The 230,686-nt window shown below is 39.8% G+C and carries 194 protein-coding genes, 6 pseudogenes, 2 CRISPR repeat arrays and 3 riboswitches (1 of these 205 only partly in view); of the genes and pseudogenes, 123 read left to right on the top strand and 77 right to left on the bottom strand.

Annotated elements, in window-relative coordinates:
- The 9 genes from mtnA to CEF22_RS15430 form a co-directional block, all read left to right on the top strand.
- On the top strand, nt 1–572 hold the 3' portion of the coding sequence (mtnA, locus tag CEF22_RS15470; protein WP_100403567.1) for an S-methyl-5-thioribose-1-phosphate isomerase. Its footprint begins 478 nt before the window's first position; 572 of the gene's 1,050 nt are visible here — the last part of the coding sequence; the start codon falls outside the window, past its left edge; its stop codon occupies nt 570–572.
- Nucleotides 573–919: 347 nt separating this feature from the next.
- On the top strand, nt 920–1,594 hold the full coding sequence (locus CEF22_RS15465) for a response regulator transcription factor (RefSeq protein ID WP_095479564.1): 675 nt from the start codon (nt 920–922) through the stop codon (nt 1,592–1,594).
- Entirely contained in the window at nt 1,584–2,975 is a 1,392-nt protein-coding gene (locus CEF22_RS15460; protein ID WP_232726142.1) for a sensor histidine kinase, read from the top strand. Before CEF22_RS15465 ends, CEF22_RS15460 begins: the two co-directional genes overlap by 11 nt.
- Before the next feature lie 87 nt (nt 2,976–3,062).
- Nucleotides 3,063–3,599, top strand: coding sequence for a hypothetical protein (locus CEF22_RS15455; protein WP_100403566.1), 537 nt, complete (start codon nt 3,063–3,065; stop codon nt 3,597–3,599).
- A 186-nt stretch (nt 3,600–3,785) separates the two neighbouring features.
- Nucleotides 3,786–4,775 (top strand): TAXI family TRAP transporter solute-binding subunit, encoded by a 990-nt coding sequence (locus CEF22_RS15450; protein ID WP_232726141.1) that lies wholly within the window; start codon nt 3,786–3,788, stop codon nt 4,773–4,775.
- Between the two features lie 73 nt (nt 4,776–4,848).
- Entirely contained in the window at nt 4,849–5,358 is a 510-nt protein-coding gene (locus CEF22_RS15445) for a DUF1850 domain-containing protein (RefSeq protein ID WP_100403565.1), read from the top strand.
- Nucleotides 5,351–7,321 (top strand): TRAP transporter permease, encoded by a 1,971-nt coding sequence (locus CEF22_RS15440; RefSeq protein ID WP_100403564.1) that lies wholly within the window; start codon nt 5,351–5,353, stop codon nt 7,319–7,321. Before CEF22_RS15445 ends, CEF22_RS15440 begins: the two co-directional genes overlap by 8 nt.
- A gap of 156 nt (nt 7,322–7,477) precedes the next feature.
- On the top strand, nt 7,478–10,663 hold the full coding sequence (locus CEF22_RS15435) for a hypothetical protein (RefSeq protein WP_100403563.1): 3,186 nt from the start codon (nt 7,478–7,480) through the stop codon (nt 10,661–10,663).
- A gap of 155 nt (nt 10,664–10,818) precedes the next feature.
- Nucleotides 10,819–12,177 carry an IS1182 family transposase gene (locus CEF22_RS15430; protein ID WP_100402120.1) on the top strand — a complete coding sequence of 453 codons (1,359 nt, stop codon included), beginning with the start codon at nt 10,819–10,821 and terminating at the stop codon, nt 12,175–12,177.
- Between the two features lie 154 nt (nt 12,178–12,331).
- Here the strand turns inward: CEF22_RS15430 and CEF22_RS15425 are convergent, their stop codons facing one another.
- Together CEF22_RS15425 and speE are read right to left on the bottom strand one after the other, a co-directional pair.
- The gene (locus CEF22_RS15425; protein ID WP_232726140.1) at nt 12,332–13,069 is read right to left on the bottom strand and encodes a C39 family peptidase; all 738 of its coding nucleotides are present in this window, start codon (nt 13,067–13,069) and stop codon (nt 12,332–12,334) included.
- 87 nt (nt 13,070–13,156) lie between these two features.
- Entirely contained in the window at nt 13,157–13,960 is an 804-nt protein-coding gene (gene speE, locus CEF22_RS15420; RefSeq protein ID WP_100404039.1) for a polyamine aminopropyltransferase, read from the bottom strand.
- A gap of 247 nt (nt 13,961–14,207) precedes the next feature.
- Here speE and CEF22_RS15415 point away from each other — a divergent pair, with 247 nt between their 5' ends.
- From CEF22_RS15415 to CEF22_RS15405, 3 genes are read left to right on the top strand one after another with little or no spacing between them, the layout of a single operon-like run.
- Entirely contained in the window at nt 14,208–14,456 is a 249-nt protein-coding gene (locus CEF22_RS15415; protein ID WP_100403561.1) for a FeoA family protein, read from the top strand.
- On the top strand, nt 14,428–15,177 hold the full coding sequence (locus CEF22_RS15410; protein WP_100403560.1) for a FeoB small GTPase domain-containing protein: 750 nt from the start codon (nt 14,428–14,430) through the stop codon (nt 15,175–15,177). Before CEF22_RS15415 ends, CEF22_RS15410 begins: the two co-directional genes overlap by 29 nt.
- Nucleotides 15,140–16,540: a nucleoside recognition domain-containing protein gene (locus CEF22_RS15405; protein WP_100403559.1), complete on the top strand. Its 1,401-nt coding sequence runs from the start codon at nt 15,140–15,142 to the stop codon at nt 16,538–16,540. Before CEF22_RS15410 ends, CEF22_RS15405 begins: the two co-directional genes overlap by 38 nt.
- Before the next feature lie 85 nt (nt 16,541–16,625).
- On the opposite strand, the gene CEF22_RS15400 is transcribed toward CEF22_RS15405, so the two are convergent.
- Complete coding sequence (locus tag CEF22_RS15400) at nt 16,626–17,540, bottom strand: DMT family transporter (protein WP_100403558.1); 915 nt, start codon at nt 17,538–17,540, stop codon at nt 16,626–16,628.
- Between the two features lie 116 nt (nt 17,541–17,656).
- Between CEF22_RS15400 and CEF22_RS15395 the strand changes: the two genes are divergently transcribed.
- The 4 genes from CEF22_RS15395 (at nt 17,657) to psiE (ending at nt 22,629) form a co-directional block, all read left to right on the top strand.
- Complete coding sequence (locus CEF22_RS15395; RefSeq protein WP_100403557.1) at nt 17,657–19,006, top strand: aminotransferase-like domain-containing protein; 1,350 nt, start codon at nt 17,657–17,659, stop codon at nt 19,004–19,006.
- A 34-nt stretch (nt 19,007–19,040) separates the two neighbouring features.
- Nucleotides 19,041–20,996: a GTP-binding protein gene (locus CEF22_RS15390; RefSeq protein ID WP_100403556.1), complete on the top strand. Its 1,956-nt coding sequence runs from the start codon at nt 19,041–19,043 to the stop codon at nt 20,994–20,996.
- Between the two features lie 88 nt (nt 20,997–21,084).
- Nucleotides 21,085–21,885, top strand: a complete 801-nt coding sequence (locus tag CEF22_RS15385) for a YwqG family protein (RefSeq protein WP_100403555.1) — start codon at nt 21,085–21,087, stop codon at nt 21,883–21,885.
- A gap of 300 nt (nt 21,886–22,185) precedes the next feature.
- Complete coding sequence (psiE, locus tag CEF22_RS15380) at nt 22,186–22,629, top strand: phosphate-starvation-inducible protein PsiE (RefSeq protein WP_100403554.1); 444 nt, start codon at nt 22,186–22,188, stop codon at nt 22,627–22,629.
- A gap of 111 nt (nt 22,630–22,740) precedes the next feature.
- Here the strand turns inward: psiE and CEF22_RS15375 are convergent, their stop codons facing one another.
- Nucleotides 22,741–23,322, bottom strand: coding sequence for a class D sortase (locus CEF22_RS15375; protein WP_232726215.1), 582 nt, complete (start codon nt 23,320–23,322; stop codon nt 22,741–22,743).
- A 385-nt stretch (nt 23,323–23,707) separates the two neighbouring features.
- On the opposite strand from CEF22_RS15375, the gene CEF22_RS15370 reads away from it, so the two are divergent.
- The 4 genes and pseudogenes from CEF22_RS15370 to CEF22_RS15355 all read left to right on the top strand — a co-directional run bounded on the left by CEF22_RS15370 (nt 23,708) and on the right by CEF22_RS15355 (nt 32,374).
- Nucleotides 23,708–30,517: a SpaA isopeptide-forming pilin-related protein gene (locus CEF22_RS15370; protein ID WP_100403553.1), complete on the top strand. Its 6,810-nt coding sequence runs from the start codon at nt 23,708–23,710 to the stop codon at nt 30,515–30,517.
- A 109-nt stretch (nt 30,518–30,626) separates the two neighbouring features.
- The gene (locus CEF22_RS15365; RefSeq protein WP_095480832.1) at nt 30,627–30,860 is read left to right on the top strand and encodes a DNA alkylation repair protein; all 234 of its coding nucleotides are present in this window, start codon (nt 30,627–30,629) and stop codon (nt 30,858–30,860) included.
- A 190-nt stretch (nt 30,861–31,050) separates the two neighbouring features.
- Nucleotides 31,051–31,152, top strand: a pseudogene (locus CEF22_RS19170) (carboxymuconolactone decarboxylase family protein); the annotation flags it as partial.
- A 172-nt stretch (nt 31,153–31,324) separates the two neighbouring features.
- A complete protein-coding gene (locus CEF22_RS15355) occupies nt 31,325–32,374 on the top strand; it encodes a GerMN domain-containing protein (protein WP_100403552.1) in 1,050 nt (349 codons plus the stop codon).
- A 48-nt stretch (nt 32,375–32,422) separates the two neighbouring features.
- On the opposite strand, the gene CEF22_RS15350 is transcribed toward CEF22_RS15355, so the two are convergent.
- Nucleotides 32,423–35,326: a hybrid sensor histidine kinase/response regulator gene (locus tag CEF22_RS15350; RefSeq protein ID WP_100403551.1), complete on the bottom strand. Its 2,904-nt coding sequence runs from the start codon at nt 35,324–35,326 to the stop codon at nt 32,423–32,425.
- 312 nt (nt 35,327–35,638) lie between these two features.
- Here CEF22_RS15350 and CEF22_RS15345 point away from each other — a divergent pair, with 312 nt between their 5' ends.
- The 3 genes from CEF22_RS15345 (at nt 35,639) to CEF22_RS15335 (ending at nt 39,948) form a co-directional block, all read left to right on the top strand.
- The gene (locus CEF22_RS15345; protein WP_100403550.1) at nt 35,639–36,604 is read left to right on the top strand and encodes a BMP family lipoprotein; all 966 of its coding nucleotides are present in this window, start codon (nt 35,639–35,641) and stop codon (nt 36,602–36,604) included.
- 10 nt (nt 36,605–36,614) lie between these two features.
- The gene (locus CEF22_RS15340) at nt 36,615–38,267 is read left to right on the top strand and encodes a methyl-accepting chemotaxis protein (RefSeq protein WP_100403549.1); all 1,653 of its coding nucleotides are present in this window, start codon (nt 36,615–36,617) and stop codon (nt 38,265–38,267) included.
- Nucleotides 38,268–38,535: 268 nt separating this feature from the next.
- Entirely contained in the window at nt 38,536–39,948 is a 1,413-nt protein-coding gene (locus tag CEF22_RS15335; protein WP_100404037.1) for a YfcC family protein, read from the top strand.
- 119 nt (nt 39,949–40,067) lie between these two features.
- Here CEF22_RS15335 and CEF22_RS15330 read toward each other — a convergent pair whose 3' ends face one another.
- A complete protein-coding gene (locus CEF22_RS15330; protein WP_100403548.1) occupies nt 40,068–40,346 on the bottom strand; it encodes an amphi-Trp domain-containing protein in 279 nt (92 codons plus the stop codon).
- 475 nt (nt 40,347–40,821) lie between these two features.
- On the opposite strand from CEF22_RS15330, the gene CEF22_RS15325 reads away from it, so the two are divergent.
- Entirely contained in the window at nt 40,822–41,358 is a 537-nt protein-coding gene (locus CEF22_RS15325) for a helix-turn-helix domain-containing protein (protein WP_100404036.1), read from the top strand.
- A 12-nt stretch (nt 41,359–41,370) separates the two neighbouring features.
- Nucleotides 41,371–42,324 carry an alpha/beta hydrolase gene (locus CEF22_RS15320; protein WP_100403547.1) on the top strand — a complete coding sequence of 318 codons (954 nt, stop codon included), beginning with the start codon at nt 41,371–41,373 and terminating at the stop codon, nt 42,322–42,324.
- Nucleotides 42,325–42,538: 214 nt separating this feature from the next.
- Here CEF22_RS15320 and CEF22_RS15315 read toward each other — a convergent pair whose 3' ends face one another.
- The 6 genes from CEF22_RS15315 to CEF22_RS15290 all read right to left on the bottom strand — a co-directional run bounded on the left by CEF22_RS15315 (nt 42,539) and on the right by CEF22_RS15290 (nt 47,601).
- Nucleotides 42,539–42,964 carry a DUF3221 domain-containing protein gene (locus CEF22_RS15315; protein WP_100403546.1) on the bottom strand — a complete coding sequence of 142 codons (426 nt, stop codon included), beginning with the start codon at nt 42,962–42,964 and terminating at the stop codon, nt 42,539–42,541.
- Between the two features lie 207 nt (nt 42,965–43,171).
- Nucleotides 43,172–44,278, bottom strand: a complete 1,107-nt coding sequence (locus tag CEF22_RS15310) for an ABC transporter substrate-binding protein (RefSeq protein WP_198508077.1) — start codon at nt 44,276–44,278, stop codon at nt 43,172–43,174.
- A 21-nt stretch (nt 44,279–44,299) separates the two neighbouring features.
- On the bottom strand, nt 44,300–45,010 hold the full coding sequence (locus tag CEF22_RS15305; protein ID WP_157843250.1) for a class I SAM-dependent methyltransferase: 711 nt from the start codon (nt 45,008–45,010) through the stop codon (nt 44,300–44,302).
- Nucleotides 44,994–45,803 (bottom strand): ABC transporter ATP-binding protein, encoded by an 810-nt coding sequence (locus tag CEF22_RS15300; RefSeq protein ID WP_100403543.1) that lies wholly within the window; start codon nt 45,801–45,803, stop codon nt 44,994–44,996. The genes CEF22_RS15305 and CEF22_RS15300 overlap by 17 nt, the downstream gene beginning before the upstream one ends.
- Complete coding sequence (locus CEF22_RS15295; RefSeq protein WP_100403542.1) at nt 45,800–46,813, bottom strand: FecCD family ABC transporter permease; 1,014 nt, start codon at nt 46,811–46,813, stop codon at nt 45,800–45,802. Before CEF22_RS15295 ends, CEF22_RS15300 begins: the two co-directional genes overlap by 4 nt.
- A 158-nt stretch (nt 46,814–46,971) precedes the next feature.
- Nucleotides 46,972–47,601, bottom strand: a complete 630-nt coding sequence (locus CEF22_RS15290; protein ID WP_100403541.1) for a lysoplasmalogenase — start codon at nt 47,599–47,601, stop codon at nt 46,972–46,974.
- A gap of 156 nt (nt 47,602–47,757) precedes the next feature.
- Here CEF22_RS15290 and CEF22_RS15285 point away from each other — a divergent pair, with 156 nt between their 5' ends.
- Nucleotides 47,758–48,024, top strand: a complete 267-nt coding sequence (locus CEF22_RS15285) for a DUF3813 family protein (protein WP_100403540.1) — start codon at nt 47,758–47,760, stop codon at nt 48,022–48,024.
- A 37-nt stretch (nt 48,025–48,061) separates the two neighbouring features.
- On the opposite strand, the gene CEF22_RS15280 is transcribed toward CEF22_RS15285, so the two are convergent.
- From CEF22_RS15280 to CEF22_RS15270, 3 genes are read right to left on the bottom strand one after another with little or no spacing between them, the layout of a single operon-like run.
- Nucleotides 48,062–48,358: a TIGR04104 family putative zinc finger protein gene (locus CEF22_RS15280; RefSeq protein ID WP_100403539.1), complete on the bottom strand. Its 297-nt coding sequence runs from the start codon at nt 48,356–48,358 to the stop codon at nt 48,062–48,064.
- A 13-nt stretch (nt 48,359–48,371) separates the two neighbouring features.
- A complete protein-coding gene (locus tag CEF22_RS15275; protein WP_100403538.1) occupies nt 48,372–48,932 on the bottom strand; it encodes a histidine phosphatase family protein in 561 nt (186 codons plus the stop codon).
- 5 nt (nt 48,933–48,937) lie between these two features.
- Nucleotides 48,938–49,327, bottom strand: a complete 390-nt coding sequence (locus tag CEF22_RS15270; RefSeq protein WP_100403537.1) for a DUF4181 domain-containing protein — start codon at nt 49,325–49,327, stop codon at nt 48,938–48,940.
- 140 nt (nt 49,328–49,467) lie between these two features.
- Here CEF22_RS15270 and CEF22_RS15265 point away from each other — a divergent pair, with 140 nt between their 5' ends.
- From CEF22_RS15265 to pdxR, 6 genes are all read left to right on the top strand, one after another.
- A complete protein-coding gene (locus tag CEF22_RS15265) occupies nt 49,468–49,923 on the top strand; it encodes a DinB family protein (RefSeq protein WP_232726213.1) in 456 nt (151 codons plus the stop codon).
- A gap of 171 nt (nt 49,924–50,094) precedes the next feature.
- On the top strand, nt 50,095–51,543 hold the full coding sequence (locus CEF22_RS15260) for a tryptophanase (protein ID WP_100403535.1): 1,449 nt from the start codon (nt 50,095–50,097) through the stop codon (nt 51,541–51,543).
- Nucleotides 51,544–51,626: 83 nt separating this feature from the next.
- The gene (locus CEF22_RS15255; RefSeq protein ID WP_100403534.1) at nt 51,627–51,944 is read left to right on the top strand and encodes a magnetosome magnetite crystal formation protein family; all 318 of its coding nucleotides are present in this window, start codon (nt 51,627–51,629) and stop codon (nt 51,942–51,944) included.
- Nucleotides 51,945–52,040: 96 nt separating this feature from the next.
- Nucleotides 52,041–52,241 (top strand): cold-shock protein, encoded by a 201-nt coding sequence (locus tag CEF22_RS15250; protein WP_094834552.1) that lies wholly within the window; start codon nt 52,041–52,043, stop codon nt 52,239–52,241.
- A 171-nt stretch (nt 52,242–52,412) separates the two neighbouring features.
- Nucleotides 52,413–52,601, top strand: a complete 189-nt coding sequence (locus CEF22_RS15245) for a hypothetical protein (RefSeq protein WP_095480863.1) — start codon at nt 52,413–52,415, stop codon at nt 52,599–52,601.
- Between the two features lie 21 nt (nt 52,602–52,622).
- A complete protein-coding gene (pdxR, locus tag CEF22_RS15240; protein WP_100403533.1) occupies nt 52,623–54,062 on the top strand; it encodes a MocR-like pyridoxine biosynthesis transcription factor PdxR in 1,440 nt (479 codons plus the stop codon).
- 65 nt (nt 54,063–54,127) lie between these two features.
- On the opposite strand, the gene CEF22_RS15235 is transcribed toward pdxR, so the two are convergent.
- On the bottom strand, nt 54,128–54,679 hold the full coding sequence (locus CEF22_RS15235; RefSeq protein WP_100403532.1) for a cupin domain-containing protein: 552 nt from the start codon (nt 54,677–54,679) through the stop codon (nt 54,128–54,130).
- A gap of 137 nt (nt 54,680–54,816) precedes the next feature.
- On the opposite strand from CEF22_RS15235, the gene CEF22_RS15230 reads away from it, so the two are divergent.
- From CEF22_RS15230 to CEF22_RS19160, 4 genes and pseudogenes are all read left to right on the top strand, one after another.
- Entirely contained in the window at nt 54,817–55,581 is a 765-nt protein-coding gene (locus tag CEF22_RS15230; RefSeq protein WP_100403531.1) for a DODA-type extradiol aromatic ring-opening family dioxygenase, read from the top strand.
- 455 nt (nt 55,582–56,036) lie between these two features.
- The gene (locus tag CEF22_RS15225; RefSeq protein ID WP_100403530.1) at nt 56,037–56,411 is read left to right on the top strand and encodes an IDEAL domain-containing protein; all 375 of its coding nucleotides are present in this window, start codon (nt 56,037–56,039) and stop codon (nt 56,409–56,411) included.
- 284 nt (nt 56,412–56,695) lie between these two features.
- Nucleotides 56,696–57,466 (top strand): annotated as a pseudogene (locus CEF22_RS19165) (MCP four helix bundle domain-containing protein); the annotation flags it as partial.
- Entirely contained in the window at nt 57,461–58,408 is a 948-nt protein-coding gene (locus CEF22_RS19160) for a methyl-accepting chemotaxis protein (protein ID WP_442857412.1), read from the top strand. The pseudogene CEF22_RS19165 and the gene CEF22_RS19160, both read left to right, overlap by 6 nt.
- Before the next feature lie 76 nt (nt 58,409–58,484).
- Here CEF22_RS19160 and CEF22_RS15215 read toward each other — a convergent pair whose 3' ends face one another.
- Genes CEF22_RS15215 through CEF22_RS15195 form a run of 5 tightly spaced genes read right to left on the bottom strand, consistent with a single transcriptional unit; the run spans nt 58,485 to nt 62,383 of the window.
- On the bottom strand, nt 58,485–58,895 hold the full coding sequence (locus CEF22_RS15215; protein WP_100403528.1) for a hypothetical protein: 411 nt from the start codon (nt 58,893–58,895) through the stop codon (nt 58,485–58,487).
- A 53-nt stretch (nt 58,896–58,948) separates the two neighbouring features.
- Nucleotides 58,949–59,614 carry an ABC transporter permease gene (locus CEF22_RS15210; protein WP_442857411.1) on the bottom strand — a complete coding sequence of 222 codons (666 nt, stop codon included), beginning with the start codon at nt 59,612–59,614 and terminating at the stop codon, nt 58,949–58,951.
- Between the two features lie 18 nt (nt 59,615–59,632).
- Entirely contained in the window at nt 59,633–60,556 is a 924-nt protein-coding gene (locus tag CEF22_RS15205; protein ID WP_442857375.1) for an osmoprotectant ABC transporter substrate-binding protein, read from the bottom strand.
- Between the two features lie 16 nt (nt 60,557–60,572).
- Nucleotides 60,573–61,226, bottom strand: coding sequence for an ABC transporter permease (locus tag CEF22_RS15200; RefSeq protein ID WP_100403525.1), 654 nt, complete (start codon nt 61,224–61,226; stop codon nt 60,573–60,575).
- 11 nt (nt 61,227–61,237) lie between these two features.
- Nucleotides 61,238–62,383 carry a betaine/proline/choline family ABC transporter ATP-binding protein gene (locus CEF22_RS15195; protein WP_100403524.1) on the bottom strand — a complete coding sequence of 382 codons (1,146 nt, stop codon included), beginning with the start codon at nt 62,381–62,383 and terminating at the stop codon, nt 61,238–61,240.
- A 261-nt stretch (nt 62,384–62,644) separates the two neighbouring features.
- Here CEF22_RS15195 and CEF22_RS15190 point away from each other — a divergent pair, with 261 nt between their 5' ends.
- The 6 genes and pseudogenes from CEF22_RS15190 (at nt 62,645) to CEF22_RS15170 (ending at nt 67,683) form a co-directional block, all read left to right on the top strand.
- Nucleotides 62,645–63,178 (top strand): GbsR/MarR family transcriptional regulator, encoded by a 534-nt coding sequence (locus CEF22_RS15190; protein WP_100403523.1) that lies wholly within the window; start codon nt 62,645–62,647, stop codon nt 63,176–63,178.
- A 232-nt stretch (nt 63,179–63,410) separates the two neighbouring features.
- Nucleotides 63,411–64,181 (top strand): annotated as a pseudogene (locus CEF22_RS19155) (MCP four helix bundle domain-containing protein); the annotation flags it as partial.
- Nucleotides 64,176–65,123, top strand: coding sequence for a methyl-accepting chemotaxis protein (locus CEF22_RS19150; RefSeq protein ID WP_442857410.1), 948 nt, complete (start codon nt 64,176–64,178; stop codon nt 65,121–65,123). The pseudogene CEF22_RS19155 and the gene CEF22_RS19150, both read left to right, overlap by 6 nt.
- Before the next feature lie 143 nt (nt 65,124–65,266).
- On the top strand, nt 65,267–65,494 hold the full coding sequence (locus CEF22_RS15180) for a FeoA family protein (RefSeq protein ID WP_094834564.1): 228 nt from the start codon (nt 65,267–65,269) through the stop codon (nt 65,492–65,494).
- Nucleotides 65,491–67,500: a ferrous iron transport protein B gene (gene feoB, locus CEF22_RS15175; RefSeq protein ID WP_100403521.1), complete on the top strand. Its 2,010-nt coding sequence runs from the start codon at nt 65,491–65,493 to the stop codon at nt 67,498–67,500. The genes CEF22_RS15180 and feoB overlap by 4 nt, the downstream gene beginning before the upstream one ends.
- Nucleotides 67,501–67,518: 18 nt before the next feature.
- Nucleotides 67,519–67,683: a FeoB-associated Cys-rich membrane protein gene (locus CEF22_RS15170; protein ID WP_095479456.1), complete on the top strand. Its 165-nt coding sequence runs from the start codon at nt 67,519–67,521 to the stop codon at nt 67,681–67,683.
- Between the two features lie 125 nt (nt 67,684–67,808).
- Here the strand turns inward: CEF22_RS15170 and CEF22_RS15165 are convergent, their stop codons facing one another.
- A complete protein-coding gene (locus tag CEF22_RS15165; RefSeq protein ID WP_100403520.1) occupies nt 67,809–70,406 on the bottom strand; it encodes a polynucleotide kinase-phosphatase in 2,598 nt (865 codons plus the stop codon).
- 2 nt (nt 70,407–70,408) lie between these two features.
- Nucleotides 70,409–71,764 carry a 3' terminal RNA ribose 2'-O-methyltransferase Hen1 gene (locus CEF22_RS15160; RefSeq protein WP_100403519.1) on the bottom strand — a complete coding sequence of 452 codons (1,356 nt, stop codon included), beginning with the start codon at nt 71,762–71,764 and terminating at the stop codon, nt 70,409–70,411.
- Between the two features lie 336 nt (nt 71,765–72,100).
- Here CEF22_RS15160 and CEF22_RS15155 point away from each other — a divergent pair, with 336 nt between their 5' ends.
- Nucleotides 72,101–73,912 carry an acyltransferase family protein gene (locus tag CEF22_RS15155; protein WP_100403518.1) on the top strand — a complete coding sequence of 604 codons (1,812 nt, stop codon included), beginning with the start codon at nt 72,101–72,103 and terminating at the stop codon, nt 73,910–73,912.
- Nucleotides 73,913–73,977: 65 nt separating this feature from the next.
- On the opposite strand, the gene CEF22_RS15150 is transcribed toward CEF22_RS15155, so the two are convergent.
- The 7 genes from CEF22_RS15150 to CEF22_RS15125 all read right to left on the bottom strand — a co-directional run bounded on the left by CEF22_RS15150 (nt 73,978) and on the right by CEF22_RS15125 (nt 82,230).
- Nucleotides 73,978–74,820: a prohibitin family protein gene (locus CEF22_RS15150; RefSeq protein ID WP_095479454.1), complete on the bottom strand. Its 843-nt coding sequence runs from the start codon at nt 74,818–74,820 to the stop codon at nt 73,978–73,980.
- Complete coding sequence (locus CEF22_RS18745) at nt 74,792–74,953, bottom strand: hypothetical protein (RefSeq protein ID WP_170941864.1); 162 nt, start codon at nt 74,951–74,953, stop codon at nt 74,792–74,794. Before CEF22_RS18745 ends, CEF22_RS15150 begins: the two co-directional genes overlap by 29 nt.
- Before the next feature lie 55 nt (nt 74,954–75,008).
- Entirely contained in the window at nt 75,009–76,244 is a 1,236-nt protein-coding gene (locus CEF22_RS15145) for a PucR family transcriptional regulator (protein WP_100403517.1), read from the bottom strand.
- A 106-nt stretch (nt 76,245–76,350) separates the two neighbouring features.
- Nucleotides 76,351–77,826, bottom strand: a complete 1,476-nt coding sequence (gene putP / locus CEF22_RS15140; RefSeq protein ID WP_100403516.1) for a sodium/proline symporter PutP — start codon at nt 77,824–77,826, stop codon at nt 76,351–76,353.
- Nucleotides 77,827–77,910: 84 nt separating this feature from the next.
- Entirely contained in the window at nt 77,911–79,449 is a 1,539-nt protein-coding gene (gene pruA, locus CEF22_RS15135) for an L-glutamate gamma-semialdehyde dehydrogenase (RefSeq protein WP_100403515.1), read from the bottom strand.
- Between the two features lie 14 nt (nt 79,450–79,463).
- Complete coding sequence (locus CEF22_RS15130) at nt 79,464–80,381, bottom strand: proline dehydrogenase family protein (protein ID WP_100403514.1); 918 nt, start codon at nt 80,379–80,381, stop codon at nt 79,464–79,466.
- A gap of 190 nt (nt 80,382–80,571) precedes the next feature.
- Nucleotides 80,572–82,230 carry a glutamine--tRNA ligase/YqeY domain fusion protein gene (locus CEF22_RS15125; RefSeq protein ID WP_100403513.1) on the bottom strand — a complete coding sequence of 553 codons (1,659 nt, stop codon included), beginning with the start codon at nt 82,228–82,230 and terminating at the stop codon, nt 80,572–80,574.
- A gap of 174 nt (nt 82,231–82,404) precedes the next feature.
- Here CEF22_RS15125 and recQ point away from each other — a divergent pair, with 174 nt between their 5' ends.
- Together recQ and CEF22_RS15115 are read left to right on the top strand one after the other, a co-directional pair.
- Nucleotides 82,405–84,525, top strand: a complete 2,121-nt coding sequence (recQ, locus tag CEF22_RS15120) for a DNA helicase RecQ (RefSeq protein ID WP_100403512.1) — start codon at nt 82,405–82,407, stop codon at nt 84,523–84,525.
- A 435-nt stretch (nt 84,526–84,960) separates the two neighbouring features.
- Nucleotides 84,961–87,066 (top strand): PAS domain-containing sensor histidine kinase, encoded by a 2,106-nt coding sequence (locus CEF22_RS15115; RefSeq protein ID WP_198508076.1) that lies wholly within the window; start codon nt 84,961–84,963, stop codon nt 87,064–87,066.
- A 44-nt stretch (nt 87,067–87,110) separates the two neighbouring features.
- Here CEF22_RS15115 and CEF22_RS15110 read toward each other — a convergent pair whose 3' ends face one another.
- The gene (locus CEF22_RS15110) at nt 87,111–87,419 is read right to left on the bottom strand and encodes a DUF948 domain-containing protein (RefSeq protein ID WP_094836744.1); all 309 of its coding nucleotides are present in this window, start codon (nt 87,417–87,419) and stop codon (nt 87,111–87,113) included.
- Nucleotides 87,420–87,509: 90 nt separating this feature from the next.
- Between CEF22_RS15110 and CEF22_RS15105 the strand changes: the two genes are divergently transcribed.
- Nucleotides 87,510–88,097 carry a DNA-3-methyladenine glycosylase gene (locus tag CEF22_RS15105; protein ID WP_100403510.1) on the top strand — a complete coding sequence of 196 codons (588 nt, stop codon included), beginning with the start codon at nt 87,510–87,512 and terminating at the stop codon, nt 88,095–88,097.
- Nucleotides 88,098–88,112: 15 nt separating this feature from the next.
- Here the strand turns inward: CEF22_RS15105 and CEF22_RS15100 are convergent, their stop codons facing one another.
- Nucleotides 88,113–89,018, bottom strand: coding sequence for a DMT family transporter (locus CEF22_RS15100; protein WP_232726137.1), 906 nt, complete (start codon nt 89,016–89,018; stop codon nt 88,113–88,115).
- Between the two features lie 259 nt (nt 89,019–89,277).
- Here CEF22_RS15100 and CEF22_RS15095 point away from each other — a divergent pair, with 259 nt between their 5' ends.
- The gene (locus tag CEF22_RS15095) at nt 89,278–90,648 is read left to right on the top strand and encodes a c-type cytochrome (RefSeq protein WP_100403508.1); all 1,371 of its coding nucleotides are present in this window, start codon (nt 89,278–89,280) and stop codon (nt 90,646–90,648) included.
- A complete protein-coding gene (locus CEF22_RS15090) occupies nt 90,614–91,666 on the top strand; it encodes a cytochrome ubiquinol oxidase subunit I (protein WP_100403507.1) in 1,053 nt (350 codons plus the stop codon). Before CEF22_RS15095 ends, CEF22_RS15090 begins: the two co-directional genes overlap by 35 nt.
- Before the next feature lie 38 nt (nt 91,667–91,704).
- On the opposite strand, the gene CEF22_RS15085 is transcribed toward CEF22_RS15090, so the two are convergent.
- The 7 genes from CEF22_RS15085 to CEF22_RS15055 form a co-directional block, all read right to left on the bottom strand.
- Complete coding sequence (locus CEF22_RS15085) at nt 91,705–92,376, bottom strand: LutC/YkgG family protein (RefSeq protein ID WP_100403506.1); 672 nt, start codon at nt 92,374–92,376, stop codon at nt 91,705–91,707.
- On the bottom strand, nt 92,369–93,799 hold the full coding sequence (locus tag CEF22_RS15080) for a LutB/LldF family L-lactate oxidation iron-sulfur protein (RefSeq protein WP_100403505.1): 1,431 nt from the start codon (nt 93,797–93,799) through the stop codon (nt 92,369–92,371). The genes CEF22_RS15085 and CEF22_RS15080 overlap by 8 nt, the downstream gene beginning before the upstream one ends.
- Nucleotides 93,796–94,524, bottom strand: coding sequence for a (Fe-S)-binding protein (locus CEF22_RS15075; RefSeq protein WP_100403504.1), 729 nt, complete (start codon nt 94,522–94,524; stop codon nt 93,796–93,798). Before CEF22_RS15075 ends, CEF22_RS15080 begins: the two co-directional genes overlap by 4 nt.
- A 29-nt stretch (nt 94,525–94,553) precedes the next feature.
- Complete coding sequence (locus tag CEF22_RS15070) at nt 94,554–96,023, bottom strand: sodium:solute symporter family transporter (protein WP_157843249.1); 1,470 nt, start codon at nt 96,021–96,023, stop codon at nt 94,554–94,556.
- Between the two features lie 17 nt (nt 96,024–96,040).
- Entirely contained in the window at nt 96,041–96,478 is a 438-nt protein-coding gene (locus CEF22_RS15065; protein ID WP_095478856.1) for a hypothetical protein, read from the bottom strand.
- 121 nt (nt 96,479–96,599) lie between these two features.
- The gene (locus CEF22_RS15060) at nt 96,600–98,363 is read right to left on the bottom strand and encodes a GAF domain-containing protein (RefSeq protein ID WP_198508075.1); all 1,764 of its coding nucleotides are present in this window, start codon (nt 98,361–98,363) and stop codon (nt 96,600–96,602) included.
- A gap of 99 nt (nt 98,364–98,462) precedes the next feature.
- Nucleotides 98,463–100,955: a bifunctional diguanylate cyclase/phosphodiesterase gene (locus CEF22_RS15055; RefSeq protein ID WP_100403501.1), complete on the bottom strand. Its 2,493-nt coding sequence runs from the start codon at nt 100,953–100,955 to the stop codon at nt 98,463–98,465.
- A gap of 215 nt (nt 100,956–101,170) precedes the next feature.
- On the opposite strand from CEF22_RS15055, the gene CEF22_RS15050 reads away from it, so the two are divergent.
- Nucleotides 101,171–102,313: a DEAD/DEAH box helicase gene (locus CEF22_RS15050; protein ID WP_100403500.1), complete on the top strand. Its 1,143-nt coding sequence runs from the start codon at nt 101,171–101,173 to the stop codon at nt 102,311–102,313.
- Nucleotides 102,314–102,372: 59 nt separating this feature from the next.
- Here CEF22_RS15050 and CEF22_RS15045 read toward each other — a convergent pair whose 3' ends face one another.
- The 4 genes and pseudogenes from CEF22_RS15045 to CEF22_RS15030 form a co-directional block, all read right to left on the bottom strand.
- Nucleotides 102,373–103,038, bottom strand: coding sequence for a Dph6-related ATP pyrophosphatase (locus tag CEF22_RS15045; protein WP_100403499.1), 666 nt, complete (start codon nt 103,036–103,038; stop codon nt 102,373–102,375).
- Nucleotides 103,039–103,053: 15 nt separating this feature from the next.
- Nucleotides 103,054–104,610, bottom strand: a complete 1,557-nt coding sequence (locus CEF22_RS15040; protein WP_100403498.1) for an ABC-F family ATP-binding cassette domain-containing protein — start codon at nt 104,608–104,610, stop codon at nt 103,054–103,056.
- A gap of 118 nt (nt 104,611–104,728) precedes the next feature.
- The gene (locus CEF22_RS15035) at nt 104,729–105,175 is read right to left on the bottom strand and encodes a C40 family peptidase (protein WP_095478902.1); all 447 of its coding nucleotides are present in this window, start codon (nt 105,173–105,175) and stop codon (nt 104,729–104,731) included.
- Between the two features lie 274 nt (nt 105,176–105,449).
- Nucleotides 105,450–105,797, bottom strand: a pseudogene (locus CEF22_RS15030) (C40 family peptidase); the annotation flags it as partial.
- A gap of 407 nt (nt 105,798–106,204) precedes the next feature.
- Between CEF22_RS15030 and CEF22_RS15025 the strand changes: the two are divergent.
- The gene (locus CEF22_RS15025; protein ID WP_100403497.1) at nt 106,205–108,502 is read left to right on the top strand and encodes a glycoside hydrolase family 31 protein; all 2,298 of its coding nucleotides are present in this window, start codon (nt 106,205–106,207) and stop codon (nt 108,500–108,502) included.
- Nucleotides 108,503–108,580: 78 nt separating this feature from the next.
- On the opposite strand, the gene CEF22_RS15020 is transcribed toward CEF22_RS15025, so the two are convergent.
- From CEF22_RS15020 to CEF22_RS14995, 6 genes and pseudogenes are all read right to left on the bottom strand, one after another.
- Nucleotides 108,581–110,776 carry a GDYXXLXY domain-containing protein gene (locus tag CEF22_RS15020; protein ID WP_100403496.1) on the bottom strand — a complete coding sequence of 732 codons (2,196 nt, stop codon included), beginning with the start codon at nt 110,774–110,776 and terminating at the stop codon, nt 108,581–108,583.
- A gap of 266 nt (nt 110,777–111,042) precedes the next feature.
- Nucleotides 111,043–111,582, bottom strand: a complete 540-nt coding sequence (locus CEF22_RS19145) for a methyl-accepting chemotaxis protein (RefSeq protein WP_442857409.1) — start codon at nt 111,580–111,582, stop codon at nt 111,043–111,045.
- 231 nt (nt 111,583–111,813) lie between these two features.
- Nucleotides 111,814–112,230: pseudogene (locus tag CEF22_RS19140) on the bottom strand (protoglobin domain-containing protein); the annotation flags it as partial.
- Nucleotides 112,231–112,368: 138 nt separating this feature from the next.
- Nucleotides 112,369–114,807, bottom strand: coding sequence for an EAL domain-containing protein (locus CEF22_RS15010; protein WP_100403494.1), 2,439 nt, complete (start codon nt 114,805–114,807; stop codon nt 112,369–112,371).
- A gap of 272 nt (nt 114,808–115,079) precedes the next feature.
- Entirely contained in the window at nt 115,080–116,552 is a 1,473-nt protein-coding gene (locus CEF22_RS15005) for a DASS family sodium-coupled anion symporter (RefSeq protein WP_100403493.1), read from the bottom strand.
- A gap of 587 nt (nt 116,553–117,139) precedes the next feature.
- Complete coding sequence (locus CEF22_RS14995) at nt 117,140–119,332, bottom strand: DNA topoisomerase III (RefSeq protein ID WP_100403492.1); 2,193 nt, start codon at nt 119,330–119,332, stop codon at nt 117,140–117,142.
- 246 nt (nt 119,333–119,578) lie between these two features.
- On the opposite strand from CEF22_RS14995, the gene metA reads away from it, so the two are divergent.
- Nucleotides 119,579–120,487, top strand: a complete 909-nt coding sequence (metA, locus tag CEF22_RS14990; RefSeq protein ID WP_100403491.1) for a homoserine O-acetyltransferase MetA — start codon at nt 119,579–119,581, stop codon at nt 120,485–120,487.
- 32 nt (nt 120,488–120,519) lie between these two features.
- Here the strand turns inward: metA and CEF22_RS14985 are convergent, their stop codons facing one another.
- Nucleotides 120,520–121,302, bottom strand: coding sequence for a carbon-nitrogen family hydrolase (locus tag CEF22_RS14985; protein ID WP_100403490.1), 783 nt, complete (start codon nt 121,300–121,302; stop codon nt 120,520–120,522).
- A 99-nt stretch (nt 121,303–121,401) separates the two neighbouring features.
- Between CEF22_RS14985 and CEF22_RS14980 the strand changes: the two genes are divergently transcribed.
- Both CEF22_RS14980 and CEF22_RS14975 read left to right on the top strand, forming a co-directional pair.
- Nucleotides 121,402–122,598 carry a pyridoxal phosphate-dependent aminotransferase gene (locus CEF22_RS14980; protein ID WP_100403489.1) on the top strand — a complete coding sequence of 399 codons (1,197 nt, stop codon included), beginning with the start codon at nt 121,402–121,404 and terminating at the stop codon, nt 122,596–122,598.
- A 62-nt stretch (nt 122,599–122,660) separates the two neighbouring features.
- A riboswitch (SAM riboswitch) is annotated at nt 122,661–122,769 on the top strand.
- A gap of 66 nt (nt 122,770–122,835) precedes the next feature.
- Entirely contained in the window at nt 122,836–123,348 is a 513-nt protein-coding gene (locus CEF22_RS14975) for a class I SAM-dependent methyltransferase (protein ID WP_100403488.1), read from the top strand.
- Here CEF22_RS14975 and CEF22_RS14970 read toward each other — a convergent pair.
- Nucleotides 123,311–124,138: an AAC(3) family N-acetyltransferase gene (locus tag CEF22_RS14970; protein WP_100403487.1), complete on the bottom strand. Its 828-nt coding sequence runs from the start codon at nt 124,136–124,138 to the stop codon at nt 123,311–123,313. The two genes, CEF22_RS14975 and CEF22_RS14970, sit on opposite strands and share 38 nt — an antisense overlap.
- 272 nt (nt 124,139–124,410) lie before the next feature.
- On the opposite strand from CEF22_RS14970, the gene CEF22_RS14965 reads away from it, so the two are divergent.
- The 5 genes from CEF22_RS14965 to rraA all read left to right on the top strand — a co-directional run bounded on the left by CEF22_RS14965 (nt 124,411) and on the right by rraA (nt 129,652).
- Nucleotides 124,411–125,805 (top strand): anthranilate synthase component I family protein, encoded by a 1,395-nt coding sequence (locus tag CEF22_RS14965; RefSeq protein ID WP_100403486.1) that lies wholly within the window; start codon nt 124,411–124,413, stop codon nt 125,803–125,805.
- A gap of 221 nt (nt 125,806–126,026) precedes the next feature.
- Nucleotides 126,027–126,614: an aminodeoxychorismate/anthranilate synthase component II gene (pabA, locus tag CEF22_RS14960; protein ID WP_100403485.1), complete on the top strand. Its 588-nt coding sequence runs from the start codon at nt 126,027–126,029 to the stop codon at nt 126,612–126,614.
- Between the two features lie 5 nt (nt 126,615–126,619).
- Entirely contained in the window at nt 126,620–127,450 is an 831-nt protein-coding gene (gene pabC, locus CEF22_RS14955; protein ID WP_100403484.1) for an aminodeoxychorismate lyase, read from the top strand.
- 180 nt (nt 127,451–127,630) lie between these two features.
- Entirely contained in the window at nt 127,631–129,067 is a 1,437-nt protein-coding gene (gene aspA / locus CEF22_RS14950; protein ID WP_100403483.1) for an aspartate ammonia-lyase, read from the top strand.
- A gap of 99 nt (nt 129,068–129,166) precedes the next feature.
- Nucleotides 129,167–129,652: a ribonuclease E activity regulator RraA gene (gene rraA / locus CEF22_RS14945; RefSeq protein WP_095478877.1), complete on the top strand. Its 486-nt coding sequence runs from the start codon at nt 129,167–129,169 to the stop codon at nt 129,650–129,652.
- A gap of 69 nt (nt 129,653–129,721) precedes the next feature.
- On the opposite strand, the gene CEF22_RS14940 is transcribed toward rraA, so the two are convergent.
- Nucleotides 129,722–130,708 (bottom strand): GGDEF domain-containing protein, encoded by a 987-nt coding sequence (locus CEF22_RS14940; protein WP_157843248.1) that lies wholly within the window; start codon nt 130,706–130,708, stop codon nt 129,722–129,724.
- A 213-nt stretch (nt 130,709–130,921) separates the two neighbouring features.
- Nucleotides 130,922–132,196 carry an MDR family MFS transporter gene (locus CEF22_RS14935; protein WP_100403481.1) on the bottom strand — a complete coding sequence of 425 codons (1,275 nt, stop codon included), beginning with the start codon at nt 132,194–132,196 and terminating at the stop codon, nt 130,922–130,924.
- Nucleotides 132,197–132,351: 155 nt separating this feature from the next.
- Between CEF22_RS14935 and bioD the strand changes: the two genes are divergently transcribed.
- On the top strand, nt 132,352–133,083 hold the full coding sequence (gene bioD / locus CEF22_RS14930; RefSeq protein ID WP_157843247.1) for a dethiobiotin synthase: 732 nt from the start codon (nt 132,352–132,354) through the stop codon (nt 133,081–133,083).
- Between the two features lie 16 nt (nt 133,084–133,099).
- The gene (bioA, locus tag CEF22_RS14925) at nt 133,100–134,407 is read left to right on the top strand and encodes an adenosylmethionine--8-amino-7-oxononanoate transaminase (RefSeq protein WP_232726210.1); all 1,308 of its coding nucleotides are present in this window, start codon (nt 133,100–133,102) and stop codon (nt 134,405–134,407) included.
- Between the two features lie 162 nt (nt 134,408–134,569).
- On the opposite strand, the gene CEF22_RS18590 is transcribed toward bioA, so the two are convergent.
- Nucleotides 134,570–134,737 (bottom strand): hypothetical protein, encoded by a 168-nt coding sequence (locus CEF22_RS18590; RefSeq protein WP_157843246.1) that lies wholly within the window; start codon nt 134,735–134,737, stop codon nt 134,570–134,572.
- 153 nt (nt 134,738–134,890) lie between these two features.
- Nucleotides 134,891–135,033, top strand: a riboswitch (cobalamin riboswitch).
- Nucleotides 135,034–135,151: 118 nt separating this feature from the next.
- Here CEF22_RS18590 and CEF22_RS14920 point away from each other — a divergent pair.
- The 19 genes from CEF22_RS14920 (at nt 135,152) to cas2 (ending at nt 157,141) form a co-directional block, all read left to right on the top strand.
- A complete protein-coding gene (locus tag CEF22_RS14920) occupies nt 135,152–136,123 on the top strand; it encodes an ABC transporter substrate-binding protein (RefSeq protein ID WP_100403478.1) in 972 nt (323 codons plus the stop codon).
- Complete coding sequence (locus CEF22_RS14915) at nt 136,107–137,147, top strand: FecCD family ABC transporter permease (protein ID WP_442857374.1); 1,041 nt, start codon at nt 136,107–136,109, stop codon at nt 137,145–137,147. The genes CEF22_RS14920 and CEF22_RS14915 overlap by 17 nt, the downstream gene beginning before the upstream one ends.
- Nucleotides 137,144–138,616, top strand: coding sequence for an adenosylcobinamide amidohydrolase (locus CEF22_RS14910; RefSeq protein ID WP_100403476.1), 1,473 nt, complete (start codon nt 137,144–137,146; stop codon nt 138,614–138,616). The genes CEF22_RS14915 and CEF22_RS14910 overlap by 4 nt, the downstream gene beginning before the upstream one ends.
- Nucleotides 138,613–139,593 (top strand): adenosylcobinamide-phosphate synthase CbiB, encoded by a 981-nt coding sequence (gene cbiB / locus CEF22_RS14905; protein ID WP_100403475.1) that lies wholly within the window; start codon nt 138,613–138,615, stop codon nt 139,591–139,593. The genes CEF22_RS14910 and cbiB overlap by 4 nt, the downstream gene beginning before the upstream one ends.
- Nucleotides 139,550–140,608 carry a threonine-phosphate decarboxylase CobD gene (gene cobD / locus CEF22_RS14900; protein WP_100403474.1) on the top strand — a complete coding sequence of 353 codons (1,059 nt, stop codon included), beginning with the start codon at nt 139,550–139,552 and terminating at the stop codon, nt 140,606–140,608. The genes cbiB and cobD overlap by 44 nt, the downstream gene beginning before the upstream one ends.
- Nucleotides 140,590–141,174 carry a bifunctional adenosylcobinamide kinase/adenosylcobinamide-phosphate guanylyltransferase gene (locus tag CEF22_RS14895; RefSeq protein WP_100403473.1) on the top strand — a complete coding sequence of 195 codons (585 nt, stop codon included), beginning with the start codon at nt 140,590–140,592 and terminating at the stop codon, nt 141,172–141,174. Before cobD ends, CEF22_RS14895 begins: the two co-directional genes overlap by 19 nt.
- Nucleotides 141,171–142,664: a cobyric acid synthase gene (locus tag CEF22_RS14890; RefSeq protein WP_100403472.1), complete on the top strand. Its 1,494-nt coding sequence runs from the start codon at nt 141,171–141,173 to the stop codon at nt 142,662–142,664. Before CEF22_RS14895 ends, CEF22_RS14890 begins: the two co-directional genes overlap by 4 nt.
- A complete protein-coding gene (gene cobS, locus CEF22_RS14885; protein WP_100403471.1) occupies nt 142,664–143,461 on the top strand; it encodes an adenosylcobinamide-GDP ribazoletransferase in 798 nt (265 codons plus the stop codon). Before CEF22_RS14890 ends, cobS begins: the two co-directional genes overlap by 1 nt.
- Nucleotides 143,419–144,045, top strand: a complete 627-nt coding sequence (locus CEF22_RS14880) for a histidine phosphatase family protein (RefSeq protein ID WP_100403470.1) — start codon at nt 143,419–143,421, stop codon at nt 144,043–144,045. The genes cobS and CEF22_RS14880 overlap by 43 nt, the downstream gene beginning before the upstream one ends.
- Nucleotides 143,997–144,440, top strand: coding sequence for a bifunctional adenosylcobinamide kinase/adenosylcobinamide-phosphate guanylyltransferase (locus CEF22_RS14875; RefSeq protein ID WP_100403469.1), 444 nt, complete (start codon nt 143,997–143,999; stop codon nt 144,438–144,440). The genes CEF22_RS14880 and CEF22_RS14875 overlap by 49 nt, the downstream gene beginning before the upstream one ends.
- Nucleotides 144,437–145,024: a cob(I)yrinic acid a,c-diamide adenosyltransferase gene (locus CEF22_RS14870; RefSeq protein ID WP_100403468.1), complete on the top strand. Its 588-nt coding sequence runs from the start codon at nt 144,437–144,439 to the stop codon at nt 145,022–145,024. Before CEF22_RS14875 ends, CEF22_RS14870 begins: the two co-directional genes overlap by 4 nt.
- 115 nt (nt 145,025–145,139) lie before the next feature.
- Nucleotides 145,140–148,534: a CRISPR direct-repeat array (repeat unit 29 nt; unit sequence ATTTACATTCCACTTAGTTGAGATAAAAC).
- Between the two features lie 504 nt (nt 148,535–149,038).
- A complete protein-coding gene (cas6, locus tag CEF22_RS14865; RefSeq protein ID WP_100403467.1) occupies nt 149,039–149,776 on the top strand; it encodes a CRISPR-associated endoribonuclease Cas6 in 738 nt (245 codons plus the stop codon).
- A gap of 15 nt (nt 149,777–149,791) precedes the next feature.
- Complete coding sequence (locus CEF22_RS14860; RefSeq protein WP_232726136.1) at nt 149,792–151,468, top strand: Cas8a1 family CRISPR/Cas system-associated protein; 1,677 nt, start codon at nt 149,792–149,794, stop codon at nt 151,466–151,468.
- Nucleotides 151,461–152,345, top strand: coding sequence for a type I-B CRISPR-associated protein Cas7/Cst2/DevR (cas7i, locus tag CEF22_RS14855; protein WP_100403466.1), 885 nt, complete (start codon nt 151,461–151,463; stop codon nt 152,343–152,345). Before CEF22_RS14860 ends, cas7i begins: the two co-directional genes overlap by 8 nt.
- A 12-nt stretch (nt 152,346–152,357) precedes the next feature.
- On the top strand, nt 152,358–153,095 hold the full coding sequence (cas5b, locus tag CEF22_RS14850; protein ID WP_100403465.1) for a type I-B CRISPR-associated protein Cas5b: 738 nt from the start codon (nt 152,358–152,360) through the stop codon (nt 153,093–153,095).
- Between the two features lie 50 nt (nt 153,096–153,145).
- Nucleotides 153,146–155,362 carry a CRISPR-associated helicase/endonuclease Cas3 gene (locus CEF22_RS14845; protein ID WP_100403464.1) on the top strand — a complete coding sequence of 739 codons (2,217 nt, stop codon included), beginning with the start codon at nt 153,146–153,148 and terminating at the stop codon, nt 155,360–155,362.
- Nucleotides 155,363–155,373: 11 nt separating this feature from the next.
- Nucleotides 155,374–155,886 carry a CRISPR-associated protein Cas4 gene (gene cas4, locus CEF22_RS14840; RefSeq protein ID WP_100403463.1) on the top strand — a complete coding sequence of 171 codons (513 nt, stop codon included), beginning with the start codon at nt 155,374–155,376 and terminating at the stop codon, nt 155,884–155,886.
- A gap of 1 nt (nt 155,887) precedes the next feature.
- A complete protein-coding gene (cas1b, locus tag CEF22_RS14835) occupies nt 155,888–156,874 on the top strand; it encodes a type I-B CRISPR-associated endonuclease Cas1b (RefSeq protein ID WP_100403462.1) in 987 nt (328 codons plus the stop codon).
- Between the two features lie 3 nt (nt 156,875–156,877).
- On the top strand, nt 156,878–157,141 hold the full coding sequence (gene cas2 / locus CEF22_RS14830; RefSeq protein ID WP_100403461.1) for a CRISPR-associated endonuclease Cas2: 264 nt from the start codon (nt 156,878–156,880) through the stop codon (nt 157,139–157,141).
- A gap of 183 nt (nt 157,142–157,324) precedes the next feature.
- A CRISPR array of direct repeats spans nt 157,325–160,667; the repeat unit is 29 nt; unit sequence GTTTTATCTCAACTATGTGGAATGTAAAT.
- A 251-nt stretch (nt 160,668–160,918) separates the two neighbouring features.
- On the opposite strand, the gene CEF22_RS14825 is transcribed toward cas2, so the two are convergent.
- A complete protein-coding gene (locus tag CEF22_RS14825; protein WP_100403460.1) occupies nt 160,919–163,006 on the bottom strand; it encodes a sensor domain-containing protein in 2,088 nt (695 codons plus the stop codon).
- A gap of 229 nt (nt 163,007–163,235) precedes the next feature.
- Between CEF22_RS14825 and CEF22_RS14820 the strand changes: the two genes are divergently transcribed.
- Nucleotides 163,236–164,195 carry a lysozyme inhibitor LprI family protein gene (locus CEF22_RS14820; protein WP_100403459.1) on the top strand — a complete coding sequence of 320 codons (960 nt, stop codon included), beginning with the start codon at nt 163,236–163,238 and terminating at the stop codon, nt 164,193–164,195.
- 152 nt (nt 164,196–164,347) lie between these two features.
- A complete protein-coding gene (gene acsA, locus CEF22_RS14815; RefSeq protein WP_100403458.1) occupies nt 164,348–166,072 on the top strand; it encodes an acetate--CoA ligase in 1,725 nt (574 codons plus the stop codon).
- A gap of 132 nt (nt 166,073–166,204) precedes the next feature.
- On the opposite strand, the gene CEF22_RS14810 is transcribed toward acsA, so the two are convergent.
- Both CEF22_RS14810 and CEF22_RS14805 read right to left on the bottom strand, forming a co-directional pair.
- Nucleotides 166,205–166,768, bottom strand: a complete 564-nt coding sequence (locus tag CEF22_RS14810) for a beta-class carbonic anhydrase (RefSeq protein ID WP_100403457.1) — start codon at nt 166,766–166,768, stop codon at nt 166,205–166,207.
- Nucleotides 166,769–166,841: 73 nt separating this feature from the next.
- Nucleotides 166,842–167,162: a thioredoxin family protein gene (locus CEF22_RS14805; RefSeq protein ID WP_100403456.1), complete on the bottom strand. Its 321-nt coding sequence runs from the start codon at nt 167,160–167,162 to the stop codon at nt 166,842–166,844.
- A 96-nt stretch (nt 167,163–167,258) separates the two neighbouring features.
- Here CEF22_RS14805 and queF point away from each other — a divergent pair, with 96 nt between their 5' ends.
- The gene (gene queF, locus CEF22_RS14800; protein WP_094834220.1) at nt 167,259–167,756 is read left to right on the top strand and encodes a preQ(1) synthase; all 498 of its coding nucleotides are present in this window, start codon (nt 167,259–167,261) and stop codon (nt 167,754–167,756) included.
- A gap of 150 nt (nt 167,757–167,906) precedes the next feature.
- Here queF and CEF22_RS14795 read toward each other — a convergent pair whose 3' ends face one another.
- Nucleotides 167,907–168,107, bottom strand: a complete 201-nt coding sequence (locus CEF22_RS14795) for a cold-shock protein (protein ID WP_094834219.1) — start codon at nt 168,105–168,107, stop codon at nt 167,907–167,909.
- Nucleotides 168,108–168,382: 275 nt separating this feature from the next.
- Here CEF22_RS14795 and CEF22_RS14790 point away from each other — a divergent pair, with 275 nt between their 5' ends.
- Nucleotides 168,383–169,021, top strand: coding sequence for a pentapeptide repeat-containing protein (locus tag CEF22_RS14790; protein WP_100403455.1), 639 nt, complete (start codon nt 168,383–168,385; stop codon nt 169,019–169,021).
- Between the two features lie 256 nt (nt 169,022–169,277).
- Here CEF22_RS14790 and CEF22_RS18740 read toward each other — a convergent pair whose 3' ends face one another.
- From CEF22_RS18740 to CEF22_RS14780, 3 genes are all read right to left on the bottom strand, one after another.
- A complete protein-coding gene (locus tag CEF22_RS18740; RefSeq protein ID WP_198508074.1) occupies nt 169,278–169,448 on the bottom strand; it encodes a hypothetical protein in 171 nt (56 codons plus the stop codon).
- 268 nt (nt 169,449–169,716) lie between these two features.
- The gene (metH, locus tag CEF22_RS14785) at nt 169,717–173,160 is read right to left on the bottom strand and encodes a methionine synthase (RefSeq protein ID WP_100403454.1); all 3,444 of its coding nucleotides are present in this window, start codon (nt 173,158–173,160) and stop codon (nt 169,717–169,719) included.
- Entirely contained in the window at nt 173,138–175,003 is a 1,866-nt protein-coding gene (locus CEF22_RS14780) for a bifunctional homocysteine S-methyltransferase/methylenetetrahydrofolate reductase (protein WP_100403453.1), read from the bottom strand. The genes metH and CEF22_RS14780 overlap by 23 nt, the downstream gene beginning before the upstream one ends.
- Before the next feature lie 75 nt (nt 175,004–175,078).
- Nucleotides 175,079–175,189: riboswitch (SAM riboswitch) on the bottom strand.
- Nucleotides 175,190–175,408: 219 nt separating this feature from the next.
- Between CEF22_RS14780 and CEF22_RS14775 the strand changes: the two genes are divergently transcribed.
- The 3 genes from CEF22_RS14775 (at nt 175,409) to CEF22_RS14765 (ending at nt 177,987) form a co-directional block, all read left to right on the top strand.
- Entirely contained in the window at nt 175,409–176,311 is a 903-nt protein-coding gene (locus CEF22_RS14775) for an EamA family transporter (protein ID WP_100403452.1), read from the top strand.
- Between the two features lie 101 nt (nt 176,312–176,412).
- Entirely contained in the window at nt 176,413–176,817 is a 405-nt protein-coding gene (locus tag CEF22_RS14770) for a PaaI family thioesterase (protein ID WP_100403451.1), read from the top strand.
- A gap of 87 nt (nt 176,818–176,904) precedes the next feature.
- A complete protein-coding gene (locus tag CEF22_RS14765) occupies nt 176,905–177,987 on the top strand; it encodes a nitric oxide synthase oxygenase (protein ID WP_100403450.1) in 1,083 nt (360 codons plus the stop codon).
- Between the two features lie 51 nt (nt 177,988–178,038).
- Here the strand turns inward: CEF22_RS14765 and mreBH are convergent, their stop codons facing one another.
- The 3 genes from mreBH to CEF22_RS14750 all read right to left on the bottom strand — a co-directional run bounded on the left by mreBH (nt 178,039) and on the right by CEF22_RS14750 (nt 180,510).
- Nucleotides 178,039–179,046, bottom strand: a complete 1,008-nt coding sequence (mreBH, locus tag CEF22_RS14760; RefSeq protein WP_100403449.1) for a rod-share determining protein MreBH — start codon at nt 179,044–179,046, stop codon at nt 178,039–178,041.
- 259 nt (nt 179,047–179,305) lie between these two features.
- A complete protein-coding gene (locus tag CEF22_RS14755; protein ID WP_157843245.1) occupies nt 179,306–179,773 on the bottom strand; it encodes a hypothetical protein in 468 nt (155 codons plus the stop codon).
- Nucleotides 179,774–180,000: 227 nt separating this feature from the next.
- Nucleotides 180,001–180,510, bottom strand: coding sequence for an acyl-CoA thioesterase (locus tag CEF22_RS14750; protein WP_094834211.1), 510 nt, complete (start codon nt 180,508–180,510; stop codon nt 180,001–180,003).
- A gap of 188 nt (nt 180,511–180,698) precedes the next feature.
- Between CEF22_RS14750 and argF the strand changes: the two genes are divergently transcribed.
- Both argF and CEF22_RS14740 read left to right on the top strand, forming a co-directional pair.
- Nucleotides 180,699–181,649 carry an ornithine carbamoyltransferase gene (argF, locus tag CEF22_RS14745; RefSeq protein ID WP_100403447.1) on the top strand — a complete coding sequence of 317 codons (951 nt, stop codon included), beginning with the start codon at nt 180,699–180,701 and terminating at the stop codon, nt 181,647–181,649.
- A 92-nt stretch (nt 181,650–181,741) separates the two neighbouring features.
- A complete protein-coding gene (locus tag CEF22_RS14740) occupies nt 181,742–182,647 on the top strand; it encodes a LysR family transcriptional regulator (RefSeq protein ID WP_100403446.1) in 906 nt (301 codons plus the stop codon).
- A 157-nt stretch (nt 182,648–182,804) separates the two neighbouring features.
- Here CEF22_RS14740 and CEF22_RS14735 read toward each other — a convergent pair whose 3' ends face one another.
- The gene (locus CEF22_RS14735) at nt 182,805–184,043 is read right to left on the bottom strand and encodes an aminopeptidase (protein ID WP_100403445.1); all 1,239 of its coding nucleotides are present in this window, start codon (nt 184,041–184,043) and stop codon (nt 182,805–182,807) included.
- A 77-nt stretch (nt 184,044–184,120) separates the two neighbouring features.
- The gene (locus tag CEF22_RS14730) at nt 184,121–184,570 is read right to left on the bottom strand and encodes an RrF2 family transcriptional regulator (RefSeq protein WP_100403444.1); all 450 of its coding nucleotides are present in this window, start codon (nt 184,568–184,570) and stop codon (nt 184,121–184,123) included.
- A gap of 166 nt (nt 184,571–184,736) precedes the next feature.
- On the opposite strand from CEF22_RS14730, the gene hmpA reads away from it, so the two are divergent.
- The 4 genes from hmpA to CEF22_RS14710 all read left to right on the top strand — a co-directional run bounded on the left by hmpA (nt 184,737) and on the right by CEF22_RS14710 (nt 189,113).
- Nucleotides 184,737–185,915 carry an NO-inducible flavohemoprotein gene (gene hmpA, locus CEF22_RS14725; RefSeq protein ID WP_100403443.1) on the top strand — a complete coding sequence of 393 codons (1,179 nt, stop codon included), beginning with the start codon at nt 184,737–184,739 and terminating at the stop codon, nt 185,913–185,915.
- A gap of 137 nt (nt 185,916–186,052) precedes the next feature.
- Complete coding sequence (gene motA, locus CEF22_RS14720; RefSeq protein WP_100403442.1) at nt 186,053–186,844, top strand: flagellar motor stator protein MotA; 792 nt, start codon at nt 186,053–186,055, stop codon at nt 186,842–186,844.
- Nucleotides 186,837–187,613, top strand: a complete 777-nt coding sequence (gene motB, locus CEF22_RS14715; RefSeq protein ID WP_100403441.1) for a flagellar motor protein MotB — start codon at nt 186,837–186,839, stop codon at nt 187,611–187,613. Before motA ends, motB begins: the two co-directional genes overlap by 8 nt.
- A gap of 117 nt (nt 187,614–187,730) precedes the next feature.
- The gene (locus CEF22_RS14710) at nt 187,731–189,113 is read left to right on the top strand and encodes an IS1182 family transposase (RefSeq protein WP_100403440.1); all 1,383 of its coding nucleotides are present in this window, start codon (nt 187,731–187,733) and stop codon (nt 189,111–189,113) included.
- A 68-nt stretch (nt 189,114–189,181) separates the two neighbouring features.
- Here CEF22_RS14710 and CEF22_RS14705 read toward each other — a convergent pair whose 3' ends face one another.
- The 3 genes from CEF22_RS14705 to CEF22_RS14695 form a co-directional block, all read right to left on the bottom strand.
- On the bottom strand, nt 189,182–189,676 hold the full coding sequence (locus CEF22_RS14705; RefSeq protein WP_100403439.1) for a C40 family peptidase: 495 nt from the start codon (nt 189,674–189,676) through the stop codon (nt 189,182–189,184).
- A gap of 221 nt (nt 189,677–189,897) precedes the next feature.
- Nucleotides 189,898–190,119, bottom strand: coding sequence for a DUF1128 domain-containing protein (locus CEF22_RS14700; RefSeq protein ID WP_094836313.1), 222 nt, complete (start codon nt 190,117–190,119; stop codon nt 189,898–189,900).
- A gap of 473 nt (nt 190,120–190,592) precedes the next feature.
- Nucleotides 190,593–191,951, bottom strand: coding sequence for an alanine/glycine:cation symporter family protein (locus CEF22_RS14695; RefSeq protein ID WP_100403438.1), 1,359 nt, complete (start codon nt 191,949–191,951; stop codon nt 190,593–190,595).
- A 226-nt stretch (nt 191,952–192,177) separates the two neighbouring features.
- Here CEF22_RS14695 and CEF22_RS14690 point away from each other — a divergent pair, with 226 nt between their 5' ends.
- From CEF22_RS14690 to CEF22_RS14680, 3 genes are read left to right on the top strand one after another with little or no spacing between them, the layout of a single operon-like run.
- Nucleotides 192,178–192,648 (top strand): low molecular weight protein-tyrosine-phosphatase, encoded by a 471-nt coding sequence (locus CEF22_RS14690; RefSeq protein ID WP_100403437.1) that lies wholly within the window; start codon nt 192,178–192,180, stop codon nt 192,646–192,648.
- 45 nt (nt 192,649–192,693) lie between these two features.
- Nucleotides 192,694–193,029, top strand: a complete 336-nt coding sequence (locus CEF22_RS14685) for a YtxH domain-containing protein (RefSeq protein ID WP_100403436.1) — start codon at nt 192,694–192,696, stop codon at nt 193,027–193,029.
- Nucleotides 193,030–193,043: 14 nt separating this feature from the next.
- Nucleotides 193,044–193,880, top strand: coding sequence for a YihY/virulence factor BrkB family protein (locus CEF22_RS14680; protein ID WP_232726135.1), 837 nt, complete (start codon nt 193,044–193,046; stop codon nt 193,878–193,880).
- A gap of 29 nt (nt 193,881–193,909) precedes the next feature.
- Here the strand turns inward: CEF22_RS14680 and CEF22_RS14675 are convergent, their stop codons facing one another.
- Nucleotides 193,910–195,829: a heavy metal translocating P-type ATPase gene (locus CEF22_RS14675; RefSeq protein ID WP_100403435.1), complete on the bottom strand. Its 1,920-nt coding sequence runs from the start codon at nt 195,827–195,829 to the stop codon at nt 193,910–193,912.
- A 323-nt stretch (nt 195,830–196,152) separates the two neighbouring features.
- On the opposite strand from CEF22_RS14675, the gene cax reads away from it, so the two are divergent.
- The 9 genes from cax to CEF22_RS14635 all read left to right on the top strand — a co-directional run bounded on the left by cax (nt 196,153) and on the right by CEF22_RS14635 (nt 205,251).
- Nucleotides 196,153–197,208, top strand: coding sequence for a calcium/proton exchanger (cax, locus tag CEF22_RS14670; protein ID WP_100403434.1), 1,056 nt, complete (start codon nt 196,153–196,155; stop codon nt 197,206–197,208).
- Nucleotides 197,209–197,512: 304 nt separating this feature from the next.
- On the top strand, nt 197,513–198,292 hold the full coding sequence (locus tag CEF22_RS14665) for a YfkD family protein (RefSeq protein ID WP_100403433.1): 780 nt from the start codon (nt 197,513–197,515) through the stop codon (nt 198,290–198,292).
- A 75-nt stretch (nt 198,293–198,367) separates the two neighbouring features.
- Nucleotides 198,368–198,544 carry an SE1561 family protein gene (locus CEF22_RS18735; protein WP_094836306.1) on the top strand — a complete coding sequence of 59 codons (177 nt, stop codon included), beginning with the start codon at nt 198,368–198,370 and terminating at the stop codon, nt 198,542–198,544.
- A 137-nt stretch (nt 198,545–198,681) separates the two neighbouring features.
- Nucleotides 198,682–200,214: a fumarate hydratase gene (locus tag CEF22_RS14660; RefSeq protein WP_095478931.1), complete on the top strand. Its 1,533-nt coding sequence runs from the start codon at nt 198,682–198,684 to the stop codon at nt 200,212–200,214.
- 262 nt (nt 200,215–200,476) lie between these two features.
- Entirely contained in the window at nt 200,477–201,256 is a 780-nt protein-coding gene (gene pdaA / locus CEF22_RS14655) for a delta-lactam-biosynthetic de-N-acetylase (protein WP_100403432.1), read from the top strand.
- 130 nt (nt 201,257–201,386) lie between these two features.
- A complete protein-coding gene (gene rlmD / locus CEF22_RS14650; protein WP_100403431.1) occupies nt 201,387–202,766 on the top strand; it encodes a 23S rRNA (uracil(1939)-C(5))-methyltransferase RlmD in 1,380 nt (459 codons plus the stop codon).
- Nucleotides 202,767–203,204: 438 nt separating this feature from the next.
- Complete coding sequence (locus CEF22_RS14645; protein WP_232726134.1) at nt 203,205–204,038, top strand: DUF1835 domain-containing protein; 834 nt, start codon at nt 203,205–203,207, stop codon at nt 204,036–204,038.
- Between the two features lie 160 nt (nt 204,039–204,198).
- Nucleotides 204,199–204,438 (top strand): hypothetical protein, encoded by a 240-nt coding sequence (locus tag CEF22_RS14640; RefSeq protein ID WP_100403429.1) that lies wholly within the window; start codon nt 204,199–204,201, stop codon nt 204,436–204,438.
- A 300-nt stretch (nt 204,439–204,738) separates the two neighbouring features.
- On the top strand, nt 204,739–205,251 hold the full coding sequence (locus CEF22_RS14635; RefSeq protein WP_095478937.1) for a YcxB family protein: 513 nt from the start codon (nt 204,739–204,741) through the stop codon (nt 205,249–205,251).
- A gap of 54 nt (nt 205,252–205,305) precedes the next feature.
- Here the strand turns inward: CEF22_RS14635 and CEF22_RS14630 are convergent, their stop codons facing one another.
- Nucleotides 205,306–205,527 (bottom strand): CPCC family cysteine-rich protein, encoded by a 222-nt coding sequence (locus CEF22_RS14630; RefSeq protein ID WP_232726133.1) that lies wholly within the window; start codon nt 205,525–205,527, stop codon nt 205,306–205,308.
- A 197-nt stretch (nt 205,528–205,724) separates the two neighbouring features.
- On the opposite strand from CEF22_RS14630, the gene tnpA reads away from it, so the two are divergent.
- Together tnpA and CEF22_RS14620 are read left to right on the top strand one after the other, a co-directional pair.
- Entirely contained in the window at nt 205,725–206,129 is a 405-nt protein-coding gene (gene tnpA, locus CEF22_RS14625; RefSeq protein WP_100403427.1) for an IS200/IS605 family transposase, read from the top strand.
- Between the two features lie 19 nt (nt 206,130–206,148).
- Nucleotides 206,149–207,600, top strand: coding sequence for a hypothetical protein (locus tag CEF22_RS14620; protein WP_100403426.1), 1,452 nt, complete (start codon nt 206,149–206,151; stop codon nt 207,598–207,600).
- A gap of 249 nt (nt 207,601–207,849) precedes the next feature.
- On the opposite strand, the pseudogene CEF22_RS18585 reads toward CEF22_RS14620, so the two are convergent.
- Together CEF22_RS18585 and CEF22_RS14615 are read right to left on the bottom strand one after the other, a co-directional pair.
- Nucleotides 207,850–207,918 (bottom strand): annotated as a pseudogene (locus tag CEF22_RS18585) (CPCC family cysteine-rich protein); the annotation flags it as partial.
- Nucleotides 207,919–207,933: 15 nt separating this feature from the next.
- On the bottom strand, nt 207,934–208,278 hold the full coding sequence (locus tag CEF22_RS14615) for a DUF3885 domain-containing protein (RefSeq protein WP_100403425.1): 345 nt from the start codon (nt 208,276–208,278) through the stop codon (nt 207,934–207,936).
- Nucleotides 208,279–208,452: 174 nt separating this feature from the next.
- On the opposite strand from CEF22_RS14615, the gene CEF22_RS14610 reads away from it, so the two are divergent.
- Both CEF22_RS14610 and CEF22_RS14605 read left to right on the top strand, forming a co-directional pair.
- A complete protein-coding gene (locus CEF22_RS14610; RefSeq protein ID WP_100403424.1) occupies nt 208,453–208,785 on the top strand; it encodes a DUF3916 domain-containing protein in 333 nt (110 codons plus the stop codon).
- Nucleotides 208,778–209,185, top strand: a complete 408-nt coding sequence (locus CEF22_RS14605) for a hypothetical protein (RefSeq protein WP_100403423.1) — start codon at nt 208,778–208,780, stop codon at nt 209,183–209,185. The genes CEF22_RS14610 and CEF22_RS14605 overlap by 8 nt, the downstream gene beginning before the upstream one ends.
- 81 nt (nt 209,186–209,266) lie before the next feature.
- Here the strand turns inward: CEF22_RS14605 and ucpA are convergent, their stop codons facing one another.
- On the bottom strand, nt 209,267–210,058 hold the full coding sequence (gene ucpA / locus CEF22_RS14600; protein WP_100403422.1) for an SDR family oxidoreductase UcpA: 792 nt from the start codon (nt 210,056–210,058) through the stop codon (nt 209,267–209,269).
- Nucleotides 210,059–210,264: 206 nt separating this feature from the next.
- On the opposite strand from ucpA, the gene CEF22_RS14595 reads away from it, so the two are divergent.
- From CEF22_RS14595 to CEF22_RS14545, 11 genes are all read left to right on the top strand, one after another.
- Complete coding sequence (locus CEF22_RS14595) at nt 210,265–211,566, top strand: hypothetical protein (protein ID WP_100403421.1); 1,302 nt, start codon at nt 210,265–210,267, stop codon at nt 211,564–211,566.
- 194 nt (nt 211,567–211,760) lie between these two features.
- Nucleotides 211,761–213,155, top strand: a complete 1,395-nt coding sequence (locus CEF22_RS14590) for a YfcC family protein (protein ID WP_100403420.1) — start codon at nt 211,761–211,763, stop codon at nt 213,153–213,155.
- A gap of 19 nt (nt 213,156–213,174) precedes the next feature.
- On the top strand, nt 213,175–214,323 hold the full coding sequence (locus tag CEF22_RS14585) for a M20 metallopeptidase family protein (protein ID WP_100403419.1): 1,149 nt from the start codon (nt 213,175–213,177) through the stop codon (nt 214,321–214,323).
- A 20-nt stretch (nt 214,324–214,343) separates the two neighbouring features.
- A complete protein-coding gene (locus CEF22_RS14580; RefSeq protein WP_100403418.1) occupies nt 214,344–215,450 on the top strand; it encodes a mandelate racemase/muconate lactonizing enzyme family protein in 1,107 nt (368 codons plus the stop codon).
- A 205-nt stretch (nt 215,451–215,655) separates the two neighbouring features.
- The gene (locus CEF22_RS14575; protein WP_100403417.1) at nt 215,656–216,927 is read left to right on the top strand and encodes a uracil/xanthine transporter; all 1,272 of its coding nucleotides are present in this window, start codon (nt 215,656–215,658) and stop codon (nt 216,925–216,927) included.
- A gap of 381 nt (nt 216,928–217,308) precedes the next feature.
- Nucleotides 217,309–218,376, top strand: coding sequence for an extracellular solute-binding protein (locus tag CEF22_RS14570; protein WP_100403416.1), 1,068 nt, complete (start codon nt 217,309–217,311; stop codon nt 218,374–218,376).
- Nucleotides 218,377–218,527: 151 nt separating this feature from the next.
- Nucleotides 218,528–219,541, top strand: coding sequence for an ABC transporter ATP-binding protein (locus tag CEF22_RS14565; RefSeq protein ID WP_100403415.1), 1,014 nt, complete (start codon nt 218,528–218,530; stop codon nt 219,539–219,541).
- 10 nt (nt 219,542–219,551) lie between these two features.
- Nucleotides 219,552–221,267: an ABC transporter permease gene (locus tag CEF22_RS14560; RefSeq protein WP_100403414.1), complete on the top strand. Its 1,716-nt coding sequence runs from the start codon at nt 219,552–219,554 to the stop codon at nt 221,265–221,267.
- A 12-nt stretch (nt 221,268–221,279) separates the two neighbouring features.
- Entirely contained in the window at nt 221,280–222,110 is an 831-nt protein-coding gene (locus tag CEF22_RS14555; RefSeq protein WP_100403413.1) for a glycerophosphodiester phosphodiesterase family protein, read from the top strand.
- Between the two features lie 34 nt (nt 222,111–222,144).
- The gene (locus CEF22_RS14550) at nt 222,145–222,927 is read left to right on the top strand and encodes an inositol monophosphatase family protein (protein WP_100403412.1); all 783 of its coding nucleotides are present in this window, start codon (nt 222,145–222,147) and stop codon (nt 222,925–222,927) included.
- 89 nt (nt 222,928–223,016) lie between these two features.
- Nucleotides 223,017–225,191 (top strand): extracellular solute-binding protein, encoded by a 2,175-nt coding sequence (locus tag CEF22_RS14545; protein ID WP_100403411.1) that lies wholly within the window; start codon nt 223,017–223,019, stop codon nt 225,189–225,191.
- 101 nt (nt 225,192–225,292) lie between these two features.
- Here the strand turns inward: CEF22_RS14545 and CEF22_RS14540 are convergent, their stop codons facing one another.
- Nucleotides 225,293–226,207: a TIGR01777 family oxidoreductase gene (locus CEF22_RS14540; RefSeq protein WP_100403410.1), complete on the bottom strand. Its 915-nt coding sequence runs from the start codon at nt 226,205–226,207 to the stop codon at nt 225,293–225,295.
- 90 nt (nt 226,208–226,297) lie between these two features.
- Between CEF22_RS14540 and recX the strand changes: the two genes are divergently transcribed.
- Nucleotides 226,298–227,092, top strand: a complete 795-nt coding sequence (gene recX, locus CEF22_RS14535; protein ID WP_100403409.1) for a recombination regulator RecX — start codon at nt 226,298–226,300, stop codon at nt 227,090–227,092.
- Here the strand turns inward: recX and CEF22_RS14530 are convergent.
- Nucleotides 227,089–227,769 (bottom strand): SDR family NAD(P)-dependent oxidoreductase, encoded by a 681-nt coding sequence (locus CEF22_RS14530; protein ID WP_442857373.1) that lies wholly within the window; start codon nt 227,767–227,769, stop codon nt 227,089–227,091. The genes recX and CEF22_RS14530 overlap by 4 nt on opposite strands.
- Nucleotides 227,770–227,832: 63 nt before the next feature.
- On the opposite strand from CEF22_RS14530, the gene CEF22_RS14525 reads away from it, so the two are divergent.
- Both CEF22_RS14525 and CEF22_RS14520 read left to right on the top strand, forming a co-directional pair.
- Nucleotides 227,833–228,168 (top strand): YfhH family protein, encoded by a 336-nt coding sequence (locus tag CEF22_RS14525; protein WP_232726131.1) that lies wholly within the window; start codon nt 227,833–227,835, stop codon nt 228,166–228,168.
- Between the two features lie 10 nt (nt 228,169–228,178).
- The gene (locus CEF22_RS14520) at nt 228,179–228,448 is read left to right on the top strand and encodes a YfhJ family protein (RefSeq protein WP_100403408.1); all 270 of its coding nucleotides are present in this window, start codon (nt 228,179–228,181) and stop codon (nt 228,446–228,448) included.
- A gap of 151 nt (nt 228,449–228,599) precedes the next feature.
- On the opposite strand, the gene CEF22_RS14515 is transcribed toward CEF22_RS14520, so the two are convergent.
- A complete protein-coding gene (locus CEF22_RS14515; RefSeq protein WP_100403407.1) occupies nt 228,600–229,586 on the bottom strand; it encodes a metal-dependent hydrolase in 987 nt (328 codons plus the stop codon).
- A gap of 79 nt (nt 229,587–229,665) precedes the next feature.
- Here CEF22_RS14515 and mutY point away from each other — a divergent pair.
- Nucleotides 229,666–230,686, top strand: a 1,021-nt coding sequence (mutY, locus tag CEF22_RS14510) for an A/G-specific adenine glycosylase (protein ID WP_100404031.1), incomplete at its 3' end; no start/stop codon positions are given.

Here is a 230,686-nt window from a genome sequence, read left to right as displayed (position 1 = left end):
GCAATGCGGGCACGATCGCTACTGCCAAATATGGAACGGCTTTAGCCCCGATTTATTTGGGACAGGAGCGTGGATATAATTTTAGTGTATATGCCGATGAAACGAGACCGCTTTTACAAGGAGCCCGTTTGACGGCATGGGAGTTACAGGAAGCGGGCGTTGATGTCACGTTAATTTGTGATAATATGGCGTCGATTGTGATGCAAGAAGGGAAAGTGCAAGCGATACTCGTCGGCTGTGACCGAGTGGCCGCTAATGGGGATACCGCTAATAAAATTGGTACATCGGGCTTAGCGATTTTGGCGAAACATTATGATATTCCATTTTATGTGTGTGCACCGACTTCGACGATCGATTTAAACTGTGCAACCGGCGCTGACATCCCAATTGAAGTAAGAAAAGCAGAAGAAATTACGAGCCAATGGTATGAACAGCCGATGGCACCAGCGAATGTGAAAACATATAATCCTGCCTTTGATATTACGGATCATCGTTTGATTACTGCTATTATTACGGAAAAGGGAATCATTCGGGAGATGCCTATGTCTAAGCCTCAAGAAAGTAGATGCTAGTAAAATTCGACATCAAATTGTTTTTTGATCATTTCAATCATATATTTTAGGAGAAACGAACCCGAGTTTATGTTGGGTTCGTTTTTTTATGTCTTTTTTATCCCGCATTAACGGGCTGTAAGACTCCCACCTCAACAGGGAAGAAAAAGCGCAGACATGTAGGCGGGAGATCAACAGTCCGTAAATGCCCGATCTGTTCAACTAACAATCAGTGGGGCATGAAGCCCCCCACTGATTGAAGTTTCACTTTATCATCGTTATTCTTTATATGATAAAAGGGACAGTAGCTTCGTTTTACTCTTTTTTCACTAATAATAATTATGATGATAAAAGAAAGGGGATTATATATGAATATTCTTTTTGCAGAAGATGATGAGCAGTTAGGTGAAGTGGTTGCCTACATGTTAAATAAAAAGGGCGGATATACAGTGGATTGGGTGCAAGAAGGAGAAGAAGCTTATGATTATGCGAACGCTTCGCACTATGATGTGTTAGTCCTCGATTGGATGATGCCTAATGGGGACGGGGTCGATGTGTGCAGGAGGCTAAGAAAAGAAGGTTATTCCGGTGCGATCTTAATACTGACAGCAAAAGATACGGTAGGGGATCGGATTGAGGGATTAGATTCTGGTGCTGATGATTATCTTGTGAAGCCGTTTGAAATTGATGAACTGCTGGCTAGGTTACGGGCATTGTTACGTCGAAATTATGCACCGATCGTGGCAGAAACAGAATCGATCCATGGGGTGGTGCTCAATCGAACGAGCCAGATGATACACCATAACAAAGAGATGATTCAGCTAAGCCCGCGTGAGTTTCAACTCCTTGATTTTCTCGTTCGAAACAAAGGACAAGTCCTACCTCGAGAAGTGATATTGGACCGGGTTTGGGGGTATGATGCGGAGGTAGCTCCGAAGACGATTGATGCGACGGTGAAGTTGTTACGAAAAAAATTAAATCAAATTGGCCAGCAGGATATGATTCAAAGCATTAGAGGAGTTGGTTATAAAGTTGAAAAATAAATGGACGTTTTGGCGGGAAAATCGAGAGTCAGATATTTTTACATCAACACGATCGCGACTTACTTTATCTTACAGTGGATTAATGATGTTGTTTCTCCTCTTTTTTGTCCTCGTTGTTTATTCTTTAATTTACATCATTATTCTTGAAGACCAGAAGCGCGAACTTAGTGAATTGACTCGGCAAGAATCTCGTATCATCCGTCATTATTTAGCGGAAAATACGATCAAGGAATTACACGGACTTGAGAAGCAACCAATTGTTTTAGCGGGGGTTGATCAATTTTTTTATTATGTTGTTGATGAAAAAGGCCAGCTTATTATGGGGCAGGAAATGATTCCAGAGGCTCGTTCCGCTTTATTAGAGCTATTACAAGGCTGGATTCCGAGAAAAAATGATATTCGTGAAGAAAGTCTTACGTTCTCTTTTCCTGAGAGGAGCGAGTTAGATGAGGGGCCAAGTGGAGAAAGGAGTACGAAAGAAGTCAAGCTATTGATTGATGGAATGCCTCTTTTTCACAAAGGTGAGTTTATTGGCATCTTGTATATTGGAAAGGATATTACATTTGCGTACCAATTATTTAGATGGCTGTTAATTATTTTGATTGGACTGGCTATTTTGTTTTTAGGTGTTGCTTTAGTGATCAGTCGTCATATGGCGAAAAAAGCGATGATTCCTATTTCTGAAGCGTTTGCTCGTCAGCGAGAATTTGTCGGGGATGCTTCTCATGAGCTACGTACACCACTCAGTGTAATGCTTTCGTCCATCAACGCCTTAGAGATGGTCGATTGCGTAGATGAAGATCCTTTTACTCGGAAATTGATCGTCAATATGAAAAATGAAGTGAAGCGAATGACAAAATTAGTGAGTGACTTGTTAGTGATGGCTCGAGCAGATTCAGGTGCCATCGAGAGAAATAGTGAAATGTTTGATTTTCAGCCATTAGCGGAAGAAGTGTATGAGTCCGTTAGCCCGTTGGCTCATGAAAAAAGAATTCATCTTCGGACATTTTTCTCAAGTTCTTTGTTCGTCAACGGAGATCGTGAACGATTAGCTCAGCTGCTGTATATTTTATTGGACAATGCAATGAAATACACATCGAGTGAAGGAACTGTTGATTTGGCTGTATCGAATGAAGGGAAAAAACTAATCATTCGTGTACAGGATACAGGTATTGGCATTGATCCATCTGAGCATTCTCGTATTTTTGATCGTTTTTATCGCTCTGATAAATCAAGGTCAAGAGCAAAAGGAGGCTATGGATTGGGTCTTTCCATTGCCAAATGGATCGTCGATAGCCACGGAGGTACGATTGAAATAGAAAGCGCCTTAGGACAAGGCAGTGTATTTACAATAAGTTTGCCAATCGTTCAGCCTTCATAGTTTTTTTCACCGTCTTTTCACTATTAGTGGGTAAAGTAATGATTGTGCAAGACAGACGGTACAAATCGACAAATGGAGGAATGGATCATGAAAAAAAACAAAGTAGTAAACTATGTTCTCGCAGGTGCTTTATCTTTCGGAATCCTTGGTGGAGCGAGCCTGACAGCTCTAGCTGCAACCAATTCAGCAACAACGAAACCGTCAGCCGTTGAATCCTCGAAAAGTGTTAAAGCTCCTCTTGATAGTGAGACTCAGAAACAAGTGGAGACGATCATGAACAAGTTGAAAGCCGACTTAGCAGAGCTTGGTGTAACTATGCCGGAAAAGGGTCCTAAAGGTTCGGCTTTTGCAAACCTTGACGATGAGACGAAAGCGAAAGCCGAAGCGATTATGGACAAGGTGAAATCGGGCGAGCTTACTCACGAAGAAGGACATAAAGAGCTAGAGAAGTTAGGAATCGAAAGACCAGAGCGCGGCAAGCACGGTGGAAAGTTTGCTAATTTAGATGATGAGACGAAAGCGAAAGCTGAAGCACTCGTAGAAAAAGCACAAGAACAACTAGCAGAGCTTGGTGTGGATCATGTTCCGTTTAAAGGAATGAAAGGCGAGCATTTTCATAGATAATTGAAGAATGGGACTATCGTTTTAAAACAAAAGGAGACCTGGTCATTTTGAGAAATGATCAGGTCTTCTTTTATATGTATATCTTTATGTATAGAATATTAAGAATAGTTTGACAATATGACAGGAATTTATGTTATGATAATGTTGTAATTTATGTGCAAATATGGAGAGAAGGGGGAATTGGTGTTGCGAAAGTGGCGTAACCGTTTGCTTTTTGTCATGATGTTAGCTTTTATGTTAGTCGTGTCTGCGTGTAATAGTGGGGAAAAAGAAACAGGTGGAGAAGCGGAGAAGGAAGGTAGCAGCAAGAACATTAGTATTGCAACCGGTGGCACAGGAGGCACTTATTACCCGCTTGGCGGTTCAATGGCCAATATTATTTCTGACAATACGGGAATGGAAGCGAATGCCCAATCATCAGGTGCATCTGCGGAGAATTTAACAGCGATTAAAAATGGAGATGTCGATATCGCATTTACGCAAACAGATATTGCTTCATATGCTGTGAAAGGACAGCAAATGTTTGAAGGAGCAAAGGTTGAAAACTTTCAGGCGATTGGGACGCTTTATCCAGAGACGATCCAAATTGTGACGACAAAAGACAGCGGGATTGCATCGGTCAGTGATTTAAAAGGAAAAACCGTTTCTGTTGGAGCACCTGGATCAGGAACTGCGCCAAATGCTCAACAAATTTTAGAATTATATGGCTTATCTTTTGATGATATTAAAAAGCAGGATCTATCCTTCGATGAATCAACAGATGGCATTCAAAGTGGCAGTATCGATGCAGCCTTTATTACAGCTGGTACACCAACAGGGGCTGTCGAAGCGTTATCTGCTCAAAAAGAGGTCAAAATCATTCCCATTGAAAAGGACAAAGCTCAAGCATTAATTAAGAAATATCCATATTACGCGGAAGATACCGTTCCAAAAGGTACGTATAAAATTGCTGAAGATGTACCGACTGTGGCGGTAAAGGCGATGCTTGTTGTCGGTGATACATTAGATGAAGATAGCGTGTATAACATTACGAAATCTATTTTCGATAACACAGATAAGATCACGCATGCTAAAGGTGAATTAATTAAAGCCGACACTGCATTAGAAGGCCTAGGAGATTTAAATCTACATCCTGGTGCTGAAAAATATTTCACAGAAAAAGGGGTAGCTAAATAAACGAAGTTAAAACAAAGATGATAGGCTGAATGCTTTCGGTCTATCATCTTTGCTATCAGAGAGAGGAAAGTCAATGATTCGTAAAATTCTTTTATTCTTTTTTTCTATTCTTCTAGTCAATAGCTTTCTCTTCTTTTTTCCTTATCAGCCAGTTATCGCCTTCTCATTTGAAAACACGAATCAATTGCTCGCTTACCTTCCTATTCAAACATCAAGAACCTTTCAAATTCAATACACGCATTCTATTCATCTAACTGATGTGGTGGAAACGTATCAATTGAAAGATGAACAAATTGTTCAGACGGAATTGCAGTATGAAAATTTTGCAATAGGCATGCCTTCTAATGCAGAAGGAGAAGAAATATTTATAAAACATAATGGGAAATATTTCATCAAGAATATGAATCGAGCCTTTCCTTTTATTGATGTACGAATTGGTCAGGTCAAGGCAGATCATCAACTCCATTATGAAAAACAGATGTATCGCCTAGCTGACTATCTATCTCCAGGTACATGGGTGCGGATTCAGCCGAAACGAATCAGTCTTTGGCAGCAGATGAAAGGAGTGAAAATCGATGAGTAAGGAGCCGTTCGAAACGTTATCTAAAGAAAAGCAGCAGGAGCTACTCGAGAAATATGATTTAGAAGCAGGGGCAAGGAAGTTGACTGGAATTTTTGGATATATTGTCTTTTTTGGATTATTGGCCTTTTCATTATTCCAGCTTTACACAGCTATTTTCGGCGTATTCACCGCACAAATTCAACGATCTGTTCACTTAGGTTTTGCTCTTGCATTAATTTTTCTATTATACCCAGCCAACCGAAAAAAGCGGAGCATAGGGAAGTTTCAAGTGGCTTGGTACGATAGCGTGTTAGCTATTTTGAGTGTGTATGTCGGAGCCTATTGGCCAGCGAATATTGATGAGATTGTGATGCGGGCAGGTCTTTTAACACAAATGGATTTTTATGCGGGGCTGTTAGCTGTCGTACTCGTGCTAGAAGCGACACGGCGAGCGGTCGGTTTGCCGATTACGATCATTGCGATCTTGTTTTTAGCGTATGGATATTTCGGTTCTTATATGCCAGACTTTCTCTCGCATCGTGGCTTGAGCGCAGAGCGATTGATTCAAACGATGTTTTTTACGACGGAAGGGATTTTAGGGACACCATTAGCGGTTTCTTCAACCTTTATCTTTTTATTCCTTTTATTTGGAGCCTTCCTTGTGAAAACGGGTGTCGGTCAATACTTCAATGATTTGGCGGTGGCGATTGCCGGAAGAAGTACGGGGGGACCTGCTAAGGTAGCGATTTTCTCCAGTGCTTTGCAAGGAACGATTAGCGGTAGTTCTGTAGCTAATGTGGTGACGTCTGGTTCTTTTACGATTCCGATGATGAAAAAGCTTGGCTATAAAAAAGAGTTTGCCGGAGCTGTCGAGGCAGCCGCTTCGACAGGTGGTCAATTAATGCCGCCAATTATGGGAGCGGCTGCTTTCTTAATGGTTGAGTTTATCGGTGGCGGCTTAACGTATTGGGATATAGCTAAGGCAGCGGTGATTCCGGCTGTGTTATATTTTACTGGAATTTGGATTATGACTCATTTTGAGGCGAAGCGGATTGGGTTAAAAGGATTAATGAAAGAACAAATGCCGAATCGAAAGGAAATTTTTAAACAATTGTATTTACTGCTTCCAATCATTGCGGTTATTGTGTTGTTAATGTCAGGTGTGACCGTCACTTATGCTGCACTGTACTCAATCCTTATTTCCATTGTTGTTGGTTTTATTAATCGAGCGGCAAAGATGAGATGGAAGGGTATCATTTTTGCTTTAGTGGATGGAGCGCGAACTGCTTTAGGTGTAGCTGCAGCAACAGCCGCAGCGGGGATCATTGTTGGGATTGTAACGAAAACAGGCCTTGGCTTAAAGTTAGCGAACGGGCTATTAGATTTAGCTGGTGGACTGTTGTTGCCTACGTTGTTTTTAACGATGATTGCCTCGATTATTCTAGGAATGGGCTCGCCAACTACTGCAAATTATGTCATTACATCAACGATTGCGGCACCGGCGATTATTTTGCTAGGTGTACCTGATTTATCTGCTCACTTATTCGTGTTTTATTTTGGAATCATCGCAGATATTACTCCACCGGTTGCTTTAGCTGCCTTTGCTGCCGCTGGAGTGTCAGGGGGAGAACCGATCCGGACAGGGATGCAATCGGCTAAACTAGCGATTGCAGCCTTTATTATTCCGTACGTGTTTGTCTTGTCCCCACAGTTATTAATGATTGATACAACACCTTTGCAACTTGTCTGGGTCATTTTCACCGCGTTATCTGGAATGATTGCCATTGGAGCTGGCATGATCGGCTTTTGGATGCGGAAATTGCAATGGGGAGAACGAGTTCTTTCTATTACTGCAGGATTATTGCTTATCTATCCTGAAAGAATATCTGATGTGACAGGGCTGACCTTATTTGTGGCTTTACTCGTGATTCAATGGTTTTGGAAGCGTGATGAGAACAAGCCAACGGGGATGATTAGTGTGTAGTAATTTGAACGGAGGGAGCTATCAGATAAATAAAGGCGAAGCTATCATTGGAGCTTCGTCTTTATTTATCTTTAAATGTCGAATTTTATGTAAAATTTAAGGATGTTCATATAGAATAAATATATAATATTTATCTTCTGAGAAAGGAACATTCAAATGAAGAAAGTAATGCTAGCGGTATTTGTAGGGTTGATTATTTTAGTGATGCCTATTTGTCTTTGGTTTCTAGAAAAGCAAAAACCACTAGAGGTGGCCGTCATTGATAAGACGGTTCCTGATGAATCATTTCGAGAACATCTCGGCCTCTCTTGGGTGTTAAATTATTTTAAGTATGTGAATGATGAAGGTGATTCTTTTGAAGCGGCCTCTGATTATATCGGGTTTGAGCCGAATGAAAAGGATCAATCGTACCGTACTCATCCTTTCCCTAAATCCTTTGCGGAGACAGATTTCATTTATTTGGCAGATGCGTACGGTGTTTACGAAGATGATTTACCATGGGTTGAAAAAGAGAGAGAGGGAGCACGTTCAAGTCTCGTCTATGGTGGATTAGAGGGCGAGGAATGGCAGAAAATCTTACAACGGTTAAATGCCGATAAACCAGTTACTTTTGTTGCTGAATTTAATTCCCTCGCTTCGCCAACAAAGGAAGATGTTCGAAAAAGCATGGAGGACTATCTTCAATTAGAATGGTCGGGGTGGATTGGTCGCTATTTTACTGAGCTTGATCCCTACAAGAACATGGAAATTCCTCAATGGATTGTTGAACGTTTTGGAGAAAAATGGGGTTATTCTGGAGCAGGATATATTTTAATCGACGATTTAAGTGGTGAAGTAGTTGTTCTAGAAGCAAATAAACATTTCAATGGTAATGGGATTCATATGGAGTTTACTGAGCAAGGAAATAAGAAGTTTGGTTTGGAAAAAAGTCCAAATTATCAATATTGGTTTGATATTGTGACGCCGAAAGCAAGAGGAGAAGCACTAGCCTATTATGATTGGGATCTGACAGATGAAGGTAAAAAGATGCTAAAAGATCGTAATATTCCTCTTCAGTTTGCGAGTGTGATCGAAACCACTCATGGACAGACGTCTAGTTATTATTTCGCTGGGGATTTCAATGATATAAGCCAAGTTCCTCAATTTTATCAATTGAAAGGATATGATTGGCTCAAAAAAACCTTTAGTCAAAATACAGATGAGCAATTTTTTTGGCAAACGTATGTACCAATGATGAAAGTGCTGTTAGAACAAGGTGAGCATGCAAAAACAAATGTTCAACCAAAACCAGCTCCTGAAAAGCAGAAAGAAACCGCTTATACATCAAGAGTCGTCAATGATTCATTTGAAGTTCGTGTTGGTGATGAGTGGAAGAAGCTGCCGATTAAAGGCGTCAATATTGGTATGGGGAAACCAAGCGTGTTCCCAGGGGAAGCGGCGATTACGGAAGAAGAATACTATCGTTGGTTCACATACATTGGAGAAATGGGTGCCAACTCTATTCGGGTGTACACGTTACATCCTCCTGGTTTTTATCATGCATTAAAACGATACAATGAGGAACATAAAGATCCAATTTACGTTTTTCACGGGGTATGGATTGAAGAGGAGTCACTAGTCGATACCCTCGATGCGTTTGCAAACAAACATACCGATGAATTTCAAGCAGAAATGAAGCGAATCACCGATGTTATTCACGGAAATGCTGTGATCAAGCCACGTCCAGGTCATGCTTCTGGTTTGTATAATTCGGATATTTCCCCTTACGTAATTGGGTGGATTATCGGTATCGAGTGGTATCCACAAATGGTGAAGGGTACGAATAATAAGCATGCGACGATTGGTGATTACAGTGGAACATATTTTCAAACGAAGAACGGAAGCCCGTTTGAGCACTGGTTAGCAAAGCAAATGGACACATTAGTGACCTATGAGAAGGATAAATATAACTGGGTACGTCCTGTTAGTTTCACGAACTGGGTGACGACCGATATATTAACGCATCCATCTGAACCAAATAAAGATGAAGATATAGTGAGTGTCAACCCTAATGTGATTGAAGCAAAAGGCGATATGAAGAAAACAAACCAATTCGCTTCTTATCACGTATACCCGTATTATCCGGACTTCTTTAACTATGAAAAAAAATATTTAAATTATATCGACCATCGAGGAGAGAAAAATAGCTACGCTGCGTATTTAAAGGATTTACACAAAGTGCATAAGATGCCGATCTTAATTGCTGAATTTGGTGTTCCAGCTTCACGTGGGTTAACACATGACAATCCATTTGGGCGAACACAAGGGTTCTTATCTGAAAAAGAACAAGGCGAAGTTGTTGTCGATATGTATGAGGATATTAAGCACGAGGGCTTGCTAGGGGGACTTGTTTTCACTTGGCAGGATGAGTGGTTTAAGCGGACATGGAATACGATGGATTATGACGATCCGGATCGTCGACCATTTTGGTCCAATTCGCAAACGAATGAGCAGCAATTTGGGCTCCTTAGCTTTGACCGACATAAGATCAAAGTAGACGGACAAATAAAGGATTGGAAAGAGACGAATCCGTTATACTCAAATGAAAAAGGCTTGTATGTTGATCATGATGAACGTTACTTGTATTTCCGAATTGATAAAGAGGCTATGCAAAAGGGAAATCCGGTAATTTTGTTGGATACGTTAGCGAATCAAGGGAATCATCGTTCGACGACAATTAAAAATATATCGTTCCAAGATGATGTGGACTTTATGATTACCTTGAATGGAAAGAAGGATTCGCGTATTCTAGTTGATTCGTATTATGATTTCTTCACGTATCAATATGGAGAAGATCTGAACATGTTAACACCGAAGCCGCCGCTTCCATCGGAAAATAGTGGGATTTTTCATCCGCAAAAATTTGCGTTAAATAAAGAGTTGTATATTCCGAGTACAGAAGAGGTCATTCCTTTTAGTGATTATGAGACAGGGAAATTGCGTCATGGCAATGGTAACCCAGATGCAGCGGATTATGATTCATTAGCCGATTATTATATGAATGAAAAAGAAGGCGTGATCGAAGTGAGAATTCCGTGGCTATTGTTAAACGTAAAAGACCCGAGCCAGCGAGATGTCGTGGGTGACTTATATAAACAAGGATTAACCGCCAGCAAGAAAATCGATGGAATTCAAGCAGGCCTCATCTGGGTAGACAATGGTCAAGTCATAGACTCCTTGCCGAAAATGAAAAACAACCAGCTCCCAACAATGCAAACATACACATGGGACACATGGAATCAACCGATCTACGAAGAAAGACTAAAACAATCGTACTATATTCTTCAAAAAGCGTTTAAATAGGTGCCTGTCACTCCTCGCATTTTGTCGAATAATGAAAAAGTGAAAGCCGCCAGTAGATGGCGGCTTCAGACTGTAGACAAACTCGATTTTATGGAGTTTGCCTACAGTCTTTTTTAATATAAAATGGAAGTAATATAAATTTTGAGGTGAGGACCATGCTTTCGAAACATAATCCTATTCAACGAGATCAAATAGAAATGATCGCTCTCGATCAATTAGTGCCGGAAAATCATTTAGTTCGTAAAATTGAGGCCGCGATTGATTTCTCTTTTATTTATGACTTAGTGAAGGATATGTATTCAGAAGTAGGTCGTCCGAGCATTGATCCAGTGATTTTGGTGAAGCTGACATTCATTCAATACACCTTCGGGATTCGCTCGATGCGTAAAACAATTGAAGAAGTGGAAACGAACATGGCTTATCGCTGGTTCTTAGGTTACGGCTTTCATGATAAAGTGCCACACTTCTCTACGTTCGGGAAAAATTATGAGCGTCGTTTTAAAGATACCGACCTGTTTGAACAAATTTTCTATCGTATATTAAAGGTAGCTGCGGAGAAGAAGTTAATCAGTGCCGAACACGTTTTTGTGGATTCTACTCATGTGAAGGCGAGTGCGAATAAGCGCAAATTCGAAAAGAAAGTGGTTCGCAAAGAAACAAGAGCGTATCAAGAACGCCTCCAAGAAGAGATTAATCAAGATCGTGAAGACCATGGAAAAAAGCCGTTTCCACCGGACAAGTTTGATAAAGAAGAATCCAAAGAAATCAAAGAAAGCACGACTGATCCAGAGAGTGGCTACTATGTGAAAGACGAACGTACGAAACAGTTCGCCTACTCCTTTCACGCAGCTACGGATCGCAAAGGTTTTGTACTCGGCACGATGGTGACGCCTGGAAATACACACGACAGTCAGATGTTAGAGCCATTGGTAGAGAAAGTGATTGAAAAAGTAGGGAAGCCTGAAGCTGTGGCCGCAGATGCCGCATACAAAACACCAGCGATTACAAGTTACTTATTGAAAAATGACATCACACCTGCCTTACCTTACACACGCCCACGTACGAAAGAAGGGTTCTTCCGAAAGCATGAATATGTGTACGATGAATACTTTGATTGTTATCTTTGCCCGGCAGGTGAAGTGTTGAACTATTCGACCACGAATAAAGAGGGCTATCGTGAGTATAAATCGCCCAAGCATATTTGTGCGACGTGCCCTTTCTTAGAGCGCTGTACAGCCAGTAAAGATCATCAAAAAGTGGTGACACGTCATATTTGGCAAGAATACGTGGAAGAGGCGGAACATCTGCGCCATCACCAAGAGGTTAAACCAATCTATGCGAAACGCAAAGAAACCGTTGAGCGTGTATTCGCAGATGCAAAAGAAAAGCATGGCATGCGTTGGACAACGTTAAGGGGACTTAAAAAATTGTCGATGCAAGCGATGCTTACTTTCGCTTCCATGAATTTGAAGAAGCTGGCAAGCTGGACTTGGCAAGGTCCAGAAACAGCCTAAGAAACGGTCTCGAAGAGGTCTGTTCTTCTCTCTATGGGCTTCAAATCTAATAAAAATTCAAAAGGGATTCGGAATGAGAGCATTCCGAACCCCCTTTTGTCTACAAACTGAAGCCGCCAGTAGATGGCGGCTTTTGTATGTGCTGAATGTTTTATTATTCCGCAATGGTAATCGCTTGTCGTCCCATTTGAATCCAGGCTTGTTCAAAGTCTGTCCGATTTACTTGAATATTTTTTTCTTCTTTCAAAGGATCGTTGATATAGACAAATTGTTCATCGTAGCCAGTGATGATGACACTGTGCTGATGATATGTCACTTTCATTGTACCTTCAGCCGTCTGCCAAGTTTCAAACTGATCCTCTGTCAATTGTTTATACTCCGCATTCGTAATGACCCAAACTGGTCGTCCTTGATTAATTTGTCCATATAAATCTTCTGGGTTTTTGCCCGTTAAATCAATCAACTGATCTTCAGCTACATACTGTGTCGTCAAAGCGATAATTGGCTCTACATATACACCTATGCCGCTTCGGTCAAATGTTTCCATATCACCAACAAACCCTTGATGCATATTGCCTCTGTAGTTACCTTCTTTAAAAGCCTCCTTAGCGATCTTGTTTGCTAGCTCCATTTTGTCGACTTCTTGTCCATAATAATGTAACAACATCGCTAAACTTGTCACTTCGCATCCTCGATTTAATTCCGGATTTTGTAAAATTAACGGTACGTCCGCTATTTTGTTACTGGTTGGACTAATAATAGAAGGTTTAGGAGGAGGACTTGTTGGTGGAGCCGCATTCTCCACTTCATATTTCTGTGTAAAAGCAAAGCAAGCTCCGATAAATAATACGGCTGCCAAACTAGCTCCTGTAAAGATCAGCTTTACGTTCAAAGTACCTCGCTCCTCGTGCGGGAGGTGCCTGTCACTCCCCATTTTTTGTCGAATAGAGGCTACCCGATGAAGAGGGTAGCCTGCTCTTTATTTTCTCATAAAAGATGGCAATGCAAAGCTTGCTTGTAGAATCTCTTGATTAAAATACTTCATTGTTTGTTCGTAGTCTGGTGTGATGAATGCCTCATACTGCTTCGAGGCAAGAGTGAAACTCCATAGTCCTCCTGGATAGGTTGGCACAACAGCTACATACTGCTTCGTAATCGGGAATAGTTGCTGCAATGAGTGATACGTGTTTTCCATCACCTCACGATAAAAGAGTGGCGATTCACTTTGACACACCATTAAGCCATCTTCTTTCAGTGCGTGAAACACATTTTCATAAAAATCAAATTCAAATAATTGCGCCGCTGGTCCAACAGGATCGGAGGAGTCGACAATAATAACATCAAATTCATTTTTATGTTCTTTCATATATTGAATGCCATCTTTGAAAAGATAATGAATGCGTTCATCCTCAAGTCCTGCTGAAACGCCTTTCAAATGCTCCTTGCTCGCTTGGACAACTAATTCATCAATTTCACAAAAATGGAGTTGTTCCACTTGTTTGTATTTCATTACTTCTCGGGCAGCACCGCAATCTCCGCCACCGATAATTAATACTTTTTTCGGATGAAGGTGAATATGTAATGGCACATGAGTAATCATCTCATTATAAATATATCCATCCTGCTCAGTCGATTGCACGACTCCATCTAATACTAGCATTCTACCAAAGTCATATGTATCAACAACCATAATATGTTGATACGGTGATTGCTCGTTATAGATAATTTCTTTTAACCGATAGCTCACTTTTAAATTGTCGCGATCATCTTCTACTAACCACATCTCTCCGTTGATTTCATGAATATATGGTGGGACGCTTATTTTTTGCACAATATAACCCCCTATAATTTACTTTTCTACCATTCATATTAGTGAATTGTTTGATATATGGCAATGAGAAAATTTTTGCCCATGGTTCTTTCGAAAAAGTTTGACAGATGAAAAATTGATGCATATGATAAAGATATAAAAATTGCACAAAGGAAACTTTGTGATTGTCGTCCAAATTATAAGGTGGGGGTATAAGGTGATGAGCCAGATGATTGCTCTACATGAAGCGAAAATCGGTGACGTAATTAAAATAACTCAGCTCGATATAACAGGTACGATGAGAAGAAGATTGCTAGATTTAGGATTTATACCATCAGCTGAAGTGAAAGTATTGCAAAAGAGCCCACTTGGTGATCCGATCGCCTTTTGGGTCAGTCATACGACGATAGCGCTTCGAAAAGAAGAGAGCGCTAAAATTTATGGGGAGGTGGTTAGAAGTGAAGTATAGAATCGCTTTAGCAGGTAACCCGAATGTCGGAAAGAGCACGTTGTTCAATGAGCTGACAGGGTTGAAACAGCACACAGGCAATTGGCCGGGAAAAACAGTGATGCACGCAGAAGGAGAGTTTTCCTTCAAAGGAAAGGATTATACAATTATTGATTTGCCTGGGACGTACTCACTTTTTTCCAACTCAGCTGACGAAGAGGTGGCAAGAGATTATATCGTCTTGGAGCATCCAGACTTAACGATCGTCTTATTGGATGCTACTTCGATTGAACGAAACTTAAATTTAGCGTTACAAGTATTAGAGATGACTGACAAAGTGATCGTCTGTATTAATTTAATAGATGAAGCGAAGAAAAAAGGGATTTTCATCGATGATCGAGCGCTTATGAAGAGGCTTGGTGTTCCGGTAATCAAGATTTCGGCTCGTAATAAAGTGGGGATCGATCAATTGCTAGATACAGTTGATCGGATGATGGATGGTAAAATTACCACTGCTCCTTATCGCATGGAATACTCACAAGAAATAGAAGACAAGATTGCGATCCTGATTCCTTCGATTGAAAAAATATTTGATCAAAACATTCCAGCACGTTGGCTCGCTTTACGTCTTCTTGACGGAGATCAATCTCTTTTCCAAGCTTATTTTGACAAAAAAGGTAGACAGCAAAAGGGGGAGACACAATATGACGTCGCCTATGAGACAAACAGCCAACAGCTATGATGAATTGTTTCAGTTAGCTCAATCCTTATCTAATGAAGGGATTCGTGATGAAGTTGTCACGAATACGTATAAAACGTCTAAAGAGATTTGTAATCAAACGGTCGCTTATAAAGATCTAGAGAAAATGAAGCAAACGGAGAAGCTTGATCAAATTTTCACCTCGAAAATATGGGGCTTCCCGATTATGCTAGCGATGTTAGGTATCGTGTTTTATATTACGATTGCTGGGGCGAACGTTCCTTCCGGGATGCTAGCAGATATGTTCAACTGGTTTGAAGGATATTTAACGACCTTTTTCATATGGGTGAATGCTCCAGATTGGTTATACGGTGTGCTTGTGCTCGGATTTTATCGAGGTACAGCTTGGGTCGTCAGTGTCATGCTACCGCCGATGGCGATCTTTTTCCCGATGTTTGCCTTGTTGGAAAACTACGGTTATTTGCCGCGTGTGGCTTTTAATATGGATCGGTTGTTTAAAGGAGCCGGTGCACATGGAAAGCAGTCGTTAACGATGGCGATGGGATTCGGCTGTAACGCAGCGGCGATCATGTCGACGAGAATTATTGAATCGCCACGTGAGCGAATGCTAGCGATTTTGACGAATAACTTTGTTCCGTGTAATGGACGTTGGCCGACGTTAATCTTGCTAGCTTCCTTATTTATGGCGGTCGGTTTTTCCGGAACGATGGGTACACTCGTGACGGCTGGTGTCGTGATGGGAATGGTGCTTTTCGGCATTGTTGTTACGTTAGTCGTTTCGTGGGTGTTATCAAAAACAGCCTTGAAGGGTGTTCCGACACATTATACGTTAGAACTACCTCCTTATCGCCGTCCGAAGTTTTGGAATACGGTCATTCGTGCCACGCTGGATAAGTCCTTGTTCGTGTTAAAAAGAGCGGTCGTTGTAGCGGCTCCTGCTGGTGTGTTCACGTGGATCGCTGCCAACATTTTCATCGGAGATACGAGTGTGTTAATGTACATCGTGAACTTCCTTGACCCGTTCGCTCAAACATTAGGGTTAGATGGTTTTATCTTAATGGCTTTCATCTTAGGGATGCCAGCGAATGAAATTGTCTTGCCGATCCTGATGATGGGTTACTTATCAACAGGTGCGATGACAGAAGTGGAAGACTTGAATGCCATTAAACAAATCTTTCTTGATCACAATTGGACGTGGCTAACAGCATTAAACATGATGCTATTCTCACTGCTTCATTTCCCATGCGGTACCACACTTATTAACATTTATAAAGAAACAAAAAGCAAAAAATGGACCTTCGCTGCTTTCGCTATTCCAACAGCGATCGCCATCGTCGTCACATTTGTCGTGGCACAAGTCGTGCGCGGCTTTGGCTGGGTGTAAGTAGATAGGTGCCTGTCACTCCCCGAGTTTTGTCGAATGAACACTAAAAAAACCGCCTTTGTTTTAGGCGGTTTTTTGTGTTTGGCTAGTTTGCTTTCGGCTGTTTTTGCCCCAATAAATTAGTACCGATCACTCCGACAAGAATCACTGTCGCACCAATAAGATGATAATATTGAAGCGTTTCATTTAAGAAAATCACACCAGCTAGGATCGTCACTAAAGTGGCTAAATTACTAAACACACTCATTTTCGATGCTTCGATTTTAGACAAAGCATAATTAGATAAAAAAGATGTGCAAAGTGATGATAGAACGCCTAAATACAAGACAGCACCAACGAACTCAAGACTTAAAAAAGGTGAAAAAAAGTGAGTCAAAGATTTGTCGATGAGATGGTTCGTGATGGCGATGCTGTTAAACGAAATAAATCCAAAGAAGGTTATGACATAAGTCAAAGTAAATAGAGAATACCGCTTCGTTAGTTTTCTAGCTAATACATTATAGCAGGAAGAGGATAAGGCAGATAAAAGAATGAGCATGGCTCCTTTAAAACTGTAAGCCTCTACATTCAAACCATTCATAGTGAAAATATAGATGACACCAGCTACGGATAAAAAGATGAAGAATTTTTGCCAAATGCTCGACTGTTCTTTTAGAAAAATAGTAGCTAGAATCAATGTGAAAATTGGAATGGTCGATTGGATAATCCCTGCTTCAGAAGAAGTCGTGTACACAAGGCCAAACACTTGAAAAGTGAAAAATAGCGTCGGATATAGCAGTGCCAACGGAAGAATTGGCAAGATACTTTTCATCGTTATTTTTATTTTGACCTTCTTTAGTAAAATCGGAATGGTTGCGAAAACGAAAGCAATGGTGAATCGATGGGCTAACGTATCAAGCGGACTCGCTTCTGTTAGCGCGATTTTCACAAACATAAACGAGAAACCAATAATCAAAGTATATAAGAGAGCCGCCATGTAGGCTTTTTTATGTGTCGTCATTTGTTCAATCTCCTTTTCTATGAACCGGCCGGGTAACTATATCGTATGAAAAGAGGAGATCATGTACAATAACAATAAAAGCAATCTGTAACGGTACAGTTCGTAAGGAGAAGATGATGTATAAGTATTTGTCGCTATTAAATGAGTTAGAGTCAATGATTCAAACAGAGCGGTTGAAAGAGGGGGAGAAGCTTCCCTCTATTCGTACCTTATCCGAACGATATTCATGCAGTAAAAGTACAGCAATAAAAGCTCTTCAAGAACTAGAAAAAAGACATATGGTGTACTCTGTTCCGAAGAGTGGATACTATGTTGTCAAAAAAAGCTTTGATGACCAGTCTCATCAAAAAGAAGAGATTGATTTTGCTACTTCTGCACCAGATTGGCATCAGTTTCCCTATGTAGATTTTCAACATTGTATTAATAAAGCAATAGATACGTACCAGCAAGAATTATTCGTTTATGGAACACCAAAAGGTTTACCTTCCTTGATCAAAGTAGTGCAAAAGCAGTTAGAACAGTATCAAGTGTTTACAAAAACAGAAAATATTTTTATTACATCGGGTGTTCAGCAAGCACTGTATATCTTAAATGTGCTCGAATTTCCGAATAACAAAGCAAAAATACTAGTGGAGCAACCAAGCTATCATTTATATCTTGAACACATTCAGGTTCACCAACTGTCTGCTATTGGGATCGAAAGAACAGCGGACGGAATTAATCTAGAAGAGTTAGAGAGAATTTTTAGTAGCGGAGAGATTAAATTTTTTTACACGATGCCGAGATTTCATAACCCGTTAGGAACGTCTTATTCTAAAAGGGAGAAAGAAGAGATTCTAAGACTGGCTGTGAAGTATGATGTGTACATCGTCGAGGATGATTATTTAGCGGACTTTGAGCAAGATTCAAAGGTAGATCCAATTTTCTCTTACGATACAAATGATCGCGTCATTTACTTAAAAAGCTTTTCCAAAATTATGTTTCCTGGGCTCCGAGTGGGCGTGGCGGTCCTGCCTGACCCATTAATTGAGAGATTCGGGCAATATAAAAGAGTAACAGATATTGATAGCTCTATGATTTCACAAGCAGCTTTAGAAATTTACATAAAAAGCGGCATGTTTGATCGGCATAAAAGTAAGGTACGCCATTCTTATATAGCTCGTTCTAATGCGCTTTATGAGGCGCTCGAAAAATACGTAGCACTAGGAAACTTTCACCGTCCTTCTTCCTTATGCATGAAGTCACATCTTTCATTGCCAAACGATGTGAATATCAACAGACTCATTCAAAATTTAAAAAGCAAACAAGTACGGTTAGATACAATGGGTGGAAATTATTTAAGTGATGTCCATCGAGAAAAAATCATCAAATTAAACGTATCCAATGTTGACGAGTCAAAAATTGAGCAAGGAGTACGGCTCATTGTACAAGAAATAAATAATAGTAGAGGTCATCTTTTCTTTTGATATACTTTGAGGTAGAGCGAAAAGAGGTGGCTATATGAAAAAAACAATTGGTATTTTGGCACATGTTGATGCTGGGAAGACGACTTTTTCGGAACAGCTTTTATTTCATACGAAGAGCATTAAACAAAGAGGACGGGTTGATCATCAAGAGGCATTTTTGGATCATCATGAGCTAGAGCGGCAAAGAGGGATTACGGTATTTGCTGATCAAGCGGTAATGTCTTATCGTGACTCAACCTATTATTTAATCGACAACCCGGGACATGTCGATTTTTCTGCTGAGATGGAACGTTCGATTCAAGTATTAGATTATGCGATTGTGCTCATTAGCGCGGTCGAAGGAATCGAGGGGCATACAGAAACGGTGTGGCAACTACTTCGCAAACACGACATCCCGACATTTTTCTTTATTAATAAAATTGATCGGGTCGGGGCTGATGTGGAAGGTGTGTTAGAAGAACTACGGAGTGAATTCTCTCCAGATATTTGTGAGATGCCAAACTCTTTTCATCCAATGGAAATGGATGAAGAGACGATTGAGTTTTTGGCAGAGCGAGATGAACAGCTGTTAGAGCAATACATGGCAGAAGGATATCAGCCGGAGTTATGGTTGACGACGATGAAGAAATTAATGCAAAACGGTGAATTATTTCCATGTACAAGTGGCTCCGCTTTGCAAGATGTTGGTGTCCGCGAATTTTTTGATATGTTTGATCAGTTAACGGACACCCGTTTTCCAGAAGATGAGATGTTTTCTGGTCGCGTGTACAAAGTTCGTCATGAGGACAATGGCACGAGAATCACGTTTGTGAAGGCGTTGAGCGGGACGCTGCGTGTCCGCGATGAAATTAACTATGACGGTGCGACCGAAAAGGTGACGCAAATTAGAAAGTATAGCGGACAAAAATTTCAAACGGTCGATCAAGTTAGCGCTGGAGAACTGTTTGCGGTTGTCGGACTAACAAAGGCAGAAGCTGGCGATGGTATCGGTACGTTAACTGAAAAAGCGGTGTATGAAATGGTGCCGACGTTAAAGTCAAAAGTGATAGTCGAGACAAATGTTCATATGAAAGAAGTGCTGCGCTGCTTTCAAATACTCGATGCAGAAGACCCGGCGTTAGCGGTTACTTGGGATGAGTCTTTGCAACAGATTCACATTCATGTGATGGGACCGATTCAATTGGAAGTGCTAAAGCAAGTCGTGAAAGAGCGCTTTGGCTTCGATGTTTCATTTGCCGAGCCGAATATTTTATACAAAGAGACGATTGAAACGGAAGTGATTGGCTACGGGCATTTTGAGCCGCTTGGTCATTACGCCGAGGTGCAGCTAAAACTAGAACCTGCTGCTAGCAACAGCGGTATCCACTTTGAAAATGCTTGCCATCCGAATGATTTGCCAGTCGGAAACCAAAATCTTGTTCGTCATCATCTGTTTGAAAAGGAGCATCGAGGTGTGTTGACGGGTTCGCCATTAACCGATCTCAAAGTAACCTTGCTCAATGGACGGGCACATTTGCAGCATACATCGGGTGGGGATTTTCGTGAGGCGACGATTCGCGCTTTAAGACAAGGGCTTGAAAAAACGAGGAACGTGTTGTTAGAGCCTTTTTATCAGTTTAAAATCAAAGTCGATATCGACCAAATGGGCAAAGTGTTAGCTGATATTCAAACGGCTCATGGCTCTTTTGAACCTCCGATTACAGAGGGAAACAAAGCGACCTTAATAGGCAAAGTTCCTGTCGTGACTTTTATGCACTACAGTACCGAACTTGCGGCATTCACCCAAGGAAAAGGGCGGATTCACTTAAGCTTTGGCGGCTACGACCGCTGCCATAATGAAGCAGAAGTGATCGAAGCGATTGGCTACAACAAAGACGCTGATCCCGACTACACCTCCTCCTCCATCTTCTGCTCCAAAGGACAAGGATACAGCGTTCCTTGGGATCAAGTAGAAGGTGCCTGTCACTGCCCGATTTTTGTCGAAAAATAAGGGTGGAAATGAATGGGCGTATCAGTTAAAATAAGAACATACGTTTCTAGTTTGTCTAAATTTTGATTGAGGGAAAGGAAGAGAGTCCATGTCTAATCATCATCCACTTCATTTACCAAAGGAATTAGAGTTGTATCGTGAGAAGCTCGAACAATCGGTTCAGCCAGTCGTAACAATAGAGGGAAGCTGCACATCGACTACTTTGTTTGAAAGTAAATTTGCGGGTCACCCATATTTGCCTAAGTCGATCGAGCATCCAAAAGGTGAAGACGACGTGCCACTTCGTTTGTTAGCACAAATTAATTTTGCAGAAGTACCACGCCTTGATCATTTTCCTGAAAAAGGCATATTGCAATTTTATCTTGCCGCAAATGATGACTTATTTGGAATGGACTTTGATGAACCAACGAATCAAACGAACTTCCGCATTCTGTACCACTCAGACGTTACAACTGATGAATCCGAGCTTGTGACTGATTTCAGCTATATGGAAGAGCCGGATGAGGAGTATTTTCCAGTAGGAAAGGAAGCGAAATTGTCATTTACGTTAAATGAAGAGCCGATTTCCGATGGAGACTATCGCTTTGAACACCTTTCGATCGACTTGGAGCAAGAGACGGGTGATGGAACAGAATTATGGGACGTATATGCTGAGCATTTTGCAGGTACAGGTGCTAAAATCGGCGGTTATCCTTTCTTTACCCAAGAAGACCCGCGCAGCTATGAAGAACAATATCAACAGCATAATATTTTATTACTTCAAATTGATACCGACGATGATCTTGATATTATGTGGGGAGATAGTGGTGTCGGCAATTTCTTTATTACGAAAGAGGATTTAGAGAAGCTTGATTTTTCCAACGTGATGTATAATTGGGATTGCTGTTGAGGGAGCTATAATAGAATGAAAGGCACAGGCTTGAATACATTAACGTATTTGAGCGTGTGCTTTTTTGCATGGTGGTGGACTTCAAAGTATTGATTTTGTGATAAAATGAAATCGGTTATTTTATCCCGCATTAACGGGCTGTAAGACTCCCACCTCAACAGGGCAGGAAAAGCGCAGACATGTAGGTGGGAGATCAACAGCCCGTAAACGCCCGATCCGTTCAACTAACAATCAGTGGGGGATGAAGAAAACCCCTACTGATTGAAGTTTCACTTTATAATCAGGAAGGGAGGGGAATGAATGCAAAAAATCAAACAAGGGTATAGTTTCTTTTTGCGTTTCTTTCCAAAGTTACAACAAGTTTTATTAAATGTTTCACTTGTTTTTCTTGCGATCATTTTATCTTTTTTATTAATAAAAGAGTTGTTCGTTTTCGGCCATATTTTAATAGCTGACGAGCAGGCAGATTATCAATTGTATCTAGCTAACATTCTGATTTTCTTTCTGTATTTTGAGTTTATCGCAATGATTGTGAAGTATTTCAAAGAAGAATACCACTTTCCACTTCGCTATTTCCTCTATATTGGTATTACCGCGATGATAAGATTGATCATCGTTGATCATGATGATGCGTTGAATACATTATTTTATTCACTTGTTATCTTAATTTTAATTGTTTCCTATTTTATTTTGAATTTCACTCCACGTGATCGCCCGGATAGCAAGTGGTTTTTTAAGAAATAAGCGTAGTGAAATATCGGGTTAAAAGAGAGAAGGTGAAGTATGGGTTTAGTAACCACAAACCCCAGCAAGCACTCCTATTTATAAGGAGCACTTGCTGGGGTTTTTCTATAGTTACTCCTCACCCTCCACCGGATAAGCATAAGCAACGAAGCGTTCGGGAGCATTGCCCACAAATCTAAATGGGTAACAAGTTGTGACGACAAGCACTTCTTCTCCCATTTCTCTAATGACAGATGTGTCGTCTTCGTCGACGATTTCTGTTTGCTTGATCACATAAGAGTAAGAGCCGTATGGCATATGGACGGTGAAGGTATCGCCGATCTCGATTTGATTGAATTCCCGAAAAACGGTGTCTCGGTGGCCTGATAAGACAATTTGTTCTCCTTGGCCTGGAAGAACCGATTGGGATAAATGTCCAATTCCTTTACTTAGTGAATCGGCATCTGTTCCTTCAATAACAGGGATTTCTTTGTCTAATTTCGGAATTTCAAGTGTGGAAAAAGCCTCGTTTTCCTTCACATTAAAGGTGTCTACTGTCGCATGATCTGATGGTGACTCTTTATATTTTGCAATACGCGCCTCCGCTTCTTGCATGGACTCGTTTTGAAGCTTTTCGCTTTGTAGAAACTGGTAGGCAAATATGCCGATAAAAACAATTCCAGCTCCAAAAGTAAGATTACGCATCCATTTCAGCAAAGTAATCTCTCCTTTCTATCTTTCATCTACATAAATGGGTAATTTTATCATATCAGGATTGTTAAGAAAACGATATCCTTACCGTTGCTTTAAATTGCAATTTAGTCATCATTTAGAAAAATATATACATTACTAAAATCATAAATGATACATATATATTACTGCCTTTTATCGAGTTTTGTTCGATATATAAATAGTGAAAAGGAGCGGGTTTTGCTGTTAATTCACCTAAAATCATTGTAAAAGCAACGTTCTAAAGAAATGTTTAGAATGTGTAGAGATTGGTAGTTTATCATTAATTATGAAAAAGAAAAATAGGTATTACTTAGTATAAATAGGCTGTAAGTTCAACTTATGGTAGAACGGAGGATGACGAAGAAGCATGAAAAGTAAGATAGGAATAATTAGTTTAGTATTTCTTTTATTCTTTCAAAATTTGATGTATGGGACTAGCTTTCCCACACGTATTAATGCAGCAGAGCTAGGCGAAAGTATTTTGACCAATGTCACGATGACAGATTCAAGTGGTCAATTAATTGATGCCGACAAAAATGAAGAGTTTAAGCCCAGTCGAGAAGCGAAGGTAGAGCTACATTATGAATGGGCTATTTCGAATGCTACTGTGAAGGAAGGAGATACATTCATCTTCCAACTCCCGTCAGTTTTTCAGATTAATAGTGAAATCAATGGTTCACTATTAGCAAATGATCAAACAGGCGTCGGAGTTTACCGAGTTGATCCAAGTGGTCAAGTAACGATTACCTTTAATCAAATGGAAGAAGGCCAAGTTGATGCTAGTGGTAAACTAAGTATTCCAGCTGAATTCGATCAAACAATTGTTAAAGAAGGCGAGACTCTTCCTGTTGCTTTTGATTTGAAAGGGAAAGAACAAACGATTCAAGTGGTTTTTCAGTCAGAGGTTGAGACACCTGTTGAAAACAAAGAAGATGAAAAGCCAGCAGAAGACGTAGGAATGGTTGACCAGAAAGAAGAAGAGAAAGAAACAGAAGAAGAGAAAGAAGTCTCAACAGATAAGGCTCCCGCAGCATCTGTGAAGATGACGGCAGAGGCAGCAAAAATCACAGAAAATATCATTACAGATGTTAAGTTAACAACTACAGATAATGTTGAAATTCACGCAGAGAACAATCCAGACAATCGTCCAATGTTAGGGACGGAAGTTGGCGTGCATTATCAGTGGAAGCTTCCAAACGGTCATAAGTATGGTGCTGGATCTACATTTGAATTTCAATTACCCGATGCCTTTCAACTGTTTAATGAGGTTGATGGGGAGTTAAAAGTTGCAAATGGCGGAAATGTCGGTACGTTTAAAGTCACGCAAGATGGAAAAATTACGATGACCTTTAATGAAACAATAACCGATCGCTCAGATATTTATGGGGAACTTGAAGTTTGGAGCATATTCAGTGAAAAACTACAAGGCAGTACGAATCAAGAGATTAACTTTCCGCCAGAGAGTGGAAGTGTGACGATACCTGTTCACTTTCAACCGAAGCCAGGTAAGACTATTGAAAAATCAGGTATTCCGAATACAGCTTATAATGCAAGCTCGATTGATTGGACAGTTGATATCAATAAGCAACTAGAAAAGATTACAAAAGCTGTAGTGAAAGATCCAATTCAAGATGGACAAGAATTACAGCCAGGCTCCATTCAAGTGTTTGAGCTAGGAATAAATCTAGATGGATCAACAACAGTAGGGGCACTAGTTGACTCTTATAAGTATGAAATTGTAAAAACTGCTGATGGCAAAGATTTTGAACTTCAGTTTCAAGATGAAACGATTAACAAAGCTTATCGGATCAAATATACAACAAATATTACTGACGCCGATCAAACAAGCTACAGTAATACAGCCACTTTATCAGGGGATGGCAAACCAGGTATTGACGCGACGAGCACGGTTTCTGTCGGACGCGGAAAACCTTTAGAAAAAAGTGCAAAACACTATAATCCCCTTACACAAACCATCGATTGGGAAATCAAGTATAACTACAATGAGAAAACCATTGCTAAAGATAACGCTTGGTTAGATGACCTTTTCACTAATAGTCATCAACTAAACGGTAAATTTGAGGTTTACAAAGTTACTTTAGATGCGAATGGAAAGGAAGCATCCTCTGAACTAGTTTCTAATTACACTAAAACAGATCACACGGACATGGAAGCCGGGAAAAATGGATTTAAGCTACAATTCAACGAAGACATCTCATCCGCTTATAAAATTGTTTATCAAACCGTTACAACAAAGCAGGTCTTTGATAGTGAGACTATTATAAATAAAGTTACCTTATCAGATAAAACAGAAAAAATCGCCACGCGAAATACATGGCAAGAAATTCTTAAGAAAAAAAATCCTGAAACGGCGAATTATAAAGATAAAACCGTTAATTGGACTATCGAATTAAACGGGAATAACTTCAATATGAAAGATGGAGTTTTAACGGATACATTCCCGAATGGTGGGCTTGAGCTGATTGAAGGGTCATTTGAGATTAGTGGGTTAACAAAAGGTGTAGATTACGAGTTAAAGCAGAAAGATGGTTCGTGGAGAAGCGGTTATATCATCGAGTTTAAAAATCCACTTACTGCAAGTCATACGATTACTTATACAACAAAGTTCGATAACGACTGGAAGATAGACAAAACAAAAACTGGTTTTGATAATCATGCCGATATGAGTTGGACAGATGGAGTCACATTAGAGAAGAAAAGCAAAGGGACTACAGCTGTATTCAATCCAGATCGGTACACAACTAATAACGGATTTAAAAATGGATCATATAACGCAAAAACAAAAGAAATCACATGGGGAATTGGTGTCAATTATAATTTAAAAGCGATTACGGACGCCAAAGTGGAAGATTTCATTTTACAGGGACAGAAATTGGTTGAAGATTCACTGAAAGTTTATGAAGTTGAGCTTAATGGGGAAGCGGACGGAGTAATAATAGGTAAAGAGCTAGCAACAGATCAATATAAGGTGGACTACTCTATTACAGACGAAGAGGGCAATCCAGGATTCCGAATTGATTTTGGAGAAATTGCAGTTCCTTATTATGTTACGTATCAAACAAGCTTAAAGGATCAACTGATTGTAAAAGAATATAAAAATACAGCTACACTGTTTGACGGTACCGACAAGTTGACAGATTTAACTGCTAGTGTATCGGTTCAATTTGGTGGAGAATATGTTAAAAAGCAAGCAAAACAAAACGGAAAACTAGTCGATTGGACGATTCCTATTAACTGGGGTCAATCAAAAATTTCCAACGCCAAAATTACAGATACACCAAGTGCTAACTTAATCCTTTTAGAAAACTCTTTACACTTGTACAACACAACGGTGGACGAGGAAGGAAACGTAACAAAAGGGGAAGAATTAACTAGAGATACGGACTACAAGCTTGAAATTAAGACCGATGCTGACGATAAGCAATCATTTGAAATTAGCTTTTTGAATGATATTGATTCCGCTTATATTTTAGAATATCAAACGTTTATTAATGCGCAAAACGGAGATTTAGTATCCAACGCTGTGAAATTAACGGGTGAACAAATCACAACTGAAGATACACAAAAAAGCAAAGAATTTGCTGTTAGGTTATCTGGTGGTAGCGGAACTGGATCTGGAGAGACCGGTAATTTAGTAGTAACGAAGGTCGATGCAGCGAATAAAGATCAGCTGTTACCTGGAGCGACGTTTACCCTTTATGACAGCAAAGGTGAAATTGCTATTAAAACAGCGACGACAGATGCAGAAGGAAAAGTGACATTTAAAAATCTGTTGTATGACGACTATTTATTGAAAGAAGACTCTGCTCCTGAAGGATATGTAGTTGGTATTCATGAAGCGGGTAAAGTCGTGAAAATTAATGCACCGGAAGTGAAGCGAACGATTGAAAACAAGAAAATTGTTCGTTCAGTGGAATTGACAAAAACCGATGCTGAACTATCTTCTGTATTGCTACCGGATGCTGTCTATAAGCTGCAATATCACAACGGAACGGATTTCGAAGACACATCGCATTCTGAACTTAAAACCGATGAAAACGGAAAAATCGTCATCGATGATTTAAAACCGGGCAATTATCAATTCATTGAAACGAAAGCTCCGTTCGGTTACGAATTAGATGCGACACCGATTCCATTTACGATTGAAGCAAATCAAACAGAAGTGGATGAAGTGAGTCACACAAACAAGATCATCTTAGGTGATGTTGAGCTGACAAAAGTAGACCAAGATGATGATAAACTTGTATTAAAAGATGCGGAATTTGAGCTGCAAGACAAAGATGGGAAAGTCATCAAAGACAAGTTAACAACGAACGCAGAAGGGAAGTTGCTTGTAGAAGACTTGCGCCCTGGTGACTATCAATTTGTCGAAACGAAAGCGCCCTTGGGCTATAAATTAGACAAGACACCAATTCCATTCACGATTGTACCAAACCAGACAGAAATGAAAAAAGTTGGTCACACAAACAAGATCATCGTTGGTACTGTCGAACTAACGAAAATGGAACAAGATAATCTCAATCTCACATTAAAAGATGCGGAGTTTGAGTTGCAAGACAAAGACGGAAAAGTTCTTCAAGAAAAGCTAACAACGAATGAAGAAGGGAAGTTGGTCGTTAAAGACTTGCGCCCTGGTGACTATCAATTCGTGGAAACGAAAGCGCCATTGGGTTATGAGTTAGACAAGACACCAATTCCATTCACAATTGAATTGAATCCGACAGAAATGAAACAAGTTAATCCTACCAATAAGATCATCTTAGGCGCTGTCGAACTGACAAAAGTAGACCAAGATGATGATAAACTTGTATTAAAAGATGCGGAATTTGAGTTGCAAGACAAAGACGGAAAAGTTCTTCAAGAAAAGCTAACAACGAATGAAGAAGGGAAGTTGGTCGTTAAAGACTTGCGCCCTGGTGACTATCAATTCGTGGAAACGAAAGCGCCAGCTGATTATGAGCTGAATGCAACGCCGCTTGAATTTACAATTGTCAAAGGTCAAACAGAAACGTTGAAAGTAGATTTTGAGAATAAATTAATTCCAGGTGACGTAGAGTTAACGAAAATTCGCAAAGGTAATGCTGCGATTACTTTAAAAGGTGCTGAATTTAAGTTAATTGATCAAGAAGGCAAATTGATTCAAGAGAAGTTAAAAACAGATGATAAAGGGAAAGTGCTCGTTAAAGATTTGAGACCAGGTAAGTATCAGTTCGTGGAAACGAAAGCGCCATCCGGTTATGTTTTAAATAGGAAGCCTGTTGATTTCACGATTGAGAAAAGCCAAACAGATATGGTCAAAGTGACATTTGAAAATCAATTAATTCAATGGCCAAACTACGAGTGGGATGAAGGCCAGGTTGAATTAACGAAAGTAGATAAAGATGATCCGAAGAAGACTTTAGCTGGAGCGGTCTTTACGTTAAAGGATCAATACGGTAATACCCTTAAAGAAGGTTTAACAACGGATGAAAATGGAAAAATATTCGTCAAGAACTTGAAACAAGGTACGTATAAATTCGTTGAGACGAAAGCGCCATTTGGCTATGAGTTGAATCAAACATCTGTGGACTTTGTTATCATTAATTATCAAACAAAGGCTACTGAAGTAACCTTCACAAATGAGCTTTCTACAGGTGCTGTTGAGCTAATGAAAGTGGACAAAGATGATAAAAAGCTGAAGTTAGAGAATGCGGTCTTTGAATTACAAGATCAAAACAACAAAACGATTAAGAGCAATTTATCAACGAATAAAGAAGGTAAATTACTGGTTAAAGATTTGAAGCCAGGTGACTATCAATTCGTGGAAACGAAAGCACCATCCGGTTATGTACTAGATAAGACGCCGCTTAAATTTAAGATTGACAAAGCTCAGAAAGAAACGTTAACTGTCACTTTTGAGAATGCAGTAACTTCGGGTGCTGTTGAGCTAACGAAAGTAGACGAAGCGGATGGAAAATTGAAATTAGCTGGAGCGGTCTTCCAATTGCAAGATCAAAACGGAAAAGTGATCAAGAGTAATTTATCAACGAATAAAGAAGGTAAATTACTAGTCAAAGATTTGAAGCCAGGTAAGTATCAATTCGTGGAAACGAAAGCACCAGTTGGTTATGTACTAGATAAGACGCCGCTTAAGTTTGAGATTGCCAAAGGTCAGAAGGAAATGTTGACTGTCACTTTTGAGAATACAATCGCTCCGGGTGCTGTTGAGTTAACGAAAGTAGACGAAGCGGATGGAAAATTGAAATTAGCTGGAGCGGTCTTCCAATTGCAAGATCAAAACGGAAAAGTGATTAAGAGTAATTTATCAACGAATAAAGAAGGTAAATTACTAGTCACAGACTTAGAGCCAGGTAAGTATCAATTTGTGGAAATGAAAGCACCAGTCGGTTATGTATTAGATAAGACGCCACTTCAATTTACGATTGATAAAGACCAGAAGGAAACGGCAAAAGTGACGGCTAAAAATGAAGTAGTTGAACAACCGAGTGGTGAGTGGGATAAAGGCCAAGTTGAACTAATGAAAGTAGATGAAGATGATCCAAAGAAATTATTAGCGGGAGCATTCTTCATGTTAAAGGATCAATTTGGAAATATCGTTAAAGAAAACTTGGAAACGGATGAAAACGGAAAACTAATCGTCAAAGATTTAAAACAAGGTGCGTATCAATTTGTGGAAACGAAAGCACCAGCAGGTTATGTACTAGATCCGACTCCGCGTAAATTTACGATTGAAGAAGGCCAAACTGAAGTGAAAACAGTCATTGTGAAGAATAAAGAAGAAAACGATGACTCGTCAAGTGGTTCTGGTGGAGACGCTGGAACTGGTAACAATACTGGTGATAACTCCGGCAACAACACCGGCGATAACACTGGTGATAATTCAGGCGACAACACTAGTGATAACACTGGCAATAACACTAACGACAATAATACTAATAATAATGGTACAAATGGATCGGGCAAGAATCCTTCAAACTCCAATAATCAAGGGAATTCTGGGAATTCCAATAACCAGCCAGATAACGATAAAACATCTGACTCTAACAATAAATTACCGAACACAGCAACCAATATGTACACATGGTTAACTGTTGGAATTGCTCTACTATTGTTAGCACTTATCCTTATGGTGGTTACTAGAAGAAAAATGAATTAGTCAGTAATCGGGGGGTGCCTGTCACTCCCCGATTTTTGTCGAATGATCAATGCATAGAATTCAGTGCTTCGGAAAGCCTAAAGGTGATCATATACAATAGGAGGTTCCTATGACTACTCGTTATTGCTGCCCGAACTGTCAAACGAATCGATCGCGTTTTAATATTATTAAGCAAGTGGCTCGTGCGGTGAGGTTAGATCCGCAGACTGGTGATGTGATGGAAAGTATGATTGATCCAGGGCCGCTGCATATTGCTTATAACGGACCGGAAAAAAGAGTGCAATGTGCGGTTTGTGGATTAGTTGACGATGAACGATTGTTTATTAAATTTGGTGAGAAATAAAGTGCTAAGCGTTGAAGCTAGCACTTTATTTTTTTGCAGGAAATGCTAGGAAAAAAGCGAATTTTGAATGTAATGGGAGGGATTAGAATGGAAAATGATCGGTTTCAAAGGGGAGTAGACAAATTACGCGAATATACGAGTGAGGGAGAAGTACAACAATTAGTGGAGTCGGATGCATTAAAAGACAATGGAAATTACCGAAAGTATCTTGCAACTCGTTCCCTATATTGGATTTCCGCGCGTGCAAAATGCTTTGATGATCGCAAAAAAAGTGTTTGAATCAAATAAATAGTTAAAAATCTCAGGCGCCAATTTTGTAGGCATCTGGGATTTTTTATTTTGTTCATCTAGCCGCCTTTTTTATGAGAGTTAGTTGTATTCAAAAAAGAATTGTTTCAATTGAGAAGGATGCTGGGTAAAAGTAAGGTAACGAGGAAGCAAGACGAATAGGGGAGGGATGACACGTGAAAAAAGTTTTTCCAGTAATATGGTTAGTGTTCACCTTTGTTCTGATCGTTGGATGTGCTAGTGAAAAAGAGGCTAAAGGATATAATGGAAATGAAAAGGAACAAAAAAAGGTTGCTTTTTTGCAAAAGAAGTTAAACGTTGAGGACTATTTTCCAATGGTTGAAAATGTGAAATACGTTTATGAGGGAAAGGGCAATGAATATGCTTCCTACGATGTAATGATTGATTACCTTGAAAAAGGAAAAGTGCAGCAACGAATGGATAACGGTGGTACGGTTTTGGCTAATGTGCTTCAAGTAAAGGTAGGGAAATTGAAGAAGGTGTGGACGAGAGAAGAAGCTTATTACCGCGAAAACCTTTTAAAAGCAAAAGGAAGCAATGAGGAAATTTTGCTAATGGCACCACTCACTAAAGGGACTGCTTGGAAGCTACAGGATGGCCGTATGAGAAAAATCACCAATACTGAGGCTTCGGTTGATACGCCGTCAGGTAGTTATCGCGCGATTGAAGTGATGACAAAAGGCAAGGGGAATGAAACACTCGACTACTACGCAAAAGGAATTGGTTTAGTGAAATCTGTCTTTCGATCGGGAGAGATGGAAGTTAGCTCTTCATTAAGCAAAATCGAGGAAAATGTCCCATTTGTTCAAGAGGTTCGTTTCTTTTATCCAAATATAGAGGCTGACCAGTTAGAATACAAAACGAAAAAAATTAGCTTCATGACGAATGACATCACAAGAAAGAAGCTAGAGGAGGCTTACAAACAGCCGGTTGATTCTTCGCTTGGAAAGGTTTTCTCGGAAAATACAAAAATTAATAGCCTCTATTTAAATAAGGATGGCATCGTGTATATCGATTTAAATCAAGCTTTTATGAATGAAATGAATGCAGGGGCGGGCTATGAGTCGATGATTTTGCAAAGCATTGCCAACACATTTGGCCAATATTATAATGTTGAAAAAGTCATGTTGACAATCGATGGCGGCTTGTATGAATCAGGTCATATTTCGATGACAAAAGGTGAATATCTTCGCGTACAAAATTAAGTGCCAGACGCCAATTTTATGAATTGGTGTCTGGCGCTTTTTAGATCATCATTCGATAACTTTAGGGACGTTAAAAGTAATTTCTGTTCCTTCAGTAAGTGAACTTTTTATTTGCAGTCCTTGACCGTAAATCCGTTTGAGGCGTTTATTTATATTGATCAGGCCCACTTCTTTTCTTTGAAGTATTCTTTCATCAAGTAATTGTTTCCGTTTCTCTTCTTCTATGCCGACTCCATCGTCAATAACAGCGATTGTTGTGAAGGTTGGGTGATCCGTGATTCGAATCCAAACAGTTCCGCCGTGTGCTTTTTTTAGAACACCGTGTTGAACGGCATTTTCTACTAATGGTTGAATAGACAGGGGAGGGATTTCTAGTGTCAGTGTTGTATCTGTTTCCCATATGACCTGCAAGCGATTCCCGAACCGTTCTTTTTCTATATAAAGATACGAACGCACTAGTTCAAGCTCGTGTTCTATTGGAACGACTCGTTCTAAATTTCTCACGTCAAAGCTTTTATGCAAATAATGCCCAAATTCGTTTAGAAGATGAACCATTCTAGATGAATCAATCGTGCTGAGTGATGCAATCGTATTTAATGTATTAAATAGGAAGTGTGGTTGGATTTGCGCTTGAAGCCAAGCTGCCTCCATGCGAAGGCGTTCGCTAATGGCATGCTTTAAGTCAATCAGTGCTTTGCTTCGAACTTTTAATTCGAGCGAATTGATTGGTTTCGTCACATAATCATTTGTCCCTAAGGCGAAGCCAGTATACACATGCTCCGGATAATTTCTTGCTGTTAATAAAAGAATAGGAAGCTCTAGCGCTGAGTATTGTTCGCGGATTAAGCGCATCAACTCATATCCGGATATTTTAGGCATCATGGCATCTAAAATAATTAAGTCCCAATCAATGACATTTAATAAGTCTAATGCTTCTTTACTGGTGGTGACGGTCACCACTTCATATTTCTCAGCTGGAAAAATAGTACGAATGACTTTCAGAGTAACAGGATCATCGTCTATTGCTAAAATCATAAAACAATGTCTATCAGCTGTTTTTTCTTGTAGTTGTGAGAGGTCAGTGACAGTAACTTCTTTGTTTAAGTCAATTTTTTGTGTTTCAACTAGCTGTGCTTGTTCCTTTGCTATCGGTAATGTAAAAATAAACGATGAGTATTGAGTATGTAAAGACCCGCCGTGCAATTCAATTAATTGTTCGCAAACTCTCAGCCCAAGTTCTTCGCTATGTTTGCTCATTTTTCTTTCTGCATTTATAGAAAGTCCAGCACTTTCTATTTGAATCGTTGCTGTGTGTTCGTTACAATCTGCCTTCACAACAATAGAACCTTCATTTGTACACTTAATCGTGTAATGCAACAAGTTAAATAGAATTTGAATCAGTCGTTGCTCATCTGCTCGTACATGAGGAAATCCGTCCGGAATGGTTGATATTAATTGAATGTTCTTCCCGTCAGTGATAAATCTCAGAATATCGAACACACCAAATAGGGCGGCATGAATGTTCGTGCTTTTCGGATCAATTTGGATCGTTTGTTCTTTTAATCGAGTGAAATCGAGAAGATCATTAAGAACAAATGACATGCTACGCCCAATATCGATGAGCAGTTTTAAATCATTTTTATCTTCTAAAGGGATCTCCTCTTTGTTGCGGTCATGGATTGTTTGAGCGATAGTAATCATCTCATTCAGAGGATTCCATAATTGTTGAGAGCTATTTATAAGAAAGTCATCTTTTTGCTTATCGGCTTGCTTGAGCTGATGAACAAGCACTTTCGATTCTTGGTTCATTTGTTGAAAACGTTTAAGCCAAAAGAGAGAAAATCCGAGAAAAGCAAATAGATAATCAAATGGATAGAATGGTATTTCGTACGAGCTGACACTTTTAATGATGACCCAGATGATACCAGACGTTGTACTTAGGGCAGTTAAAGCTAGAAAAAAAGACTCTTCCTGTTTTTGGACATATAATTTCAAAGCTAGAATGATTACTGTCATAAAAGAGCCAAGATACAATAAAGAAAAGAAAATTTCTGCAGAAAAGATGAAGCGGATCGGCAGGGTGAAAATGTACAAAGCGCATAAGCCATATAACATATTCAACCAATGAAAGACTCTCGCTTTTCTATACTCCGTTAGCAAACTCCTCATCAATTGCACAAAGAAAAAGGCAGACACAAGATACACGAATTGTGTCACTTTTATCGACCAATCATAATCAAGGTGAAACCACGTAAGTACCGATTTATTGTAATTAATAAATTCATCAAGCGCCGTAAAGAGAAATCCCACTGTGAAAAAAAGAAGCACCTTTTTTTGATAAATGAAAAGATAAATCAATAGTGCATGTAGAGCGTACAAAAGCAGCACAATAATGATCATCATTGTTAACGTTTTATTTGACTGTTGTTCATGAATGATCGATGTATCAGAACCAAATTTAATGGACTTCTCAATGCTCGCCTTTTTAGGTGTATCAAAATTAGAGACTTGCATGACAAGTTCGATTTCATTTTGATCCGTTGTAAAAAAAGCTGAATAGGAATGATATTGCCCCTGATGCTGACGGTTTGTTTCTGCTACTTCACCTGCTTGATCGATGAGATCACCATTAATGAATAATTTAGAAGCGGTGTTGGCAAGTGGAACCTGAATGCCATACGTTTGTTTTTGGTCTTGATTCAGTAGAATTCGCAACCTGTACGTACCAAATTGGTCATGAATTTCCTGGCTTCCTCTTGTTGGCACAGAAACGATCTCGGTATCCGAAGAATGCAATCCGAGCCCCGGTGAAAACTCCCATTCCCCATCTAGCGGAATCGAATAATCATCCGTTAACTCCATATTTCGAAGATCCAAAACGCCTTCTTTAGCGAGCGGAGAATCAGGAGTAGCATGATAGGCTACCCAAGCAAGACGAAAGCAAGTAAGCATAAGCAAAGTGACACATATAATTAGAACCGATTTCAATCTAGCATTATGAAAGTTAAACAAAATAGAAACAATCCTTTTAGTAGTTATTTATACCAAATATAGCAAATTTACATGGTGCCTGTCACTCCCTGGTTTTTGTGAGAATTTGTCGTTGGATAGTTATTAAGTTTCATTTTTATACAGTAATTGGATTTTATTTAGCGCTTTGTTATTAGTTTGTTAAAGGATTGTAAAACATGGTGAAAATAGTGAATGGATCTCAATTATTGACGATATCACAGAAGGAAAGATTAATGAGGGAGTGGTTGCTTCATGGGGCGTAAATGTGCACTACTAATGTTAATATGTTTACTTATTTTATCTGGATGTGGCAAGGAGCAGTCGATTGATCGTGTGAAAGATAAAGTGAAGATTGGCATTATGCTATCAGACGTCGGACTTGGCGATCAATCCTACAGTGATTCGGCTTTTAGCGGATTAGTTCATGCACGTGATAAATTAGGGATTTTATTCGATTACCGAGAAGTGAAAGATACGGAAACATATGAAAAAGGGTTAATCGAGCTCGTTGAACAAGGCAATGACGTCGTCGTAGGACTAGGATTTATGATTCAGGAAGATTTAGAGAAAGTGGCGAAGAAATACCCTGAACAGCGGTTTGTCCTTGTGGATGCAGTATCTGAGCTTGAGAACGTCACTTCAATTACCTTTAAAGCAGATCAAGGAAGTTATTTAGCTGGCGTCGTAGCAGCGTTAACAACGAAGTCAAATGTGTTAGGGTTCATCGGTGGTGCTGATGTTCCTGTCATTCGTCAGTTTTCTGAAGGGTTTAAGAAAGGTGCTAGAGCGGTTAAGCCGGATATTACGATCATCGAAAAATATGCGGGTAGTTTTGGAGATGACAAGCTTGGTAGCCAACTAGCGAAACAAATGATTGCTCAAAAAGTAGATGTGGTGTATGCAGCGGCTGGTTTTACGGGTGTAGGCGCGTTGAAAGAAGCGCAAAGATCCAAAGTGTTAGCTATTGGTGTAGATACTGATCAATACTTTTATGCGGAAAAAGCGGTTGTAACGTCGATGTTGAAAAATGTGGATGTCGCGATGTTTGAAATTGCGACACAGCTAATGGAAGCAGGAGAAGTGACTGAGAAGCAACTAGAATTAGGATTGGCTGAAAATGGGGTAGGATTAGCTCCTATTCGGATCATTTCTTTAACAAAAGCGCAAGAAGATCGTTTGAAGCAAGAAAAAGAAAAGATAGCCAACGGTAAAAATTGAGGAGGTTGTCATGACGCTCAAGAAGAAGTTAATATTAAACTCTTTAGTCGGATTAGTATTAGCGATTTTAATGATTGTGTTTATATTGGTCAATATGATTGCCATTCAATCGTCAAATAAAGATAATGTAGCAAGTTTAATAAACGTTCAAAAACTAGAGGCTAGCATGAACACAACGAAGCAGGCGGTTAATAATTTTTCCTTTACTGTCACAGATGCTCATAAGGTAGAAGCAGAACAAAATATAGAAGAAATCGATCAGCTACTGAAAGCATTGTCGAAGCAATTGAAGGATCAAGAAAGTGTTGAGTCTTTTAAAAAGGTGAATGAAAAATATAAAGCATGGAAAAGTGAAACGATTCCGTTTTTAAACGCGAAAAATCAAGTTGAAGTGAAGAAGCAATCGATTCGAATAGATGGCATTTTAAATGATGTATACTTATTAAATTTGTATGTGAACGAGGAGTATGATACAGTTCAACACAATTTGGAAAAGAAAATCTCATTTATTATTACATCGGCGATTATTGGAAGCATCACTCTCATCATCGTTTCGGTGATCATTAGTATTCAGATGATGAGATCAATCACTAAGCCATTGGCGAGCCTTGCTTCACATGCCAATGAAATTTCTCAAGGAAACTTAAACGTGGAGCCATTCCAGTATGCTATGAAGGATGAAGTGGGGACACTTAATGAATCTTTTTCAACGATGGTCAACCAGTTAAAAGGATTATTATTTTCTATTGAAACCGTTAGTAAGGAAGTAAAAGGATTTGCAAAAGAGATTGAATCGGACAATGAGGGGTTAATTCAAATGAGTAATCAAGTTGCGATTGCTACTGATGAGTTAGCAGCAGGCTCTCAATCCATTTCAGAAGATTTGCAACAGGCTGTGACGCTTATCGAACAGGTAGATCGTGAATCTTTAACGAATGTGGAGCGATCAAAGACAGCTGTTACATACGGACAAGAAGCAGTCGAGGCGATTCAATCTGGTCAACAGGTGATGGCTCTTCAGCAGGAATTAATCGAAAAAAATAAAGAAACAACACAGCAGGTTGAAAAAGCGACGAAGACGTTTGTTGATTACACATCAAAAATTGGAGACATGGCACAAACAGTTTCGAATATTGCGGACCAAACGAATTTGCTCGCTTTAAATGCGGCGATTGAAGCGGCGCGTGCTGGAGAAGCTGGGAAAGGCTTTGCTGTGGTTGCCGAAGAAGTACGCAAACTAGCAGAAGAATCGACAAGAGCGACGACTCAAATTTTTGAGATGGTAGCGCTTATTCAAACCGGAATCACTGAGGTCTCACAATCAGTCGTAAGTGGAGTACATATTGCCGATCAACAGCGTCAGTCAATGGAGAAAGTAAGTAACACATTTGATAATATCGAACAGAAAGTACAAGCAATTACGGTCGAATTAACGAGTTTGCTAACAGGTGTTCAACACGCAAAAATAAGCGGAGAGCAAGTGCTTCAAAATGTTGAAAGCATTAGCGCGGTAGTGGAACAAGCGGCAGCCGGAGGAGAAGAGATTTCCGCTTCAACAACGGAACAGATGGTATCCTTTGAGAAAATGAGTGAAAAGGTCACCAATTTACGCCATTTAGCCGATGACTTGAATCGAACGTTAGATACATTCAAGCTGAAATAAAGAAAGAATAGATGAGCCGTGGATGATTCCTCGGCTTTTTGTGCTTAATATTTGTAGATAAGTGTATATAACAACGATATTTACCAAAAGAATCTCTTGACGATTAAATGAATATTCAGTATTATTTTAAAAAATGATCAAGGTGTAATATAACAGTAATTATTTCGTCATTTAACGACTAATAAACGACGGGTTATTAAGAAGGGAGGGAAATAGAGTAACTAAACTTTAATTTAAACGAACAACCGGAGGGGTCTTATTGAAAACAATCACTAATGTAGAAAACAGTTTAAACGAAAGAACAAAGAAAATTCCACATACTTATTCCATTATTTTCTGTATTATGATCATAGCTGCAATAGCTACATATTTTGTTCCAGCAGGTCAGTTTGAACGTACAGAAGTAGATGGAAGAACGGTTGTTGTGAAAGATAGTTATCAAGTTGTTGAATCTAACCCTACTACTTTTTTTGAATTGTTCAAGGCTATACCCGAGGGGATGGCTAGTGGTGCAACGATCATTTTTTATATCTTTTTAGTTGGGGGAGCTTTTGGTATTATTCGTGCGACAGGGACGATTGAAGCAGGAATTTATAAAGCAGTACTTAAGTTGGAGAAACGTGACAAGTTACTTATTCCGATCACGATGATCCTATTTTCCATTGCTGGTGCAACTACGGGGATGGCAGAAGAAAGTATTATTTTTGTACCAATTGGTATCGCGATTGCACGTGCATTAGGCTATGATGCTGTGACAGGTACGGCGATGATTAGTTTGGGGGCTGCCAGTGGGTTCATTGGTGGAATGATGAATCCTTTTACAGTTGGGGTTGCTCAATCAATAGCTGAAGTACCGATGTTTAGTGGGATTGGCTTTCGTTTCGTCGTCTATTTATTTGTTATTTCTCTAGCAATCTGGTACGTGATGAGATATGCATCAAAAGTGAAAGCTGATCCATCATTTAGTGTTGTATATGATATTGAAATGAAAGAAATGAATAAACAGCAAAGTGCTCAACAAGCGGATCAGTTTACTAAGTTTACAAAAAGGCATGCACTCATATTATGTATTATCATTAGTGGCTTAGCCTTTAATATGTATGGTGTATTTAATTGGGATTGGTATTTAATAGAACTAACAGCTTCTTTCATTATTATTGGTTTTGCTTCTGGTATTGTTAGCGGAATCGGTATTAATAATATGTTTGATGCCTTTGTAGATGGAATGAAACTAGTTGCGTTTGGAGCACTTATTGTAGGATTTGCAAGAGCGATTTTAGTGATTTTAGAAAGTGGTTTCATTATCGATACAATTATTCAAGGGTTGACGTCTGTTATTAGCTCTCTTCCGAATACATTAAATGCTGTTGGAATGTATTTTGTACAAGTATTCGTTAACTTCTTTATTCCTTCAGGAAGTGGGCAAGCAGCGACAACTATGCCAATTATGACACCATTAGCCGATTTGTTAGGAATTTCAAGACAAGTAGCTGTTTTAGCTTTTCAATATGGGGATGGTATTACGAATTCAATTATCCCAACATCTGCCGCATTGATGGGCTACCTGGCAGTTGCAGGAATACCGTATGAGCGCTGGGTGAAATTTGTATGGAAGCTTATTGTTGGCTGGTTAATCATTGCGATTGTCGCTTTAATTGTCGCTGTACAAATTGGTGTATAATTAGAAAACTACTAGTTTGAATGATAGATAAAAAGAGTGCCAGAACTCATTCGATTTTTCGATGAGTTCTGGCACTTTTCTTATGATTGTCGTCGATAGATGAGTCCTGTTTCTTTTAGCTATCGTATAGATATTGTTTTCGTCGCTTTTTCTCCAACGTACCAATCGAATTCGATTTCGAAGGAGTGTTTGTCGCCTTTTGTCGTGTATTGGTACTCTACTTTTACTGTATTGTCGGGTTTAACTTCTATTTCTTCATTTCCTTGTAAAAAGACAAATTGCTGATCTTCCTTTAGCTTTTTTGCGATTGTTTCGAGCATGGATGCGAATTCATGAAGATTTTGAGGTTCTTTATGCTTAATAAGCACTTTGGTAACAGGTTTGTTTGCTTGTTTCATGTTTAAGCCCTCCTCGTATGATAATATACATCCTTTTACATTATTATATAAAATTATCTATTTTTCTTCCAGTGTTGAAGACAAGTAAAAAATAACTAAGCTGCCTTTTTCCAAAAAGGTAGGCGTTGAACAACGACAAAGCAACTGATGCCAATGACTAAGCCAGCGATGACATCAGTAAATGCCCAATCGTTGACTTTTTGTATTTAATATTGCTCCGAGAATCAGAAAAATGAAGAGGTAGATCCCCCATTTTGAACATAAAATCATGAATTGATCCAGCAAGTGATTTTTTCCTGCCCAATCATTAATTGTGTGAAATAGTTGTACGTCCATATTTTGTTCCTTTCTAATATAAAGCCTTTGGAAAATCAATATCATTATGGCAAAAAAAGTAGAGGAGAGCAACTGCTTATTGTTTATTATTATCAAAAGTGATAATATAATTATAAGTGATAATAAAGGTGGCGATACGGTGGATTATAAAACATTGAGCGGGCTATTAAATCCGATCAGAATGAGGATTTTACAGACGCTGTTGGGGCAGGAAACAGTGACGACACGGGTAATTGCCGAGCAGTTGCCAGATATTCCACAAGCGAGTTTATACAGACATATCAATAAGCTAGTGAAGGATGAAATTTTAGAAATTTGTGAGGAAAACAAAATAAGAGGAACGGTTGAAAAGGTGTATCGTTTGAAAACGAATCCGTTTCAACAAATTCAAGAAGCGGTAGAGCAAGGAGGCAAGGAAGAGCATTTTCAGTTGTTTTATACATTTGCGATGTCGCTTTTAACTGATTTTCATCATTATGTGAACACGGAAGATTATGATATGGAAAGAGATCGTGTCGGTTTTAGAAGCTATCCATTTTATTTAAGTGATGAAGAATGCGATGCGTTTTTGGAGGAGATGAAACAGGCACTGATCAAGGTTGCAAGGAATGAGCCAAATGGTCAAAGGACTTTGCGGAAATTTTCATTTACGATGATGCCTGGGAAAGACGAATAGGGGGGAAGTAGGATGAAAACGGTGGAGGTCATAGTTCAAGGGGAGTATTTATTAAGTGCGACGGTAACGATTCCAGAGAATGAGCATGAAAAGCATCCGGCGGTTGTGATCGTCAGTGGTACTGGTTCAGCTGATCGAGATGGAAATATGAAAGGTTTTCAAATGAACATCTATAAGGAACTAGCACAGTTTCTTTCAAGCCTTGGTTTTGTGACAATTCGCTATGATAAGCGGGGAGTGGCGAAGAGTAAAGGGGATGCTTACAAAACGGGGATGTTGGACTTAGTCAATGATGTGATCAGCCAAGTGGAGTTTTTGAAAACCTTGTCTTATGTCGATCTGGACCGCATTGTATTATTAGGACATAGTGAAGGCTGTATTTTAACAACGATTGCTCATTCGAAATCTCCGGTGTCGGGATTGATCTTGCTTGCAGGGGCGGGAACTTCGTTGAAAACAGCGATGCAGTATCAAAATATGGCGATCGTCGAAGAAGTGAAGACGATGAAGGGAGTCAAGGGACTTCTCCTCCGTAAACTCGTTTCGGAAAAGAAAGTGGCCGAGAAACAAAATAAATTTTTTGGTACGATTTTAGCTTCTAAGGAAGACGTCATCAAGCTTCAGTTTAAAAAGTTTCCCGCTAAGTGGCTGCGTGAGCATTTAAGCTATACAGATGAGATGATATTGAATCTTTTACAAGAAACGGATTGTCCAGTGTTGGCGATCACAGGCGAGAAAGATGTGCAAGCGAACGCCGCTGATTTACAGAAGGTGGAAGCGTTAGGGAAGGACAATATTCACTGCCATGTCGTCAAGGAGATGGATCATATGTTGCGCGAATATATAGGAGAAAAAAGCGTACTAAACGTGAAGAAGCAGTATAAAAATCAAATCGGTAAGCCAACGCATCCTCAGCTAGAAGAAGAGATTGAGAAATGGTGCCTGTCACTCCCCGTAGCCGATTGAAGGCACAAAATCAGTGTTTGAAGCGAGCGCCAACAAGGATATCCGTCTTTCATGGCAATATAGAGAGACAGATTTCTCCGCAACTGCGGGGCATCATGATGCTTTTTTGCGGAATCCTTAAAGGGGTAGCGTCGGGATTTTGACAATTCACAACGTTAAGAGAAAAAGCCTTGTACCATTAGTGTGTACTCTATTGAGAATAATTTCATTTTTATTATGACTCTTCTAAAATTTCTATATCAGTCGCTGTTCCTTGAAGTGGATCTGAATATTCAAAAGAAGAATAATGAGTTACTTTTACTTTTTGACCTGCCTTTAATTTAGAACTAATATTTTCATCAACTTTTTGCAGTTTAAATATGACAGGGTCAGAAGAATCACTATTTTGAATACTGGATTCTGCTTCTTTAATACTAGGATCTACTCGAAACTTTATAGTATCGGAAGAGATTTCTTCGATATATCCTATTGTTTTTTCTATTTCATCACTAGAAACAGATTCCTTCACATTCGCTAAGTTTTTTGTACTCTCTGACTCTTTTTTAGTATTGGATTGCTGATTAGGGGTTTCTTCAGAGCAGCCTAATAAAGAAAGCATTAATAGTAAGAATAATGTACTTATTATTAATTTTTTGTTCATAATGTTCCCCTCCATAAATTCATTTCCAAATATCACTAACTAACAATAACTATTTAAATACTATATCATTTTCCTTACCCTAAATCAAAACACTACCTGATTAAAACATCATCTAACATTTTGTAGAAATGGTGCCTGTCACTCCCCGATTTTTGTCGAATGAAATAAGCGAGTGAGTCACCGTTAGACTCACTCGCTTCCGCACGCTTATTTTCTTTTCAAAGTAGAGTTACTTAACAGTTCTTTCGCTTCTTCATCGGTTAAGTCGTAATGATAGAATAGTTGATAAAATTCTTTCGTTTCTTTGATCATATCGTATTTAAAAACATCAGGGTAAGCGAGGTTTCCGAGCCACTTCACGCCTAAAATTCGGTTGACGGAAGGAGGGAAGCTCATCCAGTTGTAAGGACCTTCTGGCACTTCATAGACATTGCCATTTTGAGTCGCTTGTAAGTCTTTCCATAGTGGATCTTTCGCTGCTACTTTGTCATAGACGCTACCAGGTGCGAATAAAAGCATGTCTGGATTCCATAGTAAAAGTTGCTCCAGTGACACCTCATTACCGCCGCCTTTACTTGCTGCTTTATCTAATACAGCTACGTTTTCAATGCCAGCGACATCAATGATTTCAGAATGGAATGAACCTTTACCGTTCGTGTTTAAACCAGCATCACCTAAGCCTTGATACAATGTCACTCGCTCGTCTTCTGGGATCGATGCTGCAAATTTTTTAGCATCTTCTATCGTCTGTTTGCTGTACTCAGCTAACTTTTTCGCGTGTTCTTTTTCGTCAAGTAAATCTCCTAACATTAAGTACGCATCTGCGGTTGTATCTAGCTTTGCTTCAACGAAAATAGTTGGGATGCCTGTTCTTTTTTGGATGTCATCCATATCCGTCGCGATGGAATCTTTCGGTTCACCGATGTCGATAATGACATCAGGTTTTGCGGCCATTAAAGCTTCTAAATTGAACGTATCTCCATAAAACATTCCAAAGCTCGGTAAATCCCAATATTTTTTATCCATATATTTCTTCGTTGTTTCATTCGGTTCTCTTGACCAGCCGACTAATTTATCAGGATTCAATGTGTATAATACCATTTGAGCAACCGGACCAGATGGAGCAACCGTTGAAATTTCAACTGGAACTTCTACTTGTCGGCCAGCAGAATCGGTAATTGTGCGTGTTGCTTTGTCTGTCTGCTTTGTTTGTTCTTTGTTTTCCTTCGGTGCCTCATTTGTATTACATCCAACTAAACCTGATGTAATGAGCATCATTGAAAATGATAAGGCGAGTATATTTTTTTTCATCATTGTGCCCCCTAAGTATGATATTTATTTGTCTGCAATGACGATGACAATTTTTTTGATATGAGGTAAGTAATAACGATAGCCGAATGGGTTCTTTTCCATTGGAACTAAGTGAGCTCGCAAATGATCTTCTAAGTTTTCTGGAAGATTATTCGGTGCATAGTGTTTCATAAATTGAATGGCCTCATCAAAAGAGTGAAATGGTTGCCCGAAATCAAGGTCTCTTTCAATGGAGTTTATCCGAATTCCTTTTGCTTTCAGTTCCTGTATTAACCGATCAGCATTTCCTTGTTTAGAGGGTCGGGAATTGTTCGGCCAAAAGTTTGTTTTACTTCCATTCGATAATACGAGAATGGCTCTTTTTGTGCTCATTTCTAGCAATTGAAGCATCGCATCATCGCTTTGTTTGAAAAAACTCATCACAGTGACATCCCATTGCGGTTTGGCAGGGAGGTCGGCAATATCGGAAGTGATGACTTCCATATTCGTAATCGATTGTCGTTCAATGTTTTCTTGTAAAAGTTGTAAAGCTTGTGCACTAATATCGATAGCTGTGACACTTTTCGCTTTTTTTGCTAGCTGCATGCTAATAAAGCCGAGACCGCAGGCGATGTCACAGACCGTGTCCGTTTCCTCGATAAACGGCTCGATTTCTTGATAAATTTCTTGGTCATATTTCGTATACTCAGCTGCTTGTTTGTACCAGTTGATACTGTCTTTAGTCCAGATAAACATGTCCATTCTCCTTTTGCTTTAGGCAAGGAACGATGAGACGTGACTTGCCGTCTTCTGTATCAATGTCAATCAGTTTTACGTTGACACCATAGACGTGCTGGAGTAATGACTCTGTCAACACTTCCTTTGGGTCTCCAAATTCAATCCTTTTTCCTTGGAACATTACAAGCGCCTTATTCCCATATAAAAAGGCGTGTTCAGGGTTATGCGTCGATAAAATAATCGTATAGCCTTGCTTCGCTAATTCTTTCACTTGCATCATCACGCGCATTTGATTTCCATAATCTAAATTGGCTGTCGGTTCATCCATGACGAGGATTTTTGCCTGCTGTACAATCGCTCTCGCTATTAATGCCAGTTGCCGCTCACCACCACTAATTTCCGCATAGCCACGATGACCTAAATGAGAGATACCTAACATGTCGAGCGCTTGCCACGCCTTTTCCTCATCTTCTGCTTTCGGATTACCCATTTGCCCAAGATGGACCGTGCCTCCCATCAACACCATGTTTAGCACAGTGAAATTAAATGTTGGATGATGTGACTGGGGAATATAGGCGATATTTTTCGCTAGCTCAACGGGTCGCATTTTCTTAACATTTTTTCCTGAGACGATGACCGTACCTTCGTAATGTTTAATTAATCCGAGCATACAGCGGAACAACGTACTTTTTCCGACTCCATTTGGTCCAAGCACACATAATAAATCTTGAGGTTGTGCCGTAAATGTAAGGTTATGTAGAATAGCGCGATCTTTATAGCCGAAAGAAAGCTGTTTTACTTCTAAAGTCATGAACGATTCCCCTCTCGCAAAATAAGATACAAAAAGAAAGGAGCGCCTACAAAAGCAGTTAAAATACCAAGTGGAATTTCCGACGTGGATAATAACCGAGAGAAGTTATCTACAATTAATAGAAAACTAGCACCAAGCAGCATAGAAGCGGGAATTAACACTCGATAATCCGTTCCGACCAACATGCGTGTGAAATGCGGGATAACAAGACCGACCCATCCGATCATACCGCTGACGGCTACGCTAGCAGTGGTCATAAGCGTGGCACAACAAATGACTAACAGACGAAGAACTTTCGTATTCACACCCATTGTTCGGGCTTCTTCCTCTCCCATCGTCATTACATTTAATTTCCAACGTAAAAGCATTAACGGAATCACTCCGAGTATGATCGGAATAGCACTAAATAACACATCTTGCTGGCGAATTGAAGACAGACTACCCATTAACCAATATGTAATCGCTGGCAATTGATCATTCGGATCTGCCACAAGCTTAATAAACGAAAGGCCAGCTGAAAATAACGAGCCAATCATAATGCCGGTTAATATTAAGCCAAGCGAGGGATTCATTTTGACTCTAGTGCTAAGTACCCAAACAATAGCCACAGTTAATAACCCAAATATAAAAGCAGAAATAGAGACGAAATAGTAACTAGCCCCTAAAAGGATCGCCAATGCAGCTCCAAATCCAGCCCCTGCAGATGCACCTAGTAAATCAGGAGATACCATTGGATTTTGAAACAATCCTTGATATGTCGCACCGGCGCAAGATAAAGCTGCACCAATGAGAACAGCCGCTAACACCCGCGGTAAACGAATTTGAAAAATAATCGTTTCAACTTCAGCTTCCCATGTTGTTTCTAGCGGAATCACTTGGGAAGCTAACACCTTTAGCAACTCTTCAGGCGTCACTGGGTAGCGACCAAGCGAAAACGAGACGATGAAACAAACAGTGAGAAAGATCGTTAAGCCAATAAGCTTTAGATGATGTTGTTTTTTAACAGTCATTCCTCTCCCTCTTCTAAAAAAATTCCAATGTCCACCTCATTTACAATAAAGAATCCAATTATAATAGTCAATAACTAATTATAACTAAATATAACTATTTATAATTAAATATAATAAAAAGCCAGTTAGTCTGAAGGCGACTAACTGGCTTTTGTTTGCTACATGATCACACTCAAGGCAATCAAATATTGGGCTAAATAGTATGTAATCATCACATAATAATGAGCGGTGCGAAATCGTTTATGGAATTGATCATAGGCAAGGATAGCATCAGAGATAAGAAAAGATAAAGATCCGATAATCGCCCATTGACTGCCCGTCGAATACGATTGAGTAAACATGAAACAAATGACGGCAATATACATCATGACACCGATTTGTAAGAGGAGATTGCCTTCTTTTTTCAAGCTAGGGTACAAAAAGCTGTAATAAAAAATGCCAAAGAGGCCAAGGGGGACGATGATGCGCCAGTCAACCGTAAAGTGACTTAAACCATTCGTGAACGCCACAATGTAACAAATATGGGCGATTAAGAAAGACGTTAACCCCTGCAAAAACTTATTGCTCGGCAGCATTAAAAAGATATCTCCACCGACAGAAAATAATAGTCCGATGATGATCCAAGTGATATAGAATGTAGGCTCGTTTAACCCGGTACTTGCTAACAAAATAATGAATACCATCGTCCCTGGCTTTAATACATATTTCCAAAAAGAAGATTCCGCTTTAACCGCAAAAAGATAAGCGATCCCCGAAATAAAAATGATGGCACTTAACCAATAAATCAATTTCTGTTCCTCCTGTAGAATATATCTATTTTACGTTAATTTACCAATATGGTGTTAGAAAGTCTATCGTTATTTGCTAAACGAAGGAAAAGAACACCTTTGCCGAATAAAAGATATCAATGGAAGCCATAGTAAGGGGAAAAGGAGGGGTGTTTCGTGGACGATCATACAAAAATGAGCTGGAAAAATGAAAATGTCATTTCGCAATTACGGAATTCAGTGGAACATGCGACCACGGCAGTGGGGCAAGCGCAATCGCATCCGACGGAGCAATTAATTCAACAAGCGAGAAACATGATTGAGCGAGCCGATAATGCACTCATGAATGCGGTTCAAAATAGTTCCCATCAAGAGCCAGTGCAACAGCTTCAACAGCAATTGAATCAAAATAAAGAGCGACTCTATCGCCTAATGGACATTTAAGCATATGAAAAAACCAGGCGCCTCAAGCGGTGCCTGGTTACCACAGTGGTTCTTCTTGATTGCTTAGTTCATAGCGAGTCGGCATGATAACTAATACAATCGGGAATGTGAGTAATTCAAGTATTATAATGGTGGAAGCGGATACCCCGATGGCCGATAAAAGGATCCACATAAGCGGAAGCAAAGCAATTAGGCTAACTTTTCTTCGTGATTTTGCAGTGATAAATTGGTGGTGCTGACAATGAGGGCAGAGCATATGATTTTTGAATGTAAACAGCTTTTTAAAGGTGTACGTCCAACTCCACTTTTGCTGACAATGTTGGCAAACAGGCATGTTGTTTTCCTCCTTAGTTAAAAAAATAAGTTGTGCAGTTCCAATATTTTCGACTTGTTTTTGTTTTGCTTCTCCATCCGGCTTTCTCTAGCTCTTGAGCGGTCAGACGATTAAAAAATCCATGCCCGACTAATAGGATAGTCTCATATTCAGTGGTATAACGAATTAATTGTGCACTGGCTTCTTTCGCTCTTTTTTTCGCTTGTAGCAAAGATTCGGTTTGTGAAGAATAGCCCAACAACCAACAGCCTCTTAATAGGATTGACCATAAAGCTGGAGGTGCTTTTATTTTAGTGAAAGAAAGACGAGGCATTCCTACTTCACGAAACAGAGGGCTCGACACAATGTTCGCTTGAGGGCTCAGTAGATGAGCGGAATGGATGGACCTTGTTAAATCGCTAGTGACGATTAATTTGGCATTAGTCATCTTTCTCTTCGTTTTTTCTGGAAAATTAGCTTCTATGAATACCCCAGCAGCATCATACTGTTTCACCCAGTCTCCGAATTGAGAGGCATTGATCCATGTGCGGTCTGTATGGGTGGAGCGACCGTGTCTTATTAAAGAAATCTCCATATTTTTTATCCTTTCTCGAGTATGAAAGTAGCCGGTAATAGCAGAAAGGTACAAAAGGCTAAAAAAAGGAGCGATAGTCGATAACGATTCGTTTCCCTTTCATATTTCCATTCGATGAAAGTACGGATCAAATGCAACACGATGAGAAAAATGAGAGGAGAATAAGCTAAAGTAGCTGATGGAATGCGTGATTCTTCTGGAAAATATAAAAACATCATGCCAAAAATATAAACTAGCAACAGAGAGATTTCGATCACTTTATGCTGTGTATTCACATAGTTGTAAAAGAACCCTTTCGTTTTAGGGATGTGATATTTTTTGACTAGTGATTTTTCGATATAACGTAAGACGATAACGGTTATGGTCAGAATAATTAAGAAAACAGTCCATGGCATAGAGATAACCTCCAAATAATTCCTATACTATTATTATCCTATAATTCCTCATTTTTTACAAATGAAGCCTTTCTTTTTGAGATCATCCATCAATGTCTTATAATGAGAGAGAAGTAGAATAGGAGGGGATTTGTTTGGCAATGTGGGAAAGAGCAAATTTTATTCGAACAGTGACGATTCAGGCGTTAGAGGCGATGGACGAAGCGAAATGGGATGTGCAGCCAGAAGGTTTTGCGAATACGGTGAAATGGAATGCGGGTCATATGTATGTGTCGATGGAATGGTTTCTAAAAGAAGCTGATCCGAGTTACGAATCAGATGTAGCAAAATATGCGCCGTTTTTCGCGCCAGGGACGAAGCCAGCTGATTGGTCAGAAAATCCAGCTTCTAAAGAGGAGATCATCGGCTTATTGAAAGGACAAATGGAGCGTGTTCAAGCACATTTCGCCAATCGCTTAGCAGATGAAGCTGCCAAAGAAGTAAAAATTGGGCCACTTGAGCTGACAAGCATTGACGATATTCTTAACTTTGCTTTGTTCCATGAAGGACTTCACCTTGGAACGATTCAATCTCAAATGAAATTGGTGCAAAGATAAAAGGTTGCCTGAGGGCAGCCTTTTTTATGTAGAAAAATTGTCACATTTTTGCCATTTTATCGTCGGTTTCCCCTTTTAAAAAATATTCAGATAAGATAGAATTATTAAATACTTACATATTCGCTTTAAAGTAGTAATGCGATACTAGGAAAAAGTAAGGGGAGAAAAGTGATGGGAAATGTGAAGTTTTATTCAGGGGAATCTGTCCCTTTAGAAATGCACAAGGTGAGGATTGTACAGAAGCTAAATTTGCCGCCAATTGAGCGTCGAGCAGAAGCGATGGCGGAAGCCGGGTACAATACCTTTTTGTTGAAAAACCGCGATATTTTTATGGATATGCTAACGGATAGCGGAGTAAATGCAATGAGTGATAAGCAGCAGGCGGCGATGCTAGAGGCAGATGATAGCTATGCTGGTTCGGAAACGTTTACGAAGCTTGAGAGCAAAATAGAAGAGGTTTTTGGCACGAAGTATTTTCTACCGACTCATCAAGGGAGAGCGTGTGAAAATATTATTTCGCAAGCGTTTGTAACAAAGGGATCGGTTGTTCCGATGAATTATCATTTTACGACGACGAAGGCTCATATTGTGTTAAATGGTGGCCGGGTCGAAGAGATTTTTTCCGATGAAGCATTGAAAATCAATAGTGATGAATTGTTTAAAGGCAATATGGATATCGCTAAATTGACAGATGTCATCGCCACGAATGGAGCAGAAAATATCGCGTTTGTCCGTATGGAGGCAGGGACGAACTTGATTGGTGGCCAGCCGTTTGCGCTTGAGAATTTGCGTGATGTTCGCCAGGTGTGTGATGAGCACGGCTTGATGCTGGTGTTAGATGCTAGTTTGTTAGCGGATAATCTTCACTTTATTAAAGCAAGGGAAGAAAGCTGTCAGGATTGGAGCATTCGCCAAATTACACGAGCTATGGCTGATCTGTCTGATATTATTTATTTCTCGGCTCGTAAGCTCGGTTGTGCACGTGGTGGGGGAATTTGCACGCGTCATGAAGATATTTATATGAAGCTACGTGAGTATATTACGTTGTATGAAGGATTTTTGACATATGGCGGGATGAGTGTTCGGGAAATGGAAGCAATCACGGTCGGTTTAGATGAGACAATGGATGAACATATGATTAATCAAGGCCCGCAGTTTATTTCCTATATGACAGAGGAGTTATTGAAAAAAGGCGTTCCAGTGGTCACACCAGCAGGCGGCTTAGGTTGTCATATTAATGCAATGGAATTTGTTGAGCATATTCCGCAACACGAATATCCAGCAGGTGCACTTGCTGCCGCTCTTTATATCGTCAGCGGTGTTCGCGGAATGGAAAGAGGGACGCTGTCTGAGCAACGAGATGAGGATGGCAACGAAACGTTATCTCATATGGAACTTGTTCGTTTAGCGATGCCTCGCCGCGTCTTTACGTTATCACAAGTGAAGTACGCTGCTGATCGCATCGCTTGGTTATATGAGAATCGTCACTTGATCGGCGGATTGACGTTTGTTGATGAGCCGAACGTATTGCGCTTTTTCTTCGGGAAGTTAACAACGACGACGGATTGGCCATCGAAGTTAATCGCTCAATTTAAACAAGATTTTGGGGACAGTTTGTAGGCAAAAAAGAAGTTTCTCTTGGCTAAATCCATAGCCAAATTTTTCTCTCTATGTCAAAATAAAAGGACTAGGAGGGGAAATTTATGAGAGCCAATCAAGTGTTATCATCATTATGTTATTTTAGTATCTTTTTTGCCCCGTTTTTATTTCCGATTATTGTCTATTTTGTTGCTGATGAAGAGGTAAAGCGTCATGCAAAAAGTGCTTTTTGGTCGCATGTGATTCCGTTTATTGTATTAGTAGTAGGAATAATACTTTCTGGTGTACTGGGGATTGGTGCACAAGGAGAAATGGCCGTGGGAATTGGAATTGTCGTGACGTATGGTATTTTTGCATTGATCGGATTGTATTTTTTTATTTGGAATATCGTTAAAGGAATTAAAGTACTGCTTGGAGATTAAATCGTGGTTTTTCGTATAAAACCATCAAATATGGACAATACTAAGCGAGCAAGTAAAATTGCAATTTCGTGAATGATATTAGGAGGCAACAAAGCAATGGAACGTGGGAAAGTAAAATGGTTTAACAGTGAAAAAGGCTTCGGTTTCATCGAGCGCGAAGGTGGCGAAGATGTATTTGTTCACTTCTCAGCGATTCAAGGAGAAGGATACAAGTCGTTGAACGAAGGGGAAGAAGTAACATTTGACATCGAAAATGGTCAACGTGGACCACAAGCTACAAATGTGAACAGAGCCTAAAACACAAAAAGCAGACTCCAATGGTGAGTCTGCTTTTTTATGTTATCACTTTAATAATTTAAAGTGATAACATAAAAAGTGGAGGGTCGAAAATTCAAGAAAGTGGATGGTCCGTTTTTTCTTAAATATTTTATTATAGAAAAAAGAGTATCTATAATAAAGGAGAAAGCGATGTATATTTCATTAATTGTAGTTGTGGCTGTCATGCTTGCAGGGGCTATTGGTACTATTGTTGTGGCTAGTAAAGGAGACGAGAATTACAGTAAGGCAACAAAGGGGAATTTAACTAGATTGTCATTAATTTATCTCGCTTTGACTGTCATCTTATCAATTGGTGTTGGGCTGTATATTTTTTTGTAATTGTTTGAAGGGGTGTCTTTAATGGAATGGAAGCCAAGTTCAGATCAAGGGAAGGCAATTTACCGACAAATTGCTGAGTTTATTGAGCATAAAATTTCAGTAGGGGAGTATCCAGCAGGAAGTAAATTGCCTTCTGAAAGAATGTTGGCAAAGGAGTTGAAGGTGAATCGTAGCACGGTTATTGCTGCTTATGAAGAGTTACGTTCATCAGGGATCATTACGAGAAAAGAAGGTAGTGGTACGCGAGTAAGTAGCGACATATGGGGGTTATCTCGCAAGCGTACCCCCAATTGGAACCGGTACGTGGAGTACGGTTCTTTTTTAGCGAATTCACCATTAACGCAACGTTTGCGAAAAGAAACACTGGAATCAGAAATAGTTAATTTCGCAACAGGTGAATTGTCTTCAGATTTATTTCCTACTTCTGATCTTCAGTCCATTTTATCTGAGAAATGGTTTGATGGGTATTTAGGTTATGACCATCCCCAAGGTAATTTGTCATTGCGAGAAACAATTGCTGCTCATGTGAAGAAGTATAAAAATATTGAAGCTAGTACGTCGTCCATTTTAATTACTTCTGGGGCTCAACAAGCACTGCATTTAATTGTTCAGTGCTTGTTGAAACCGGGGGATGCAGTGGCAATAGAGGATCCTTCCTATTGTTATTCCTTACCGTTGTTTCAGTCTGCGGGCTTGCGAACGTTTCTTTTGCCTATAGATCAACATGGAGTGAATCCGGATGATATTGTCTCCCTTTATCAGAAGCATCGTATTCGAATGGTGTTTTTAAACCCTGACTTTCAAAACCCTACTGGAACGACTCTTCATCTAGAACGGAGGAAAAAAATAATAGAGTTATCGTCTTTGTACGGCATTCCGATTATTGAAGATGATCCTTATAGTTTGACGTCTTTTTCAGGAGAGGTGAATCCGACATTAAAGTCATTAGATCCGAGTGGAAATGTTTTGTACATAAGTTCTTTAACAAAAATAGTGGCTTCTGGATTACGGATTGGCTGGGTGATTGGACCGGATACAGTTATTGAGAGATTGGCTGATGCGAAACAGCAAGTGGACTTTGGACATAGTGTTTTTCCTCAATGGGTGGCGAATCATTTTTTAACGTCAAGCAGCTTCTCGTCTCATATTGAATCTTTAAGAAATCGGCTTCAGTTAAAAAGGGATTTATTAGTTCAAGGGCTTGAGCGCTATTTAGATGAAGAAATAGACTTCCTAGTGCCAGATGGGGGAATTCACCTTTGGGGAAAATTAAATGTAGCCATAAATGAAAATAAATTATTAGAGGAAGCCGTTCGTCATGGAGTAGCCTTTGTGCCAGGACATTTAATGGGATCAGACAAAGGCTATATCCGTCTGACTTTCGGCCGTGCTGAGGTAAATGATATTCAAGAAGGTGTGACAAGATTAAAAGCAGCCATTCAGCACATACGGAAACACTAGACTAGGCTTTATGTGATGTTTTACATGAACGCATCGAGGGTTTATTCCTTCGATGCGTTTATTTGTTAAAAGATATCTTCTGCTTGTTTGTGCGTATCTGTTGTGACGGTCATGAGGATGATGGCTGGTGTATCGCCGATGTTTTTGACGAAGTGGGGGACGCTCGCATTCCAGCTGAAGGAGTCGCCTGCTTGTAAAGTGAAGGAATCTTCCCCTTGCTCGGCAAGAACAGTTCCTTTTAGAATGAGGTGAATTTCTTCGCCTTCATGAGCGTGGCCTTCACCGTTAGATCCTCCGGGTGGAAGTTCGACTTGCACCATCCGTAATCCACGGGTGAAATTAATATGCTCGACTAGTAGGTTTTCTTCTTTAAGTATCGTTTGATTTCTTTCCTCTTTTCGAATGACGCGCATATGCTGTTTTTTCTCCAGAAAAAAATAGGCTAAAGGAACGTCCAATACGCCAGCAATCGTTTGTAAGGTGCTAATTGAAGGGGACGTATGATTGTTTTCGATATTGCTAATAAATCCTTTAGAAAGACCAGTTGCTTCACACATTTGGGCAATCGTCATTTGCTTTTTTTTACGAACAGCCCGAATTTTTGATCCAATATCCATGTTACTCACTCCTAAAAGTTTCTTTTAAGAAAACTTATTTTTATTATAGCAAACAAATTGTTGACAGGCTATGGTTCGAATTGTTATCCTATAGGTGAAAAAATATTCATATAAGAAAACTTTTTGGGGGGATTACGATGATGCCATCATTATTTTTGCCACATGGATCACCGATGATTGCAATAGAAGATACAGACTATACTCGATTTTTAAGAAAGTTAGGGGAGAGCTTGAAGCCGAAAGCGATCGTGTTATTTACCGCTCATTGGGAAAGTGCTGTCATGCAAATTTCGTCTCGTGATGATGAATTTGAAACGATTTATGATTTTGGTGGGTTTCCACCAGCTCTTTATGAAATGACGTATCCAGCGAAAGGATCAAAAGTTGTCGCTAAGCAGTTACAGGAACGTTTCCAAGTACATGCGATTGAATCACAATTGGATACGAAGCGTGGGTTAGACCACGGAACTTGGACGTTATTAACTCATTTATTTCCGAACGCTGATGTTCCAGTGGTACAAGTATCGGTTCACCCATTTTTACCGCCGGAGGAGCAAATTCGAATTGGCGAAGCGGTCAAAGGGCTTGGTGCGGAAGATATTTTAGTGATTGGTAGCGGCGTAACCGTTCATAATTTACGCTTGTTGAACTGGGGACAAAAAACACCGGAAGACTGGGCAGTGCAGTTTGACGACTGGTTGTTAGAACAGCTTGACGCTGGTAAAATCGCTAATTTAATTCAATATAAGCAGCTAGCACCATTTGCTAATAAAGCCGTTCCGAGAGAAGAACACTTTGTGCCGTTTTTCATCGCTTTAGGTGCAGGCAACGCAAGTGAGCCGAAAGTGTTATTCCGCGACTATGACTTAGGGACACTTAGCTATATGGCGTTGCAATTTTAACCTTCTGATTTGGTTCAGGAGGTTTTTTCTTTGGGGGTATTCATTTAAAAAAAAGGTGAATTCAGTAAAACGTGGTTGAGAGTCAGTAAAAGTGGGGGCGCATTCAGTAAAAAAGAAATGTGAGTTATCAAAAGCGAGTCTGGATTCAGCAAAAGTAAGTATCAACTAAGCAAAAACCCCGTTTGGAGTGTTCCGAGCGGAGGAAGTGACCGCCTTTCTAAAAACATTTTCACTTATTAATACGAAGATGACAGACATTTCCTATCATTTTTTTAAAAATATAATTGACGATGATAATCAATATCATTTATAGTAAGGGTGTGCTTAATTTACATTGAGTGGGACCGATACCCCCCTCTTAAAATGATACATGATGCAAACACAAACATCCCTTATGTGTATAATTTTTTTCGGTCCCGCTCATATAATTTTTCAATGAAGAGAAGGTGAAAGTGATGGCTAGTCAGTTTGTCTTTGTTCGACCATATGAGCATCAAGTCGACTGCTTTTGTCCAGATCAATCTCATTGTCGGACAATTGAATTTCGTCAGAAGGATTGCTTAACCATCACAAGTGATAAAAGGCATGTCGATGTGTTAGGTTGGTATTTCCTTGTTGGAAGAAATAATGAAGATTTTTTCTACATAAATATTGAGGATTTAGAGAATTTATATATGAAAGGCTTTCTTTATTCAAAAGAGGATCTTGAGTTGAGATTGAATTACTTACAATACAAAATTAATGAAGCATTAGATCAGAGAAATGAAGAAGCATTTCATTCTTTCTCTACACAATTACAACAGTTGACGGCAGTGACCGCACAACAATAAAAAGCCTGGGAAGATGCCAGGCTTTTATTTTTTTGAGTTGTGATAATAATTTTTTGAGAAAGTGCCTGTCACTCCTTGGATTTTGTCCAATTACGTACTTTTATTCAAAAAATAGATAAAAAGGTAAATAAAATCCACTTACAAGCCGATATATAGTAGAAATAATATTTCAGTGGTATGTGTTGTTTTATTTTCGAAGTTAAAAATCATTAATATAACTGACTGTGGAGGTGTAGATACCTTCACTTACGATTGATACTGCTGAAAGGAGAGGAAGCAATGATATGAATATTTTTCGTAATTTAACTATTTCAAGAAAGTTGCACATATTAATAATGGTTAGTGTACTATCGTTAGTTGGTATTGGCTCAGTTGGTTATTCCTATGTTAAGAGTACAGCTGAAAAATCTAATGCGATGTATGAAGATCGGGTGAAGCCTGCCGAGTGGATAGGTGTGATTTTGAGAAACAGTACAATGATGGATGCTAGTTTATTGGAGTTAATGCTTACGACCGATCTAAAACAGAAGCAAGAAATAATGAGTAGGATGGGCAAAATAGTAAACGAAATCAATCAAACCATTCAAAAGCTTGAAAACAGCCATTTAACGCCGCAAGAAAAAAAGGTGCTTCAAGCCTATACAAGCAGTTTAAAGGAACTGCGTGATGTCACACCCTTGGTCGTTGGTCCTGCTAAGCAAAATAAAAACGCAGAAGCTTATAAGCAGTATAATCAACAAATAAAAGAAAGACGAGATAACATTAATCAATATTTAGATGAACTCAAACTACTGAATGAAAAAGAGACGAAAAAAATTAATGAACAGAATAATGAAGCTTTAAATAAAGCAACGATTTTAATGATTTCAACTATTTTAGCATCCCTTATTTTATCGATTTCGATCGGCATGATCATTTCGAGAGGTATTGTTAACCCTATTAACGATATTAAGAGGTTATTAGCACAAGCAGAAAAAGGTGATTTCACTGTAAAAGGGAAGTATCAGTCGAAAGATGAGGTTGGTGATCTGACGACGTCCTTTAATGATATGATTAAAGGCTTGCATCGAGTGATCCGAAAAATGAGCGAAACTTCTCAGCAAGTCGCCGCTTCCTCTGAAGAGCTGAGCGCTAGTGCCCAACAAAGTAGTCAAGCAAGTGAACATATTTCCACTTCGATTCAAGAGTTAGCAGCTGGAGCTGACGATCAAGTGCATAGTATCGCAGAAAGTACACAAGTGATGAAGGGAATGGTCAATTACACGGAACAAATCGCTGAAAATGCTAAAATCGCTTCTGAAACCGTTTACGAAACAGCTGACAAGTCGAGAGAGGGAGAAGAAGCCGTTCAAAAAGTGACCGAACAAATGGGTACGATCAATGCAAATGTTCAGGGGTTATCAAACGTAGTAGCTGGTTTAAATGAACGATCAAATGAGATCGGAAAAATGAATGATGTAATTACCGATATTGCGGCACAAACGAATTTACTCGCTTTAAATGCAGCGATTGAAGCAGCAAGAGCAGGAGAACAAGGGCGAGGTTTTTCGGTCGTTGCCGATGAGGTGAGGAAATTAGCTGAACAGTCTGCAAGCTCAGCGGAACAAATCAGTCAATTGATCCACATCATACATAGCGATAATGATCAAGCGCTTGAGTCGATGAAATCAACGACACATGAAGTAGAAGAAGGGCTGCAAATTGTTCGAGAGGCAGGAGATTCCTTTAAGCAAATTAAAGATTCTGTTAAGGAAGTCGTTGCTCAAATTGAACATATCGCTTTGACTGTGAAGCAATTGTCAGAAGGGACATCAGCGGTAAGTCAAGCGATTTCATCAGTCAATGAAACGGCTGAAAACGCAGCCGCTAGCACCCAAACTATTTCGGCCGCAACAGAAGAACAACTAGCATCAATGGAAGAGGTCTCTACTTCCTCAACAGCTCTAGCCAAAATGGCCGAGCAACTCCAAGACTTAGTGATTAAATTTAAAGTATAAAACACAAAGTGCTTGAACTTACAGTTGACGACAGTGACCGCACAACAATAAAAAAGCCTGGGATGATGCCAGGCTTTTATTTTTTGAGTTGTGATAATAATTTTTTTACATCCCCTTTAAAAGTAAAGAGGTGGATCTTGTTTTTGTCATCAAAGATGATGAGAAACGGTTCTTCTTCTTTGCCGATGACGACGATGACCTCGTTTACTTTCGTGTCGACCCAGCGGTTTTTCACTTGAACCTCAGGTGATAAAGGGATCTTTACCATCGTTCCTTCTTTCGGAATTGGCGATACTTTCCGATAAATATCCGTTATATTAGCTAAATAACTAGCTGCTTCCTTTTGAATAGAGGTACTGCTTGGAATGGTTTGGCTGACTTTTCCCTGCTCAATATTAAATATTTCAACTAAACGAGCTTCCTGAGCACTAGCCGAAAACGCAATCAACATTACCGTCAAAAAACAGGCAACCAATTTCTTTTTCATAGACCGTCACCTCATGATTACTATGTCCAAGATGGTGCCTGTCACTCCCCGAATTATGTCGCCAATTCTTGCAGTTTTTTCTTTTGTTTGTTGGCAGGGGAGAGTTTGTGTTCGACCCAGCCCATGATGAAGTCGGCGATGACAGCCATGAGGGCAGTTGGAATTGCTCCGGCTAAGATAATAGCTGTTCCGTCCATAGCATTTGTTCCGCGGACGATGATGTCACCAAGACCACCTGCCCCGACAAATGTGCCGATCGTCGTAATTCCGATGGCGATGACTAACGCAGTGCGTAATCCAGCCATGATAACGGAGAGGGCTAGTGGTAGCTCAACCATACGTAATAATTGCCATTTTGTCATACCAACGGCTTTTCCTGATTCTAAAAGGGCATGATCGACTTGGCGAATGCCAGTGTACGTATTTTTTAAAATCGGCAGGAGAGAATAAAGGAAGAGAGCGATAATCACTGTATTCGTCCCAAGTCCGAAAGCGAGCATTAACACGGCAAGCATTGCTAACGACGGGATCGTTTGAATAATGTTAGCGAGAGATAGCACCCATTTACTTAACTTGTGGTGACGGGCAATCAAAATCCCGAGCGGAATGGCGACAATCGCCGCAAAGAAAACGCCGTAAGCGGACATGAGAAAATGTCGGTAAAATTCCTCCCATACGTAGGAGCTATTTTGTGCATAGTAGGTCCAAATATCTTGCATTGTATTCAAGCAATCACCTCATTTCTGTTCTTTAAAATAATGATGTTCTTCTAAAAACTCTTTCGCAACGACAGAGGGTTCTTTCAACTTGGCGTCAACCTCGTAATTCATCTGTTGCATTTGCTCTGTACTAATTTGCCCCATTAATTTCTCAATGCTTGCTTTTAGTTCGGGATGCTGCTTTAACACTTTATTTGATGCAACAGGGGAGGCGTCGTATGGTGGAAAGAAGCGATGGTCATCTTCTAACACTTTTAAATTAAAGGCTTGAATGCGTCCATCCGTTGTATAAGCTAAAACGACGTCCATTTTTCCGCTTGCTACTGCTTGATATACTAAGCCGAGCTGCATCGGATATGTTTGGCCAAATTCAAAGCCGTATTCTTTTACAAAGCCTTCATATCCATCTCCTTTTCGCTTTAACCAGGAGTTATCGACTCCAAGCTTTAATTCGGAAATCAGAGGCTCTAAATCAGATACAGTTTCTAACTGATGTTTTTTCGCTAAGTCATTTGTTACAGTAAATGCATAGGAGTTGGCAAATCCGTAAGAGTCAAACCATGTTTGGTCAAACTGCTGAGTGAATTCCTTTTGTACGATCGCTAACGCTTTCTTCGGGTCTTTCTCTGGATCTTGTCCGAGTGCGCCAGCGAGGTCGGTTCCAGTGTAACGAGTAGCGGTAATGTCAACATCGCCATTGACCATTGCTTTATGTTGAACGATCGAGGAACCTAAGTTATTTACCATTTCTACTTCTAAATCAGTGTCATGCTCAATTAATAAACGTAGCATCTGTCCAATAATTTGTGATTCTGTTACATTTAATGTGCCAATTTTAATTGTGTCCTTCGCCGATGCACTCAATCCAGGTAACGAACACCCGCTGATGATCAGTGAGAGGATGAGCGCAAAGGGTAGGATGATTTTTTTTGGATGATTCACTTCCATTCTCTCCTTTTTAAGCTGCTTCTTTTAGCGTTCGAATGCCTTTCGGTGTGACGATGACTTCGAGACGGCCTAATAATAAATCAACGACAAGTGCCATGAGCGTTGCAGGAATCGCTCCAGCAACAATATACGAGGTTTGATATAAATTTAACCCACTGAAAATGTAATCTCCAAGTCCGCCTGCTCCGATAAAAGAGGCGAGGGTTGCCCAGCCGATTAAATAAACAGTCGATAAACGAATGCCGGACATAATGACGGGGGTCGCAAGTGGCACTTCTACATACCGAATCCGTTCCCAGTTTGTCATCCCCATGCCAATGGCCGATTCGACTAAGCTTTTCTTTACTTCTTTTACACCGGTATATGTATTTCGTAAAATTGGTAAAACAGAATAGAAAAATAATGCGATAATGGCAGGCACTTTTCCAACACCTAAAATCGGAATAAAGAAAGCTAAAATTGCCAAGCTTGGGAACGTTTGAATGACACCGGCGATTCCCATCACAACGTTCGCTACTTTTTTCGTGCGCGTTAATACGATGCCAAGCGGGACAGCGACAAATATCCCAAGAAGAACAGCAATAAGAGAAATATAAAAGTGCTCCCACGTTTTGATGGCCAATTCACTGCCATTTGTAGTTAAAAACTGGATGATTTCGTCCATGATTTCTCCTCCTATCCAACAATTTGTTTTGCATCCTCTTCTATGCCCCAAATCGAGTCATATACAATATCCACAAGGTTCGCTCTAGTGACGATGCCAACAAGTACGCGGTGTTGATCGACAACAGGTACATACTTCATGCCGCGTTTTAAAATGTTGCGAATCGAGTCACGAACGAGGGCATCTTTTTGCACCGCTAATAAGTCTGTTTCCATCACGTCTTTAGTTAAAACTGCTTTCTTTTGATGCTGATCAATGATTTCGATATCGATATATCCTTGTAGTATCTTGTGTTTATTGACGACTAAAAGGGAGTCTACTCGATGATGCCTCATTAATTGAATTGCTTCGGATAAGGACTTGTCCTCACGAATCATAATTGGCTTTGGATTCATAATTTGTTCAACAGTTTGAATGTGCGGGCGCGCTTGTAATAAACGCTCTTTGCCGATAAATTCTTCGACAAACTCATTGGCTGGATGCTGTAAAATTTCATCTGGTGTCCCGACTTGGACTAATTGCCCATCCTTTAAAATAACAATTCGATCAGCGAGCTTAATCGCTTCGTCCATATCATGGGTGACAAACACAATCGTTTTTCCTAACGATTGCTGTAGCTTTTTAAACTCCTCTTGTAAGGAATCTCTCGTAATTGGATCTAAAGCACCGAATGGCTCATCCATTAGAATCAAAGCAGGGTCAGCCGCTAACGCACGTAGAACACCGATTCGCTGTTGTTGTCCGCCACTTAATTCATGTGGATATCTTTCTAAATAATCAGGGGTCATATTGACGAGCTTGATCAGCTCAAGGGCTCTTTCACGGCGCTTTTCAATGGGCCACTTCAAAAGTTTAGGCACGAGGGTGATATTTTCCTGAATCGTCATGTGAGGGAACAAGCCAATTTGTTGAATGACATAGCCAATTTCCCTTCGTAATTGTACAGGATCTTGTTCTAATACATTTTTTCCATTGATATAAATACTTCCTTCTGTAGGTTCAATCAGGCGGTTAATCATTTTCATCGTCGTTGTTTTCCCACAACCACTCGGTCCGATAAAGACGATAAATTCACCTTTTTTAAACTCAAGAGATAAATTATGAACGGCTTTTTTCCCACCCTTATACATTTTTGATACTTGATCAAACTTCAGCAATTGCTGACACCTCCATATGAATTCATCATTTTTTATGTTTCGACAAACATCTCACTAAAATCATAACGTAAACTTTGTAAAATAAAAAGTTTATGAATTGTATATATTTCACCTTGGTGGTTGGATAATGCTGAGAAAAATACGAAATACTCTGAAATTCTCTTAATTCCTCTTAATAACGTTCATTTTCATCTATTCCTTTTGCAGTGAAATTATGTTAAAGTGACGTATGAATCATGGCGATTGAAAGGAGTAAACGCAGTGGAAGAGAAGGCAAGCATCATTAAAAAACAAGCTGAGGAGCATTATATAGATCGACTCGCTGATAATATGAGAACATACGGGATTTCTCCTACCGTCGGACGAGTACTGGGCATTATTTATATGAACCGCAAGCCGATGACTTTAAATGAATTGTCGGAAGCGACCGGGATGAGCAAGACGAGAATGAGTCAAGTCGTGAGAGAAATGGTGGACTTAAATATCGCAGAGAAAATATTTGAAAAAGGGGTTCGTAAAGATCTCTACACCGTAGAAAATGACTACTATCAAACCTTCATTTCACTATTCACCTCCAATTGGAGCAAAACAATCAGTCGCAACAAAATTTTCGAGAAAAAACTAACAAAAGAACTCATGGCACTAAAAGAAAATGAACCGCTCACATTAGAAGCTGAGCAACAAATCAACGAGCTTCTAGCAGAGATGAAACAATGGGCTGACTACTACAACTGGCTCACTCGGATTGTAGACTTCTTCGAAAGCGGTGAGATTTTTAAGCACGTACCGAAATAGGTGCCTGTCACTCCTCGGATTTTGTCGAATTAAATAAGCTAGTCAAGAAACGAGTCTCTTAATAAAAGGCTCGTTTTTCAATTAGGGAAGGAATTTTTGATATTTAATTAAACTTTTGAGGGTAAACGAATTTTGTCGAATTTTAATGAAAAACCTAAATGATAAGGAGAGAAATGTCGATATAAATATTGTAAAAAAATAAGCTGCTAGTATAAAGCGAAGGGGAGTTTATATGAGTTTATTCCGTAACTTAAGAATTTCAAGAAAGTTGAATTTGTTGGTCATTATTGGTGCTTTATCACTAGCGATTATTGGGCTAGTTGGCTATGTAAACATTAATAATATGGCTGGAAAAACCAAAGTAATGTATGAAGATCGCCTGAAGCCTGCTCAATGGTTAGCAGCAATGTTAGAAGCGAACCGTACGTTAGATGCTTATGTATTAGAGTTTATGATTACTACTGATCCGAAGCGTAATCAAGAGTTGATGGATGAAATCAAAAATTCCATCAGTGAAATCGATCAGGTTTATAAAAATTATGAGAACGCTCATTTAACCGCTGAAGAAGAGAAGGTCTATGATGCATTTTCATCACTTAGAGGTGACTTACGTGAAGTAAGAGAACAAGTGATAGAGCTTGCTGAACAAAATAAAAATGCGGAAGCCTACGCTCTTTATAATCAAGTGCTTAGAGAAAAAAGAAATCAGGTAAATCAAGTGCTTGATGAACTACAAGCACTAAATGAACAAGCGGCTCAGCAGATTAATGAAGAGAATGAAGCAGCGTTAAGTAGAGCAACGATTTTTATGATTTCATGTATGTTAGTTTCGTTAATTGTAGCTATTTCTGTCGGTATCATCATTTCGAGAAGCATTGTTCAGCCAATTTCTAACCTTAAGGATTTATTGGCGAAAGCAGAGAAAGGTGATTTCACTGTAAAAGGATCGTATCAATCCGCTGATGAAGTGGGTGAGTTGACTCTTTCTTTTAACCATATGATTGAGGAATTACAAGGGATCATTCGCAAAGTGAGCGAAACGTCTCAGCAAGTGGCAGCGTCTTCTCAACAATTAAGTGCTAGCGCCGAGCAAAGTAGTGATGCGAGTGAACACATTTCGATGGCGGTTCAAGATTTGGCAGCTGGGTCGGATGATCAAGTACGAAATGTAGAAGAAAGCACACAAGTGGTTAAAGAAATGGCAAGTTACACGGACCAGATGGCTGATAATGCGAAAGTCGTCTCAGCAACGGTCGAGCAAACGTCGAAAATCTCCACGAATGGAGAACGAGTCATTCACAAAGTAACGGAGCAAATGAGCTCGATTAATGACAATGTCTCAGGGCTATCAAATGTAGTCGCGGGCTTAAATGAACGTTCCACTGAGATTGGCAAAATTAATGATGTTATTACTGATATTGCGGGACAGACGAATTTGCTTGCTTTAAATGCGGCTATTGAAGCGGCGAGAGCAGGAGAGCATGGACGAGGTTTTTCTGTAGTAGCGGATGAAGTGAGGAAGTTAGCAGAGCAATCGGCAAATTCAGCGGAACAAATTAGTAGCTTAATTGCAATGATCCAAAATGACAACCAACAGGCGCTTGAATCGATGAAATCAACAACGGCGGAAGTAGAAGAAGGCTTGCAAGTCGTGCAAGAAGCAGGTCATTCCTTTAAGGAAATCAAAGACTCCGTTAGTGAAGTGGTTGCGCAAATCCAAGAGATCGCTCAAATGGTACAGCAATTATCAGAAGGGACACATCATGTCAGTCAATCGATAGTGACAGTGAATAGCATTGCTGAAACCGCTGCAGCTAACACCCAAAATATTTCAGCAGCTACAGAAGAACAATTGGCTTCTATGGAAGAGATTTCGGCGTCGTCGACAGCTTTAGCGAACATGGCGCAAGAATTGCAAGATTTAGTTGTACAATTTAAAGTGTAAGTGAAAAAAGGGTAGCTATGTGGCTATCCTTTTTGGCTTTTTGTCCAGATGTTTGTTATAGGAAATCAGCAGATAAAGTAGTATAATAATATCGATAACAATTCTCAAATATCAGATTATTTTAAGTGTGGGGGCGAGGTCCTTTGAATATATCAGATCTTAAAAAAGGGCAACGAGCTGTAATTGATGATTTTTCTACGTTACAAGAGACGGTGCGAAGAAGATTGATGGATATGGGGATTAGCGAAGGAACAGAAATTTGTTTGAAATGTCAAATGCCTTTTGGCGGTCCGTGTATGATTGAGTCTTCAGGGCAATGCGTAGGAATTCGGAAAAAAGAGGCGGCGTTGATTCAGGTGAAGGAAGAATGAAAGAGATTGCTTTACTAGGAAATCCAAATACCGGAAAGACTTCTTTATTTAATGATTTAACTGGTTCCTATGAACATGTCGGGAACTGGAGTGGTGTCACTGTTGAGAAAAAAGTAGGGGTGCTAAAAGACGGCACTGGTCATTTAATCGATTTACCTGGGGTCTATTCGTTAGCCCCGCTATCTCGTGATGAAAGTGTCGTCACGTTTTTTCTTTTAAATGAATCATTTACAAGCGTGCTCAATATTGTGGATGCCAATCAGCTTGAGCGCAATTTGCAGTTAACGGTGCAGTTATTAGAGTATGAAAAGCCAATGATGCTTGCTTTAAATATGATGGATGTCGCAAAAGGCAGGGGAATTATCGTTGACGAACAACAATTGGCGAAGGAACTTGGCGTACAGGTGGTTCCAGTTGTTGCTCGAACAGGTAAAGGGTGTGAGGAGCTCGCTCAACAAATGCAGGATGTCGAGAGTCAATCCTTCCGTTTATATTACGGTGTAGCCATTGAAAAAGGGATTGACCGTTTTTCTGGATTAGTTCAACAGCAGGAGAAGCTCACTCACCTTCCACATCGTTGGCTAGCGATTCAACTGTTTGAAGGCAATAAAGCGGTGTACGATTTTTTAAAGCAGCATATGTCGGAAGCAACATTGCTCGATATAATGGAGGATACGTTGGCAGAAGCTCGTGAACAAGAAGGAGTAACGACGCTTCATCAGCTTATTTATGCTAAAAGAAAAGCATTCATCGACGGTGTGCTACAAAAAGCGGTACGGGTTGAAGCAGCGAAGCACACACCACTAACGGAAAAAATTGATGCTATTGTGACGAATCGTTTTTTAGGCATTCCCATTTTTTTAGCGGCGATGTTTTTCATGTTTAAATTGACGTTTGATTGGCTGGGGATGCCCCTTTCAGACGCATTAGATGGCTTTATTTCTGGACCATTGACGACAGGGCTACAGTCCATGTTAACTGCAGTCGGTGCGTCTTCTTTTATTCAATCGCTCATATTAGATGGGATTGTCGCCGGTGTCGGAGGCGTTCTTGTATTTGTGCCGCAAATTTTAATCCTGTTCTTCTTTATTTCAGTGCTAGAAGACTCCGGTTATATGGCGAGGGTGGCATTAGTGATGGATCGCATTATGGAGTCGGTCGGCTTAAACGGGAAGGCATTCATCCCGATGATTATTGGGTTTGGCTGTAATGTGCCGGGCGTGATGGCGGCTCGTACGATTGAGCAGCCGAAAGAACGGTTGTTAACAATTTTGCTAACGCCATTAATGTCATGTTCTGCTCGGCTTTCTGTTTATGCGCTCTTCGTCGGAGCCTTCTTTGCCAAGCATCAGGCATTGATCGTGCTTTCTTTGTATGTGTTAGGGATTGTCGTTGCATTTACTTTAGCTAAACTTTTTTCCAAGACCCTTTTGAAAAATGAAGCCTCTGTGTTCATTATCGAGCTACCTCCTTATCGTGTTCCGCAAGTAGAAGGCTTGTTGAAAAGCACATGGGATAAAGGAAAGGGCTTCGTGAAAAAAGCGGGAACATTTATTTTTGGTGGTTCAGTCATCATTTGGCTATTAACGTATATGGGACCAAATGGATTAGACGTCCCAATGGATGATAGCTTTTTAGCATTAATTGGTGGTGTCATCGCTCCATTGTTAGAGCCGCTCGGATTTGGTACATGGCAGGCTGGAGCCGCGTTATTAACGGGGTTTTTAGCAAAAGAAGTCGTTGTCTCGACGATGAATATTATTTATCACGTACCAACCGTAGAATCATTGCAAGGACTCATGGCTGAAGCCTACACACCACTATCGGCGTTTAGCTTTATGGTCTTCATTTTATTGTATATTCCTTGCTTAGCGACCGTCGCGATCATTCGCAAAGAAACTGGTTCTGCTAAATGGACTGTCTTTTCAATTGTATATGCGTTAATTATCGCTTATCTGTTAGCGTTTGTGATCTATCAAGGTGGTCAGCTGTTAGGATTTTCTTAAAAAATAGGGGGAATAAAAATGATCAACTATATCATCGGCGCCCTCATTTTTGGTTATGCCGCTTGGACGATATTAAAATATGTCAAACGAAGCAAGCAAGGAAAATGTGCTGCTTGCGATTTGAAGAATTCATGTGAAACGACTTGTGATGTATCGATCGACCCTAATAAAATTCATAAATAACAATCGTAAAAAGATGCCATGGGAGCGAAATTCGCTAATGTGGCATCTTTTTTTATAAGGGAGGGTTTTTCCTTAAAAACTCAAGCCAACGAAAAGATCTTGCTTTTCGTCGGCTTGAGTTGTTTTTATAATCTTGGGTCAACGGGTTCTGCTTCCATAGCTAGTATGGCGAGTGTGCATTCGTGTACTCGTTCGATCGATTCACCACGGACGAACCTTTGAACCGCTTCGACGCCTAAAGCAAATTCTAAAAGGGCATGTTTTTGTTTTTTGCCTGTACTGCGTTCTTTTAATCGCTCTAGGTTGGCAGGTTCAAGGTAATCCATACCGTAAATGATATTCAAATACTGACGGCCGCGTACTTTAATCGCCGGCTGCAATAGTTTGCCTTTTTCTTTAGCTAGGAACGACTCAGGTTTGATAATAATACCTTCATGACCGTCTTTCGTGATGTCTTCCCACCAATGAATAACTTCTTGTTCACTTGCTCCATCTTCAATCATTTTATACTCTGTTGCGACGAAGATCGTTGAGGCTTGTGCGAATTCATGGCTTTTCTCCATATGCCATGTGTGTGGCTTATGGAAAAATGTTTCGCTGCTATGTGCTAGGACGTGGAAGGGAGCGATTTGAATATGCTCGATACCGTTAGTGTCCCAACAATACGTTTGAAAGACTTTCTTAAAGGTTAAAGCATGATCTAGCTTAGCGGTATATTGTTCGAGCCAGTTTGAAATTTGCGGGTGATGATCTTTGGCCGCTGCTAATTTTTCTTTCAAGTGCGTGCGATCTAAAATGGCGTTTTCTGCCACGTGCGCGTATTGATTGCTAATCAGTTCTTTCGCTTTTAAATTCCAAGGCATAATTTCCGCATCCAATAGTACAAAATCAGTGTTGTACTTATTGAAATAATCGGCTTCGTTCAACTCTTGTGAAATTTTTTCCGTAACTTCTTTTTCTATCGCTGAATCAAAGAATCGACGACCACTTTTTGTATAGATCGTGCCTATTGTTTTTGAGCCGACATATTTTTCAGCAGAAGCTTTATCTTTAAAGAGGAATAAAACGGCTCGGCTACCCATATGTTTTTTCTCGGCGACCATTTTTTCGATGCCGTGACTGCGATAGTAATCGATTGCTTCTTTCGGATGCTCTAAATAGTCAGGCAGAGCAGAGGCTTTCGGTGTTGGACTCATCGTTGGTGGCACATAGATTAATTGTTCAATCGGCACAGTAAAATGGGAGATTGCATCGATCGCCGATTTAACTCGTTCTGGATGAATCTTTATTTCGCCCACTTCACTTGTTAATACGGAATAACCGTTTAGGAACTTCGCGATATTTGGTGGATCTAGCCGTTTCTTTTCCCACTCTTTTAAAGGGTTATCGGCAGAGCCTGAGTAGTCTTTTGTCGCTTTAATAGCGATGAATTCTTTTTCAGGAAAGCGGAGAGCTGTTAGTTGACCGCCAAAGACGACTCCTTGGTCAATGTTCACTGTATTGTTGATCATCAACGGTTGCGGCTTCGGATCATGCCCCCAAACAATCAGTGTTGAGTGGTTATGATGAATGAACCAGTCTTTACGTAGCGGCTTGCCGTTGTCATCTACTCCATCTGTGTCTCCATATCGGCAAAAATCATTAATGCGGCGAGACTGCTTGCCGATATATTTGTCCTTAATACCAGCGTGAGTACAAACGAGGACAGGAAGGCTATTTTGTGTAAATACATAATGAGATGGTGCTTGCAGCAGTAGTTCTTTTAACTCTGCTTTAATTTTTGTTGTTTCGTCTTGACCGAATTGTTCTTCAAATTGGACAAACTCTTCGGCGGTTTGTTCATCGCCATGAGTTAACGTGACTTTTCGTCCATCTAACCAACAAGCAATTTTCCAGCCGTGGTTACTGTCGATCATATAGGCAAGACCTGCTTTTATATGACGCAAGAAAAAGAGCAGCGTGTCCAATGAGCGTGGGCCTCGGCTCATGACATCTCCAAGCGAGACAAACTTTCGCCCATTTGGATGCACATAGAGCCCAGCTTCATTTAGCTTATATCCTAGCCTTTCTAAAAGAGCGATCATTTCATCGAAGCAGCCATGGATATCGCCAATGATATCAATCCCTGCTTGAAGCTCAATTTCGATCGGGTTGTTACTTCGTTTCATTTCTAACGTAGCCAAGTCATTGATATCTAGTATATAAGTCGCTTTGTAGCCTTCTTTTTTCATAAAGCGTTTTTCTCTTTTGAACGTTTGAAATTGTTGTTTTAGTCTTCTTTTTCCTCGTGGATGGTCTCGCTGTTTATCTCGTTCAAGGAGCATTTCTTGTGGCACATCGAAAATCATGGCAATGATCGGTACATGATGCTTTCTTGCCATTGAGATATATCTTTTTCGGTCGTCGGGATGAAGGTGAGTAGCATCAATAAACGTAAGCTTATTTAAACGGCATCTTGCTTCTACTAGCGCATCCATCATCGCGAACGCTTCTTTAGAAATTTGTTGATATTGATGGAATAACTGATCTGCTTCAAGCTTCGGTCGATCACGCCAGTCCATATATTCCATGTCGCTCACTAATATTCTACAGTCGTCAGAGCTAACGACTTCTGATTGAACAATCGTTTGCTCGTCGATCAATCGTTGTAAAAAAGTTGTTTTTCCGCTGTTGGATGGCCCAACAAGTAAAACGATGCCTGCGTAAGGGAGAGTAATTTGCATTGTTACACCTCAGTTCTAGTAAATATACACATTTGCGTCGGGAAGCCATATTGTTCATGTGATTCGCCGATGCCAACAAATGCTCGTTCGTATGGATAAGGTTTACTTCTTTCTTCACACCATGCGTCAAACTCAGCTCTTGTCCACTCAAAGCGATGGTCGGCGTGTCGGAAGCTTTCGTTTAGGTCATATACTTCGTTATATTCTTTATTTGGCGTCGTAATAATGAGTGTCTTTGGCTTGTATTCACGGAAAATTATCTCCATGATTTTTGGCAATCGCTCTTCGTCGATGTGCTCAATCACTTCGCATAAAATCATAATATCTTTTTCTTTTAATCTCTCATCAAAGTAAAAGAGGGAGCCCCATACTGGAGTAGGGGAGGTGAATCCTGAGTGCTTTGCTGCTTTTTCATATCGATCAAGTGCTCGAAGCGTAGCAGTTTCTGACGGTTCAACTGCTAAAATCTCTTTCACTCCTGGTAGAAAGCCTAAGCGAGTAGAAAGCTTTCCTTCACCAGAGCCAAAGTCGACGATACTTGCTCGCTGTTCGATCATTTTTATAGTTTCTATAATCGTGTCATAACGTAACTCATTTAAACGAGGGGCTTTTTGTTTTTGATGGTTGGCATCATGAGTTTCTTCTATATTATTGTCTACAAGTTTATACACTTCTTTAAAAATAAGTGCTTGACGCCAAATGAACTCTTTTAATGGATGATGTTCAAGCCAACCTTCTCCATACCTTTCTAACTTTTCAATTTCTGCTTGATCAATATAATAATGCTTGTATTGATCAAGCACTGGAATTAATACAAACAGTTGTCGAAGCCCTTGTTGTAACGTTGTGTTTCCTGTTAATGAAATCCAACGTGCTGAACTTGCTTGCTTCATTTGAAAGGAGTAGTCGGTCTCTCCATAGGAGATATCCGTTTCAAAGCCGAGTGGCTCAAACAATTCGATTATTTGTTTATCGGATAGTGGGGAGGCCACTGGGCCAAAGCTAAATTTGAAAGGGAAAACATGATCGACCCATTCTTTATATTCATCTTTTGGCTGTCCATTTAACGCTGTGCCGAGCGCGGGTCGAACGAAGGAACAGAAAATGCTACTCACCGCAAACTCACGATCATTAATATAGTGCGTAATATCATATGCACGAGAAGAATTTTTTACAAGTTCTAGCGGATCAGGTGTGACAAAAATCGTCACGTCTACTGCGTGCTCATTACATTCTTGATAAAAAAGTCGAACGAGATGTCCTTTATGATTTCGTTCATACACGTTATTGGGATTTTTCGCTAATAAATGCGAAATCATTCGTGCGTTAGTTCCAGTTGCTCGAATCGATAGCTGCATATCTATCACTTCTTTCTTTTATTCTTTGTCTATGTTAAAAAGTGTTCATTCAATCCTTATCTTTAAAAAAGACTATACCATAAGCTTAGAATAATAGGAAAAAATCTTCCTGTTAAAAACGATCCAAACTTTTTTACGCCTCTATCCGTCTTATTATAGAATGAGAGGCGTTGGAAATTGTGGAAAAAAGCCGTCGGAATTTTGGGTTAGAAAGACTAGTTGGCTTCATTGATGATTTGGAATTCAAATGGTAAAATATGTAGTGACTTTCATAGTAAAATGCGGTTATGAGTAAGAAAAGAAGGGCAATGAACGTTTGTGCGAGAGGTGAGAGGTGTGCCTGAGCCGATAAAAGGAAATCGTCGTTATATGTATGGTTTGGACGGATTGAGAGCGTTAGCAGTGTTAGCGGTGATTTTTTATCATTTAGAAGTTCCTGGGGCGTCAGGAGGGCTATTAGGAGTCACGGTCTTTTTTGTGTTGTCGGGGTATTTGATTACCGATTTATTATTGACGGAATGGGATCAGACGCAGCGGATTGATTTCAAGCGGTTTTGGGTTCGGAGGGCAAGAAGGCTTCTTCCTGCGATGCTGATGATGCTTGTTGTGGTCGTTGCATATGTGGCATTATTTGATCAAGCCTTTTTAGTTCGTTTAAGAGGAGATGTATTAGCCGCTTTATTGTATGTAAGTAACTGGTGGTTTGTGTTTCAAGAGGTCTCGTATTTTGACAACTTTCAACCTTCTTTGCTGACGCATTTTTGGTCGTTAGCTGTAGAAGAGCAGTTTTATTTAATTTGGCCAGTTGTTATTTTTTTTGGTTTGAGATATATACGTAAGCGTCGCATTTTATTGAGTTTGACGATGTTAGGAGCTATTTTGTCAGCGTTATTGATGGCTTTCATGTATGAACCTGGTACAGACCCGAGTCGAGTGTATTATGGAACGGATACGAGAGCGTTTTCGCTGCTCATTGGGGCGGCATTAGCGATGGTTTGGCCGAGCCGCAAGCTGTCGCATAAGGTAGAGGGTATGCCAAAGAACTTTCTAGATGTTGTGGGTAGTCTTGGTCTGTTGCTGTTTTTTCTCATGGTTTGTTTTTCTACTCAATATGACACCTTTCTTTATCGTGGGGGCATGGTGCTCTTATCGATTGCGACGGCGGTTATCGTTGCAGTGCTGGCTCATCCAGCTAGCCGTTTACGGAAGGTGCTCAGTTTCAAACCTTTATGTTGGATTGGTGAGCGGTCTTATGGGATGTATTTGTGGCATTTTCCTGTGATTGTATTGACGGGTGCAGGAGTAGATACAGATTTATTCAAAGCTAGTCTTCAACTTGTTTTGATTTTCGCTTTGTCTGCTTTATCGTATCAATTGATGGAACAACCGATAAGAAAAGGCGGAATCGACGGTTGGTTGCGAGCTTGGCGTTCAGGAGAGTGGGGAATGAAGGATGTATCGACTTCGCGTTGGTTGACTTTTAGTAGTTCACTGCTCGTGTTGATTGTTTCCACGTTCGTCATCTATATGGTCCCGGCTTCTGGAGCTGATTCGGACAAGTATGTGAAAACGGAGAAAGCATCGATTGAAGCTGTTCAAAAGCCAGCATCGAAACAGAACAAAGATTCATCCGTACAAGCTGTCGCTCAACTTGAGCAGGATCGAGAATTGCGAAAAATAACGGCCATTGGGGATTCCGTGATGATCGCGGTCAATCCTCTCTTGAAGCAACAGTTGCCTGATTTTGTGATGAATGCAGAAGTTGGTCGGCAAATGTCGGAAGGAATCGAGATGGCTCAACAGATGGAGCAACAAGGACAGTTAGGCGATGTGGTGATTATCGGTCTAGGATCGAATGGACCATTATCGAAAAAGCAGTTAATAGAAATGGTGGAATCGCTTGATTCTGAAAAAGAGATTCTACTCATCAATACGCGTGTTCCTCGTCCTTGGGAGCGTGAAGTGAATGCGAGCTTGAAGGAAGTGGCTAGAGATTTTGAGAACGTCGCATTAGTTGATTGGTATGAAGCAAGTACAAATCATCCACATTACTTTATTTCGGATCAAGTTCATTTATCGAAAGAAGGGCAAGAAGTGTATACTTCGCTTATTTTGGATGCGATAGCAAGAGGAGAAGTGGCCTCATAAGGTGGCTTCTTTTTTATTTTTCAAAAGAAAAGAGAAAGCGAAAAATTATCGCTTCCTCTTCATAGTTATTTCGCTGCTGGTGCTGGTTCATCAATTGGAATTTCAATTAACTGATTAGAACCGGTTGCTTTTGGCATTTTGCCGTCCCATTTTTCGATCCATTTGTTTTGGATGACTTCTTTAGAGATTGATTTTCTAATAATTTCATTGTATTCGGCAATCCCTTGGGCTTCGATTTTTTTCTTTTCGGCTTCTGCTTTAGCAATCTTTAATTCTATTTGTTTTCTTTCGAGCTCTTGTGCTGCGCCGACTCGTTGATCAATCGCCGCTTGAGTAGCTTTATCTGGCTTTGGCACACCTAGTGTTAAGTTATCGACTGCAAAGCCTAAGTCACCAATGTCTTCAGAAAACAAATTTTGGACATTGACGGCTGCTTCAGACGATTTCTCTCCGTACGTATCGATGACTGAGTATTTAGCAATCGCTTTACGACCAGCATCCCATAGTCTTGTTTTTAAGTAAGATTCTTCGATTTGCTCTACGGGAATCGGACCGAATTTATTAAATACATCAACGACTTTATCTGGTTGGATGCTGTAGTTGTAAGCGAAATCGACCGTAACATTTTTTCCGTCCGATGTCGCGACTTGAATGTCTTTATAATTGACGGTTTGCATTCTGACAGGGTACATCGTCACTTTATCGAATAGACCAACGAGATGCCAACCTTGTCCTAACGTTTCTTCTTGCACACCGCCATTTGGACTATAGACGACACCGACATAGCCATTTGGAATTTTTTCGATAAACATAGAAAGTATGAGTACGCCTAAAGCTAATGTGATCGCGATAATAGTTCCACCAATAATTTTGCGATTTTTACCCTTTGTGTTGTTCGTGTTTTCCATTGTCGTCCTCCTTCAATTTCTTTTTCAGCTTATACGCCGTGTCACCGACTCTTTTAAAAGAGGGGGACAGCATGAGCCAAACGCCGAAGCCTAGCAATAGAATGACGATAATTGACCCGATAAAAACTTTCATACTAATCGCCTCCTCTCTCTATTTTGACATTCTTTCATAAAAATGTCATCTATTTTCATTGGGAGTTTTCTCGCTTCAACAGTTGAAGATCGATAAATAATTGGCATCTGACATGGACATCATTAAAATCAATCGACGTTAATTCATCAATTTGTTTCATCCGATATTTTAATGTGTTCGGATGGATAAACAATTGTTCCGCTGTTTGTTTCATCCGGCAATTGTTTGTTAGAAAGGCTTCGACCGTGTTTAATAGATCGCTCTGGCTTTCTTGATCTTTTTTCTTTAGCTTGATTAAATCTGGATTTACATATTGCGTTTGGTGATTATGGCGCTGAATGACTTCTAAATAACGAAAGACGCCTAGCTTAGTGTAGTCAGGGGACACTCGCGTTGGTGAACCGAGAAATTTAGCGACTTTAATCACTTCTAATGCTTCTAAATAACTATTTCTGAGCATTGAGATTGAGGAATATGTGTTTCCAATCCCAGCATAAACGGTTTGTTCCTTACATTGGCTTAAGATTGTGTTGGTTAGCTCCATCGCACTTTCATGAATATGGCTATTGTTTGCTGAGCGGCTACCGATGAGAACAACGATGTTTTGCTGATCAACGAATAGGTGAGAGGGGTGTTTTAAAGCATTGGCAAACAATCTCACGGTTTCTATTAGTTCATCAAAGGTGTCGTCATCTACTTGCGTCATAGTGAAAACGTTGATGATAAACGTAGCAGGGAGGATGAGGTTCTGGTTGGTGGCCTCCCATTTGATTTCATTTTCATTTTGATAGACATGGTCAATGATTTTTTTGTAGAAATGATCTTTCTCTTTGTTTTTCATCATGTTTAGCTGCTTTTTCTTATAGAGCAGCATGCCGATATGCGAGGAGAGTTGATGGAGAAAATCTAGTTCTTCATCGGAAAGAAGAGGTTCTGTTTCTTGTACCCAAATGTATCCGAAGATTTGCTCCTTGAATTTTGCACTGACGACGACACGTTGGTTTAATCCGATTTCATCGATTTGTTTTACTCGAAAAGGCTCTGTAATCGATTTCAGTTGATCGATAATGCCTTCCTCGATGAACTTCTCTAAAATAGGAATCGGCGAGCGTTTCGAGAAAATCGTTTCTTTATTTGCTTTATCAAACGCTTCGATCGAATAAGAACTATAAGTTAGTAAAGAAAATTGCTCATCCTCTAACACAACAGGCTTCTTTAAAAATTGGCTAATTAACTCTGTAATCTCATTCACATCAGTTAGAGAAAGGATTTTTTCTAATAACATACTCATCCAATATTCCTCCTTCTCTATTATCATATACTTAATTATACCTTTAATATACACAGACACAATGAAAAGGACTGGGAATGATCCAGTCCTTTCACACGTTAACGTATCATATTTCCTTTTTCAATTGTTTCTCAAATTCGTCAAATTGTTGTTCGACTTGTGAAGATGGTTTAGTAGTAACTAAGCTGACGATGATGATGGAGAGGAAGCTTGCTGCAAAGCCAGGGACCATTTCATATAACATATCTGATAACCCGACCTTTGACCAAACAATAACGGTTACGGCACCTACAACCATTCCTGCTAATGCGCCCCATTTCGTCATACGTTTCCAGTAGAGGCTGAGAATGATCATTGGACCGAACGCAGAACCAAAGCCTGCCCAAGCATAGCCAACAAGATCGAGAATCGTTGTGTTCTTTTCCCAAGAAAGGATCAAAGCAACGATTGATACAAGAAGAACAGATAAACGACCTAAGAAAACCAGCTCTTTGTCTGAAGCAGAGCGACGGAAAAAGGTTTTATATAAATCTTCTGTTAAGGAACTTGATGTAACGAGCAATTGAGAAGAGATCGTACTCATGACAGCTGCCAAAATGGCTGAAATTAAGAAGCCCGTAATGATTGGGTCAAATAAAATTTCGCCGAGCTTAATAAAAATTGTTTCAGGGTCATTAAGTGTTAATCCATTTTGATGATAGTAAGTAATACCTAAGAAGCCTGTTAGCATCGCGCCAATACTAGCGAAAATCATCCAGCTCATCCCGATACGGCGTGCTTTTTTAATTTCTTTCACAGATGTAATTGCCATAAAACGAACGATGATGTGAGGCTGACCAAAGTATCCAAGACCCCAAGCGAACAAAGAAGCAATACCTAAAAAGCTCGTGCCTTTAAAAATGTCTAGCAGGGCTGGATCAATAGAACGTGGTGTATTAATTGCTGGGCCCAATCCACCGATATGCATCAGTGTAACGATAGGGACAAGAATTAAGGCAAGGAACATGATCAGACCTTGAACAAAATCAGTCCAGCTTACTGCCAAAAATCCACCAAAAAGAGTGTAGGCAACAACAACAGCCGTGATAACCCAAAGACCTGTGTGATATTCCATTCCAAATGTATTTTGGAATAATACGCCTCCGGAAACCATTCCTGAAGAGACATAGAAAGTAAAGAAAATTAAGATAACTAAGCCGGAAATTAAACGTAGAATTTTTGATTGATCATTAAAGCGATTTTCTAAGTAACCTGGAATGGTGATTGAATCATTGGCTACTTCTGTGTAAGTTCTTAATCGAGGGGCAACATAAAGCCAGTTTGCCCACGCTCCAAGCGTTAAGCCGATGACGATCCAAGAAGAGCTAAGACCAGTCGCAAACATAGCTCCAGGTAATCCCATTAAGAGCCATCCGCTCATATCCGAAGCGCCAGCACTTAAAGCTGTAACGGCTGGACCTAATCCACGCCCACCTAACATATAATCTGATAAATTCGATGTTTTCTTATAAGCGAAATAACCAATAAACAGCATACCAATCATATACACAATGACAGAGACAATTAAAGAATAATCCAACATATAAACCCCCTTGCTTTCTTGATGAGGGGGTCAGTCCCCCACCCCTTTAACGCGTGAATACACTGGGGGACTGACCCAAAAAAGTTATAGCATTTCTGAAGTTGTTTTTGCTTGCATGTGTAGCTGTAAGTAGTCAGGACCACCTGCTTTAGAGTCTGTTCCTGACATGTTGAAGCCGCCGAATGGTTGGTAACCAACGATTGCTCCTGTACAGCCGCGGTTGAAGTATAGGTTACCTACATGGAACTCTTCACGAGCTTTTTCCATGTTCGCACGGTTGGTTGTGATGACCGCACCTGTTAAGCCGTACTCTGTGTTGTTCGCAATTTCAAGCGCATGATCGAAGTCTTTCGCTTTTGCAAACGCCACAACTGGCCCAAAGATTTCTTCTTGCATTAAACGAGCTTTCGGATCTACGTCCGCTACGATTGTCGGTTGAACGAAGTAACCTTTCGAATCATCGCCTTCGCCACCTGTTAATACGCGACCTTCTTCGTGACCAAGTTTCGCATAGCTCATCACTTTATCGAAAGCAGCTTGGTCAATCACTGGACCCATGTAATGCTCTAACGGATTACCTGCTGAAATTTCTTTCGTTAATTCTACTGCACGGTTTAATACTTGATCGTACACATCTTCTACGATGACTGCACGAGAACAAGCCGAACATTTTTGTCCTGAGAAACCGAACGCTGATTTCACGATCGATTGAGCCGCTAATTCAAGATCTGCTTCTTTATCGACAACGATCGTGTCTTTTCCACCCATTTCAGCGATCACACGTTTCAGCCAAATTTGACCTTCGTTTACTTTAGACGCACGTTCGAAGATGCGAAGACCGACGTCACGAGAACCTGTGAACGAGATGAAGCGTGTTTTCGGATGATCGACTAAGTAGTCGCCCACTTCTGCGCCGCTTCCTGGTACGAAGTTTAATACGCCTTTTGGAAGACCTGCTTCCTCCATTACTTCGACAAATTTCGCCGCCACGATAGGCGTAGTGGAAGCCGGCTTTAATAATACCGTATTTCCTGTAACAATTGCCGCAACTGTTGTACCAGCCATGATCGCAAGTGGGAAGTTCCAAGGAGAGATGATGATCCCTACACCTAATGGAATGTAGCCGTAACGGTTATATTCACCCGGGCGGCTTTCTACTTTCACACCATCTTTAATTTGTAGCATTTGACGGCCGTAGAATTCTAAGAAATCGATTGCTTCTGCCGTATCCGCATCCGCTTCGTTCATCGGCTTTCCTGCTTCTTTTGTTAATAGAGCAGAGAATTCGTGCTTGCGGCGACGAATGATGGCCGCCGCCTTAAATAATACATCCGCACGAACTTCTGGCTTTACTTTCTTCCAAGTTTCAAATGTTTCTACCGCAACTTGCATTGCTTGTTCTGCTAGCTCTTGGCTCGCTTTTGATACGCGACCGATGACTTCTTGTTTGTCCGCTGGGTTGTAAGAAGTGATTTTATCTTCTGTCGTGATTTTTTCTCCACCGATTACAAGTGGGTAATCTTGACCTAAATAACCTTGTACAAGGGCTACCGCCTCTTCGTATGCTTTTTTATTTTCTTCTTGTGAAAAATCTGTAAATGGTTCGTGTTTATATGGGATCATGACATTCGCTCCTTTTATTTTTTCACCATACCTTTGAAAACAAAGGCGATATTTGCAGGACGTTCAGCTAGTCGTCTCATGAAGTAGCCGTACCAATCAAGGCCGTACGGTACGTAAACTCGCATTTTGTAGCCTTGTTTCACGAGTTCAAGCTGAGTCTTGTTTCTCATTCCGTAAAGCATTTGGAATTCGAATTGATCGTTAGGAATGTTATGCTTTTTGGCAAACTCCTTTGTGAACTCGATGATTTGATCATCGTGGGAAGCGATAGCAGTATAGTTCCCATTTAGTAAGCTTTGTCCAATCAGTTTTTTGTAATTTTCGTCTACGTCTTTCTTTTCAGGATAAGCATGTTCAGGAGCTTCTTTATAGGCTCCTTTGACGAGACGTAAAAACGGTTTGAGATCGCTTACACCTTCTAAATCAGCTTCTGTTCGATAAAGATAAGCTTGTAGTACCGTACTTACGTAATGGTACTTTTCTTTAAATTGTTTAAATAAATCAAGTGTCGCTTGACAACGTGGCACATCTTCCATATCGATCGTTACCATGACTTGATTTTTTTCGGCTGTATCTAAAATTCGTGTCATATTTTCAACAACTAAATCATGATCGATATCGAGTCCTAAAGATGTCATTTTCAAGGAAACTTGTGAATCTAAATTTTCTTTTCTGATCATTTCGATCGTTTGGATACATTCCTCTGTTCTCTCGTTTGCAACTTCTTTTGAATCGACAAATTCTCCAAGGTGATCGACTGTAACCGATAATCCTTGCTTGTTCAATTCACGAATAAATTTAATCGAGCTCTCGAAGTTCGTTCCACCTATAATCTTTCCTGCAGCAAAATTTCCACCGCTATTTTGAGCTAATTTATTAAGAAAATTATTTTTGGATAAAAATAAGAAAAAATCTCTAGTTAACGCTTCCATTGTTGTTGCACCTCCTACAGAAGTTGTTTTGATGTCATAATAATTTTACAATTTAGTCACATATATATACAATGTTCGACGAAAACAATAAAACGCTTTCATTTTTGTTGCTGAGTGACAAAAGAAAAAAATTAGGGGTTGCTATCATTGTATAGTATGATAGCAACCCCTAACTTGTATGTGCATTTTATTATTTCAATTTAAACGAGCTTTTCAAAGAGACGATGCGGTTAAAGACGACCTTTTCTTCCGTTGTATGTTTCGGGTCGACGTTGAAATAGCCATGTCTGAAAAATTGAAACTTATCTTGAGGCTTCACATCTTTCATATTTGGCTCAATGAAGCCATCAACGATTTCAAGCGAGTTTTTATTCACGTAATCCAAGAATGTCTTACCTTCTGTTTCTTCATTTTCTTCCGCGTCTAAAATCAATGGTTCATATAGACGGAATTCTGCAGGGATTGCATGAGTGGCATCGACCCAGTGCAATGTTCCTTTTACTTTACGGCCAGTAAAACCTGAACCGCTCTTCGTTTCTGGATCGTATGTGCAACGAAGCTCAATTACTTCACCGTTTTCATCTTTAATCACTTCTTCACATTTAATGAAGTAGGCGTGCTTTAAGCGAACTTCATTGCCAGGGAAGAGGCGGAAGTATTTCTTCGGCGGGTTTTCCATGAAATCTTCTTGCTCTACGTAAATTTCACGCGAAAAAGGAATTTTCCGTGTGCCCATTTCTGGATTTTCTGGATTGATTTCTGCATCAAGCCACTCTACTTGACCTTCTGGATAGTTTGTAATTACGACTTTTAGCGGCTTTAACACGCCCATAGTTCGTGGTGCTTTCAGCTTTAAGTCTTCACGTGCGAAATGCTCAAGCATTGCTGAATCGACTACACCAGAGCCTTTAGAGACCCCGATTTCACCGATGAAATCACGAATCGCTTTTGGTGTATAGCCTTTTCTTCGTAAGCCGGAAATCGTTGGTAGACGTGGATCGTCCCAGCCATCGACAAACCCTTCATCAACTAGCTGTTTTAATTTTCGTTTACTCATGACTGTATTGGAAATGTTTAAACGGCCAAACTCAATTTGCTGTGGCTGATGCTCCATTTCACATTCTCTTACAACCCAATCATAAAGCGGACGATGGTCTTCAAACTCTATCGTACAAAGAGAATGAGTGATACCTTCGATCGCATCTTCTAGTGGATGAGCAAAGTCATACATCGGATAGATGCACCATTTGTCACCAGTATTATGATGGCTCGCATGAGAGACTCGGTATAAAGCTGGATCACGTAAGTTTAAGTTTGGAGACGCCATATCAATTTTAGCGCGTAACACTTTTGAGCCGTTTTCAAATTCGCCGTTGCGCATTTTTTCAAATAAGTCGAGGTTTTCTTCAATCGAGCGGTTGCGATACGGACTTTCTTTTCCTGGCTCCGTTAATGTTCCACGATACTCACGCATTTCCTCAGCTGTTAAATCGTCGACATAGGCTTTGCCTTTTTTAATTAATAGAACCGCTCTGTCGTACATTTCTTCAAAGTAGTCAGACGCATAACGCAGTTCATCCCACTCATAACCGAGCCACTCGACATCCTCTTTAATCGAATCAACGTACTCCTGATCTTCCTTCAATGGATTTGTGTCATCAAAACGCAAATTTGTTTTTCCTTTAAAATCATCCGCTAACCCGAAATTGATGATGATCGACTTCGCATGACCAATATGTAAATACCCATTAGGCTCAGGAGGAAAACGAGTAATCACGTGATCTCGCTTTCCAGACTTTAAATCTTCCGTAATAATCGTTCTAATAAAATTTGATGAATGTTGTTCCAAACTGCAACCAGCCTTTCTATGTATGCTTTAGTTATTCCTATTATAGAGAAATAAGGAACAGAAATAAAGCGTAGAAAGTCAAAGAAGCGGCCGTAAAGAGCAAAGGTGGCTAAGAATCCTAAAAATACGATTTCCGCATGTTATAATGATGAAAAAACCAAAGGAAGTGGCATAATGCTTGAACAAGCCCAACAATTGTTGCAGTCTCATTTCGGTTATTCTGCATTCCGCAAAGGGCAGGAGCAAGCGATTGAGCACGTTCTTGCAGGAAGGAATACCATTTGTGTGATGCCGACGGGGGGCGGGAAGTCGATTTGTTATCAAATTCCAGCACTTGTTCTTCAAGGAACGACGATAGTCATTTCTCCACTGATCTCATTGATGAAAGATCAAGTCGATACATTATTAGAGGCGGGGATTCCGGCTGCCTACATTAATAGTTCACTTAGCCACAAAGAGGTCCGTGAGACGATGACAGCTGCTAAACATGGGGAATACAAATTATTGTACATCGCACCGGAGCGATTAGAATCCTTTGCCTTTATTGAAGAGTTACGAGAAATACAGATCCCGCTCGTGGCTGTTGATGAAGCGCATTGTATTTCGCAATGGGGGCATGATTTTCGTCCGAGCTATCGGCAAATCCAGCGGTTAGCGGATATGCTTGTCAGAAGGCCGGTGGTGCTAGCACTGACAGCGACGGCGACTCCGCAAGTACGCGATGATATTTGTCGCTTGCTTTCTATTGATGACAGCCATACAGTCATGACAGGATTTGAACGTGAAAATCTTTCTTTCTCTATCATCCAAGGGCAGGATCGCCAGCTATTTTTAAAAGATTATATTAAAAAGAATGAAAAGGAAGCGGGGATCATTTATGCGGCGACGAGAAAAACGGTCGATCAACTATTTGAACTCTTGAAAAAAAATAATATTTCGGTCGCTCGTTATCATGCCGGCATGAGTGACGCAGAGCGAGCGAATGAGCAGGATCGTTTTTTAACCGATCAAGCGTCAGTAATGGTTGCAACTAATGCGTTTGGAATGGGGATTGATAAGTCAAACATTCGCTATGTTCTTCATTTTCAATTGCCGAAAAATATGGAAAGCTATTATCAAGAGGCGGGACGTGCAGGACGAGATGGCTTGCCGAGTGAGTGTGTTTTGCTTTATTCTTCGCAAGATGTACAGACGCAGCGCTTTTTAATTGATCAATCGCAAGAGCGTGAGCGGATACCGAAAGAGCTTGAGAAGTTACAGTTAATGGTTGATTACTGTCATACAGAAAGCTGCTTGCAAAGCTTTATCGTGAAGTATTTCGGAGATCCCTCTTCAGAACCTTGTGGTCGCTGTGGAAACTGTACCGATTCAAGAAGCAGTGTGGATGTCACGAAAGAAGCGCAAATGGTGTTATCGTGCGTGATTCGTATGGGCCAACGTTTTGGCAAAGCGATGACGGCGCAAGTGTTAACTGGCTCGAGAAATAAAAAATTATTGGAGCTTGGCTTTGATCAATTGTCTACATATGGCATTATGAAACAGCAAAGTGCCAAAGAGGTCAGTCACTTTATCGAGTTTTTAATTTCTAAAGAGTTGCTCGGTGTGGAGCATGGTACGTATCCGACGATTTTTGTGACGAGTAACGGTAAGGACGTCTTACTCGGTCAGCAACCCGTTCAGCGAAAAGAAGTGGTGCAAACGAAGCAAATTTCGAAAGATGATCCGTTGTTTGAACAATTACGAAGTTTGCGCAAACAACTTGCTCAAGAAGCAGGTGTGGCGCCTTTTGTTATTTTTTCAGATTCGACGTTACAAGATATGTGTGCGAAACTTCCTCAATCGGATGAAGAGTTTTTAACCGTGAGCGGTGTCGGAAGCAGCAAGCTTGAAAAGTATGGCGAGGCTTTTCTACAAGTGATCGCTGAGTTTGTTAGCGAGCATCCGGAACGAGAGAAAGTAAGCACTGTTATCATTCCATCTACACCGAAGAAAAAGTCGGTGAGCGGCTCCCATTTGGAAACATTGGCTTTGCATCAAGCGCAATTAACCGTTGAAGAAATTGTGGAAAAACGTAATCTCTCTGCCTACACGATTGAAAATCATTTAGTGCAGTGTATAGAAGAAGGGGAAGATGTCGGTTTGGCTTCACTAGTTCCTGTTGCTTATCGATCATTACTTGAACAAGCAGTCGAGCAGGTCGGAGTGGATAAGCTAAAGCCGATCAAAGAGCAGCTTCCAGACGAAGTGACTTATGGAATGATCAAATTCTTTCTAGCGTTACAAAGAAAAGGTTGACGAACGCGAAGGATAATGATATCATAATAAATTCAGTTAGAAAGTAACTTAGAACGTTTTATATAGATACTGGCATTCTGCTATGTTTTTGACGCAAGACTTATTCACACTGGAGCGGCTTCGGAGCCGCAAGGACTTAAGAGAAGGCAGGGCTTAGGTCGTTTAGGTTCATCATAAACGACGATGTGGAACAAAACCGCGGCGGTTTCATTCCAAAATAGGAAGAACAAAACTCATTCATAAGCGTTGTGAGTTACGAATATATGCATATAAGGACGAGATTATCTCGTAAAAGAGCTTGTCTCCTACGAAAACATTCTATTTGTTTACTTAGGAGACAAGCTTTTTTTATTTTCAGTTCGTCTATACAGAAGAAAGAAGGATTTGGTAAGATGAAGTTAAAATGATCGAATGATTAGAAGCCTAGGTGAAAAAATGAAATGGTATAAATCGTACATTTTTTGGAGAATATTTCTGATTAATCTGGCTGTTATTTTTACTGTGTTATTCTTTGTTTTTACTGCTTCTCGTATCCTTCTCCCGGACATTTCTCAAAATATTTATCAGGAAATTACAGATAGAAATGCGAAGCGGATTAAAGAGAAAATATCGGTGGTGGCAGACGATATGAGGACTCTCGTTGTTCATGTACAGTCGAGAAAGGAACTACAGTCCACCGATCCAAATATGTTATATAAAGAATTGGATATGTTAAGCAATGTGTCTTCTTTTGTCGATAGCACTTTGATTGCGGATAAAGATGGCAATGTGCAAAGCTTTTTTCCGAAAGAAGGACATCATCCACCTACAAATGTAAAGGAGCAAGTGTATTTCCAACGAACGTTTGAAACTAAACAACCTTATGTGAGTGACGTGTTAAATATGCCATCACATGGGCCAGTTATTGTTTATTCTGTCCCGATTTTAGTTGATGGGGAAGTGAGTCGTGTCGTCAATTTGACGTTATGGATTAAAGAAAATCGAAATTTTCAAACGATTTTCCAAACGTACAAGTTCGGTCATGAAGAAGCTGGCTCCGCCTTTATCGTTGATCATCAAGGAAAAGTGATTTCCCATCCAAATGTGATGCAAATTGGCACAGATATGTCGGAACATCCGGCTGTTCAAAGGCTAAAGAGACACGAATCGGGGTATATAGGAGCGCCAGCTGAAGAGGATATGGACTATTTTTCTTCCTTTGAATATGTTCCATTGATGGATTGGGGGATTGTAGCAGAAGTACCGAAAGAGGATGTATATTATCAATATCATTTATTTATGAAATCATTGTGGATCATGTCGATTTTCGTTGTTTTTGTTCTGTCTGCACTGACAGCTTTATATGCTCAAGATCTTATAAAGCCGATTAGGCGGTTATATACAGCGGTGGATTTAATGGCTAAAGGGAATGATCAGCAGATGATCTCTCCCATTGTCAAAGGTGAGATCGGGGTGCTTTCGACTCGCTTTAACGAGATGGTCGAACATATGCGAAATTCGAAATTAAGCTTACAAAGAAAAGAAGAAGAGTTACGACAGCAGAAGGAATTTTTCCGCACGGTGATCGACATGAATCCGAGTTATATTTATGCGGTAGACGGAGAAGGGTACTTTACGTTTGTGAATCAATCTTTCGCTTCATTTTTAGGTCGCGACGTGTCTGACTTTGAAGGGAAGAAAGTATCAGACTTTTCTTTTAAACAAGAGCGAGAAGTGGGACAGACGAATCCTTTTATTAGAGAAATGTTTATCAATTCTACAGGTGATATGCGCCATGTAGAAACGGCACATTTGCCAATTTTTTCGGCTTTGAATCAATTGGAACAAACGCTTTATGTCTCGACAGATATTACTGAGAGAATTCAAGCAGAGGAGTGGATTCGAACATCGGAAAAGCTGACGATTGTTGGAGAGTTAGCTGCTGGTGTCGCCCATGAAATTCGAAATCCACTAACTTCGATTAAAGGATTTGTTCAATTAATGAAAGAGGATTCGCCGGAAAAGCAGCCTTATTTAGAAGTCATTGATTCAGAAATTGAGCGAATGAGCGCTATTGTGAATGAGTTTCTTGTTCTTGGTAAACCGCAAGCGATGAAGTTTCAACCAACGAATATGAATAAATTAATTCAAGAGGTCATTACACTACTAGCGGCTCAAGCGAATATGAATGGGGTACAAATCAAGCAAGAGTTTTCCTTGCAATTACCGATTATTTACTGTGATCGAAATCAAATGAAGCAAGTGTTTATTAATATTTTAAAAAATGCCATTGAAGCGATGTCAAATGGTGGTCAAGTTGATATTGAAACGAAGTTAACAGCGAGTGGTGTGGTGTTCACTTTTAAAGATGAAGGTATTGGTATTTCTGAAGAACGATTAGCACGGCTTGGCGAACCTTTTTACAGTACGAAAGAGAAGGGGACGGGGCTTGGCTTAATGGTCAGTTACCGTATTGTTGAAGCTCATGATGCCTATATGAGCATTACAAGTGAATTAGGGAAAGGTACTAGGGTGGAAGTGGTATTTCCGTTAAATCAGTAAAAAAATGAAGGCAAAGAGAACGCTTCTCTTTGCCTTCATTCCGTTTAGGATAGTTTGTTTTTCACTGCGATGCTTAATTGTTTGATAGCCTCTGGTGTTTGTTTCGCTTCTGCTATCACTTGTGTGACGATTTCTTTCTTTTGTTCGATATCTTGCTGAATGCCTGCTTGATGGGCGGTTAATGCTTGAACTTCTGTTTGTAGCTTCATTTGTTGTTCGTTGATTCTTTCTGAAGCAGATTGCAGTCGATTTAATTTCGGTTGCATCGTTTTTAATGTGCTTATGACCGCGATGACTAAATAAAGGATGGCTATAATAAAGATAGCTAAGCTAGCCCAGCCGATGATTGCCATAAGATGACCTCCCTTTTATTTCTTTACTCTTTATTGTAAGGGACTCGACTATGTTTTTCCATTCATTCAAGCAAAAGAAGGAGAGAAAAAATGAATCCGTATCGTCTGTTTGAAAAAGAATTTTATCAGCAATCAACCTTGCAGTTGGCAAAAGCGTTACTCGGGTGCAAGTTAGTAAAAGTAACAAATGAAGGAACGACCGCAGGCTTTATTGTTGAAACAGAAGCGTATTGTGGGCCTGATGATCGAGCGGCTCATAGCTTTAATAATCGGCGCACGAAACGAACAGAGATTATGTTTCAAGAAGCGGGGCGTGTGTATACGTATGTGATGCATACGCATTGCTTGTTGAATGTCGTTAGTGGAGAAGTAGATCAGCCAGAAGCGGTTTTAATTCGAGCGGTAGAGCCATGTGAAGGTGTAGAGTTAATGTTTGATCGACGTGGGACGATGCCATTGAAAAATTTGACGAGCGGGCCAGGGAAGTTAACGAAAGCGATGGGCGTTACGATGGAGGACTATGGGCGAAGATTCAATGAGCCGCCATTGTTTATCGCAGAAGGGCTGGTGCCAGAAGACATTTCTGTCGGATCACGAATTGGGATTGAAAACTCTGGGGAAGCGAAAGATTATCCATGGCGTTTTTGGATTACAGACAATCCATTTGTTTCAAGGTAAAAGCGGAGGCTGATGTCAGCTCCGCTTTTGTATTTGGATATTTTGTTTTCGCTGTCGCTGTAATTCTTCTAACGAGCCTGAGCCTAGTAGGACACCAGAAACGATCAAAATAAACCCGATCAAATGTGCCGGTAACATCGCTTCGTCCAGTAATACTGCTGCTGCAACGAGTGAAAAAAAGGTACTTAAATTCATAAAAATAGACGCTTCTGCTGCTCCAATTTTTCCAATGGCGTAATTGTAAATCATATGACCGAACGCCGTTGCCATAATCGCTGAAAAGAAGAACACCACCCAAACAAGAGGGGGAGCGGCAGATAGATGAGAGAGACCTTGTGGTTCCATCCATAAACTGATCATAAAAAGGATGATAGACCCGAATAACAGCATATATCCGGTTAATAGCCGAGGATCGAGCGTAGCTGACGCTTTTTTTATCAAAATAAAGCTGAGTGCCTGAGTCAGAATTGCTAGGAAAATATCGATATCTCCGGCTGTTATCGCACTGATACCTGTTTTACCAGCAAGTACTGTAAAGCTCACACCAGCTCCGCCAAGCAAAAAGCCGATCCAACGGGCAACGGTAAGCTTTCCTTTTAATAGGATAGTGGCAAACAGAGCCGTTAATAATGGACCTAGTCCTAAAATAAGCCCAGCGTTCGTCGCGGACGTCTTCGTTAACCCTTCCGCTAAAAAATAATGATGACAAACGACGCTTAACAATGCCCCACCGAAAATATATCCCCATTCTTTTCCTTGAGGTCGCCGTATTTGCTTAGTGATCGCAAGTGTCAAAAACACGGCTAGCGAGGCAGTGAAAATTCGCAACGCTGTAATCGTCACAGGTAGAAAATGCTCCACCAAAATTTTAATGAGTGACACATTCACTCCCCAAATCATCATCGTACCTACTAGAATCATATAAACCCGCGCATGTCCCACCATACCCCTCCGTTCTATCTACTATCATTATACAGGCGTCTTGTTGATAAAAATAGCGCCCTTCGCTTTTGGTCTGTTCAAACTATTGAAAAAAGATTGAATAAAATTAATGGTTTATGAAATTTATAGGAAGGAAGTTTAACGATTCGACAACAATCTCTCTTTCTTCACACTTATCTCAAAATGTGACAGTAACCTTTTAGATGACATTCATTTATTTGTTAAGGGGGTTATGAAATTGAACTTTCCAACGGTCGAGTTTCCGTGGTTTGGGAATGGGACGATTATTGCTTTAATCGCCATTATTCATGTCATTATTAGTCATGGGGTGGCGATTGGGGCAACGACATTAATGGTGACGGCTGAGTATAATGCGTTTCGAAAAAAAGACATCAAGCTAGATGCCTTTGCTAGAAAGATGGCGAAATGGATTTTAATTATTACAACGACAGCTGGTGCGATGACTGGGGTAGGGATTTGGTTTTCGACGACGGTCATTCAGCCAGATTCGATTGGTTCACTTTTGCGCATTTTCTTCTGGGCGTGGGTCGCTGAATGGGCTGTCTTTATTACGGAAGTCGTTCTCTTAATTATTTATTACTACACCTGGGATTTGTATAAGGAAACGGCGAAAAAAATGAAGCATATTCGCATCGGAATTGCGCTATGTATCTTTTCGTGGATTACAGCGGCGATTATTACCGGGGTGCTGGCAGCTAAGTTGACGCCAGGACAATGGACGGAGACGTTCTCTTTTTGGCATGCATTTTTCAACCCAACGTATTTACCTTCATTAGGTTTTCGAACGTTTTTAGCGTTGTTATTGGCGATTGGCCTTTTCTCGTTCTTCGTCAAGTGGCGTGTGAAGGATCAAGAACTCAAGCAGGAGATCTTTCGCATTTTCTCTATGTGGTCGGCGATTTCAATTCCAGGCATTTTACTGACAGCCATTTGGTATTTGCAATCGATTCCGCAAGAGGCGTATGATTTAGTCGTTTATTCGACAGGTATGAGTGAGAAAATGTTTGACATCATTAATTTAACAGGCTTAGGTGTGATTCTCCTCTTTATTTTTTGGGCAGCGATCAAGCCGAAGACGTTGCCGTTGATTTTATCATTTGCAGTACTAGGGGCGTCGATGGGCTTCATTGCTGAATTTGAATTTGTCCGCGAGTCGGTGCGCAAGCCGTTCATTATTTATGATTATATGTATGCTAATGGGGTGCTCGCGAAGGATGTGGAGAAATACAACAAAGAAGGGGTGCTTGCTCATTCCACTTTTGCCGAGACGACGAATGTCACTAGTAGCAATATGTATGAGGCCGGGCAAGAAGTGTATAAAGGGCAGTGTATGACGTGCCATACAGTCGATGGCTGGCGATCAAAGCGTGCGTTAAATAACCGATTAGACGGCTGGTCGGAGGAAACAATTAAGGGTTTTATTCCAACAATGCATAATGTTCGTCCAGTTATGCCACCGTTTGTGGGGACAGAGGAAGAGTTAGAAGCTTTAAGTCATTATTTATATAAGATCGTCAATGAGGGTAAACAAACGGTAAAGGGGGAGAAAGAGAATGATACTAGCGCAAGCATTACCGATACCAAATGATATTCAGCTCCCAATACCAGGTGATATGGGCTTGTTAACGATTTTGTTGATTGTCACATTTTTACTGCATATTGTGTTTGTTAATGTGACGATTTCACTTGCTACAGGGGCGGTTATTTTAGAGGCGATTGGGATGAAAAAACAAAGTAAACTGTATGATCGCATCGCCCAAATTTGTTCGTATCATGCATCGATTCATAAAAGTATTGCCGTTGTCCTTGGGGTTGGACCGATTTTGTTAGTGAGTATTGTCTATACGCAATACTTCTATTCATCAACGATTTTGATCGGGAAAGCATGGTTAAGTATTATTGTGCTATTAATCGTTGCGTTCCTGCTTTTATACGCTTATAAATTTCTTTGGGAGAAATTAGCGAACAAAAAAGTCCTGCATTTACTGATTGGTTTAGCCGCAAGCTTAATCTTATTGTTTGTGCCCCTAATTTTCATTGTGAATGTTGTGTCGATGCTCTACCCGGAAAAATGGATGGAATCGAACGGCTTTTTCCACGGCTTATTTTATTACCCGCAAGTATGGCAACGATATGCTCACTTTATGTTATCAAGTTTTGCGGCGGGTGGATTGTATCTTTATTTGTTTTATACATTTAAGTATCGCTCAAAGAAAAAACAGGAGCCAAGCTATCAAGAGGAGGAAGCGGATCAGCGCGTTAGAAAGATTGGCATTAAAGCGACGTTTTGGATCACGCTTTGTCAATTCGCAGCTGGTACACTTGTGCTATTTGCATTAAAGCAAGATGTGATGTTGCTTTATATGGGAGGCAATGCATTAACGACGGGGCTATTAGTAGGGTCGATTATTGTGACGCTTATTTTATTAGGCTTCTTATACGTCACTGATAAAAAAGATTCGCATCGCGCGTTTATGGGAGCGCTCGCTTCATTTCTACTTGTGTTAGGTATGATGGGGTGGATGAGACATGAAGTGAGGGAAGCCTACTTACAGCCTCATATTGAAGATCATCCGCGAACGATGGAGATGCCAGTTAATAAATAGATGAAAGGGTCGGAGTGATATCCGACCCTTTCTGACTATTAATCTGTTCGCACAATTGCATATACGTGTTTTGGACCGTGGACACCAGTCGTCATTTGTAGCTCGATATCGCCGCTTTTACTCGGTCCGGTGAGAAAGTGTAATGTAGAAAAGTCTTTCTCTCTAATTTTTGTAAAGAGATTGCCCATTCGAGCGACAAGCTGTTCCTGTTTGAAAATAATAATGTGGACAGGAGGGAGGAGGCTGACGCCGCGTCCTTTTTTCTCATTATAGATCAAAACAGCTGTGCCGGTATTGGCGATCGCGAAGTCAGCAGTCGTAATGCCGATATCAGCTTGTTTTGCGATGGCGATATTGCTTTCTTTCGTCGCTTCTTTATCCCAAACGTCGATCGTCGCCTTAGCTGTAATGGCTGTTTGATCAATTGACAGCTTGGCTAATTCTTCATCATCCCAGCGTATGATCGATTGCGCTTGATGGCGTTCGATAATCGTTTGCAACGCTTGCTGAACGTCTTTTATGTCGTTGGCCATAAACACTTCACCATGGATAGCTTCAAGGTTTCTTGTATATTCTTCTATTAATTCTTCTTGTGAATAAGAGAGTACGGCGTTACGTTCGGGTATTCCTTTTGAATAAGAGGCCACTTGATCGTTAGTTGAGCGGCCGAGTCGAGTTTGGATGTTTCGTAGAAAATCAGTTTTATTCATTCGACGGACCTCCTTGGTGCTTAATTGATGTTTTCCAGCGCTCACGGAAGGAGGTTTGGACTTGCGGGAATTCACGCGAATCGGTCCAGCCCTTCATAAATGGTGTGTTCTCTTTAAAATGTCCATCTTTAATAAACGGCTTTTGCAACAGCTGCCCAGCTTTCGTCGCTTTATCATATAACGTCGGCGAGCTGAACGTTTTTCCGAACATATTAAACGCCATTTTTTCCAACGGAGATGTGTATCCGTCTTGTACGTTGCGATGACGCAGTTTGACGAGCATATCATGTAGCGGGATTCTAACGGGACAAGCTTCATGACAAGCACCACATAGGCTTGATGCATATGATAATTCGGCTGCCTGCTTAGAATCTTGATTTAACAATGGCGTTAACACCGCTCCGATCGGTCCGTTATAAACTGAGCCATAGGAGTGACCACCGACGTGACGGTAAACAGGACAAACATTAATGCATGCACCACAGCGAATACAGTTGAGAATTTCTTGAAAATCTGGGTCGCCCAGTTGTTGAGATCGTCCATTGTCTAAAATGATGACATGCATCTGTTTCGGCCCATCATTTTCATGACTGCGTACCGGCTTTAAAATCGAGACGCCGGAAGAAATTTTCTGCCCGGTTCCAGCACGAGGCAGAAGGTTAATGACAACTTCGAAATCTTCCCATGTCGGGACAATTCGTTCCATTCCCATAAAGACGATATGAGTATCAGGAAGCGTCGTCACCATGCGAGCATTTCCTTCATTTGTTAAAAGTGAGATTGCTCCCTCTTCAGCGATGGCAAAGTTACAGCCAGTGATTCCGATGTCTGCGGCTAGGAATTTTTCGCGAATGGCTGAACGGGCAAAGCCGACAAGTGTTTGTAAGTCAGCCGCAACTTCATGACCACCCTCTTTAGCAAATAACTCCGCCACTTGCTCCTTCGTTTTATGGACAGCGGGACCAAGTAAGTGAGAAGGGTGCTCGCCAGCGAGTTGAAGAATGTACTCACCTAAGTCTGTTTCAACCGTTTCCACACCGATTTCTTCCAAGGCATGATTTAATTTAATTTCTTCTGTCACCATCGATTTGGATTTCACGGCATATTTTCCATCGACGCTTTTGACGATTTGCCGCGCATGCTCTAACGCTTCAGCGGCATCTTTCGCAAAATGTACATGGCCACCTTGTTTTTCGACATTGTCTGCGAACTGAGACAAATAATAATCTAAGTGCTGAATTGTATGGCTACGGATTTCACTGCCGCGCTTACGCCATTCTTCCCAGTTACCGATTTCTTCTGCCGCTTGTAGTCGCCCGTGATGAAGCTTTTCTGTTGCACGGGCAACGGCTTGTCTAGCATGTGTATCGGTAATTTCTTTTTTGACACGTTCTTTTAACGTGCCACCTGCATAAAGGGTCATGCTGTCACCCCCTGATCAAGAACTTCGGCAATGTGCATCACTTCTACATGAGAACCGAGCTGATTCATTCGACCGCCAATGTTCATTAAACAGCCCATATCGGAGCTGATTAACACATCAGGTTGTGTCGATTGTACATGAGTCGCTTTCTCCGTCACCATTTGTTTAGAAATATCAGACATCTTTACAGCGAACGTTCCTCCGAAGCCACAGCAATCCGATTTGTAAGGTAGATCAACTAGTTGTAAGCCTTTGACGTGGCTGAGTAAAGTTAACGGCTCATCCTTGACATGAAGCAGTCTGGATGTATGGCAAGAAGGGTGGAAGGTCGCCCGTTTTTCTAGGCTAGCACCGACATCTTCTACCTTTAATACGTGAACTAAAAACTGGGTGAATTCGTATGTTTTTGCGATCAATTCATCTGCTTTTTTGCGCCATACCGGATCATCTTTAAATATTTCTGGATAGTAGTGATGAATCATTCCTGTGCAAGAACCCGAAGGCAACACAACGAATTCACTTTTTTCAAATACTTGAATTGTATGTTTCGCCACTTTTTCGCCATCTTTTTGATATCCGCTGTTGAAAGCAGGTTGACCGCAGCATGTTTGTCCTTCTGGAAAGTCTACCGTCACTCCTTGGCGGTTTAAAATACGAACAACGCTTTCTCCAACTTGTGGATAGAGGTTGTCTGCTAAACAAGTAATAAATAATGAAGCGTTCATCGTCTATCTCCCATTTCTATGTTGTATTTCTAGATTCCTTTAATGACTTGTTGCATATGAGGCTCTAAAGCTGGTTGCTTTGATTGAGTCAAGAAGGAAACTACGATAAAAGTAATCATCGAAAGAGCAAAGGCAAAGGCGCCGTTTACGACAGTCGGTGGAATAATAGTAAATCCATATTTAGACCCGATCTCTAATATAAAGTTGCTGGCAATACCGATGACGATACTCGTGACAGCCGCTTGCTTTGTCGCTTTTTCCCAAATCAACCCTAGCACAACGGAAGGGAAGATCGCCGCTGCAAATGTACCGAAACCGAATACACCGAGTAGTCCAACTAATGTATTCATATAAAAAGCAAAGAGGGCAGAGGCGACTAATAGTGCCACAACGGCGATGCGGCTCCAGAAAAGTTCTCTTTTTACTTCGATATTAAAAGCTTTCGGAATGTCGCGGATAATCGCGCCTGCACCAAGGTTAACGAAGCTATCCCCCGTTGACATGATCGCCGCAAGCAAGCCGGAAATGACAAGTCCAGCGATAACTGGGTGTGTATAATTTAAAATAAACGTCATTAATGTATCATCCGGTGAAGCGATTGCCGGGAATTTCCCTTGTGAATAGAGCGCTGCTGAAGCTAATCCAATACCAAGAACTAAGAAGATCGTAATTAAATAAGCAGCACCGGACGTGAAAGCACCCCATTTTAATTGCTTTACATCTTTCAGCATTAAAAATTTCGTGACGAGTTGTGGTTGTCCAGCCATACCTAGACTCATCATGAAAAACCAGCAAATAATCGTCATAAGCGGGAACTGTCCAGTTGGTGAAGCCATGATTGGATCAGCTTCTTGCAATGTTTTCGTAATGTTGAGTAAGCCACCGCCTGCATCAAGTGCGTAGAAAAATACAATAATGGACACAAAGATCATCATGACACCTTGAACAACATCTGTATAAACGCCTGCAATCATTCCGCCACCTACCGCATAGACAGCGAGAATAATTAAGCCGATGATGGCTCCTTCTTTGACAGATAGACCAAAGGTGAGATTCATAATGACGCCAAGTGCTTGTACTTGAGTGCCTAAATAACCGAGTACTCCGAGAATAACGGCGATGCCCATCCAGCCTTGAGCGGCACGGCTTTTGTAGCGACTGCCAACGATGTCACCCATCGTATAAATTTCTTCTTTTGCCCCAAGCTCCCAAATTCGTCTACCGACTAGAAACCAAGTAAGTCCGAAACCAATGGAAGCAGCAATTAATGGCCCAGCAATAAATCCTAAGCCGTTTTTGAAGGTTAATGCCGTACCTCCGACCATTCCTACACCGCTTTGGACGGAGGAAAAGGCAGCGATTGCCATGACAAACATGCCTAAGCTTTTTCCTGCGACATAAAAATCACTGCTCGATTTTGTTTTTTTCGTCGCCCAAACACCGATGATGATACAAATAACTAAATATGCAATTAAAATGGAAATAATAGTTGAATTCATAATGATTGCCCCTTGAATTAAGATGTTTTGACTGTTTGTTTTTGGTGATATTCTTGTTTTTGTTCTACTGTCTTCACCGTTTCTTGGTGGCGATGGCTCCATGCATATAACAGCGGCACAACTAAAATCATAGAGGCAATGCCATATAAGAAGACGGCAGTCGTCGGAACAACTCCTAGAATGTAGGTAGTACTATTTCCACCAGCTAATGGAGTTCCGAGACCTAATCGATCTGCTAGAAGGAATAAACTATAGAACAGAACGGAACAAGCGACAGGAATAAAGAGAAAAATCTTATTTTTCTGAATATAATAGCCGAGACTAATAGTTAGAAGTAAACCTAAAGCAAAAATATAAGAGTAAATGATCATTCTCCAAGAATGAAGCACCATGCCTGTCCCAATGATTAATAGGCAAGCAAGGAGTAGGGCCATTCCTTTACTTTGTTTATCCATATTAATTTCTCCTTTCGTTTCACTATTTCATGTATTTTAGAAGTATAGAATATTCAGAAAAGAATAGATATATACAAAAAGGATAAAGTAACTGGTTACTCTTTGTCCTTTTTGTATAATATTAAATACTATTCATATAATCGTGCATATAGATGGCTAACTGAAGTTCGAACATTTCTTTGCCATCAATAGTCGACTTACCTAATATTTTCTTGATCGTTTGTAGTCGGTATTTAATCGTATTGAGGTGAACATAGCTCAATTTTGCCGTCTTCGTTACACTTTGGTTGCATTCTAAAAATATTTTTAACGTATCAACAAGCTCTGTTCCGTGTTCTTCATCATGTTGAAGGAGGGCACCAAGTGTTTTCTCTATATAATAACGAAGGTTTTGACGGTCGTGCTCAAGGAATAGTCGATATAGCCCCAATTCTTTAAAGTTCATAATGGATTGTTTCTCTCGGGAAGTTTGTAAAAATTTCACACAGCTTTTGGCATCTGTCGCAGATTGGACGATCGATTCTAGTGAAGTAAAGGGACTACCAATACCTGCATAAAAATCGAGCAAACCTCGCTTAGTGGATTCGTGTAAAAGCTCTTGTAGGAAACCTTCAATGTCTTTTTGAAATTCCTCTGCTGAGCAGTTAGTATTAGCGATAAAAAGTAAGTGAATCTCTACATTTTTTTCAAGTACGAGTAATTTATGAGAGAATGATTGAATCTGCCTGTAAAGCAATCGACTGAACGGCTTTTTTCTTGAGGAAAGCCTTGAAAAACTGGTCATTGGATCGATTAATTGAATGAAAGCCGAAACAAACGTACGTCGAGTAGTTAAGCCAATTTTTTGCAACTGTTTGATAGAAATATCTGCCGCTCTTTGCTGAATCAATTTTTCTAGTAAATAGCCTTCAAATTTAAATAGCTCTGACATATCGCGCTCTTGATTCATCATTTCCAAGGCGAAAATCATATGTGCTTGCTCTACAGCAAACAAATCGAGCGGGTCTAATTCATCGCTGCTATCAGAAAAAACGGTCAGTAGACCAATCAGAGAATCATTTGCTCGAATCGGAAAAAAGTAGACTTCATGCATATTTCCCTCTAATTCTATTGGGAGTTGTCTTACTTTATCTTCCTTCACGAAAAAAGATTCATCTTTTTGTAGAGCTTCTGCTAAAGTTTTTGCTTCTAGTGAACTAAATGAAAGTAAGTCAAAAAATTCATCAAAGACGCATACATTCTTGTCAACAAGCTTAGATAATGTGACAGTAATTTCAGGCAAGCCCTTTCCGGAAAGAGAAACGAGCGATAATTTTTTAATAATATTTTGCGATCGTTCAGTTTGAGAAAACATTCGCGCATTTTCAATCGCAATGACAGCTTGGCGTGCGAAGGTTTCTAGCAATCTTAAATCTCGCTGTTCAAAGCGAACCTTTTCATTAAAGCTAACGATTGTTAAAATACCAAGACAATCACCGGTTTTCGTTAATAAGGGGGCACAGATAGCACTTGCCGGATATTTCAACTGTCCTAACGATTTTTCATAGTAACTGACATGCTCAGGATAAAGGTTGAGCATATTTTTTTCTGTATCTTTTTTAGAATCAAAGATGCGAGCTTGCTGGGAGGTGAAAGTTTTACCAGTCATCGCTTCATCGGGTGACAGTTGAATTTTTCCAAGATAGGTCATATCATAACCGATGGCATTTTCAGCAATTAGTTTCTGTACTTTCGGTTCATATTTAAAAAACACACCGGCATCAGCGCCTTCAATTACTTGGAGCACTTCTTTAATCAGTTGATCCAATACTTTATCTAAATCAAGCGTAGAAGTTAGCACTTGGGCAGCGTTAATCAAACTTAGTAATTGCTTTTCAGAATTCATCTCGATCAGTTCCTTCATTAGTAATCTTTTTTGATTATATAAGAAATCTCACAAAAAAACCCACCTCTCATAGATTTCATTTTGGGAGAGGTGGGTTTTTTATTTGCTCAGTTCCCTATTCCGTACCAATTGACTAAATTCTTCAGCAGGAAGAGGTTTGCTTATGTAATAGCCTTGCACTTGATGGCAGTGGTGATGTTTTAAAAATGTCATTTGTTCTTCTGTTTCTACTCCCTCAGCGATCAATTCAAGCCCTAAGTTTTGTCCCATCGAAAGAATCGTTTCGACAATAGCTTCACCGTGCTTCTCAACGAATAAATGCTGAACGAAGGATTGGTCAATTTTCAGTCGATCGACGGGGAATTGGTGTAAATAGCTTAAGGAGCTATAACCGGTCCCAAAGTCGTCAACAGCGATTTGGACGCCAAGTTTCTTTAATTTATTTAATTTCTTTAACGCAAGTTCGAGATTTAACGTCATGCTTTCGGTAATTTCTAATTCTAACTGGTCTGGCTGTAAACGACAGGACGTTAGTGCGTTAGAAACGACTTGAGTTAAATCATTTTGGAAAAACTGTCTTAATGATAGATTGACGGAGATCCGCATCGTTGGAAGACCATCATCTAGCCATTGTCTTAGTTGTCTGCAAGCTTCCTCGATAACCCATGTGCCGATCGGCAGGATCAAGCCCGTACTTTCCGCTAAAGGAATAAAAGTCGCGGGAGAAATCATCCCCTTTTCTGGATGATGCCAGCGGATTAATGCCTCAGCTCCGACTAATTGTCCTGTTTCGAGATCAATTTGCGGCTGATAATGTAACGATAGTTGTTTGCGCTCAATCGCTTGACTTAAATCATGCTCAAGCACTATTTGTTCGTATGCTTTTTGCTCCATATCCGATCTATAAATCATAATGGAACGATTCATTTTTCTTGCTTCCGTAATTGCCATCATCGCTTGATTTAACAGTTCGTCTATATCTGCTGCTGCGGTTGAAAATGTTGCTCCTACTGTTACTTGGACTCGCATTCTCAACCCTTTAACAATGAAAGGGGGATGAAATAAATCGACAATTTGCTTTGCGCACATGTCGACCTTTCCACAGTCATTTGAATCACATGTATCACATAGGATAGCAAACTCATCTCCTGTCAGTCGAACGGCCGTCATCCCTTGGTCAGAAGCAAATGCTTGTAATCGATTGGCAGCTTCGATTAAAAATAAATCACCGATTTGTCGTCCTAACGATTCGTTAATATGTTTAAATCTGTTTAAATTAATAACGAGTAGGGAAAAGCCACATCCAGATTCTAGTCTTTCAGAAAGCTGTTTTTTTAAATAAAAGCGATTAGGAAGACCAGTCAATTCATCATAATAAGCTAAAAAATTGACCTTGTTTTGTGCTTCTATTTGTTCGGTCATATCCGTAATCGAGTTAATAATTTGTACTATTTTCTGGTTCTTATCAAAAATAGGAGCGGAGTTAACTGATAAAATTCGATGTTCGCCATTTAGCTGCTCCAATTTATACATAACATCGTAGACAGCTTCACCAGTAGCCTTCACTAGATTAATCGCTTGCTTTTCTTCGGGATAGGGCTTTCCAGCCAATGTCTTAAATCGACTAGGGTGAATTTGACCATCGCTAAAAATACCAAATACTTTTTTTGCGGCATGATTAATAAACAGATGCTTTCCTTCTGTATTTGTAATCGTAATCCCAGTCGGTACCATGTTCACGATTGTATTCAGACGGTGTTCACTTTCCTCTAATGCTTTTTGGATTTGTTTCTGCTCTAAGTAGGGCTTCTCAATGGTTGCAACATAGATGCCTTTTAGAAAAAAGTAATAACTGCTCACTTTAAAGACATGACCGAGTAAATTCATCCAATCATACACATGATTATATAAAGTGAAGATCAGTTCGCTATATAAACTTAGACTTAAAGCGATAATAAGAGGCAAATATTCTTTTTTCTTGCTGTCGCGATATTTTTCAAATATAAGTATAATTGTGAACAGAAATAGGAAGCAAACAAAGTATTCTATTCCCTTTTTTAATGGGGTTAAACCTACTCCGTGTATGACTAGCAGCGGTAACTTGTCTGAAAACGTAAAAATGATGAAGCTAATGACTAAGGAATATAAGCTAAATAGAGCAAATGTATGATTCCGAAATCTTTTATTAGTAATCTGATCTTCTCGCGAATAAATAGCTAAAAGTGAAATCGCTAATGTCAGTCGAGCGACTATCCAAAACCAGGTCGCATTTTGACTGGAACTTTCTGTTAGAAAAAATGGCATTCCTTTATAAGTAAGGACATGGAACAAGTCAAATATTCCTATACTTAAAAAAGCGGCAGAAATAAACAAACGATGTTTCGACAAAGTATGTGGGAATATTAGCCAACCTTGTAAAGCAACCGCAAAGGCGACAGCTATACTTAAAAGTTCAAGTGCCGTATGAAAAGAAAGAAAATTAGTGACGATGAAAAGATCTTTATAAATCATATTTAATTGATATAGCATAACAATTGATAACAAACCGCCCGTTAATATGACAATTGAACGTATTTCATGCTTTCGACCCATTACGTTAGCTCCTGTATATTATTTTATATCGAATAATGAGGAATTTTCTATTTTTAAAATAGTATAAAAGTCAGTAATTTGTCAAACGGTGTTGTACCATTTTGGGGGATATTTTCAACTTTTCATCAGGGGATTGCGAAAACGTCAAAAGTTTTTCATAATGAAAGTATAGACTGCATCAGTAAAGGCTGATGTTTTAATTAAAGGAGCTATTTATGACAACTACATTTTCCACTTTAAATACAATGAAACCATTTTTACAGGAGGCTTGGGAGAAGGCCGGATTTTCAGAGCCGACACCGATTCAGGAAAAGGCGGTTCCTCTCATGTTAGATGGTCGTGATGTATTGGCCGAATCGCCGACAGGAACGGGGAAGACGCTAGCTTATTTATTGCCGTTACTTGAAAAAATTGATCCAGACAAAAAGGCAGTACAAGCCGTTATCTTAGCCTCGTCTCGAGAATTAATTATGCAAATTTCCGATGAGATTCGTGCGTGGGGAGGAGGCGTTTCGAGCGCTGCTTTGATCGGGGGAGCGAATGTTAAACGTCAAGTTGAAAAACTGAAAAAACAACCGCAAGTAGTAGCTGGAACACCAGGGCGAATTCAAGAATTAATTCAAATGAAGAAGTTGAAAATGCATGAGGTGAAATTGCTTGTGCTCGATGAAGGTGATCAGCTATTAGTGCCAGAGCATATTAAAAATTTAGAGGCAATTATTAAATCGACGATGAGGGATCGCCAGCTAGTTCTTTTCTCGGCTACAATGCCAGCTCAAACAGAGGCGACAGCGAAACAGTGGATGAAGGATGCAGAAGTGATCAAGGTAACGAAAACGGACATGCCTGCTTCAAAAGTCGAGCATCTCTACTTCGTTTGCGATCGTCGTGATCGACAAGTGATGGTCGAACGGATGATGCGTGGCTTTGAACCAGAGCGCATTTTGGCGTTTATCAATGATATCGGTGAAGTAAACGCCTTTGCTTCTAAATTAGACTATAACGGATTTGCCAATGGAATTTTGCATAGTGACTTAAATAAGCAGGAAAGAGAGAAGGCTTTGAAGCAATTTCGCGCTGGCAAGCTTCCATTATTGTTCGCAACAGACGTGGCTGCAAGAGGACTAGACATTAAAGGCCTCACGCACGTCCTCCACTTTGATATGCCAAAGAATGCTACACAATACACGCATCGCGCAGGTCGTACCGGTCGCTCAGGTGCAGAAGGAACCGTTATCTCACTTGTCACAGAAAGAGAAGAACGCGAACTGAAGAAAATAGCAAGAGAACTCGGTATCCAATTGCAGAAGAAACAATTTTACAAAGGTAAGCCAGTCGATGCTGGTGAGAGAATATAAGAACATGTAATAAAAAATCGCCCTCCTGTTTTAACAGGGTGGGCGATTTTTTATCGATTTTAGACTTTCGCACAAATATCTAATCGTTTGCTACGTTCGCTCGTCACGATTTTTCCATGCGTTAAGTGGATAGGGTGGTGAAATAGTGGGCCGTCATAAACGAACGTGTGAAATTCACCATGCTCACCCATCGGACAAAGGTCTTGTGATTGGATGTCGACATAAAAGTCCTCATCTAGTTGTCGACCGAGCCAAGCGTCATCTAAGACATCGAGACGAAGGCGAATGATCATCGCTTTATAACCTGATTGGATAAAGTTTTGTAACAACTGTAAGCTGTCTTCTTCTTTGCTCCACAACGGATAAAGAGCAGGTAATCCAACCGCAGCGGCAACATTCTCACCCCATTCGCGATGTCCGTCTAAATAAATATCACCAAAGGCAATACCTTCTAGCTGAAATCTTTCTTTCAACTGAACAAGATCTTCAATAAATGTCTCGGTATAGCGATCGAGCGAACAGCGGACGAAGTGAAGGGGAAGGGAGAGAGCGTTGCTTTGCCGCTCAATCCATTCCGTCTTCTCATCATGACCAAAGGTGCGGCCGATTTCTTTCGGCACTGTCGTAATTAAGCAAGCTACCTCATAGCCTTGTTTCACTAATAAATCAAGCGCCATGCAGCTATCTTTGCCGCCGCTCCATGACAAAGCTACTCGTTTTCCCATACGATCACTTCCTTATTAAAATACTTTCGTCGTCCAAGTTTCACAGTTCCATATTTCGGTAGCGACTTCTTGGTAAAATTCAGGCTCATGGGAGATGAGTAAAATGCTTCCTTTATATGCTTTTAAAGCTCGTTTTAGTTCGTCTTTTGCATCGACATCTAAATGATTTGTCGGCTCATCGAGTACTAAAATGTTTGTTTCTTGATTAATTAATTTACAAAGTCGAACCTTTGCTTTTTCTCCACCGCTTAATACACTCACTTTGCTTTCGATATGCTTCGTCGTTAATCCACATTTCGCCAACGCGGCACGCACTTCATATTGAGTAAACGAAGGGAACTCCGACCACACTTCTTCAATACAAGTGTTGTTATTCGTCGACTTCACTTCTTGCTCGAAATAGCCGATTTGCAAATGCTCTCCGCGTTCGACTTGACCAGATACCGGTTTGATCTCACCGAGAATACTACGTAAAAGTGTTGTTTTCCCGATTCCGTTCGCCCCTGTTAGCGCGATTTTTTGACCGCGCTCCATGCGTAAATTCAATGGCTTTGAGAGCGGCTCGTTGTACCCGATCACTAAATCCTTCGTTTCAAAAATTAACTTGCCAGATGTGCGTCCTTCTTTAAAGTGGAATTCTGGTTTCGGACGTTCAGAGGCAAGTTCGATCACGTCCATTTTATCAAGCTTTTTCTGACGAGACATTGCCATATTTCTCGTAGACACTCGCGCTTTATTACGGGCAACAAAGTCCTTTAAGTCAGCAATTTCTTGCTGCTGCTTTTTATAAGCTGCTTCTAGCTGTTGTTTTTTCATTTCGTACACTTTTAAAAATTCATCGTATGTGCCAGCGTAACGGTTCAGCTCTTGATTTTCCATATGATAAATCAAGTTAATGACGCTATTTAAAAATGGGATGTCATGTGAAATTAAAATAAAGGCATTTTCATATTCTTGTAAGTAGCGTTTTAACCATTCAATATGTTGCTCATCCAAATAGTTTGTCGGCTCATCTAGTAATAAAATGTCAGGCTTCTCAAGAAGAAGCTTCGCTAGCAAGACCTTTGTGCGTTGTCCACCACTTAAATCATGAACATCGCGATCTAGTCCAATTTCGTCTAAACCAAGACCACGGGCAATTTCCTCTACTTTAGCATCAATAATATAAAAGTCATTATTCGTCAGCATATCTTGTAGCGTACCTGTTTCTTCTAGCAGTTTTTCTAATTCTTCTGGGGAGACTTCACCCATTTTTCCGAATAGCTCATTCATTTCTGTTTCTAAATCGAATAAATATTGGAAAGCCGTTTTTAAGACGTCACGAATGGTCATTCCTTTTTCTAAAACAGCATGCTGATCTAAATAACCGACGCGTACATTTTTGGACCAAGTGACTTTTCCTTCATCGGGCTGAAGCTGGCCGGTAACGATATTCATAAAAGTCGATTTTCCTTCTCCATTCGCTCCAATCAGTCCAATATGCTCGCCTTTTAGCAAACGAAATGACACATTATTAAAAATGGCTCGGTCACCAAAGCCATGGCTTAAATTATTGACAGTTAAAATACTCATAATAAGACCCTCTCATTCGTAATATTTCTTTTCTCATTTTACTACATAATCAGATATGAAAGCGAAGAGAAAGTAAAAACCCCGACTTCCAATAAGGGAGTCGGGGGAGTCCGTTCTATTACAGGCGTTTAGAGCCGATATATTTTTTCTTCCAGTAAGAGTTGCTCACTTTATCAATTCTTACTCCTTTAGAAGCAGAGTGAATAAATTGATTATTACCTAAGTAAATACCAACATGGGAAGCGCCTTTTTTATATGTACTGAAATACATTAAATCTCCTGGTTGCATTTTTGATTTAGCAACAGAACTTCCTTTCTTGTACATTTGAGCCGCTGTACGAGGAAGAGAGACGCCGTTCTTTTTATGTGTGTATTGGATAAACCCAGAGCAATCGAATCCTTTTGGTGTCGTTCCACCCCATCTATATGGAGTGCCAATGTGTTTTTTCGCTTCCTTAATCACGTTTGCCTTAGAATATGACGCTGCATCTGCTGATTGAGTTGGTAACAGTAAACTTACACTTAATAGTAAAGAACTGAATAGTACTGTCAAAAGCTTTTTCACTTGAATCACCTAAAACCCTTTCCCATGTTTTTTTATGTTTTTTATATGTATTTTGTCTAGCTGTTTATGTCGTTTGTTTTTGTTCTGTAAACAATATACCAGAAAACTGTCGTTTCATAGGTTACAGGTCGATTAAATAATATTAAAGGAATGTTACAGGAGAATAATATTGTTACAATTATTAAATAGAAGAAATAGGAGGGAGTTGTGAATGATCATTTCCAACTAAATAAACAACCCAACTTCTATCGAGAAGTTGGGTTGTTTTAAATTATTAATCATTTAGACGTTTAGAGCCTAAATATTTTTTCGTCCAATAAGAATTGCTTACTTGATCAATACGTACACCTTTAGAAGCGGAATGGATAAATTTGTTCTCACCTAAGTAAATGCCAACGTGGGAAGCGCCTTTTTTATATGTACTAAAGAAGATTAAATCTCCAGGTTCCATGTTTGATTTAGCAACTTTCTCACCTTTTGTATACATTTGAGCTGCTGTACGAGGTAGCTGTACGCCGTTTTTCTTATGAGCGTATTGGATAAACCCAGAGCAATCGAATCCTTTTGGTGTCGTTCCACCCCATTTATATGGTGTTCCGATATGCTTTTTCGCTTCTGTTATTACATTTGCTTTTGAATAAGCTGCATCTGCAGATTGTGTAGGTAAAAGTAAACTTGCGCTTAATAGTAAAGAACTGAATGTTACTGTTAGAAATTTTCTCACTTGATTCACCTTAGTTTCCTTTCCCTTGCCGTTTTGTTTTATATATTCTGTCTGTTTATTTATGTAGTAAATTTTTCTTCTGTAGATAATATATCAGAAAATTGTCGTTTTATAGGTTACAGTTCCTTTAAATAATGTTACAGGAATATTACAAAGTTGTTATATATCAGTTTTTGTCTGTTGGATACGATTTAGTCAATGAAAAAGTTTTGTAATAGTTGTGTTATGGATGAAGGGGAAAGAAGGGAGGGGAGGGAAATATATGCGTGAGAGAAAAAATAGTGTGATATTAAGGAGGGGTAGGAATGGAAGATACAAGCTTCGCGATTCACCCAGATCGAGAAAAGGAAACGGATGAAGAGAAGTTTTATGACATTGGCGATGTAAAGGAGTGGCAGACAAAAGCAGATGGTGTGCACTTTATTTGTCGCAATGGTTATGTTGTTGTGCAATTTTATTGTGAGGAGATGCTTCGGGTTACGATGAATCCAACGAGTGTCCCGACGATGGAGCAAAGTTTTGCGGTCGTCATGAAAAAAGAACAAGTGCCATTTGACGTGAAGGAAACAGCGGATGCTGTGTACATAACAGCTGAAAAACTAACAGCCAAAATCACTCTTGCACCGTTTCGGATTCTTGTGACAGATGCTAGCGGACAAGCGTTCCTTCATGAAGGGGAGCGAGGTATGGCGAGTCGCCGCACAGGTGAAGTCATTTGCTTTAAAGAGATGGAAAAGGCCGATCATTTTTATGGGTTTGGAGAAAAAACGAGCTTTTTAGATAAGCGTGGCGAAAAAATGATGATGTGGAATTCTGATGTGTTCGCTCCTCATAACCCGGAAGTGGACGCGCTCTATCAATCAATTCCCTTTTTTGTGACGATTCGAGATGGACAAGCTCACGGCCTGTTTTTTGATAATACGTTTGAAACGGTGTTTGACTTAAAGCAAGAGACTGATCGTTATTCGTTTTCAGCGGCTGGAGGCGAGCTTGATTATTACGTGATCGCAGGTCCTTCCCCAAAAGAGGTCGTTAAGCAATATGCAAGATTGACAGGGCGGATGGCATTGCCGCCAAAATGGGCGCTCGGTTACCATCAATCGCGTTACAGCTATAAAACAGAAGCGGAAGTTCGTGAGCTCGTGTGCACCTTTCAAGAAAAGGGCATTCCGCTCGATGCGATTTATTTAGACATTCATTATATGGAAGGCTATCGGGTATTTACGTTTAATCGGGACCGCTTTCCGAATCCAGAGCAGCTGATTGATGAATTAAAAGATGCGGGTATTCATGTGGTGCCGATTGTTGATCCAGGGGTTAAGCGTGACCCGGAATATCCCGTTTATTTAGAAGGGGTAAGAGCCGGACATTTTTGCCGTTATGCAGAAGGTGAGATTTATTTTGGAGACGTTTGGCCAGGAGAAAGTGCTTTTCCTGATTTTACGAATCAAGACGCGCGTGAATGGTGGGGAGAGTGGCAAAAATTTTACACTGATCTCGGAGTAGAAGGCATTTGGAATGATATGAATGAGCCAGCCGTATTCAATGAAACGAAAACGATGGATGTGGCGGTATTGCATGATAATGATGGCTATTCGAAGACGCATCGTGAGCTTCATAATGTGTACGGTTTATTGATGGGAGAAGCGACGTATAGCGGACTGAAAAAATTATTAAATGGAAAACGGCCATTTGTGTTAACGCGTGCCGGGTTTGCCGGTGTGCAGCGATATGCAACGGTGTGGACAGGAGATAATCGCAGTTTCTGGGAGCATTTGCAAATGTCGATGCCGATGTGTATGAATCTTGGGATGTCCGGCGTACCGTTTTCGGGAGCGGACGTTGGTGGGTTTGCCCACGATGCTAATGCTGACCTACTTGTTCGTTGGACGCAGCTTGGTGCCTTTATGCCCTATTTCCGCAACCACTCCAATTTAGGCACGGTTCATCAGGAGCCATGGTCGTTTGGAGAAGAAGCAGAAGCCATCATTAAAAAGTATATTGAGCTTCGCTACCGTTGGCTGCCGCATTTTTACACATTGTTTCATGAGGCAAGTGTCACCGGTTTGCCTGTCATGCGACCGCTTGTCATGGAATATCCTGACGATGCCAATACCTTTAATTTAGCGGATCAATTTTTAATAGGGGATAATGCTTTAGTCGCTCCAATTACGACGCCTGATACGTATCATCGAGTCGTGTATTTACCAGAGGGAGAATGGATCAATTATTGGACGGATGAACCAATAAGCGGAGGTAAGCATATTTTAGTCGAGGCGAAGTGGGAAGAGCTACCTTTGTTTGTCAAAGCAGGAACCATTCTTCCGCAAGCTGACACCTTTAAGCCAGTTGATCAATTAAGCATTCATATCTATCCGAGCGAGGAAGTGAGCGAATACACATTGTACGACGACGACGGCGAGACATTTGCTTATCAAGCAGGCGACTATTTTCAGTTACACTTGAAAGCATGGAAACAAGGTGAAACCGTATATATTGAAACAGAAGAATTACACGGAGCGTATCAGCCTAATTGGAAAGAGGTCTCCATTAACGTGCATGGGCCAGTGAGTAAAATAGTGATTAACGGGAAAGAACAATAAAGTCGAAGAAAAGCTTGCGAAGGTCAAAGAAATGTCCAGAAAGTCAGCGTTCGCTGATTTTCTGGACAATCTTTTCACTTATTTCTTCACCAGCGTTTCCAAAATGGCATCTCCATTTTCAGCTACGCGGACGAGGGCATAGTTTTTGTCTTCCCATTTTTGTCCGGTGTTTTCCGGAATGAAGAAGTGTTCAATTCCGAGATCGAGAGTGCCGTATTTTGCTTTGCCTTGAAGGGTTACTTTTTGTTCATTCACAATGGCTGGCTCATTAGCGGCAACAAAGGTTTTCGGTTTGTAGATGGGTACTTGCTTTCCGTTTACACGAACGCTGTCAGTAGATTTTTCTAAAATGACGTGAATGTTGCCTTCTAGGGAATCTTGTTTGTCTAAAAATTTCGTATGCACTTCATAGTTTAGCTGCACGTAATCTCCTTGTAATAGCGAACGAGGATCGAGTGGTTCTAATTTTAAGGCGACCAGTTGTCCGTTTTGGAGGAGCTGTTCTTTTTGCCATGAAGTAAAACCGATAAAAGCTAGCTGTAAGACAAGGATGACAAGGACAGGCTTCCACCTCCATTCTAAAATATTACGCGCTTTCTCTGTATGCTTCCGTCCCCAAACAAAGAAGATTAGGAAGAAGATCGCACTTAAAATAAACAAAGCGAGCGATTTATGGAGAAGATCCCATACATATTCGTAATATTTCCAAACGAGAAAGGCCGATAAAGCAACCCAAGTAGACCAGCGATAGCTTCTCGATTCACTTTTTGGTTGGAACAAATGAATAAAAAGATAGACAATGAACACGAGATGATAAATGATCGCTAACATGACGGATAGATCATCACTAAACGTTAAATATAGGAAGTAAACGAGCGATAATAGATAACTAAGCAGTCCTAAAGGTGTTTGCTTCAATGTGAAAAAGACCGTAACATTCAACAGCCCAAGCACGAGTAAACTAGCCGAAAGTGATTGCCAACTTAAATTGTAGGTAGAGATCGTCATCGTAATCGCAGCCACTAGACCGACATTTAAAGCGACATAATACAGCGAGGCTTCTTTTTTCTGAAATAAAATCGCTGTCATCACAGCAAAAGCGACTGTAATCAGCCATATCGCCCATGTTTCATTCATCATGAAGGCAAAAGGGAACAAGAAAATAATCCCTGTTACTTGCAATGTGAGGCGAACGACGATAAACGATGTCTTTTTTATGAGCAGTCCCGCACCCATGCAAAGGATTCCGAGCAACAAATAGGCATATTTGATCCCATCCATGAAGCCAAACACTAAGAATATGAAGGAACTGAGAGAAGCAAGAGCAACGATCGTTCCTAAAAACGATAAGATCCCAACGAAAAATTGATACGTATAGCGAGACCATTTTTGATCGGTTTTCGTCGCATTCTTCTTAAATTTCTGCAGGAAATAAATGCTGAAGGCGAAGAGGGCAATTAACAATAAAAAGCCGATATAAAATAAAGCTTCGCCAAACATAAATAAGAAGATGAAAAAGACATTGTAGATAACATAACAGCCAAAGAACAATACATGAACAGCCATTTCTACTGGATGATGCTTGCGCTCTCGCTCAAACCGCCGCCAAAATAGAACGATGAAGCCGATATACAAAACATGCAATAGTAAAAATGGCAGGGAAGTCGAGTGAAATGCAGTAAATAGATCATATAAAGAATGCTTATTTAATAAGAACACAGCACAATATTGGACGATTATTAACGTCACAAACGCCAATTTTTCTCGACTGATTTTTTTCAACAAAAAGAATAATGTTAGATGCAAAATGATCAAGCTTGCATAAATGCCGAGTTCCTCCCAATTGCTATACTCGACCCACAGGCCAGTTGGGTAAAGTTTTTGCCAAATGGTCAACTCAAACAAAAGCAAGGAAAGCCAATAAAAAGGTTCATATTTCGTTAACAAAGCTAACAGTAGCGCTGGGATGAGCCAAATCAAAAATAAAACATAGGAATCGGCGTGGGAATTATACATTTGACCGACGAGTGCTACGCTGACGCCAAAAGTAATTGCTGCGGCCAATAGCCACCAGTTGCTTAAATACTGAAAAGTCATGCTTCGTTTGTACAAAGCAGAAGCGACATAGCTGACTATGATCAAGGTGAGACTTAATCCAATTTTCACTGGACGATCAAGCATCGGCCAATTGGAAGCAAAAAAGTAAATCACGCCGGCTAGGAGAAATACTAAGCCAAGGATATAAGGAATATCTCCGCGTTTATTAGTCATCATCAAAATAACCTCCTTATCTTCACTATAATGGAAAAAACTATTTATGGAAATTATTTATCCCGCATTAACGGGCTGTAAGACTCCCACCTCAACAGGGAAGAAAAAGCGCAGACATGTAGGTGGGAGATCAACAGCCCGTAAACGCCCGATCAGTTCAACTAACAATCAGTGGGAGATGAAAAAATCCCCCCACTGATTGAAGTTTCACTTTATTGATAAAAAAGCCTGACTCAAATAAAAAGGGAGTCAGGTACTATATGACATCATTATAAAATGGCTAATGCATGTTCTAGCTTTTGCGATGTTGTCATCACTTCTTTGGCAGCTGCTCCAACCGACTTGACTACTTGGTGTAGCTCGGTCATATGTGTGGAGAATTTTTCAATATCTTCAATGCTTAAATCGATAGAGGACATAATGTGACGGAAAGATTCCATTGATTTTTCACTTTCCTCTTGCCCAGCTAATACTAGCTTTTGGACGTTATCGATAGCGACAACGACATCTTGTGTGACGCTACCAGAATGTTCAATTAAGGTCGCAATTCGATCAACGGATTGCTTCGTTTGGTCAGCTAGCTTCCGCACCTCTTCAGCTACAACGGCAAATCCTTTGCCATGCTCGCCCGCTCTAGCTGCCTCGATTGCTGAATTAAGGGCTAAAAGATTTGTTTGATCTGCAATATCTTTTACCATTTGTACGACTTCTCGGATTTGTTTAGAAGCTGTATTTAAATCAGCTATTTTCGACGCCATACCGCTTGTCTCACTAGCAATCGTTTCCGATGTGCTTGCTAGCTTTTCCATTTGAGTAATCCCTTCTTGAGATGTTTGCTTCGTTTCATAAGAACGTTGAATGCTTCCGCTCACTTCTGCATCTAGCTCTGTTGTTTTATGCATGAGACTAGTCATCGTATGGGTAGCAGAAGTTAATTCTGTTTCAATCGCCGAAGCAATTTCACCGATATCTGTTTTAACAGTAGTTTTTACTTGTTCTTGCCTTTCTTGTACAGCTCTTTCTGCACTTTTATCAAATTCTTCAAGGACGATTTGTTGCTCGAAGTTTAAGATTTTGCTGACGGACAAAATAAGCCGGCGTTCTTCTTCTGTCGCAAGCTGCTGTTGATAAATAATTTCCGTAATTGTCGTTTGTAAATTTTGAAATGCGCCAATGTACCATTTCGGGTAGAGACCGATGCGGAGGTGAACACGAGCGACACCCATTCGTTTTAGAATGTAATCATCGTCGATCCGTCCTTCAAACAATTCAATTAAATGATGGCGTAATGTTTGCCTAAGTCGATCGGTAGTACTATGCTTTTGGATAATGTTCATTAAATGAGGGACAGCCATAATTGTTGAGTAGAAGGCTTCCACAACCGCTTCGATATTTTGTTCAATCGTTGGTTTCAATAAGCGAATATTGCGCAAATCCTCTGCTGTTAATTTGATCATTTTTAGCTGGTCGATTCTCTCTTGACGATGGATGAAAATCCCGACAGATGATAGATCTATGTTAGAATGCAAAGAGTGTGCTTCTTTTTTCTTTTTAAATAAATTCATGTTTAGAATCTCCTTGGTGAGTGAAGGTAATTAATTTTTAAAGATGAGCTGACTAAACTCGTCTGGTGGCAACGGTCGACTGAAGAAGTAACCTTGTAGCTGATTGCACATTTGCTCTTTTAAAAATGTGGCGTGTTGCTTCGTCTCTACACCTTCTGCAATAACGGCAAGCCCCATGTTATGAGCTAAATTAATGATTGTTTTAATAATTGCTTGATTTTTTTCATTTAAATCTCTAACGAATGATTGGTCAATTTTTAACTGATCAATAGGGAAGTCGCTTAAATGCTTGAGTGAGCTATATCCAGTTCCAAAATCATCAATACTAATTTGAATGCCGAGATTTTTCAGTTGTTGTAAAATAGTCAAGGCAAAATTTACATCTACTGTCATACTTTCAGTGATTTCTAGTTCTAAATATTTAGTATCTAGTTGTGTTTCTTTGAGTACATGTTGTACTTTCAGGGCAAAATTGGATTGCATAAATTGACGTAAAGAAACGTTTACAGAAATGGTTAATTTTTCGCTTCCTTGTTCGTGCCATTGTTTCATTTGTTGACAAGCGGTTGTTAATACCCAATCTCCTATGGAGGAAATTAAGCCGTTTTCTTCAGCAATTGGAATAAATTCTGTCGGGCTGATGAAGCCAAGCTCGGGGTGAAACCAACGAACTAACGCTTCTGCTCCTACAATTTCATTCGTTAATGCACTGATTTTTGGTTGATAATATACTTGTAATTGTTGTTGTTTAATCGCTTTTCGTAAATCGATTTCTAAACTTAACTTTCTTGAAAGTGAATCTTGAAGCTCTTGGTTAAAAAATTGATATGTATTTTTCCCGTTCTGTTTGGCTACATACATAGCAATATCCGCGTTTTTAAGGAGCAGCTCTTGATCCTTCCCGTGATCTGGGAAAATACTAATACCGATACTTGGTGAGGTGTATACTTCGGTACGACCAAAATCAAACTTCATCGATAAGCTAGCTAGCAATCTTTTTGCTACGAAGTCTACATCATCTCGTTTGATATCTTTTAATAGCACAACGAATTCGTCACCGCCAAAGCGCGAAATAATATCTCCTTTTCTAAGTTGCTTCTGTAACCGTTTCGACACCTGTATGAGAAGAGAATCACCTATCGCATGACCTAGTGTGTCATTAATCTTCTTGAAGTAATCGAGATCAATAAACATAAGAGCGATTTTATTTCCAGTTTTTTTTGCTTGTTGAAGGGAGGTTGTTAACTCTTTTATAAACATCGTCCGATTAGGAAGACCAGTCAGAGAGTCATAATGAGCCATTCGATAAATCGTTTGTTCATATCTTTTACGATCAGTTATGTCGGTTGCAGACCCGACCACTTCCTGTACAATTCCGTTTTCGGTAATCGGTGACAAATTAATAACAAAGCTGCGACGATAATACGTAAATTCAAAGTTAACGTATATTCCTTGAAATGCTTTAGAGAAATGTGTCATTAAAGTGTTAGCGGTTTCGTCTGGAAAGATATCAAAAGGTGTTTTGTTTTCGACATGCTCTGTTGTTAAATGATATTTCTTCACCATCTTACCTTCAGATAAGCTAAATACAATATCTCCTAATTGATTGCGTTGCATCTTAAATACACAATTTTGCAAGTTTTTAATCGTTCTTCTAAAGTCATTGTGAAGAGCTTCTGCTAAGGCAAGTTCGGCATGAACACGGTCAGTAATGTCGGTGCGAATCGCCACAAATTGATAGGGCTCTCCTTCATCATCAAGAAAAGGAACGATCGTCGTGCTCATCCAATATTCAGTACCATCCTTTGCTCGATTCTTAACTTCCCCTCTCCAAACTTTTTTCGCTTGAATCGTATTCCACATATCTTGAAAGAAAGATTTCGGGTGATACCCGGAATTAATGACGCGATGAGTTTTGCCAATTAGCTCTTCCCGTTTATATTTAGATGTTTGGCAAAATTTGTCATTAACATCAGTGATTACTCCTTTATTCGTTGTAATAGCGACAATAGATGATTCGTCTAACGCATTTTTAATATCTTGTAATTCTTTTAATGAGCGAGAAAAAGCATTCTCCATTTGTTTTTGATCCGTCATGTCGGTACCAACCCAAAGGAAAAAACTTTTCTTGTTGGAAGTTGGATTAAATGGGAATCTAGTGACACTAATCCAATAAGAAGTATCATCTGTAGAGGTTAGTTGCAGTTCGCCTCTTTGTAATTTCTGTGCGTCAGTTGGGTGATCGAGCACAGATAGGGTCTTTGGGTAAACTGAGATCACATTGTTAAACAAGTGTTGTCCAATCAAATGCTTATCGGATTCTTTTAACAATTGACAAAAATGAGTGTTAGCAAACTGAAGGATCCCTTGATCATCAGTAATGAAAAAAAACGATGTGTCATTTAGCGTTTGTAAAATAATTTCCATATCTTGTGTGTTAGATATAATATCTGTAAGTTCGTTAATCATTCGTCAATCCCTCCTTGACCATTTGTTAGTGTTTTAATATAGCAATTTAGTTCTAGTTAATGGGATTGTAAATAGTAGCTATTATTTATAGTCTATTCCTTGATATATAACAGAAAACGTTAGGAATAGCAATATGTAACACTCTAAAAAATAGGACTTTTTGAAGTGAATTAATAGATAAATATTATCAGGAAATAATACCTATTAAAATCATAATGGAAAAACATCTGGGGAAGAGGATATTCTGCTTCCACCAGATGTTAACAGATGATTTAAAGTAATCCAATCCATTTCCAATAAGTCATACTAAATAGCATAATGAGTAAGTATGCGGCAATTGTAAGCGGGATGCCCGCCTTTAAAAAGTCTTTCACTGTAAATGTTCCAGTTCCGTAAGCAAGCATATTTTGTGGAGCACTTACTGGTAATAAGAACCCAAAGCTAATAACAAATTGTTGAATTAACACAAACCCAGGTTCGTTCACATCGACATTTAATGTGGCAACGAGAGCAATGACGATTGGGATTAACGCCGAAGCTAAACTTGTAGCACTTGCGAAACCGAGATGAATGAGAATGTTGAACAAAGTCAAGAGTGCAATGATGCTTAATAATGGCATTGAAGTTAGACCAAGTGCACCAAACACCTTGCTAGAAAGCCAAGCAGCACCTTCCGTTTGTAGTAATACTCCGCCGAGTGAAATACCAACTGCGAAGACAACGATTGTTCCCCATGGAATTTGCTTTTCAACTACTTTCCAATCAAACACACCAATTTTCGGTGTTAGTAAAATCGCCACCGCAATTAATGTCACTGTTGATGTATCAAATGGATGGAGCAATTCCTCTGTTGACCAGAAGAATAAAAGGGCAAGAGAGATGAAAATCAATCTTTTTTCTGGACCTTTTAATGGACCGAGTTCTTGCAACTGTTTTTTCACTAGCGCATCTCCGCTAGTAATTTCACTTGTTTCTGGTCTAATGACGCGAATCATAATAAAGAAAAGAAGAATCGACATGATAATAGACCATGGCCCGGCATATAGTAGCCATTTACTCCAAGAAATAGATTCTCCAAACGCTTTCTCCATAAATTCTAATCCAACCATGTTTTGAGCTGCGGCTGTTTTAATCCCTACGTTCCAAATCGAAACAGCTTGTACAGAGGTGATCACTAGTAAGGCGGCCAACCGACTTTCCTTTGCTAATCCAAAGGCCGCGACCATTCCGAGCAAAATTGGAATCACTGCTCCAGCACGAGCTGTCGCACTCGGTACGAAGAAAGCGAGGACAATACTGACTAAGATGGCACCGATCACAATATTATTCGTTTTTGAGCCCACTTTAGATAAAATGAATAAAGCTAATCGTTTATGAAAATTTGTTGCTTGCATCGCTGCTGCTAAAAACAAAGCTCCCGCTACAAGCGCTACAGCAGAAGAACTAAAGCCAGATAAAGCTAGCTTTAATGCGTTTTTTGTTCCAAGAGGAGTAGAAGGGTCTTCTATACTGGGAGCGAGCCCGAGTAAAATTGAAATTAGTCCAATAATCATAAAGGAACTTACTGGATAGGATACAGCTTCTGTCACCCAAAGAATGACGGCAAAAGCGAGGATTGCAAGTGCTCTTTGTCCAGATTCAGGTAAGTCGGCAGGTGTAGGCACTAACAAAATCACGATCAAAGCAAGAAAAGCGAGACTAAGCCAAAGCCATTTCAAATTCTTCTTGTCAATTGATGCTTCCATGATGTTTCCTCCTCATAGTATGTATTCATTTCTTTTATAAACTAAAATGATAAAGAAAAAACTATTTTAGAAAAACATTAACTGATTTTTTACAAAAAAGTAAACACTTTTTGACAAATCTTGAATAGGGGTTGCTTTTTTGATATTTTATAGGAGGAAAATCTTATATGTGGGAACTTTAGTAGTCTAATTATCCTGTGAATCAATCCAAAAACGGTGATCCTAATAGCTAATCAGTGATAAAACTTGACGATACAGAATAAGGATACAATGCTAAAGTGGTATTTTGTAAAATCTAAAAAATGCACAAATGTTGTTAAATTAACATTTGTGCATTTTATTTGGAGTAAACAGTCCTATGAATAAATTATCCCGCATTAACGGGCTGTAAGACTCCCACCTCAACAGGGCAGAGAAAGCGCAGACATGTAGGCGGGAGATCAACAGCCCGTAAACGCCCGATCCGTTCGGGCCTGCAAGATGCAGGTTACAAGGGTGTTGCAACAGGACGTTGCGGTTTTAGCCTTTGTTCCTCTTTTAATCAGTGGGGGATGAAGAAAACCCCTACTGATTGAAGTTTCACTTTATTATTTATCTAATTTGAATCCTTTTAGCAAATCAGCAAATGCATTATTTAATGGTTCTGCCTCTTTTTCTTGCTGTTTTAAATATTTTTGAACACTACGCTTATCTACTTTTCCACCGCCTTCTTTCTTACGTCTTGCTTCAAAAGCAGATAGTTTTTCTCGGTATCCACATTTACATGTGAAGATTTGACCTTTACCTTCCCCGCGAAGTTCCATTTTCTTTTTACATTGAGGGCAGCGTGCATTGGTTACGCGTGCCACGTTCTTTTTATGGCCACATTCACGATCTTGGCAGACAAGCATTTTACCTTTCTTGCCGTTCACTTCTAACATTGGTTTCCCGCAGTCTGGGCAGGACTTTGTTGAAATATTGTCGTGTTTATATTTTTTATCACTGGCTTTAATTTCTGCCACGATTTCTTTTGTGTGTTCTTTCATTTCATTGATAAACACATCTTTTTTCAGTTTTCCTTTAGCAATTAGTTCAAGTTTTTGTTCCCACTCTGCTGTTGTAGCAGGTGAGCGTAATTCTTCAGGGACTAAATCTAATAGCTGTCGGCCTTTTGAAGTAATATAAATATCTTTACCACCACGTTTTTCGATTAGGAACGAATTAAATAATTTCTCAATGATATCTGCACGCGTTGCAACTGTACCAAGTCCACCAGTTGATTTTAATGTATCTACAAGATTCTTATCGTTTGTTTTCATGTACTTTGTAGGGTTTTCCATTGCTGATAGCAAAGTCGCCTCTGTGAAACGTGCAGGTGGTTTTGTTTGTCCTGATGTTTGAACAATTAATTTTGTCTTTAATACATCGCCTTTTTCAATATTAGGTAATAGTTGCTCTTTTACATCATCCGTTGATTCTTCATCATCAAAACGATTTTTGTACACTTCTTTCCAGCCCGCATTAATCACTGATTTTCCTTTGGCAATAAATTTCTCATTATCAATTGTTGCTTGAACAGTTAATTGCTCATACTCAAAAGCAGGGAATAATATAGCTAAGAAGCGTTTTACTACAAGATCATAAATTTTACGTTCTTTATCTGTGAATGCTGAAAAATTGACATAGCCTTCTGTTGGAATGATGGCATGGTGATCGCTTACTTTACTATCATCTACAAATGCTTTTGTCGCTTTAATCGGCTTATTCAACACTTTATTTGCTAGAGGTCGATATTCACCTATACCACATGCATTTAAACGCTCTGGAAGTGTGCTAACGATATCAGAAGATAAGTAACGTGAGTCAGTACGAGGATAAGTTAACACTTTATGTTGTTCGTACAGTTTTTGCATGATGTTCAATGTTTCTTTAGCTGAATAACCAAAGATTTTATTCGCATCACGTTGTAACTCTGTTAAATCATATAGAGCAGGTGCGAATGTTTTTTTTGCTTTACGGTCAATGGAAACAACACTCGCATCTTTATGCCCAAGCGATTTAACGATTGCATCGATTTTTTCTTTATTAAAGCTGCGACTATTACCATTAGTATCTTGCCACGTTAATTTAAGTCCATCTGTTTGAGCTTCAATACCATAATACGTTTGAGGTTTGAAGTTTTTTATTTCATCTTCACGTGCTGCAACCATTGCAACTGTTGGTGTTTGGACACGACCACAGTTTAATTGAGCATTAAATTTAGTGGTTAGTGCACGAGTTGCATTTAAGCCGATATACCAGTCTGCCTCAGAACGTGCTACTGCCGAAGCATATAAGTTTTCATAAGCTTTACCAGGCTTTAAGTTATTGAATCCATCTTTAATCGCTTTATCTGTTACAGAGGAAATCCACAGACGTTTGATTGGCTTACGAACTTTTGCTTTATCAATAATCCAACGTGCAACTAATTCTCCTTCTCTCCCGGCATCAGTAGCCACAATTATTTCATTCACATCACTACGATTTAACTGTGCTTTTACAGCATTAAACTGCTTTCCGGTTTGTTTCATGACAACTAATTTCATGTGTTCTGGAAGCATAGGAAGGTCTTCTAGGTTCCATGTTTTATATTTATTATCGTATACCTCTGGATCTGCTAAAGTCACTAAATGTCCTAACGCCCAAGTAACGATGTACTTATCACCTTCTAAAAATCCATTGCCTTTCTTCGTACACTTCAGTACATTTGCAATATCACGTGCAACTGAAGGTTTCTCAGCAATTACTACACTTTTTGCCATTTTTTCGAACTCCTTTACTAACTATAGTATTGTCTAATATACCATAGTTTTAGGAAGGAAAATGTATAGGCGCTCTTATTTAGGAGTAGTTGCTGTTTCTATATTTGAATAAAGATTGATCCATTTGTAAATAGATGTAGGAGATATTCTATGCTCCACTCCATAATAAAACAGTTCTTGTGTTTTTTTGCCAAAGAGGTCTATAATGGTTTATTGAAAATTCAAAAATATAGGGAGGTTTTGAATATGCCAATTAATATACCAAGACAACTGCCGGCAACCGAGATACTAGAGAAAGAGAATATTTTCGTAATGGACGTTGATCGTGCACATAGTCAGGATATTCGTCCATTGAATATTTTGATCTTGAACTTAATGCCGGAAAAAGAAAAAACGGAGGCACAGTTGCTACGTTTATTAGGAAATACGCCGCTTCAGGTGAATGTTTCCTTTTTACATACAGCCACTCATGAATCGAAAAATGTGAGTAAATCGCATTTAGAGCAATTTTACACAACGTTTGAAGAAGTGAAACATCGTCGAATTGATGGCTTGATTATTACGGGGGCTCCAGTAGAATTAATGGAATTCGAAGACGTGAATTACTGGAAAGAGTTAGAGGGGATCATGAACTGGGCAAAAACTAACGTTACCTCGTCACTTCACATTTGCTGGGGAGCTCAAGCCGCATTATATCACCATTTTGGAATCGGAAAATTTGAGCTTCCGAAAAAATGCTCTGGTGTTTACAAGCATACGGTGACAGAGCCAACAGTTAAGCTATTACGAGGGTTTGATGATGAGTTTTATGCACCTGTTTCTCGTTACACCGATGTTGACATTGAGTCGATTGTTGCTCATGAAGAACTAATGCTCCTGTCTTCTTCTGAGGAAGCAGGTCCGTTTCTTGTGATGTCCAAAGACGAAAAACAAATCATGATTACAGGTCATTTAGAATATGATGTGCAAACATTAGGAGAAGAGTATAGCCGTGATGTTGCAAAGGGTATTGAAATTGAGACGCCAAAAAATTATTTCCCGGACAATAATCCGACAAAGAAACCTGTCAACAAATGGCGTTCACATGCACATTTGTTATTTTCTAACTGGTTAAACTACTACGTCTATCAAGAAACACCATACGAATGGGAATGAAAAAAATCCGGAGAGCGCTCTCCGGATTTTTTTCAATAAAATGATGGACGACGATCTTCAAAGACAGGGATTCGTTGACGGATTTCTGCTACTTTGGCCAAATCTATTTCTCCGATCAGCAATTGTTCAGCCTCACTAGCTTCCGCAATGATTTCTCCCCATGGGTCGATGATAATTGAATGACCAGCAAATACATTTTTTGGATCGGCACCGCTTCGATTGCAGCCAATGACATACGATTGGTTTTCAATCGCCCGAGCTATGAGTAATGTGCGCCAATGATCAACGCGGGCGAGCGGCCATTCAGCTGGAATAAACAACACTTTTGCACCAGCTAATACATGCTTGCGCAGCCATTCCGGAAAGCGAATATCGTAGCAAATAAACGCTGCCATCGTTTCATCTTCAAGTGTAAATAAGCCGTCTTCATCGCCTGCTTGTAAAAACTTCTCTTCTTCCATTAAGCGGAATAAGTGAAGCTTGCTATATTTCTTGACTAATTTTCCTTCTTTGTTGATGACAAGTAATGTATTTTTGACGCCAGTTTCTGTTTGATTCGCTACTGACCCTGCCACCAGATGCAGTTGATGTTTTTTAGCTTGTTCGCTCAAAAAATCAATTGCCTGCTGTGCTTCTTGATCAGCAATTTCATCTAAGCGGGTTAAGTCATATCCCGTTGTCCATAATTCTGGTAATATCGCAAGCTCACATCCTTGGTCTGCTGCTTGTTGCAGCCATTGTGCTGCTCGTTGGTAATTAGTGTTTGGATCTCCAAAGGCAATATCCATTTGGAGACAAGCTATTTTCATTTTCACTTTCAACGCCCCATTTCTATCTGAAAATTCATTCTTTACAATCTTTATCTTTCGTTATAACATTATTTACTACAATTTAAAAGTGAGAGAAGTGATAGCATGAAAAAATTTGAGCAATCAAAGCTGCTGCAAGCATTGCCAGATCAGTTTTTTGCGAAGCTTGGAAAAAAAGTGAGTGATGCGATCAACGAAGGGCGAGATGTGATTAACTTAGGGCAAGGAAGTCCCGATCAGCCACCAGCTAATCATGTGATCAATGCCTTGCAAAAAGCGGCTGAAAATCCGGTGAATCATAAATATTCCCCATTTAAAGGATTTCCATATGTGAAAGAAGCGTGTGCTGAATTTTACAAGCGAGAATATGGGGTGGAGGTTGACCCAGATACAGAAATTGCTATTTTATTTGGAGGGAAAGCAGGGCTTGTGGAATTGCCACAAGTGTTATTAAATCCGGGCGATGTCGCATTAGTACCTGATCCCGGTTATCCTGACTATTGGTCGGGGATGGCACTTTCGGGGGCAGAGATGTATATGATGCCGCTCACGGAAGAAAATCGTTATTTGCCTCGCTATGAGGAGATTCCTGCGGACATCGTGAAACGGGCGAAGTTATTGTTTATTAATTACCCGAACAATCCGACTGGAGCAATGGCAGATGAAGCTTTTTTTGAAGAAACAATTGCCTTTGCTAATAAGCGTGATTTATGTGTTGTTCACGATTTTGCTTATGGAGCCATTGGCTTTGATGACAACAAACCGGTTAGCTTTTTACAAGTAGAAGGAGCGAAAGAGGTCGGATTGGAAATTTATACGATGTCAAAAACGTATAATATGGCTGGGTGGCGCGTCGGCTTTGCTGTCGGGAACCCGAGTGTGATTGCGGCACTGGAATTATTGCAAGATCATTTGCATTGCAGTTTATTTGGAGCGGTGCAAGAAGCGACAGCCGTGGCTTTGCTTGGCGAGCAACAAGGAGTGAAGGAGCAAGAGGCGATGTATGAAAGGCGTCGCAATTTGTTAATCGATGGGTTGAATCGCATCGGCTGGAAAGTAGAAGCCCCTGAAGGATCATTTTTTTCGTGGTTAAAAGTGCCAACAGGTTATACATCCGAGCAGTTTAGCGACCTGTTGCTGAAGGAAGCAAATGTAGTGGTCGCGCCAGGTGTAGGATTTGGGAAGTACGGAGAAGGGTATGTACGTGCAGGCTTGGTCGTTTCGGAAGAAAGAATTTTAGAAGCGATTGATCGAATCGATCGAATGAAAATTTTTGAAAATACAGTTGACAGTTTTTCATAAACATGCAATAATGCAAATTAACTGAAAACGATCGTTTTAATCAATAATTAAATAGTGACGTAATCTTATCAAGAGCAGGTGGAGGGACAAGCCCGATGAAGCCCGGCAACCGACTTAGCTATATAGCTAGGCACGGTGCTAATTCTTGCAGCTTAGGCTGAGGGATAAGAAAGAGTGATGAATGATGAACCTCTTCTTATCGAAGAGGTTTTTTTGTTTAGAAGGAGGAGAAGAAAGATGACAGCGATAATAGATGAACAAGTAGAGTGGACAATTTCTGGTGCGAGTTTTTTTGATACAGCGAATGTGAAAAAAGGGGAAAACGTTTTATATATCGGCGAAGATGTGGCTTTTTTATCAAAATTAGCAAAAGCAGATGTGAGTGTGACGCCCTCTTTTTTAGCAGAAAATCGGACGTTTGATGGTGCATTAACGAGCTTAAGTCTTCATAAAACGGAAGGAGTAGAAACGTTATTAAAGCAGATTTTTACCCAGTTAAAGCCAGGTGGCCGCTTGGTGGCGGACTTAGCCGAGCTAGACACCCTTCGTCGGGCCGGAAAGTTCGCCTACAAGAAAAGCTTACCTGACTACTGGGATCTGCTACGCGAAATCGGTTTTGAAGCAATTTTTGTTCAGCAAATCACTGCTTGCTCACGTGAAGAAGTGGCTCTTCAAGGATGGGATGAGCTGAAAAAAGTCAAAAAATTTCCGGTTAAAGTGAATCGGTTTGTTGCTTTGAAAGGTTATTGAAATACTCAGATGTGAAGTCCACTAACGGTCGAAGCTTGATCACTTTACAAGCTGCTTGTCCAATATTTCCGGTATGAACATGATGTGATTGTTCAAAAGCAACGCCGACGTCTTGAAAGCGGTCGGAGTATTCTTCTAACTCTTGATACGTTTTCCACACCCGTTCGCCGTTTTCAAGCATAGCGGAACCTTGTTCAAAAACCGGCCGCCCATCTTTTGAGCGAAATTCCCCTAAATGCATGGCGGTACAGGAGCTATAATCCGTACCGATAAAAAGAATCGAGGCATCTAACTCGTACAGTTTAGCGAGTGGCGAATGATCACCAAACGGAAAATCGAGAGCATGATCGCTCACAATCCAATCGGCTTGTTTCCCCCAAGCTGTAAACGAACAAGCGGGATGGAGACTGCGCCTAACATCGGGAAAACTACGAAACGCTTCGCCGATTTTCCCCATTCCAAGAGTTGGAGTAATCTCAGGGAGATAAGCAGGCATCATAAAACGAATGCTCGGCCACCACTCCTCAGGAACAGGTGGGTTTTTCCAAAACTTTGGATCAGTATTATGAGTCGTTTGAGCAGGCATCACTAATGATCCTTCCACCGTCATCGTATCCATCAATGCTTGAATCACCGCAATCTCACCACCAGCGACCCAGCCAATCGAGCGCAAAGAAGAGTGAGTGATAACATGATCACCAGCCTTCAACCCAAGAATATGCAAATCTTCTTTCAACGTATCTCTTGTAATTAACGATTTCGTCTGATCAATCAAATCTTTACTAGCCATACATATTCCCCCATACAACATTCAGTTTCTTCTATTATATATGAATCTTTCTTCCAAGAAAAAAATTTAGTATGATAAGAAAAGCGGAAGGCGCTGTTCAGCGGCGTATGGGCTGGAGTCATCCGCACGAGATAAAGGAAACACGATGAACGACAGTGAATCGATGTTGACTTATCGCAAGGAGGAGGGCGGAAGTCCACTAGCCGTTAGCGCCTGTAGCTAGCCCAAGAAAAGCGGAGAGCCCCGTTTAGCAAAACACTACTTAACAGAGGATGAAGCAAGTGAACAATCAACGTGTATTTTACCGAACGATTCCTTATACGAAAGAACAATTTTTTCATCAATATAAAGCGTTAACTGTCGATCAGTCTCATCATGTCATTTTAGAAAGTGGGCGTGGTGGACGTTTAAGTATTGCTGGTTTGTCACCGTTTGCGATTGTACAATCAACAGACGATGGGATTCAAATCGAGACATCTAACGGTCAGGAAAACCGTCAAGGGGTCCCACTTCATGAATTAGAAAAATGGATGAAATCATATGAACTACCGAAAGTGGACGGGCTACCGGATTTTCAAGGCGGAGCGATTGGTTATATTAGCTATGATTATGCTCGCTACATTGAGAAGTTACCGGAGCAATCGGTTGATGATCTTAGGTTACCACTCATTTATTTTCTTGTGTTTGATGAGTGGGCGGTGTTCGATCATCAAACCGAACAGTTATGGTTGATGACTTTGTCTAGTGAGGCAAGGTTAGATCAGGTAGAAAAAAATTGGACGACTATCATTGAAAATAAACCTTATTCGCCTGTCACATCAGCTAATCAAGAGTTATCCGTTTCTTTTTCAGAAGACTCATTTAAAGAAGCCATTGAAAAAACGCAACACTATATTTCTCAAGGTGATGTGTTCCAAGTGAACTTATCAGTGCGCCAGTCTCGCGAGTTAACGGTGCCAGCACTCGCTGTGTATGAAGAGTTACGAGCGTTGAATCCTTCTCCGTACATGGGATATATCCACACGCCTGATTTTCAAATTGTCTCAGGTTCACCTGAATTATTAGTCAAAAAAGCAGGCTCTGAATTGAGTACGCGCCCAATTGCTGGCACTCGTTCTCGTGGAAAAGACGAAGCGGAAGACTTACGACTAGCCAATGAGTTAATTGAAAATGAAAAAGAGCGTGCGGAACATGTGATGCTTGTTGATTTAGAGCGCAATGACCTCGGTCGCGTGAGTAAATATGGAACAGTGGAAGTAAATGAGTTTATGGTGATCGAAAAATACTCCCACGTTCAACATATCGTTTCCAACGTCCGCGGTGAGTTAGCGGAAGGAAAAACAAATGCCGATGTTATTGAAGCTGTTTTCCCTGGGGGCACGATTACGGGAGCGCCAAAAATTCGCACGATGGAAATTATTGAAGAATTAGAACCAGTACGCCGCGGCATTTACACTGGATCAATTGGTTGGCTCGGATTTAACAAGGATATGGAACTTAACATTGTTATTCGTACAATGCTTGTGAAAGATGGACAATGCCATGTCCAAGCAGGAGCTGGCATCGTCATCGACTCCGATCCGAAAAATGAATATAAAGAATCACTGAAAAAAGCTGTAGCCGTTTGGAAAGCGAAAGAAATGGCAGAGAGTAAAATAGTGAAGTAATTGAGGAAGCTTAAGAGTTGAAGGCTCTTAAGCTTTTTTTAAATGTGAGAAAGTGTCAGCAAAGTCAAAGAAATAGCGAGAAAGTCGAAGAAGTCACAGGCAAAGTCAAAGAAATCACTAGAACATCGAACAATCGCCAGTCAAAATTTAGTTCTAGACTTAATAGCCACTGAAAGGCGATAATAAAGCTAAATAAGTGATTTTTTCTGGAGGAACTGACGATGATTTTAATGATTGATAACTATGATTCGTTTACATATAATCTTGTGCAATATTTGGGGGAGCTTGGTGAAGAGCTCATTGTGAAGCGCAATGATGAGATTACGGTTGAAGAGATTCGGGAACTGGCGCCGGATTATTTAATGATTTCACCTGGACCTTGTACGCCGAATGAGGCAGGGATTAGCTTGGAGGCGATTCGTACGTTTGCCGGAGAGATTCCGATTTTTGGCGTGTGCCTTGGTCAGCAGTCAATTGCTCAAGTATTTGGAGCTGAGGTTGTGCAAGCAGAGCGGCTAATGCACGGAAAAACATCGGATATGTTGCATGACGGTCAGACGATTTTTGAAGGACTGCCGAATCCATTTCCAGCGACGCGCTATCATTCCCTCATTGTAAAGAAAGAAACATTGCCGGATTGCTTTGACATTTCCGCGTGGACAACAGAAGGTGAAATTATGGCGATTCGTCATAAAGAGCTCCCGATCGAAGGCGTGCAGTTTCATCCAGAGTCGATTATGACGTATGGTGGAAAAGAGATGCTTCAAAGCTTTATTCGCCGCTATCGTCGTGTGGCAACTGAGGTGTAAAAAAGATGTATATTTTTCTAAACGGGAAATTAATCCCGAAAGACGAAGCGAGGATTTCGCCATTTGATCATGGTTTTCTTTACGGGCTCGGTGTATTCGAGACCATCAGAACGTATGAAGGACGACCATTTTTATTAGAAGATCATATGGCACGATTGCAGCAAGGCTTACATGAAATGCAAATTGATTGCCCTATTACAACAGAAGATGCGTTGGAAATCATCACAGCACTTGGTGAAAAAAATGATCTTCCTAATTCCTCTGTGCGATTGAATATTTCAGCAGGGGAAGGAGCGATGGGGCCACAAGTTGAACCTTTCAGCCAACCGACCATCATGGCTTTTCAACGTCCTGTTGTCCCATCTTCTGAGATGACGGAAAAAGAAGCGGTTTTATTGAAACTTCGCCGCAATACGCCCGAGACTAAATTTCGAATGAAGTCTCATCATTACTTTAATAACATTGCGGCTAAACGTGAAGTCGGTGCTGATGTAGCAAAAGAAGGTCTTTTCTTAACAACAGAAGGCTATGTGGCAGAAGGGGTAGTATCGAATATTTTTTGGGTGAAGGCAGGGACGCTCTTCACACCGGCTCTTGAAACCGGCATTTTGAACGGCATCACTCGACTGTTTTTATTGAAGCGGGCAAAAGAGTTGCAAATCCCTGTAGAAGAAGGCTTGTACACTTTAGCAGAATTAATGACAGCGGATGAAATCTTTTTTACTAATTCTGTGCAGGAAATTGCGCCCGTTCGCTTGCTAGAGGGCAAGTCATTTCCGGGGAAGAAAGGTGAAATCGCTAAGCTTCTCTATGAAGATTATCAGCGTTGGACATAAAAACCTCCTATAATGGGAGGTTTTTTCGTTCACACTAAACATAAACAGTTGTTTTATTCTTTTAAATTTTCTAGGTATTTTTCCGTAAACAATAATGGTAAGATGGGATTGGGAGATATTCTCCATTTTATTCACATTGTCCGGTTCGTGAGGATATACATATACTAAGGAGTGACTTCTATGTCAGAGCAACCATTGTTTCGGTTGGAGAAAGATTTTTTAGGTGAAAAAGAAGTGCCTGCTCATGCTTATTACGGAGTGCAAACGTTACGAGCAGTGGAGAACTTTCCGATTACAGGTTATCGAATTGATGAGAGCTTAATTAAAGCGTTAGGGATTGTCAAAAAATCAGCGGCACAAGCTAATAGAGATATTGGTTCGTTAGATGAAAAAACGGCTGCGGCAATTATTCAAGCGGCAGAGGAAGTGATCATTGGACAGCTTCACGATCAATTTATTGTCGACCCGATTCAAGGTGGAGCGGGAACTTCGATCAATATGAACGCCAATGAAGTGATCGCCAATCGAGCGCTAGAAATTTTAGGACAAGAAAAAGGGAACTACAAAGTTGTTTCGCCAAACTCTCACGTCAACATGGCGCAATCGACGAATGATGCTTTCCCGACAGCGATTCATATCGCCGTTATTGAAAAAGTAAAAGTCTTGCTTGAAGTGATGGAGCAGCTGCACGCAGCATTTCATGATAAAGCATTAGAATTTAACCATATTTTAAAAATGGGACGTACTCATTTGCAAGATGCGGTACCGATTCGACTAGGACAAGAATTTGAAGCTTATGCACGCGTCTTAAGCCGTGACATTGATCGCGTGGGAATGTCTTTGCAGCATTTATACGAAGTGAATATGGGAGCAACCGCTGTTGGTACGGGCTTGAATGCCGAGCCGCTTTACATTGAAAAAGTCGTCGAATATTTAGCGACAAACAGTAGCTTCCCGATCGTTAAGGCGTCTCATTTAGTAGATGCTACACAAAATACGGATTGCTATTTAGAAGTATCTGCTGCTTTAAAGGTTTGTATGATGAATATGTCAAAAGTGGCGAATGACTTGCGGATGATGGCATCTGGTCCGAGAGCCGGCTTAGCAGAAATTACATTGCCAGCGCGTCAGCCAGGCTCATCAATCATGCCAGGGAAAGTCAACCCGGTAATGGCAGAAGTGCTGAACCAAGTGGCGTTCCAAGTGATCGGCAACGACCATACAATTTGCCTCGCTTCTGAAGCTGGACAATTTGAGCTAAACGTGATGGAGCCTGTGCTTGTTTTCAACCTATTGCAATCAGTCAAAGTTATGACAAACGTCTTTACGGTGTTCCGTCAATATTGTCTTGAAGGCATTCAAGCCAATGTGGAACGGATGGAAAGCTACGTTAATAATAGCGTGGGTATTATTACAGCGATCAACCCGCACGTCGGTTACGAAATTGCAGCGTCTATCGCCAAAGAAGCGATCGACACCGGTAAATCGGTCCGTGATATTTGTGTAGCTCGTGGCGTACTGACTCATGAACAACTAGATATCATTTTACACCCATACGAAATGACCGATCCCGGTATATCAGGAAAAGAACTGTTAAAAGAAAAGAGCCAATCTTAAAGTAGAAAGCTGTCCAATTGGGCAGCTTTTTAAGTGCATAAAGAGGAAAAAACGGGAAATTGTCGAATAAGTAAGACGATGAAGAAAGGGGAGATTTCAATGATTAAAACAGCTGATTTATGTGATGATTTTTCTGATCAACTAAAGGTATGTAAGCTAGAAATGAAGTCTTATGGGGGAAAGAAGCGTTTTTCCGGTCCTATTTCTACAGTCAAAGTATTTGAAGATAATGTCCTCGTCAAACAAGCGCTAGAAACGATTCCAGCGGGGAATGTTCTAGTAGTGGACGGCGGTGGATCGAGAAATTGTGCCTTACTAGGAGACCGTCTTGGAGCGATTGCTGAAGAGCGTAAACTTGCAGGGATCATTGTTTATGGTTGCGTTCGCGACACAGCTGATCTTGCTGAGCAAAATATCGGTGTTATGGCTATTGGCAGTAACCCACTGAAAAGTATCAAAAAAGGTGAAGGGGAAAGCAATATTCTTGTTCAATTTGGGGATGTCGATTGGAAACCAGGCCACTATGCCTATGCTGATGAAGACGGCATCATTATTGCAGAAAGTGAACTACCAGTGAAGAAGTAAAGAGGAATGAGATGTATATAAAAACAGGCTGAGGAATAAACTTCAGCCTGTTTCATATCAAAAGAGAAGTTAGCACCCAACTCCGTATTCGCAGCAAGCAGTTGGCCTGTCATTATTACTTAAGTAACAGCTTTCCGTTGAACGCTTGCAAATGCCTTTCATTCGCGCGGCTTCCTCGCTAAGCTCCTCAATCGAGGAGAAATTTCTATTTTGATTGGTGACCACGGCAACCGAAATGGCGGTGAGAGCGGTTTTTTCCATAATTCCTTTCCGGTTTTTCACCATCACGTACCCGTTGGCTAAATCTTCTTCATCGAAAAACTTTCTAATTGCTAAGTTGAATTCTTGAATAATCGAGTTACACACGGAGTGATATTGGTAATGAGGAAGAATGGCAATAAAATCATCTCCACCAATATGACCGACAAATCCCTTTTCGTTTAACAAAACAGATTTATTTAAAATGTTTGCTGTTTCTCGTATTAAATCATCACCTTTAGAAAAGCCGTATACATCATTATAAGCTTTGAATTGATCTAAATCAGCATATAATACTGAAAATTCTGGTTGATCATTAAGCGTGGCGATTAAATTTTCTTTGATCAATGTATTTCCGGGCAATCCTGTAAGCGGATTCATGTTTGTAGCAATGCGCACTTGTTCCTCAGCAATTTTAATTAACAAATTTTTGATATTGACGGCTCCACAAAACTGACCGTTTTTTTTCACTAATACTAAGTCATATAATTTATTTAATTCACGTCCCATCGCTAAAGAACTAACTTCTGTAATAGGCGTAAAGTAATCAACAATTAGAGGGTCCTTTGTCATCATCAAGCTAATACGTTTTCCCATATATAAAGCTAAGCCATACTTTGAAGAAAGTTTTTGATAAAAATTAGTTTTCATTACGGTTCCTACAGGGGTGTCTTGTTCCATGACAACAATGCCTTCTAATAAAGAGTCTTTTTCGAAAACATCGTAAATATGGGAACTATTCGTACACATTTGAAACTGAGGAACGCTCATAGCAATTTCGCCTATGTAGCAACTCACTCTAATCAACTCCTTATATAATGAAACTTCAATCAATGATTCTTTTGTATGTGAATGTTCTATTGGCATATATCCTTTGTCCTAATTTTACAATAGTTTATTCATTGTGATTGTAAAAAATATGTAAATATTAAGTGGAACACCTTGAATTTGCGCAAAAGCGGTATGGAAGAGTGCAAATTCAAGGCTACATTCGAAGCGAAGATCTATTCATCATCCTATCGATTGGCTCATCTGCTGCTGTTCATACTTAATAAACATATAGTAGTAAACGCCAGCACTGACAAGCGCGAGCAATGCTAAAATGGTAAATGTCCATAAAAATCCAAACCAAACGGTCATTGGAATCGAAATTGGTGCAATCGTTCGACCAAGTGTGTAGCGAAGGCTCGCGGCGGCGAAGTACTGTCCACGCATGTCTTCAGGTGCGAGCTTGGAAATGAAGCTTTGCTGCAAGCCGACGATCATTAATTCACCAAATGTAAAAACTCCCATAGCTATGACTAAGCCCCAGAACCATTCTGTTAGACCGAACATCCACATCGATAAAGCATACAAAATGGAAGAGAGAGCGAAGATATTTTTTTCCTTAAAGCGAGTCGCCCATTTTGAGATCACAACGGTTAATAAGGCGACAAGTAGTCCATTTTCTGAGATTAATAGGCCGAATGCTTTTTCTCCTGTAATGGTTAAGTCCCAGTCACCAATGGCCATAATCGATTGCACATCGATGACTTCCATTGTATAAACTGGAATCAATAAGTCCAACTGCATAAACGTTTGAGCGCTTAAAATGCCAGCGATGACAAAGAGCATAAACAGCTTGTCGCTGGCAATCACCCGATAATCTTTCACTTGTGCTAACATTACGCTAAACCATGTGTCTCCTTTGAGCGAATGTTCTTTGTTAGAAACAGGAACGGTTTCTTCTGTCCATTTAAATAGGATAAAAGCAAGAGTGAAGCAGACGAGGGCGGCGAACAACATTAATTCAAAGCGATAGCTAAAGAAAAAGATACCCCCAAGAATCGGGCCGAGCACAACAGCTATATTAATCGATGTATAGAAAACGGCAAATACGTCGCTACGATCTTTTTCTTCGACGACATCCGCAATCATCGCTTGGCTTGCTGGCCAGTAAAGAGAGCCGAACACGCTAGCGATCGAAAAAGCGACAAAGCCAAGTAGAGCCGATTGATACGAAGGAGAATTAGCAAAGGCAAATAGCAAAAAGGATAAACCTTGTCCAATAGCGGCGAGGATCATCATATACCTGCGACCAAAGCGATCAGCACAGTATCCACCAATTAAATTGGCCATTACCGAAAAAATTTGCGAAAGAATGAGTAACAGCCCAGCTGTCCCCTTTCCGAACGCATCTGCAAAATAGATTGCAAGAAAGGGAAAGAACATCCAAAACGTCACATTCATAATTCCTTCACCTAATAGACGTACTTTCAAACTTTGATCCCAATCTCGAATTCTCATCCATTCCACTCCTAAAGTACCAACATATATCTACTATACATATAAAAGTAAAAAATAAAAAGAGGATCTGACTTTAAGGAATCATTGTCTAATATTTTTTAATATGTTAACATTTTTATGAAAATAGTTTACTAATTTCAAGGGGGATGACAGACATGTCTGGAATTTTTTTGACTGGAACGGATACAGACGCAGGAAAAACGATTGCCACGCTATTGTTGACTCATGCTTTTTTGCAACAAGGAGTCGATGTTTATCCTTATAAGCCAGTACAAAGTGGGGCAGAAGAACGAGAAGGAAAGCTCATCGCTCCTGATGCGGAAATCTATCAATTGCTGCCAGAGCTTAAAGATCAAGAGTTATCTACATACTTATACAAAATGGCGAGTTCTCCTCATTTAGCGGCGGAACAAGAGGGAGCGGTCATTCCGATTGAAAAATTGATTGCAAATATTAAAGAGAAAGCGGTCGATCAGGAGATGTTACTCGTTGAAGGAGCAGGTGGATTGTATGTTCCTCTTAATCGTCAAGGGTATTGCATCATTGACCTCATAGAAGAATTGAAGTTTCCAGTCGTTATCGTCGCTAGAGCGAGCCTAGGGACGATCAATCATACGATGCTGACCGTCGAAGCATTGAAGAATAGAGGGCGGCACGTGACGGGGATTATTTTATCAAGTACGGTACCGGAAGATGAAGTGATTGAGCAAGACAATCGACAAATGATTGAGCAGTTGACGGGCGTGCCCATTATCGGAACGATTCCTTTTATTCAAAACATTTCTAGCTATTTAGCGGATGAAGCATCTCGCTCAGCAATCACAGAAAATTGGAGGATCAAACAATTGCAGGAGGTAGAGGTTCGTGGATACGAAACGACTATATGAAATTAGTAAAAAACATATGTGGCTTCCATTTACGCAAATGAAGGATTACGAAGAAGCCCCGCTTATTATCGAGGGCGGGGAAGGGATAAAGTTGAAGGATATTCACGGCAATGAATATTTAGATGGCTATTCTTCGCTATGGCTTAACGTCCACGGTCATCGCCGCCAAGAAATCGATGAGGCGATTAAAGCTCAGCTTGATAAAATTGCTCACTCTACTTTGCTAGGAGCGGCTAATGTGCCATCGATTGAGCTAGCGGAACAATTAGTTAAGCTGACACCGGAAAAACTAACGCGTGTCTTTTACTCGGATAGTGGGGCAGAATCGGTGGAAATTGCCATTAAAATGGCCTATCAATATTGGCAAAACAAAGGGATAACGACGAAAACGAAATTTGTGACGATGTCCAATGGCTATCATGGGGATACGGTTGGAGCGATTAGTGTCGGCGCCATTGATATTTATCACCGCGTCTATAGCTCGTTAATGTTTAACTCTTACGTCGTACCATTTCCGGCAACATACCGTCATCCTTCTGGCGATGAAGCAACGGTGAAGCAGGAGTCACTTGAGGCGATTCGTCAACTATTTGAAGAGAAGCACGAAGAAATTGCAGGTGTGATGGTCGAGTCGATGGTGCAAGGGGCTGGCGGAATGAATATGATGCCGCAGGGTTATTTAAAAGCACTGGAAGCACTTTGCCGCGAGTTTGATATTTTGCTTGTCGTGGACGAAGTAGCGACAGGCTTCGGTCGAACAGGAAAGATGTTTGCCGTTGAACATGAAGACGTCCAACCAGATATTATGACGGTAGCTAAAGGAATCACAGGAGGCTACTTGCCAATTGCGGCAACGATAACAACGGAAAAAGTTTATGATGCTTTTTATGCAGATTATACAGAAATGAAAACCTTTTTCCATGGCCATTCTTACACAGGAAACCAGCTCGGGTGTGCCGCTGCTTTAGCAAATTTAAAGATTTTCGAAAAAGAGCTATTAGTCGATCAAGCGGCTAAAAAAGCCGAGTACGTTAAGGAAATCTTAGCTGAACTTGCTGAGTTGCCGCAAGTTGGGGATGTTCGTCAGCTTGGACTGATGTGTGGAATAGAAATCGTGAAGGATAAAGAAACAAAAGAATCATTTTCATGGGAAGAGCGTGTTACTTATAAAGCGACTTTACGAATGCGAGAGCTTGGCATGCTTACAAGACCGCTCGGTGACGTCATCGTCTTCATGCCACCACTGGCTACTAGTTTCGAAGAACTGACACAAATGGGCCGAATCATGAAACAAGCGATCGAAGAAATTCAACTTGTTCGCTAAGAAGCCTGATCTCGTAAAAAGTATAGCGGACTCCGTAAAAGTGAGGGCTGATTCAGTAAAAAAGCTCGAATTCCATAAAAAGGGACTATCCAGAAGGTCAATTTTTATAGACTTTCTAGATAGTCCCTTTCGTCGCTGATCAAGCACCTTTCGCTTTAGGTATTACATACCAGCTCCGTGGCCACCGTTTTGTTTTGTGAAGTGATCGTTTGGTATTTTGTCTACTTTTGATGCTTCATGGGAATCTAGGACTTGGCGTAAACCAAATATTAGGTAAACCCCTATAACCATTAACAGAATGAATAGTCCGAGAACGATTACTAATTTCATATGTATTCACTCCTTTCAAATTATAGTAGTCTATACTACTTGTATTCTATCGGATGCATATGGAAAATTCAAACTTCTTTCGCTAATTTTTTGAAAGGGGAAAAAAGAGCATGGAAGTGGGCTTGAAATTGTGTATAATTAGTGTTAATCAATTTTACATATGCTTGATTAGGTGAAGCCGTTAGAAAGCGGTTTCTTAAAAGGGGAAGCTGATGTAAATCCAGCGCGGTCCCGCCACTGTGAGTGAAGTTGTTCATTTCACGAGCCAGAAAACCTGCCTGTATCACAAGCACCGATAAACCTACGAGGATAGGGTGGTGTGAAAGGGTAAGATCTGCCCTTTTTCACTGCACATCTCTATACGTAGAGGTGTTTTTTATTTTGTTATTAAACATAAAGGAGAGAGTAGAAAAGATGAAAAAAGTATCCACTTCGATTTTATCTATGTTATTAGCAGCTGGCGTACTAGCTGGCTGTGGTGGAGAGAAAGCGGCTCCGGAAAAAGAACAAACGAATCCAGCGAAAGAAACACAAGAAGCAGCGTTTCCAGTGACGATTAAAGACGGGGCAGGGAAAGAAGTTGTCATCGACGAAGATCCTGAGCGCATCGTTTCGCTAATTCCAAGCAATACAGAAATCGCATTTGAATTAGATCTTGATAAAGAAATTGTTGGGGTAACAGACAATGACACTTACCCAGAAGAAGTAGCAAATATCGAAAAAGTGGGCGGCATGGATTTTAATGTGGAAAAAATTATTAGCTTAAATCCAGATCTAGTGTTAGCTCACGCATCTGGCGCTCACAATTCGAAAGATGGTTTGAAGCAATTAGAAGACGCTGGTATTGATGTGCTAGTTGTGAACGATGCTCAAAACTTTGACGAAGTGTATGAGTCGATTGAAATGATTGGCCAAGCGACAGGGAAAGCAAAAGAAGCGGATGAAATCGTGACTGATATGAAAGAAGATATAGCAGACATTGAGAAGAAAGCCGAAACGATTACAGAAGACGAAATGAAAAATGTGTTTGTGGAAGTTCAACCAGCCCCTGAAATATACACGCCAGGAAAAAACACATTTATGAATGAAATGCTTGAAATGATTCACGTGAAAAATGCTTCAGCGGACTTAGATGGTTGGCAGCCAATTACGGAAGAAGCTGTGATTCAGAAAAATCCAGATGTCATCATCACAACTTATGGATACTATACTGAAAAACCGATAGAGCAAGTGTTAAGTCGTAAAGGGTGGGAAAATGTATCTGCGATCAAAAATAAAGAAGTGCACGATGTCCATTCTGACTTAGTATCCCGTACGGGTCCTCGTCTGACAGAAGGATTAGAGCAACTTGCTGAAGCGGTTTATCCAGATGTTTTTAAGAAATAAAGTTTCCGCTTATGTTTTTGCGTTTGCTTTTTTTATTATCGCGGTATTAGCCGGTATCTCGATCGGAACGATGCACGTTCCGGTTCGGGATATCGTCTTCTTATTATCCCACCATTTTTTTGGTACATCGATTAGTGGTATCGATCCATCCTTTGATAGTGTTGTTTGGAATATTCGTCTTCCGCGCGTGTTGCTTGCTGGGCTCGTTGGCGCTTCGTTGGCGGTGGCGGGAGCAGCGTTTCAAGGGCTGTTACGCAATCCGCTAGCTGACCCATACACGCTAGGGGTGTCATCAGGTGCATCCGCAGGGGCGGTGATGGTGCTATTTTTTAATATTCAACTTCCTTTATTTGAACGATTCACGTTGCCGATTGTGAGTGTTATTGCTGCAATTGTTACTATTTTTATCGTTCTTTTATTTGCTCAAGCGATTGAGCGGTCGCTCAAAGTAGAGACGATCATTCTTACGGGAATTATTTTTAGTTCCTTTTTAGGAGCGATGATTTCATTGATGATCGCGCTTACAGGGGAAGAGTTACGGCAAATTATCGGTTGGCTACTTGGCAGTGTGTCGATGAGAGGCTGGGATTATATTCAATTGATCGTCCCATTTTTCTTAGTCGGGACGTTGTTGCTTGTGCTCCATTCCGCAGAGTTGAATGCGATGACTTTCGGTGAGGAGAAAGCGCAGCATTTAGGCGTTGATGTTCGTAGGAAAAAGCTTGTGATCCTAAGCGCTGGTTCGATGTTAACGGGTGCCGCGGTGGCTGTTTCTGGGACGATTGGCTTTGTTGGTCTTGTCATTCCGCATTTTATCAGGCTTGTGTGGGGGCCGGATCATCGTCACTTACTGCCGTTATCTGTTTTGATTGGGGCTGGCTTTTTAATCTTAACCGATTTAGTGTCGCGAACCATTATTTCTCCGACGGAATTACCTATAGGTGTCATTACTTCAGTTATTGGCGCTCCAGTATTCGCCATGATTCTACTTCGCAAGCAAAGGAAAGGAAGAGGTGCTGCATGATAAACGTAGAACAAGTCGCCGGTGGTTACGGCAATCAAACGATTGTGAATCAGCTATCTTTTTCCGTTCAGCAAGGAGAGCTTTTTGGCATATTAGGACCAAATGGTAGCGGTAAAACGACGTTGATGAAAATGTTGAGCGGTGTTGTGCCAATCCAAGCAGGGGAAGTGACGATTCAAGGTAAAAAGCTTAAGGGGTTTTCGCCGAAAGAATTAGCGAAAGTGATCGCCGTATTGCCGCAGGATACGTCTTTGCCCTTTGCTTATACGGTAAAAGAAACCGTTTCTCTCGGCCGCTATGCGCATCAAAGCGGGCTATTCCCGGTGTGGAAGCGAGAAGATGAAGAGGCTGTGTTACGAGCAATGGAAGGCACGGGAACGACTCACTTTGCTGATAAACCTTTAGATTCATTGTCTGGCGGTGAGCGACAACGCGTATATTTGGCGCAGGCGCTTGCTCAAGAGCCACAGGTCTTACTGCTCGATGAACCGACGAATCATCTCGACCTTGCATTCCAAAAAGAGCTACTCGACTTGTTAAAAAAGATGACGAGAGAAACGGGACTCACGGTGATCTCTATTTTTCATGATTTGAATTTAGCCTCGCTTTATTGTGATTGCTTGCTATTGATGGAAAACGGTCGCATTCATGGGCTTGGCATGCCGAGTGAAGTGTTAAAGGAAGAGCATATTCATTCCGTTTATAAAACTGCTGTGCAAAAGCGGCCACATCCCGAAGTACCTAAACCACAAATGAGCATTCTTCCGTTGAAAATTGAGGAAGATGAAGCCCCGATTGAAATGGACGGATCGCTTATTCGGCAAAGTGAAGAATTCATCGCCATTGATTCTCCCATTTTATTGAAAACTTTATCAGCAGGTGTCATTGGAGCTGGTTGGGGCTGGCATCGAAGCTTCGTCAATCGTCACGTCGATAAAGATTATAATAATGACGATTTTAAAGAAGAGATGAAGCAATTTCTTGAGACGCATCATTTTGATGTGAATGAAACGGTTGGGATGATGACGGCGGTGGATTTAGAATATGCTTCTCATCGACTCGTTGAACAAGATGGGATGTCCGTTTTCGCTGTCGTGACCGCTGGTGTTGGGAATGCTGTCGATGTGTCGCGAGCGATGGAGCATGAAACGATTATGCAGCCGGGAACGATTAACACATGGGTATTTGCCAATGCTCATCTTTCAGAAGAAGCGTTTGTGCAAGCGATTATGACGGCCACCGAAGCGAAAGTGAAAGCGTTGTTTGATTATGGAGTGAAAGATCCACTCACCGGCACATTTGCTACAGGGACATCGACCGACAGCATGTTAATTGCGGCTATCCAACGTGGGATGAAGCAGGAGTTTGCTGGAACGATTACGCCGCTTGGCAAAGCCATTGGTAAAGCGGTGTATGAAAGTACGATTTCTGCCCTGCGAAATAATGAGGAAGGGAGGATGAGACGATGATGTATCACTTGTTCGCGATGACGCTTGCGTTTATCATTGACCGTCTCGTCGGTGATCCTCCTCACTGGCCTCATCCTGTTCGCTGGATCGGCTCCTTTATTGCTCTTTTAGAAAAGCGACTCAATCAAGGGGGGCAAAGAAAGCAAAAAGGGGTGTGGATGCTACTAGCTGTTTTACTTGTCACTGGAGGCATAAGCTTCTTACTGATCTCACTAAGTTATTTCATCCATCCGCTCGTTGGTGTCGTTGTAGAAGCGATCATCATTTCGACGACAATTGCTTGCCGAAGCTTAAAGGAAGCGGGGTTAAGTGTCTATGAACCGCTGCAAGCTGGCGATTTACCGGAAGCTCGCTTGAAGCTATCGTACATCGTTGGTCGTGATACTGACCACTTGGAGGAAGCAGATATTACGCGCGGAGCGATTGAAACGGTCGCTGAAAATACAAGTGATGGTGTTACGGCTCCATTGTTTTGGGCGCTGCTGTTTGGTGGTGTTGGAGCGATGGTGTACCGCGCAATTAACACATGCGATTCGATGGTTGGCTATCAAAATGATCGCTACGGACAATTTGGTTGGGCATCTGCCAAACTGGATGATGTCGTCAATTGGTTTCCCGCTCGTCTTACTAGTTTTCTGATGCTATGGTCTTTCCCAAAAAGTGACTACTCTAAAAAACAAGTATGGTCGATCGTTCGTCGTGATGCGAAAAAACATCCAAGTCCAAATAGCGGCTGGTGTGAAGCGGCAGTTGCCGCTCAACTAGGCATTGAACTTGGTGGTCTTAACACATATAAAGGGCGTGTATCCCACCGTGCCAAAATGGGGGAGCCACTGAAGCAAAAAAAAGCGGCGGACATTTTACTCGCTAACAACATTATGCAGCGGTCATCGCTATTATTTTTACTTACGTTGTGGATAGGAGGGCTACTTTATGAACTTGCCCGCTCATGGGGCGAATCCGGCTCATTTATATGAAAAAATGAACGTAGCTTCACCTGCAAAAATTATTGATTTTAGCGTCAACACGAATCCGTATGGGCCACCGCCTTCTTTAAAAGAAAAGTGGAGCGAGTGGTTTTCCGCGGTGTCTGATTATCCTGATCCAGAAGGGCGTTCGTTAACTCAGTTGTTAGCCTCGCAAAATGGGGTGAAGACTGGTCAGGTGCTACTTGGAAATGGAGCGGCTGAAGTAATTCAATTTCTCGGACAATTGCTTCAAGGTGAGCGTGTCGTCATTGGGCAACCTGCTTTTTCTGAATACGAAACCGCTTGCCGGGTGTACCAGTGTGACGTGGACTTTGTGGCAATGGATGAAGGAGTGGAACGCATCGTTGAAGTGGCAAAAGAAGCGTCCGCATTATTCATTTGTACACCGAATAATCCGACCGGACTTGTGTTTCAGCCCGATGATCTTTTATATATTTTGGATCAATTAAAAGAAAGCTCCTGCTTAGTGATTGTGGATGAAGCATTTTATGATTTTGCTGGGGACTTTACATACGCCACTTATTTAGCGAACTATCCACAGTTGGTGATTTTACGTTCCTTAACGAAAATGTATGCGATCGCTGGGCTTAGAATCGGTTATGCCCTCGCTTCTGAAACGATCATTGAGCGCCTTGCTCGTTTTCGTCCTCAATGGAATGTGAATGCCCTCGCCTTATTAGCGGCAGAAACGGCTTTACAAGATGCCAGCTTTGTGGAAACGTCGCGGCAATTGATTGAAGAAGAACGTAAGCAGATGTTTGAATTTTTAGATAAAGAAGGATTTGACTTTACGCGCTCAGTGGTGAATTTCTATTTGCTTCGTGATCCGAGATTGTTAGACCAACGACCTTTACTTGAGTTTTTACTGAAAAAAGGATTGGTTCTCCGCCATACATACAATTATCCGACGTTAAACGGTCGCTGGCTTCGAGTAGCTGTGAAAACGAAAGAAGAAAATGATCAATTGAAAGAGGCATTATTAGCATGGAAACAGCACAGTTAACGATCATTGTTGGCGGTGTAAGGAGTGGGAAAAGTCGTTTGGCGGAAGAAAAAGCGGTGGCGGAAGCGAAACGGCGTGGTGGAGGACTTCATTATATTGCCTGTGGAAAAGTAACGGATGAGGAAATGGCCGAGCGTGTGCGGCTTCATCAGCAACAGCGGCAGCAATCAGACGTTACATGGACCACGTGGGAGCAACCGACTCAATTAGATCAACTGGCCGATCAGTTTGCGAAACAAGACGTGATCTTACTCGATTGCTTAACGACTTTAGTGACGAATGAATGGTTTTCAAGTAGTGAGGATGAACGGGAATGGGAACAGCCGCTGTTTCATGCAGAGATTAAACGACGAGTAATCACAGAAATCAATTGTCTTCGGCAAATGGCTGCTTCTATGATGATCGTCTCCAACGAGTTAGCTTTTGAGCCGCTTTCATCGCCACTTGTATTCTACTATGCGAAAACATTAGGAGAATTACATCAATATTTTGTGTCAGAAGCGGATGAAGCGGTGCTTGTTGAGCATGGCTTGCCGCTTATACAGAAAGGAGGGGAAGCACGATGAAAGGTGTGATGTTGCAAGGAACGGCTTCAGACGTCGGAAAAAGCTTAGTAGCAACAGCTCTTTGCCGTTTACTTTGGCAAAAAGGATTCGAGCCAACTCCGTTTAAATCGCAAAACGTTTCCAATAATTCATATGTCACTGCCTCTGGAAAAGAGATCGGTCGCGCCCAAGGGTTGCAAGCGGAAGCGTGTCGATTAGAAGCCATTCCAGCGATGAATCCGATTTTATTAAAGCCATCAGGTTCTGGACGTTCAGAAATTGTACTGCGTGGGGAACGCCAAAGCACGATTTCTGGAATGGCTTATCGGGAAGCGTATTATGAAACAGCTGTACAAGTGATTGAGCAGTCACTTAATGAACTGAATGAGCTCGCTAATTTTCTCGTCATTGAAGGAGCGGGAAGTCCTGTTGAAATGAACTTAAAGAAAAGAGAAGTCGTCAATATGAAGGTCGCGGAAATGGCCGATGTGCCGGTTATTTTAATCGCGGATATTAACAGGGGAGGGCTGTTTGCCAGTGTCGTTGGAACGCTAGAGTTGCTTGAACCACATGAGCGTGAACGAGTGAAAGGGGTCATTATCAATAAGTTTCACGGCGATCCTAAGCTGTTTGTGGAAGGAAAGCAATGGTTGGAGGAACGGACGGGACTGCCTGTACTTGCTGTTTTACCGTATTTGCCGAACCATCGACTAGAAGGGGAAGATTCGCTGTCGCTCACCGATCGTTTCTCATCACAAACGAAAAAAGCGTTAGACATTGTCGCGATCAAGTTGCCTTACTTATCGAATTACAGTGACATGGAACCTTTTTTACTAGAAAAAGATGTGACCGTTCGCTGGGTGGATTCTGTCGAAGCTTTTGGTGAGCCAGATGCGGTTGTGTTGCCTGGAACGAAAAGTACGTTGCATGATTTGCAGTTTTTAAAAACGAGTGGATTGGCGGGGCGAATTGTTCAATATGCGAAAGCAGGAGGAATGGTCGCGGGCTTATGCGGCGGTTATCAAATCCTTTGTGAACAATTAATCGACCCGGATGGTCATGACTCGGGTGTTGAGGGGCACACCGAAACTGGACTTGGGTTGATCCCTGGGAAGACCACTTTCTTCAACGAAAAAACAACGGTACGGATTCATGGGAAAGTGGCACAGCTGCCAACGATTGATTTGAGCGGCTATGAAATTCATATCGGGCAAACGGTGATTGAAGAGCCCTCTCCATTGGTCATTAGAGAAGATGGCAGCGAGGAAGGCTATTGCTCTGCTGATGGTCGCATCATCGGTACGTATTTGCATCATCTCTTCCATAACGATGCGTGGCGTTCTAAATGGTTGAATCGTCTACGAAGCCAAAAGGGACTTCCTCTATCACAGTTGAATATAATAGAAGAAAAGCAGCAAGCGTATGATGAACTAGCTCATCATTTAGAGCAGTACCTCGATTGGGAAAAATTTATGGCGATTGTCAGCGAGCAAGAAAGGGAAATGCAGTAATGAAGTGGAAAACTTATAAGAATGGATTATTATTAAGCTTTCAATTTTTTACGATTGTCCCGATTCACCGCGAGTTGCCAATGGATGCCGCTCATTTACGAGCGGTGTTACGGATGTTTCCGTTGTTTGGCTTACTGAGAGGGCTGTTGTACGCAAGCATCTTTTGGGCGCTGCTTGAATGGTCGCCGCTGTCACACCTCGGGAATGCTTTCTTGTTGTGGCTACTGCCGATCATTTGGACAGGGGGCTTACATTTAGATGGCTGGATTGATACGAGCGATGCTTTTTTCTCGTATCGTGATCGTGAGCGACGATTGGAAATTTTAAAGGATTCGAGAGTCGGCGCTTTTGGGGTGCTATCGCTCATTATTTTCTTAGCGGCACGCTTTCTCTTTTTCTATGAAATCATCCTTTTCGGTAACAGTCAGCTGGCGTTCGTGATTGGCTTGATTCCGTTTTACAGCCAGATGGTGATGGGGTTATTACTCAATGGCACACCTCCAGCGAAAAAAGAGGGGCTCGCTTATTATTTTCAACAGGGAAAAGATGCGACGCTCGCACTTCGTTATAGCATCTGGCTTCTAGTGGTTGGAGTTGTTATTGTAGCGATCAGTCAGGTGTTCGCAACCTTTCTAATATTTACGGCTGTCACAGCGATCTTTTTCCTTTTTGTGCGCCGCAGCACGATGAAACATTTTGGCGGCATTACCGGGGATTTGCTCGGTGCTAGCCTAGAAGGAGTGGAAGCTATATTATGGATGACATTGTGGTTATCGGTCTCTATCGGCATGGGATAACGACGGACAATGAGCGAAAGGCATTTAGCGGCTGGACGAATTCAATCTTGAGTGAACGGGGGATACAGGATTTGCAGGCGATTCAGCCGCTCATTCCCAAGTATGAGAAAGTGATCGCGAGCGATTTAAAGCGTTGTGTTGATACAGCGGGTATCCTATTTCCGACGGAGACGGTTGATGTGTGGTCGGAGTTTCGCGAAATGAACTTTGGGATTTTAGAAGGCAAGCGCCATCAAGAACTGGAACACCTTGAAGAGTATATCACTTGGGTGAGTGATCCGTTCACGAGCTTTTTGCCCGAGGGAGAATATTTTCATGAATTTGGCTCTCGCATTCGCTCCGGGTGGAACAAATGGCTCGATGTAATGGAACAGCATGAGATGAAACGGGGAGCGATTGTCACGCATGGAGGAGTGATCCGCCATTTATTGACGGAAGTTGCTCCAGTGGAAAAGCAGTTTTGGGAGTGGAAAGCAGACAATGGCCGCGGCTACGAACTGACTGCTTCTCTTTCTTCATTAAGGAGGGGTGAACGATGCATCTCATTACAGGCGGTGCCTTCAACGGAAAAAAGCAATGGGTAATGAAGACGTACGAGCTAGAAGCAGTTTCCCATCAATGGGTATCCTTTTATAAAAGGGAAAAGACAGTATGGACAGAAAGCATCGTCGTGCTTGAAGGAATCGAATGCTATATGAAACAGCTTGTCGAACAAACAGAAGATGCCAAGCTTGCACGAAAACAGTGGAAACAACAACTACAAGCGTGGCTTGATTGGGAAAAAGAAAAGCCTGACCGCAAGCTATTGTTAATCGGCTCGGACATCACAAAAGGAATTGTCCCAATCGAAGCGCTAGACCGGATGTGGCGAGATGCCGCCGGCTGGTGTTTTCAAGAGGCGGCGAAACAAGCCGAGCAAGTCACTGCGATCTGGTATGGCATTCCACAAATTTTAAAAAAACAGGAGGAACCAAAATGAGACTATACACGCGAACTGGGGATAAAGGAAAAACAAGCATTATTGGAGGACGCGTAGACAAAGATGATTTACGCGTAGAAGCATATGGTACAGTCGACGAAACGAACTGCTTCGTCGGTCAAGCGATGACAGAGCTTGATCCAGAAATGTTTAAAGATATTTTAGCAGACCTCGAAACGATCCAACACGAACTATTCGACTGCGGCGGCGACTTAGCCACAGTAACAGGAGCAAGAGGATGGAAGCTACAAGCAGAAGCAGTCGAAGAACTAGAAAAGAAAATCGACCAATACATTCAAGAAGCACCAGCCTTAGAGCGCTTCATTTTACCAGGCGGCTCCAAAGCAGCCAGCATCATTCACATCGCTAGAACCGTCGTACGTCGTGCTGAACGCCAAGTCGTTAGCTTAATGAAAGTTGAACCAGACATCCATCCAGTTACACTGCAATATTTAAACCGCTTATCTGACTACTTCTTTGCCATCGCCCGCGTGATCAACGCTCGCCTTAGTGTGAAAGATGTAGAGTATGTGAGAAGTGCGAAAGTATTTAGGGAAGGGAAGCGGATGGAGAATAAGGAGTAAGTAACTAGGAGATTAAAGTTATTTAATCCTGTACCATATTTCATAGATGTTGAGTAATCATCTATGAAATATGGTTTTTTGTTGTTGAAAGTAAAACGAGTGATAAATTATAAAAATTTACATTCCACGTAGTTGAAAGAAAATTAATTGTTCTATTTGAACGTAGTGGGATATAAATTTACATTCCGCATAGTTGAGATAAAACTGTAACCGAAGTTGTAGCGGAGTCGGTGCAATTCTATTTACATTCCACCTAGTTGAGATAAAACGTTTGCACTCGTTACATTGATGAAAAACAAGAAGCTGAATTTACATTCCGCTTAGTTGAGATAAAACTAATACACTGTCATCATTGCCTTTGAAATTGTATCATTTACATTCCACTTAGTTGAGATAAAACCCGAATCCATTACCACTAGGAATAAACTTAAACATATTTACATTCCACATAGTTGAGATAAAACGCAGCTGCAAGTCCGCACTTTCGGGAAGCACAACAGTATTTACATTCCACTTAGTTGAGATAAAACGAAAATCAATTATTACTAGCTGAAGATGCTAGTGATTTACATTCCACTTAGTTGAGATAAAACGTATATCCACGATTTTGAGTTACTGGGACAAGCCGATTTACATTCCACTTAGTTGAGATAAAACGCCAGTGATCTTGCTCTATGTAATCACCTAGCATTCATTTACATTCTACTTAGTTGAGATAAAACTTAAGTTGGCACCGCATATTCTGCACTCATCATGACTATTTACATTCCACTTAGTTGAGATAAAACAAAATTGCTGTGAATCCGTTGAAATTGAAGAAATCATATTTACATTCCACTTAGTTGAGATAAAACTCTTTTAGCACACTCGCGGATGAAACTAAAGATTTAAATTTACATTCCACTTAGTTGAGATAAAACGAATCCAAGTTTGAAGAAGCAGTTGAAAGATTGGAAAATTTACATTCCACTTAGTTGAGATAAAACGTAAACGACTTGATGAGATCTTAGTACGAATGTGCAATTTACATTCCACTTAGTTGAGATAAAACTGGTTGGTACCCATATATTTGATTGCGCCATTCTTGATTTACATTCCACTTAGTTGAGATAAAACATATGTCACGGCCGCAATTATCTCACTTGAAAGAGTCATTTACATTCCACTTAGTTGAGATAAAACTAGAACCGCTGAATCAACGTTTAGAAGCGGTCGAGAATTTACATTCCACTTAGTTGAGATAAAACCAGTTGCGCTCATTGCGGCTAAACCTGTTACAAGATTTACATTCCACTTAGTTGAGATAAAACCGACAACAACCTGCCTTTTACCAAAGTCAACAAAGTATTTACATTCCACTTAGTTGAGATAAAACTTTCATCGCTTCTTCGTCAAGAGCGTCCAATGCGTTGATTTACATTCCACTTAGTTGAGATAAAACTCCACACGCCCTTCGAGTCTAATCATACGCTCATTAATTTACATTCCACTTAGTTGAGATAAAACATTAAACAGCATGACTGAGCTAGAGTATCCACCTGAATTTACATTCCACTTAGTTGAGATAAAACGAGAACGTGTTGTGGGGGCGTTGTTGTTTACTATTCCATTTACATTCCACTTAGTTGAGATAAAACCGTGATGCGGTCTTTGCTCATTTCTTGATTCATGAAATTTACATTCCACTTAGTTGAGATAAAACTTCAATTATCTTTTACCTAAAGAAAAACCCGCAAATATTTACATTCCACTTAGTTGAGATAAAACGAGAACGTGTTGTGGGGGCGTTGTTGTTTACTATTCCATTTACATTCCACTTAGTTGAGATAAAACCGTGATGCGGTCTTTGCTCATTTCTTGATTCATGAAATTTACATTCCACTTAGTTGAGATAAAACTTCAATTATTTTTTACATAAAGAAAAACCCGCAAATATTTACATTCCACTTAGTTGAGATAAAACGAGATGTAGCAGCTGGTAACATCGATGCTTTATCTGTATTTACATTCCACTTAGTTGAGATAAAACGATGACGGCAAATGCCATTCGTGCTGGTTGGTGTGAAATTTACATTCCACTTAGTTGAGATAAAACAAAGGTGGAGGAGTACGGAAAGGCTCTTTTTGACGATTTACATTCCACTTAGTTGAGATAAAACATACAAGAACGATACGATATCAGCATCCTGCTCAAATTTACATTCCACTTAGTTGAGATAAAACGTTCCCACTGTTTTACCTTGTCCAGATGCTCATTCTTATTTACATTCCACTTAGTTGAGATAAAACTAATGCTGCTATTTCGGATTGCTTGAGGGAGGCAAATTTACATTCCACTTAGTTGAGATAAAACGTTTATTATACGCTTGGTAGTTATATTGAATCAACATTTACATTCCACTTAGTTGAGATAAAACGCTCACAATTATATAAATAAATAAAAAGAACTGCTAATTTACATTCCACTTAGTTGAGATAAAACTTTGATTGAACGCTGTGAAGGAATACCTTATAGTCATTTACATTCCACTTAGTTGAGATAAAACTGTCAGATGAGAGGTTGAAAGAGTTATATGAAATAAATTTACATTCCACTTAGTTGAGATAAAACAAGTTAACTCGTCATAGTTACTGACAATAGCTTCATTTACATTCCACTTAGTTGAGATAAAACGACAATGTATGTTGATACTGATGTGCACATGTTCGAATTTACATTCCACTTAGTTGAGATAAAACGACAATTTATGTTGATACAGATGTGCACATGTTCGAATTTACATTCCACTTAGTTGAGATAAAACGACAATTTATGTTGATACAGATGTGCACATGTTCGAATTTACATTCCACTTAGTTGAGATAAAACACTTACGTGTCATCGAAGCTCCACTTCCTTGGATATTTACATTCCACTTAGTTGAGATAAAACAATTTAACTCGTCATAGTTACTGACAATAGCTTCATTTACATTCCACTTAGTTGAGATAAAACGACAATTTATGTTGATACAGATGTGCACATGTTCGAATTTACATTCCACTTAGTTGAGATAAAACACTTACGTGTCATCGAAGCTCCACTTCCTTGGATATTTACATTCCACTTAGTTGAGATAAAACAATTTAACTCGTCATAGTTACTGACAATAGCTTCATTTACATTCCACTTAGTTGAGATAAAACGACAATGTATGTTGATACTGATGTGCACATGTTCGAATTTACATTCCACTTAGTTGAGATAAAACACTTAAGTGTCATCGAAGCTCCAGTTCCTTGGATATTTACATTCCACTTAGTTGAGATAAAACAATAAAACTTCATATACACCATCTTCAGAAAGAAACCATTTACATTCCACTTAGTTGAGATAAAACCATCTGCTGTTACACCAAACTCTCCACCTAAACGGTATTTACATTCCACTTAGTTGAGATAAAACAATGACACCTATTAATGATGCAGGGAGAAAGATGCAATTTACATTCCACTTAGTTGAGATAAAACCCCTCATTTGGTCATTATAAAAAAGTACTTGTATCAAGGGTTTGTAAGTGATTCGCTAAGCCTATTTTAACATAAATTGCCGTAAAGCCGCAGTCGTGAATCGTAAAATTTGGAAAAATAGACTTGAAAGTTAATGGGGACAAGGCTTCAACAGCTTTTAGGTAAAATAGAGCTTTACTGCAAATATGAAAAAGCTTATTTTTCAATCTTCTATATCTACTCCAAAAGTTAGCGTAAACCATCTTTCTAATCAATGTGAAGTGAGAATTATAACATAAAGCCCATCCGAATTTTTATGAAGGTCATCGTTTATAATAATAGGTGTAAAGGCACTTATTTAACAACATTGACTACAATTTATTAAAATGTTTTGATATCAAATTTTAGTCTTTTAGAAGCTATAAATATTTGACAATCCAGTAGGTCTTGTGTGAAAATAACTATATAAATTAAAAAATATTACATTTTTTATAAAAAATAACAATAGATAATTAAGGAGTTGAGATGTTGAAACTTGAAGTTAGTTTTAAGACCAATCGTTTAATGCGCCGATATAATTTTCAGTTTGCTAGTGTAATAAAGGCTGCATTATCGGAATCCAATAAGACTTTAGTCAACGAGCTTTATGAATATCAAGGACGAAATAATAAGAAAATGAAGTCATTTGCTGGATCTGTTTTTTTGCAATCATATGAAGTGAAAGAAGACTATTTTGATGTAAAGGGAGAAGTTAAGCTTATTATTAGCAGTCCCCAGGCAGATTTGATGTTGTATCTTTACAACGGTTTAGTTCAGAAGAAGCAATATGAGTATAAAGGGTATCATTTAGAAGTGACTAATGTACGGATGCTAAGAGAAAGATTGCCTCAAAAAGAGCGAGTGCTTTTCAAGGCATTATCACCAATTGTTGTGAAGGAAAAAGGAGGGCGTTTTTTATCTCCGACTGATCCGAATTATACAAAGGAATTAAACTATACTTGCAATGAAATTGTGAAAAGTATTCGTGGCTCAGAATTGCGAAGATCGATTCATTTTCAACCTGTATTAATGAAAAAAAATGTTGTTCAGCTTCAGCATGATTCATTCAAACAATTAAACGATCAATCTATTTTATACGTTGAAGCTTATAATGGCACTTTTGTATTAGAGGGGGACGTGGAAGATCTTCAATTATTAGCTCAAACGGGAATTGGCCTTCGACGTGGGCAAATGTTTGGGAATATTGAGTTTGTTGATGAATAAGGGAGGTGAGACTCATTGTCTATAAAAGTAACATTAGATGAATTTTTATATAATGCAGGGGTGCTTGGTTTACTCCGAGTATTTGATCACGCTGGAGTAAACTATACTTTAGATGGGCAGTCTGTTTTTTTTGACGAAACATCCTTTGAGAACATGGAGGCACATTACTTTAATTATTTGATCTATCGTTATCAAGAAAACACATCATGGTATGCGATGGTTTCTAAAGAAGAGATGGTTAAGTATTGTTTAGAAGCGGACATTGATGAAAAAAAGTTAACCGAGCTTAATAAGTTTATCGAGAATACGAAAAGGTGGCTGACATCCAATAGTTATAAAAATACATACCACCTCATCAACGGAGAAAGCATCCCAATTGCTCAAATAGCTAAGACACTGAAAAAAGTAACGATGAAAAAGAAAGAAACGATCTCGGATATAAAACCTCAAATTGAAGAGATGTGTTCAAAGCTTTTGGAGTGTATCACCTATTTAAAACATCCAGAAGCTAAGAAATTTATTGTTGCTAGAAATTTAACCTACACAACTATTCAACCGTTTTGGACGAATGTATCTTTTTTAAATTCCACTGCAAGTAAAAAAGATATGTATCAAGAGTTTCAAAATTACTTCACACGATCTACACAAGACTTTATTGAATCCAAAAAAAATGAAAAAAAGTATGCGAAAAATAAATTGAGCTGTGCCGTATGTGAGCACAAAATGGCAAAGATGTCGGAATGTTTCGATTTAACATGGTTGCAGAAAGTGGGAGTAGATGCAGCGAGGAAATCGTCTCATTACTGGAATCATAATCGTGATTTGTTTGTATGTCCGATTTGTAACTTGATCTATAGCTGTGTTCCTCTTGGCTTTACTTTAGTACAAGGAAAAGGGCTATTTATCAACAATAACCAATCAGTTGAAAAACTAAAATCCTCTAATTCTATGACACTTCAGTCCAATGGAGAAATGATTCAATTTGATGATTTGGAGAATTTAGCTTATTCCAAATTGCTAGATATGGTAGATCATAGTGCTAGTGCTCGAATACAGCTTGAAATCGAAAATATCCAAGTGGTGAAATTTGATCGAAATAATGAAGCAAGACCTTATACCTTTAACATTTTATCAAGACAGCGTGCCGAAGTACTCGTTCGATCCAAAAAAAGCTTGGACTATTTAGCAGGAAAGTATGGGAAAGAAGATGGGGAGTATATCGCTCTTTATCAAGATGTTATGAGACGTTTATATAATGGGCAATCATTTTTTGATTTATTATATCGTTTGTTGAGGCTATCAGCATCAAAAGAGTTTTCAAATGGAGTAGCAATGTTTCATATTTTACAGATTTCAACGAATCAATTTAAAGGAGGAGAGAAGTTTATGACAGGAGAAGAGTTGAAAAAGATTCGTTATTACGGAACGAAACTTCGTAGCGCTTACCGCGGTTCTGAAAACAAATTAGGTGGCATTCTGCATCGTTTGTTAAACGCATTGAAAGTGAAAAATGCTAATAAATTTATGGAAACTTTGATTCAAGCTTACAGTTATAAAAAACAAGTTATTCCTGCTGTGTTTGTACAAGCTTTAGAGGATAAAGATACATTTCAAACCATTGGCTATGCTTTTTTATTAGGACTTGAAGGATATAGTGGAGAAGAAAAAAAGGAGGATGAGTCTAATGAATAAAAAAGGATTAACATTAAGCATGATTTTTGAAGCGGAAAGTGCGAACTATGGTGAAGGAGTAGGGAATGTTACGTCTCTAAAGAAAATCTCTCGTGGTGATAATGAGGCTTACACTTACATTTCACGTCAAGCTTTACGCTACAACATTGTGGAGCAAATGGGAGCAATGAATACGCCGCTTGGTTTAGACGGCACGGTACTTCAATTTCATCCAGAAGCAACGATTGCAGATTATCCTGAAATTGACCTTTTTGGCTATATGAAGACGGTAAAGCCGACGAAAACTAGATCAGCAGTCGTTAGGTTATCTAATGCTGTTTCTCTTGAAAGTTATAATACTGACATTGATTTCTTAACGAACAAAGGGTTGTTAGATCGTTTTAACGCAACTTTAGCTCAAGAGGAAGAAGCAAAGAAAGGCGGAAACATTGCTCAAAGTGAGATTCATAAATCCTTTTACGCTTACACGATCACCGTTGATTTAGATAAAGTGGGAATTGATGCAAATGATGGATTGGAGATTCCTTTATCAGAGCGTGCAGCCCGCGTCAATCAATTATTAAAAACATTAAAGTTTTTATATCGTGATATTAAAGGACGTCGTGAAAATCTTTCACCGATATTTGCTATTGGTGGCGTGTACTCTATTAAAAATCCGTTTTTTGAAAATCGTTTGAGATTACATCAAAATTGTTTATCTGTTGAAACAATTCAAAGTGTACTCGCCTATGACGAAGAAGTGAAAGAACATACTCAAGCAGGTCTTGTGAAAGGAATTCTAGCTAATGACGAGGAAATTGAGAACAATTTACCAGTAACGTCAATGGCTGAATTCTTTCAACAATTAGAGAAACAAGTGCAAAATTATTACCAATAAGTAGGTGATGAAGTGAAAGGGATTCGGATCGAAGCTTATCAAAATCTAGTAAACTATCGAAAGCCAGCTAGTTTTCAATTGAAAGAAACATTTCCACTTCCACCATACTCAACTGTGATTGGTATGATACATGCCGCCTGTGAATTTACTAGTTATGTGCCGATGAAAGTGAGTGTCCAAGGTCGATATCATTCAAAGGTGAATGATTTATGGACACGTTACGAGTTTGCTGGTAACTCATTTGAAGAAGGCAGACACCAAGTGAAAGTAAGTGACGAAAGTGGAAAGATATACGGTATTACACGTGGAGTCGCTACAGCTGAACTGCTTGTAGATGTAGAGTTAGTGATTCATGTTGTGCCAGAGGATGAGTCGTTAGTGGCCATTATTAAGGAAGCGATGCGATCACCACAGGAGTTTTTATCCCTAGGTCGTCGGGAAGACTTGCTACAAATCACGAATATTAAAGAAGTGGAGATTGAAGAAGGAGAAATTGAAGACGATCAGTTATTTCACTTTGATATCTATGTGCCACAATCTGCGATAGAGGAAGAACAATCTTATAAGTTGTTGGGAACGTCTTACTTGCTGAATAAAACCTATCAATTGATAGAGTTATCAAAAGGGAAAGTCATTCGGCAATGGGAGAAAATCAATGCTTTTCATATACCAGCTTCTAATACAAATAGTTTATATGCAGACTCGATTCTAGATTTAGATGAAGATGGTTTTGTTGTGTTTTTAGTATGAGTTAAAAAGAATGGGAGAAATTCCATTCTTTTTTTAGAAAGGAGAAAAATATGTTTGATCGACTATTAGCCAAATCAGAAAAAGGAAATCAAAAAGAAGAAACGATCATGGAACATACAAATGAGCTACTTAAGCGCCATACTCAATTGAAAGAATTATATCCTCATATTCTCTCGGATAGTGAATGGAACGCACTGTATAAAGCTTGCTATTACCATGATCTTGGTAAAGCTAATACAAAATTTCAAAATAAAATTCGCAAAAAAGAAGAACAAATCATTGATCCACTTCCTGATCTTCCGGAGATCTCACATGGCTATTTAAGTGCAGCCTTTTTATCGAAAAAAGAGCTAGCAAAAGAGTTGACGAATGATGAAATTGGCACGTTATATAAAGCGGTATTTTACCATCATGAACGTGAGGATGATTTAGTAGAAGTAAGAAAAAAGATTCTTGAAAATGATGTTTCACAATATATTGATAGCTTAAAAGCTCAAGGTTTTGAAGTTGATAACATTAAAACAAATTACGCTCGCTACCTCAATAAAGCGGAGTTAAGAGGAGAAAGTCTTCATCAATTTATCAAAATAAAGGGTCTGTTGAATAAACTAGACTTTGCGGCTAGCGCCCATGTAGAAGCAGAAATTTCACATGATGGTTTAGTGCAACATTTGAATAATTTTATGCAGGAAAAGGGTTTTTTACGAAATGAATTACAACAATATTTGTATGAGAAGCAAGATCAAAATCATGTTGTGATCGCATCAACAGGTATTGGGAAAACAGAAGCTGCTCTGTGCTGGATTGGTGATTCAAAAGGAATATTTACTTTGCCATTAAAGGTATCTATCAATGCAATTTATGATCGGATGAAAGAGGATTTAAAATACGAACCAGTCGGTCTTCTTCATAGTGATACATTGTCTGAATATTTGCAGCGCGCAACGGAAGATGAATCATTCAATCCTGTATTAGTTACACAAACGAGACAATTATCTTATCCGCTGACAATTTGTACAATCGATCAGTTAATTGATTTTGTTGCAATGTATCCGGGTTTTGAAATGAAACTTGCTGTGCTTTCTTATAGCAAATTAGTGATCGATGAAATTCAAATGTATAGTCCTAGACTCGCTGCCTTTATCGTTTTAGGATTGAAAAAGATTGTAGACATGGGTGGACAGTTTACTATTTTAACCGCTACATTTCCACCTTTATTGAGTGAACAAATGCGTCAAATGGGGATTCCGTTTGAACAAAGAGAAGAACCTTTTCTAAAGAAAGATGAAAATGGTCAAACGATTGTTCGACATTTTATGGAAGTTCGCGAAAAAGATTTAACAATAGAGGATATTATTCAAAACGGTGTAGATCAAAAGGTATTAGTGATTGTAAATACCGTAACAAAAGCTCAAAAACTATATGATGATTTTAAAGTCATAGGTATAAACCCTCAATTGCTACATAGTCGATTTATCCAAACAGATCGAGCGAAAAAAGAACAGGATATTTTGGAGATGGGAAAACACAGTAATGATAGTACCGGAGTTTGGATCACTACCCAGGTTGTAGAAGCGAGTGTCGATATTGATTTTGATGTATTGTTTACAGAACTATCTGAAGCCTCGGGTTTATTCCAAAGAATGGGTCGTGTCTACCGAAAGCGATCTTATGATCAAAACAAACCTAATGTTTTTGTTTATACAGGTGAAGATTTGCCTTCTGGTATTTCAAGGACGAGTAAAAAATCAGTTGTCGATGCAACAATTTTTGAACGATCAAAAGAAGAATTATTACCTTATAGTGGTGAGTTTGTGACGGAAGAAGACAAAATGGATATTGTAGAGAAGATTTATACGATGAAGAGCTTAGAGAACTCTAATTATTTAAGAGAGTTTCGGAATACGATCAATGATTTCGGAAACTTGTTAGCTTATGAACTAGATTCTAAACCAAGACTTCGTGATATTGATAATCAAAACATCATTCCATACAGCGTCTATGAAGAAAATGAACAGCAAATTCTTGCTCTTCAAAGTATTTTAAACGAGAAAAATCCATGGCAAGAAAAAGTAAAAGCTTCGACGGAGTTGAAAAAATATGTTGTGGCGATTCCAACATGGGCATATAAGAATGCACAGAAACAGAAGTTGATAGGTTTAGTAATACGAGCGGGAGGTTATCAAATTTATCCGGTGATTCACTTTAAATACTCCCAAGCTATGGGTCTTACGTATTCGATTGATGAAGATAGTCAATTTATGTAGGAGTGAGAAGTATGGAGCAAATTGAAGATATTAAAGTAACAGGTTTGCAAATCCAATATTACCATGTATGTAAGCGGAAACTCTGGTTATCAAGTCATCAAATATCATTTGAAGATGAGTATGATGTTGTATTGCAAGGAAAGATGCTTCATGAAACCTCCTATCAACGAGCGAAAATGAAAGAGGTAATGGTCGATGATTTTATCAAAATTGATATGCTCAATTCGGAATATGTAGGAGAAGTCAAATCAAGCAGCAAAATGGAGGAGGCAGATCGAGCGCAATTGCTTTATTATTTGTACGTGCTTTTTCAAATGGGAGTAGAAAGAAAAGGAAAAATTCATTATCCAAAGGAAAAACGTGTAGAGGAAATAGAGCTAACACCTCAACATGTAAGTAAAATAGAAAGTTGGCTTGAGGATATTAAGAAGATTATTTCCGCAGCTTTTCCTCCTAAAAAAGAGAAATATCCTTATTGTACGAAATGTGCTTATTATCAATTTTGTTGGGTAGGTGAAGAATAAATTGAAAAATTTATACTTATTTAATAATGGACGCTTACAAAGAAAAGACTCAACGATTTATTTCATACAAGAGGATGGAAGTAAAAAAGTCGTACCGATCGAGCAAGTAGAAAATTTGCATATTTTCAGTGAAATGGACTTTAATACATCTTTCTTCAACTTGTTAAATCAAAAAAATGTCAGTATGCATTTTTATAATCATTATGGATATTATTCTGGAAGCTATACTCCACGAAAAAAGAAGGTATCTGGATATGTTGATGTATTACAAGGGGAGCATGTATCTGATTTAGGAAAACGATTATATATCGCTCAGCAATTTGTATATAGTGCTATGCATCACATGCTCAGAAATTTACGGCGTCACAAAGAACAGACACAACCAGCTATTGATCAAATTATAGAATTAAGAAAATTAATTCCAACTGCCCAAGATATTCAAACACTAATGGGGATTGAAGGAAGTGCTAGGTCAGTATATTATCAGAGTTTTAATGGGATTATTAAATATGAAGATTTTAAGTTTGTGAAGCGCGAAAAGCGACCACCAACTGATCCTATTAATGCCCTGATCTCATTTGGAAATAGTTTGATGTATACATCTGTTCTGTCGGAAATATACAAAACGCAAATAAACCCGACGATTAGTTTTTTACATGAACCATCAGCAAGAAGATTTTCACTATCACTTGATATTGCTGAAATTTTTAAACCATTAATTATGGATGCTCTCATTTTTCACTTGATCAACAATAGAATGATTCAATTGCAGCATTTTGAATATGTTGAGGAAAAAATTTGTTTGTTGAATGAACAAGGAAGAAAATTGTTTATTTCAGAGTATGAAAAGCGGATGAGGCAGACGATCAAACATCGAAAGTTGAATCGTCAAACATCTTATAGATATTTAATTCGATTAGAGTGCTACAAGCTAATTAAGCATTTTTTGAGAGATGAAGATTATAAAGCATTGAAAGCATGGTGGTGAGATATGTTTGTCATTGTTTCCTATGATGTGGATGTGAAAAGAGTAGCAAAAGTGCATAAAATATTAAAAAAATACTTAACATGGACACAAAATTCTGTATTTGAAGGAGAGATTACAGAAGGGAAATTAAAGCAGTGTATGGCTGAAATTGTAGAGAAGGCAGATCAAGAATTCGATTCTATTTATGTTTATCGAGTAGCCAATCCTAATCATATAAAAAAAGTGGTATATGGGGTTGAAAAAGATTTCGAATCAATGTTTTTATAATTTGCAGTAAAGCTCTTTTTTGGTGAAACGTGCTTGAACCCTTGGCCCCATTGACTTTCAAGCCTATTTGTCGAAGGTGTGCGATTCATGACTGCGGCTTTACGGCAATTTATGTTAAAATAGACTTAGTGAATCACTTACAAACCCTTGATATAAGTGCTTTTTTAAAACGACCAAGTGAGGGTTTTATCTCAACTATGTGGAATGTAAATCTTAATGCAGTCACAGCATCCGCCACCGTTTTAACGTTTTATCTCAACTATGTGGAATGTAAATCTTGAAAGCGCGAAATCGGACAATGAATTTGGACATCGTTTTATCTCAACTATGTGGAATGTAAATTCTTATCGTTGGATGATCTTACAGTATGGTGTTCCGTTTTATCTCAACTATGTGGAATGTAAATGGAGTTACTAGGTTTTTAAAGTAAAGGGTAAAATGCGTTTTATCTCAACTATGTGGAATGTAAATTCTTTTAATTCGTTAATCGCCTTTTCAAATTCAGCGTTTTATCTCAACTATGTGGAATGTAAATTTATTATTTCTTTTGTTTTCTCATGTCGTAAAACCGTTTTATCTCAACTATGTGGAATGTAAATTGGCTTCTCTATATCTATATCTACATTAGTATCATCATCGTTTTATCTCAACTATGTGGAATGTAAATATGATTACGACGATAAAAAAATCATGGAGTTTATAAAGTTTTATCTCAACTATGTGGAATGTAAATTTATGATTTAGGAAACGGACCACTTCGATAAGCTCCGTTTTATCTCAACTATGTGGAATGTAAATGGAGTAGCGGAGTTATTAACAGAGCGTGGATTAGAGTTTTATCTCAACTATGTGGAATGTAAATAAACGTCTCGTAACTTACAACCATCATCCCGATAGAGTTTTATATCAACTATGTGGAATGTAAATGTAGTTGATGCTGATAATTAGTACAGCTCCACCGATATAGTTTTATCTCAACTATGTGGAATGTAAATAAACGTCTCGTAACTTACAACCATCATCCCGATAGAGTTTTATCTCAACTATGTGGAATGTAAATGTAGTTGATGCTGATAATTAGTAAAGATCCACCGATATAGTTTTATCTCAACTATGTGGAATGTAAATGGTTTAGCTAGTGCATCTACTGGCACGAGCATCAGCGTTTTATCTCAACTATGTGGAATGTAAATGGTTTAGCTAGTGCATCTACTGGCACGAGCATCAGCGTTTTATCTCAACTATGTGGAATGTAAATCATCATTCATGCTAGACGTTACACTATCGCCAACGGTTTTATCTCAACTATGTGGAATGTAAATCATCATTCATGCTAGACGTTACACTATCGCCAACGGTTTTATCTCAACTATGTGGAATGTAAATAACGACAGTACACAGACAATCACTTATCCTTCAACGTTTTATCTCAACTATGTGGAATGTAAATACTAACGAATGAAAATCCTGTTCTTCTTCGCTTGTGTTTTATCTCAACTATGTGGAATGTAAATAACGACAGTAAAAAGACAATCACTTATCCTTCACCGTTTTATCTCAACTATGTGGAATGTAAATACTAACGAATGAAAATCCTGTTCTTCTTCGCTTGTGTTTTATCTCAACTATGTGGAATGTAAATCTTAATTTCGCTGGCATAATGTTCTCCATTTTTACAGTTTTATCTCAACTATGTGGAATGTAAATATTGGCTTTAACACTAAATCTTGCTGTTACTGTTTGTTTTATCTCAACTATGTGGAATGTAAATACGTCATCTATACAGCATGGGAAACTACACGCAGCAGTTTTATCTCAACTATGTGGAATGTAAATATGAAGACTCTTTGGACAAATTCACCTATATTGATGGTTTTATCTCAACTATGTGGAATGTAAATACCCCGACTAAAATAATTAATAAAAATCAAAAATAGGTTTTATCTCAACTATGTGGAATGTAAATTTGTTTTCTTCGATGAATTGATTGAACACTTCATCGTTTTATCTCAACTATGTGGAATGTAAATACAAACATACCGTCTTCGTCAAACATTTCATTTTCGTGTTTTATCTCAACTATGTGGAATGTAAATTTTCCTTTTTGTAATATAGCAACCTGTATTTGCCGCCGTTTTATCTCAACTATGTGGAATGTAAATATGTCTTCGCTAGGGTTCCACTCCCGATGAATATCAGTTTTATCTCAACTATGTGGAATGTAAATCTAAAAATATTCGCGGTCAAATCGCTTACGAGAAAAGTTTTATCTCAACTATGTGGAATGTAAATTCTCAAACTGGTGGTAAAGTCATATTTTCGGGAACGTTTTATCTCAACTATGTGGAATGTAAATTGGGAAAGTATCGTCTGTACGAACTTTTAAGCAAGTTTTATCTCAACTATGTGGAATGTAAATCTAATGTTTTCACACTCTTTAGATCGATCACGCTATTGTTTTATCTCAACTATGTGGAATGTAAATGTTTGCGTGCATCGCTCACATAATCCATGTTGACAGTTTTATCTCAACTATGTGGAATGTAAATCGCATATTCTGAGATCGGCATCAACCGACCTCCAAGTTTTATCTCAACTATGTGGAATGTAAATGGATTTTACCTTCTTGCTCGATGTTGGGCAAGCTTTCGTTTTATCTCAACTATGTGGAATGTAAATTTCACAAATATCAATAAGTTTTTAACTAGTCTAACGTTTTATCTCAACTATGTGGAATGTAAATAGAATCGGTCATGATTAAAGATATTAGCGGCATAGAGTTTTATCTCAACTATGTGGAATGTAAATCATAATGCTATTGTTTTCTTGAGCTTTCTCAAACAAGTTTTATCTCAACTATGTGGAATGTAAATTGAAACGGATCGGGAATATCGGCCACGTCTTAAAACGTTTTATCTCAACTATGTGGAATGTAAATTTATCTGTACTTATATAAGTTGCATAAGTCGTTGAAGTTTTATCTCAACTATGTGGAATGTAAATAGTTTTACCAAGACCCGAACGGGCCGGTAACCAACGGTTTTATCTCAACTATGTGGAATGTAAATTCAAATGTTACCCAAGCGTTTGGTTGTAATTCGCTAGCGTTTTATCTCAACTATGTGGAATGTAAATCTCAATACTAAGTACTCACCTTTATTATTTATAAAATGTTTTATCTCAACTATGTGGAATGTAAATTATCAAGCGCATGAAGCCTTTTCTGGCACGTACTCCAGTTTTATCTCAACTATGTGGAATGTAAATAACAACACCAAGGCGCTTGAACTTCTCTTGCATTTCCGTTTTATCTCAACTATGTGTAATGTAAATTGTCTCCCCTAACCAAACTATCCAAGCAGGTCAACGGTTTTATCTCAACTATGTGGAATGTAAATACTATGGTAAAGGTGATTATCAGCGGATTTATAACGTTTTATCTCAACTATGTGGAATGTAAATCTACTATTGACGTTTTATTCACTGTCAATAATGTCGTTTTATCTCAACTATGTGGAATGTAAATGTTGGCGGTACTGGTGTCGTGGTTGGAGTGGACGAGTTTTATCTCAACTATGTGGATATAAAGAAGGTTATGCAAGCTAGTGTCTGCCAATAGAGTTTTTACATTCAGATACTTTGCTTTCCTTAAAATTTTGTATTCTTTTCCGAAACAAAAATCGATCATGTATGGGGGCGGTGTTGTCTAAAGCTTCTTCACCCCACACCAAAAAAGAGACAGCCCACGCTATCTCTTTTTTTCATCATCTTCTTATTCTACTTCCCAACACTTGCACACATTCTCTGCTCCAAGTAAGCTTCAAAGTCTTCACTGCATAGCGGCCTGCTAAATAAATATCCTTGTCCCTCGATGCAGCCGTCTTCGATGAGGATTTGGAGTTGGTCGGCGGTTTCGACTCCTTCTGCGATGACGTTTAGGCTTAGGGCGTGGACGAGAGTGAGCATGGCTTTGACGATGGCCCGGCTTTCTTTGTTTTCATGGATGTCTCGGATGAAGGAGGCATCGATTTTTAGTGTGTTGATTGGCAGTTCTTTTAAGTAGCTGAAGGAACTGTAGCCAGTGCCGAAGTCATCGATGGATATCGATATGCCTAAGTTTTGTAGTTGTTGTAAGACGAGTATGGCGTCATCGATATTGATAAAGATGCTTTCGGTGACTTCGATTTCAAATAGCTTTGGCTCAAGGCCCGTTTCTTGTAATATGGCTTGGACTCTTTGGACAAAGTCTGGTTGTTCTAGTTGGTAAGGTGATACGTTGACAGATAGCTTGAGTGAACATCCAAGGTCATTCCATTTTTTGGCTTGTTGGCAGCTTTGGCGCATGACCCATTCACCAAGTGGCAAGATGAGGCCAGATTCTTCTGCAAGTGGAATGAATTCTGCTGGAGAGATTCTTCCGAGTTCCGGATGATTCCAGCGAACGAGCGCCTCCATGCCGACGGTTTCTTTTGTTGTAAGGTCTAGTTTCGGTTGATAATCCAGATGGAATTGGTTATCTGTTAGGGCTTTTTTTAAGGCGTTTTCTTTCAGGATTCGGTCGATAGACTGTCGCTCCATTTCTTGATCAAAAAAGGCGCAATCGTTTCGGTTATTGTTTTTCACTTTATATAATGCCATGTCTGCATGAGTGAGTAAGGTGCCAGCTTCTTTTCCACTTTCTGGAAAAGTGGCAATCCCAATGCTACATGACATTGTATAGTGTTGATCGAATACTTTGATTGGTCGATTTAAATTCGCTCGAATTCGTTCAGCCACTCGTTGGACTTCCTCTTGATTGGCTATATTTTTTAATAAAATCGTAAATTCATCGCCACCATGTCGAGCGATGATATCCCCATCCCGGACGCTATTTTTAATTCGCATAGCAGCTTCGACTAAGACAAAATCACCTTTATCATGTCCGCCTGAGTCATTGATGTTTTTAAAGTGATCAAGGTCGATGATCAATACGGCAAGTGAGCGACCATTTTTTTTCACTACTTCGATTTCATTGTAGAGCGAGTTCATAAAGTATCTTCTATTAGGCAGATTTGTTAATGGATCGTGATAAGCGAGATGACGGATGAGCTCATCTGACTTTTTTCGATCTGTTGTATCGCGTGTGACAACGACAAAATGTTGGATCGTATCAGCGTTGTCGTAAATTGGATTTAAGTTCGTTTCCGCATTTATATACGATCCATCTGCTTTTTTAAATCGAAATTCAAGCTTTGATGATGTTTGTTTTTTTTGAGCGATGTTTTTCAATTCGGTTAAGACTCTCTCTTTATCCTCATCGTGAACCCAATTTAAGAAAGTTTGTGACTGTAAAAGAGATAGGTCATATCCGAGTAAGTTTTCGTGTGAAGGGGATAAGTAATGAAAATGCCCCTCCACATTGATAATCGCAATGAGGTCGGAGGAATATTCGGTAATGAGTCGATATTTTTCCTCCATTGATTTACGGGCTGTTATATCGTTACGGATCGATACGTATTGATAAGGAAGATCTTTCTCATCTAGAAATGGAACGATCGTCGTATCTACCCAATAGAACGAACCATCTTTCGCTCTATTTCGAATTTCTCCCTTCCAGATACGACCTGAGCTGATCGTTTTCCACATTGTTTGGAAAAAGGTTGGGGGATGGAAGCTAGAGTTTAATATATTATGATTTTTCCCAATTAATTCTTCGCGGCTATATTTAGAAATGTGACAAAATTGATCGTTGACATAAAAGATGTTTCCTCGCTTGTCTGTCATGGCAACAATTGAGGATTGATCTAGTGCATATTGGATATCAATCAGCTCTTTTTTCATCTTTTTAAACAATTCATCGTCAGAGCCAATATTACTGTGAATCATTTTGTATCCTCCTATAAGTTTGACTAGTTATTTATATAAAGTTGGGTAACATGATTTTTACAAAAAATTAATTTGTATTTACCTTTTTTACAATAAATATACCACAATTAAGGAATTTTTTAATGTGTTCGTTTGCATAAAATAGAAATTTCTTTGAAAAGTAGGAAATGATAATATATAGATAGAGTTTTTAGATGATTAAATGATCAGTTTAAGGGGGAGAGCCTAGATGAAGAGATTATCAGTGATGGTGTTATCTATCATGCTGTTAACCGGTTGCGGTGATAGTCTTTATGACGAGTCAATGAAGCAGGGAAAGTTAGCGATGGCGAATGGTGAGTTTGCTAAAGCGAAGGCATCATTTGAGCTCGCATTAGATGAAAAACCAGATGACCCTGAAGCTTCAGGAGTTTATGAGCAATTAGTTGTGTATGAAAATGTTCAAAAGGAGATTGAAAATGGTCAATGGGATGAGGCGTTAACGAAAGTCGAGGCCTTAAAGAAAGCACAGAATATCGAAAAAAGCTTAAAGCAATCATTTGATGAATTAGTAAACATGGCCGAAAACGGGAAAGAAAATGAACGTGTTGTTTCAGAAAAAGTAGAAACGATTAAAGGACTAGTGAGTGAAAAAAACTATGAAGCGGCTCAAAAATTGATCGATGAAATGAAACAGAGTGAACAGTTGAAGGTTGCTTATCAGCTTTTTTCTAATGAAGTCGATCAGGTGTCATCAGAGATTCAGTCAGGTATTCAGCAGCAAGCAGAAGCGGAAAAGGAAGTAGCGGTTCGAGAAGCTGAAGCTGTCAAACGAAAAGCTGAGAATGAAAGTAGAAAAGTAGAGTATTATTCAAAGTTAGATCAGATTGAGATGGGGATGGCAGATTTAGAATACATATATGAACAGGGTACGACCGTGGAAGTGAGAGAGGCGGAATCGGAGCGGTATAAACGTTGGGATGACGCATTGAATGAAATATATGGTGTATTGAAGAAGCAGCTACCATCTAATGAAATGGAACAATTACGTAAGGCGCAGCGTAAATGGGTCACGTATCGAGATGAATCAGCAGAGAGTGCGGCGGCTAGTTATGAAGGTGGATCATGGGCATCTGTACAATACGTTAGTACACAAGCTGAATTAACGAAACAAAGGTGTTACGAGCTTGTAGATCGATACATGAAATGATAGGGATGGAGATGACAGGGTGAAAGAACTTTATCTTTCATCCTATTTCTTTTTTAAAAAAAAGCAAAAAAATATTTTGAAAATTTACTCATTTTTGTTGTATAATAATTTTAATAAATACAAACTGTTATATAACATAGGGGGTTTTACAGATGGGAGGAACGACTTTTTCGAAGGAGTTAGCGCCAGTTTTGGAGAATGCAAATTTGCAAGATTATGAGCAAGCAGTACATCAGGCAGATTGGAGGAAGGTGGCTGAGCATTTCACTTGGTTTCAAACAGGGAATGTAAACATGGTATATGAAGCGATTGACCGTCATGTAAAAGAAGGGAAAGCGGAGAAAACCGCTTTGTTTTTTACCGATGGGAATCGGGAGGAGCAGTATACATATCAGCAGATTCAAGAACAGTCTTGCCGCTTTGCGAATGGTTTGAAGTCACTCGGTGTGGAGAAAGGTGATCGCGTCTTTATCTTTATGCCGCGTAGTCCAGAGCTGTACTTTTCTCTACTAGGTATTGTGAGAATGGGTGCGATTGCTGGGCCGCTGTTTGAGGCGTTTATGGAGGAAGCGGTGAAGGATCGTTTGGAGGATAGTGGGGCGAAGGTGGTTGTCACGACACCGCAACTATTAGAACGTATTCCTGTCAATCAATTGCCGAATTTAGAGAAAGTGATTTTAGTCGGATCAGATGAGAAGACAGCGGACTACATCGTACCTTTCAATGAGCTAATGAGCGTTTCAGATGAGTACATCATCGAGTGGGTGGAACGTGAGGATGGTATGCTGCTGCATTATACTTCTGGTTCAACTGGCAAGCCGAAAGGGGTACTGCAAGTTCATGATGCAATGCTTCATCAATATGTTGCGGGCAAATGGGTATATGATCTTCATGAGGATGATATTTTTTGGTGTACGGCAGACCCCGGTTGGGTGACAGGAACATCCGCTGGGATTTGGTCACCTTGGCTGAATGGGGTCACAAATGTATTGCGTGGCGGTCGATTTAAAGCGGAAGATTGGTTTGCAACGCTTGAAAAGTATGGGGTGTCAGTCTGGTTTAGTGCACCAACTGCTTTCCGGTTATTAATGGCGAGCGGAAATGAAATGCCAAAAGCGTATGACCTTTCAAAGTTGCGTCATATTTTATCAGCGGGTGAGCCACTCAATCCAGAGGTGATTCGTTGGGGACTAGAAACATTAGAGTTGCGCATTCATGACAACTGGTGGATGACGGAGACAGGCTCATCGATTTGTGCCAATTTCCGCTGTAATACAATCCGTCCGGGTTCCATGGGAAAACCACTACCGGGAATTGAAATGACGATCATTGATGATGACGGTCAAGAATTACTGCCAAACCGCATGGGAAACTTGGCCATTAAGCCACAATGGCCAGCGATGATGCGTCAAGTATGGAACAACAGGGAGAAATATGAAAGCTATTTCTTAAACGGCTGGTTTGTCACAGGTGATTCTGCCTATAAAGATGAAGAGGGTTATTTCTGGTTTGAAGGGCGTGTCGATGATGTTATTAACACATCTGGTGAACATGTGGGACCATTTGAAGTTGAAAGTAAGTTAGTCGAGCACCCGGCTGTAGCTGAAGCTGGAGTCATCGGTGTACCAGACCCGCTTCGTGGCGAAGTGATTAAAGCATTTATCACGTTGCGACCAGACTATGCAGAAAGCCCGGAATTACTTGAAGAGATTCGTCAGTTCGTTAAAACTCGCTTAGCCGCTCATGCCGCGCCAAGACAATTTGAGGTTCGTGATACGATGCCAAAAACTCGCTCAGGTAAAATTATGCGCCGTGTATTAAAAGCGTGGGAACTTGGCTTGCCGACAGGGGACTTGTCTACTATGGAAGATGATTGATAGAGAAAGGGTGCTGATTCAGTAAACCGGGTGTGCGACTCAGTAAAAAAGCTCGCACTCCGCAAAAAGCGATCGTGAGTCAATAAGAAGGGGGTGTCGAGAAAATGACTTTCTCGACACCCCTAGTTGTATTTAATTTTTATATCCATCCACAACTAAATCTAATTTTCCACTTGCTGGATCAATCACTAGTCCATGAACAGGAATATTATTTTGCATCAATGGATGGCTTTTTACCATACTGACACTATGAGTTACGCTTTCTTCTACACTATTAAAGCCTTCGAGCCAACCATCAACATCAATGCCAGCATGCCTTAATGTGTCAATTGTTTCTTGCTTTACGCCCCGCTCAGTCATTGCCGCTAAAATATTTTCGCTTTTTAGCGAGCTCATGCCACAATCGTGATGGCCGACGATTAGCACTTCATCTGCTTGCAGCTGGTAAACCGCTACGAGTAAACTGCGCATAATACTTCCGAATGGATGGTTAACGATCGCACCTGCATTGCGGACAATTTTGACGTCCCCATTTTTGAAGTTCATTGCCTTCGTCACAAGCTCGACAAGACGAGTATCCATACAAGTTAAAATTACGACACGCTTATCCGGAAATTTATCCGTTGCAAATGCTTCGTATTGCTTACTTGCTACAAAATTTTCATTATAAGTTAAAATTTCTTCTAATAACGTCATCTCGTCATTCCCCCTTCGTACATCTTCTATTTTACATGAAGATGGCGAAGGTGAGAATTTTTAATTCGTTTTTTTACATTAATTCAACAATTTTTTTGATTGAATGGTCGAGTTCTTCCATTGGAATGAAGCGGGCTTTCCGGAACATTTCTTTTCCTTCCACAAAGAAAATGAGGACAGGGATCGTGAAGATGGAATACTCTCCGGCAATTTCAGGTACATCGTCGGCGTTGATGTGTAATAGTTTCACTTGTGGATAGTTCGTTAATAGTTCCTCCACTTGTGGTAAAACCGCGTGACAAACCGAGCAATTCGGTCGTGAAATATAAAGTAAAGTGAGTGGATGCTCCTTTAATCTTTCGTGAAGGGTAGATAGCGATGAAATTTTTTCCAAGAGGATGACCTCCCTTTTTTATTTAATTATACCATTAGGGGTATGTTAGAGCAAGAGCGATGGCTTTATAATACGAGTAGACAAGGAGGAGTTTATATGGCAGGAAGAAAAGAAGACGAATTACAAGACATCACCCTTTTAGGAAATCAAGGGACCACATATAAATTTGCTTACGATCCATCCATTCTCGAAACATTCGATAACAAGCACCAAAATCGTGATTACTTCGTGAAATTCAATTGTCCGGAATTCACGAGTCTATGTCCAATGACCGGACAACCGGATTTTGCGACGATTTATATCAGCTATATTCCAGATGTGAAAATGGTGGAAAGTAAAGCGTTAAAGCTCTATTTATTTAGCTTCCGCAATCACGGCGACTTCCATGAGGACTGCATGAACATCATTATGAATGATCTAATTGAACTCATGAACCCACGCTACATCGAAGTTTGGGGCAAATTTACGCCACGTGGCGGGATTTCCATTGACCCGTATACAAACTGGGGCCGTCCAGGAACAAAATATGAGCAAATGGCCGAATACCGCATGATGAATCATGATTTGTATCCGGAGAAGATTGACAATCGATAAAAATGATTAGTGATGGTAAGGGGACTATGCTACACTAACGTTAACTTGTTTCGATAAACCCTATTCATTTGTGAGTAGGGTTTTTTTTATTGTTCTATGAAAACGAAAAAACAGACTCTACGTGTAGAGTCTGTTTATATATGGTAGCAATTATGCTTTTTGAACGTTAGTCGCTTGTAATCCACGTTGACCTTGTTCGATATCAAATGTTACAGCTTGACCTTCGTCTAAAGATTTGTAGCCTTCACCTTGGATAGCTGAGAAGTGAACGAATACATCGTCTCCGCCTTCACGTTCGATGAATCCAAAACCTTTTTCTGCATTAAACCATTTCACTTTACCTTGTTCCATTATTGTTTCCTCCTCGTGTGCTGTACACACATTTTGTTACTATCCTTGCTCTAAAATCTTCCAGACGGAAAGTTGTAACACTTATCAATCCTTACTGAACAAAAATAATTCTTCTTAAACATATCACACAATGTTATACAATACAAGGAGAAACAAAATATGATTGAAAAAGAGTACTATAAATTTAAACAGCTCAGTTCTACAGTTAGTAGCCCTTTTACACTATATCAATTTTTAGACATAGTATGTATTTCTTTAGGAAAGTAGGCGATTAAATGACTAATCTATTTAAAATTCACCAACCGAAAATCCCGCAAAATGTAACTTCAGTTGAGTTTAATGATTTAAAAGAAGAGCACTATTTTAAGAAATGCGTGATCCGTGATTGCTCCATTGTCGGGGAAGAGATTGAGCGAATCCAATTTGATCAAGTCGTTTTCGAAAATGTTTCTTTCATTGATGTGAACTTTCGATTTGTTGAATTGGTTGATGTTATTTTTGATAAATGCGATTTGTCCAATACCGAATTTTGCAATGGAAGTGTTCATCGAGTCGAGTTTAAAAACTCTAAATTATTGGGTTTGAATTTTGCAGATGCGGTGTTGCGTAATGTCGTGTTTGAAGAGTGTCAGGCAAGATTAGCTTCGTTTGGTTATGCAAAATTGAAGCAGGTGAAGTTTCAACAATGTGCCATTCAAAGTGGGGATTTTTATGAATGTCAGTTGGATAAAGTCGAGTTTAATCAATGCAATTTAGATGAAGCAAACTTTGAAGGCACGTCACTTAATGGAATCGACCTGAGTAGCTGTGAATTTCACGAACTTAAGGTCTCAGCAGAGAAATTAGCAGGATGTACCGTGTCTGAAGAACAGGCTATCGCTTTTTCTCGATTATTGGGCTTGAATATTAAATGAAGAAAGTGCTCGTAAGGTTAAGTGAATGATTGGAAAGTGGAAGAAAGCGTTGGCAAGGTCAAAGAAATAAGTAAAAAGTGGAAGAAAGTATTGGCAAGGTCAAAGAAACGAGTAAAAAGTGGAAGAAAGCGCTGGCAAGGTCAAAGAAACGAGCAGAAAGTGGAAGAAAGCGCTGGCAAGGTCAAAGAAACGAGCAGAAAGTGGAAGAAAGCAGTAGTAAGGTCAAAGAACGCCAAGCCGTCTCTAAAAAGCTACTTTATAAATTTTCATTTTGCTGCCCGATTTCTTTGCTAGCTAGTATTTCATTAGCGTCTTTTAAATCTTCGTACTGGTCTACTGAGTCACCGAGCGATTTTTTGACGTCAGAATGAATCGTGATTTGTGGATCGTGTGAAATTGGTTCAGTTAGTTTTAATTTCTTTTTCATAGTATCATCTCCTTATGATTAGTGTGAGTCGAAAATCTGTACTTATACGAAAAAAAGCAGACAAAAGAGTGTCTGCTTTTTTTATCCAGTATCTCGATCCGATCGCTTCAGTCCATACGTCGCTGAACAGCGCCTTTCGCCTTTCGTTATTGTCTAGCTCCAGCGGCTAGACTCTCGGACATAAGTCGTCACGTCTATGTGGCAAAAAACACCACTTAGACGGTCCGCCTGATGTCTGCCGAGTCTAAACAGCCGCTTTCGCCTTTCGTTATTCCACATTAAAGTATCTTGCGTCTGGGTGGGCGAATACGATGGCGGATACGCTTGCTTCGGGTTCCATCATGTAGCCTTCGGTGAGGTGGACGCCGATGTCTTCTGGTTGCAATAGTTTAAATAGTTTTGTTTGGTCTTCTAAGTTCGGACAGGCCGGGTAACCAAAGGAGAAGCGCTGGCCTTGGTATTTGGCGGCGAAGCGTTCTCTCATTGTGAAGTCGATGGGATCTGGGAAGCCCCATTGGTCGCGCATTTCTTGGTGGATGCGTTCAGCAAAGCCTTCCGCAAGTTCTAACGCCGTAGACTGGATCGCATGACTTTGCAGGAATTCGCCTTTTTCTTTAAATTTGGCGGCTTGATTACGAACATCGAAGCCAGCCGTGACGACGAACAAACCAACGTAATCGATTTCGCCGCTGTCAACAGGTTTTAAATAATCGGCTAGGCAAAGGAATGGCTCTTTTTGCTGCCGCGGGAAGGTGAAGCGTTCGATTTCTGTTTTAGCATCCGCTGGGTCGTAAATGATGACATCATCTCCGTCCGATTGAGCGGGAAAAAATTGATAGACGCTCGCGGTTTTTAGCAGGCCATCTTGTGAAAATTCATCGACGGTTTCTTTTAATAGAATCGCGCGTTCATCTTTTTCAGTGAGCAATTTGTCTATTTTTCCTTTTAAGCCGAGGTGGTGACCGATCAATGTTTGCATATTGATATACGGCTTTAAATGGGCAACTGGATAGTCGCGCTGAATATGCTTTCGTAAGTCGCGCGGCTGATAGACAGGAGCATCTTGCCGTACTGTTTTTACCGGCTTATTTAATACAGCAACCGCCGGCTTTGCTGTTTCGCGGTACGCTTCAATTTCTTTTCGTTTTTCCTGTTTTTCGGAAAGTTCATTTAATAGCTGTGACTTTTCCTCTTCATTTTGCAGGCGACTAGCAATCGATAGTCCATCCATCGCATCTTTTGCGTATAAAACAGGGCCGGTATATTCTGGCGAAATTTTTGTCTCGGTGAAGCGGCGAGAGAGGGCGGCACCTCCAACTAAAATCGGCACATCAATGCTAGCCGCTTTCATATCCTGAGCGGTCAACACCATTTGCTGGGCTGATTTGACGAGTAATCCAGACAGACCGACCATATCAGGATTTTCCTTTTTAATCGCTTCAATTAATTCCGACGGTGTTACTTTAATGCCAAGATCGACTACTTTAAAGCCGTTATTGCTTAAAATAATATCGACGAGATTTTTTCCAATGTCATGCACATCCCCTTTGACGGTAGCAAGGACGACTTTTCCTTTGCCATTGTCATTTTCTTTCTTTTCCATATATGGTTCTAAAAAGGCGACGGCTGCTTTCATCACTTCAGCACTTTGCAATACTTCGGCGACGATTAATTGGTTGTCATTAAATAATCGACCGACCTCGGCCATTCCTTTCATGAGTGGACCATTAATAATATCAAGCGGGGTATCATACATCGTTAATGCCGCTTCCAAATCAGGGATTAAGCCTTCTTTCGTTCCCTCAACAACGTAATAAGCAAGCCGTTCCGGTACCGTTTTCGGAATATCTTCTTCTTTTTTCTCCTTTTTCTTATCGCGGTAAAAATCGGTGAAAGCGGCTAACGTGTCATCATTCGTATGAAATAACAGCTTTTCCGCTAGTTCGATCTCACCTTGTGGAATCGAAGCGAAACGTTCTAATTTTTCCGTATTGACGATCGCGTAATCGAGACCAGCCTGCGTACAATGATATAAATAGACGGCATTCAGTACTTCGCGGCCGACAGGAGGGAGACCGAAAGACACATTGCTCACACCGAGAACTGTTAAAGCTTTTGGTAGTTTTTCTTTAATTAATCGAATACCCTCAATCGTTTCTTCAGCGGAACCGATGTATTGCTCATCACCAGTGCCAACAGGGAAGACGAGCGGGTCAAAAATAATATCCTCAGGAGCAACTCCCCATTTATTAACGAGCAGGTCATACGAGCGAATAGCGACTTCTAATTTTCGGTCGCGAGATACAGCCATGCCAATTTCGTCAATCGTACCGACGACAACCGCCGCTCCGTATTTTTTGACGAGCGGAAGGACCGCTTCAAATCGTTCTTCACCGTCTTCTAAGTTAATCGAGTTAATGATCGCTTTTCCTTGTGAATATTTCAGTGCTTTTTCAATCACTTTTTCATCTGTCGAATCGATGACGAGTGGCACTTTGACTTTTTTCACGACCTCTTGCATGAAGTTTTCCATATCCTCAAGCTCATCGCGATCCGGGTTGGCTAGACAAATGTCGATAACATGGGCGCCGCCTTTTACTTGGGCACGGGCGATTTCCGCTGCCTCTTCAAATTTGCCTTCAATAATTAGGCGTTTAAATTTTCGTGAGCCAATCACGTTCGTTCGTTCTCCGATAAATAATGGTCTCATTGTGTCATCGTATAAAAGCGGCTCAATCCCTGAGACGGCATGGTCATGGGGATGTTCTGGACGCGGGCGAGGAGGGAGGTCCTTGACCGCTTCCTTCATCGCTCGAATATGGTCAGGCGTTGTCCCGCAGCATCCGCCAACGATATTAAGCCAGCCTTTTTCCGCAAAGCCTTTGAGCTTTTGTGCTAAAGAGTCTGGCGATTCATGATAACAGCCTTCTTCATCTGGAAGCCCGGCATTTGGATAACAGCTAACAAAGCCTTTTGATAAAGCGGAAAGGGAGCGGATATGATCGGTCATAAATTCTGGTCCAGTCGCACAGTTTAAGCCGACAGAGAGCGGATGAATATGCTCGATCGAAATATAGAACGCTTCAATATTTTGTCCAGCAAGCGTTGTTCCCATCGGTTCAATTGTGCCGGAAATCATGACAGGGAGCGTTTTTCCTGTCTTTTCAAACGCGCGTTGAATCCCGAGCGTTCCCGCTTTGACGTTGAGCATATCCTGACTCGTTTCCATTAAAATTAAGTCAGCACCGCCATCAATTAGCGCCGTTGCTTGGAGCTCGAAATCTTTGCTTAAAGTTTCAAAGTCGATGCCACCTGTGACAGACAATGTCTTTGTTGTAGGTCCAATCGCTCCAGCAACGAAGCGCGGGTGATCAGGTGTTGAAAAATCATCGGCGCATCGGCGGGCAATTTCTGCGGCACGTCGATTGATTTCATACGTATGCTCCCCGAGATCATATTCATTTAACACAAGCTCCGTTCCGCCAAAGGAATTCGTTTCGATAATATCAGTACCGGCTTCAAGATATGCTCGGTGAATGCGATCAATTACATCAGGGGCGGTCATATTTAAATATTCATTGCAGCCTTCATAGTGTTCGCCACCGAAGTCCTTGGCGGTTAAGTTGGCTTGCTGAAGCATCGTTCCCATCGCCCCGTCAATGATGAGTATGCGTTTTTCTAATTCTTGTTCAATTAGATGTCGGTTGGACATGAGAAATCCCTCTTTCGTTTGTTTTTCCATCGAGCTGTTGAATATATTCGATGAGTTGAAGCGACATTTCGTATCGCAAGAACGGTGTGATTAAATAAATGCCGTTAAACAGCTCTGCCGCTGTGTCGATCAGCTCCTTTGCGATGGTGACGCCTTCACGAACGGAAGCTTCCCGATCTCCTTCGCAAGCTTTCATGCGTTTCAATGTTTCATCCGACAATTTAATACCAGGCACTTCGTGATGAAGAAACTCAGCATTTCTTGAACTTGTTAAAGGCATAATGCCGATAAAAATAGGTGTTGGCAAATGCTTCGTCGCTTCGTACACCTCGATGATTTTCTCCTTTGTAAATACGGGCTGAGTAATAAAATAATCCGCTCCGCATTCGATTTTTTTCTCTAATCGCTTCACTGCGCGGTCAAGCACACGCACATTTGGGTTAAAGGCGGCGGCAACGGAAAAGTTGGCTTTTTGTTTAAATGGCTTCCCGGAAAAAGAAATGCCTTCATTCATTCGCTTAATCAATTGAATGAGCTCTAAGCTCGATACGTCATAGACCGAAGTCGCCCCAGGGAAGTCGCCAATTTTTGTGGGGTCGCCAGTGATTGCTAGTACGTCATGCAAGCCTAGTGCGTGTAAGCCCATTAAATGTGATTGCAGCCCGATCAAATTGCGATCGCGGCATGTAATGTGGACGAGCGGTCGAATATGATGATTCATTTTCAATAAAGACGCGATCGCAAGGTTACTTACTCGTGGAGAAGCGAGCGAGTTATCGGCCATCGTAACAGCGGCGATGCCTGTTTCGTGCAACGCTTTCGCTCCTTCGATATAAGCATTGGTATCTAGCTGTTTCGGTGTATCTAGTTCAACAATAATCGTTCGTTCCGTTTTCACTTTTTCATGTAGGCGTGGAGTAGGCGGAACGGTCGTTTCTTTAATAATAATGGGTTGTTTTGTTTTTACTTTTTTTTCGGTAATCGGTGGGAGAGAAGCTAATGCTTTTTTCGTCGCTTCGATATGCTTTGGCGTCGTTCCACAGCATCCACCGATTAAGCGAACCCCTTCATTGCGCAGTTTGACTGCCGCTTGCCCGAAGTAATCGGCTTCTGATTCATAGACGATTCGCCCGTCCTCGACATCTAGTAGACTAGCGTTTGGATAAGCCGATAGGAAGGCTTTTTCCGGCAAGACCACTTCTTCTAACGCTTGAATCGTATGGTGAGGACCGAGTCGGCAGTTCACTCCAACGACGTCTGCTCCTAAACCTTCGAGATGATGAAGTGCCTGATTTAGAGCCATCCCGTTTTGGAGTACACCGGGCTCATGCATCGACACTTGGGCAATGAGTGGGAGATCGGTCAGACGACGAACCGTTTTTAACACTGTCGTTAATTCATCAAAATCATAATACGTTTCAAACAGGAGGCCATCTGGTTGTTCGGACAAAAGGCTGTCCGCTTGTTCACGAATTGCCGTTTCAATTTCCGTTAATGTCACGCTATTTTTTCTCATCCCGCGGATGCCGCCAATCGTTCCTAACACGAAGCGCCCATTTGGGGATGCTGCTTTTTTCGCAATTTGCATCGAAGCTTTGTTGAATTGTTGTACGCGATGCTCCAAGCCATAGCGTGCTAGTTTATGAGCATTGGCCCCGTAGGAGTTTGTCTGAATGACATCGGCCCCCGCTTTAATATACTCAAGATGAATTTGTTCAATCACTTCTCGTTTTTCCACATTTAATTCTTCATAGCAAAAGTCAATTCCATATGAATAAAGTAATGTTCCCATCGCTCCGTCCGCCGTTAGCACCTCATGTTTCAATCGATCTAAAATGTTCATTGTATTCACCCTCTCTAAAATAAAAAACGCCTTCTTAAAAAATAAGAAGGCGTTGTCATTAACGATCGCTATTCCTTCTTATCTGTCAAACGAATAAAATCGTTTGCTGGAGTTAGCACCGGACCGATCATCGGCTGGTTGCTGAAGCGTCCTAGGGCCAGTACCCTCGGCTTCTCTTGATAAGAAATACATTATTTAATTGATAGAAACATCATAGCGGTTGTGACAGAAAGAGTCAAGAGAATATTTAGAATATTTATTTAATTTATATTGTGAAAATAGCATGTGAAATGAGAAGTTTCTGAGTTTTAGAACTTTATTAAAAGCCATTGATGAACATGGATTAGAGGACTATACTTGCATTAATTTGACATTCGGATCGATTAATTGGAGGAGGAAAAGAAGTTGAATCAGCTTCGTTATTCTTTATTCGTATTGTTAGGAGCTTGTAGCTATGGCTTGCATTCGTCGTTAGTTAAACTGACAACAAATGCGGGTTATCAGGCAGAACAGGCGACTGGTGCTCAATATTTTTTTGGATTGCTGTTATTATTCGTGGTTGTGTGGTTTACGAAACGAGTGAAATTAAATATGAAACAGCTGGGCTCATTGTTGGGGGTTGGAATTTTATTAAGCTTAACCGGCGTGTTTTATGCGACGAGTATCGAACAATTATCGGCTTCTATGGCGATTGTTCTATTGTTTCAATTTACTTGGATCGGGATTGTGATTGAGTCTATTTATTTAAGAGCTTGGCCATCTAATTTAAAGTTGATTTCGATCGTTTTTCTTTGGGGAGGTACGTTGTTAGCCGGAGGTCTTATCTCTGGTCAAATGGATTGGATGAGCCAGACGAAAGGGCTTGTGTTCGGTTTTTTAGCAGCGATTACGTTCGCTTTATTTATTTTCTTTAGCGGAAAAGCAGGAAAAGGTGTACCGACCATTCAAAGAAGTTTAGTGATTACAGTTGGAGGGTTTTTGACGGTATTATTCTTTGTACCGCCTACATTTATTGTGGATGGAACGCTCACGGGCGGGTTATGGGCCTACGGTCTACTCGCTGCGCTGTTCGGTGTCATTCTACCAGTGATTCTCTTTGCGATTGGTACCCCACATATTGATTCTGGAACGGCAACAATTGTTGGAGCGGCGGAATTACCGGCGGCTATTTTATCAGCGATGCTCATTCTTGGTGAACAAATTACGCCAGAGCAGACAACTGGGGTGTTATTGATTTTAATCGGAATGGCCGTTCCACAGTGGCGTTCAAGAAAAATGGCGCGTCCGAAGAGAGTGTATACGAATTAAGGCTACCTTGCTTATATAAGGTAGCTTTTTCTTATCTTTGCAGGTTTTTCGATATGATTCAAGAATTAAAAAGGTAGGAACGAAGAAAGGATGGGGAGAGCATGGCGACAACATTACAGTTTATTAAAGAGGATTTCGAGAATAACGTATTTTTTCAGCATATTGGCTTTGAAGTGGTTGAGTTTGAAGATGATCGGGTAAAAATTAAGCTAAATATTAAAGATGTATTATTGAATACGAATGGCACGCTGCACGGAGGGGTGTATGCAACGATGCTAGACTTTATTCAAGGGATGCTGCTTCGGGCGGTCACAAAAGAAAAATGCGTGACGACTAATTTAACGACTCACTTTCTCGCTAGTGTATCTTCAGGTGAAATATTTGCGGAAGCAACCATCCTTCAGCAAGGCTACAAAATTGCTTTTATTGAAGGGGAAATCACAGATGCGGATGGGCGTTTGCTTGGCAAAGGAACAGGAACGTTTAAGATCATTCGAGAGAAGTAACCGTTCTTCAACAAGTTGTCGCAAGATTGTTAAAGAAAAAAATGATATACTTTCGGTAAAAAGTAATCTATTGAAGGTGGATCATGGATGAATAGGCAACTTTGGAATGATGCGCAGGCTTTTATAAAACAATGTTACCCAGAATTAAATAAGTCGGAAATGGAACGAACAAAACGTTTGCAAGAGATTAAGGAGCAAATTGAAACGACGGGAAGTTATAGTCATACATATGAAGAGTTAGTGCATGGTGCGCGAATGGCTTGGCGCAATAGCAATCGTTGTATCGGTCGCTTGTTTTGGCAAACGCTACATGTGTTTGATGAAAGGGAAGCACGCACGGAAGAGGAAGTGTTCACAGCACTTGAGCAGCATGTTGACTATGCCACAAATGATGGCAAAATTCGCCCCACCATTACGATATTTTCGCCGACTGTGCCGAATCGAGACGATGTGCGGCTTTGGAACCATCAATTAATTCGTTATGCAGGTTATGAAACAGAGACAGGAATTGTGGGCGATCCTTCGTCAGTGGAATTTACGGAACAATGTGAGAAATTAGGTTGGTGCGGAGAAGGAACCGATTTTGATTTGTTACCATGGGTCGTACAAATCGGTAATGAGTCACCGAAGTGGAAGCAAGCTCCTAGTCAGTTGATGAAGGAAGTGGAACTTGTCCACCCGGAATTTTCGTGGTTTCGTGAGCTCGGTTTAAAATGGTATGCGGTGCCCATTATTTCTGATATGAAATTAGAAATTGGCGGTTTAGAATACAAGTCTGCGCCATTTAACGGCTGGTATATGGGAACGGAAATTGGTGCGCGTAACTTAGCGGATGAATTTCGATATAATTTGCTTCCAGTGATTGCCGAGCGAATGGAGTTAAATACGAGCAAAGCTTCTACACTTTGGAAGGATCGTGCACTGATTGAATTAAATGCGGCGGTGTTACATTCTTTTAAAGAAGCGGGCGTCAGTATTGTCGATCACCACACAGCAGCCCAGCAATTTAAAGTTTTCGAACAAAATGAGAAGCAGGAAGGGCGGGCATTAACGGGAGATTGGACGTGGCTCATTCCACCGATTTCACCGGCTGTAACTCACATTTTTCACCAGCCATATGATGATACGATTCAAACACCGAACTACTTTTATCAAGATAAACCGTATTAATTTGTGCTGAGGACAAAAGGCTGACCCGATGAGGTCAGCCTTAGTTTGTCTTTAGCTTTTCACTTTTTGTAACATTTTTAACACGTGCAAAGAGCGGCCGGTCCCAATTGCTACTGATTCTAACGGATTGGGGGCAACATGAACGGGGACGAGGATTTCTTCACTGACCCATTCCTGCATTCCTTTTATTAAAGCACCGCCACCACTTAATACAATTCCTCTATCAACGATATCTCCGCTTAGCTCTGGAGGAGAGGTTTCTAATGTTGTTCGAATCGTTTCTAAAATGGTCAGTAGTGATTCTTTAATTGCTTTTTGGATTTCATATGAACTGACTTCAATCGTTTTTGGTAAGCCAGTCAACAGGTCACGCCCGCGAACGTCCATCTTTTGTTCTTGATGCTCAATTAAGGCATGGCCAATTTCCATTTTTATATTTTCTGCGGTTCGTTCACCGATGAGTAAGTTGTAAGTTTTTTTGACGTATTGGACGATATCTTCATCAAGCTTGTCACCTGCAAGGCGGATGGAATTACAAGACACGATGCCACCATAAGAAATGATCGCAACCTCTGTCGTACCGCCGCCAATATCAACAATTAAGTTGGCAATTGGCTCTTCCACTGGTAAGTCAGCTCCAATCGCAGCCGCAACAGGCTCTTCGATTAAGTGCACTTCCTTCGCTCCGCTACTTTTAATCGCATCTTCAATCGCCCTTCTTTCTACGGAAGTCGCTCCTGAAGGGACACAAACGACAACAGTCGGTTTTCGCAAATTTAAGCCAATTTCTTTACTTGCTTTTTGCATCAACCCTTTAAGCATTTCTGATGTAATATCAAAGTCGGCAATGACTCCATCTTTCATTGGACGAGTAGCAATAATGCGACCTGGTGTTTTCCCAATCATCTCCTTCGCATCAGAGCCAACCGCTAACACCTTTTTTGTCTGTTGATCAATAGCCACAACAGACGGTTCATTGACGATAATCCCCTTATCCTTACTGTAAACTAATAGGTTAGCAGTTCCTAAATCAATCCCAATTTCTGCTTGTCCAAACATCACATATACCTCCAATATTAACTCCTTTAAGTATGGATCGGAAAAAGATGCCTGTATAGGGGACAATGTATGGAAAAATAGATGTTACAAATTGATGTGAATTATAACGGTTTTGTGTTGTAGTCAGGTCAAAGGTCTAAGTGGTTATGGATAAAGATCCCATGAGTGTTGTTATTAAAAATTAATATTTGTTACAGAATAGTGCCGTCTCTATAGTTTGGCTTGTTGTGTTTATTTTATGATAGGAGGATATATATGCTTAGGAAAAAAGTGTGAGATGGATCGAGGAGGTGGGATCTTTCTTGGATGTTTTGCATGTTTCTTCGACCTTGCCGGTGGTTTCTTCGACGTTCTGCATGTTTCTTCGACCTTGCCGGTGCTTTCTTCGACGTTCTGCATGTTTCTTCGACCTTGCCAGTGCTTTCTTCGATGTTCTGCTCACTTCTTTGACCTTGCCAGTGTTTTCTTCGACGTTCTGCATGTTTCTTCGACCTTGCCGGTGCTTTCTTCGACGTTCTGCATGTTTCTTTGACCTTGCCAGTGCTTTCTTCGACGTTCTGCTTGCTTCTTCGACCTTGCCAGTGCTTTCTTCGACGTTCTGCTTGCTTCTTCGACCTTGCCAGTGCTTTCTTCGACGTTCTGCTTGCTTCTTCGACCTTGCCAGTGCTTTCTTCGACGTTCTGCATGTTTCTTCGACCTTGCCGGTGCTTTCTTCGACGTTCTGCATGTTTCTTTGACCTTGCCAGTGTTTTCTTCGACGTTCTGCATGTTTCTTCGACCTTGCCAGTGCTTTCTTCGATGTTCTGCATGTTTCTTCGACCTTGCCGGTGCTTTCTTCGATGTTCTGCTCACTTCTTTGACCTTACGAGATCGTTCTTCGGCTTTATCATCATTTTTTCAATAAAACAGCCGCCTGAAACATCATCTTTCAGGCGGCTTGTTGGAGTGATTGGCTTATTTTTCTCCGTTTGCGAAGAAGTCAGCCAATTCTTTGCTATATTTTTTACGGGCCTTCCGATGTTCAGCACGGTTAGCGGCTGTTTCGTTTAGCCATTTTTCTTCTTTTGATTCCGGTACAACTTCAGGAACAGGAACTGGTTTGCCGTTTTCGTCTAAGGCAACGAAGGTTAGGAAAGAGAGAGCGGCAACCGATGATTCTCCTGTTAATAAGTTTTCTGATAACACTTTCACAAATACTTCCATACTCGTCGTTCCTGTGTAAGAAACCATCGCTTCTAATGTGACGGCATCACCAACACGAATCGGCTTCAAAAAGTCTACAGAATCGGTAGAAGCGGTAACGACAGGTTTTCTTGCTAATTTCGTCGCTGTGATTGAAGCAATATCATCAATGTAAGCCATTAATTTTCCACCAAATAGCGTACCGTGGTGGTTCGTATCAGGAGGAAGCACGTAGCTTGTTTTTATAGATAATGTATCTTTCATTAATCTTTGTTCTCTCATTGCTGTCACCTCTTCAATTATGTCTACGGATTAGTATACATGAAACAGACACAAATCTGTCGTTTTTATAAAAAGTGAAAGAATTCTGAAATTATAGTTGTATTTTAATTCTTTTTAATGTATAAATATTAATAAGCTCAAATATATAAATTACGTGAATAACGTTTAAATAGAAAGGTGAGAGATGAATGGGGACTCAAACAGTGAAGATAGGGAATATGTATGGACTAGACTTTTTAAAGTTAATGGATTTTTCTTCTGAAGAGGTAGCAGCACTGATCGAATTAGCAGATGATATGAAAAAAAATAAGGAAAAATACTTCGATAGCTTAAAGGGACAAATTCTTGGAATGATCTTTGAAAAGCATTCGACTCGTACGCGGGTTTCTTTCGAAGCAGCGATGCTTCAGCTTGGCGGGAATGCGATGTTTTTAAGCTCGAATGATTTGCAAGTAGGACGCGGTGAAACGATTGAAGATACAGGAAAAGTGTTATCTGGTTATTTAGATGGAATTATGATTCGTACACATAGCCACTCAAGAATTGAGGCATTGGCTGAAGCGGCGAGTATTCCTGTCATTAATGGCTTAACAGATTTATATCATCCTTGTCAGGCGTTAGCTGATTTATTGACGGTCTATGAATTTAAAGGCGGTTTTAAAGGAAATAAAATGGTGTATGTAGGAGACGGAAATAATGTGGCTCATTCACTAATGATTGCGTCTGTAATGGTCGGCATGGATTTCACATTAACGGCACCAAAAGGATATGAAGCTGATCCTCAAGTCGTACAATTCGCACAAAAAATTAGCGAGCAAACAGGGGCAAAATTGGCATTTACTGAAAATCCGTTAGAAGCCGTAAAAGGAGCCGATTTCATCTATACGGATGTCTGGACGAGTATGGGACAGGAGGAGGAGGCGAAAGAACGCTTGCAAGTGTTTGCTCCTTACCAAGTGAACGATCAACTCATGGCAGCGGCAAATCAAGACTGCAAATTTATGCATTGCCTTCCTGCTCATCGCGAAGAAGAAGTATCAGCGAGTGTGATGGATGGAGAAAAGTCCGTCGTCTTCCAACAAGCGGAGAATCGGATGCATGCTCAAAAAGCGGTACTTTATAGCTTAATGAAAAAATAATAGCGAGTGACCGGACAGTAAGATGTCCGGTCTTTTTCGTTTTGGTGGTACAATAGAAAATAAAATTAGTGAGCACTGTAAGAGGTGAAGACATGGAACTTCGTCAAATCAAATACTTTATGGAAGTGGCGAGAGAAGAGCATGTAACCGAAGCGGCTTATCGTTTGCACGTTGCTCAGTCTGCTGTCAGTCGACAAATTGCCAAACTAGAGGATGAGCTTGGCGTCGAATTATTTTTACGTGAGGGAAGAAATGTCAAACTCACTTATGCCGGGAAAATATTTTTACAGCATATCGAATCAGCGATGAATGAGATCGATAAAGCTGTAGCCGCAGTCAATGATTATTTAAATCCAGAGAAAGGAAAAATCCGGCTCGGTTTTCCGAATTCGTTAGCAACAAAGACATTACCACGAGTGATTTCCGCTTTTCGAAAGCAATATTCAGATATCGGCTTCGACTTTCATCAAGGCTCCAACAAAGAATTAAAAGAATTAGTTCAAGAAGGAGAGATCGACCTAGCTTTCGTGTCGCCAGTACCTGAAAAAACAGCCAACATCGACACTCATGTCTTTTTTTCAGAGCGAATGCGAGTGCTTCTACCGAGCCAACATCCGTTAGCTAAACAGGAAAAAGTCAATTTAAGAGAGCTGAAGGATGATCAATTTGTCTTGTTCCGCACCGGGTATGATATGAGAAAGCTTGTTCTTGAAGCGTGTCAACAAGTCAATTTTGAACCGCATGTTGGCTTTGAAAGTGAAGATATTTACACTATTAAAGGGCTGGTTGAAGCGGGGCTTGGAGTGACATTGCTACCGGAAACATTGCTTGTAGACCAAACACCGCTTGGGACTGTCAGCCTCCCGATTAGTGTGCCGACAATTGCCAGAACCGTTGGCGTCATCATTACAACAGCAAGAGAGATGCCGCCATCAGAAAAAATGTTTTACCACTTTTTGATCGATTACTACAAGCGCTTGAATCAATTTAGCTTTTAGTTAAAGCAAAAGCCGGGGCTGTCCAGTAAGTCAATTTTCGAGTAAAAAGCACCGAAAATAAAAAGCCAAGAATGTTGATTTTACGGCATTCTTGGCTTTTGCTATTTTTAATTTCCGGGCTGAAAAATCACTTTTCGGACAGTCCCGGCTTTCTATGTTAAATTCCTTCCGCCCAGTTGCCGTTACGGAAGATTGGTTCTTTTTGTCCATCAGCTGTAATGCCATCGATGTTCATTTGTTCGGAGCCAATCATAAAGTCAACGTGGGTGATGCTTGTGTTTAGACCATTCTTTTCGAGCTCTTCTTGAGACATCGTTTTGCCGCCTTCAATACAGAAGGCATAGGCGCTGCCGATCGCTAAGTGATTTGAGGCATTTTCATCAAATAACGTGTTGTAAAAAAGAATATTTGACTCGGAAATTGGAGAGTGATGCGGTACGAGTGCAATTTCTCCAAGGTAATGGGAACCTTCATCTGTTTCTACGAGCTTCTTCAATACTTCTTCGCCTTCTTTAGCTGTCACTTCTGTAATGCGGCCATTTTCAAATGTAACTGTGAATTCATCGATGATATTGCCGCCGTAGCTTAATGGTTTCGTGCTAGCTACGTGACCGTTGACACCTGTTTTATGAGGAACAGTGAACACTTCTTCTGTTGGCATATTCGCCATAAATTCATGCCCTTTTTCATTGATGCTACCAGCCCCGACCCATAAGTGACCCTCTGGCAGATCAATCGTTAAATCTGTACCTGGTGCTGTGTAGTGAAGTGACTGGTAACGTCTGCTATTTAAATAATCCACCTTTGTATGCAGCGCTTGGTCATGTTGCTTCCAAGCTTCCACTGGTTGATCAACATCTGCACGTACTGCTTTGAAAATTGCTTCCCATAAAGCTGGAACTTGCTCTTCTTGAGGGAGGTTTGGGAATACCTTTTGCGCCCACGCTTCGGATGGAGAGGCAACGACACACCAGCTCACTTTATCTGATTGAATGAATTGACGGTATTTATTCAATGCTTGTCCGCTTGCTTTTTGAGAGTTGGCGATTCGTTCAGATTGCACGCCTTTTAGCAAATCAGGGCTAGAAGAAATGACAGACATAAAAGCTGCCCCTTCTTCAGCTAACTCTTCAAGCATTTGTGCACGCCATTTAGGAAATTCATGAAACGCTTCATCAGGAGCAAGGTCATATTTTAATCGAGTAACGGCATCATCGTTCCATTCTACATGAACGTGCTTCGCGCCTGCTTCGTACGCTTTTTTCACAATTAAGCGAACGAATTCTGTTGAGTCAGTAGATGCGTTGATGACCAACGTTTGTCCTGATTGAATATTGACGCCGACTTTAACAGCTAACTCTGCGTATTTTTCTAATGTTTGTTGAAAGTTTGTCATATACATTCTCCTCGCAATAGTTGTTTTCATAATTGTATCAATAAACAGACAGATGGCAAATAAAAACCCCGAAGAGTTCATGACTCTTCGGGGTTTTTCTCGAATAAGCTCTTTAAAATAGCAGGGTCACCAGCAATATCTTGTAGCGTATATTGATCGAGGACAGCGAGATAGGCTTGCAATGCTTTAAAAAGGACATGCTTCAGTCCGCAAACAGAAGTAACGACGCATTGATTTGTTTCCTTATTAAAACATTCGACCAAATGAAAGTCATCCTCTGTTTGCCGCACCACTTGTCCGATGTTAATTTCTTTCGGATGCATCGCCAAACGAATGCCGCCGCCGCGTCCACGAATCGTTTCAATAAGCCCCATTTTGCCAAGCTCATACGTAACCTTCATTAAGTGATTTTTAGATATTTGATAAGCTTCGGCAATTTCTTTAATATTAGCAAGCTCATTTTGCTCTTTAGAGGATAAATAAATGAGTACACGTAAAGAATAGTCGGTGTAAAGCGTTAGTCTCATAAATATTCACCACGAATCTTATAATATTTCCATTATATACTACGCGCTCTATCTTCTCAAAGAAATGTGAACATTTCTTTAAAGATGTATTTTATATATTGCTTTTGTTGTGAGCATCCTGTATAAATAAGATGTATTTAAAATACTACTTTAATGGAGGCACATTATGTTATCTGAAAAAACAATTGAAATTGTCAAAGCAACAGCTCCAGTACTTGAAGTAAAAGGAAAAGAAATTACTACTTATTTTTATAAAACAATGTTTGCTGATCATCCAGAATTACTTAATATTTTTAACCATGCCAACCAAGAGAAAGGGCGTCAGCAAACGGCTTTAGCAAATACAGTGTATGCAGCAGCGAAACATATTGATCAACTTGAAGTTCTTGTTCCAGCGGTGAAACAAATTGGTCATAAGCATCGCAGTTTGGCAGTGAAACCAGAGCATTATCCGATCGTCGGAGAATATTTATTAAAGGCGATTAAAGAAGTGCTTGGTGAAGCAGCGACAGATGAAATTATTAATGCATGGGCAGAAGCATACGGTGTCATTGCGAAAGTGTTCATCGATGTAGAAGCAGAAATGTATAAAGAAGCAAGCGAACAGCCAGGGGGATGGATGGACTTTAAACAATTTGAAGTCGTTGATAAAAAAGAGGAAAGCTCCGTTATTACATCTTTCTATTTAAAACCAAAAGATGGTGTTAACCTACCAGCTTATTTACCAGGTCAATACATCACGATCCAAGTTGAAATACCTGGGGAAGAATATACTTTAAACCGTCAATATAGCTTATCCGCTGCACCTACTCATGATGATTACTACCGCATTTCTGTTAAAAAAGAAATGGAGCAAAAACCTGAAGGCAAGGTGTCTAATTATTTACATGATCATGTGAATATTGGCGATACCGTTGAAGTAAGTGCACCAGCTGGCGATTTCTATTTAGATATGGACAGCGACAAGCCTGTCGCTTTAATTAGCGGAGGAGTAGGCATTACACCAATGATGAGTATGCTTGAAACATTAGCAGCTAAAAAAAGTGCTCAACCAGTCACTTTTATTCATGCTTCTCGCAATGAAGAAGTACATCCTTTTAAAGAAGACACAAAACAATTGATGGAACAGCTAGAAAATGGACAGGCGTATGTGAAATACGAACAAACAGATGGTTACATTAGCAAAGAATTTTTAAAAGAAGTGGTGCACCAAGATAGCATTTGTTATGTATGTGGACCAGTAGCGTTTATGGAAGCAATGATTCGTCAACTAAAAGAAAATGGCATCAGTGATGAGCAGATTCGATACGAATTCTTTGGACCAGCGGTATCTTTGCAAGCTTAATATATGAAAAGGGAATGTCTAGGAGGGCATTCTCTTTTTTTTGTCTTGTTTATGATTTTAAGTAAAAAACGTATGTAAATTTTCAAATTTAATCCGATAAAAGAAATATAAAATAAAAATGATAAGGTGAAAAAAGTATGGATAAGAGCTCAATTATTGGAATAATTCTAGGACTTGTTGCGGTAGGAGTAGGGATGGTGTTCAAGGGGGTTAGTCCAGTTGTCCTTGTGAATCCTGCAGCATTACTCATCATCATTCTTGGAACGATTGGGGCTGTCACGATTGCCTTTCCTGCCAGTGAACTGAAGAAGGTACCTAAGCTGTTCGGGATTTTATTTAAAGAACAGCAATTGATGACACCACAAGAGGTCATCACCCTATTTACGGGCTGGGCAGAATTGGCTCGTAAGGAAGGGTTATTAGCACTTGAGTCAAAAACAAATGAAGTTGATGACCCGTTTTTAAAAAATGGACTTAGCTTAACAGTCGATGGTCAAAGTGCGGATTATATTCGTGATGTATTAAATGAAGAGTTAGCTGCTATGGAAGAAAGACATCAAGCAGGAGCTGGTATTTTTACACAAGCAGGTACATACGCACCGACATTAGGGGTGCTTGGAGCGGTTATTGGATTAATTGCTGCTCTTGGAAATATGAACGATACCGATAGTCTTGGGCATGCTATTTCTGCAGCCTTTGTTGCCACATTGATGGGGATTTTTACGGGATATGTATTATGGCATCCATTTGCAAATAAATTAAAGCGCAAATCCAAGCAGGAAGTGAAAGTGAAAGAAATGATGATTGAAGGGGTTCTTTCCATTTTAGAAGGGGAAGCACCACGCGTATTGGAACAAAAACTCGCTTCTTATTTGCCAACAGAAGAAAAGAAAAAATTATTAGAAGAAGGCGTGGGGGCCAATGGCTAAGGGGAGAAAGAAACAACATGAGCATGAACACGTGGACGAATCTTGGCTCATTCCATATGCAGATTTATTGACGCTCTTATTAGCACTCTTTATCGTATTGTTCGCCATGAGTTCTGTTGATGCGAAAAAATTTCAAACGATGTCTCAAGCTTTTAATGAGGTCTTTCAAGGTGGGGCCGGTGTGATGGATTATCCAAGTACAACGCCGTCAGAGACGATGAATGATCCTAAAAATCAATCACAAGAAGGAAAATTAAGTGGATTAGGTGCGAAAGACCAAAAAGAACTATCCGAAATGCAGAAGAAAATGGCTGAATACATCGAGAAGAATAGTTTGCAAAATAAAGTAGAGACAACTTTGAGCGGTGAAGGGTTGCTTTTGCGGATTCGCGACAACGTCTTATTTAATTCCGGAGTTGCTGAAGTGAGAGAGGAAAATCGCCAAGCTGCTCGAGAGATTTCTCGATTACTCGAAATGGATATTCCTCGTAATATTATCATTAGTGGTCATTCGGATAATATCCCGATTAAAAACGAGCAATTTCAATCTAACTGGGAATTAAGTGCGATGCGCGCCGTTAACTTTATGAAAGTCATATTGGAGAATAAAAAGCTCGATCCACGTCTTTTCAGTGCGAAAGGGTACGGCGAATACCAACCGATTGCATCTAATGAAACAGCAGAAGGGCGTGCCAAAAACCGCCGAGTAGAAATATTGATTTTACCACAGGGAGGAAAAGAAAATAATACGCCTCCAGCAAAAAACTGAACCCGAGAATAGGGTTCAGTTTTTTCATACTGTTGAAAAACAACCTAGACAATGGACAAATTGCGAAATCCTAGGTAAACTCTCCTCGTGAATCAAAGGAAGCGAGGAGAGTTTTTCATGTACATTACTTATTCCAGACAAGAGATTGCGGAGAATCGAAAGTATTATGAAATGATGTATGATGCTTCACATCATTTAGTAAAGATGGACCAAGTCATGGACTGGGATTTTGTCACGAGACAGTTGGAAGGATTTTATCCGCATCGTATCGGTCGACCTACAAAAGATCCGATCATGTTAGTGAAAATCTTACTGATTCAGTATATAGAAGGCTTTCGTTCCGTTCGCTTTACCTGTCGTCAAGTCCAACAGAATGCCACGTATCGCTGGTTTTTAGGTATTTCTCCACAAGAAAAGATTCCAGATCATTCGACGATTTCTAAGTTTCTTTCACAGCGTCTACAAAATGCGACGTTCTGGGAGGAGCTTTTTCATCATTGCCTTCGTTTCATTCATAAAGAAGGATTTATCGCGAACGAAACATGGGTCGCCGATGAAACAGAATTAAAAGCCAATGCGAATAAGCGGGTTCGCGAAACCTGGATAGAAGAGAAAATTATAGAAGAAAAAGAAGAAGATTTAGCGATCATTAATGAACAGCGTGCGCGTCGTGGGAAAAAACCTCTAAAAGCGAAAGATGCGAAAATAGAGGAAAAACAAACAAATGTAAGCCCGGTCGATTCTGATGCACGTTTATCTGTGAAACACGATGCGCGCGGACGTTTTGCCTATTTTGAGCATCGGGTAGTGGACTCGCTTCATAACTTTATCGTCGCCACAGATGTCACGGCGGCGAATGTGCCAGGACATCGTCAATTGATTGGACAAGTCGATCAGTTAAAGAACTTATTTGGGCAATATGCGAAAGAAATCGCTTTAGACTCCGGGTACTACAATGCCACTCTTGCCCCAAAATTGTTTAAACGGGACTTCTTTGTTTATATGTCTTATCGTCGATTCGCCACGAAAGACCACCCTAAGTGTCGTCGTTATCAGTTTAAGCAGGTGAACGAGGATCTCTATGCCTGTCCATGTGGTGTCCCGTTTTATTATAAAACAACGAATCGGCAAGGCTATCATGAATTCAAGCCCCCAAAAGGAAGTTGCCAATCTTGTCCTTTTGCGAAAAAAGAAAACGAAGATCGCGTGCTACGTATCTCCATTCATCAAGAGGTTTATAATCAATTAAGAGAACAGCGCTTGTCGCCTAGAGGAAAGATTCTTCGCTCTGTTCGCCCCTCTACAGTTGAACTGAGTTTTGCCCATAGTAAAGAACTCCACGGTTTGCGCTATGCGCGTTACCGTGGAGTTCAAAAGGTGAAAACGCAAGTTTTGATGACCGCCATCATACAAAACTTGAAAAAATGGGCCAAACTTCGCTCACTTAAGCAAGTCGGCTTACATCTCACACATCAAATTATAGAAGAAATGCCTTTGTAAAACAAATAGAAACAGGAAAATGCCAACAAAATTCTTGGCATTTTCATTGACATCATCTTTTTTCGTTCTTATTTAATGATGCGTTTCGCACCTAAGTATTTGGATTTCCAGTACTTATTATTCATATCAATAACAGAGACACCGTTTTTAGTTGTTACGCCCATAAATTGATTTTTTCCAATATAAATACCTACAAAGCTAGCTTTTTTGCTAGGTTTACCTGTTGTGTTGTAGAATACTAGATCGCCTTCTTTAAGTTTCTTTAGCTCTACATTTGTGCCTTGTTTTTGTATATCAGCTGAATTGCGCGCTAGTTTCACTTTGTTTTTAGTAAATACATGGTGAACATAACCAGAAGCATCAAAGCCTTTAGTTGTTGTACCGCCTTGTTTATAAGGTGTGCCTTTTAGTTTCTTTGCATAAGCAACGATGTTTTTAATTTGTTGTTCCTTTGTGATTTGTTGCACTGGTACCTTAGTTGCTGGAGCTGCTCCTAATACGCTAGTACCTGCAGAGAAGACCATCGCCGTAGCCAATCCAAAAGCAAAAAACTTTTTCTTCATTTGAAAAAACCCCCATTTCAAAATTTACAAAAATATTACATTCAAATTACATATATTACTCTATCATAAATTAAATGAAAAGTCTTTAATTTTTGGGAAAAAATGTTTGTTGTTTTGGGTTATTTTTATGCTAGTAGAATGGCTTTATATAACAAAAAGGGCCTAACTAAGGAGTTAGACCCAACAGATTCTCGTAGACTATATTACTTGTTCTGAACAGATTATTTTCTTAAATTGCCAAGTTCCTCCGCAATCGCCTGCATTTCACTTGGACTGAAATGACTTTTTCGCTGTACCATCTCATAAAGATCTCGCAAATCTTCATAAGAAGCTTCGCCAAAATGATCAGGTTTAATCGCTCCCACGTTCACCATCCGCAACTTAGTTGTAATTTGCTCAATCATAAACTCAATATTCTCAGGCGACTTTACAGAAAGATCCACTATTTTCTTCATCCTCTCGAATCATTTTTTCATATCATTTCATTATTTGAGCTTCTTGTCAATGTGGTGTTTAATCTCGCGTGAACAAGAAGCTCTAGATAGTTGATAGCGGATTTTCTTTGACCTTACGAACGTTTTCTACAATGTTGTCGCTATTTCTTCGATGTTCTGAGTAAGTTCTTCGACTATACAGAGATTTCTTCAATCTTTTAAACCATTCTTTGACTTTACGAACACTTTCTTTGACCTTACGAGAGATTTCTTCGACTTTTCGGCTCGTTCCAGTTCATACGCCACTGAACAGCGCCTTCCGCTTTTCGATTTGTCTAGCTCCAAGCGCCAACGACTAGTGAACTTCCACGTTCCTCCTTGCGATAAGTCAACATCGATTCACTACGTTCATCGTGTTTCCTTTATCTCGATCGGCTCGTTCCAGTTCATACGTCGTTAAACGGCGCCTTCCGCTTTTCGATTTAAGCGCTCATTTTTTTTGTTTTTTCTTCTTTGATGGCTGTTAGTACATTTTTTGTTTCGTGGATGACGACGCCGGATAAGCCGACGAGGCCGATTAGGTTAGGGAATGCCATTAAGCCGTTCATAATGTCAGCGAAGGTCCAAACGACATCCAGTTTTGCGATAGCTCCTATAAAGACAGCGATAACGAAAGCAAGGCGATAATATTTAACAACCTTTTTGCTGAATAAATAAGAGAAGCATTTTTCGCCGTAATAAGACCAGCCAATGATCGTAGAGGAAGCAAAGAATAATAGGCCAAGGGCAACGACATAGGAACCAGCGGAACCAAGGAACATTTCAAAGGAAGCTGTTGTTAGCTCACTACCTTCAAGACCAGTATTATATTGACCTGCAAGAACAATCGTCAATCCTGTAATAGAACAAATTACAATTGTATCGATAAATACTTGTGTCATAGAGACAAGTGCTTGACGGGCTGGCATATCTGTTTTTGCCGCTGCAGCTGCAATTGGAGCAGAACCGAGACCTGCTTCATTGGAGAATACCCCACGAGCTACCCCGTAACGAATGACAGCACCAATTGCACCACCAGCTACTGCATTTCCAGTAAAAGCGTCAGAGAAAATAAGAGCAAAGGCTGCTGGAATGTCACTAATGTTCATCAATAAAATGATTAAACCTGCCAAAAGATAAAAGGCAGCCATAATTGGTACGAAAAACGCCGTCACTTTTCCGATGCTTTTAATTCCGCCTAACAGAACTAACGCCGTGAAAATAGTGAGAGCTAGACCCGTTACCCATGCAGGAATGTTAAATGTTGAATTGACAACACCTGCGACGGAGTTTGCCTGTACGAGGTTGCCGATTCCAAAGGCGGCAATCGCACCGAATATAGCAAACAGGACACCAAGCCATTTTTGCTTTAATCCTCGTTCTAAATAGTACATTGGCCCACCGGACATTTCGCCGTCTTCATCTTGCACGCGATATTTAACCGCTAAAACAGCTTCTGCATATTTAGTAGCCATACCAAAAAAGGCACTCATCCACATCCAAAAAATCGCTCCGGGTCCTCCAATTAACACCGCGGTAGCGACACCGACAATGTTCCCTGTACCAACTGTGGCAGCAAGTGCGGTCATTAATGCTTGGAAATGGGAAATATCCCCTTCGGATTGATGATCCTGACTTTTGCTAAAGGCGAGCTTCAATGAATATGGGAGCAATTTCAATTGTAAAAATCCGAGACGAATCGTTAAATAAATACCTGTACCTACTAATAAGATAAGAAGTGGTGGTCCCCAAATCATTCCGCTAATGTTATTTAGCACTTCAAGAAGTTTTTCCTGATTCATACTTTTCCCCCCTTTTTTAATATTATATAAGAATATTCTGAAAAAACTAGCTATTATGTGAATAAAAATAAGAAAGTAGATAATTTTTGTTAGAAAACACAAATGGGAATAAAGGGAGAGCTTGTTTTTATTTCGACAAAAATAGATTTTATTCGTTGAAATGAAGGGGATTTATGACAAAATAGAGAATGGGTATATATTATTCTTATATAAGAAGGTGGAAAAAATGATTCGAGTGTTATTTGTGTGTCTCGGAAACATTTGCCGATCTCCTATGGCTGAAGCGATGTTTCGTGATTTAGTGAAAAGAGAAAAATTAGATGATATCATTGAAGTAGACTCTGCTGGCACAGGCCATTGGCACATCGGAAAGCCTCCACACGAAGGTACATTATCGATTTTGAAAAAGTATAAAGTGAGTAGTGAAGGATTAAAGGCACGACAGCTAAAGATTGAAGATGGAGCGGATTTCCAATATATTGTCGCTATGGATAGTGATAATGTCAAAAATATCCATAAAAAATTAACTTCGAAAGGGAACGCTCAAGTGATTCAACTTCTTGATTTAGTCCAAGAAGTGACAAACAAAGATGTACCAGACCCTTATTTTACAGGAGATTTTGAAGAGGTGTATGAGCTAATTGCCAAGGGAAATCAAGCTTTATTACAATTCATTAAACAAGATCAGCAGTTATAATGAAAATAAAGAAAGTACATATATTTCAAAGAAGGGATGAATATCATGGGAAAAGTTAAATTTGTTGCTGGGGTAATGATCGGTGCTGTTATAGGAGGAGCGATTAGCCTGACTGATCGAAAAACGCGAGAAGAGATGAATGCATGGGGGAAACAGGTATGTGAATTAGTGAAAAATCGAGAACAACTGATGGATTCTTCTAAGGAAATTATCAATCTGGCGAAAGAAACATATGAGCAGGTCAATGAAGATATTGGATTTATTCGTGATAAAGTAAGTAGCTTGACAGAATTAACGCCTCAAGTAAAAGAATTAATGGAAGAGACGAAAACAACTTTTCTTTTTAATGAAGAAAAATCAGGTTCAGCTACTTCAAAATAATTGGGGGTGGCAGTTTGAAGGTCACGATAGAAAAACAGAAAAAATTTATTATGCATTTAATTGGGCGATTTCAAGAATCAGATATCGCTGGCATTGCCGCGCAAATGGCTTACTTTTTTCTGTTGTCTATTTTTCCGTTGATGATTTTTACAGTGACATTGTTAGCTTATTTGCCCTTTACAACGGATGATTTGTTTGCACTAATTAAAGATTTTGCACCAGAAGAGACAATAGCTACGATTCAAGCAACAGTCGAAGAAGTGGTCAACACTCGCAATAGCAGCCTGTTGTCATTTGGGATTATTGCGACAGTCTGGTCTGCTTCTAATGGGATGAATGCGATTATTAAAGGGTTAAATCACGCATATAGTGTGGAGGAGACTCGTCCTTTTTATATGAATCGAGGGATCTCGATTTTATTAACATTCGGCTTAATTTTAACGGTGGCAGCTGCTTTAGTACTGCAAGTATTCGGTCGCCAGCTCGGTTTGCTCGCTTATAGCTATTTCAATGCATCTGAAGAGCTCATTGCTTTATGGGATTGGTTGAGATGGTCGATTTCTCCGATATTGATATTTACCGTTTTTATGGGCCTGTATTATTTTGCTCCGAGTGTAAAAGTAAAGTGGCGGTCGGTCGTTCCAGGGGCTGTCTTTGCTACGATTGGTTGGATTGCTGCCTCTTTCGGCTTTTCTTTTTATGTGAATAACTTTGGTAATTTCTCTGCTACATATGGGAGTATCGGAGGGATCATTATCATGATGATTTGGTTTTATTTAACGGCATTCATTATTTTACTCGGCGGTGAAATTAATGCTTATAAAAACAGTGAAACTCCATCCGCTACATGAAAAAGCAACGGCTGTGCAGCCGTTGCTTTTTAGCTTGATTTCAATAGTCGTAAACCATTTAAAATAACAAGAATCGTACTTCCTTCGTGGCCGATCACACCGAGTGGTAAATCAAGTGCTTGGAAGAAGTTTGAGATAATGAGTAGCATGATCACCGAAATAGAAAAGATGACATTTTGCTTGACGATTCGTTTCATTTTTTTCGACAGGCGAATGGCTTCTGCGATTTTAGGTAGGTCATTTTTCATTAACACGATATCCGCTGTTTCTAAGGCAACGTCAGAGCCTTCACCCATCGCGATACCGATATTGGCTGTCGCAAGAGCTGGTGCGTCATTGATCCCATCTCCAACCATCGCGACTGTTCCGTGTTTTTCGATGAGCGTTTTCAAATGCTCTACTTTATGTTCCGGTAAACATTCGGCGATAAAGCTATCTAAGTGGGCTTCTTCAGCAATGGCTTTCGCTGTTTTTTCGTTGTCGCCTGTGAGCATAATCGTATAAATTCCTTCTTGTCGAAGCAAATCTAAAGCGAGCTTCGTTTCTTCTCTAATTAAGTCTTTTAACGCAATGACGGCAGCTACGCCATGCTCATCTGCCACAAAAACGGTTGTTTTTCCAGTAGAGGCTAGATCTTTCGCTTGACCAGAAGCAAAAGCGAAGGCTTCTTCACGTCCAACAAAATCCGCTTTTCCGATTTTCCATTCCTTGCCGTCCACTTGCCCTTTGACTCCCCAGCCAGCGACATCTTCTAAATGCTCTGGGGCAGAAAAAGTTAATTGTTGTTTTCGGGCATAACGAACGACAGCTTGAGCAAGGGGATGATTCGACTGGCTTTCGATCGAAGCGGCGACTTTTAACAACTCTGTTTCATCGAGATCCTCGCGAACAATCACATCAGTAACTTCTGGTTTTCCTCTCGTTAATGTGCCTGTTTTATCGAAAGCGATCGCCTTCAAGTTATTTAAGTTTTCTAAATGCACGCCACCTTTAAATAGAATACCGTGACGGGCTCCGTTGGAAATAGCTGATAACGTCGCTGGCATAATGGAAGCAACGAGGGCACATGGAGACGCAACGACGAGCAGCACCATCGCCCGATAAAACGTTTCATTCCAGCTCCAGCCGAGGGCAAAGTGAGGAAGAAACATCATAATTCCGACGACAGCTAATACGACTTTGACATAAGTTCCTTCAAATTTTTCGATAAATTGCTGAGAAGGCGATTTTTCACTTTGAGCCGATTGTACGAGTTGAATGATTTTTTGGAACAAGCTTTCCGTTGATTTTTTCGTCACTTCGACGTAAAGGGAGCCTGTAATATTGACCGTTCCAGCAAACACTTCGCCGTCAATTTCTTTTGATACAGGGATGGACTCTCCGGTAATGGCCGATTCATCAATTGAAGACCGACCTTTTGCGATCATACCATCAGCTGGAATTCGTTCACCTGGCTTCACAAGAATGGTATTGCCAATCGCTAATTCAGAAATATGCACGCGTTCTTCCGATCCATTGATTACCCGCAAAGCTTCTTCAGGCTGAATCTCCATTAACGCCGAAATCTCTTTCTGACTTTTATTCATCGTATACGTTTCAAGAGCGCCACTTACAGCAAAAATAAAGATAAGAATGGCACCTTCTGTCCAATAGCCAATGATAGCTGAACCAACCGCGGCAAAAATCATCAGCATTTCAACATTCAATTCTTTCTCTTCGATGGTTGCTTCAATACCTTCTTTGGCTTTGGCGAATCCGCCGATTACAAAGGCTGCCACATAGCTGACAATTGCTGCGGTGTGCAACCCGTTATGGTCTAATAGCCACCCTGCTAAAATGAGTAAGCCGCTAAAGAGAGCTGCAATTAACTCCGCATGTGGAAGTATTTTCTGAAGCCAAACTGCTTGTTCCTTTGAATGAGAAGATAAAGCTTTTACTTGTGCATCCATAGGAAAAACCTCCTTAATTGATAATTTATTTTTTAATTGAGAATAATAATCATATTCTGAAGTGTGAGAGATAGTGAAAATCGTTATCAATACCGTTAATACAAGCTTTATTAGATGTAGACAACTAATTTTTACTTTAAAATTATTCTAATTAAGGATATCTTAACATAGGACGGTGGAAAAGAAAAGGATAAATCCTTTGTTTTCAAGTCGTTTTTTTATCAGCTAAAATGGAAAAGAATACAATAACGAGTGAAGGGGAAAAATAGGCTTTAACGAAAGAGAGTAGAGTTACTAACTTATAAGGGAAGAGAGGTACACAAATGGGTAAAATATTTGGAATCATGGTCTTACTTGGGGTGCCGCTGTCTGTCGCAGGGTCTTTACTACATTGGTCGAGTATTTTGATGTTTGCGATTTACTGTTTGACGATTATTGCTTTATCTAGCTATATGGGCAGAGCAACAGAAAGTTTAGCCATTGTCGCTGGTCCGCGAATTGGTGGGTTGTTAAATGCTACCTTTGGAAATGCGGTTGAGCTGATCATTTCGATTTTTGCCTTGAAAGCAGGGTTAGTTGAAGTGGTACTTGCTTCGTTGACAGGTTCTGTTTTAGGAAACTTGCTGTTAGTCGCTGGACTTTCTTTCTTTTTAGGTGGGTTGAAATATAAACGTCAAACATTTAATGTGCATGATGCCCGACATAATTCAGGGTTATTAATGTTTGCTGTCATTGTGGCTTTTGTTATTCCAGAGATCTTTACGATGAATATGAATGAAACAAAGACACTTTCTTTAAGTATCGGGGTTTCAATTATATTAATTATGCTTTATTTAGCTGCTTTGTTCTTTAAATTAGTCACTCATCGAGGGGTCTATGTTTCACAAGATGAAAATGTAGAAACTGATCATGAGGAGCCGGAATGGTCAAAACGAAAGGCGCTCGGCATTTTGTTTGCGGCGACTCTTGCCGTTGCCTACGTATCAGAAGGGCTTGTACATACATTTCAAGCCGTCGGCGATCGCTTTGGGTGGTCTGAATTATTTATCGGAGTCATTATTGTTGCCATCGTTGGTAACGCCGCTGAGCACGCGTCAGCGATCTTAATGGCGATGAAAAATAAAATGGATATCGCTGTTGAAATTGCTATCGGCTCCACGCTACAAATCGCCATGTTCGTCGCCCCGTTGCTCGTGTTATTATCATTATTATTTGTGAATCCGATGCCGTTAGTATTCACAATTCCAGAGTTGGTTTCGATGGTCACAGCCGTTTTGGTAGCAATCGTCATCTCAAACGATGGAGAAACAAACTGGTTTGAAGGCTTAACGTTATTAGCTGCTTACGTTATTATGGGCATTGGATTTTACTTACTATAAACGATCAGAAAGTGGAAGAAAGAGCTAGCAAGGTCAAAGAAACGATCAGAAAGTCGAAGAAAGAGCTAGCAAGGTCAAAGAAACGATCAGAAAGTCGAAGAAAGAGCTAGCAAGGTCAAAGAAATGAGCAGAAAAGTCGAGGAAAAGGCTAACAACATCGAAGAAGCTTCCATAATACTAAAAAAGCGCCAATCATCTTCAGTTTTTACCAAAAAATCACTTAATAGAGCCGCTTATTTCAACGGATAAAGAGACCTTACGGGTACAAACTATAGAAAAAAGAAAGCTTGGAGGAAATGACATCATGAAATTCATCCGTTTGCTTTTATCTATAGTAATTGTATTTCTGTTCAGCGGGGTCAATTCCGCCGTAGCGAAACAACCTTTTCAAATTCCTTCTTCGGTCAGAGATATTACGAAGGAGAATACGTTTTTAAATGAAGAGCAAGAAATATCAGAATTACAGCCGACAGAGCTGACGAAAGAATTACTTAGCACATCTAAGGCGAAGATTACGAACCCTAAGTTTATTCGCATGCTCAATGAAACGGATATGAATAAATCGCCGTTTGCATTTGGTGTGAGAGCAGAAATTTACCTTGGAGAGTGGCCGCTTTCCTATCATTCAGAGGAAACTACCCCCAATTGGCAATATCAAAAAATCAATACCAATTTTTATGATAACCGCGGTGGGAAAAACAACTATCAAATGCATTATGTGCAAGAGACATATAAAGTCGTAAAAGGTGGATTGTCAGCAAAAGTACCGCGAGCAGATGAAGTGCAAGAGATGGTGTTAAAATCAGCTATCAAAAAAACAAAACTGCCACTTGCTTACTCAACGGTTATTGGCAATGGAACGAAACAAAATGATATTTACAACGTCGCACCAAAAACGGCTGGCTACTTACATTCCTTTGCCCCTGCGATTCATGAAAAAGGGACAGCGACTTTCGGAGAAGTGTATTTAGTCATATCGGGCTGGAATCGAGCAGTCGTCGTCAAAAATCTTACTTCTAAAAGAGTGACTGCTTGGATTCCAATTAAAAATCATCTGTCATTTAGCTATCAATCCGTTCGTTAATATGTGAAAAACGTTGAAATTGACTTTGCGATCGGCTACCATTTAATTGTGTAAAAAAGAAAGGGGCCATTGCTCATGAAACCAATTAATGATAAAGAATCGCAAGTCAGCTATTTAAAGGAGCGATTAAATATATTTTTAGAAGTGTTGGATTCCATTGATCCTGCTGAAACAGAATTAGAAGATATTGATCGCCTTCTACAAATGATTGATGATATCGAAGTGAAATGTGAACAATTTAAAAGCAGATAATAGTTGTCCCGTGGGTGCCAGAAGCAATTCTGGCACTTTTTGTGTTTACAATTTAATCTCTTTCAAACGAATATGTTCAGCGTTATAATAAGAATATTGAGTCTTATACATAAAGGTAAGTGGGAAGGGGAATAATAATGAATCTTGAACAATTTCAGGAAAGCATGTACCAATTAATCGTTGAAACATCCACTAATTTACCGAAGGACGTTCGTCGTGCGGTAAAGGCTGCGAAGCTTCGTGAAAACGCTGGCACTCGTGCAGCAATGAGCCTAGACACAATTACGAACAATATCCAAATGGCGGATGAAAATATTTCTCCAATTTGCCAAGATACGGGTATGCCAACGTTTAAAGTGAAAACGCCAGTGGGAGTGAATCAGCTTGTTATTAAAGAAGCGATTCATGAGGCGTTGATTCGCGCAACGAAAGACGGCAAACTACGTCCAAACTCCGTTGATTCATTAACAGGGGAAAACAGTGGGAATAACCTTGGTGCAGGGACACCAGTTATTAAGTTTGAACAATGGGAAAAAGATTATATCGATGCACGCCTAATTTTAAAGGGCGGTGGCTGTGAAAATAAAAACATTCAGTACAGCTTACCTTGTGAATTAGAAGGACTAGGTAAAGCAGGCCGTGATCTTGATGGAATCCGCAAATGTATTATGCATTCTGTTTATCAAGCACAAGGGCAAGGTTGTAGCGCAGGTTTCATCGGCGTTGGAATCGGTGGCGACCGTACAACTGGCTATGAATTAGCGAAAGAGCAACTTTTCCGCAACGTAGAAGATGTAAATCCAAACGAAGATCTTCGCAAACTAGAAGAGTATGTAATGAAGCATGCGAACGAGCTTGGCATCGGAACAATGGGCTTCGGCGGTGAAACGACATTGCTTGGCTGTAAAGTTGGAGTAATGCACCGTTTACCAGCTAGCTTCTTCGTGTCTGTTGCTTACAACTGCTGGGCATTCCGTCGCTTAGGTGTACAAATCAATCCTGAAACAGGCGAAATTCAAGAATGGTTATACCAAGATGGCGAAAAAATCACATTCGAACAACAAGCGGAAGAAACACAGTCTGAAAGCCGTACAGTGACTTTACAGGCACCAATTACAGAAGAGCAAATTCGTGAGTTAAAAGTGGGCGATGTCGTTCGTATTAACGGCATGATGTACACAGGTCGTGACGCGATTCATAAATACTTAACAGACCACGATGCACCAGTAGACTTAAATGGACAAGTCATTTACCATTGCGGTCCAGTTATGCTAAAAGATGAAGACGGCAAATGGCATGTAAAAGCAGCAGGTCCAACAACGTCTATTCGTGAGGAGCCTTATCAAGGAGACATCATGAAGAAATTCGGTATCCGTGCCGTAATCGGTAAAGGCGGTATGGGACCAAAAACATTGGCAGCTCTAAAAGAACACGGGGGCGTTTACTTAAATGCCATCGGCGGAGCAGCTCAATACTACGCTGACTGTATTAAATCAGTTGAAGGTGTTGATTTAATGGAATTCGGTATTCCAGAAGCGATGTGGCATTTACAAGTAGAAGGCTTCACAGCAGTTGTCACAATGGACTCACACGGCAACAGCCTTCACGAAACTGTAGACAAATCATCACTAGAAAAACTAGCTCAATTTAAAGAGCCAGTATTTAAATAAGATTGAAATGAGAAAGCGGTCGAAGTTGATTCGGCCGCTTTTTGCCTTTCTTCGATGATAGTTAATCTTCTTCGACCTTAATGAGTGTTTCTTCGATGATAGTTAATCTTCTTCGACCTTAATGAGTGTTTCTTCGATGATAGTTAATTTTCTTCGACCTTAATAAGTGTTTCTTCGACATTACCAAATATTTCTCCGCAATGAACGGATATTTTTCTGCTTTCGATTGAAACTAAAGGAAAAAGAGCAAAGGAAGATGCGTATGAAATGGTTGAAAAATAGCGTGTTGGTGTCACTGTTCCTAATGATCTTCGCTTCTACTGCTTTTTCGATGTCTAATCAAGCGATTCATTGGGGCTTTCAAAAAGGAAAAGATGAGCAGCCAGCACAAGCAGGGAAAGAATATGATGAGATCCTCGAAAAATATGGTGGGTTTTACAAAGCAAACCCGAATGAAAAGGTCATCTATTTAACGTTTGATAATGGGTATGAAAATGGCTACACCGAAAACATTCTTGATACGTTGAAAAAAGAAAAAGTGCCCGGTGCTTTTTTTGTCACAGGTCATTATTTGAAAAGCGCGCCAGATTTAGTGAAAAGAATGCATAAAGAAGGGCATATCATCGGCAACCATTCCTGGACTCACCCTGATCTAACGCAAGTTAACGATGAAAAGTTAAGAGAAGAACTGCGGTTAGTAAAGGAGGAAACCGCTCGACTAACCAAACAAAAAAGCATGCCTTATTTGCGGCCGCCGCGTGGAGTATTAAGTGAACGAACATTAAAGCTGGCGAAAGACGAGGGCTACACCCATGTCATGTGGTCGCTCGCTTTTAAGGATTGGGAAACAAACAACCAAAGAGGCTGGCAATACGCATATGACAACATTATGGCGCAAATTCATCCAGGAGCTGTACTTTTATTGCACTCCGTCTCAAAAGACAATGCCGAAGCACTTCCAAAAGCGATCAAAGATTTGAAAAAGAAGGGCTATCGCTTTGAAAGCTTAGATCATTATATGAAGTCTCGAAAAAAATCGTAAACGTCTGACTCCTGCGTAGCTGTGGGAGTCAAACTTTTTTAGCAAACTCATTGAACGCATATCCTCTTTCTTATAAGGTACTATTTTTTGTTATACTAATAAAAGCAAACCTGTGAAATGAGGCTTAATAATGAAGCAACAAAATCAAATGAAAATCAAATTAAAACAAACGTTTCCGTTAACGATTAAACGGATCGGCATTAATGGGGAAGGCGTTGGTTATTTTAAACGGCAAGTTGTCTTTGTCCCAGGGGCTTTGTCGGGAGAAGAAGTCGTCGTTGAAGCAACAAAGGTTCATCCAAAATTTGCGGAAGGTCGAATTAAAAAAATTCGTAAAGCCTCTCCGCACCGGACAACTCCTCCATGCCCTGTGTACGAGCAATGTGGAGGCTGTCAGCTACAGCATTTATCCTATGATCAGCAGTTAAAAGAGAAGCGGGATATTTTAATCCAATCACTTGAACGGCACACGAAGCTTGATATGGAATCGCTTAATATTCGCGAAACAATCGGCATGGACAATCCGTGGAATTACCGCAACAAAAGCCAGTTTCAAGTAGGGAAAAAAGATGGGAAAGTCGTCGCCGGCTTATACAGCTTAAACTCCCATAAATTAATTGATATTCCGAACTGCAATGTCCAACAACCAGCTATCAATCATGTGCTAACAACGGTGAAAAATATTTTACAAGATGTCAACGTCTCCATTTATGATGAAAAGAAAAAACAAGGCGCTGTGAAAACGATTGTCACGCGAGTAGGAATTGCGACGGGGCAAATCCAAGTCGTACTCATTACTGCTACGAACGAACTACCGAAAAAAGCATTAATCGTCGATGAAATTCAAAAACGTCTGCCGGAAGTCACATCGATTATGCACAACATTAACCCGAAGAAAACGTCGTTAATTTTTGGCGATCAAACGGTCACATTAGCTGGTCAAGAAACGATCGAAGAACAGCTAGAAGACTACACGTACGAACTATCAGCGAGAGCTTTTTTCCAATTGAATCCTGTGCAGACAACAAAGCTTTATAATGAAGTGAAGCAAGCAGCGGCTTTAACAGGAAAAGAAAAAATCGTTGATGCTTATTGTGGTTCCGGAACGATCGGGCTCTGGGTCGGCAAAGAAGCAGCGGAAATTCGCGGCATGGACGTTATCGCTGAATCGATTAATGATGCTAGGAAAAATGCGAAAACATACAATATGAACGCCGTATATGAAGTCGGCACAGCGGAAGAATGGCTACCAAAATGGCTTTGGCAAGGATGGAAGCCCGACGTCGTTATCGTCGACCCACCGCGTACAGGCTGTGATCAGAAATTTTTAGACACATTGAAAAAAATCAAACCGAAACGCTTCATTTATGTCTCGTGTAATCCATCGACATTGGCGAAGGATATTAACCAATTGAGCGGGATGTATGAGGTTGAATATATTCAACCTGTCGATATGTTTCCGATGACGGCTCATGTCGAGGCAGTGGCGAAGTTGGTTTTAAATAATTAAGAAATAAACCACTAACGAATCGAAGACGTATTGTTCATGCAATGGTCTGAAGTTCTTAAGGTGGAGGCAGTCGTAGGAGAGCTTCTTTTATGGGAAGCTCTCTTATTATTTTATGTAAATTCACTTGTTGTTTTTAGGGTGTTTTTTTCCTTACAATGTAGAATAGGGAAACGTTATATAGAAGGGGAGTAATGCGTATGAAAAAACAGTATTTCAATCTTATTCAATTTTTTGAGGGATATGTACGAAACTATCGAAGAATGAATTTATCTTATCTACATAATCTTTCGATGTTACGATGCTGAATTTGATTTAGAACGAGTATGTGCGTTGGTATATGTACTTTGATGAAGAATGTTGACCTTTTCAAAGTTCTATATTGAAGAGGTGAATACGACACTTCATCCAAATGAAAAAGTTTTGGAGGGATATAACGAAATGAAGCAGGAAGAACAATTTCAAAGGGTACATATTCTTTTCGGTGATTCTCCTGCCGGAAGTTTAAAAGTAGCTTTAAAAGCGATGGGCGTCAATAAAATAGAAAAAGTCATTTCATTTTGGGATATATTTTCTGTTGGTCCTATTTTTCGATTGCATGAAGAAGCAAGGTTGGATTGGATGAAAAATCTTACGGCTGAAGATTTTCATGAATATAAACAGCGCTATCAAAAGACGATGGATCAAATATTGTCTATTCCAGAAAATTTGCCAATTACGATATGGGTATCTGAAAGTTCTCATGAGCAAACAGGACTGCGATTTGTTCTGCATTTATTAAAGAATAAAACGAATGAAATGAACGTGATTAACTCGACAACGACTTATGCGGAACACTTTAACGAACCGAATATAGAATATGTGGTAATGCATACAGGTGAAATACCTCCAGAGAAACTCCAAGTGATTTATGAGCAAAGTCAAATGAAGCCGTCTTTATCACAAATTGAACGGAAGAAGCTTGAACAAGAATGGCTGACTCTTGCTGAAAATCGTGAAGCATTAAGAATATGGAAGAACGGAAGAATTGAAAGTGTACCTGAAGACTATTATGACCAATTTATTATTCAAAGAGCAAAGTATTTACATAGAAAACCGCAATTAAAAGACTTTATGAAAGCAGCAAGACTGATCGGCGATGTTCTCGGATATTTAGAACAATATGTAGGTGATTCCTTTTTAGAATATCGACTAAAAAAACTAATAAAAGCAGGAGTATTTGAGTCAGAAGGTAGCCTTGAAGCTATGCGATTTTATAGTGTGAAGTTGAAATGATGAGGCTTTGTTTTAAATAGCTTTCCCACAATCGATTTTGCAATTAGGGTTCACAGCGCGCCTAAAGGCTAGGGGGAATTAATTACTTTTTTTACCTAATAAGGTATAGTATGTGATAAACTAATGGTAATGAAAAAATTGCAAAAGGGAGAGAATTGACATGAAGAAATATTTATTGTTTACAGGTAGTTTTGTTTTAGCTTACGGCGTACTTCAAATAGTTTCGGGTCTAGTATTAACTAAGCTTTATACACCAGACTTTGTATGGAAAAATGCCTCATCTCTACCCTCTGAAGTTGAATTTGGTTCTGCAAGTTCGATTTCGCCATTGATGATTTCTTTATTAGCATTAGGTATTACTTTCTGTGCAATGAAACTTTTTAAGCAAAAACTCTATTAATGAATCAAAATAAAATTGATTCAAACTATGGGCTACAACAGGTTATTGATATTTTGATTAATGGGAAACCTATACCATTTGATAATGTTTCAAGTTTATCCCGCATTAACGGGTTGTAAGACTTCCACCTCAACAGCCCGTAAATGCCCGATCCGTTCGGGCCTGCAAGATGCAGGTTACAAAGGCGTTGCAACAGGAAGTTGCGGTTTTAGCCTTTGTTCCTCTTATTAAAGGTGTTTTAGCAACAAATGATGACGTTTACTAATTTTCTTTATAAAGAATATAAAAAGGAGATTCGTAATGGAGATAAATTACAATTTAACAGAAGAGGATTATTTAAAGTTCAATATGTTTCACGTTAAAAATTCAAAAGCGGTTAAAAGAGTATTGAATATGCAAAGATTTTTAACTCCTATCCTCTTTATCATTGTATCCTTTGTACTTTCAAAAGTCGGAAGTGTGCCTTTTCTTGGGGTATTCATTACTTTTTTAGTAATAAGTATTCTGTGGATTATTTTCTATCCAAGATATTTCTATTTTTATGTTATCCGAAATACTAAGAAAATGATAAAAGAGGGAACGAACGAGGGTCTATTAGGTGAACATCATATGGTTTTGTCAGAAGAGGGGATCATCGATTCGACTTCTAATGGTGAAACAAAAGTAACTTGGTCAGGCATTAAAACTATTAGTGAGGATAAACATAACATCTATCTTTATAACAGCTCAGTAAGTGCATACATACTTCCGAAAAGAGAGGTAGATGATGTTGAGGAAATAAAAACTTATCTTAAATCGAAGGTGACAAAATGAATATTTATCATGATTACTTGCCAAGAGCAAGCGGCTGTTGCAGAAAGTTAATTTTTACTGACTTTTTGAATAGCGGTTTTTTGTTAAATGGTCTTTTATGTCTTGCTCATTGTTTTTTCTTACAGACTGAATACAGACTTTTTCGCAAGCTCCAAGCTTATTAAAGTTTTTTGGTGCTTGTCTCAATGAAACTTCATTTGCTCCACCTTCATAATCGGAGTCATTAAATTGAACTATATCATCTTCCCAAAAACAAATTTCACTAGATACAGGCAAGGAAGCCCGTGCCTTTAGGCAGTGGGAGGAATTGCCGTTCGGGATGAGGCAAACCTTTAGGTCTGTCGAAAGCCCGACACTTCCTTTATCTATATCTTTTCTTCTGTTTTTATTTTTTTGCTCAATTACATTAGTTTATTATGTAATTATCTATTTGCTTATAGTATGATAGATTCATCGGAAAGGTAGGGATACCAATGCCTAAGGAAGATGCTTATACTCATAAAAAAGGAATCGTTTACAAAAACCAGTTTCATATCATCTTCACGCCGAAGTACCGTAGACCCGTTCTTGTGAATGGCGTAGATGAAAAGTTAAAAGAAATCTTGTTCGAGATAGCCGAAGAAAAAGAAATTACTATTAAGGGTCTGGAAATCATGTCAGATCATGTGCATATCTTCATCGACTTTGATCCTCGTCTGATGTTGCATAAAATCATTAAAGACTTCAAAGGACGTTCTTCTCGTATCTTGCGTGAAGAGTTTCCGTGGCTGAAATCTCGCTTGCCTAGCCTTTGGACGAGGAATTACTTTTCTTGTTCAGTCGGACACGTAAACGAAGAAACCATCCGAAAATATATTGAAAATCAAAAGAACGCTTAATTGAAAGGTGGTGTATCCAATGGCAAAAGCAAAGACTTCTAGCTATATTCTTGAATTTGAATTAATCGTTCAAAGCGCACGAAATAAGGTCATTCTTGATAAGAAAATGCGTATCGGTAAGTCGATATACAACGCTTGTCTTGGGTACTGCCTAAAACGATTAAAAGCGGTCAAAGCTGATAAAGAATATCGTACTTTGTTGAAAGAACCGAGTTCTAAGGTTCGTAATCAACGCCTACGTGAAATTGAACGCTCGCATGGCTATTCCGAATATCAAGTCCATGAGTTTGCGAAATCGCCAAAATACCATTTTGGAAAAGCACTAGGTATTAATGAAGTACAAAAATTAGCGACTCGTGCCTTTCAATCAGTTGAGAAAGTCCATTATCATCAAGCGGCTAGAGTGCATTTCAAGAAAAAATTTGACGATATGAGTATCGAAAATAAATCAAACAACACAGGGCTTCGCAAGAAAGACATGAAAATCTTATGGGGTGAACTAGAACTTGATTTCAAAGTGAAACGTAATGATGATTACGCCCTTGAAGGCTTGTGTGATCGTACCAAATATGTACGTGTGATCAAACGCGAAATTCGAGGGAAACAACGCTATTTCGTGCAACTTGTGCAAGAAGGGCTGCCGCCCAAAAAATACAACTGTGAGCCTAAGAATGACGACTCCAAACGTGTTGGTATGGATGTTGGCACCTCAACTTCTGCGATTGTCAGTGAAGAAAACGTGATGTTGGTCGAACTTGCACCCGATTGTACACCTGACTACAAAGAACTTCGTAAAGTCCAGCGAGCAATGGATAGAAGTAAACGTGCAAGCAATCCCGATAACTTTGACAAAAATGGAGTGGCGAAGAAAGGTCGTCGAACTTGGACGTACTCAAATCGCTACATTCAACTCAAAGCCAAACGGAAAGAGCTATATCGCAAACTTACGGTTAAGCGCAAACAGTCACATGAGCAACTTGCCAATGAAATTCTTGCATTAGGTTCTGATATTCGAGTGGAAACCATGCAGTTTCAATCTCTCGCCAAACGAGCGAAGAACACAACCCGAAATAAGAAGAACGGTAAAATCAACAAGAAAAAACGTTATGGAAAGACCATCGCTCATCGTGCACCTGCCATGTTGATTTCTATTATTGATCGAAAACTAAGGTATCAAGGTCGGTCGATCAAGAAGATTGATACCTATTCAACCAAAGCCAGTCAATTCAACCATGCAACTCAAACTTATGCCAAGAAGCAACTTAATGAACGTTGGAACGATATTCAAGGTCTAGCCATCCAACGTGATCTATATTCAGCTTTCCTAATTGGAAACACCCATGACAACCTTGATTCTGTTGATGTGGATTTGTGCAATGATCAATGGAAAAAATTTGTAGCACTACACCATTTAGAAATCGAAAGACTTCGCCAATCAAGCAACAAAACATTGTCTTGGTACGTGGCATAACAGCATATTTCGGGGAGTGACAGCACCTCGATAAAGGCGGGATTCTAAGTCAGTGTACGGTCTTCGGGCTAAGCACAAGTACAACACTATACGTGAAGGTGTCCGCTAAGTTTTGAGATACGCATACCAGTGTAGGAATGGCAAACTTAATCGCAAGATTGATAAGGTCGTCCTAAGAAGTATGGATAGTGCAGTAAATCTGCACTATCTCTCAGAACCCCCTGACTTTAGTCGTGGGGAGTTGTCAGATATATCATACGTACCTGGTGGTTCTTCTTCTAATGTTTTATATCCACAACAAGGACAAGTATATTTCATACAGCCACCTATTCTCTATTTAAATAGTTTATCAATCTGTTCACGGTCATAATCCAAGATCCAAGCATTTCGTTCTTCGTAAAGTGGACGCAAATTTTCTTTATTAGATGCGATCACATCACAACCACGATCATCATACAGGTGATAAATGAACTTCCTAGTGATATTGACAAAGTAAATGTTATAGCCGGCCCGGTCGTAATTGTTTAAGATGCGTGTCGGGTGTGGGAAATCTTCGTAACCGATAGCTGATAAAAGCTGATGGTATCGAATATCGCTCTTTTTACAGGGTAAAATAAATCGATGTGTCACGATATCCTCCTCGTCCTCCTCTGCAAAGACTTTATGCTGTAATTTCATCTAAAGTGTTCGGTCATAAATGAATCTAGCTTGTTTGACATCTGAGGTTCTCCTATAATTTCAATGAATATATGTTTCTATTAGAATAGAGGAGAATGATCTCTGTTGCAAAAATTAAATTGAACAATTGCTTGGATACTATATTGAAATATTGAAAATGATAGGAGTATGAATATGCGAGTTAAAAAAGTGAGAGGATTGAAGCGTAAAACGAAAGGGATGGTCAATAGAATTATAGAACAAACAACGAATTTTCCCGTTGATTTGTGGAATTCTCAAATTATTATTTTTGCTGGTGATCGTTATTTTGAAGATTTTTTTGAGAGGAATACATATCACCAAAAATGGCTGCAATTATCGAAAGAAAGCAATATCGAAAGCGAATGGGGAGTGGCTATACCCGATGCTATGGATGTTCTAGGAATTAGAGAAGAGATAACGGAGGAAGATGGAGAAATAATTGAGAATGAAATTTGGTTTATAGGGGAACTAAAGTCAAGTGTATAAAAAATTAAGTGATATCGATTTTAGCTACTTTGTTGGACAGAAAGTGACCGAAGTGAAATCGGAAGCCGGATTGCCGTTAGGAGTGTTTTTTGAAAAAGGTGTGTTAATCATCGAATGTCCTTGGCGGTTACGAGATATGAATCAGATTATAATGGGATATTCGGACTGTAAACAATGGTCTCGATTCGTGTTACGTGAATCATTAGAAAAACAGATTAAAGGAAAGAAAATTGTTTCTGTTCAACACTATGAGAATACTTCGGATTTTGTACTTGAACTGGAAGAAGGTCTATTTTTAGAATTATTTCACGATAGTAGTATGTTTGAAGGCTGGCAATTACAAGGAGAGCAAGGCTTGCTTGTTATTTCTTTGCCAGGCGGTTCTTATGAAGAGTTTTGAAAGACTACAAATTGATATAGTTGAAAAGTTAAAGAAGCCTGCTCTCCCTAGTGAACAAGAGCAGGCTTCTTTTTCATCTATCTACACACCAACAGATACGGTTTCAGGTAACGTACTGCCACCGTCGATAACAATTTGTGTGCCTGTTATGTAGCTGGATTCATCGGATGCCAGAAATGCTGCTAGTTCGCCGACTTCTTCGATTTTTCCGAGGCGACCTAGTGGAACACCGCTGGCGATGCCGTCAATGACTTGTTGAGGATTGGATGGATTGGATTCTTGAGCAATTTGTTCAGCCATTGGCGTCATGATATAGCCTGGTAAAATCGCATTGACTGTGATATGATCATTCGCAGCTTCGCGAGCCAATGATTTAGTAAAGCCTAAAAGAGCGGCTTTCGTTGTAGCGTAAGCAGTTTCTCCTTCATCAGCGACCATTGTCCCGGTGACAGAGGATAGGTTGACAATTCGACCGTACTTTTTCTCCTTCATAAACGGAAGCACAGCTTTCGTGACGTTCCAAACGCCTTCAATATTGACTTTAAATTGAAAATCACGCGTTTCATCGCTCATATCAAGGAAGTTAGCTAAGCGTACAACCCCGGCATTATTTACTAACGCATCAATTTTGTCGAACTTGTCCACGATGGTAGCAACGGCTTGTTTGACACTGTCGTTGTCGGTTACATTCATTTGAACGGCATGTACGTCAAGTCCCTCTTGTTTCATTTGTTCAGCTGTTGCAAATACTTGATCAGAAATATCAGCTAGGATCGTCGTTGCCCCATGTTTAGCAAGAATTTTTGCGATCCCTTGTCCATTTCCCATAGCTGCCCCTGTAACAATCGCTACTTTTCCATCCATTTTTCTCATTGTGAACATCCTCCTTTTGTGATTTCACTAATATTATACAATGATAGAAAATATATTCAAATAAAAAGGGGCATTTATACCTGTTTTTAGTAAGGTGTTTTTTATAAGTTGTTTGATTGCACTATGTGGGAAATATTGAGAATGACGTGGTATAATGAGAGTTAAAAAATAGAACGTTCCTTATTGTGTTAAGGGGGGAAATTCGTATGTCTATCAAGGTAGCTTTGTTTGGTCCAGAAGAAATGGTGAAATTGGTGAAAAAGTTAGAACGTTATGTAGAAGGAATCGAAATTATTCCTTATGTGTATAAAGCCCCTCGTGAAACGGAGCAACTCATACGGGAGGCGACCTATTGCGATGTGTATTTATTTTCTGGTATTATCCCCTACTATTATTGTAAAAAATTCTTCCATTTGTTTGATCGACCATCTATTTACGTTGTCGATAATGAATTGAGTGTTTCGTTAACGTTGTTATCTCTTTTGTATGGCCAGCAAGCGAGCATCAACCGCTTGTCTATTGATTTACCTGATCGGAAGTATGTGGACAGTGTGGTCAAACAATTAAACATGATGCCAGAAGCATTGTATATACAAGACTATCCATGGATGATAGAAAATGTAGATAAGGATTTCCAAGTGACTGATATTTTAGCAAGGCATCGCGATCTTTGGAATCGTGGAAAAGTGGACTTAATCATCACGAGTATTCATGCGGTGTCTGATCAATTGAAGCAAGAAAATATTCCATGTATTCAAATGGTTGAGCCTGAACGAAATATTATAGAGGCATTGAAAGAAGCAAAAATGCTCGGTGAATTACAGCAAAGTCAACAAGCGCAAGTGGCGATTGGGTTAGTGAAGCTAGAGTCATCCACTGAAAAGAAAACGAACTCACATATTTATCAACGGCTAATGAGTGTAGCGAAACAAATAAATTGTACGCTTCAACAATCTACATCGGATTTTTTTGTTTTGTATGGCACGAAAGGGAGTATGGAGTTTTTAGTAAAGAATATGGATTTCTTACACTCTCTTTATGAAGATGTAGAAAAGCAAGAACAAACCGTGAGCATCGGTTTGGGGTTTGGTTTAACTATCGTAGAAGCAGAACGGAATGCTCATATTGCTCTCAATTATTCTGAGAAGCAAGAAGCTGAAAATACGATTCATATTGTGACAGAAGAACAAACAGTCATCAATCCGCAGAAAAAGTCACCCACTGTGTCTGTTTTAAAAAGCGAAAATGAAGCAGTTGTTCAATTAGCAAAAGAGTTAAAAATGAGCGTTACGAATGTAATAAAAATGGCGCAATTTGTTGCTTCGCGTCCCATGAATCGATTTACAGCTAGTGATGTTTCTGAATATTTTGAGGTAAGTAAGCGGTCGGCGGAACGCTTATTAAAGAAATTTTTAGAGGCTGGTTATTTGCATATTATTGGGGAAGAGCAGCCTTTCCAAAATGGTCGTCCTCGATCAATTTATCGGCTAGATTTACCCTTTCAATAGAATAATTACTCATTGTAGTGGATTTAATTTCATTTATGTTGTATCATTTATGAAATTAAATCCATTTTTATGTATAACAATAAATTAATTAAATATTTAAAAAATACCATTGACTATTATTTATTCAGTCGGGTATAATCTAACCAATTAACGACTATATAACGACATAATTTTAATGTAAGGAGGAGAGTCGTATGAGTGTAAAGAACGAAAAAAAGCCAAAAAGTTTGAATGTGTATGTTTTAATCTTTTGTTTAATTGTTTTGTCCGCTGTGTTAACTCATTTTGTTCCAGCTGGGCAATTTGAACGAGCAGAGGTTGATGGGCGAAGTATTGTTCAACCAGAGACATTTCAATTTATAGACGGAAATCCGCTCGGGTTTTTAGATATATTCAGCAGTGTTCATGGTGGGATGGTCCAAGGAGCCAACACGATTTTCTTTGTCTTAATTGTTGGGGGAGCGTTTGGGATTTTAGCTGCGACAGGCGCACTAGATGCTTTTATTGCAATGATCTCACGCAAGATGGGCAATCGAGAAAAGCTCATTATTCCGGTGTTAATGTTATTTTTTGCGGCTGGTGGCTCTTTAATGGGGATGTCAGATGAAACGATCGTTTATGTCGGCGTTCTCGTTCCGTTAGCCATTGCACTAGGATTTGATGCCATTACTGGTTTTGCGATTGTCATTATCGGGGCATCTGTTGGATTTACGTCTGCGGTGATGAACCCATTTACAGTCGGAATTGCTCAAGGAATTGCTGAGTTACCGACATTTTCAGGACTCGGTTTTCGCCTTATTTTATTCATTGTCATGTATGTAGCGGCTGTTATGTATGTGTATCATTATGCAGGTAAAGTGAAGAAAGATCCGTCTTTGGGCTTTTACGGAAAATATGAACATGTGAACAAAGAGCAGTTACTAAACTCTCATGGCAAGATGGAAACGCGTCACAAATGGGTGATGATTACGTTTTTATTCAATTTCCTCATCCTTATATATGGTGTCATTCAATACGGATGGTATATTCCTGAAATTGCTGGTTTGTTCTTATTATTTGGAGTGATCATGGGTTTTATCGGCAAATTATCGCCGTCGCAAATTGCTGATAACTTTATTAAAGGAGCAGGAGATTTAATCGGGGGAGCATTAATTATCGGTTTAGCACAGACGATTTTAGTGATCTTTAATACGACAGGAATTATGGATACGATTCTTTACTATTCAGCGAATGCATTAGATTCGTTTCCAGCTGTATTGTCAGCTGTTGGTATGTTTTTCTTCCAATTAGGTTTAAACTTTCTTGTTCCATCAGGAAGTGGACAAGCGGCTTTAACGATGCCGATATTAGCACCATTATCGGATATGATCGGCGTGACGAGACAAACAGCAGTTCTTGCTTATCAATTTGGAGATGGGATTTCGAATATCATCTTCCCGACAAGCGGATATTTTATGGCAGCACTAGCGGTCGCAGGTATTCCGTGGGGGAAATGGGTCAAATGGTTTTTTCCGTTTTTCCTCATTCAAATTACGATTGCTGTCATTGCACTAATTATTGCTCAGTTGATTCAGTTTGGTCCGTTTTAAATGAAGAGGAGGTTTTTTTGTGACTATTGTCGATGATCATTTAATTAAACAAGCGATTGAAGATCGACGTCATTTTCATCAATATCCTGAATTATCCGGAGAAGAGTATGAAACAAATGCATTCATTCGCAAGCGATTAGAATCCTTAAATATCGAACTATTAGATTATCAGCCGCCTAGTGTGGTTGGTTTTATAAAAGGAACAAAAGGTGATAAGACGATTGCTTTACGAGCAGATATAGATGCTTTGGCGATCACGGAGGAAGGGGATCAACCGTATATTTCCAAGCGTCCTGGAGTTGCTCATATGTGTGGGCATGATGGACATACAGCGGTGTTGCTTGCCGTGGCGGAGTGGCTGTCTAATCATAGAAAAGAAATTGAACCAAATGTTGTGCTTATTTTTCAATCAGCTGAAGAAATTACTCCTAGTGGAGCAGACGCACTCGTCAAGCAAGGGGTGTTAGATCATATTGATGTGATCTTTGGGTTGCATTTATGGCAAGGGCTTGAAAAAGGAAAAATTGGTCTGACTCATGGGCCGATGATGGCCTCAATTGATGACTTTGAAATAGTGATTGAAGGTTCTGGTGGTCATGGATCCATGCCGCATGAGACAGTCGATCCCATTTATGTAGCTACTCACGTCATTCAATCTTTGCAAAGTATTGTCAGTCGTAAGCTGAATCCTATTGATGCTGGTGTGATCACCGTTGGGAAAATTGAAGCAGGATCGACCTATAACATTATTCCGAACACAGCGAAATTGATTGGAACGATTCGAGCATTAACTCCGAGAGCAGTGAAGACGATTCAGGAGCAAACAGTCCAACTTACAGAAGGGATTTGTTACGCATTTGGTGCAAAGGCTCATATTGACTTTATCTATGGTACACCACCGCTTGTGAATCATCCGAAAGAATCGCAGTTTGTTGAATCTGTTATTCGTGAGTCATTTGGTGAGGACGTATTTGAGTTAATTGAGCCGGTAATGGGAGGGGAGGATTTCTCCTATTATTTGCAGCAAAAGCCAGGAGCGTTTATTTTTGTCGGCATGGGTGGGGAAAAAAGTGCGTATCCACACCACCATCCTCGATTCGATATTGATGAAGACGTCATTCCAGATGCTATTAAATTATTTATTGATATTGTCAAAAATTATAATTAATGAAGGAGCCTGTTCATCACATGAAAATTAAAAAAATAGATGTATTTGCTGCTCGTTTACCATTGAAAGAGCCGTTTATTATCTCTTATCTTCGGTTAGATGATATGCCAACCGTTCTGACACGAGTAGAAACAGAAAACGGCCTAGTTGGTTGGGGAGAGGCTGTGCCAGATCCGATTGTGACCGGAGAAACATGGGAAAGCACGTATCAAGTGATTCAAAATGAATTAGCTCCACTATTAATCAATGAAAGTCCATTCTCTATCGATCGTATCCATAGAAAGTTTAATGAAACAGTCTCAGAGGTTCCTTCGGCAAAGGCCGCTTTAGATATCGCATTATATGATTTAATGGGGAAAATGACAGGACAACCTGTCTATCAGTTAATTGGCGGAAAAGCCCATGAGGAATTACAAGTTCCTCAAGTAATCAGTATTAAAGATCCTGCCGTTATGGCAGAGGATGCGCGCAACTATGTGGCCGCGGGTTGTCGCAATATCAAAATTAAAGTAGGAACGAATGCTAAGGTAGACATTCAACGGATTCAAGCAGTGAGAAAGGCGATTGGTGCGAATGTTCAATTAAGAGTCGATGCTAACCAAGGGTGGAGTCGAATTGAAGCGTTGAAAGTGATTCGTGAAACGGTTGACTGTGACGTGGATTGGTATGAACAACCTGTCAAAGCGCATGATTTAAAATCGATGAAGGAAATAAGATCCGTTTCTCCTGCGAGCATTATGGTAGATGAAGGTGTGCATAACATTCACGATTTAGTAGACGTCATCGAGATGAGAGCAGCTGATATGCTCAACATTAAGCTGATGAAATCTGGCGGCATTTATCCAGCTTTAGCGTTAGCTAATTTAGCGGATGCGGCGGATATGCCATGTCAAATCGGCTCGATGGTAGAGTCAGCGATTGGTACAATGGCTGGTGCTCACCTCGCCATGGCTAAGTCTATTATCGAAACAAATGAAATGGTCGGTCCGCAAATGTTTTCAAAAGATGTGGCAAAAGTAACTTTTAAAGGAGATGTTCTTCAACTCAGTGATCAACCAGGGCTTGGCATTGAAGTGGATGAAGATTTCGTGAAAGAGATTACATGTTTTTCCTGTGAAGTTCAATAAGTCCTGAAGGTTCTTTGAGTTTTTTCTCAAAGAGCCTTTTTATTTTTCAAAGAAAAATTAGACTTAATGCCTATATGTATTATCTCCTATTTATTAATGAACAATAGGGCTATACATGAATCTATGCTAACGAAAGTAAAGTATCTATGTTAAAATGATTTCAGCTTTTTTAAATGGTGGTCTTAAGAAAGAGGTTGGTAACGAAATGAATGCTCACTTAAAAACAGGAGTCGCGTCTTTGCAATGGTTCTTTTTTATTTTTGCAAATACGATTGTTGTGCCGGTGTCGATTGGAACGGCATTTGATTTATCGGCGGCGGAAATTGCGATGACATTAAAGAGTTCGCTCATTGTCACTGGTATCGCTTGTGTGCTACAAGGGGTCTGGGGGCATCGCTATCCGTTAATGGAAGGGCATTCAGGCTTGATGTGGGGATTATTTTTAAACATTAGTGCGTCGGCTGCCGCTCTCAATATGGATTTACAGACGATTGGCGGGGCAATGGCAACAGGAATAATCGCTGCTGGTTTGCTGATGGTTGTGATGGGAGGACTAGGATTAGTTCCTTGGCTCAATAAAATTTTCACTCCGATGGTTATGAGTGTCTATTTATTTTTGTTAGCGATTCAACTAGTGATCATTTTCTTTGGTGGAATGCTGAAGCTAACTCCTAGCGGTGGTTTAGATATTCCAGTCAGTTTATTTTCTATCGCTATTGCTGTGCTAGTTGGAGTGTTAAAAGTGAAAGGAAAAGAAGTGCTGAGCAATTTCTCGATTTTGATCGGGATTGTAACGGGCTGGGTCTTGTATCGTTTGTTGTTTCCAGTAGAGGCGATGCCTTCGAGTGAGAACGCGGCCTTTTCACTCTTTCCTTTAGGTCAGCCCAATTTAGAGTGGGGGATTATTATTACGACGTTTGTCGCGTGTTTGCTGAATATGAGCAATACGGTTACGGCTATTCAAGCGGCGAGCTCGTTTTATAAAGAAGAACCGACTAATAAGCAATTTAATCGTTCTTTGTCTTTAACGGGTATTTATACGGTTTTGACGGCTCCTTTAGGGCTTGTTCCATACGCTCCATTTGCTTCTTCACTCGGCTTTCTTGAAAGTACGCGCATTTTTGATCGACGTCCGTTTATTATTGGTGGGGTATTTTTTAGTGTGCTCGGCTTGATTCCGGCAGCCGGTGATTTCTTTGCCACGCTACCAATTACGGTAGGGAATGCCGTTTTATTTATCGCTTATTTACAGCTGTTTGGAACGGCTTTAAAGTCTTTGCAAGGGACGGAATTCAATTCGAACACCATTTTTCGAATTGCCGTTCCTGTATTAGTAGGGATTAGTTTAATGACGATTGATCCGGCCATTTTCAGCACTTTGCCGATCTTTTTACAGCCGTTAATTTCAAACGGACTCATGGTCGGTGTGCTGCTATCGATTGGATTAGAATTATTTGTGCGTTGGGAAAAGGTATAGGTTAGGGCTGACTTTGATGTCAGCCCTTTTTTGGTTGCTTTAACATCTAGAAATTAATGGTGTTGAAGCAGCTTTTTATTGTGTGAAAAAATTTTCATGCATGGTTGGGAGTAAAATATCAGGATAGTTTTTCAAAATTTCACCTTAGTTTTAAGATTGAAAAGGAAAATATAAAGTTTGTAAAGCTGACGTTAAACAACTGTAAATCTTATTGACGATGCTTTATTGCCTAAATATAATGAAATTGCAATAGAAATTGACACGTTCCAAAAAAAGAGAGGGGGGCATAAAAACAGTAAAGTGTAGAGATTCAATAAACTATGTTTCGTCTTGATCGAATTTTTCGATACCAAATAATGTATCTTGAAAAGGAGAAAAATAATGCAAGCAAAAAAATCATTTCTACTCTTAATGGCATTTATGTTAGTAGCAAGTATTTTAGCTGGTTGTATGGGTAATAATTCAGCGGAAACAGATTCAAAAGATGAAAAAAAATCTCTTGTTATTTATTCGAACTCCTTATCTGATGGACGTGGAGATTGGTTAACTGAAAAAGCTGCTGAAGCAGGTTTTGATCTCGAGCTAGTTGAAGCTGGTGGTGGAGATCTTTTAAACCGTTTAGTTTCTGAAAAGAACAATCCTTTGGCGGATGTTGTTTTTGGATTAAATCAAATGAATTTTGAAACATTAAAGTCAAATGATTTACTGGTTCCGTTTGAACCAGAATGGACTGCTGAAACTCCGGAAAATTCAATCGATAATGCCAACTTCTATCATCCACTAGTAGAACAAAGAATTTTTATGATTTATAACAAAGATGTTTATACAGAAGAAACGGCTCCTAAAGATTGGACAGACTTAATTGAAAATGAAGAATTTAAAGGGAAATATCATGTTCCTATTAACTTAGGTGGAGGGACAAATCGCTCAGTAGTATACGGAATGTTAATGAGACATTTAGATGAAAATGGTGAGTTGGGTATATCTGGAGATGGGTGGAAAGAAATAGAGTTGTTCTTTGACAATGGATATAAAACGCCAGAAGGTGAAGATGCTAATGCAAACCTTGCTTCAGGAAAAGTGCCGATTTCTTTCATTTATTCAAGTGGTTTGCCTGGAATTGAAGAGGAATTTGGTTTTGAAGCTGGTATTGTTTCACCAGAAATTGGTGTACCAACAACAGTTGAGCAAATAGGAATCATTAATAAAGGGAAAGATCAAGATACTCTAGTAGCAGAAGAGTTCATGAATTGGTTTGGCAGTGCAGAAATTCAAGGTTCTTGGGCTGAACAATTTGGTTCTTTACCTGTAAATACAAAAGCAGTTGAAAAAGCACCAGACAGAATGAAACAAATTGGTGAAATTACAACGGTTCAAGAAATGGATTACAAGTTCATCGCTGAGCATATTGACGATTGGGTAGAGAAAATTGAATTAGAGATATTCTAATTATAAAAGTGTGTTGAATAGTCTTATGGTTAATCAAGGAAGGTAGTTTGAAGTTGTAGAACTTTTTTCTTACTCCCCCTAGTAAGAAGAAGGTATAAACCGTCGAAACCCAAAAGGGTTTGACGGTTTTCATTATGAAGGAGGATGGCATGTGATTAGATTTCAAGATATACAAGTGAAATTTGACGAGTTTGTTGCGATACAAAACTTAAATTTAGATATAAAAGAAGGTGAATTCTTTACGTTTCTAGGACCATCTGGTTGCGGGAAAACAACAACCTTACGAACATTAGTAGGCTTTCTTACTCCTACTAAAGGAAGAATCATTGTTGATGGGGAAGACATTACAAATATGCCGATTGAAAAAAGACAAATTGGAATGGTTTTTCAAAGCTATGCCTTATTTCCAACAATGTCCGTTTATGACAACATCGCTTTTGGATTAAAGGTTCAAAAGTATAAAAAAGAAGCAATAAATAAACGGGTAGAAGAATTAGCAAGAGTTGTAGATTTAACCGATGAACAACTTAAGAAAAATGTTTCAGCATTATCAGGAGGACAACAACAACGTGTGGCGATAGCAAGAGCATTGGCGCTTGCTCCAAAGATCATCGTTTTAGATGAACCACTGTCAAACTTGGATGCAAAGTTAAGGAAACAACTAAGAAAAGAACTAAAAAAATTGCAACTAGAACAAGGTATCACAACGGTTTATGTGACGCATGATCAAGAAGAAGCTTTAACATTGTCAGATCGTGTAGCGGTTTTTAATAATGGAGTTGTTGAGCAAGTAGGTACTCCTGAGGATATTTACAATCAATCCAAAACAGAGTTTGTGTGTAACTTTATAGGTGATGCCAATGCACTGAGCAAAGAAATAATAGGAGAAACCTCAAGAAAATCAGGTATCAAATTGAATCTTGATCAAAAATATTATATCCGAACAGAAAAGATAAAAACGAAAGTACTAGATCGTGATCATCAATCTGTTGCATTTCAGGCAAAGGTAGTGTCGAAAGAATTTTATGGCATATACTCTCAGTATAAATACGAAGTAATGGGTTCTACTCTTATCAATATTGAGAAAGAAGATGGCAACTTTCGATATTCTGAAGGTGACGATGTAACATTATTTATTAATCCAAAAGACATACTTCAATATTAGGAGAATAAGAATGAATAAATTTTTAAATTCTCATGTTCATAATAAGTTATACCTTTGGTTTGTGGGGATTATACTCACATGGTTCATTGCCGCATTTCTCATTCTTCCAAATACAAATATTCTTTATATGACATTCTTTCAAGATGGTTCCTTTTCTTTAGAGCCTTTTCAAAAGTTATTCTCATCTGAAAGAGCAATGAAAAGTTTAATTAATAGCTTTATATTAGGGATTACATTAGTGGTTACTGTGAACATTATTGGGGTTTTCTTAGTATTAGTCACAGATTATTTCGACATTAAAGGTGCGAAAATATTAAGGCTCGGTTATTTCACTACGCTGATTTATGGTGGAATCATCTTAGTTTTTGGTTATCAATTTATTTATGGAAGTTCAGGGTTTTTGACGACATTATTAGTGAAACTCTTTCCTCATATGAATCCAGATTGGTTTATCGGTTATCCTGCAGTTGTGTTTGTGATGACTTTTGCTTGTACGACGAATCACATTATTTTTCTTTCAAATGCGATGAAAAATATTGATTATCAAACGATTGAAGCAGCAAAAAATATGGGAGCTTCTCCTTGGACGATTTTGGTTAATATTGTTTTTCCTGTATTAAAGCCAGTTTTAGCAACTTTATCTGTATTATTATTTGCAACTGGACTTGGTGCCATGTCTGCCCCATTAATCATAGGTGGAAAAGATTTTCAAACAATCAGTCCAATGATACTTTCGTTTGCAAATAGTATGGGTTCAAGAGATCTTGCCGCATTGTTAGCAATCTTTTTGGGAGTTACACAAATTGCTTTGCTTTATGTAGTTACGAGATCAGAGAAAAAAGGTTTTTATATGTCAGTATCAAAAGTAAAAACGAAGATAGTAAAGCAAAAAATTGAAAATAAGGTTGCTAACATCATTGTCCACTTTTTTGCATATGTTCTGTTTGTGATTTATGTGTTACCAATCACAGCGGTCATTATTTTCTCATTCACCGATACATATAGCATTAGTACAGGAACACTATCGTGGAGCCATTTTACATTAGAAAATTACAAGAAAATTTTAACTGATGCTTCATCGTATGAACCATTTATTATCAGTATCATCTATGCTGGATTAACTGCAATTATAAGTGTTGCCGCCATGCTATTTATTGCTCGCTTAATCCATAAATATAATAATAAGTTAACAACATCTTTAGAGTATTTACTCCATATTCCATGGTTAATACCTGGTACTTTAATGGCATTAGGTTTAATTATGACCTATGATAAACCAATGCCTATTATGGGGAATATTGTGTTAACAGGTACATTAAGTTTGTTGTTAATCGCATATGTGCTTGAAACAACTCCGTTTACTTTGAGAATTTTGAAGGCTGCTTATTATTCATTCGATAGTTCGCTTGAGGATGCAGCAAAAAATTTAGGGGCGAGTCCTTTTTATACATTTATTCGTGTCATCGTACCTATCGTATTACCAACAGCTTTAGCTATACTCGCATTAAACTTTAATAGTAAATTAGCAGATTATGATTTAACTGTATTTTTATATCATCCATTGTATCAACCACTAGGTATTGTCATTCGAAATAATACAGATCCTACTGCCTCCATTGATGCGAAAGCAATGAATTTTGTCTATTCTGTTATTTTGATGGTGATATCTGCAGTCGTTATTTACTTTGTTTATGGTAAAGGAAGTAAAAATAAAAATATATTATAAAAGAGGTCTAATATGAATATCATCCATGAGAAACTTAAACAACATCCATTTTTAATAGCAACTCATAGAGGCAGTAGTATGGGAAATATTGTTGAAAATACGATTCCAGCTTTTTATGCAGCAGTTCAATCTAACACGGATATTTTAGAAATTGATCTTGTTCGTTCGACAGATGGAAAGTTTTATGTTTTTCATGATGGGAATGAAAAAAGACTTTTAGGTCAAGATCGTAACATTAAAACAATGGATTCAACAGAAATTGATGCCCTTAATTATCGAAATAATAACGGCTATGTTGTCAATTATAAAGTTGAGAAATTGGAAGATGTATTGAATACATTTAAAGGAGACATTCTCTTAAATTTAGATCGTTCTTGGGAATACTGGGATACACTACTTCCTTATCTGGATCAATTTGATATGCAAAATCAAATACTATTGAAATCCCCAGTTAACAAAAGCTATTTAGATAGGTTAGAGAGACATCCTGTGAAATATTTATATATGCCGATTATTAAAAAGTTATCAGAAATTAAGGAGGTTAAAGCATACAAAAATATTAATACCGTCGCTATGGAGATAATTGCTAAGGATGCTAATAGTCCACTTTTTCAAGATGAAACTATTAATAGTATAAAAGAGAAAGATTTATTAGTTTGGATAAATGCGATCAAATTGGATGAAGATATTATTTTATACGCAGGATTTGATGACGATACTTCGATTATAAAAGGACCTGAATATGGATGGCAGAAGCTTGTCGATAAAGGTGCCGATATGATTCAAACAGATTGGCCAAGTCCTTTACATCATTTTAGAGAAAAATTTAAGCTTACTAAGTAATGGTAAGCTTTTTGACGGGAAAAGAGGAGGTAACATGGAAGACTTACAAAAAGTACATTCGCAAATTGTAGCATGGTTAAACGAAATAGTTCCAATGATTAAACGTTCTTTATCTGAAGATTTAGCGATTGAAACAAAGTTAAATCATAAGGATCTAGTGACGGATATCGATAAAAAAGTTCAAGATTTTTTTATTCAAAAAATTACCGAAGCATATCCGACTCATTTGATTGTCGGAGAAGAATCTCCAGAATTGAAGATAAGCGATGATAGGGAGCATGTGTGGATCATTGATCCAATTGACGGTACAGCAAATTTTGTAAAACAACAAGATCATTTTTGTATTTTGGTTGCTTATTATGAAGGTGATGTTGGAAAGTTAGGTTATATATTTGATGTTATGAATGACGATTTATATTATGCAATTGAAAATAAAGGGGCTTTTTTAAACGATCAAAAATTATTACCGCCTGAAGAGATTCCGTTACGAGAAGGGCTTATTTCAGCTGATGTTCGAGAGTGGTATGGAAAAGAATGTTTTGGAAGGTTAGCAGAGGAATCTTTTGATATTCGCTATTTTGGTTGTGGAGGTATTGATAGCATCCATGTCATCAATGGTAAGTTTGCGGCTTTCGTAACATCAAAAGCCGGCCCTTGGGATTTAGCGGCCCAACTTGTTTTTGCCAAAGAGTTAGGTTTGAAAGTTTCTCATTTTGATGGTAGTGAGTTACATTATTTAGATTGCGGAGATTGGGTACTCTCTAATAAGGGAGCCTATAGTGAGCTATTAAATATTCTAAAAGGATGGAATTGTTAATTTTATGTATGTTTTTATCAAATATTACAAAAAAACAGTGATGTTTGCTAAAATCAAGACAACCTTTTCGTTTTTTAGGAGTGGAAAAGATGGTAACGATATTAGATATTGCGAAAGCAGCCGGTGTATCGCACGGAACGGTTTCAAATGTGTTAAATGGTAAAGGGAATGTAAGTTCTAAAAAAATGGAACTTGTTCTGAAAACTGCTGAAGAATTAGGATATAATCTCAACAATAATGCTAAGTTATTACGCTCAGGTAAAAGCCAAACCATTATTATTATTTTACCAACGATTTCTTTCGGTGAGTATGCTGCATTTTATGAAAGTGCCTTAAGAGAAGCAACTTCCAGAGATTATCAAATTAAATTATATTGCACATATGACAATCCAATTAAAGAATTGGAAATCATTAAAGAAATCATTAAAGAAAGGCCTTCAGGTATTATTACAGTTTCCTCTTTAGAGAATGCTGATGAATACTATGATCAACTTCCCGTTAATAAAAGTGACATTATTTTTTTAAATCGTCATGTAAAAAACGCTTTAGAGTTCATCTCGTTTGATTTCAAGCGAGCAGGTACGGACGTTGCAGATTATATCAATCATTTGAATGTGAATACGATTGGTGTTTTTACAGATGAAGATAAATATTCAAATGAAAGTGACTTTATTTCAACCCTTTTGAATCAAGTAAATCATAAAAATATAATAATCTCTCAGTCGAATATGGCGCATGAGTATGAACATGCCTTCGAATTAGTGCGAGATACGTCCTTTGATTGCATCATTACTACAAATGTTTCGAAAGCAGTTAAGCTAGTAAAGGCTTATCATTATGGATCAACCAAACCGTTACCTAAATTAATCGCTTTGGCACCCTTTAAAAATACATATAGCAATGAAATTCTTTACTATTTTCAAGATTACGGATATGCGGGAGAAAACGTTGTTAAGAAAATCGTTCTTAATATTAATTTAAAAGATAAAAGCCACTCAAAAACATATCAAAATATTGGGTTTTTAGACAAAGGTGTTAACTTCCAGAAATATGATTCGCAAATTAACATGCTAACAATCGAATCACCAACGACTAAAGCATTAATGAAAATTATTCCGCACTTTGAAAAGAACACTAATATTCATGTCAACTTAGATATAAAAAAGACGAATGAAATATTTGATATTATTAAAGATGATGATAAATGGAAGAGCTATGACATTATACGTTTAGATGTTGTAGGGTTATCTTGGTATGGTCAAAAGATCTTTAAACAATTACAAGGCTTAGATAAAAAGCTAGATCGCGTATTAGATCATTTACCGTATTTCTTAAAAGACTATTATGCGAATATTAATGATGTAACCTATGCTCTACCATTTGATATAAGTATCCAGATGTTATTCTATCGAAAGGATATATTTGGGGACGAGATTGTAAAAAGGAAATATTTTGAGAAAACGAAAACAGAATTGAAGATGCCGACGAATTTTGATACGTATAATGAAATCTTGAAGTTTTTTAATGAAAGTGATTTTGATTTATTAAAAGAAGTCCATGGAGCTTCAATGATAACGGGGAATGCAGGCACCATCGCTGCAGAATATTTACTTCGATACTATTCTCTTAAAGGGACCCTGCTTAATCAATCTGAAATAAAATTAGATACGGACATTGCAAAAGCTGCGATGAAATTATTATATGAAAATTATCGAAATTCTAAAGTTGTCGACACGAATTGGTGGGGAGAAGAAGTGAAAGCCTTTGTAGCTGGAAAATCTGCAATGGTAATAGGATTTATGAACCACTTATCTGTTGTCTCTCAAAGTAATATTAAAGACTCTATTGGAATTGCAAATGTACCTGGAGATATTCCTTTATTAGGTGGAGGTATTTTAGGGATAACGAAAAAAACAACTAACTTAAATGAAAGTATCGAATTTTTTAATTGGCTAAATAGCAATGAAATTTCAGAGCAAATCACTTTATTGGGTGGAAACACAGCAAGTGATTTCCTAGCTAATAGTTCAGTCGTACATACGATGTATCCTTGGCTAAATAAAGCGAAACAGACCATTATGAATGGAAAACGAGAAAATACGTTTGAAAACGGACAAAGTATAGATATCAAGCAAGCGGAAGAAATAATTGGAAAGTATATACTTAAAATGCTAGAGGAGGGAGACCCTGATTTTGATTGTTATGTAGAGTTAATCAATGAAGAACTTGCGATGAAAAATGAAGAATTGATTACTCAACTTTGATTGAATGGATTTAAAATCACAGTTTTTCGAATCGCTGTTCTTGATCGGATTAGAATTATTTGTGCATTGGGAAAAAGTATAGGTTAGGGCTGACTTTGATGTCAGCCCTTTTTTGTGTAAATATCTTGTAGCGCGGCATCGATATCAGGAAATCGAAACGTAAACTGGTGAGTGAGTAATTTTTCCGGGAGAACTTTTTGTCCATCTAGGACGAGTGTGCTCATTTCACCGAGGATGATTTTTAAAGCGATACTTGGAACGAATAGCCAATGTGGTCGATGGAGTGTTTTGGCGAGTGATCTTCCTAGTTGATCCATCATTTTTGGCGTTGGAGCAGTAACATTAAGAGGACCGTGAATATCTTTGTTTTCAATGGCAAATAAAATCGCTCTGGCCACGTCGGTAAGATGAATCCACGACATCCATTGTTTACCTGATCCGATTTTTCCTCCGGCGAATAGCTGATAAGGCAAAGCCATGCGTGGAAGAGCCCCATCTTCTTTCCCGAGAATGACACCGAAGCGAGTAAGAACGGTTCGAATTCCGATCTCTTCTGCTTGTTGAGCGGTCTCTTCCCAAAGCTTCACGGTATGAGCGAGAAAGCCGGTGCCGACAGTTTTGGATGCTTCAGTAAATGTTTCGGTGTTTGAAATAGGGTAATAGCCAATTGCGCTGGCATTGACAAATACTTCTGGCTTATTTGGAAGCTGTTTCATAATGCGGATCATTTCGGTCGTGGAAGAAATCCGGCTATCCAAAATTCGCTGCTTTCTTTCCTTCGTCCACCGTCCGCTATTTAATGATTCACCTGCTAAATTAATGAACACTTTGACGTCTTGCAGGTCATGTTCTGGTGTTGCATCAGCGGTCATCCATTTAACGTATTTTTTATGCTCTGTGTTGGTTTTTCCGTTCGTATTCCGTGTTAAGATGTAGACATCATATCCATTTTTCAATAGCTCAGCTGTTAATGCTTTACCGACAAACCCGGTTCCTCCAGCAATCGCTACCTTCATGTTATTCCCCCCCTATTTTCTTTCTATTTTACCTGTTCATGGTCTTATAAAACATTTTCGATGTGTTAAAGTGAAGGAAGAGGTGATCATATGGTTATTATTACGAAAATATCTCAACAGGAAAAGCGGAAGGACCGCTACAATATTTTTTTAAACGAAGAGTACGCTTTTAGTGTGGATGAATCAGTATTCATTCGCTTTCAGTTGAAAAAGGGGATGGAGTTGAGCAAGGATGAGATCGATGTAATTGCTCACCAAGATGGTATTCAAAAAGGGCTAAATACAGCGATTCACTTTTTATCGATTCGAATGAGATCAGAGAAGGAGGTACGCGATTACTTACAGAAAAAAGAGATCGAGCTTGAAGCAATTGAAGAAGTTATCCGTTCGCTTCATCGACTGAGTTATTTAGACGATGCTCAATTTGCTAAAGCTTACGTGAACACACAAATTAATACGACTGATAAAGGTCCAGGCGTGATCCGACGTGAGCTAAAGGAGAAGGGGATACAAGAAAAATGGATAGAAGAGGTGCTTTCATCGTTTGATTTCAGTAGTCAACTTGAAAAAGCGACGGCTCTCGCTGAGAAGTATCGAAAAAAATATAGAAAAGAATCATTCGTTATTCAAAAGCAGAAAATAGAACAAGCTTTAATGAGAAAAGGTTATGGCTGGGACGTCATTCAAGAGGCGGTGGTTGCTGAGCAGGCAAGCGAGGATGAAGAGCAACAGGAAGCGTTAATGTATCAAGTAGAAAAAGCCCACCGCAAGTATAGTAAATACACAGGCGGTGAGTATAGGCAAAAGATGAAGCAGTCGCTTTATCGGAAAGGCTTTGCTATTAGTGACATTGAAAAGGCGATGGAGCGGCTAGAACAGGATTAATTAGATTCGATCATGATTTCGGTTTTTTCTGCTGCTTCCACGACAATTTTCTGTGCGACTTCGGCTGCCTTCTTTAGACGGGATGCATCCGTAATATGAGTGGAGTGCTCCCAAAACGGTGTGTTCATGCCACCCATATAAGCGGCCACAAATTTGATGCTGCTGTCTGCAAATTCTTGTTGCATACTTTGGGTGAATCCACGCAACGCAAATTTACTAGCACTGTAAATCGCTTCATTTTTCTTTCCACGTAGGCCGGCTGTCGAAATAATATTGATCACTCGTCCATTTTCACTCATTAATGGCAAAAAGGCTTTTGTCATCATAATCGGGGCGTACACATTTGTTTCAAAAGTTGTTTCGAGATCATCGGGATCAATTTCTTCAAAAGGTCCAAATATTCCGATGCCAGCATTATTAATGAGAAATTCGACTTTTTTTGCACTCGTCTGAAAGTGTTGTGCCAAACGTTCAATTTCTGCAGGATTTCGCAAATCCAATTGATAAACGGAAGCTAGTCCTTCTGTAGATTCTATTTCTTGTTTGACTGCCGCTAATTTTTCCGCGTAGCGGCCAATAATATGAACATGATACCCTTTTTGACTATAAATCAATGCTAATTCTTTACCAAGGCCAGAGCCGCCGCCAGTAATTACACAGTTTTTCAATTGTTTCATCCTTTCAGACTTTCTAATATCTTGTTCTTTTAATATACTTAAGGAAAAAAGGGGTTGCAACTAGTGGAAGCAGAAAAACGTTACAGTGAGATGACAGAATTCGAGTTAAAGCAAGAAATTTCACGTTTAAAAGAAAAAGCAAGAAAAGCGGAACAGTTAGGGATCGTCAATGAATTTGCTGTTCTTGAGAGAAAAGCGGTCATGGCCCAAGCGTATTTAATGAACCCAGACGATTTTGAACCAGGGAAAATGTATGAAATTATCGGTGCACCAGGAAGCTATTTTAAAATTGATTATATGAATGGTGTGTTCGCTTGGGGGTATCGTTTGGATGGGAACGGGAAAGAAGAAGGGTTGCCGATCTCGATGTTGAAAGAAACAGAACGATTAGAAAATTGAGGTGAAAGCAATGGAAGAAATATTTGAAAGATTGACGACGATGTTACTCGATAAAAATGATCGTTTATCTCATGCCCGAGCGAGAACTTGGGTCGAGTTGCTTTGGGAAGACTTCGAAGTTACTTATGCCAAGGCTGGTCATGACTACCAAGGAAAAGAAATGACCGAGAAAGTCGTCCGCCAATGGATCGAAAACTACGGTAGCCGTCTTCATGAATTTGCCGGCCGCTATGAAAAATACAAACATCTACTTAATGACGAGCAAGATGTGAAACATTAAAAACCTGCTGTGGCAGGTTTTTTGCTATTGGTGAGGGGAAAGTGGTCACTCAGTAAAAATTGCACATGATTCAGTAGATCCGCTTGATGATTTCTCGAAAATCGTAGAAAAGTCAGCAAAAAAGCCTGCACAACTTCTGTGCAGGCTCCCCTTAATTCGATCCAGGAACAAATTCTAATTTTTTTCTCAGTTTTTCTTCGCTGAAAATCCAGCCAGTGTAGGACCCAACAATTTGATAATCAAGGTCAAGCTGAACAACGGCGACGAATGGATAGTAGCCATTGTTTCGGTAACGAAGGTCGATAAATTTAACCTCGTAGCAGTCGTCATATTCAGCGACTTCCCAGCGATAGACTGGGGAGAAGTGGAGAAATGCATCCAAGTTTGGATCTTGCTTCGCCGCTTGAAAAAGTGGGCTATCTGGTATTGGTACTCGTTTGTATTTATCAAGAATCGTAACGGAGCGACGATACCCTCTGGCAACATAAAAGTGAGTCGGTGTTTTCACGGCAATTCTCCAAAGGTTAAAGCGAATCGTTGGTGCGATAATTACTTCTTCTGCATCGGGAATTAATCGATGTACGGCATTTCGCACAGCTCCTTGCATTTGAAAGCGTAATATATAGTATCCGATCAATACGAGATAGATCGTGATAAAAGTGTATCCCGGGTGGAACCCAATCGCCCAAAGAACAAGTCCAATGACATGGACGGAAAAAATAAAAGGATCAAACGTATTAATCACGCCTAAAGCGAGCCATTTAGAAGAAAAAGGTCTGAGTGCTTGGGTGCCATAAGCGTTAAAGATATCAACAAAGACATGCAGAAAGACGGCTAATTGTGTCCATAGCCATAAATGCAATAGGTTGCTTTCTGGCATGAAGAAGGAGAGCACAGCTACAATCAGGGCTGGCCATAGGAGCACAGCTGGAATGGAGTGAGTCGCTCCTCGGTGATTTCGAATGTAGACAGCGTTATTTCTAAGCTTTAATATGGTATCTATATCAGGGGCTTGAGAGCCGATGACGACGGCTGTTAATACGGCATATTTTGTCACCGGGTCAACAGCAACGACAGGATCAAGGGTAGACAAGCCTCCTAAGGCAAATCCCATGACAATATGAGTTCCAGTATCCAAACAAGGTACCTCCTTATAGTAGGATGCAAATAAAATGGTATCTTTCTTATCTTTATTTTAACATTTTCGGAGGTTAATTGTGAATTTTCCATCATTAAAATCATTATCAAATGTAGATATTGAACAATTTCAACATGATTTAATCTCGTGGTATGAAGCTGAAAAGAGAGACTTGCCGTGGAGGAAAGATCAGGACCCTTACAAAGTATGGGTGTCGGAAATTATGCTGCAGCAAACGCGGGTCGATACAGTAATTCCTTACTTTAATAACTTTGTTGGTAAGTTTCCAACGATTGAAGCGTTGGCGGATGCGGAAGAAGAAGCGGTGTTAAAAGCATGGGAAGGACTCGGCTATTATTCGCGTGTGCGTAATTTGCAAACAGCGGTGCGTGAAGTCAAAGAGCAATATGGTGGGAAAGTGCCAAACACGAAAGAAGAAATTTCTTCGTTAAAAGGAGTAGGCCCTTACACTAGTGGCGCGATTTTAAGCATTGCTTACGGTGTACCGGAGCCCGCTGTCGATGGCAATGTAATGAGGGTGATCTCACGTATTTTATCGATTTGGGACGATATTGCGAAAGCTTCTTCGAGAAAGATATTTGAAGAAGCGGTACGGCAGTTGATTTCTAAAGAAGATCCCTCTTCGTTTAATCAAGCTTTAATGGAGCTTGGTGCGTTAATTTGTACCCCGACTTCACCTTCTTGTCTTCTTTGTCCCGTCCGCGATCATTGCCATGCGTTCCATGAAGGAGTCCAGCAAGAGCTGCCTGTGAAAACAAAAAAGAAAAACATGAGGCATGTTCACCTAGGGGCGGCTGTGATTGAAACAGACGAAGGAGATGCTCTAATTCAAAAGCGGCCGGAGACAGGATTGCTTGCTAATTTATGGGAATTTCCGAACGTCGAGTTAAGCGGAGCCGGAAATCCGAAAATGGAGCTTGAGTTATTTTTCCGTCAAGAATATGGCATAGATGTTGAGTTGCAAGCGGAATCGATTGCGAAAATCCAGCATGTTTTTTCTCATTTAACATGGAATATTGATGTGTATTATGGAAAGATCAAAAAATCACCCGTCACTAAAGAAAATAGTCAATGGGTGA

Origin of the sequence: Bacillus sp. FJAT-42315, from assembly GCF_002797375.1 — a bacterium.
Taxonomy (GTDB): Bacteria; Bacillota; Bacilli; order Bacillales; family Domibacillaceae; genus Bacillus_CE.
This window is presented reverse-complemented; position numbering and strand designations above follow the sequence as displayed.

Bases quoted from the DNA above. Each gene is read 5' to 3' on its own strand.
- CEF22_RS15465 (WP_095479564.1), top strand. From the start codon at position 920: ATGAATATTCTTTTTGCAGAAGATGATGAGCAGTTAGGTGAAGTGGTT.
- CEF22_RS15455 (WP_100403566.1), top strand. From the start codon at position 3,063: ATGAAAAAAAACAAAGTAGTAAACTATGTTCTCGCAGGTGCTTTATCT.
- CEF22_RS15445 (WP_100403565.1), top strand. From the start codon at position 4,849: ATGATTCGTAAAATTCTTTTATTCTTTTTTTCTATTCTTCTAGTCAAT.
- CEF22_RS15440 (WP_100403564.1), top strand. From the start codon at position 5,351: ATGAGTAAGGAGCCGTTCGAAACGTTATCTAAAGAAAAGCAGCAGGAG.
- CEF22_RS15435 (WP_100403563.1), top strand. From the start codon at position 7,478: ATGAAGAAAGTAATGCTAGCGGTATTTGTAGGGTTGATTATTTTAGTG.
- CEF22_RS15430 (WP_100402120.1), top strand. From the start codon at position 10,819: ATGCTTTCGAAACATAATCCTATTCAACGAGATCAAATAGAAATGATC.
- speE (WP_100404039.1), bottom strand. From the start codon at position 13,960: ATGTGGTTAGTAGAAGATGATCGCGACAATTTAAAAGTGAGCTATCGG.
- CEF22_RS15415 (WP_100403561.1), top strand. From the start codon at position 14,208: ATGAGCCAGATGATTGCTCTACATGAAGCGAAAATCGGTGACGTAATT.
- CEF22_RS15410 (WP_100403560.1), top strand. From the start codon at position 14,428: ATGGGGAGGTGGTTAGAAGTGAAGTATAGAATCGCTTTAGCAGGTAAC.
- CEF22_RS15405 (WP_100403559.1), top strand. From the start codon at position 15,140: ATGACGTCGCCTATGAGACAAACAGCCAACAGCTATGATGAATTGTTT.
- CEF22_RS15400 (WP_100403558.1), bottom strand. From the start codon at position 17,540: ATGACGACACATAAAAAAGCCTACATGGCGGCTCTCTTATATACTTTG.
- CEF22_RS15395 (WP_100403557.1), top strand. From the start codon at position 17,657: ATGTATAAGTATTTGTCGCTATTAAATGAGTTAGAGTCAATGATTCAA.
- CEF22_RS15390 (WP_100403556.1), top strand. From the start codon at position 19,041: ATGAAAAAAACAATTGGTATTTTGGCACATGTTGATGCTGGGAAGACG.
- CEF22_RS15385 (WP_100403555.1), top strand. From the start codon at position 21,085: ATGTCTAATCATCATCCACTTCATTTACCAAAGGAATTAGAGTTGTAT.
- psiE (WP_100403554.1), top strand. From the start codon at position 22,186: ATGCAAAAAATCAAACAAGGGTATAGTTTCTTTTTGCGTTTCTTTCCA.
- CEF22_RS15370 (WP_100403553.1), top strand. From the start codon at position 23,708: ATGAAAAGTAAGATAGGAATAATTAGTTTAGTATTTCTTTTATTCTTT.
- CEF22_RS15365 (WP_095480832.1), top strand. From the start codon at position 30,627: ATGACTACTCGTTATTGCTGCCCGAACTGTCAAACGAATCGATCGCGT.
- CEF22_RS15350 (WP_100403551.1), bottom strand. From the start codon at position 35,326: ATGCTTACTTGCTTTCGTCTTGCTTGGGTAGCCTATCATGCTACTCCT.
- CEF22_RS15345 (WP_100403550.1), top strand. From the start codon at position 35,639: ATGGGGCGTAAATGTGCACTACTAATGTTAATATGTTTACTTATTTTA.
- CEF22_RS15340 (WP_100403549.1), top strand. From the start codon at position 36,615: ATGACGCTCAAGAAGAAGTTAATATTAAACTCTTTAGTCGGATTAGTA.
- CEF22_RS15330 (WP_100403548.1), bottom strand. From the start codon at position 40,346: ATGAAACAAGCAAACAAACCTGTTACCAAAGTGCTTATTAAGCATAAA.
- CEF22_RS15320 (WP_100403547.1), top strand. From the start codon at position 41,371: ATGAAAACGGTGGAGGTCATAGTTCAAGGGGAGTATTTATTAAGTGCG.
- CEF22_RS15315 (WP_100403546.1), bottom strand. From the start codon at position 42,964: ATGAACAAAAAATTAATAATAAGTACATTATTCTTACTATTAATGCTT.
- CEF22_RS15310 (WP_198508077.1), bottom strand. From the start codon at position 44,278: ATGATGAAAAAAAATATACTCGCCTTATCATTTTCAATGATGCTCATT.
- CEF22_RS15305 (WP_157843250.1), bottom strand. From the start codon at position 45,010: ATGTTTATCTGGACTAAAGACAGTATCAACTGGTACAAACAAGCAGCT.
- CEF22_RS15300 (WP_100403543.1), bottom strand. From the start codon at position 45,803: ATGACTTTAGAAGTAAAACAGCTTTCTTTCGGCTATAAAGATCGCGCT.
- CEF22_RS15295 (WP_100403542.1), bottom strand. From the start codon at position 46,813: ATGACTGTTAAAAAACAACATCATCTAAAGCTTATTGGCTTAACGATC.
- CEF22_RS15280 (WP_100403539.1), bottom strand. From the start codon at position 48,358: ATGCCTGTTTGCCAACATTGTCAGCAAAAGTGGAGTTGGACGTACACC.
- CEF22_RS15275 (WP_100403538.1), bottom strand. From the start codon at position 48,932: ATGGAGATTTCTTTAATAAGACACGGTCGCTCCACCCATACAGACCGC.
- CEF22_RS15270 (WP_100403537.1), bottom strand. From the start codon at position 49,327: ATGCCATGGACTGTTTTCTTAATTATTCTGACCATAACCGTTATCGTC.
- CEF22_RS15265 (WP_232726213.1), top strand. From the start codon at position 49,468: ATGTGGGAAAGAGCAAATTTTATTCGAACAGTGACGATTCAGGCGTTA.
- CEF22_RS15260 (WP_100403535.1), top strand. From the start codon at position 50,095: ATGGGAAATGTGAAGTTTTATTCAGGGGAATCTGTCCCTTTAGAAATG.
- CEF22_RS15255 (WP_100403534.1), top strand. From the start codon at position 51,627: ATGAGAGCCAATCAAGTGTTATCATCATTATGTTATTTTAGTATCTTT.
- CEF22_RS15250 (WP_094834552.1), top strand. From the start codon at position 52,041: ATGGAACGTGGGAAAGTAAAATGGTTTAACAGTGAAAAAGGCTTCGGT.
- CEF22_RS15245 (WP_095480863.1), top strand. From the start codon at position 52,413: ATGTATATTTCATTAATTGTAGTTGTGGCTGTCATGCTTGCAGGGGCT.
- pdxR (WP_100403533.1), top strand. From the start codon at position 52,623: ATGGAATGGAAGCCAAGTTCAGATCAAGGGAAGGCAATTTACCGACAA.
- CEF22_RS15235 (WP_100403532.1), bottom strand. From the start codon at position 54,679: ATGGATATTGGATCAAAAATTCGGGCTGTTCGTAAAAAAAAGCAAATG.
- CEF22_RS15230 (WP_100403531.1), top strand. From the start codon at position 54,817: ATGATGCCATCATTATTTTTGCCACATGGATCACCGATGATTGCAATA.
- CEF22_RS15225 (WP_100403530.1), top strand. From the start codon at position 56,037: ATGGCTAGTCAGTTTGTCTTTGTTCGACCATATGAGCATCAAGTCGAC.
- CEF22_RS19160 (WP_442857412.1), top strand. From the start codon at position 57,461: ATGATTAAAGGCTTGCATCGAGTGATCCGAAAAATGAGCGAAACTTCT.
- CEF22_RS15215 (WP_100403528.1), bottom strand. From the start codon at position 58,895: ATGAAAAAGAAATTGGTTGCCTGTTTTTTGACGGTAATGTTGATTGCG.
- CEF22_RS15210 (WP_442857411.1), bottom strand. From the start codon at position 59,614: ATGCAAGATATTTGGACCTACTATGCACAAAATAGCTCCTACGTATGG.
- CEF22_RS15200 (WP_100403525.1), bottom strand. From the start codon at position 61,226: ATGGACGAAATCATCCAGTTTTTAACTACAAATGGCAGTGAATTGGCC.
- CEF22_RS19150 (WP_442857410.1), top strand. From the start codon at position 64,176: ATGATTGAGGAATTACAAGGGATCATTCGCAAAGTGAGCGAAACGTCT.
- feoB (WP_100403521.1), top strand. From the start codon at position 65,491: ATGAAAGAGATTGCTTTACTAGGAAATCCAAATACCGGAAAGACTTCT.
- CEF22_RS15170 (WP_095479456.1), top strand. From the start codon at position 67,519: ATGATCAACTATATCATCGGCGCCCTCATTTTTGGTTATGCCGCTTGG.
- CEF22_RS15165 (WP_100403520.1), bottom strand. From the start codon at position 70,406: ATGCAAATTACTCTCCCTTACGCAGGCATCGTTTTACTTGTTGGGCCA.
- CEF22_RS15160 (WP_100403519.1), bottom strand. From the start codon at position 71,764: ATGCAGCTATCGATTCGAGCAACTGGAACTAACGCACGAATGATTTCG.
- CEF22_RS15150 (WP_095479454.1), bottom strand. From the start codon at position 74,820: ATGGAAAACACGAACAACACAAAGGGTAAAAATCGCAAAATTATTGGT.
- CEF22_RS18745 (WP_170941864.1), bottom strand. From the start codon at position 74,953: ATGAAAGTTTTTATCGGGTCAATTATCGTCATTCTATTGCTAGGCTTC.
- CEF22_RS15145 (WP_100403517.1), bottom strand. From the start codon at position 76,244: ATGAGTATGTTATTAGAAAAAATCCTTTCTCTAACTGATGTGAATGAG.
- putP (WP_100403516.1), bottom strand. From the start codon at position 77,826: ATGTTGGATTATTCTTTAATTGTCTCTGTCATTGTGTATATGATTGGT.
- pruA (WP_100403515.1), bottom strand. From the start codon at position 79,449: ATGATCCCATATAAACACGAACCATTTACAGATTTTTCACAAGAAGAA.
- CEF22_RS15130 (WP_100403514.1), bottom strand. From the start codon at position 80,381: ATGGAAGCGTTAACTAGAGATTTTTTCTTATTTTTATCCAAAAATAAT.
- recQ (WP_100403512.1), top strand. From the start codon at position 82,405: ATGCTTGAACAAGCCCAACAATTGTTGCAGTCTCATTTCGGTTATTCT.
- CEF22_RS15115 (WP_198508076.1), top strand. From the start codon at position 84,961: ATGAAATGGTATAAATCGTACATTTTTTGGAGAATATTTCTGATTAAT.
- CEF22_RS15110 (WP_094836744.1), bottom strand. From the start codon at position 87,419: ATGGCAATCATCGGCTGGGCTAGCTTAGCTATCTTTATTATAGCCATC.
- CEF22_RS15105 (WP_100403510.1), top strand. From the start codon at position 87,510: ATGAATCCGTATCGTCTGTTTGAAAAAGAATTTTATCAGCAATCAACC.
- CEF22_RS15100 (WP_232726137.1), bottom strand. From the start codon at position 89,018: ATGATTCTAGTAGGTACGATGATGATTTGGGGAGTGAATGTGTCACTC.
- CEF22_RS15090 (WP_100403507.1), top strand. From the start codon at position 90,614: ATGATACTAGCGCAAGCATTACCGATACCAAATGATATTCAGCTCCCA.
- CEF22_RS15085 (WP_100403506.1), bottom strand. From the start codon at position 92,376: ATGAATAAAACTGATTTTCTACGAAACATCCAAACTCGACTCGGCCGC.
- CEF22_RS15080 (WP_100403505.1), bottom strand. From the start codon at position 93,799: ATGACCCTTTATGCAGGTGGCACGTTAAAAGAACGTGTCAAAAAAGAA.
- CEF22_RS15075 (WP_100403504.1), bottom strand. From the start codon at position 94,524: ATGAACGCTTCATTATTTATTACTTGTTTAGCAGACAACCTCTATCCA.
- CEF22_RS15070 (WP_157843249.1), bottom strand. From the start codon at position 96,023: ATGAATTCAACTATTATTTCCATTTTAATTGCATATTTAGTTATTTGT.
- CEF22_RS15065 (WP_095478856.1), bottom strand. From the start codon at position 96,478: ATGGATAAACAAAGTAAAGGAATGGCCCTACTCCTTGCTTGCCTATTA.
- CEF22_RS15060 (WP_198508075.1), bottom strand. From the start codon at position 98,363: ATGAATTCTGAAAAGCAATTACTAAGTTTGATTAACGCTGCCCAAGTG.
- CEF22_RS15055 (WP_100403501.1), bottom strand. From the start codon at position 100,955: ATGGGTCGAAAGCATGAAATACGTTCAATTGTCATATTAACGGGCGGT.
- CEF22_RS15050 (WP_100403500.1), top strand. From the start codon at position 101,171: ATGACAACTACATTTTCCACTTTAAATACAATGAAACCATTTTTACAG.
- CEF22_RS15045 (WP_100403499.1), bottom strand. From the start codon at position 103,038: ATGGGAAAACGAGTAGCTTTGTCATGGAGCGGCGGCAAAGATAGCTGC.
- CEF22_RS15040 (WP_100403498.1), bottom strand. From the start codon at position 104,610: ATGAGTATTTTAACTGTCAATAATTTAAGCCATGGCTTTGGTGACCGA.
- CEF22_RS15025 (WP_100403497.1), top strand. From the start codon at position 106,205: ATGGAAGATACAAGCTTCGCGATTCACCCAGATCGAGAAAAGGAAACG.
- CEF22_RS15020 (WP_100403496.1), bottom strand. From the start codon at position 110,776: ATGATGACTAATAAACGCGGAGATATTCCTTATATCCTTGGCTTAGTA.
- CEF22_RS19145 (WP_442857409.1), bottom strand. From the start codon at position 111,582: ATGGAAAAGCTAGCAAGCACATCGGAAACGATTGCTAGTGAGACAAGC.
- CEF22_RS15010 (WP_100403494.1), bottom strand. From the start codon at position 114,807: ATGATTAACGAACTTACAGATATTATATCTAACACACAAGATATGGAA.
- CEF22_RS15005 (WP_100403493.1), bottom strand. From the start codon at position 116,552: ATGGAAGCATCAATTGACAAGAAGAATTTGAAATGGCTTTGGCTTAGT.
- CEF22_RS14995 (WP_100403492.1), bottom strand. From the start codon at position 119,332: ATGGCAAAAAGTGTAGTAATTGCTGAGAAACCTTCAGTTGCACGTGAT.
- metA (WP_100403491.1), top strand. From the start codon at position 119,579: ATGCCAATTAATATACCAAGACAACTGCCGGCAACCGAGATACTAGAG.
- CEF22_RS14980 (WP_100403489.1), top strand. From the start codon at position 121,402: ATGAAAAAATTTGAGCAATCAAAGCTGCTGCAAGCATTGCCAGATCAG.
- CEF22_RS14975 (WP_100403488.1), top strand. From the start codon at position 122,836: ATGACAGCGATAATAGATGAACAAGTAGAGTGGACAATTTCTGGTGCG.
- CEF22_RS14970 (WP_100403487.1), bottom strand. From the start codon at position 124,138: ATGGCTAGTAAAGATTTGATTGATCAGACGAAATCGTTAATTACAAGA.
- CEF22_RS14965 (WP_100403486.1), top strand. From the start codon at position 124,411: ATGAAGCAAGTGAACAATCAACGTGTATTTTACCGAACGATTCCTTAT.
- pabA (WP_100403485.1), top strand. From the start codon at position 126,027: ATGATTTTAATGATTGATAACTATGATTCGTTTACATATAATCTTGTG.
- pabC (WP_100403484.1), top strand. From the start codon at position 126,620: ATGTATATTTTTCTAAACGGGAAATTAATCCCGAAAGACGAAGCGAGG.
- aspA (WP_100403483.1), top strand. From the start codon at position 127,631: ATGTCAGAGCAACCATTGTTTCGGTTGGAGAAAGATTTTTTAGGTGAA.
- rraA (WP_095478877.1), top strand. From the start codon at position 129,167: ATGATTAAAACAGCTGATTTATGTGATGATTTTTCTGATCAACTAAAG.
- CEF22_RS14935 (WP_100403481.1), bottom strand. From the start codon at position 132,196: ATGAGAATTCGAGATTGGGATCAAAGTTTGAAAGTACGTCTATTAGGT.
- bioD (WP_157843247.1), top strand. From the start codon at position 132,352: ATGTCTGGAATTTTTTTGACTGGAACGGATACAGACGCAGGAAAAACG.
- bioA (WP_232726210.1), top strand. From the start codon at position 133,100: ATGTGGCTTCCATTTACGCAAATGAAGGATTACGAAGAAGCCCCGCTT.
- CEF22_RS18590 (WP_157843246.1), bottom strand. From the start codon at position 134,737: ATGAAATTAGTAATCGTTCTCGGACTATTCATTCTGTTAATGGTTATA.
- CEF22_RS14920 (WP_100403478.1), top strand. From the start codon at position 135,152: ATGAAAAAAGTATCCACTTCGATTTTATCTATGTTATTAGCAGCTGGC.
- CEF22_RS14915 (WP_442857374.1), top strand. From the start codon at position 136,107: ATGTTTTTAAGAAATAAAGTTTCCGCTTATGTTTTTGCGTTTGCTTTT.
- CEF22_RS14910 (WP_100403476.1), top strand. From the start codon at position 137,144: ATGATAAACGTAGAACAAGTCGCCGGTGGTTACGGCAATCAAACGATT.
- cbiB (WP_100403475.1), top strand. From the start codon at position 138,613: ATGATGTATCACTTGTTCGCGATGACGCTTGCGTTTATCATTGACCGT.
- cobD (WP_100403474.1), top strand. From the start codon at position 139,550: ATGAACTTGCCCGCTCATGGGGCGAATCCGGCTCATTTATATGAAAAA.
- CEF22_RS14895 (WP_100403473.1), top strand. From the start codon at position 140,590: ATGGAAACAGCACAGTTAACGATCATTGTTGGCGGTGTAAGGAGTGGG.
- CEF22_RS14890 (WP_100403472.1), top strand. From the start codon at position 141,171: ATGAAAGGTGTGATGTTGCAAGGAACGGCTTCAGACGTCGGAAAAAGC.
- cobS (WP_100403471.1), top strand. From the start codon at position 142,664: ATGAAGTGGAAAACTTATAAGAATGGATTATTATTAAGCTTTCAATTT.
- CEF22_RS14880 (WP_100403470.1), top strand. From the start codon at position 143,419: ATGGATGACATTGTGGTTATCGGTCTCTATCGGCATGGGATAACGACG.
- CEF22_RS14875 (WP_100403469.1), top strand. From the start codon at position 143,997: ATGCATCTCATTACAGGCGGTGCCTTCAACGGAAAAAAGCAATGGGTA.
- CEF22_RS14870 (WP_100403468.1), top strand. From the start codon at position 144,437: ATGAGACTATACACGCGAACTGGGGATAAAGGAAAAACAAGCATTATT.
- cas6 (WP_100403467.1), top strand. From the start codon at position 149,039: ATGTTGAAACTTGAAGTTAGTTTTAAGACCAATCGTTTAATGCGCCGA.
- cas7i (WP_100403466.1), top strand. From the start codon at position 151,461: ATGAATAAAAAAGGATTAACATTAAGCATGATTTTTGAAGCGGAAAGT.
- CEF22_RS14845 (WP_100403464.1), top strand. From the start codon at position 153,146: ATGTTTGATCGACTATTAGCCAAATCAGAAAAAGGAAATCAAAAAGAA.
- cas4 (WP_100403463.1), top strand. From the start codon at position 155,374: ATGGAGCAAATTGAAGATATTAAAGTAACAGGTTTGCAAATCCAATAT.
- cas2 (WP_100403461.1), top strand. From the start codon at position 156,878: ATGTTTGTCATTGTTTCCTATGATGTGGATGTGAAAAGAGTAGCAAAA.
- CEF22_RS14825 (WP_100403460.1), bottom strand. From the start codon at position 163,006: ATGATTCACAGTAATATTGGCTCTGACGATGAATTGTTTAAAAAGATG.
- CEF22_RS14820 (WP_100403459.1), top strand. From the start codon at position 163,236: ATGAAGAGATTATCAGTGATGGTGTTATCTATCATGCTGTTAACCGGT.
- acsA (WP_100403458.1), top strand. From the start codon at position 164,348: ATGGGAGGAACGACTTTTTCGAAGGAGTTAGCGCCAGTTTTGGAGAAT.
- CEF22_RS14810 (WP_100403457.1), bottom strand. From the start codon at position 166,768: ATGACGTTATTAGAAGAAATTTTAACTTATAATGAAAATTTTGTAGCA.
- queF (WP_094834220.1), top strand. From the start codon at position 167,259: ATGGCAGGAAGAAAAGAAGACGAATTACAAGACATCACCCTTTTAGGA.
- CEF22_RS14795 (WP_094834219.1), bottom strand. From the start codon at position 168,107: ATGGAACAAGGTAAAGTGAAATGGTTTAATGCAGAAAAAGGTTTTGGA.
- CEF22_RS14790 (WP_100403455.1), top strand. From the start codon at position 168,383: ATGACTAATCTATTTAAAATTCACCAACCGAAAATCCCGCAAAATGTA.
- CEF22_RS18740 (WP_198508074.1), bottom strand. From the start codon at position 169,448: ATGAAAAAGAAATTAAAACTAACTGAACCAATTTCACACGATCCACAA.
- metH (WP_100403454.1), bottom strand. From the start codon at position 173,160: ATGTCCAACCGACATCTAATTGAACAAGAATTAGAAAAACGCATACTC.
- CEF22_RS14780 (WP_100403453.1), bottom strand. From the start codon at position 175,003: ATGAACATTTTAGATCGATTGAAACATGAGGTGCTAACGGCGGACGGA.
- CEF22_RS14770 (WP_100403451.1), top strand. From the start codon at position 176,413: ATGGCGACAACATTACAGTTTATTAAAGAGGATTTCGAGAATAACGTA.
- CEF22_RS14765 (WP_100403450.1), top strand. From the start codon at position 176,905: ATGAATAGGCAACTTTGGAATGATGCGCAGGCTTTTATAAAACAATGT.
- mreBH (WP_100403449.1), bottom strand. From the start codon at position 179,046: ATGTTTGGACAAGCAGAAATTGGGATTGATTTAGGAACTGCTAACCTA.
- CEF22_RS14755 (WP_157843245.1), bottom strand. From the start codon at position 179,773: ATGCAGAACGTCGAAGAAAGCACCGGCAAGGTCGAAGAAACATGCAGA.
- CEF22_RS14750 (WP_094834211.1), bottom strand. From the start codon at position 180,510: ATGAGAGAACAAAGATTAATGAAAGATACATTATCTATAAAAACAAGC.
- argF (WP_100403447.1), top strand. From the start codon at position 180,699: ATGGGGACTCAAACAGTGAAGATAGGGAATATGTATGGACTAGACTTT.
- CEF22_RS14740 (WP_100403446.1), top strand. From the start codon at position 181,742: ATGGAACTTCGTCAAATCAAATACTTTATGGAAGTGGCGAGAGAAGAG.
- CEF22_RS14735 (WP_100403445.1), bottom strand. From the start codon at position 184,043: ATGACAAACTTTCAACAAACATTAGAAAAATACGCAGAGTTAGCTGTT.
- CEF22_RS14730 (WP_100403444.1), bottom strand. From the start codon at position 184,570: ATGAGACTAACGCTTTACACCGACTATTCTTTACGTGTACTCATTTAT.
- hmpA (WP_100403443.1), top strand. From the start codon at position 184,737: ATGTTATCTGAAAAAACAATTGAAATTGTCAAAGCAACAGCTCCAGTA.
- motA (WP_100403442.1), top strand. From the start codon at position 186,053: ATGGATAAGAGCTCAATTATTGGAATAATTCTAGGACTTGTTGCGGTA.
- motB (WP_100403441.1), top strand. From the start codon at position 186,837: ATGGCTAAGGGGAGAAAGAAACAACATGAGCATGAACACGTGGACGAA.
- CEF22_RS14710 (WP_100403440.1), top strand. From the start codon at position 187,731: ATGTACATTACTTATTCCAGACAAGAGATTGCGGAGAATCGAAAGTAT.
- CEF22_RS14705 (WP_100403439.1), bottom strand. From the start codon at position 189,676: ATGAAGAAAAAGTTTTTTGCTTTTGGATTGGCTACGGCGATGGTCTTC.
- CEF22_RS14695 (WP_100403438.1), bottom strand. From the start codon at position 191,951: ATGAATCAGGAAAAACTTCTTGAAGTGCTAAATAACATTAGCGGAATG.
- CEF22_RS14690 (WP_100403437.1), top strand. From the start codon at position 192,178: ATGATTCGAGTGTTATTTGTGTGTCTCGGAAACATTTGCCGATCTCCT.
- CEF22_RS14685 (WP_100403436.1), top strand. From the start codon at position 192,694: ATGGGAAAAGTTAAATTTGTTGCTGGGGTAATGATCGGTGCTGTTATA.
- CEF22_RS14675 (WP_100403435.1), bottom strand. From the start codon at position 195,829: ATGGATGCACAAGTAAAAGCTTTATCTTCTCATTCAAAGGAACAAGCA.
- cax (WP_100403434.1), top strand. From the start codon at position 196,153: ATGGGTAAAATATTTGGAATCATGGTCTTACTTGGGGTGCCGCTGTCT.
- CEF22_RS14665 (WP_100403433.1), top strand. From the start codon at position 197,513: ATGAAATTCATCCGTTTGCTTTTATCTATAGTAATTGTATTTCTGTTC.
- CEF22_RS18735 (WP_094836306.1), top strand. From the start codon at position 198,368: ATGAAACCAATTAATGATAAAGAATCGCAAGTCAGCTATTTAAAGGAG.
- CEF22_RS14660 (WP_095478931.1), top strand. From the start codon at position 198,682: ATGAATCTTGAACAATTTCAGGAAAGCATGTACCAATTAATCGTTGAA.
- pdaA (WP_100403432.1), top strand. From the start codon at position 200,477: ATGAAATGGTTGAAAAATAGCGTGTTGGTGTCACTGTTCCTAATGATC.
- rlmD (WP_100403431.1), top strand. From the start codon at position 201,387: ATGAAGCAACAAAATCAAATGAAAATCAAATTAAAACAAACGTTTCCG.
- CEF22_RS14645 (WP_232726134.1), top strand. From the start codon at position 203,205: ATGAAGCAGGAAGAACAATTTCAAAGGGTACATATTCTTTTCGGTGAT.
- CEF22_RS14640 (WP_100403429.1), top strand. From the start codon at position 204,199: ATGAAGAAATATTTATTGTTTACAGGTAGTTTTGTTTTAGCTTACGGC.
- CEF22_RS14635 (WP_095478937.1), top strand. From the start codon at position 204,739: ATGGAGATAAATTACAATTTAACAGAAGAGGATTATTTAAAGTTCAAT.
- tnpA (WP_100403427.1), top strand. From the start codon at position 205,725: ATGCCTAAGGAAGATGCTTATACTCATAAAAAAGGAATCGTTTACAAA.
- CEF22_RS14620 (WP_100403426.1), top strand. From the start codon at position 206,149: ATGGCAAAAGCAAAGACTTCTAGCTATATTCTTGAATTTGAATTAATC.
- CEF22_RS14615 (WP_100403425.1), bottom strand. From the start codon at position 208,278: ATGAAATTACAGCATAAAGTCTTTGCAGAGGAGGACGAGGAGGATATC.
- CEF22_RS14610 (WP_100403424.1), top strand. From the start codon at position 208,453: ATGCGAGTTAAAAAAGTGAGAGGATTGAAGCGTAAAACGAAAGGGATG.
- ucpA (WP_100403422.1), bottom strand. From the start codon at position 210,058: ATGAGAAAAATGGATGGAAAAGTAGCGATTGTTACAGGGGCAGCTATG.
- CEF22_RS14595 (WP_100403421.1), top strand. From the start codon at position 210,265: ATGTCTATCAAGGTAGCTTTGTTTGGTCCAGAAGAAATGGTGAAATTG.
- CEF22_RS14590 (WP_100403420.1), top strand. From the start codon at position 211,761: ATGAGTGTAAAGAACGAAAAAAAGCCAAAAAGTTTGAATGTGTATGTT.
- CEF22_RS14580 (WP_100403418.1), top strand. From the start codon at position 214,344: ATGAAAATTAAAAAAATAGATGTATTTGCTGCTCGTTTACCATTGAAA.
- CEF22_RS14575 (WP_100403417.1), top strand. From the start codon at position 215,656: ATGAATGCTCACTTAAAAACAGGAGTCGCGTCTTTGCAATGGTTCTTT.
- CEF22_RS14570 (WP_100403416.1), top strand. From the start codon at position 217,309: ATGCAAGCAAAAAAATCATTTCTACTCTTAATGGCATTTATGTTAGTA.
- CEF22_RS14560 (WP_100403414.1), top strand. From the start codon at position 219,552: ATGAATAAATTTTTAAATTCTCATGTTCATAATAAGTTATACCTTTGG.
- CEF22_RS14555 (WP_100403413.1), top strand. From the start codon at position 221,280: ATGAATATCATCCATGAGAAACTTAAACAACATCCATTTTTAATAGCA.
- CEF22_RS14550 (WP_100403412.1), top strand. From the start codon at position 222,145: ATGGAAGACTTACAAAAAGTACATTCGCAAATTGTAGCATGGTTAAAC.
- CEF22_RS14545 (WP_100403411.1), top strand. From the start codon at position 223,017: ATGGTAACGATATTAGATATTGCGAAAGCAGCCGGTGTATCGCACGGA.
- CEF22_RS14540 (WP_100403410.1), bottom strand. From the start codon at position 226,207: ATGAAGGTAGCGATTGCTGGAGGAACCGGGTTTGTCGGTAAAGCATTA.
- recX (WP_100403409.1), top strand. From the start codon at position 226,298: ATGGTTATTATTACGAAAATATCTCAACAGGAAAAGCGGAAGGACCGC.
- CEF22_RS14530 (WP_442857373.1), bottom strand. From the start codon at position 227,769: ATGAAACAATTGAAAAACTGTGTAATTACTGGCGGCGGCTCTGGCCTT.
- CEF22_RS14520 (WP_100403408.1), top strand. From the start codon at position 228,179: ATGGAAGAAATATTTGAAAGATTGACGACGATGTTACTCGATAAAAAT.